The organism is Pantoea sp. X-Soil-ISGK-259, assembly GCF_059730705.1.
Genome location: NZ_AP035986.1, coordinates 807,165 through 1,035,167 on the forward strand (window position 1 = coordinate 807,165; position 228,003 = coordinate 1,035,167).

Annotated in this window: 219 protein-coding genes, 3 tRNA genes, 3 rRNA genes, 1 other RNA gene, 1 pseudogene and 1 other annotated feature (2 of these 228 running past the window's edge); of the genes and pseudogenes, 130 read left to right on the forward strand and 97 right to left on the reverse strand. The window is 55.5% G+C overall.

Annotated features, from left to right (window positions below; translation table 11 throughout):
- The 6 genes and pseudogenes from dnaE to AC6I77_RS03605 all read left to right on the forward strand — a co-directional run.
- Positions 1–2,076 (forward strand): annotated as a pseudogene (dnaE, locus tag AC6I77_RS03580) (DNA polymerase III subunit alpha) (it extends 1,409 nt beyond the left edge of the window).
- 12 nt (positions 2,077–2,088) lie between these two features.
- A complete protein-coding gene (gene accA, locus AC6I77_RS03585) occupies positions 2,089–3,045 on the forward strand; it encodes an acetyl-CoA carboxylase carboxyl transferase subunit alpha (RefSeq protein ID WP_003852630.1) in 957 nt (318 codons plus the stop codon).
- Positions 3,046–3,216: 171 nt separating this feature from the next.
- Positions 3,217–5,367: a lysine decarboxylase LdcC gene (locus tag AC6I77_RS03590; RefSeq protein WP_003852629.1), complete on the forward strand. Its 2,151-nt coding sequence runs from the start codon at positions 3,217–3,219 to the stop codon at positions 5,365–5,367.
- 64 nt (positions 5,368–5,431) lie between these two features.
- Complete coding sequence (locus AC6I77_RS03595) at positions 5,432–5,821, forward strand: VOC family protein (protein ID WP_003852628.1); 390 nt, start codon at positions 5,432–5,434, stop codon at positions 5,819–5,821.
- A gap of 52 nt (positions 5,822–5,873) precedes the next feature.
- The gene (gene tilS, locus AC6I77_RS03600) at positions 5,874–7,193 is read left to right on the forward strand and encodes a tRNA lysidine(34) synthetase TilS (protein ID WP_283543539.1); all 1,320 of its coding nucleotides are present in this window, start codon (positions 5,874–5,876) and stop codon (positions 7,191–7,193) included.
- On the forward strand, positions 7,193–7,501 hold the full coding sequence (locus AC6I77_RS03605) for a c-type cytochrome (protein WP_105099580.1): 309 nt from the start codon (positions 7,193–7,195) through the stop codon (positions 7,499–7,501). The genes tilS and AC6I77_RS03605 overlap by 1 nt, the downstream gene beginning before the upstream one ends.
- Positions 7,502–7,541: 40 nt before the next feature.
- Here the strand turns inward: AC6I77_RS03605 and rof are convergent, their stop codons facing one another.
- A complete protein-coding gene (rof, locus tag AC6I77_RS03610; RefSeq protein ID WP_008925644.1) occupies positions 7,542–7,802 on the reverse strand; it encodes a Rho-binding antiterminator in 261 nt (86 codons plus the stop codon).
- Positions 7,789–7,989 carry a YaeP family protein gene (locus tag AC6I77_RS03615; RefSeq protein ID WP_003852623.1) on the reverse strand — a complete coding sequence of 67 codons (201 nt, stop codon included), beginning with the start codon at positions 7,987–7,989 and terminating at the stop codon, positions 7,789–7,791. Before AC6I77_RS03615 ends, rof begins: the two co-directional genes overlap by 14 nt.
- 217 nt (positions 7,990–8,206) lie before the next feature.
- Between AC6I77_RS03615 and arfB the strand changes: the two genes are divergently transcribed.
- Complete coding sequence (gene arfB / locus AC6I77_RS03620; protein WP_497816722.1) at positions 8,207–8,617, forward strand: alternative ribosome rescue aminoacyl-tRNA hydrolase ArfB; 411 nt, start codon at positions 8,207–8,209, stop codon at positions 8,615–8,617.
- A gap of 350 nt (positions 8,618–8,967) precedes the next feature.
- On the opposite strand, the gene proS is transcribed toward arfB, so the two are convergent.
- The 6 genes from proS to metN all read right to left on the reverse strand — a co-directional run bounded on the left by proS (position 8,968) and on the right by metN (position 14,527).
- Positions 8,968–10,686, reverse strand: coding sequence for a proline--tRNA ligase (gene proS, locus AC6I77_RS03625; RefSeq protein ID WP_003852621.1), 1,719 nt, complete (start codon positions 10,684–10,686; stop codon positions 8,968–8,970).
- Positions 10,687–10,775: 89 nt separating this feature from the next.
- Positions 10,776–11,480, reverse strand: a complete 705-nt coding sequence (gene tsaA / locus AC6I77_RS03630) for a tRNA (N6-threonylcarbamoyladenosine(37)-N6)-methyltransferase TrmO (protein WP_497816723.1) — start codon at positions 11,478–11,480, stop codon at positions 10,776–10,778.
- Complete coding sequence (rcsF, locus tag AC6I77_RS03635; RefSeq protein ID WP_003852619.1) at positions 11,477–11,875, reverse strand: envelope stress sensor lipoprotein RcsF; 399 nt, start codon at positions 11,873–11,875, stop codon at positions 11,477–11,479. Before rcsF ends, tsaA begins: the two co-directional genes overlap by 4 nt.
- Before the next feature lie 128 nt (positions 11,876–12,003).
- A complete protein-coding gene (locus tag AC6I77_RS03640; RefSeq protein ID WP_003852616.1) occupies positions 12,004–12,819 on the reverse strand; it encodes a MetQ/NlpA family lipoprotein in 816 nt (271 codons plus the stop codon).
- Between the two features lie 30 nt (positions 12,820–12,849).
- Positions 12,850–13,503: a methionine ABC transporter permease MetI gene (locus AC6I77_RS03645; protein ID WP_003852613.1), complete on the reverse strand. Its 654-nt coding sequence runs from the start codon at positions 13,501–13,503 to the stop codon at positions 12,850–12,852.
- On the reverse strand, positions 13,496–14,527 hold the full coding sequence (gene metN, locus AC6I77_RS03650) for a methionine ABC transporter ATP-binding protein MetN (protein ID WP_003852611.1): 1,032 nt from the start codon (positions 14,525–14,527) through the stop codon (positions 13,496–13,498). Before metN ends, AC6I77_RS03645 begins: the two co-directional genes overlap by 8 nt.
- A 189-nt stretch (positions 14,528–14,716) precedes the next feature.
- Here metN and gmhB point away from each other — a divergent pair, with 189 nt between their 5' ends.
- From gmhB to AC6I77_RS03680, 6 genes are all read left to right on the forward strand, one after another.
- The gene (gene gmhB / locus AC6I77_RS03655) at positions 14,717–15,277 is read left to right on the forward strand and encodes a D-glycero-beta-D-manno-heptose 1,7-bisphosphate 7-phosphatase (protein WP_003852609.1); all 561 of its coding nucleotides are present in this window, start codon (positions 14,717–14,719) and stop codon (positions 15,275–15,277) included.
- Positions 15,278–15,683: 406 nt separating this feature from the next.
- Positions 15,684–17,226 (forward strand): 16S ribosomal RNA (locus tag AC6I77_RS03660).
- An 88-nt stretch (positions 17,227–17,314) separates the two neighbouring features.
- Positions 17,315–17,389, forward strand: a tRNA-Glu gene (locus AC6I77_RS03665).
- Positions 17,390–17,619: 230 nt separating this feature from the next.
- Positions 17,620–20,527: ribosomal RNA gene (locus AC6I77_RS03670) — 23S ribosomal RNA — on the forward strand.
- A 93-nt stretch (positions 20,528–20,620) separates the two neighbouring features.
- Positions 20,621–20,736, forward strand: a 5S ribosomal RNA gene (gene rrf, locus AC6I77_RS03675).
- Together the 16S, 23S and 5S rRNA genes with 2 tRNA genes alongside form the textbook arrangement of a ribosomal RNA operon.
- Before the next feature lie 87 nt (positions 20,737–20,823).
- Positions 20,824–20,900, forward strand: a tRNA-Asp gene (locus AC6I77_RS03680).
- Positions 20,901–20,973: 73 nt separating this feature from the next.
- On the opposite strand, the gene yafC is transcribed toward AC6I77_RS03680, so the two are convergent.
- Positions 20,974–21,876, reverse strand: coding sequence for a DNA-binding transcriptional regulator YafC (gene yafC / locus AC6I77_RS03685; protein ID WP_497816724.1), 903 nt, complete (start codon positions 21,874–21,876; stop codon positions 20,974–20,976).
- Between the two features lie 263 nt (positions 21,877–22,139).
- Between yafC and AC6I77_RS03690 the strand changes: the two genes are divergently transcribed.
- Entirely contained in the window at positions 22,140–22,934 is a 795-nt protein-coding gene (locus AC6I77_RS03690; protein ID WP_105099467.1) for an endonuclease/exonuclease/phosphatase family protein, read from the forward strand.
- A gap of 100 nt (positions 22,935–23,034) precedes the next feature.
- Here AC6I77_RS03690 and mltD read toward each other — a convergent pair whose 3' ends face one another.
- Together mltD and gloB are read right to left on the reverse strand one after the other, a co-directional pair.
- Positions 23,035–24,411 (reverse strand): murein transglycosylase D, encoded by a 1,377-nt coding sequence (gene mltD / locus AC6I77_RS03695; protein WP_154925767.1) that lies wholly within the window; start codon positions 24,409–24,411, stop codon positions 23,035–23,037.
- Between the two features lie 71 nt (positions 24,412–24,482).
- Positions 24,483–25,238, reverse strand: a complete 756-nt coding sequence (gloB, locus tag AC6I77_RS03700) for a hydroxyacylglutathione hydrolase (protein WP_003852545.1) — start codon at positions 25,236–25,238, stop codon at positions 24,483–24,485.
- A gap of 42 nt (positions 25,239–25,280) precedes the next feature.
- Here gloB and AC6I77_RS03705 point away from each other — a divergent pair, with 42 nt between their 5' ends.
- A complete protein-coding gene (locus tag AC6I77_RS03705; RefSeq protein WP_003852547.1) occupies positions 25,281–26,018 on the forward strand; it encodes a class I SAM-dependent methyltransferase in 738 nt (245 codons plus the stop codon).
- On the opposite strand, the gene rnhA is transcribed toward AC6I77_RS03705, so the two are convergent.
- Entirely contained in the window at positions 26,000–26,467 is a 468-nt protein-coding gene (rnhA, locus tag AC6I77_RS03710) for a ribonuclease HI (RefSeq protein WP_003852549.1), read from the reverse strand. The two genes, AC6I77_RS03705 and rnhA, sit on opposite strands and share 19 nt — an antisense overlap.
- A gap of 51 nt (positions 26,468–26,518) precedes the next feature.
- On the opposite strand from rnhA, the gene dnaQ reads away from it, so the two are divergent.
- Both dnaQ and AC6I77_RS03720 read left to right on the forward strand, forming a co-directional pair.
- A complete protein-coding gene (gene dnaQ, locus AC6I77_RS03715; protein ID WP_140916036.1) occupies positions 26,519–27,250 on the forward strand; it encodes a DNA polymerase III subunit epsilon in 732 nt (243 codons plus the stop codon).
- Between the two features lie 134 nt (positions 27,251–27,384).
- A tRNA-Asp gene (locus AC6I77_RS03720) sits at positions 27,385–27,461 on the forward strand.
- Positions 27,462–27,510: 49 nt separating this feature from the next.
- On the opposite strand, the gene AC6I77_RS03725 is transcribed toward AC6I77_RS03720, so the two are convergent.
- Positions 27,511–29,019 carry an NCS1 family nucleobase:cation symporter-1 gene (locus tag AC6I77_RS03725; protein WP_003852551.1) on the reverse strand — a complete coding sequence of 503 codons (1,509 nt, stop codon included), beginning with the start codon at positions 29,017–29,019 and terminating at the stop codon, positions 27,511–27,513.
- Between the two features lie 143 nt (positions 29,020–29,162).
- Between AC6I77_RS03725 and AC6I77_RS03730 the strand changes: the two genes are divergently transcribed.
- Genes AC6I77_RS03730 through puuE form a run of 3 tightly spaced genes read left to right on the forward strand, consistent with a single transcriptional unit; the run spans position 29,163 to position 31,599 of the window.
- Positions 29,163–29,885, forward strand: a complete 723-nt coding sequence (locus AC6I77_RS03730) for a GntR family transcriptional regulator (protein WP_039658997.1) — start codon at positions 29,163–29,165, stop codon at positions 29,883–29,885.
- Positions 29,882–30,613: an allantoin racemase gene (hpxA, locus tag AC6I77_RS03735; RefSeq protein WP_003852554.1), complete on the forward strand. Its 732-nt coding sequence runs from the start codon at positions 29,882–29,884 to the stop codon at positions 30,611–30,613. Before AC6I77_RS03730 ends, hpxA begins: the two co-directional genes overlap by 4 nt.
- Positions 30,614–30,645: 32 nt before the next feature.
- Positions 30,646–31,599 (forward strand): allantoinase PuuE, encoded by a 954-nt coding sequence (gene puuE, locus AC6I77_RS03740; RefSeq protein WP_039658999.1) that lies wholly within the window; start codon positions 30,646–30,648, stop codon positions 31,597–31,599.
- A gap of 50 nt (positions 31,600–31,649) precedes the next feature.
- On the opposite strand, the gene hpxZ is transcribed toward puuE, so the two are convergent.
- The 4 genes from hpxZ to AC6I77_RS03760 are packed head-to-tail and all read right to left on the reverse strand — an operon-like array spanning position 31,650 to position 35,205.
- Positions 31,650–32,030 (reverse strand): oxalurate catabolism protein HpxZ, encoded by a 381-nt coding sequence (hpxZ, locus tag AC6I77_RS03745; RefSeq protein WP_003852558.1) that lies wholly within the window; start codon positions 32,028–32,030, stop codon positions 31,650–31,652.
- Positions 32,030–33,427 (reverse strand): AtzE family amidohydrolase, encoded by a 1,398-nt coding sequence (locus tag AC6I77_RS03750; protein ID WP_003852560.1) that lies wholly within the window; start codon positions 33,425–33,427, stop codon positions 32,030–32,032. Before AC6I77_RS03750 ends, hpxZ begins: the two co-directional genes overlap by 1 nt.
- Entirely contained in the window at positions 33,424–33,606 is a 183-nt protein-coding gene (gene hpxX, locus AC6I77_RS03755; protein ID WP_003852562.1) for an oxalurate catabolism protein HpxX, read from the reverse strand. The genes AC6I77_RS03750 and hpxX overlap by 4 nt, the downstream gene beginning before the upstream one ends.
- 12 nt (positions 33,607–33,618) lie before the next feature.
- Positions 33,619–35,205 (reverse strand): gamma-glutamyltransferase family protein, encoded by a 1,587-nt coding sequence (locus AC6I77_RS03760; protein WP_003852564.1) that lies wholly within the window; start codon positions 35,203–35,205, stop codon positions 33,619–33,621.
- Positions 35,206–35,356: 151 nt separating this feature from the next.
- Between AC6I77_RS03760 and hpxU the strand changes: the two genes are divergently transcribed.
- The 9 genes from hpxU (at position 35,357) to uraH (ending at position 42,756) form a co-directional block, all read left to right on the forward strand.
- A complete protein-coding gene (gene hpxU, locus AC6I77_RS03765) occupies positions 35,357–36,196 on the forward strand; it encodes a MurR/RpiR family transcriptional regulator HpxU (protein WP_078804136.1) in 840 nt (279 codons plus the stop codon).
- Between the two features lie 191 nt (positions 36,197–36,387).
- Positions 36,388–37,173: a transporter substrate-binding domain-containing protein gene (locus AC6I77_RS03770; RefSeq protein WP_283544106.1), complete on the forward strand. Its 786-nt coding sequence runs from the start codon at positions 36,388–36,390 to the stop codon at positions 37,171–37,173.
- A gap of 10 nt (positions 37,174–37,183) precedes the next feature.
- A complete protein-coding gene (locus tag AC6I77_RS03775; RefSeq protein ID WP_008924825.1) occupies positions 37,184–37,852 on the forward strand; it encodes an amino acid ABC transporter permease in 669 nt (222 codons plus the stop codon).
- On the forward strand, positions 37,852–38,508 hold the full coding sequence (locus AC6I77_RS03780) for an amino acid ABC transporter permease (RefSeq protein WP_033742952.1): 657 nt from the start codon (positions 37,852–37,854) through the stop codon (positions 38,506–38,508). Before AC6I77_RS03775 ends, AC6I77_RS03780 begins: the two co-directional genes overlap by 1 nt.
- A complete protein-coding gene (locus tag AC6I77_RS03785) occupies positions 38,489–39,220 on the forward strand; it encodes an amino acid ABC transporter ATP-binding protein (RefSeq protein ID WP_008924827.1) in 732 nt (243 codons plus the stop codon). Before AC6I77_RS03780 ends, AC6I77_RS03785 begins: the two co-directional genes overlap by 20 nt.
- A gap of 220 nt (positions 39,221–39,440) precedes the next feature.
- A complete protein-coding gene (locus tag AC6I77_RS03790; RefSeq protein ID WP_003852571.1) occupies positions 39,441–40,676 on the forward strand; it encodes a pyridoxal-phosphate-dependent aminotransferase family protein in 1,236 nt (411 codons plus the stop codon).
- Entirely contained in the window at positions 40,673–41,926 is a 1,254-nt protein-coding gene (hpxK, locus tag AC6I77_RS03795) for an allantoate amidohydrolase (RefSeq protein WP_497816725.1), read from the forward strand. Before AC6I77_RS03790 ends, hpxK begins: the two co-directional genes overlap by 4 nt.
- 3 nt (positions 41,927–41,929) lie before the next feature.
- Entirely contained in the window at positions 41,930–42,424 is a 495-nt protein-coding gene (uraD, locus tag AC6I77_RS03800) for a 2-oxo-4-hydroxy-4-carboxy-5-ureidoimidazoline decarboxylase (RefSeq protein ID WP_140916033.1), read from the forward strand.
- Complete coding sequence (gene uraH, locus AC6I77_RS03805) at positions 42,421–42,756, forward strand: hydroxyisourate hydrolase (RefSeq protein WP_008924830.1); 336 nt, start codon at positions 42,421–42,423, stop codon at positions 42,754–42,756. The genes uraD and uraH overlap by 4 nt, the downstream gene beginning before the upstream one ends.
- An 11-nt stretch (positions 42,757–42,767) precedes the next feature.
- Here the strand turns inward: uraH and AC6I77_RS03810 are convergent, their stop codons facing one another.
- Positions 42,768–43,535, reverse strand: coding sequence for an amidohydrolase (locus tag AC6I77_RS03810; protein ID WP_008924831.1), 768 nt, complete (start codon positions 43,533–43,535; stop codon positions 42,768–42,770).
- A complete protein-coding gene (locus AC6I77_RS03815) occupies positions 43,523–44,683 on the reverse strand; it encodes a pyridoxal phosphate-dependent aminotransferase (protein WP_110411629.1) in 1,161 nt (386 codons plus the stop codon). The genes AC6I77_RS03810 and AC6I77_RS03815 overlap by 13 nt, the downstream gene beginning before the upstream one ends.
- 417 nt (positions 44,684–45,100) lie before the next feature.
- Between AC6I77_RS03815 and AC6I77_RS03820 the strand changes: the two genes are divergently transcribed.
- Genes AC6I77_RS03820 through AC6I77_RS03830 form a run of 3 tightly spaced genes read left to right on the forward strand, consistent with a single transcriptional unit; the run spans position 45,101 to position 46,939 of the window.
- Positions 45,101–45,715 carry a methylthioribulose 1-phosphate dehydratase gene (locus AC6I77_RS03820; protein WP_003852577.1) on the forward strand — a complete coding sequence of 205 codons (615 nt, stop codon included), beginning with the start codon at positions 45,101–45,103 and terminating at the stop codon, positions 45,713–45,715.
- A complete protein-coding gene (mtnC, locus tag AC6I77_RS03825) occupies positions 45,712–46,395 on the forward strand; it encodes an acireductone synthase (protein ID WP_003852578.1) in 684 nt (227 codons plus the stop codon). Before AC6I77_RS03820 ends, mtnC begins: the two co-directional genes overlap by 4 nt.
- Position 46,396: 1 nt before the next feature.
- Positions 46,397–46,939, forward strand: a complete 543-nt coding sequence (locus tag AC6I77_RS03830) for a 1,2-dihydroxy-3-keto-5-methylthiopentene dioxygenase (protein WP_003852580.1) — start codon at positions 46,397–46,399, stop codon at positions 46,937–46,939.
- 55 nt (positions 46,940–46,994) lie between these two features.
- Here the strand turns inward: AC6I77_RS03830 and mtnA are convergent, their stop codons facing one another.
- Entirely contained in the window at positions 46,995–48,017 is a 1,023-nt protein-coding gene (mtnA, locus tag AC6I77_RS03835; protein ID WP_110411627.1) for an S-methyl-5-thioribose-1-phosphate isomerase, read from the reverse strand.
- 121 nt (positions 48,018–48,138) lie between these two features.
- Here mtnA and mtnK point away from each other — a divergent pair, with 121 nt between their 5' ends.
- Positions 48,139–49,338, forward strand: a complete 1,200-nt coding sequence (mtnK, locus tag AC6I77_RS03840; protein ID WP_003852584.1) for an S-methyl-5-thioribose kinase — start codon at positions 48,139–48,141, stop codon at positions 49,336–49,338.
- Between the two features lie 375 nt (positions 49,339–49,713).
- Here mtnK and fadE read toward each other — a convergent pair whose 3' ends face one another.
- Positions 49,714–52,164 carry an acyl-CoA dehydrogenase FadE gene (fadE, locus tag AC6I77_RS03845; protein WP_337028157.1) on the reverse strand — a complete coding sequence of 817 codons (2,451 nt, stop codon included), beginning with the start codon at positions 52,162–52,164 and terminating at the stop codon, positions 49,714–49,716.
- A gap of 253 nt (positions 52,165–52,417) precedes the next feature.
- Here fadE and lpcA point away from each other — a divergent pair, with 253 nt between their 5' ends.
- Together lpcA and AC6I77_RS03855 are read left to right on the forward strand one after the other, a co-directional pair.
- The gene (gene lpcA / locus AC6I77_RS03850) at positions 52,418–52,996 is read left to right on the forward strand and encodes a D-sedoheptulose 7-phosphate isomerase (RefSeq protein WP_003851153.1); all 579 of its coding nucleotides are present in this window, start codon (positions 52,418–52,420) and stop codon (positions 52,994–52,996) included.
- 49 nt (positions 52,997–53,045) lie between these two features.
- Complete coding sequence (locus tag AC6I77_RS03855; protein ID WP_003851154.1) at positions 53,046–53,813, forward strand: class II glutamine amidotransferase; 768 nt, start codon at positions 53,046–53,048, stop codon at positions 53,811–53,813.
- Here the strand turns inward: AC6I77_RS03855 and dpaA are convergent.
- Positions 53,784–54,530, reverse strand: a complete 747-nt coding sequence (gene dpaA, locus AC6I77_RS03860) for a peptidoglycan meso-diaminopimelic acid protein amidase (protein ID WP_008924835.1) — start codon at positions 54,528–54,530, stop codon at positions 53,784–53,786. The two genes, AC6I77_RS03855 and dpaA, sit on opposite strands and share 30 nt — an antisense overlap.
- A gap of 244 nt (positions 54,531–54,774) precedes the next feature.
- Here dpaA and dinB point away from each other — a divergent pair, with 244 nt between their 5' ends.
- Complete coding sequence (dinB, locus tag AC6I77_RS03865; RefSeq protein ID WP_008924836.1) at positions 54,775–55,830, forward strand: DNA polymerase IV; 1,056 nt, start codon at positions 54,775–54,777, stop codon at positions 55,828–55,830.
- A gap of 36 nt (positions 55,831–55,866) precedes the next feature.
- Here the strand turns inward: dinB and AC6I77_RS03870 are convergent, their stop codons facing one another.
- The 6 genes from AC6I77_RS03870 to pepD form a co-directional block, all read right to left on the reverse strand.
- A complete protein-coding gene (locus AC6I77_RS03870; RefSeq protein WP_039659017.1) occupies positions 55,867–56,934 on the reverse strand; it encodes a sugar ABC transporter substrate-binding protein in 1,068 nt (355 codons plus the stop codon).
- Positions 56,935–56,959: 25 nt separating this feature from the next.
- Complete coding sequence (locus AC6I77_RS03875) at positions 56,960–57,961, reverse strand: ABC transporter permease (RefSeq protein ID WP_003851161.1); 1,002 nt, start codon at positions 57,959–57,961, stop codon at positions 56,960–56,962.
- The gene (locus AC6I77_RS03880) at positions 57,958–59,463 is read right to left on the reverse strand and encodes a sugar ABC transporter ATP-binding protein (RefSeq protein ID WP_337028152.1); all 1,506 of its coding nucleotides are present in this window, start codon (positions 59,461–59,463) and stop codon (positions 57,958–57,960) included. The genes AC6I77_RS03875 and AC6I77_RS03880 overlap by 4 nt, the downstream gene beginning before the upstream one ends.
- A gap of 595 nt (positions 59,464–60,058) precedes the next feature.
- Positions 60,059–60,508 (reverse strand): DUF943 family protein, encoded by a 450-nt coding sequence (locus AC6I77_RS03885; protein WP_003851165.1) that lies wholly within the window; start codon positions 60,506–60,508, stop codon positions 60,059–60,061.
- Between the two features lies 1 nt (position 60,509).
- Positions 60,510–61,352, reverse strand: a complete 843-nt coding sequence (locus AC6I77_RS03890; RefSeq protein ID WP_497816726.1) for a YPO3983 family protein — start codon at positions 61,350–61,352, stop codon at positions 60,510–60,512.
- Positions 61,353–61,623: 271 nt separating this feature from the next.
- Positions 61,624–63,081, reverse strand: coding sequence for a beta-Ala-His dipeptidase (pepD, locus tag AC6I77_RS03895; protein WP_003851169.1), 1,458 nt, complete (start codon positions 63,079–63,081; stop codon positions 61,624–61,626).
- 253 nt (positions 63,082–63,334) lie between these two features.
- Here pepD and gpt point away from each other — a divergent pair, with 253 nt between their 5' ends.
- From gpt to crl, 3 genes are all read left to right on the forward strand, one after another.
- Positions 63,335–63,793 (forward strand): xanthine phosphoribosyltransferase, encoded by a 459-nt coding sequence (gpt, locus tag AC6I77_RS03900; protein WP_003851171.1) that lies wholly within the window; start codon positions 63,335–63,337, stop codon positions 63,791–63,793.
- A 115-nt stretch (positions 63,794–63,908) separates the two neighbouring features.
- Positions 63,909–65,156 (forward strand): esterase FrsA, encoded by a 1,248-nt coding sequence (frsA, locus tag AC6I77_RS03905; protein ID WP_008924842.1) that lies wholly within the window; start codon positions 63,909–63,911, stop codon positions 65,154–65,156.
- A gap of 156 nt (positions 65,157–65,312) precedes the next feature.
- Positions 65,313–65,714 carry a sigma factor-binding protein Crl gene (crl, locus tag AC6I77_RS03910; RefSeq protein WP_003851176.1) on the forward strand — a complete coding sequence of 134 codons (402 nt, stop codon included), beginning with the start codon at positions 65,313–65,315 and terminating at the stop codon, positions 65,712–65,714.
- Positions 65,715–65,972: 258 nt separating this feature from the next.
- Here crl and ompC read toward each other — a convergent pair whose 3' ends face one another.
- Positions 65,973–67,085 (reverse strand): porin OmpC, encoded by a 1,113-nt coding sequence (ompC, locus tag AC6I77_RS03915; RefSeq protein WP_008924843.1) that lies wholly within the window; start codon positions 67,083–67,085, stop codon positions 65,973–65,975.
- Between the two features lie 238 nt (positions 67,086–67,323).
- Here ompC and proB point away from each other — a divergent pair, with 238 nt between their 5' ends.
- The 10 genes from proB to ymcF all read left to right on the forward strand — a co-directional run bounded on the left by proB (position 67,324) and on the right by ymcF (position 75,510).
- Positions 67,324–68,427 carry a glutamate 5-kinase gene (proB, locus tag AC6I77_RS03920; protein ID WP_008924844.1) on the forward strand — a complete coding sequence of 368 codons (1,104 nt, stop codon included), beginning with the start codon at positions 67,324–67,326 and terminating at the stop codon, positions 68,425–68,427.
- A gap of 10 nt (positions 68,428–68,437) precedes the next feature.
- Positions 68,438–69,691, forward strand: a complete 1,254-nt coding sequence (gene proA / locus AC6I77_RS03925) for a glutamate-5-semialdehyde dehydrogenase (protein ID WP_003854419.1) — start codon at positions 68,438–68,440, stop codon at positions 69,689–69,691.
- A gap of 360 nt (positions 69,692–70,051) precedes the next feature.
- Complete coding sequence (locus tag AC6I77_RS03930; protein WP_008924846.1) at positions 70,052–70,783, forward strand: S24 family peptidase; 732 nt, start codon at positions 70,052–70,054, stop codon at positions 70,781–70,783.
- A gap of 422 nt (positions 70,784–71,205) precedes the next feature.
- Positions 71,206–71,484 (forward strand): transcriptional antitermination N peptide, encoded by a 279-nt coding sequence (locus AC6I77_RS03935; RefSeq protein WP_003854417.1) that lies wholly within the window; start codon positions 71,206–71,208, stop codon positions 71,482–71,484.
- Positions 71,485–71,686: 202 nt separating this feature from the next.
- On the forward strand, positions 71,687–72,154 hold the full coding sequence (locus AC6I77_RS03940) for a lysozyme family protein (RefSeq protein WP_003854415.1): 468 nt from the start codon (positions 71,687–71,689) through the stop codon (positions 72,152–72,154).
- Positions 72,151–72,498 (forward strand): DUF7940 domain-containing protein, encoded by a 348-nt coding sequence (locus tag AC6I77_RS03945; protein ID WP_008924848.1) that lies wholly within the window; start codon positions 72,151–72,153, stop codon positions 72,496–72,498. The genes AC6I77_RS03940 and AC6I77_RS03945 overlap by 4 nt, the downstream gene beginning before the upstream one ends.
- Positions 72,495–72,788: a hypothetical protein gene (locus AC6I77_RS03950; RefSeq protein WP_497816727.1), complete on the forward strand. Its 294-nt coding sequence runs from the start codon at positions 72,495–72,497 to the stop codon at positions 72,786–72,788. Before AC6I77_RS03945 ends, AC6I77_RS03950 begins: the two co-directional genes overlap by 4 nt.
- A gap of 203 nt (positions 72,789–72,991) precedes the next feature.
- The gene (locus AC6I77_RS03955) at positions 72,992–74,746 is read left to right on the forward strand and encodes a putative phage tail protein (protein WP_003854410.1); all 1,755 of its coding nucleotides are present in this window, start codon (positions 72,992–72,994) and stop codon (positions 74,744–74,746) included.
- 377 nt (positions 74,747–75,123) lie between these two features.
- Positions 75,124–75,336 (forward strand): transcription antiterminator/RNA stability regulator CspE, encoded by a 213-nt coding sequence (gene cspE, locus AC6I77_RS03960; RefSeq protein WP_003854408.1) that lies wholly within the window; start codon positions 75,124–75,126, stop codon positions 75,334–75,336.
- Positions 75,337–75,339: 3 nt separating this feature from the next.
- The gene (gene ymcF, locus AC6I77_RS03965; RefSeq protein WP_085980553.1) at positions 75,340–75,510 is read left to right on the forward strand and encodes a cold shock small protein YmcF; all 171 of its coding nucleotides are present in this window, start codon (positions 75,340–75,342) and stop codon (positions 75,508–75,510) included.
- A 352-nt stretch (positions 75,511–75,862) separates the two neighbouring features.
- Here the strand turns inward: ymcF and AC6I77_RS03970 are convergent, their stop codons facing one another.
- Together AC6I77_RS03970 and AC6I77_RS03975 are read right to left on the reverse strand one after the other, a co-directional pair.
- Positions 75,863–77,440, reverse strand: a complete 1,578-nt coding sequence (locus AC6I77_RS03970; protein ID WP_033761898.1) for a methyl-accepting chemotaxis protein — start codon at positions 77,438–77,440, stop codon at positions 75,863–75,865.
- Positions 77,441–77,970: 530 nt separating this feature from the next.
- On the reverse strand, positions 77,971–78,933 hold the full coding sequence (locus AC6I77_RS03975; protein ID WP_003850102.1) for a chemotaxis protein: 963 nt from the start codon (positions 78,931–78,933) through the stop codon (positions 77,971–77,973).
- Positions 78,934–79,100: 167 nt separating this feature from the next.
- Between AC6I77_RS03975 and AC6I77_RS03980 the strand changes: the two genes are divergently transcribed.
- The gene (locus AC6I77_RS03980; protein ID WP_003850101.1) at positions 79,101–79,493 is read left to right on the forward strand and encodes a YgiW/YdeI family stress tolerance OB fold protein; all 393 of its coding nucleotides are present in this window, start codon (positions 79,101–79,103) and stop codon (positions 79,491–79,493) included.
- A gap of 36 nt (positions 79,494–79,529) precedes the next feature.
- Here AC6I77_RS03980 and dbpA read toward each other — a convergent pair whose 3' ends face one another.
- Positions 79,530–80,912, reverse strand: coding sequence for an ATP-dependent RNA helicase DbpA (gene dbpA / locus AC6I77_RS03985; RefSeq protein ID WP_154925790.1), 1,383 nt, complete (start codon positions 80,910–80,912; stop codon positions 79,530–79,532).
- A 413-nt stretch (positions 80,913–81,325) separates the two neighbouring features.
- Between dbpA and AC6I77_RS03990 the strand changes: the two genes are divergently transcribed.
- The gene (locus AC6I77_RS03990; protein WP_008924853.1) at positions 81,326–81,544 is read left to right on the forward strand and encodes a hypothetical protein; all 219 of its coding nucleotides are present in this window, start codon (positions 81,326–81,328) and stop codon (positions 81,542–81,544) included.
- A 192-nt stretch (positions 81,545–81,736) separates the two neighbouring features.
- On the opposite strand, the gene AC6I77_RS03995 is transcribed toward AC6I77_RS03990, so the two are convergent.
- Together AC6I77_RS03995 and AC6I77_RS04000 are read right to left on the reverse strand one after the other, a co-directional pair.
- Complete coding sequence (locus AC6I77_RS03995) at positions 81,737–83,125, reverse strand: amidohydrolase family protein (protein WP_105099453.1); 1,389 nt, start codon at positions 83,123–83,125, stop codon at positions 81,737–81,739.
- A 90-nt stretch (positions 83,126–83,215) separates the two neighbouring features.
- A complete protein-coding gene (locus tag AC6I77_RS04000) occupies positions 83,216–84,076 on the reverse strand; it encodes a LysR family transcriptional regulator (protein ID WP_003850092.1) in 861 nt (286 codons plus the stop codon).
- An 87-nt stretch (positions 84,077–84,163) separates the two neighbouring features.
- Here AC6I77_RS04000 and AC6I77_RS04005 point away from each other — a divergent pair, with 87 nt between their 5' ends.
- The 6 genes from AC6I77_RS04005 (at position 84,164) to yniD (ending at position 89,868) form a co-directional block, all read left to right on the forward strand.
- A complete protein-coding gene (locus AC6I77_RS04005; protein ID WP_008924855.1) occupies positions 84,164–85,336 on the forward strand; it encodes a cyanate transporter in 1,173 nt (390 codons plus the stop codon).
- A gap of 206 nt (positions 85,337–85,542) precedes the next feature.
- A complete protein-coding gene (gene lldP, locus AC6I77_RS04010) occupies positions 85,543–87,198 on the forward strand; it encodes an L-lactate permease (RefSeq protein ID WP_140033656.1) in 1,656 nt (551 codons plus the stop codon).
- Positions 87,195–87,968, forward strand: coding sequence for a transcriptional regulator LldR (gene lldR, locus AC6I77_RS04015; RefSeq protein ID WP_003850087.1), 774 nt, complete (start codon positions 87,195–87,197; stop codon positions 87,966–87,968). The genes lldP and lldR overlap by 4 nt, the downstream gene beginning before the upstream one ends.
- Positions 87,968–89,155 carry an FMN-dependent L-lactate dehydrogenase LldD gene (lldD, locus tag AC6I77_RS04020; RefSeq protein ID WP_497816728.1) on the forward strand — a complete coding sequence of 396 codons (1,188 nt, stop codon included), beginning with the start codon at positions 87,968–87,970 and terminating at the stop codon, positions 89,153–89,155. Before lldR ends, lldD begins: the two co-directional genes overlap by 1 nt.
- Before the next feature lie 57 nt (positions 89,156–89,212).
- Positions 89,213–89,641, forward strand: a complete 429-nt coding sequence (locus tag AC6I77_RS04025) for an OsmC family protein (protein ID WP_003850085.1) — start codon at positions 89,213–89,215, stop codon at positions 89,639–89,641.
- A gap of 119 nt (positions 89,642–89,760) precedes the next feature.
- The gene (gene yniD, locus AC6I77_RS04030) at positions 89,761–89,868 is read left to right on the forward strand and encodes a small membrane protein YniD (protein ID WP_085980552.1); all 108 of its coding nucleotides are present in this window, start codon (positions 89,761–89,763) and stop codon (positions 89,866–89,868) included.
- A 115-nt stretch (positions 89,869–89,983) separates the two neighbouring features.
- On the opposite strand, the gene AC6I77_RS04035 is transcribed toward yniD, so the two are convergent.
- From AC6I77_RS04035 to AC6I77_RS04045, 3 genes are all read right to left on the reverse strand, one after another.
- On the reverse strand, positions 89,984–90,217 hold the full coding sequence (locus AC6I77_RS04035) for a hypothetical protein (RefSeq protein WP_008924857.1): 234 nt from the start codon (positions 90,215–90,217) through the stop codon (positions 89,984–89,986).
- A 99-nt stretch (positions 90,218–90,316) separates the two neighbouring features.
- Positions 90,317–90,487, reverse strand: a complete 171-nt coding sequence (locus AC6I77_RS04040) for a hypothetical protein (RefSeq protein WP_003850083.1) — start codon at positions 90,485–90,487, stop codon at positions 90,317–90,319.
- A gap of 170 nt (positions 90,488–90,657) precedes the next feature.
- Positions 90,658–91,308, reverse strand: coding sequence for a CPBP family intramembrane glutamic endopeptidase (locus AC6I77_RS04045; RefSeq protein WP_003850082.1), 651 nt, complete (start codon positions 91,306–91,308; stop codon positions 90,658–90,660).
- Between the two features lie 213 nt (positions 91,309–91,521).
- Between AC6I77_RS04045 and AC6I77_RS04050 the strand changes: the two genes are divergently transcribed.
- The 3 genes from AC6I77_RS04050 (at position 91,522) to AC6I77_RS04060 (ending at position 95,175) form a co-directional block, all read left to right on the forward strand.
- A complete protein-coding gene (locus tag AC6I77_RS04050; protein ID WP_140916026.1) occupies positions 91,522–94,125 on the forward strand; it encodes a bifunctional diguanylate cyclase/phosphodiesterase in 2,604 nt (867 codons plus the stop codon).
- 277 nt (positions 94,126–94,402) lie between these two features.
- A complete protein-coding gene (locus AC6I77_RS04055; RefSeq protein ID WP_003850080.1) occupies positions 94,403–94,699 on the forward strand; it encodes an I78 family peptidase inhibitor in 297 nt (98 codons plus the stop codon).
- A gap of 158 nt (positions 94,700–94,857) precedes the next feature.
- A complete protein-coding gene (locus AC6I77_RS04060) occupies positions 94,858–95,175 on the forward strand; it encodes a hypothetical protein (RefSeq protein ID WP_003850079.1) in 318 nt (105 codons plus the stop codon).
- Between the two features lie 13 nt (positions 95,176–95,188).
- On the opposite strand, the gene AC6I77_RS04065 is transcribed toward AC6I77_RS04060, so the two are convergent.
- Positions 95,189–95,440, reverse strand: coding sequence for a biofilm development regulator YmgB/AriR family protein (locus AC6I77_RS04065; RefSeq protein ID WP_003850078.1), 252 nt, complete (start codon positions 95,438–95,440; stop codon positions 95,189–95,191).
- A 434-nt stretch (positions 95,441–95,874) separates the two neighbouring features.
- Here AC6I77_RS04065 and AC6I77_RS04070 point away from each other — a divergent pair, with 434 nt between their 5' ends.
- Positions 95,875–97,146, forward strand: a complete 1,272-nt coding sequence (locus AC6I77_RS04070; RefSeq protein WP_008924859.1) for a multidrug efflux MFS transporter — start codon at positions 95,875–95,877, stop codon at positions 97,144–97,146.
- On the opposite strand, the gene AC6I77_RS04075 is transcribed toward AC6I77_RS04070, so the two are convergent.
- Both AC6I77_RS04075 and AC6I77_RS04080 read right to left on the reverse strand, forming a co-directional pair.
- Entirely contained in the window at positions 97,031–100,165 is a 3,135-nt protein-coding gene (locus AC6I77_RS04075) for a beta-galactosidase (RefSeq protein ID WP_187512794.1), read from the reverse strand. The genes AC6I77_RS04070 and AC6I77_RS04075 overlap by 116 nt on opposite strands.
- A 399-nt stretch (positions 100,166–100,564) precedes the next feature.
- Positions 100,565–100,756: a hypothetical protein gene (locus AC6I77_RS04080; RefSeq protein ID WP_187512793.1), complete on the reverse strand. Its 192-nt coding sequence runs from the start codon at positions 100,754–100,756 to the stop codon at positions 100,565–100,567.
- Between AC6I77_RS04080 and iraP the strand changes: the two genes are divergently transcribed.
- The 3 genes from iraP to AC6I77_RS04095 all read left to right on the forward strand — a co-directional run bounded on the left by iraP (position 100,755) and on the right by AC6I77_RS04095 (position 103,179).
- Positions 100,755–101,009: an anti-adapter protein IraP gene (gene iraP, locus AC6I77_RS04085; protein ID WP_003850075.1), complete on the forward strand. Its 255-nt coding sequence runs from the start codon at positions 100,755–100,757 to the stop codon at positions 101,007–101,009. The genes AC6I77_RS04080 and iraP overlap by 2 nt on opposite strands.
- A gap of 112 nt (positions 101,010–101,121) precedes the next feature.
- The gene (locus AC6I77_RS04090) at positions 101,122–101,424 is read left to right on the forward strand and encodes a PsiF family protein (RefSeq protein ID WP_003850074.1); all 303 of its coding nucleotides are present in this window, start codon (positions 101,122–101,124) and stop codon (positions 101,422–101,424) included.
- A gap of 228 nt (positions 101,425–101,652) precedes the next feature.
- Entirely contained in the window at positions 101,653–103,179 is a 1,527-nt protein-coding gene (locus AC6I77_RS04095) for an FAD-dependent oxidoreductase (protein ID WP_154925799.1), read from the forward strand.
- Positions 103,180–103,233: 54 nt separating this feature from the next.
- Here AC6I77_RS04095 and proC read toward each other — a convergent pair whose 3' ends face one another.
- Positions 103,234–104,046, reverse strand: a complete 813-nt coding sequence (proC, locus tag AC6I77_RS04100; protein ID WP_003850072.1) for a pyrroline-5-carboxylate reductase — start codon at positions 104,044–104,046, stop codon at positions 103,234–103,236.
- 168 nt (positions 104,047–104,214) lie between these two features.
- Between proC and AC6I77_RS04105 the strand changes: the two genes are divergently transcribed.
- A complete protein-coding gene (locus AC6I77_RS04105; protein WP_003850071.1) occupies positions 104,215–104,670 on the forward strand; it encodes a YaiI/YqxD family protein in 456 nt (151 codons plus the stop codon).
- Here AC6I77_RS04105 and AC6I77_RS04110 read toward each other — a convergent pair.
- The gene (locus AC6I77_RS04110; RefSeq protein ID WP_003850070.1) at positions 104,667–105,395 is read right to left on the reverse strand and encodes a DUF2076 domain-containing protein; all 729 of its coding nucleotides are present in this window, start codon (positions 105,393–105,395) and stop codon (positions 104,667–104,669) included. The two genes, AC6I77_RS04105 and AC6I77_RS04110, sit on opposite strands and share 4 nt — an antisense overlap.
- Positions 105,396–105,710: 315 nt before the next feature.
- Between AC6I77_RS04110 and aroL the strand changes: the two genes are divergently transcribed.
- The 3 genes from aroL to ppnP all read left to right on the forward strand — a co-directional run bounded on the left by aroL (position 105,711) and on the right by ppnP (position 107,110).
- Positions 105,711–106,235, forward strand: a complete 525-nt coding sequence (gene aroL, locus AC6I77_RS04115) for a shikimate kinase AroL (protein WP_003850067.1) — start codon at positions 105,711–105,713, stop codon at positions 106,233–106,235.
- Positions 106,236–106,346: 111 nt separating this feature from the next.
- On the forward strand, positions 106,347–106,538 hold the full coding sequence (locus AC6I77_RS04120) for a YaiA family protein (RefSeq protein WP_003850063.1): 192 nt from the start codon (positions 106,347–106,349) through the stop codon (positions 106,536–106,538).
- A 275-nt stretch (positions 106,539–106,813) separates the two neighbouring features.
- On the forward strand, positions 106,814–107,110 hold the full coding sequence (ppnP, locus tag AC6I77_RS04125) for a pyrimidine/purine nucleoside phosphorylase (protein WP_003850060.1): 297 nt from the start codon (positions 106,814–106,816) through the stop codon (positions 107,108–107,110).
- Between the two features lie 28 nt (positions 107,111–107,138).
- Here the strand turns inward: ppnP and AC6I77_RS04130 are convergent, their stop codons facing one another.
- Positions 107,139–108,551: a hypothetical protein gene (locus AC6I77_RS04130; RefSeq protein ID WP_182630058.1), complete on the reverse strand. Its 1,413-nt coding sequence runs from the start codon at positions 108,549–108,551 to the stop codon at positions 107,139–107,141.
- 83 nt (positions 108,552–108,634) lie between these two features.
- Positions 108,635–109,546: a recombination-associated protein RdgC gene (gene rdgC / locus AC6I77_RS04135; protein WP_003850053.1), complete on the reverse strand. Its 912-nt coding sequence runs from the start codon at positions 109,544–109,546 to the stop codon at positions 108,635–108,637.
- Positions 109,547–109,692: 146 nt separating this feature from the next.
- On the opposite strand from rdgC, the gene mak reads away from it, so the two are divergent.
- Positions 109,693–110,604, forward strand: a complete 912-nt coding sequence (gene mak / locus AC6I77_RS04140; RefSeq protein ID WP_003850052.1) for a fructokinase — start codon at positions 109,693–109,695, stop codon at positions 110,602–110,604.
- A gap of 84 nt (positions 110,605–110,688) precedes the next feature.
- Here mak and eat read toward each other — a convergent pair whose 3' ends face one another.
- Positions 110,689–112,053 carry an ethanolamine permease gene (eat, locus tag AC6I77_RS04145; RefSeq protein WP_008924864.1) on the reverse strand — a complete coding sequence of 455 codons (1,365 nt, stop codon included), beginning with the start codon at positions 112,051–112,053 and terminating at the stop codon, positions 110,689–110,691.
- A 250-nt stretch (positions 112,054–112,303) separates the two neighbouring features.
- On the opposite strand from eat, the gene AC6I77_RS04150 reads away from it, so the two are divergent.
- Positions 112,304–113,308 (forward strand): phosphotransferase enzyme family protein, encoded by a 1,005-nt coding sequence (locus tag AC6I77_RS04150; RefSeq protein WP_078804148.1) that lies wholly within the window; start codon positions 112,304–112,306, stop codon positions 113,306–113,308.
- A gap of 161 nt (positions 113,309–113,469) precedes the next feature.
- The gene (qhpR, locus tag AC6I77_RS04155) at positions 113,470–114,537 is read left to right on the forward strand and encodes an AraC-like transcriptional regulator QhpR (protein WP_003852478.1); all 1,068 of its coding nucleotides are present in this window, start codon (positions 113,470–113,472) and stop codon (positions 114,535–114,537) included.
- Here qhpR and AC6I77_RS04160 read toward each other — a convergent pair.
- Positions 114,534–114,926, reverse strand: a complete 393-nt coding sequence (locus tag AC6I77_RS04160; protein WP_003852479.1) for a cell envelope integrity TolA C-terminal domain-containing protein — start codon at positions 114,924–114,926, stop codon at positions 114,534–114,536. The genes qhpR and AC6I77_RS04160 overlap by 4 nt on opposite strands.
- A 153-nt stretch (positions 114,927–115,079) precedes the next feature.
- Here AC6I77_RS04160 and AC6I77_RS04165 point away from each other — a divergent pair, with 153 nt between their 5' ends.
- The 3 genes from AC6I77_RS04165 to AC6I77_RS04175 are packed head-to-tail and all read left to right on the forward strand — an operon-like array spanning position 115,080 to position 116,781.
- Positions 115,080–115,757 carry a CsgG/HfaB family protein gene (locus AC6I77_RS04165; RefSeq protein WP_008924867.1) on the forward strand — a complete coding sequence of 226 codons (678 nt, stop codon included), beginning with the start codon at positions 115,080–115,082 and terminating at the stop codon, positions 115,755–115,757.
- An 11-nt stretch (positions 115,758–115,768) separates the two neighbouring features.
- On the forward strand, positions 115,769–116,128 hold the full coding sequence (locus AC6I77_RS04170; protein WP_008924868.1) for a DUF4810 domain-containing protein: 360 nt from the start codon (positions 115,769–115,771) through the stop codon (positions 116,126–116,128).
- On the forward strand, positions 116,125–116,781 hold the full coding sequence (locus AC6I77_RS04175) for a DUF799 domain-containing protein (RefSeq protein WP_003852482.1): 657 nt from the start codon (positions 116,125–116,127) through the stop codon (positions 116,779–116,781). Before AC6I77_RS04170 ends, AC6I77_RS04175 begins: the two co-directional genes overlap by 4 nt.
- Positions 116,782–116,810: 29 nt before the next feature.
- On the opposite strand, the gene AC6I77_RS04180 is transcribed toward AC6I77_RS04175, so the two are convergent.
- Both AC6I77_RS04180 and sbcD read right to left on the reverse strand, forming a co-directional pair.
- Complete coding sequence (locus AC6I77_RS04180; RefSeq protein ID WP_497816729.1) at positions 116,811–120,485, reverse strand: AAA family ATPase; 3,675 nt, start codon at positions 120,483–120,485, stop codon at positions 116,811–116,813.
- Positions 120,482–121,681: an exonuclease subunit SbcD gene (gene sbcD, locus AC6I77_RS04185; protein ID WP_375150790.1), complete on the reverse strand. Its 1,200-nt coding sequence runs from the start codon at positions 121,679–121,681 to the stop codon at positions 120,482–120,484. Before sbcD ends, AC6I77_RS04180 begins: the two co-directional genes overlap by 4 nt.
- Before the next feature lie 197 nt (positions 121,682–121,878).
- On the opposite strand from sbcD, the gene phoB reads away from it, so the two are divergent.
- The 6 genes from phoB (at position 121,879) to proY (ending at position 129,238) form a co-directional block, all read left to right on the forward strand.
- Entirely contained in the window at positions 121,879–122,568 is a 690-nt protein-coding gene (gene phoB / locus AC6I77_RS04190) for a phosphate response regulator transcription factor PhoB (protein ID WP_497816730.1), read from the forward strand.
- A 14-nt stretch (positions 122,569–122,582) separates the two neighbouring features.
- Positions 122,583–123,896, forward strand: a complete 1,314-nt coding sequence (gene phoR / locus AC6I77_RS04195; protein ID WP_003852493.1) for a phosphate regulon sensor histidine kinase PhoR — start codon at positions 122,583–122,585, stop codon at positions 123,894–123,896.
- A 19-nt stretch (positions 123,897–123,915) separates the two neighbouring features.
- Positions 123,916–124,836 (forward strand): PstS family phosphate ABC transporter substrate-binding protein, encoded by a 921-nt coding sequence (locus AC6I77_RS04200; protein WP_187512788.1) that lies wholly within the window; start codon positions 123,916–123,918, stop codon positions 124,834–124,836.
- A gap of 161 nt (positions 124,837–124,997) precedes the next feature.
- Complete coding sequence (locus tag AC6I77_RS04205; protein ID WP_375150791.1) at positions 124,998–126,104, forward strand: cobalamin-independent methionine synthase II family protein; 1,107 nt, start codon at positions 124,998–125,000, stop codon at positions 126,102–126,104.
- A 391-nt stretch (positions 126,105–126,495) separates the two neighbouring features.
- The gene (brnQ, locus tag AC6I77_RS04210) at positions 126,496–127,815 is read left to right on the forward strand and encodes a branched-chain amino acid transporter carrier protein BrnQ (protein WP_008924876.1); all 1,320 of its coding nucleotides are present in this window, start codon (positions 126,496–126,498) and stop codon (positions 127,813–127,815) included.
- Between the two features lie 70 nt (positions 127,816–127,885).
- Positions 127,886–129,238, forward strand: a complete 1,353-nt coding sequence (gene proY, locus AC6I77_RS04215) for a proline-specific permease ProY (protein WP_003852502.1) — start codon at positions 127,886–127,888, stop codon at positions 129,236–129,238.
- 513 nt (positions 129,239–129,751) lie between these two features.
- Here the strand turns inward: proY and AC6I77_RS04220 are convergent.
- The 3 genes from AC6I77_RS04220 to AC6I77_RS04230 all read right to left on the reverse strand — a co-directional run bounded on the left by AC6I77_RS04220 (position 129,752) and on the right by AC6I77_RS04230 (position 132,610).
- Positions 129,752–131,008, reverse strand: coding sequence for a histidine-type phosphatase (locus AC6I77_RS04220; protein ID WP_497816731.1), 1,257 nt, complete (start codon positions 131,006–131,008; stop codon positions 129,752–129,754).
- The gene (locus AC6I77_RS04225) at positions 131,009–131,821 is read right to left on the reverse strand and encodes an inositol monophosphatase family protein (RefSeq protein ID WP_497816732.1); all 813 of its coding nucleotides are present in this window, start codon (positions 131,819–131,821) and stop codon (positions 131,009–131,011) included. It lies immediately after the preceding gene.
- Between the two features lie 207 nt (positions 131,822–132,028).
- Complete coding sequence (locus AC6I77_RS04230; protein ID WP_105099440.1) at positions 132,029–132,610, reverse strand: ACP phosphodiesterase; 582 nt, start codon at positions 132,608–132,610, stop codon at positions 132,029–132,031.
- Positions 132,611–132,713: 103 nt separating this feature from the next.
- Between AC6I77_RS04230 and queA the strand changes: the two genes are divergently transcribed.
- The 5 genes from queA (at position 132,714) to secF (ending at position 138,194) form a co-directional block, all read left to right on the forward strand.
- The gene (queA, locus tag AC6I77_RS04235) at positions 132,714–133,784 is read left to right on the forward strand and encodes a tRNA preQ1(34) S-adenosylmethionine ribosyltransferase-isomerase QueA (protein ID WP_003852507.1); all 1,071 of its coding nucleotides are present in this window, start codon (positions 132,714–132,716) and stop codon (positions 133,782–133,784) included.
- A gap of 77 nt (positions 133,785–133,861) precedes the next feature.
- Positions 133,862–135,010 carry a tRNA guanosine(34) transglycosylase Tgt gene (tgt, locus tag AC6I77_RS04240; RefSeq protein ID WP_003852508.1) on the forward strand — a complete coding sequence of 383 codons (1,149 nt, stop codon included), beginning with the start codon at positions 133,862–133,864 and terminating at the stop codon, positions 135,008–135,010.
- Positions 135,010–135,342, forward strand: a complete 333-nt coding sequence (yajC, locus tag AC6I77_RS04245; protein ID WP_003852509.1) for a preprotein translocase subunit YajC — start codon at positions 135,010–135,012, stop codon at positions 135,340–135,342. The genes tgt and yajC overlap by 1 nt, the downstream gene beginning before the upstream one ends.
- 25 nt (positions 135,343–135,367) lie before the next feature.
- A complete protein-coding gene (gene secD / locus AC6I77_RS04250; RefSeq protein ID WP_071778534.1) occupies positions 135,368–137,215 on the forward strand; it encodes a protein translocase subunit SecD in 1,848 nt (615 codons plus the stop codon).
- A 10-nt stretch (positions 137,216–137,225) separates the two neighbouring features.
- Complete coding sequence (secF, locus tag AC6I77_RS04255) at positions 137,226–138,194, forward strand: protein translocase subunit SecF (RefSeq protein WP_003852511.1); 969 nt, start codon at positions 137,226–137,228, stop codon at positions 138,192–138,194.
- Positions 138,195–138,253: 59 nt separating this feature from the next.
- On the opposite strand, the gene AC6I77_RS04260 is transcribed toward secF, so the two are convergent.
- Positions 138,254–138,832, reverse strand: coding sequence for a SadB/YajI family lipoprotein (locus AC6I77_RS04260; protein WP_003852512.1), 579 nt, complete (start codon positions 138,830–138,832; stop codon positions 138,254–138,256).
- Positions 138,833–138,848: 16 nt separating this feature from the next.
- Positions 138,849–139,286, reverse strand: coding sequence for a peptidoglycan-binding protein LysM (gene lysM / locus AC6I77_RS04265; RefSeq protein WP_003852513.1), 438 nt, complete (start codon positions 139,284–139,286; stop codon positions 138,849–138,851).
- Positions 139,287–139,472: 186 nt separating this feature from the next.
- On the opposite strand from lysM, the gene nrdR reads away from it, so the two are divergent.
- From nrdR to pgpA, 6 genes are all read left to right on the forward strand, one after another.
- Complete coding sequence (gene nrdR, locus AC6I77_RS04270; RefSeq protein WP_009091750.1) at positions 139,473–139,922, forward strand: transcriptional regulator NrdR; 450 nt, start codon at positions 139,473–139,475, stop codon at positions 139,920–139,922.
- Positions 139,923–139,925: 3 nt separating this feature from the next.
- Positions 139,926–141,026 carry a bifunctional diaminohydroxyphosphoribosylaminopyrimidine deaminase/5-amino-6-(5-phosphoribosylamino)uracil reductase RibD gene (gene ribD / locus AC6I77_RS04275; protein ID WP_003852515.1) on the forward strand — a complete coding sequence of 367 codons (1,101 nt, stop codon included), beginning with the start codon at positions 139,926–139,928 and terminating at the stop codon, positions 141,024–141,026.
- Positions 141,027–141,116: 90 nt separating this feature from the next.
- Positions 141,117–141,587 (forward strand): 6,7-dimethyl-8-ribityllumazine synthase, encoded by a 471-nt coding sequence (gene ribH / locus AC6I77_RS04280; RefSeq protein WP_003852516.1) that lies wholly within the window; start codon positions 141,117–141,119, stop codon positions 141,585–141,587.
- A gap of 19 nt (positions 141,588–141,606) precedes the next feature.
- The gene (gene nusB / locus AC6I77_RS04285) at positions 141,607–142,026 is read left to right on the forward strand and encodes a transcription antitermination factor NusB (RefSeq protein WP_003852517.1); all 420 of its coding nucleotides are present in this window, start codon (positions 141,607–141,609) and stop codon (positions 142,024–142,026) included.
- Between the two features lie 55 nt (positions 142,027–142,081).
- Positions 142,082–143,059 carry a thiamine-phosphate kinase gene (gene thiL / locus AC6I77_RS04290; RefSeq protein ID WP_003852519.1) on the forward strand — a complete coding sequence of 326 codons (978 nt, stop codon included), beginning with the start codon at positions 142,082–142,084 and terminating at the stop codon, positions 143,057–143,059.
- On the forward strand, positions 143,049–143,543 hold the full coding sequence (gene pgpA / locus AC6I77_RS04295; RefSeq protein ID WP_003852520.1) for a phosphatidylglycerophosphatase A: 495 nt from the start codon (positions 143,049–143,051) through the stop codon (positions 143,541–143,543). Before thiL ends, pgpA begins: the two co-directional genes overlap by 11 nt.
- A gap of 56 nt (positions 143,544–143,599) precedes the next feature.
- Here the strand turns inward: pgpA and AC6I77_RS04300 are convergent, their stop codons facing one another.
- The 4 genes from AC6I77_RS04300 to xseB all read right to left on the reverse strand — a co-directional run bounded on the left by AC6I77_RS04300 (position 143,600) and on the right by xseB (position 147,682).
- A complete protein-coding gene (locus AC6I77_RS04300; protein WP_039659073.1) occupies positions 143,600–144,574 on the reverse strand; it encodes an aldo/keto reductase in 975 nt (324 codons plus the stop codon).
- A gap of 81 nt (positions 144,575–144,655) precedes the next feature.
- Entirely contained in the window at positions 144,656–146,521 is a 1,866-nt protein-coding gene (gene dxs / locus AC6I77_RS04305; RefSeq protein ID WP_008924885.1) for a 1-deoxy-D-xylulose-5-phosphate synthase, read from the reverse strand.
- A 19-nt stretch (positions 146,522–146,540) separates the two neighbouring features.
- Positions 146,541–147,440, reverse strand: a complete 900-nt coding sequence (ispA, locus tag AC6I77_RS04310; RefSeq protein ID WP_003852522.1) for a (2E,6E)-farnesyl diphosphate synthase — start codon at positions 147,438–147,440, stop codon at positions 146,541–146,543.
- Positions 147,440–147,682: an exodeoxyribonuclease VII small subunit gene (gene xseB, locus AC6I77_RS04315; RefSeq protein WP_003852524.1), complete on the reverse strand. Its 243-nt coding sequence runs from the start codon at positions 147,680–147,682 to the stop codon at positions 147,440–147,442. Before xseB ends, ispA begins: the two co-directional genes overlap by 1 nt.
- A 232-nt stretch (positions 147,683–147,914) precedes the next feature.
- Between xseB and thiI the strand changes: the two genes are divergently transcribed.
- On the forward strand, positions 147,915–149,363 hold the full coding sequence (thiI, locus tag AC6I77_RS04320; RefSeq protein WP_003852525.1) for a tRNA uracil 4-sulfurtransferase ThiI: 1,449 nt from the start codon (positions 147,915–147,917) through the stop codon (positions 149,361–149,363).
- Positions 149,364–149,429: 66 nt separating this feature from the next.
- On the opposite strand, the gene yajL is transcribed toward thiI, so the two are convergent.
- On the reverse strand, positions 149,430–150,026 hold the full coding sequence (gene yajL / locus AC6I77_RS04325; RefSeq protein WP_003852527.1) for a protein deglycase YajL: 597 nt from the start codon (positions 150,024–150,026) through the stop codon (positions 149,430–149,432).
- Positions 149,980–150,900 carry a 2-dehydropantoate 2-reductase gene (gene panE, locus AC6I77_RS04330; protein ID WP_039659075.1) on the reverse strand — a complete coding sequence of 307 codons (921 nt, stop codon included), beginning with the start codon at positions 150,898–150,900 and terminating at the stop codon, positions 149,980–149,982. Before panE ends, yajL begins: the two co-directional genes overlap by 47 nt.
- A 135-nt stretch (positions 150,901–151,035) precedes the next feature.
- On the opposite strand from panE, the gene AC6I77_RS04335 reads away from it, so the two are divergent.
- Complete coding sequence (locus tag AC6I77_RS04335; RefSeq protein ID WP_003852530.1) at positions 151,036–151,527, forward strand: YajQ family cyclic di-GMP-binding protein; 492 nt, start codon at positions 151,036–151,038, stop codon at positions 151,525–151,527.
- 565 nt (positions 151,528–152,092) lie between these two features.
- Here AC6I77_RS04335 and AC6I77_RS04340 read toward each other — a convergent pair.
- The 8 genes from AC6I77_RS04340 to AC6I77_RS04375 all read right to left on the reverse strand — a co-directional run bounded on the left by AC6I77_RS04340 (position 152,093) and on the right by AC6I77_RS04375 (position 160,918).
- A complete protein-coding gene (locus AC6I77_RS04340) occupies positions 152,093–153,457 on the reverse strand; it encodes an MFS transporter (RefSeq protein WP_008924887.1) in 1,365 nt (454 codons plus the stop codon).
- Between the two features lie 132 nt (positions 153,458–153,589).
- A complete protein-coding gene (gene cyoE / locus AC6I77_RS04345; RefSeq protein WP_008924888.1) occupies positions 153,590–154,477 on the reverse strand; it encodes a heme o synthase in 888 nt (295 codons plus the stop codon).
- Between the two features lie 13 nt (positions 154,478–154,490).
- Entirely contained in the window at positions 154,491–154,820 is a 330-nt protein-coding gene (locus AC6I77_RS04350; protein ID WP_008924889.1) for a cytochrome o ubiquinol oxidase subunit IV, read from the reverse strand.
- Positions 154,820–155,434, reverse strand: a complete 615-nt coding sequence (locus AC6I77_RS04355) for a cytochrome o ubiquinol oxidase subunit III (protein WP_008924890.1) — start codon at positions 155,432–155,434, stop codon at positions 154,820–154,822. Before AC6I77_RS04355 ends, AC6I77_RS04350 begins: the two co-directional genes overlap by 1 nt.
- Positions 155,434–157,416, reverse strand: a complete 1,983-nt coding sequence (gene cyoB / locus AC6I77_RS04360; RefSeq protein ID WP_008924891.1) for a cytochrome o ubiquinol oxidase subunit I — start codon at positions 157,414–157,416, stop codon at positions 155,434–155,436. The genes AC6I77_RS04355 and cyoB overlap by 1 nt, the downstream gene beginning before the upstream one ends.
- A 4-nt stretch (positions 157,417–157,420) precedes the next feature.
- Entirely contained in the window at positions 157,421–158,347 is a 927-nt protein-coding gene (cyoA, locus tag AC6I77_RS04365; RefSeq protein WP_008924892.1) for a cytochrome o ubiquinol oxidase subunit II, read from the reverse strand.
- 444 nt (positions 158,348–158,791) lie between these two features.
- The gene (gene ampG / locus AC6I77_RS04370; RefSeq protein WP_008924893.1) at positions 158,792–160,282 is read right to left on the reverse strand and encodes a muropeptide MFS transporter AmpG; all 1,491 of its coding nucleotides are present in this window, start codon (positions 160,280–160,282) and stop codon (positions 158,792–158,794) included.
- A 57-nt stretch (positions 160,283–160,339) separates the two neighbouring features.
- Entirely contained in the window at positions 160,340–160,918 is a 579-nt protein-coding gene (locus AC6I77_RS04375; protein WP_008924894.1) for a lipoprotein, read from the reverse strand.
- A gap of 286 nt (positions 160,919–161,204) precedes the next feature.
- Between AC6I77_RS04375 and bolA the strand changes: the two genes are divergently transcribed.
- The 9 genes from bolA to AC6I77_RS04420 all read left to right on the forward strand — a co-directional run bounded on the left by bolA (position 161,205) and on the right by AC6I77_RS04420 (position 171,621).
- Complete coding sequence (gene bolA, locus AC6I77_RS04380) at positions 161,205–161,519, forward strand: transcriptional regulator BolA (protein ID WP_008924895.1); 315 nt, start codon at positions 161,205–161,207, stop codon at positions 161,517–161,519.
- 293 nt (positions 161,520–161,812) lie between these two features.
- Entirely contained in the window at positions 161,813–163,117 is a 1,305-nt protein-coding gene (gene tig / locus AC6I77_RS04385; RefSeq protein WP_039659077.1) for a trigger factor, read from the forward strand.
- Between the two features lie 335 nt (positions 163,118–163,452).
- Positions 163,453–164,076, forward strand: coding sequence for an ATP-dependent Clp endopeptidase proteolytic subunit ClpP (clpP, locus tag AC6I77_RS04390; protein ID WP_003850496.1), 624 nt, complete (start codon positions 163,453–163,455; stop codon positions 164,074–164,076).
- Positions 164,077–164,210: 134 nt separating this feature from the next.
- Positions 164,211–165,482 (forward strand): ATP-dependent protease ATP-binding subunit ClpX, encoded by a 1,272-nt coding sequence (gene clpX, locus AC6I77_RS04395; protein WP_003850494.1) that lies wholly within the window; start codon positions 164,211–164,213, stop codon positions 165,480–165,482.
- A 186-nt stretch (positions 165,483–165,668) separates the two neighbouring features.
- On the forward strand, positions 165,669–168,023 hold the full coding sequence (gene lon, locus AC6I77_RS04400) for an endopeptidase La (RefSeq protein ID WP_003850493.1): 2,355 nt from the start codon (positions 165,669–165,671) through the stop codon (positions 168,021–168,023).
- Between the two features lie 214 nt (positions 168,024–168,237).
- Positions 168,238–168,510 carry a nucleoid-associated protein HU-beta gene (hupB, locus tag AC6I77_RS04405; protein WP_033731763.1) on the forward strand — a complete coding sequence of 91 codons (273 nt, stop codon included), beginning with the start codon at positions 168,238–168,240 and terminating at the stop codon, positions 168,508–168,510.
- Between the two features lie 249 nt (positions 168,511–168,759).
- Positions 168,760–170,628: a peptidylprolyl isomerase gene (ppiD, locus tag AC6I77_RS04410; protein ID WP_008924898.1), complete on the forward strand. Its 1,869-nt coding sequence runs from the start codon at positions 168,760–168,762 to the stop codon at positions 170,626–170,628.
- A 140-nt stretch (positions 170,629–170,768) separates the two neighbouring features.
- Positions 170,769–171,122 (forward strand): ComEA family DNA-binding protein, encoded by a 354-nt coding sequence (locus tag AC6I77_RS04415; RefSeq protein WP_008924899.1) that lies wholly within the window; start codon positions 170,769–170,771, stop codon positions 171,120–171,122.
- 100 nt (positions 171,123–171,222) lie between these two features.
- A complete protein-coding gene (locus tag AC6I77_RS04420) occupies positions 171,223–171,621 on the forward strand; it encodes an acyl-CoA thioesterase (RefSeq protein WP_003850485.1) in 399 nt (132 codons plus the stop codon).
- A gap of 49 nt (positions 171,622–171,670) precedes the next feature.
- On the opposite strand, the gene queC is transcribed toward AC6I77_RS04420, so the two are convergent.
- Together queC and AC6I77_RS04430 are read right to left on the reverse strand one after the other, a co-directional pair.
- Entirely contained in the window at positions 171,671–172,366 is a 696-nt protein-coding gene (gene queC / locus AC6I77_RS04425) for a 7-cyano-7-deazaguanine synthase QueC (protein WP_008924900.1), read from the reverse strand.
- Between the two features lie 41 nt (positions 172,367–172,407).
- Positions 172,408–174,126 carry an SgrR family transcriptional regulator gene (locus AC6I77_RS04430; protein ID WP_039659079.1) on the reverse strand — a complete coding sequence of 573 codons (1,719 nt, stop codon included), beginning with the start codon at positions 174,124–174,126 and terminating at the stop codon, positions 172,408–172,410.
- A gap of 91 nt (positions 174,127–174,217) precedes the next feature.
- Here AC6I77_RS04430 and cof point away from each other — a divergent pair, with 91 nt between their 5' ends.
- Positions 174,218–175,039 (forward strand): HMP-PP phosphatase, encoded by an 822-nt coding sequence (gene cof / locus AC6I77_RS04435; RefSeq protein WP_039659081.1) that lies wholly within the window; start codon positions 174,218–174,220, stop codon positions 175,037–175,039.
- 34 nt (positions 175,040–175,073) lie between these two features.
- On the opposite strand, the gene AC6I77_RS04440 is transcribed toward cof, so the two are convergent.
- Positions 175,074–176,108, reverse strand: a complete 1,035-nt coding sequence (locus AC6I77_RS04440; protein WP_438477160.1) for a PLP-dependent cysteine synthase family protein — start codon at positions 176,106–176,108, stop codon at positions 175,074–175,076.
- Positions 176,109–176,224: 116 nt separating this feature from the next.
- Between AC6I77_RS04440 and AC6I77_RS04445 the strand changes: the two genes are divergently transcribed.
- The 5 genes from AC6I77_RS04445 to amtB all read left to right on the forward strand — a co-directional run bounded on the left by AC6I77_RS04445 (position 176,225) and on the right by amtB (position 182,165).
- A complete protein-coding gene (locus AC6I77_RS04445; RefSeq protein ID WP_033742960.1) occupies positions 176,225–176,686 on the forward strand; it encodes an Lrp/AsnC family transcriptional regulator in 462 nt (153 codons plus the stop codon).
- Positions 176,687–176,710: 24 nt separating this feature from the next.
- A complete protein-coding gene (locus tag AC6I77_RS04450) occupies positions 176,711–178,480 on the forward strand; it encodes a SmdA family multidrug ABC transporter permease/ATP-binding protein (RefSeq protein ID WP_039659084.1) in 1,770 nt (589 codons plus the stop codon).
- Entirely contained in the window at positions 178,473–180,248 is a 1,776-nt protein-coding gene (locus AC6I77_RS04455) for a SmdB family multidrug efflux ABC transporter permease/ATP-binding protein (RefSeq protein ID WP_008924906.1), read from the forward strand. The genes AC6I77_RS04450 and AC6I77_RS04455 overlap by 8 nt, the downstream gene beginning before the upstream one ends.
- Before the next feature lie 257 nt (positions 180,249–180,505).
- Entirely contained in the window at positions 180,506–180,844 is a 339-nt protein-coding gene (gene glnK, locus AC6I77_RS04460) for a P-II family nitrogen regulator (RefSeq protein ID WP_003850469.1), read from the forward strand.
- 34 nt (positions 180,845–180,878) lie between these two features.
- On the forward strand, positions 180,879–182,165 hold the full coding sequence (gene amtB / locus AC6I77_RS04465) for an ammonium transporter AmtB (protein WP_003850465.1): 1,287 nt from the start codon (positions 180,879–180,881) through the stop codon (positions 182,163–182,165).
- Positions 182,166–182,214: 49 nt separating this feature from the next.
- Here amtB and tesB read toward each other — a convergent pair whose 3' ends face one another.
- Entirely contained in the window at positions 182,215–183,078 is an 864-nt protein-coding gene (tesB, locus tag AC6I77_RS04470; protein ID WP_003850463.1) for an acyl-CoA thioesterase II, read from the reverse strand.
- Positions 183,079–183,268: 190 nt separating this feature from the next.
- Between tesB and AC6I77_RS04475 the strand changes: the two genes are divergently transcribed.
- Positions 183,269–183,826 carry a YbaY family lipoprotein gene (locus AC6I77_RS04475; RefSeq protein WP_008924908.1) on the forward strand — a complete coding sequence of 186 codons (558 nt, stop codon included), beginning with the start codon at positions 183,269–183,271 and terminating at the stop codon, positions 183,824–183,826.
- A gap of 30 nt (positions 183,827–183,856) precedes the next feature.
- Here the strand turns inward: AC6I77_RS04475 and AC6I77_RS04480 are convergent, their stop codons facing one another.
- Positions 183,857–184,174: an MGMT family protein gene (locus AC6I77_RS04480; RefSeq protein WP_039659087.1), complete on the reverse strand. Its 318-nt coding sequence runs from the start codon at positions 184,172–184,174 to the stop codon at positions 183,857–183,859.
- A 187-nt stretch (positions 184,175–184,361) separates the two neighbouring features.
- Here AC6I77_RS04480 and ffs point away from each other — a divergent pair.
- Positions 184,362–184,458: signal recognition particle sRNA small type (gene ffs / locus AC6I77_RS04485), an RNA gene on the forward strand.
- Between the two features lie 135 nt (positions 184,459–184,593).
- Here the strand turns inward: ffs and hha are convergent.
- The 3 genes from hha to AC6I77_RS04500 all read right to left on the reverse strand — a co-directional run bounded on the left by hha (position 184,594) and on the right by AC6I77_RS04500 (position 185,712).
- Positions 184,594–184,809, reverse strand: coding sequence for a hemolysin expression-modulating protein Hha (gene hha, locus AC6I77_RS04490; RefSeq protein WP_003850458.1), 216 nt, complete (start codon positions 184,807–184,809; stop codon positions 184,594–184,596).
- Positions 184,810–184,833: 24 nt separating this feature from the next.
- Positions 184,834–185,211, reverse strand: a complete 378-nt coding sequence (tomB, locus tag AC6I77_RS04495) for an Hha toxicity modulator TomB (RefSeq protein WP_003850455.1) — start codon at positions 185,209–185,211, stop codon at positions 184,834–184,836.
- 147 nt (positions 185,212–185,358) lie between these two features.
- A complete protein-coding gene (locus AC6I77_RS04500) occupies positions 185,359–185,712 on the reverse strand; it encodes a hypothetical protein (RefSeq protein WP_003850454.1) in 354 nt (117 codons plus the stop codon).
- A gap of 340 nt (positions 185,713–186,052) precedes the next feature.
- Between AC6I77_RS04500 and AC6I77_RS04505 the strand changes: the two genes are divergently transcribed.
- From AC6I77_RS04505 to AC6I77_RS04515, 3 genes are read left to right on the forward strand one after another with little or no spacing between them, the layout of a single operon-like run.
- A complete protein-coding gene (locus AC6I77_RS04505; protein WP_039659286.1) occupies positions 186,053–186,721 on the forward strand; it encodes a metal ABC transporter ATP-binding protein in 669 nt (222 codons plus the stop codon).
- Positions 186,718–187,557, forward strand: a complete 840-nt coding sequence (locus AC6I77_RS04510) for a metal ABC transporter permease (protein ID WP_003850449.1) — start codon at positions 186,718–186,720, stop codon at positions 187,555–187,557. The genes AC6I77_RS04505 and AC6I77_RS04510 overlap by 4 nt, the downstream gene beginning before the upstream one ends.
- 15 nt (positions 187,558–187,572) lie before the next feature.
- On the forward strand, positions 187,573–188,451 hold the full coding sequence (locus AC6I77_RS04515; RefSeq protein WP_003850447.1) for a metal ABC transporter substrate-binding protein: 879 nt from the start codon (positions 187,573–187,575) through the stop codon (positions 188,449–188,451).
- Between the two features lie 45 nt (positions 188,452–188,496).
- On the opposite strand, the gene ykgO is transcribed toward AC6I77_RS04515, so the two are convergent.
- The 4 genes from ykgO to AC6I77_RS04535 all read right to left on the reverse strand — a co-directional run bounded on the left by ykgO (position 188,497) and on the right by AC6I77_RS04535 (position 193,428).
- Positions 188,497–188,637: a type B 50S ribosomal protein L36 gene (gene ykgO, locus AC6I77_RS04520; protein WP_497816733.1), complete on the reverse strand. Its 141-nt coding sequence runs from the start codon at positions 188,635–188,637 to the stop codon at positions 188,497–188,499.
- A gap of 3 nt (positions 188,638–188,640) precedes the next feature.
- A complete protein-coding gene (locus AC6I77_RS04525; protein WP_008924911.1) occupies positions 188,641–188,901 on the reverse strand; it encodes a type B 50S ribosomal protein L31 in 261 nt (86 codons plus the stop codon).
- Positions 188,902–189,062: 161 nt separating this feature from the next.
- Positions 189,063–192,218 (reverse strand): multidrug efflux RND transporter permease subunit AcrB, encoded by a 3,156-nt coding sequence (locus AC6I77_RS04530; RefSeq protein WP_003850443.1) that lies wholly within the window; start codon positions 192,216–192,218, stop codon positions 189,063–189,065.
- Positions 192,219–192,234: 16 nt separating this feature from the next.
- Positions 192,235–193,428: an efflux RND transporter periplasmic adaptor subunit gene (locus AC6I77_RS04535; protein WP_003850440.1), complete on the reverse strand. Its 1,194-nt coding sequence runs from the start codon at positions 193,426–193,428 to the stop codon at positions 192,235–192,237.
- Positions 193,429–193,570: 142 nt separating this feature from the next.
- Here AC6I77_RS04535 and acrR point away from each other — a divergent pair, with 142 nt between their 5' ends.
- Positions 193,571–194,209 carry a multidrug efflux transporter transcriptional repressor AcrR gene (acrR, locus tag AC6I77_RS04540; RefSeq protein WP_003850439.1) on the forward strand — a complete coding sequence of 213 codons (639 nt, stop codon included), beginning with the start codon at positions 193,571–193,573 and terminating at the stop codon, positions 194,207–194,209.
- On the opposite strand, the gene rsmS is transcribed toward acrR, so the two are convergent.
- The 3 genes from rsmS to priC are packed head-to-tail and all read right to left on the reverse strand — an operon-like array spanning position 194,206 to position 195,200.
- Positions 194,206–194,358 carry a pleiotropic regulatory protein RsmS gene (gene rsmS, locus AC6I77_RS04545; protein ID WP_003850436.1) on the reverse strand — a complete coding sequence of 51 codons (153 nt, stop codon included), beginning with the start codon at positions 194,356–194,358 and terminating at the stop codon, positions 194,206–194,208. The genes acrR and rsmS overlap by 4 nt on opposite strands.
- A gap of 8 nt (positions 194,359–194,366) precedes the next feature.
- The gene (locus AC6I77_RS04550; RefSeq protein WP_008924913.1) at positions 194,367–194,612 is read right to left on the reverse strand and encodes a GlsB/YeaQ/YmgE family stress response membrane protein; all 246 of its coding nucleotides are present in this window, start codon (positions 194,610–194,612) and stop codon (positions 194,367–194,369) included.
- 57 nt (positions 194,613–194,669) lie between these two features.
- Complete coding sequence (gene priC, locus AC6I77_RS04555) at positions 194,670–195,200, reverse strand: primosomal replication protein PriC (protein WP_003850432.1); 531 nt, start codon at positions 195,198–195,200, stop codon at positions 194,670–194,672.
- Between the two features lie 57 nt (positions 195,201–195,257).
- Between priC and AC6I77_RS04560 the strand changes: the two genes are divergently transcribed.
- From AC6I77_RS04560 to htpG, 6 genes are all read left to right on the forward strand, one after another.
- A complete protein-coding gene (locus AC6I77_RS04560) occupies positions 195,258–195,647 on the forward strand; it encodes a DUF454 family protein (protein WP_003850431.1) in 390 nt (129 codons plus the stop codon).
- A 144-nt stretch (positions 195,648–195,791) separates the two neighbouring features.
- A complete protein-coding gene (apt, locus tag AC6I77_RS04565) occupies positions 195,792–196,343 on the forward strand; it encodes an adenine phosphoribosyltransferase (protein WP_008924915.1) in 552 nt (183 codons plus the stop codon).
- A 157-nt stretch (positions 196,344–196,500) separates the two neighbouring features.
- Positions 196,501–198,579 carry a DNA polymerase III subunit gamma/tau gene (gene dnaX, locus AC6I77_RS04570; protein WP_497816734.1) on the forward strand — a complete coding sequence of 693 codons (2,079 nt, stop codon included), beginning with the start codon at positions 196,501–196,503 and terminating at the stop codon, positions 198,577–198,579.
- Positions 197,921–197,982, forward strand: a sequence feature (DnaX frameshifting element). (Overlaps the previous gene by 62 nt.)
- Before the next feature lie 55 nt (positions 198,580–198,634).
- Positions 198,635–198,967, forward strand: coding sequence for a YbaB/EbfC family nucleoid-associated protein (locus AC6I77_RS04575; RefSeq protein WP_003850423.1), 333 nt, complete (start codon positions 198,635–198,637; stop codon positions 198,965–198,967).
- Entirely contained in the window at positions 198,967–199,572 is a 606-nt protein-coding gene (gene recR / locus AC6I77_RS04580; RefSeq protein WP_003850420.1) for a recombination mediator RecR, read from the forward strand. Before AC6I77_RS04575 ends, recR begins: the two co-directional genes overlap by 1 nt.
- Before the next feature lie 100 nt (positions 199,573–199,672).
- Positions 199,673–201,547: a molecular chaperone HtpG gene (gene htpG / locus AC6I77_RS04585; protein ID WP_008924917.1), complete on the forward strand. Its 1,875-nt coding sequence runs from the start codon at positions 199,673–199,675 to the stop codon at positions 201,545–201,547.
- 33 nt (positions 201,548–201,580) lie between these two features.
- Here htpG and AC6I77_RS04590 read toward each other — a convergent pair whose 3' ends face one another.
- Positions 201,581–202,450: a LysR substrate-binding domain-containing protein gene (locus AC6I77_RS04590; protein ID WP_078804164.1), complete on the reverse strand. Its 870-nt coding sequence runs from the start codon at positions 202,448–202,450 to the stop codon at positions 201,581–201,583.
- Positions 202,451–202,638: 188 nt separating this feature from the next.
- Here AC6I77_RS04590 and AC6I77_RS04595 point away from each other — a divergent pair, with 188 nt between their 5' ends.
- The 4 genes from AC6I77_RS04595 to AC6I77_RS04610 all read left to right on the forward strand — a co-directional run bounded on the left by AC6I77_RS04595 (position 202,639) and on the right by AC6I77_RS04610 (position 206,706).
- Positions 202,639–203,523: a DUF6024 family protein gene (locus AC6I77_RS04595; protein WP_003850414.1), complete on the forward strand. Its 885-nt coding sequence runs from the start codon at positions 202,639–202,641 to the stop codon at positions 203,521–203,523.
- Positions 203,524–203,628: 105 nt separating this feature from the next.
- The gene (gene adk / locus AC6I77_RS04600; protein ID WP_003850412.1) at positions 203,629–204,273 is read left to right on the forward strand and encodes an adenylate kinase; all 645 of its coding nucleotides are present in this window, start codon (positions 203,629–203,631) and stop codon (positions 204,271–204,273) included.
- A gap of 113 nt (positions 204,274–204,386) precedes the next feature.
- Positions 204,387–205,346 (forward strand): ferrochelatase, encoded by a 960-nt coding sequence (hemH, locus tag AC6I77_RS04605; RefSeq protein ID WP_497816735.1) that lies wholly within the window; start codon positions 204,387–204,389, stop codon positions 205,344–205,346.
- A gap of 58 nt (positions 205,347–205,404) precedes the next feature.
- Positions 205,405–206,706, forward strand: coding sequence for an inosine/guanosine kinase (locus AC6I77_RS04610; protein ID WP_003850408.1), 1,302 nt, complete (start codon positions 205,405–205,407; stop codon positions 206,704–206,706).
- A gap of 223 nt (positions 206,707–206,929) precedes the next feature.
- Here the strand turns inward: AC6I77_RS04610 and ybaL are convergent, their stop codons facing one another.
- Positions 206,930–208,624 carry a YbaL family putative K(+) efflux transporter gene (ybaL, locus tag AC6I77_RS04615; RefSeq protein WP_003849412.1) on the reverse strand — a complete coding sequence of 565 codons (1,695 nt, stop codon included), beginning with the start codon at positions 208,622–208,624 and terminating at the stop codon, positions 206,930–206,932.
- Between the two features lie 557 nt (positions 208,625–209,181).
- On the opposite strand from ybaL, the gene ushA reads away from it, so the two are divergent.
- On the forward strand, positions 209,182–210,948 hold the full coding sequence (ushA, locus tag AC6I77_RS04620; RefSeq protein WP_497816736.1) for a bifunctional UDP-sugar hydrolase/5'-nucleotidase UshA: 1,767 nt from the start codon (positions 209,182–209,184) through the stop codon (positions 210,946–210,948).
- A gap of 34 nt (positions 210,949–210,982) precedes the next feature.
- Here the strand turns inward: ushA and AC6I77_RS04625 are convergent, their stop codons facing one another.
- Positions 210,983–211,414, reverse strand: coding sequence for a multidrug/biocide efflux PACE transporter (locus AC6I77_RS04625; protein ID WP_003849418.1), 432 nt, complete (start codon positions 211,412–211,414; stop codon positions 210,983–210,985).
- A gap of 89 nt (positions 211,415–211,503) precedes the next feature.
- On the opposite strand from AC6I77_RS04625, the gene AC6I77_RS04630 reads away from it, so the two are divergent.
- Positions 211,504–212,373: a LysR family transcriptional regulator gene (locus tag AC6I77_RS04630; protein WP_033742998.1), complete on the forward strand. Its 870-nt coding sequence runs from the start codon at positions 211,504–211,506 to the stop codon at positions 212,371–212,373.
- Here AC6I77_RS04630 and ybaK read toward each other — a convergent pair.
- From ybaK to copA, 3 genes are all read right to left on the reverse strand, one after another.
- Positions 212,370–212,849, reverse strand: coding sequence for a Cys-tRNA(Pro)/Cys-tRNA(Cys) deacylase YbaK (gene ybaK, locus AC6I77_RS04635; RefSeq protein WP_003849421.1), 480 nt, complete (start codon positions 212,847–212,849; stop codon positions 212,370–212,372). The genes AC6I77_RS04630 and ybaK overlap by 4 nt on opposite strands.
- A gap of 172 nt (positions 212,850–213,021) precedes the next feature.
- On the reverse strand, positions 213,022–213,825 hold the full coding sequence (locus tag AC6I77_RS04640; RefSeq protein ID WP_140033631.1) for a TraB/GumN family protein: 804 nt from the start codon (positions 213,823–213,825) through the stop codon (positions 213,022–213,024).
- Positions 213,826–213,895: 70 nt separating this feature from the next.
- Positions 213,896–216,409, reverse strand: a complete 2,514-nt coding sequence (copA, locus tag AC6I77_RS04645) for a copper-exporting P-type ATPase CopA (RefSeq protein ID WP_187512767.1) — start codon at positions 216,407–216,409, stop codon at positions 213,896–213,898.
- Between the two features lie 97 nt (positions 216,410–216,506).
- Between copA and cueR the strand changes: the two genes are divergently transcribed.
- On the forward strand, positions 216,507–216,911 hold the full coding sequence (cueR, locus tag AC6I77_RS04650; protein ID WP_003849426.1) for a Cu(I)-responsive transcriptional regulator: 405 nt from the start codon (positions 216,507–216,509) through the stop codon (positions 216,909–216,911).
- Here cueR and AC6I77_RS04655 read toward each other — a convergent pair.
- The 5 genes from AC6I77_RS04655 to tesA form a co-directional block, all read right to left on the reverse strand.
- On the reverse strand, positions 216,899–217,345 hold the full coding sequence (locus tag AC6I77_RS04655; RefSeq protein ID WP_003849428.1) for an NfeD family protein: 447 nt from the start codon (positions 217,343–217,345) through the stop codon (positions 216,899–216,901). The two genes, cueR and AC6I77_RS04655, sit on opposite strands and share 13 nt — an antisense overlap.
- Complete coding sequence (locus AC6I77_RS04660; protein WP_003849430.1) at positions 217,345–218,259, reverse strand: SPFH domain-containing protein; 915 nt, start codon at positions 218,257–218,259, stop codon at positions 217,345–217,347. The genes AC6I77_RS04655 and AC6I77_RS04660 overlap by 1 nt, the downstream gene beginning before the upstream one ends.
- A 58-nt stretch (positions 218,260–218,317) precedes the next feature.
- The gene (locus AC6I77_RS04665) at positions 218,318–219,175 is read right to left on the reverse strand and encodes a co-chaperone YbbN (protein WP_003849432.1); all 858 of its coding nucleotides are present in this window, start codon (positions 219,173–219,175) and stop codon (positions 218,318–218,320) included.
- A 79-nt stretch (positions 219,176–219,254) separates the two neighbouring features.
- On the reverse strand, positions 219,255–220,028 hold the full coding sequence (locus AC6I77_RS04670) for an SDR family oxidoreductase (protein WP_003849434.1): 774 nt from the start codon (positions 220,026–220,028) through the stop codon (positions 219,255–219,257).
- 30 nt (positions 220,029–220,058) lie between these two features.
- Positions 220,059–220,685, reverse strand: coding sequence for a multifunctional acyl-CoA thioesterase I/protease I/lysophospholipase L1 (tesA, locus tag AC6I77_RS04675; RefSeq protein WP_181162210.1), 627 nt, complete (start codon positions 220,683–220,685; stop codon positions 220,059–220,061).
- Here tesA and ybbA point away from each other — a divergent pair.
- Together ybbA and ybbP are read left to right on the forward strand one after the other, a co-directional pair.
- Positions 220,653–221,339: a putative ABC transporter ATP-binding protein YbbA gene (gene ybbA / locus AC6I77_RS04680; RefSeq protein WP_010259059.1), complete on the forward strand. Its 687-nt coding sequence runs from the start codon at positions 220,653–220,655 to the stop codon at positions 221,337–221,339. The genes tesA and ybbA overlap by 33 nt on opposite strands.
- Positions 221,336–223,753, forward strand: coding sequence for a putative ABC transporter permease subunit YbbP (gene ybbP, locus AC6I77_RS04685; protein ID WP_497816737.1), 2,418 nt, complete (start codon positions 221,336–221,338; stop codon positions 223,751–223,753). The genes ybbA and ybbP overlap by 4 nt, the downstream gene beginning before the upstream one ends.
- 83 nt (positions 223,754–223,836) lie before the next feature.
- Here the strand turns inward: ybbP and purK are convergent, their stop codons facing one another.
- The 4 genes from purK to ppiB form a co-directional block, all read right to left on the reverse strand.
- Positions 223,837–224,901: a 5-(carboxyamino)imidazole ribonucleotide synthase gene (gene purK / locus AC6I77_RS04690; RefSeq protein WP_039659113.1), complete on the reverse strand. Its 1,065-nt coding sequence runs from the start codon at positions 224,899–224,901 to the stop codon at positions 223,837–223,839.
- Positions 224,898–225,404 (reverse strand): 5-(carboxyamino)imidazole ribonucleotide mutase, encoded by a 507-nt coding sequence (purE, locus tag AC6I77_RS04695; RefSeq protein ID WP_003849444.1) that lies wholly within the window; start codon positions 225,402–225,404, stop codon positions 224,898–224,900. The genes purK and purE overlap by 4 nt, the downstream gene beginning before the upstream one ends.
- 130 nt (positions 225,405–225,534) lie before the next feature.
- Positions 225,535–226,251, reverse strand: a complete 717-nt coding sequence (lpxH, locus tag AC6I77_RS04700; protein ID WP_003849446.1) for a UDP-2,3-diacylglucosamine diphosphatase — start codon at positions 226,249–226,251, stop codon at positions 225,535–225,537.
- Entirely contained in the window at positions 226,251–226,745 is a 495-nt protein-coding gene (ppiB, locus tag AC6I77_RS04705; RefSeq protein WP_003849447.1) for a peptidylprolyl isomerase B, read from the reverse strand. Before ppiB ends, lpxH begins: the two co-directional genes overlap by 1 nt.
- A gap of 212 nt (positions 226,746–226,957) precedes the next feature.
- On the opposite strand from ppiB, the gene cysS reads away from it, so the two are divergent.
- Positions 226,958–228,003, forward strand: the 5' portion of a protein-coding gene (cysS, locus tag AC6I77_RS04710; protein WP_039659117.1) for a cysteine--tRNA ligase. Its footprint extends 340 nt past the window's final position; 1,046 of the gene's 1,386 nt are visible here — the first part of the coding sequence; its start codon is at positions 226,958–226,960; the stop codon falls past the right edge of the window.

Genomic DNA, 228,003 nt, shown 5'->3' on the forward strand with positions numbered 1-228,003 from the left:
GCTGGAAAAAGCCTTTATTGCTGAACCGCAGCTTCCTGCGATGTATGACGCAGATGAAGAGGTGAAGGCGCTGATCGATATGGCGCGTAAGCTGGAAGGGGTCACGCGAAACGCCGGTAAACATGCGGGTGGCGTGGTCATTGCGCCAACGAAAATCACGGATTTCGCGCCGCTTTACTGCGATGAACACGGGCAGTTCCCGGTCACTCAGTTCGATAAAAATGATGTGGAATATGCCGGCCTGGTGAAGTTCGACTTCCTGGGTCTGCGTACGCTGACCATCATCGACTGGGCGCTGAAGATGATCAACCCGCGCCGGGAGAAGCAGGGGCTGGAGCCGATCGATATCGCCTCAATCCCGCTGGATGATAAGAAAAGCTTCGATATGCTGCAGCGCTCGGAAACCACAGCGGTATTCCAGCTTGAATCGCGCGGCATGAAAGATCTGATTAAGCGTCTGAAGCCCGACTGCTTCGAAGATATGATCGCACTGGTGGCGCTGTTCCGTCCTGGCCCACTGCAGTCCGGCATGGTAGATAACTTTATTGACCGTAAGCATGGCCGTGAAGCGATCTCTTATCCCGACATTCAGTGGCAGCACGAAAGCCTGAAGCCTGTGCTGGAACCGACTTACGGCATCATCCTCTATCAGGAACAGGTGATGCAGATCGCCCAGGTTTTCTCTCCGGTTACACCCTGGGCGGCGCAGATATGCTGCGACGCGCCATGGGTAAAAAGAAACCCGAGGAGATGGCCAAACAGCGCTCCATATTCCGCGATGGTGCCGAAAGCATGGGCATCGACGGCGAACTGTCGATGAAGATCTTCGATCTGGTAGAAAAATTTGCAGGTTATGGCTTTAACAAGTCACACTCTGCGGCTTACGCACTGGTCTCCTATCAGACCCTGTGGCTGAAAGCGCACTATCCGGCCGAGTTCATGGCGGCGGTGATGACCGCCGATATGGATAACACCGAGAAAGTGGTGGGCCTGGTCGATGAGTGCTGGCGGATGGGGCTGAAAGTCCTGCCGCCCGATATTAACTCGGGTCTCTATCCCTTCCATGTTAATGACGCGGGCGAGATCGTTTACGGTATCGGCGCGATCAAAGGCGTGGGTGAAGGCCCGATTGAAGCGATTATCGACGCCCGTAATGAAGGTGGCTATTTCCGCGAACTGTTTGATCTCTGTGCCCGTACTGACACTAAAAAGATCAACCGTCGGGTGATGGAAAAACTGATTATGTCCGGGGCTTTCGATCGCCTTGGACCGCACCGCGCCGCCCTGATGAGTTCACTCAGTGATGCGTTAAAAGCCGCCGATCAACACGCGAAAGCGGAGGCGATTGGCCAGGCAGATATGTTTGGCGTGCTGGCGGAGGAGCCGGAGCAGGTTGAGAAATCGTACGCCAGCGTCACGCCGTGGCCTGAGCAGGTGCAGCTGGATGGTGAGCGGGAAACGCTGGGGCTATATCTTACCGGCCACCCGATTAATCAGTATCTGAAAGAAATTGAGCGTTATGTTGGCGGGGTGCGTCTGAAAGATATGCATCCTACCGATCGGGGTAAAATTACCGTGGCGGCTGGTCTGGTGATCGCCGCGCGGGTAATGGTCACCAAGCGCGGCAACCGAATTGGTATCTGTACTCTGGACGATCGCTCCGGTCGTCTTGAGGTGATGTTATTTACCGATGCGTTAGATAAATACCAGCAGTTGCTGGAGAAAGACCGAATCCTGATCGTCAGCGGACAGGTCAGCTTTGATGACTTCAGTGGCGGGCTTAAAATGACCGCGCGTGAAGTCATGGACATCGACGAAGCTCGCGAAAAATACGCGCGCGGACTTGCTATCTCGCTGACGGACAGGCAAATTGATGACCAGCTATTAAACCGGCTCCGTCAGTCCCTGGAACCTCATCGTTCAGGGACTATTCCGGTGAATCTCTACTATCAGAGAGCCGACGCGCGAGCGAAGCTGCGCTTTGGTGCAGCGTGGCGAATTTCGCCCAGCGATCGTTTACTTAACGATCTGCGCTCGTTGATTGGATCGGAGCAGGTTGAACTGGAGTTTGACTAGAACAGGAACATTATGAGTCTTAATTACCTGGATTTTGAACAGCCAATTGCAGAACTGGAAGCGAAGATCGATTCGCTGACTTCAATTGGTCGTCAGGATGATAAACACGTTAATCTGGATGAAGAAGTTCAGCGTCTGCGTGAGAAAAGTGTTGAGCTGACCCGTAAAATCTTCGCTGATTTGGGCGCATGGCAGATTGCTCAACTGGCGCGTCATCCGTTACGTCCTTACACCTTTGACTATGTTCGCAACGCCTTCGACGATTTCGATGAGCTGGCGGGCGACCGTGCTTATGCGGATGACAAAGCGATTGTGGGTGGGATTGCGCGTCTTGATGGACGTCCGGTGATGATCATCGGGCACCAGAAAGGCCGTGAAACCAAAGAGAAGATTCGCCGTAACTTCGGCATGCCAGCACCGGAAGGCTATCGCAAAGCGCTGCGCCTGATGGAGATGGCTGAGCGTTTCAAAATGCCAATCATCACCTTCATCGACACACCGGGTGCGTATCCTGGCGTGGGCGCGGAAGAGCGTGGGCAGTCTGAAGCGATCGCCCGCAACCTGCGTGAAATGTCTGGCCTGAAAGTACCGGTTATCTGTACGGTCATCGGTGAGGGCGGTTCTGGCGGTGCGCTGGCGATTGGCGTGGGCGATAAAGTGAATATGCTTCAGTACAGCACCTATTCAGTGATCTCGCCGGAAGGCTGTGCCTCCATTCTGTGGAAAAGCGCTGACAAAGCGCCGCTGGCTGCTGAAGCGATGGGCATTACCGCTCACCGTCTGAAAGAGCTGAAGCTGATTGACTCAGTGATCCCTGAGCCGCTGGGTGGTGCACATCGCCGTCCGGTTGATATGGCGCAGTCTCTGAAGCAACAGCTGCTGGCTGATCTGGCCGATCTCGATGGATTAAGCACTGAAGAGCTGCTGGATCGTCGTTATCAGCGCCTGATGAGCTACGGCTACGCCTGATTCAGGCTCAGCCAATCAGGAAGCGGACTTCGGTCCGCTTTTTTTATGCCGTGGGTTTAACGCGCTACGCTGCCTGATGCCTTTCAGCCTCATCTGATCGTCCCCTTGCTACACCTTCCCCTGGTTAGCGGTTATGCTTGTCCGGTTGCACAACAATCACGGAGATGGGCATTGAATATTCTGGCGATCATGGGCGCGCACGGCGTGTTTTATAAAGATGAACCGTTACGCGAACTCGACGCGGCGTTAAATCTGCAAGGCTTCCAGCTGCTTTACCCAAAAAACAGTGACGATCTACTGAAACTGATCGAACACAATCCGCGTATCAGCGGCGTCATCTTCGACTGGGACGCGCACAACAGCCCGGAACTGTGCGGTGAGATTAATCAGCTCAACGAATACCTGCCACTGTATGCCTTTATCAACACCCACTCTCAGATGGACATCAGCATCAATGAGATGCGCATGCCACTGCACTTTTTTGAATATGCGCTGAATGCCGCCGACGATATTGCATTGCATATCCGGCAGTATACCGATGACTATCTCGACCACATTACGCCACCGCTGACTAAAGCGCTGTTCACCTATGTGAAAGAGGGCAAGTACACCTTCTGCACGCCGGGCCATATGGCGGGTACCGCGTTTCAGAAGAGCCCGGTAGGCTGCCTGTTTTATGATTTCTTCGGGGCCAATACCCTGAAGTCAGATATCTCAATTTCCGTTACCGAGCTGGGTTCGCTGCTGGATCACACCGGTCCACATCTTGAAGCGGAAGAGTATATCGCACGCACTTTTGGTGCCGAACAGAGTTACATGGTGACCAACGGCACCTCAACGTCGAACAAAATTGTCGGCATGTATGCGGCACCGTCGGGCAGCACCGTGCTGATCGATCGCAACTGCCACAAGTCACTGACGCATCTGCTGATGATGAGCGATCTGATCCCCATCTGGCTGAAGCCGACCCGCAATGCACTGGGGATTCTTGGCGGGATTCCAAAGCATGAATTCACCCGCGAGAGCATTACGCAGAAAGTCGCGACGACCGATCGCGCCACGTGGCCGGTTCATGCGGTAATCACCAACTCCACTTACGATGGGCTGCTCTATAACACCCAGTACATTAAAGAGACGCTGGATGTGCCGTCGATTCACTTCGATTCAGCCTGGGTGCCTTACACCAATTTCCATCCGATTTATGCCGGGAAAAGTGGTATGAGTGGCGAGCGCACCCCGGGCAAAGTGGTGTATGAAACGCAATCGACCCATAAACTGCTGGCGGCGTTTTCGCAGGCATCCATGATTCACATTAAAGGCGACTACGACGAACAGACTTTTAACGAAGCCTATATGATGCACACCACTACGTCGCCCAATTACGCCATCGTCTCCTCCATTGAAACTGCTGCTGCAATGCTGCGTGGTAATCCCGGCAAGCGGCTGATCAATCGCTCGGTTGAGCGTGCGCTGCACTTTCGTCGTGAGATTCAGCGCCTGCGTGAAGAGTCCGACAGCTGGTTTTTCGATATCTGGCAGCCGGAACAGGTCGACGAAGCGCAATGCTGGGCGATCCAGCCCGGCGACGAGGATTGGCACGGATTTACGCAGGCCGATCGCGATCACATGTACCTCGATCCGATCAAAGTCACTATCCTGACGCCAGGAATGAGCGAGCTGGGAGAGATGGCAGACGAGGGGATCCCGGCAGCGCTGGTGGCGAAGTTTCTTGATGAGCGCGGCATCGTGGTGGAGAAAACCGGCCCCTACAACCTGCTGTTCCTTTTCAGTATTGGCATCGACAAAACCAAAGCGATGAGCGTGCTGCGCGGTCTGACTGAGTTCAAACGCGCCTACGATCTCAATCTGCGGGTAAAGAACATGCTGCCGGATCTCTACGCTGAAGATCCCGACTTCTATCGCAATATGCGCATTCAGACGCTGGCGCAGGGGATTCATCAACTGATCCGTCATCATGACCTGCCGCGACTGATGCTGCAGGCATTTGATGTCCTGCCCGAAATGAAGATGACGCCGCATCAGGCGTTTCAGCAACAGGTGAAGGGCAACATCGAAACGGTGGATCTCAGCGAACTGGTCGGGCGGGTGTCGGCCAACATGATTCTGCCTTATCCACCAGGCGTGCCACTGGTGATGCCAGGAGAGATGATTACGGAGAAGAGCCGTGCCGTGCTCGATTTCCTGCTGATGCTGTGCAGTATCGGCCGGCATTATCCGGGCTTCGAGACCGATATTCACGGTGCCAGTCTGACGGAAGAGGGCGAGTATCGCGTCCGCGTGCTGAAAAACGATCCGGCATAAATCTTTAAACGACTAATAGCGGCAGGGTGTCTGGGGACAGCCTGCCCGAATCAGGATATTCAACATGTTGCAGTTAACCGCTATTCACCACATCGCCATCATCGCTTCCGACTATCAGCGCAGCAAAGCGTTCTATTGTGACGTGCTGGGCTTTCGTCTCATGGGCGAATATTACCGTGAAGCGCGCGACTCCTGGAAAGGCGACCTGGCCCTGGAGGATCGCTACACTATTGAGCTGTTCTCTTTTCCTGAGCCGCCGGCGCGCGTCAGTCATCCCGAAGCGTGTGGCCTGCGTCATCTGGCCTTTACCGTGCCGGATGTGGCCGCCGCTGTCGCAACGCTGGCCAGTAAAGGCGTAATCTGCGAGCCGATTCGCATCGATGAACTGACGGGTAAACAGTGTACGTTCTTTGCCGATCCGGATGGTTTGCCGCTGGAGCTTTATCAGGCGTAAAATAGCGCGCTCAGCGGGCGACATTCAGTGGCCCGACTTTCTGGATCCTGCCATGCCTTTGCCCGCTTTTGACGCCATGTTGCAACCTGATGCCGCGCTGGTGGTCGCCTTCAGTGGCGGACTCGATTCAACCGTGCTGCTGCATCAGCTTCGCGGCTGGCAGCAGCAGCATCCCGAATCCCATCTGCGGGCGTTACATGTTCATCATGGGCTTAGCCCGAATGCCGATTGCTGGGCAGCGCACTGCCTGTCGGTATGCGAGCAGTGGCAACTGCCATGTGAGGTACTGCACGTTACCGTGGATGGCAGGGAAAACGGCATTGAAGCCGCCGCCCGCACCGCCCGTTATCAGGCGCTCAGTGCGGCACTGTTGCCGGGTGAAGTGTTACTGACCGCGCAGCACCTCGACGATCAGTGTGAAACCTTTATGCTGGCGCTGAAGCGCGGCAGCGGTCCGGCCGGGCTGGCGGCGATGCCTGCTGCGCGTGCGCTGGGTTCGCACCAGCTGCTGCGTCCACTGCTGAATCAGTCGCGGCTGTCGCTTGAAGCCTATGCCAGAACCCATCAGCTGGTGTGGATCGAAGATGAAAGTAATCAGGATCTTCGCTACGACCGTAACTTCCTTCGTCAGCGGCTGCTGCCGGCGCTTTACCAGCGCTGGCCCCATTTTGCTGAGGCGACAGCCCGAAGTGCGGCGTTGTGCAGTGAGCAGGAGCAGTTACTGGATGAACTGCTCACCGGACAACTCAATGAGCTCATCCAGCCAGATGGCAGCCTGCACTTTCCGCCCTTGATGGTCATGAGTGAGTTGCGTGCTAATGCGTTATTGCGCCGCTGGATCGCCGGGCAGGGCGGCAGGATGCCCTCCCGTGAAGCGCTGAAACGTATTCGCGATGAAGTCATGGCGAGCCGGGAGGATGCGCAGCCGAAGCTGCGATTCGGTCAGGCTGAACTCCGCCGCTACCGTCAGCAGCTCTACTGGCTGCCGTTGCGCAGTTCACTGCGTGCCACCGAGCTGGCATGGCCCGATCTCAGCCAGCCGCTGGTGTTACCACAGAATCTCGGCACGTTACACGCCAGCCAGGCGCAGAGCCTGTTGCGTTATCCTCAGCCGGATGAGCAGGTCAGCGTACGCTTTCATGCGCAGGGTCACGTTCATCTGGTGGGCCGTCAGGGTGGAAGGGAAATGAAAAAGTTGTGGCAGGAGTTGCAGATACCTCCGTGGCAGCGAGAACGGCTGCCGTTAATCTTTTATAACCAGACGCTGATCTGTGTTCCGAATCTGTTTGTCACCCACGCTGGCGCAGCTGTTGATCAACAGGGCTGGCAGATAGTCTGGGACAGGGCATGCAGCGCAGGGGAACAACAATAATGAAGCAATGGTTTATCGCCTTTTTAGTGGGCGCCGTATTACCAGCGTGGGCTGCGGGCGATGCGCAACGCGGCGCACAAAAAGCAGGGAGCTGCATGGCCTGCCATGGTGCAGCAGGTAAAGCGGCTGTGCCCCTCTATCCCAATCTGGCCGGGCAGCACGCACCTTATCTGGAACAGGCTTTGCACGCCTACAAAAAGGGCGAGCGCACTGGCGGCCAGGCTGAGGTGATGAAGGCATTTGTAGCGGGATTGAGTGACGGTGATATAGCTGATCTGGCGGCGTACTACAGTTCGTTGCAGCCCTGAGGGTTAACAGGGCGGGAAGGTCCCGCCCGTGATGCGTCTATTACTCAGCGCTGACAACCACCGTACCCAGTTCGGGATGGGTAAAGCTGGCAATATGGTCGAGACGTAATTCGCGATGTTCACCGGAAAGATCGATAGCCAGATATTCCACGTTCTTGCGTGAAAAAATCTCTTTGGCCTTTGCCTTGAGCTGTTCGCCATCTTTCATTTCCAGCGACAGCATCCAGGTGTTCTGGCAGGCGAGTTCCAGATTATCGTAGTCATCACAATTGATAGGTTGGTACGCTTCATTTATCAACATAGTCGCTCACCAATAAGTTAGCAGCGGCGTAGGCCGCCTGTTCCCTGACAGAAGAGTTTAGCTCAGTATTTGCGGCAATATCATTAAGTGCCTTCAATGCGCAGCCAATCGCATCCGGAATGTAACCTAAGTCTCCGCTGCCGATTTCGGCATATTTCCGGCGAACTAACTCACAATAATTTTGCACATGGCCCCCCTCAGCAGAGCGTCGATACTCTGGTTAACTGGCGACTATATCATAGCCATTTAGAGGAAATCAGCCTGCGTAAAGCAGGAACAGTGCGCGAATCACTGCTAAAGTGACAGATTCCGCTGTCTGGGACGGAATGAATCAGAGCACAAAAGGTTAATTTGATGAACAGGTTATCGGAGGTCAACGTGATTAAGGTGTGGGGAGCAAGCTGATGATTATGCTATCCCGTTCGGTTGAGATTCCGGAGAGTGAGATCGAACTGACGGCTATCCGCGCTCAGGGCGCAGGTGGACAACATGTCAACAAAGCCAGCACGGCCATTCATCTGCGCTTTGATATTGCTGCTTCTTCGCTGCCCGCGTTTTATAAAGAGCGGCTGCTCACTGCCAATCATCATTTGATTACCGGAGATGGCGTGGTGGTGATCAAGGCGCAGGAGTATCGCAGTCAGGAGATGAATCGTGAAGCGGCACTGCAACGTCTGGTCAATCTGATCCAGGAGCTGAGTACCGTGGAAAAAGCCCGGCGCGCTACGCGGCCGACCCGCGCCTCGAAAGAGCGTCGTCTGGAAGGAAAAGCCCGTCGCAGTTCGACGAAATCGATGCGCGGCAAGGTGCAATAAAAAACGCCCCGCAGGCGGGGCGTTTGAGTACTGATCAGGCAGCTCAGCGTGACTCTGGCAGCAACGAATAAGCGCATGGCGAAGGGAACAGGGTCAGAAGAGGAAAGCGTCCCGCGCCATGGACAAAAACGCCGGGAGCGTTTTTGAATAACGCCATGCGTTGGCCCGGTCAGGGCGCACCTCATGGATGAGGTGCGTAATCGCGCGGGCCGAGCATGCCATGGATGGCGGCTTTTGCGTCTTTCCGATCTGACCCTGTTTCCTGAGCAGATACGGAATTACAGCAACCGGGCAAACTCTTAAGCTGTTAGAGGCCACACAAGCGAGTTATCTGACCTTTCCTTCACAATTTACTTGTTCAGCGCTTTCAGCAGGAACTCAACAATTTCATCCTGCTTAATCATCTGCTTCTCACCGGCACGACGTGATTTGTATTCAATCTCCTGGTTGTCGAGATTGCGATCGCCGATGACGATGGTGTGTGGCACCCCGATCAGTTCCATATCGGCAAACATCACGCCCGGACGCTCTTTGCGGTCATCCAGGATAACTTCAACGCCTTTGGCACGCAGCGTGGCATATAACTCTTCTGCCAGCTCTTTAACACGGAACGATTTCTGCATATTCATCGGCAGAATCGCCACCTCGAACGGTGCCAGTGCGGCTGGCCAGATGATGCCACGATCGTCATGGTTTTGCTCAATGGCTGCCGCCACCACGCGAGTTATGCCGATGCCGTAGCAGCCCATGCTCATCACCTGATTACGGCCATCTTCACCCTGAACGGAGGCTTTCAGCGCGTCAGAATACTTAGTACCAAGCTGGAAGATGTGACCGACTTCAATACCACGTTTAATCTGCAGCGTGCCTTTGCCATCCGGGCTTAAATCGCCTTCGACCACATTACGGATATCCGCAACGCTGGCCAGCGGCAGATCGCGCTCCCAGTTAATGCCGAAGTAGTGTTTACCATCGACGTTGGCACCGGCGCTGAAATCGCTCATCTTCGCCACGGTACGGTCGGCAATGATCGGCATCTGCAGACCCACAGGCCCGATTGAACCCGGACCCGCACCCACTGCGGCGCGAATCTCTTCTTCCGTCGCGAACACCAGCGGCGATGCAACGATGGCTGACTTCTCTGCTTTGATCTCATTCAGCTGATGATCGCCGCGAACCAGCAGGGCAACCAGCGCGTGACCGCTCTCTTCTGCACCTTTAACAATCAGCGTTTTCACTGTCTTTTCAACAGGCACATTGAATTGCTCAACCAGCTCCGCGATGGTTTTTGCGTCTGGTGTTTCGACCAGCTGCATCTCCTGAGATGGTGCGGCACGTTCACCGGCCGGTGCGACGGCTTCGGCCAGCTCAATGTTAGCGGCGTAATCAGAATCGGTAGAGAAAATCACATCATCTTCACCGCTCTGCGCCAGCACCTGGAACTCATGTGATGCGCTGCCGCCGATAGAGCCGGTATCGGCCTGCACAGCACGGAAATCCAGTCCCATACGGCTGAAGATCTGACTATAGGCGCGGTACATCGCGTCATAGGTTTCCTGCAGCGACGCCTGCGACGTATGGAACGAGTAAGCATCTTTCATGATGAACTCACGTGAACGCATCACGCCAAAACGTGGACGCACTTCATCACGGAATTTGGTCTGAATCTGATACAGGTTGAGCGGCAACTGCTTATAAGAGCTCAGTTCGTTGCGGATCAGGTCAGTGACCACCTCTTCATGCGTCGGACCCAGCACGAACGGACGCTCGTGGCGATCGGCAATACGTAACAGTTCCGGGCCATACTCCTCCCAGCGACCGCTCTCCTGCCACAGGTCGGCGGGCTGCACAACCGGCATTAAAATCTCAACAGCGCCCGCGTTGTTCATCTCTTCACGCACGATGTTTTCGACTTTTTTCAGCACGCGAACCCCGGTCGGTAACCAGGTGTACAAGCCAGAAGCCAGTTTGCGGATCATACCGGCGCGCAGCATCAGCTGGTGGCTGATCACTTCAGCGTCGGAAGGCGTCTCTTTCTGAGTAGAGAGCAGATATTGAGTAGTACGCATTGATTACGGTTCCAGTTGATCGGAAAGTCACAGACAGAATTTTGCTGGCGGCTAGTGTACCAGTGAGATCACCGCCTCAAAAGCGGGTTTTAACGCGGGTCGATAGCGATCACTTCAGTACCGGCATCATCAATGCGCCAGCGGACATTAAAATCCATCAGCCAGGCCGCATATTCCCGCGCCTGCGTTTCGCCCTGACGATAAGCCGGACGGGGATCCTGTGCCAGCACTTCACGGATAAAGCGTGCCAGATTGGGGTAGCGCGACTGCTGCTGAAGCTGCTGCTGGGCCAGTGCGGAGAAGCGAACCGGCATATCAGCCGCAGGGGGCGCCTGAGCAAAACCTGCCTGGGCATGAGGCAGCGCTTCGGCAAAAGGCAGATAAGGTTTGATATCCACTACCGGAGTACCATCGACCAGGTCCAGACTGCCAAGCTGCAGAATCACCTGCTGCTTCTCAATTCTGACACCTTTCAGTTCAACCAGCGACATCCCAATGGGGTTGGGACGGAACGTGGAACGTGTCGCAAAAACACCCATGCGCGCATTGCCGCCCAGACGGGGAGGGCGAACCGTGGGACGCCAGCCACCTTCCATCGTCTGATGGAAAACAAACAGCAGCCAGAGATGGCTGAACGCTTCCAGTCCACGTACCGCTTCCGGCTGATTGTAAGGTGGCTGCAGATGAAGCTCGCCGCCGCCATCCTGCACCAGGCCTGGCTGACGCGGTACGGCAAACTTCTCCTTCCACGGCGAACGAATTACCCCAATTTGCGCAAAGGCGAATTCACTCATTGATTGCTGACTTTCAGCGCTGAACCCTGACACACCGCCTGGCGATAACAGCCTGGTGTGCCGGTAACGATTTCACACTGATGCAGCAGCACTGCATTGGCTTTCATCTGTGATGCTTTGATCTGCAGACGTTTCCGTGCTGTAGCGATATTGGCCGGGGAGTTCTGATTGCTCATCTGGCAATCTTCAGCGGAGACTTCACCCAGATCGCGGAACGGCTTACTGACCAGATCGGCGGCATCGGTATAGAGCTTAACGGGTGCGGGTCGTGCCACAGGCTTATGGGTCGGTTCACTGGATTGCTGCGGCCGGGACGGTGCGCTGCTTATCGGGTGATACTCATGAACACACCCTGTCAGCATCAATGCTAACAAGCAGAGCGGTAAAAAACGCATGGCAACATCCTCAGGTTTCAAAAAGTGGCGTTATTGAAACAAGGACAAGAATAAATAACAAGTCGGGCAGGGCACCCAATAGCAGAAAGGGCGGCATAGCGCCGCCCTTAGGGAGATCACGGACTGAATTACCAGCCTTTAACCGCGCCGCCGTTAAAGACTTTATTAGCTTCTGCGTTAACTTCGTCAGACTGGTAAGCCTTAACGAATTTCTTCACGTTTTCCGCATCTTTATTATCTTCACGCGCGACAATCAGGTTCACATAAGGTGAATCTTTATCTTCGACGAAAATGCCATCTTTCGCGGGTGTCAGGCCAATCTGGCTCGCGTAAGTGGTGTTGATCACCGCCAGAGCAATCTGCTGATCGTCCAGTGAACGTGGCAGCTGCGGCGCTTCCAGCTCAACAATTTTCAGATGCTTAGGGTTCTCAGTGATATCCAGTGAGGTTGGCAGCAAGCCCACGCCATCTTTCAGTTTGATCAGACCGACTTTCTGCAGCAGCAGCAGTGTACGGCCCAGGTTGGTCGGATCGTTTGGAATAGCAACCTGCGCGCCATCCTGCAGCTCATCCAGTGATTTGATCTTCTTCGAATAGCCCGCGATTGGGTAGACGAAAGAATTACCCACTGAAACCAGCTTGTAGCCACGATCTTTGATCTGCTGATCAAGGTAAGGTTTGTGCTGGAAGGCGTTAACGTCGATATCGCCTTTGCTCAGCGCTTCATTCGGCAGAACGTAATCGTTGAAAGTGACCAGCTCAACGTCCAGACCATACTTATCTTTAGCCACTTTCTGCGCGGCTTCAGCAACCTGCTGCTCAGCACCGACAATCACGCCCACTTTGATGTGGTTAGGGTCTTTCTCTTTTTGATCGCAACCTGCCAGCGCAATCGCGCCAATCAGTGCACCCACAGCGGCAATTTTCTTGAATCTGAAAGACATATCCTTTCCTTCTTAATAATGTGATATTGCTTACTTATGGGACACAGCATGCACGATGCGGTCGCCACAGAATTGAATGAGATACACTAAAACCACTAACAACACTAATACCGTATTCATCACAGTGGCGTTATATCCGATATAACCATACTGATAACCGATCTGGCCCAGGCCACCGGCACCCACCGCGCCACCCATGGCGGAGTAACCGACCAGCGTAATCAGCGTGATGGTCGCCGCGTTCACCAGGCCCGGCATCGCTTCCGGCAGCAGAACTTTACGGATGATCTGCATTGGCGTGGCACCCATGGCACGTGACGCTTCAATCAGGCCGGTTGGCAGTTCCAGTAAGGCGTTTTCAACCATACGCGCAATAAACGGCGCAGCACCGACGGTCAACGGCACGATAGCCGCCTGCAGTCCGATTGAGGTGCCGACGATCACGCGGGTAAAGGGAATCATCCAGACCAGCAGGATAATGAAAGGAATCGAGCGGAAGATATTTACCAGCGCGGAAAGCACGCGATAAAGACCCTGATTCTGAAGAATCTGTCCTGGACGGGTCACATAGAGTAAAACGCCGACCGGCAGGCCCAGCACAAAACCGAAAAAACCTGAGACGAAGGTCATCATCAGCGTTTCCCACACGCCCCGTCCCAGCAACCACATCATCGCTTCAGACATAACCTAACACCTCTACTTTCACATGATTCTCCTTCAGCCAGGCAATCGCCTCGCGGGTATCGCTCTCTGTGCCGTGCATTTCTGCCAGCATAATGCCGAACTTCACGCCACCGGCGTAATCCATCTGCGCACTGATAATGTTGTTATTCACGTTGTAACGGCGGGCCGCTTCGGAAAGCAGCGGCGCATCAACCGATTTACCGGTGAATTCCAGTCGCAGCAGCGGCACGGTATTTTCAGATGCGGTGGCAGAAAGACGCTGCTGATAGTCATCCGGGATATCCAGATGCAGCGTGGACTGAATAAACTGCTGCGCCAGTGGCGTTTTAGGATGAGAGAAGACTTCGCTGACACTATCTTTCTCAATCAGCTCACCGTGACTGATGACCGCAACCTGATCGCAGATGCGTTTCACCACATCCATCTCATGGGTAATCAGCAGAATCGTCAGCCCCAGGCGGCGGTTGATGTCTTTGAGCAATTCCAGAATTGAACGTGTGGTCGCGGGATCCAGTGCGCTGGTCGCTTCATCACACAGCAGGACCTTGGGATTACTGGCCAGGGCACGAGCAATCGCGACGCGCTGCTTCTGTCCGCCCGACAGATTGGCGGGCCAGGCATCATGCTTATCGGATAATCCCACCAGTTCCAGCAACTCAGTGACGCGAGCGTTGATCTGCGCACGCGAGAGATTACCCAGTTCCAGTGGCAGAGAGACATTGCCCGCAACCGTTCGTGAGTTCATCAGGTTAAAATGCTGGAAGATCATGCCGATCTGGCGGCGCGCCTGAGTTAACTGGCGTTCGTTGAGTGCGGTTAAATCCGCCCCATCGACCAGTACGCGGCCCGAGGTTGGGCGCTCCAGCAGGTTAACGCAACGAATCAGTGTACTTTTACCGGCACCGGAAGCGCCGATAACGCCATAAATCTGTCCGGCAGGCACATGCAGGCTCACATCCGTTAATGCCGGAATAGTCCGCGAGCCTTGCTGAAACACTTTGGTGATATTTTCAAGTTTAATCATTATGTTATTAATTATCGTATTGCGTTGTCCGTGGTGTGGGAAACCTCGTCGCTTTTGTTCATTATAAAAGCTGGATGGATGTTAAGGCATCCAGACGTCTAAATCAATGAAAGTGATTCAATCTGACATTCTCCCTTTTATAGCAATCATGCGATACTGATCGGCAATTTTTACAGCAGGAGTTTCTACGTGGCGAATAAAGTCCCCGCTATTTTTCTTGATCGTGATGGCACCCTTAATGTCGATAATGGCTATGTCCATGAGATTGATGACTTCCAGTTTATTGACGGCACCATTGAAGCGCTGCAACAACTGAAGGCAATGGGATATGCGCTGGTGGTTGTGACCAATCAGTCTGGTATCGCGCGCGGTATGTTTACCGAAGATACCTTTATGCGGCTGACTGAGTGGATGGACTGGTCGCTGGCCGATCGCGACGTTGATCTTGATGGCATCTATTTCTGTCCTCACCATCCTGAAGCAACAGTTGAAGCGTTTCGTCAGGAATGCGACTGCCGTAAGCCGCAGCCAGGCATGCTGCTGACGGCACAGGAAGAGCTGCACATTGATATGGCTGCTTCTTATATGGTGGGTGACAAGCTGGAGGATATGCTGGCCGGGCAGGCTGCCGGTGTCGGCACCAAAGTGCTGGTGCGCAGTGGCAAACCGATTACCGCTGAAGGTGAAGCCGCAGCAGATTGGGTAATTAATAGCCTTGCAGAGCTGCCAGGACGCATTAAAAAGGGTTAAAACGGCGCTTTTGTGCAAATTTCAGGCGAACAGTGAAAAAGTTGTAATTTGCACTTGCGCTATCTCAGCCGTTCCCTATAATGCGCCTCCACTGACACGGCAAACCGGCAACGGAAAACGGGTCAGCAGGCACAGGAGACTGCGCCGCCGGAGAAAAACTTCTGAAATAGAGGTTGACTCTGCAGGAGGAAAGCGTAATATACGCCACCTCGCGACAGGACGCTAACGCACTGTTCGCACTGCTCTTTAACAATTTATCAGACAATCTGTGTGGGCACTCGCAGGATTGATATCAGCGTCTTAGGACGCAACAAAATATCAAAGCCTCACGAGTGAACACATAATGAAATTCATTATGACGTTTTACAGATGAGCACCGCTTAACTTGTTTAAGCAAATCAAACTTAAATTGAAGAGTTTGATCATGGCTCAGATTGAACGCTGGCGGCAGGCCTAACACATGCAAGTCGGACGGTAGCACAGAGGAGCTTGCTCCTTGGGTGACGAGTGGCGGACGGGTGAGTAATGTCTGGGGATCTGCCCGATAGAGGGGGATAACCACTGGAAACGGTGGCTAATACCGCATAATGTCGCAAGACCAAAGAGGGGGACCTTCGGGCCTCTCACTATCGGATGAACCCAGATGGGATTAGCTAGTAGGCGGGGTAATGGCCCACCTAGGCGACGATCCCTAGCTGGTCTGAGAGGATGACCAGCCACACTGGAACTGAGACACGGTCCAGACTCCTACGGGAGGCAGCAGTGGGGAATATTGCACAATGGGCGCAAGCCTGATGCAGCCATGCCGCGTGTATGAAGAAGGCCTTCGGGTTGTAAAGTACTTTCAGCGGGGAGGAAGGCGATGTGGTTAATAACCGCATCGATTGACGTTACCCGCAGAAGAAGCACCGGCTAACTCCGTGCCAGCAGCCGCGGTAATACGGAGGGTGCAAGCGTTAATCGGAATTACTGGGCGTAAAGCGCACGCAGGCGGTCTGTTAAGTCAGATGTGAAATCCCCGGGCTTAACCTGGGAACTGCATTTGAAACTGGCAGGCTTGAGTCTTGTAGAGGGGGGTAGAATTCCAGGTGTAGCGGTGAAATGCGTAGAGATCTGGAGGAATACCGGTGGCGAAGGCGGCCCCCTGGACAAAGACTGACGCTCAGGTGCGAAAGCGTGGGGAGCAAACAGGATTAGATACCCTGGTAGTCCACGCCGTAAACGATGTCGACTTGGAGGTTGTTCCCTTGAGGAGTGGCTTCCGGAGCTAACGCGTTAAGTCGACCGCCTGGGGAGTACGGCCGCAAGGTTAAAACTCAAATGAATTGACGGGGGCCCGCACAAGCGGTGGAGCATGTGGTTTAATTCGATGCAACGCGAAGAACCTTACCTACTCTTGACATCCACGGAATTCGGCAGAGATGCCTTAGTGCCTTCGGGAACCGTGAGACAGGTGCTGCATGGCTGTCGTCAGCTCGTGTTGTGAAATGTTGGGTTAAGTCCCGCAACGAGCGCAACCCTTATCCTTTGTTGCCAGCGCGTGATGGCGGGAACTCAAAGGAGACTGCCGGTGATAAACCGGAGGAAGGTGGGGATGACGTCAAGTCATCATGGCCCTTACGAGTAGGGCTACACACGTGCTACAATGGCGCATACAAAGAGAAGCGACCTCGCGAGAGCAAGCGGACCTCACAAAGTGCGTCGTAGTCCGGATCGGAGTCTGCAACTCGACTCCGTGAAGTCGGAATCGCTAGTAATCGTGGATCAGAATGCCACGGTGAATACGTTCCCGGGCCTTGTACACACCGCCCGTCACACCATGGGAGTGGGTTGCAAAAGAAGTAGGTAGCTTAACCTTCGGGAGGGCGCTTACCACTTTGTGATTCATGACTGGGGTGAAGTCGTAACAAGGTAACCGTAGGGGAACCTGCGGTTGGATCACCTCCTTACCTGAAGATACCTTCCCGCGCAGTGTCCACACAGATTGTCTGATAAAAAGTAATGAGCAGGACGGCTGCGAAGTCGTGACACTATCGTGTCCCCTTCGTCTAGCGGTTAGGACTCCGCCCTTTCACGGCGGCAACAGGGGTTCGAATCCCCTAGGGGACGCCACCTGCTTGGTGACAGGTGAAAGGTGTCTCCATACAGTATCTCAAAACCGTTCTGGTTGCGTAAGCAGCCGTGGCGCGTTTGAGATATTTGCTCTTTAACAATCCGGAACAAGCTGAAAATTGAAACGACGTGTCGTTTTCATTCTCCGTAATAAGAATGAAAAATGCGACATGTTCGAGTCTCTCAAATGCTTGCAGCTCGCAGCGTTGTAAAACGCCTGTGGGTTGTGAGGTTAAGCGACTAAGCGTACACGGTGGATGCCCAGGCAGTCAGAGGCGATGAAGGACGTGCTAATCTGCGTAAAGCGACGGTAAGGTGATATGAACCGCTACAGCCGTCGATGTCCGAATGGGGAAACCCGGTGCACTCTGTGCATCATTGCAGCATGAATACATAGTGCTGCAAGGCGAACCGGGGGAACTGAAACATCTAAGTACCCCGAGGAAAAGAAATCAACCGAGATTCCCCCAGTAGCGGCGAGCGAACGGGGAGCAGCCCAGAGCCTGAATCAGCATGTGTGTTAGTGGAAGCGTCTGGAAAGTCGCAGGGTACAGGGTGATACTCCCGTACACAAAAGCACACGTGCTGTGAGCTCGATGAGTAAGGCGGGACACGTGGTATCCTGTCTGAATATGGGGGGACCATCCTCCAAGGCTAAATACTCCTGACTGACCGATAGTGAACCAGTACCGTGAGGGAAAGGCGAAAAGAACCCCGGCGAGGGGAGTGAAACAGAACCTGAAACCGTGTACGTACAAGCAGTGGGAGCCTTCTTTATGGGGGTGACTGCGTACCTTTTGTATAATGGGTCAGCGACTTATATTCTGTAGCAAGGTTAACCGTATAGGGGAGCCGCAGGGAAACCGAGTCTTAACTGGGCGTTAAGTTGCAGGGTATAGACCCGAAACCCGGTGATCTAGCCATGGGCAGGTTGAAGGTTGGGTAACACTAACTGGAGGACCGAACCGACTAATGTTGAAAAATTAGCGGATGACCTGTGGCTGGGGGTGAAAGGCCAATCAAACCGGGAGATAGCTGGTTCTCCCCGAAAGCTATTTAGGTAGCGCCTCGTGAACTCATCCTCGGGGGTAGAGCACTGTTTCGGCTAGGGGGCCATCCCGGCTTACCAACCCGATGCAAACTGCGAATACCGAGGAATGTTATCACGGGAGACACACGGCGGGTGCTAACGTCCGTCGTGAAGAGGGAAACAACCCAGACCGCCAGCTAAGGTCCCAAAGTCATGGTTAAGTGGGAAACGATGTGGGAAGGCACAGACAGCCAGGATGTTGGCTTAGAAGCAGCCATCATTTAAAGAAAGCGTAATAGCTCACTGGTCGAGTCGGCCTGCGCGGAAGATGTAACGGGGCTAAACCATGCACCGAAGCTGCGGCAGCGACACTATGTGTTGTTGGGTAGGGGAGCGTTCTGTAAGCCGTTGAAGGTGTGCTGTGAGGCATGCTGGAGGTATCAGAAGTGCGAATGCTGACATAAGTAACGATAAAGCGGGTGAAAAGCCCGCTCGCCGGAAGACCAAGGGTTCCTGTTCAACGTTAATCGGAGCAGGGTGAGTCGACCCCTAAGGCGAGGCCGAAAGGCGTAGTCGATGGGAAACAGGTTAATATTCCTGTACTCGGTGTTACTGCGAAGGGGGGACGGAGAAGGCTATATCAGCCGGGCGACGGTTGTCCCGGTTTAAGCGTGTAGGCGGAGGGTCCAGGTAAATCCGGTCCCTTATTAACGCTGAGGCGTGACGACGAGGCACTACGGTGCTGAAGTGATAAATGCCCAGCTTCCAGGAAAAGCCTCTAAGCATCAGGTAACACAGAATCGTACCCCAAACCGACACAGGTGGTCAGGTAGAGAATACCAAGGCGCTTGAGAGAACTCGGGTGAAGGAACTAGGCAAAATGGTGCCGTAACTTCGGGAGAAGGCACGCTGGCGCGTAGGTGGAGGGACTTGCTCCCCGAGCCGAAGCCAGTCGAAGATACCAGCTGGCTGCAACTGTTTATTAAAAACACAGCACTGTGCAAACACGAAAGTGGACGTATACGGTGTGACGCCTGCCCGGTGCCGGAAGGTTAATTGATGGGGTTATCCGTAAGGAGAAGCTCTTGATCGAAGCCCCGGTAAACGGCGGCCGTAACTATAACGGTCCTAAGGTAGCGAAATTCCTTGTCGGGTAAGTTCCGACCTGCACGAATGGCGTAATGATGGCCAGGCTGTCTCCACCCGAGACTCAGTGAAATTGAACTCGCTGTGAAGATGCAGTGTACCCGCGGCAAGACGGAAAGACCCCGTGAACCTTTACTACAGCTTGACACTGAACATTGAGCCTTGATGTGTAGGATAGGTGGGAGGCTTTGAAGCGCGGACGCCAGTTCGCGTGGAGCCAACCTTGAAATACCACCCTTTAATGTTTGATGTTCTAACGTAGGCCCGTGATCCGGGCTGCGGACAGTGTCTGGTGGGTAGTTTGACTGGGGCGGTCTCCTCCTAAAGAGTAACGGAGGAGCACGAAGGTCAGCTAATCACGGTCGGACATCGTGAGGTTAGTGCAATGGCATAAGCTGGCTTGACTGCGAGAGTGACGGCTCGAGCAGGTGCGAAAGCAGGTCATAGTGATCCGGTGGTTCTGAATGGAAGGGCCATCGCTCAACGGATAAAAGGTACTCCGGGGATAACAGGCTGATACCGCCCAAGAGTTCATATCGACGGCGGTGTTTGGCACCTCGATGTCGGCTCATCACATCCTGGGGCTGAAGTAGGTCCCAAGGGTACGGCTGTTCGCCGTTTAAAGTGGTACGCGAGCTGGGTTTAGAACGTCGTGAGACAGTTCGGTCCCTATCTGCCGTGGGCGCTGGAGAATTGAGGGGGGTTGCTCCTAGTACGAGAGGACCGGAGTGAACGCACCACTGGTGTTCGGGTTGTCATGCCAATGGCATTGCCCGGTAGCTAAGTGCGGAAAAGATAAGTGCTGAAAGCATCTAAGCACGAAACTTGCCCCGAGATGAGTTCTCCCTGACTCCTTGAGAGTCCTGAAGGGACGTTGAAGACTACGACGTTGATAGGCCGGGTGTGTAAGCGCAGCGATGCGTTGAGCTAACCGGTACTAATGACCCGTGAGGCTTAACCTTACAACGCCAGAGGCGTTTTTGAGAGACACGATTTTCAGCCTGTACCGGATATATCTGCGCGGCCTTAAGGGGCGGCGCGGAGAACAGAATCTGCCTGGCGGCTTTAGCGCGGTGGTCCCACCTGACCCCATGCCGAACTCAGAAGTGAAACGCCGTAGCGCCGATGGTAGTGTGGGGTCTCCCCATGCGAGAGTAGGGAACTGCCAGGCATTAAATTCGTTCCTTTTCCCCTGACAAGGAAAGCAACAGGAACAGACGGCTCTCAGCCGGTTGCTGAGAACCGTGAAAGAATCGGTGGAGCGGTAGTTCAGTTGGTTAGAATACCTGCCTGTCACGCAGGGGGTCGCGGGTTCGAGCCCCGTCCGTTCCGCCACTTAATTGGAAAGCCCTGACTTAACGGTCAGGGCTTTTTCCATTGTGCAGCCAATAACCCCGCCCATAAGACCTTACGTGCGCCACGGTTGCTTAGCTGTCCACTCACTGAGAAAATCGATAAAAGCCCGCACACGCTGGCTCACGCCAATATCGCTATAGTAAACCGCATTGAAGGGCATCTCGACCGGCAGCCGCTGATCGGCCAGCACTTCCACCAGTGTTCCCTCCGCTACCTCACGATCAATCATATAGTCCGACAGATAGGCAATACCATTACCGTTAAGGCATAACTGCTTGATCGTCTCACCACTGTTCGAAGAAAGAGCCCAGTTGATATCATAGAGTTCGCCGCTTTCACGGGCGACGGGCCAGCGATTAAGTTTTGGAGAGTCATCAAAGCCAAGGCAGTAATGGTTATCCAGTTCAGCGACAGTTTGCGGTATCCCATGCTCACGAAGATAGGCGGGTGAAGCAACCACCTTGCGAAAACTGTTGAACAGCAACCGGGCGCGCAGCGTCGAGTCGGTCAGATTGCCGGCACGAATGGCGATATCGACTTTTCGCTCAATCAGATTGATGAAACTCTCTGAGGAGATTAAAGAAATAGTCACTTCAGGATAGCGCTGACGGAAGGGCTTAATCATCGGCATCAGCAAATGCAGAATGACTGGTGTCGCGGCATCAACCCGCAGCAGGCCTTTCGGTGTCTGCAGACTTTCGATCAAATCGCTTTCTGCTGTAGTCATCTCCTGCAAAAAACGCTGAACGTGGCGGAAATAGCGTTCGCCCTCCTGAGTCAGTGCCAGCTGCCGCGTTGTGCGGGTCAGAAGAGCAATACCCAGCTTGCTCTCCAGCTTTTTAATGGTCCTGCTGACGGCAGAGTTCGCCATCTTCAACTGTTCAGCAGCGCGACTGAAACTCCCACTTTCTACTACGCTGACAAACACTTTTAGTTCGTCAGAAGATGCCTTCATTCTTTCTCCCTGCAGTGCCGTGACCATTAAATCAGTTTATAGCCGATAATGTTGTGATAACCAGTATAGAGCCCTCGATGATGACAACCTCAATGTCGTCTGCCGATCTGCCTCGATTTGCTTAGCGAGCGTAAAAGGGCTGCTTTATGCTGGAAATGCGTGATGAATTCCGACATTCACCTGCATCCATTGAAACCCCGGTCTAGAATCCCTATAACAGACAGGTGTTAACTGTATTTTTGAATCATCAGCCAGGCGGGAAAGTGCGCAAAAAAACTTATGCAATGCGATATGTAGCAGGACAACCAGTGGAACAGATCTTTCCACCTGGCGCGATGCTCCATCTCGGTCAGGCACTGCCTCCCGGCGCCCCGTTGCCAGCGCATCCAAACCTCAAGGTCCTGGTATGGAACATCTTTAAGCAGCAACGCGCGGATTGGATGTCAGTACTGGAAGGATTTGGTAAGGATGCACATCTTGTATTACTGCAGGAGGCGCAGACCACACCTGAACTGGTGGAGTTTGCGACCAGTAACTATCTGGCTGCCGATCAGGTGCCCGCCTTTGTGCTGCCTCAGCACCCCTCTGGAGTGATGACACTTGCCTCTGCGCACCCGGTCTATTGTTGTCCGTTACGTGAGCGAGAACCTCTGCTGAGGCTGTCAAAATCGGCACTGGTCACGGCTTACCCTCTGCCGGCCGGTGATATGCTGATGGTCGTCAACATCCATGCGGTTAACTTCAGCCTCGGTGTGGACGTTTACAGTAAACAACTGGGACCTATTGGTGAGCAGATTATGCACCACCAGGGACCGGTAATTATGGCCGGTGATTTTAATGCATGGAGCCGTCAGCGCATCAATGCGCTCTACCGGTTTGCACAGCGGATGAAACTGGAAGAAGTCATGTTTACTGCCGACCATCGTCGTAAAGCGTTTGGCCGCCCGCTGGATTTCGTCTTCTATCGAGATCTCAGAGTGAGCGAGGCATCCGTACTGGTCACGCGCGCGTCCGACCATAATCCGCTACTGGTGGAGTTCAGTTCAGGACGTGAGTAAGAGACATTAAGGCTGCCAGCAGAAGGAAAGGGAAGGGATGCGTAAACGGCGGCAGATGCATAAAAGAAAAAGGCTGACAATTGTCAGCCTTTTCAACGTATCAGGTATCAGGGGTTGCGTTATTATTCACAAACAGCGTTAAGTTATCGCCGGGTTGAATATCTTTCGCATTGTCCAGCACACTGTTCCAGCGCATCACGTCTTTAATATTGACGCCGTGATGACGGGCAATACTGTCAAGAGAATCACCCTTACGAACACGGTAGGTGATGCTGTTGCCGTTATCAGCCAGTCGGGTGCCATTCAAACCGATAGTCAGAGTCTGACCCGGTCGGATATCAGCACCGCGCAGGTTGTTTTCCTGCTTCAGTGTCGAGACGCTGACGCCAAGTTTAGCGGCGATACCAGAAAGCGTATCCCCACGTCGCACTTTATACCCGCCACTCGCGCTGGCTTTTGCAAGCTGCGTCGGCTGTACTGCTGCGATGTCACCGGAAGCCAGTGAGTTACGCAGTTTAGCGACGTTCGACTTCGGCACCATAATATAGTGCGGGCCGTTTGGCGCTGTTGCACCGCCTTTGTAGCCGGTATTGAAGCTCTTCAGTTTCGTGAGCGACATACCTGCCATTTCGGCAGCCTGCGTCAGCTGTATCTGCTGACCCACTTCCACTCGCGCCAGAGCACGACTTTCATTAGGTGTCGGCAGTTTGATACCGTAACGCTTGTTATTTTTGAGCAGTTCACTCAGAGCTAACATTTTAGGCACATACACGGTTGTTTCGCGTGGCAGCGATAAATGCCAGAAGTCAGTCGGCTTACCGCGCGCCTTGTTCTGCTTAATCGCTTTAAGCACACGTCCTTCACCACTGTTATAGGCGGCGATGGTTAATAACCAGTCACCGTCAAACATAGTGTTAAGACGCTGCATCATATCCAGCGCAACTTTCGTGGATGCGACCACATCACGTCGCCCATCGTAATACTGGTTTTGTTTCAAACCATAGTTTCGACCCGTAGCTGCAACAATCTGCCAGATGCCAGCGGCATTGGCGGATGACGTTGCCCGGGGGTCAAAAGCGCTCTCCACTATGGGTAGCAGTACCAGTTCCATCGGCATTTTACGTTTCTGTATCTGCTCGACTATCCAGTACATGTACGGCTCTGCCCGTAATGTTACATCGTGGAGATAGCTCTTATTTTTTAAAAATTTTCTTTTTTGTTCGCGGATTGCCGGGTTTTCCGGAATCCCCATCTTCAACTCGTCACTAATGAAACTCCAGAGATCTGCGTCTGCTGCGAGGCCAGTTCCATCTTCCTGCCATCGCGGCGACAAAAACTCGTCTCCGTACTTTCCATTTTCACCTTGACCAGCTGAAGACAGACTCTGTGCATGCTGTTCGGGAATATTGGCATCGTTCCTGGACGCCTGACATCCCACCAGCAAGACTGAGGCGAGTAATATCGCTTTAGCCTTCATATGTGTGTCAATAGTTCGCTTAAAAGACGAGCAACTATACGTGACGACTTTTCACAACACAACCCGAAAAATCAAAAAGCGTCTTTCTTCTCGCGTAGAACAGCAAATGTATGCCATAGCGGTTCATCAGAAACATTAACGTTTAAAGCGCGTTGTAAATCAACGTCTTGCGAACGGAGAAATAAATTAATTGACCGTTCGTGCGCCAGTTTTACAGGCAGACTAATGCCATTTTCAGCGCGTAAGTCCTTAATTTTCTGATATTCGGCCATTATTTGCGGGTCATGAGGCAGAATAGCCGCAGCAAACTTCAAATTGGATAAAGTATATTCATGCGCGCAACAGACTAAGGTTTCTCCTGGTAGCTGATTAAGCTTTTGAAACGAATCATACATTTGCTCTGCTGTGCCCTCAAAAAGGCGTCCACAGCCACCCGAAAAGAGGGTGTCGCCGCAGAAAAGATAAGGCGCACTGTAATATGAGATATGTCCTAAAGTGTGACCAGGGGTATGAATCACGTCGAAAGTCAGCCCCAGAACCGTGACTTTATCCCCTTCGCTGACGATCGTTCTGGCTCCTTTGGCCTCGGTTTCCTGAGGGCCGTACACCTCCAGTTGCGGGAAATGCTCACACAGGGTTTTCACTCCACCGGTATGATCGTTATGGTGGTGAGTCAGCAGGATGGCGACCGGCTCCCAGCCGTTGGACGCCATTTTTTCTAACACCGGTTGGGCTTCGCCGGGATCGACAATCAGGCATTTACCTTGATCATCCGTCAGTGCCCAGATGTAGTTGTCCTGCAACGCAGGAATACTGGTAAGATTCATCATCACCTCTCGCAGGTCGTAGTAAAAGGAAGAGCGTAAAGCATGAAGCCCGCTAAATCACGCCAGATTCTGAACGCTCCGCTGTCATGGCGCGATATGCCGTGGGGAGAGTATTTCCGCGACGCGTTAACGCAGCAGCTTCAGCCTTACCTCGGAAAGCTATATGGCTTTCATATGCTTAAGCTTGGCAATCTCAGCGCAGAAATCAACACAGAAAATTGTGCTATTTCACATCAGGTCAATGTGGGCAGTAAAGGTGAGCAGTTGCAGGTGCTGGCCGACCCGATGCAGTTGCCGTTTGAGTCGAAGTCGGTGGATGCCTGTCTGATGGCCCATACGCTCGCCTGGAGCCAGGATCCTCATCGGGTATTGCGCGAAGTGGACAGGGTGTTAATCGATGATGGCTGGATGATCATCAGCGGTTTTAATCCCTTCAGCCTGCTTGGCGTGAGCAAAATGGTGCCGGGATTAACTCGCAAGGCGCCGTGGAGCGGACGGATGTTCAGCCAGATGCGGTTGCTCGACTGGCTGGGGCTGCTGAATTATGAAGTGGTTTATCGCACCCGGTTTCAGGTGCTGCCGTGGCATCGACAGGGCGGGAAACTGATCAGCGCCCACTTACCGGCGCTGGGCTGCCTGAATATTGTGGTGGCACGTAAACGCACCTTCCCGCTGCTGCCGACACGGGCAAAGAAGAGCCTGAGTACCAGCAAGATCCGCCAGACGGTCAACGCGACGCGTCAGTTCCGCAAGGCAGAGGATCAGGACTCGGCTTTATAACCGATATCTTCAAAGGCAGGGTTTTCAGCTGCAGTGCGGGCCAGCACGTCGCAGCGTTCATTTTCCGGATGTCCGGCATGCCCTTTAACCCACTCCCACTGAATTTTGTGGGTGCTGAGTGCTAAGTCGAGACGCTGCCAGAGATCGACATTCTTTACTGGCTTTTTATCGGCGGTTTTCCAGCCACGCTTTTTCCAGTTATGAATCCAGCTGGTGATTCCCTGGCGCACATACTGACTGTCGGTGCTGAGCACCACATCGCAGGGTTGAGTCAGCGCTTCAAGCGAAACAATCGCCGCCATCAACTCCATCCGGTTATTGGTGGTAAGGTGATAGCCCGCGCTGAACGTCTTTTCATGCTGACCGTAGCGTAAAATCGCACCATAACCGCCGGGGCCGGGATTTCCGAGGCAGGATCCATCGGTGAATATTTCTACCTGTTTGCGCATCTCTGGTAGACTTCCTCTCAAAAACGCTAAGTCTGACATAAAACGGGTCTTATGAGCACTGCAAATAACCGCCAGATCGTTCTCGATACTGAAACCACCGGCATGAACTTGATCGGGGTACATTATGAGGGGCACCGCATCATTGAGATTGGTGCGGTGGAGGTGATTAACCGTCGCCTGACCGGCAACAATTTTCATATGTATCTCAAGCCCGATCGGCTGGTCGATCCTGAAGCCTTTGGTGTCCACGGGATTGCAGATGAATTTCTTGCCGACAAGCCCGCGTTCAGCGAAATCGCAGATGAGTTTCTCGACTACATTCGCGGTGCTGAATTAGTCATTCACAACGCACCGTTTGATATCGGCTTTATGGACTACGAGTTCTCAAAGCTGAACCGTGGCATTGAGAAAACCGAAACCTTCTGCAAAATTACCGATAGTCTGGCGCTGGCGCGTCGTATGTTTCCCGGCAAGCGTAACAGCCTTGATGCGCTCTGCTCGCGTTATGAAATAGACAACACCAAGCGTACTCTGCACGGCGCACTGCTTGATGCCGAGATTCTGGCGGAAGTCTTCCTGACCATGACCGGTGGTCAGACGTCACTCTCGTTCTTATCGGAAAGTGAAAGTGCCCGTGAGGCGCAGGGAGAGAGCATTCAGCGCATCGTCCGTCCCGCCTCTGCACTGCGCGTGGTCACGGCCAGCGAAGAGGAAGTGGTTGCCCATGAGTCCCGTCTGGATCTGGTGATGAAAAAGGGTGGCAGCTGTCTGTGGCGTGGCTGAATGGCCTGTTTTTGTGGATAAAATCAACGCCAAGCTGAAAAAAACAGCAAACGATTTATTCACCTGGAAAAAGCGTTGACGCCGTAACAACCTGCCATTACTATGCGCCTCGTTCTCGACGGGGAACAAAGCGCGGAGCGGTAGTTCAGTTGGTTAGAATACCTGCCTGTCACGCAGGGGGTCGCGGGTTCGAGCCCCGTCCGTTCCGCCAATCTCTTTAAAAAAGCCGATTCAGAAATGAATCGGCTTTTTGCTGTCTGCTATTCAGCGACGGCTTGATTCTTCTGCGCCACTACCTCGCCATGCGCGCGGGTCACATCTTCAGCTTCACGATCTTCACGGGCGATAAAGCGATAGCAGCCCGCCGCCAGACCAGCACCAATGAACCAGCTGAAGTTCGCCACCTGATGCAGGGAAGGGATAAAACTAATCACCAGGCAAATCGCTACCGACGGCAGCAGCGCGCCAATTGCTTTGGGGTTAAAGCCACCGCGATACCAGTAACGACCAGATGGCGTGTCATTAAACAGATCGTCGACTGAGATACGGCCACGCTTAATCAGATAGAAATCGGTTAACAGAATCCCGAACAGCGGCCCGATAAAGGATCCAAGCACATCCAGGGTGTAGTGAATCAGCTCAGGCGACTGGAACAGGTTCCACGGCGTTAACAGCACTGAACCAACGGCGGCGATCATCCCACCGGTGCGGAAGCTGATTTTCTGTGGGGAACAGTTCGAGAAGTCAAACGCGGGTGAAACGAAGTTCGCCACGATGTTGATGCCGATGGTGGCGGTAATCATGGTCAGCAGGCCAATCGCGACCGCCAGATCGTTGCCGACCATGCTTACGGTTTCGATAGGATCGGTGATCATTTTGCCAAACAGCGACTGGGTGCCCGAGACAATCACCACCGTCACCACTGAGAACAGCAGGAAGTTAAACGGCAGGCCCCAGCGGTTGCCGCGACGAATCTCGGACATATTCTTGCCGTAGCGTGAAAAGTCACCGAAGTTTAACAGCGGCCCGGAGAAGTAAGAGACCACCAGCGCCGTGGCCGTAATCATCTGCCAGGTCTGTTCGCCTGCGGTCAGCGATTTGCTGGCGAGGGTAAAGGAGATGCCATCGAAACCGGTCTTGTATACAATCCAGCCCGCCAGTGCCACCATCACCACATAGACCGCCGGTCCAGCGACATCAATAAACCGCTTAATGGCGTTCATGCCGTGCCAGAACACCATCGCCTGCAGTAACCACATAATGCCGAAACAGCACCAGCCCAGCAGCGACAGGCCCAGCCAGTGTGGCACGGTCATTGATGTCAGCGACGGCGCAAACTTCAGCAGCACCAGCATCAGGGCATTCGCCGCCAGATAGGTCTGAATGCCATACCAGGCGAACGCGATCAGCCCGCGAATCACCGCCGGAATATTGGCACCAAACACGCCAAACGCCTGACGGCAGATCACCGCATAAGGGACACCCGCCATCTGGCTCGGTTTCGCCACCAGGTTGGCACAGATTTGCACGATGCAAATCCCGGCCAGCAGGCAGAGCAGCACCTGCCAGCTGGCTAATCCCAGCGTGAAGAAACTGGCGGCTACCACATAGCCGCCCATGCTGTGCACATCGGACATCCAGAAAGAGAAGATGTTGTACCACGACCAGTTCTGATTGCGAGTCGGTGCCAGGTCTTCGTTACAAAGCCGTGGGCTGTAACGGGCACTGGCTTCAGAGGCCGCGCTGGCCACCGTTGATTGTTTTGGCATGAAACCTGCTCCTGTACCTGAAAGTGGAATGAATAATCTGGTAAGACGGTATTGCAGGATTCAGGCCAGATCTGTTTTCTTGTATACAATATTTATTTTTCACGTATACGATAGTGGCACACAGCGAGCGACCGGAGCAGGTAATGACGAGTAAAACAGGCCAGCGAGACGCCACTCATCTGCAGGACAAAGATGAAGGGATTTACCAGGCGTTGATGAACGCTATTGTTGAGCACCAGCTGCCGCCAGGCAGTAAATTGCCGGAAGAGGCACTTTCCGGGGTCTTTGGGGTGAGTCGCACCGGCATCCGCAAAGTGCTGCAGCGCCTCGCGGCGGTGCAGATGGTCACCCTGACGCCCAAACGTGGTGCGCAGGTGGCGACACCCGGCGTTGAAGAGGCACGTGACATCTTCTCAACCCGCAGTTTAATGGAGTGCGCCAATCTGCCTGCGGTACTGGCGCATCTGCAGCCTCCGCATCTGGCGGCACTGGAGCAGCTCATTGCACAGGAAAACCAGGCGCACGCCGATCATGATGGTCCGGCAGCCATCCGGCTTTCCGCCGCGTTTCATATTCAGCTACAGGCGATCTCCGGTAATCAGGTGCTCACCGGCATGGTGACCAGCCTGACTCAGCGCTCCTCACTGGTAATTGCCGCCTGGGGCGCGCCCTGGCAGCGCGGCTGTCGCTGTGACGATCACGCAAATCTTCTGGCGTTACTGCGCGCTCGTGCGCTGGAACCGCTGACTCTCGCGCTTCAGCATCACTTTGAGCACATCGTTTCCAGCCTGCACTTTGAGCGCAGCGGAGAAACCCTGCCCGATTTCTCCCGACTGTTTGCCTCAGTCTCTGGAGTCGCTTCATGAGTCTGATTCAGGTCATTAATCCCAACACCAGTCTGGCGATGACCGAAACTATCGCTCAGGCCGCGCGTGCGGTCGCCGCGCCGGGCACCGAAATTCTGGCGGTTTCGCCGTCGCAGGGTGTGCCCTCCATTGAAGGGCACTTCGATGAGGCGATCGCCGCCATCGGCGTGCTGGAGCAGATCAAGCTGGGCAGGGAGCAGGGTGTCAGCGGACATGTCATTGCCTGCTTCGGCGATCCGGGTTTACTGGCCGCACGCGAGCTGGCCAGCGGGCCGGTAATCGGCATTGCGGAGGCGGCGATGCATACCGCCACGCTGCTGGCGACACGCTTCTCCATTGTCACCACGCTGCCGCGCACGCTGGTGATTGCGCGTCATCTGTTGCAGCAGTATGGCTTTACCCATCACTGTGCCGCGCTGCATGCCATCGATCTGCCGGTACTGGCGCTGGAGGATGGCAGCGGTCTGGCGCAGGAAAAAGTGCGGCAGCGCTGTATTCAGGCGAAACGGGAAGATGGCAGCGGGGCGATTGTGCTGGGTTGTGGCGGAATGGCGACGCTGGCGGCTTCGCTGACCCAGGAGCTGGGCCTGCCGGTGATTGATGGCGTCAGCGCAGCGGTGAAAATGGTCGAGTCGCTGGTGGCGCTTGGTTTTGGCACCAGCAAACATGGCGATCTGGCCTGGCCTTTGCAGAAACCTCTCTCAGGTGCGTTTCAACATCTAAACTAACGGAACTTTCCCGAATCAAAACAGGTGGAGTAATGACTGACGCTGCAGAGAAGAAAGAGTACAGCTTTAACAAAAACTATCCGCGCGATTTAATCGGTTATGGCGCCAATCCGCCGCACGCCGCCTGGCCCAATAACGCCCGTGTGGCAGTGCAGTTTGTCCTGAATTACGAAGAGGGTGCAGAAAACAGTGTGCTGCATGGCGATGCGGGCTCAGAGCAGTTCCTCTCCGACATCATCGGTGCAGCCAGCTATACCGATCGTCACATGTCGATGGAGTCGCTGTATGAGTACGGCTCCCGCGCCGGCTTCTGGCGCATCCACAATGAATTTCAGAAACGTGGTCTGCCGCTAACCGTTTTTGGTGTGGCGATGGCGCTGGCGCGTCATCCGGAAATTGTCGAGGCGATTAAACAGGCGGACTACGATGTGGTCAGCCACGGCTGGCGCTGGATCCACTATCAGGGCATGGATGCAAAAACTGAACGTCAGCATATGCAGCAGGCGGTGGATGTGCTGGTGGATCTGTTTGGGAAAGCGCCAACAGGCTGGTACACCGGGCGCGACAGCCCGAACACCCGTCGGCTGGTGGTGGAGCAGGGTGGGTTCAGCTACGACAGTGACTACTACGGCGATGATCTGCCGTTCTGGACGCAGGTTACCTGCCAGGATGGCACGGTAAAACCGCACCTGGTTATTCCTTACACCCTTGAGTGCAACGATATGCGCTTTGCCTCGCCGCAGGGGTTTAACACCGCCGAACAGTTCTTCACCTATCTGCGCGACACCTTTGATGTGCTGTATGAAGAGGGAGAGACGGCACCGAAGATGATGTCGGTCGGCATGCATTGCCGCCTGCTGGGTCGCCCTGGCAAATTCCGCGCGTTGCAGAACTTCCTCGATCACATCCAGCAGCACGACGACGTCTGGATCTGTACCCGCCAGCAGATTGCTGACCACTGGATCGCAACTCACCCGGCACCTTAAGCCAGTTCCGGCGCTTGCCCCGTTCTGAACGGGAGCAGCGCCGGATGCCGTCAGCTCATCAGACTGACCTGCGCCGCCACGATGCACCAGCCGTGGGGCATTCGTACCCAGGTCTGCTGCTGACGGCCAATCTTATCGCTGCCAGGGCGGGTAAATTCGGTGCTGCAGACCGCATAATCCTCGCCAAAAGTCGTAATCACGGTGTTCCGTAGCGTCCTGTTCAGACCGGCTGAAGGACGCGCGGCACGGAAGGCCCGAATTTCATCAATGCCATACAGATTCTCTCCCGCCCCGAGACGCACGGTTCGCGGGTCATGCCAGAACAGCGCATCCAGTTCTTCCACGTCATTGCTGACCAGCGCCTGCTCGTAGCGATAAAACTGCGCCGTTACCTCGGTGAGCACCTGCGGTAAATTAATCTCTCTGTTCATCAGGCTCCTGCCATATTCATTTGCGGCATCGTAATGCCCTGTTGTTCCAGTGCCCAGGCGGCGCGTAGTACTGCCTCTTCATTAAACGGACGGGCGATAAGCTGTAATCCAATCGGCAGGCCACTTCGGGTCGCCAGCGGCACGGTACAGACCGGCAATCCCAGGAAGGAGATCGGCTGCGTCAGCATTCCCATGCTCGCCTTGGCGGGCAGCGACTCACCCTGAATCGTCAGAGTTTGCTGACCGATAGTAATCGCGCTGCAGGGCGTCGCTGGGGCGATCAGCACATCGAACCGATCAAACAGCGGTAACACCTGCTGCTGAAAATGGCGACGGAAACGCTGTGCCTGCACATACCAGGCACCAGGCATCATGGTACCGGCCAGCAGACGCTCACGTGAGTTCGGTTCAAACTGCTCCGGCATCTGGCGCAGGGCAGGCAAATAGTGATTGCCGCCCTCGGCAGCGGTCATGATAAACGCCGCCGAGCGGGCCAGCTCCGCCTCCGGCATCAGCACCTCTTCCTGAGCCTCAAGCGCGGCTGCAACTGCCGCGACGGCCGCGCGGGCATCCTCATCGCACCAGCGGGCAAAAAAACCACCCAGTACGCCACAGCGCAATCCTTCGCTGCCCTGTGACAGCCCTGGCAGCGTCTCGGCCAGTGGACGGTCAGCCTGAAACGCGTCAGCGTGGTCTGCACCCTGCAACAGGTCATACACCAGTGCCAGGTCCTCAACCCGGCGCGCCAGTGGGCCGATGTGATCAAGGCTGGCGACAAACGGATGGCTGCCGCTGCGTGACAGACGACCAAAAGTTGGCTTAAGACCAAAAATACCGCACAGCGAGGCGGGCACCCGAATCGAGCCGTTGGTGTCGGTGCCCAGTGAAAAGTGGACCAGCCCGGCGGCCACGGCGGCGGCTGAACCGCCTGAAGAGCCGCCCGCCACGCGGCTCAGATCGCGCGGATTGTGCGTCGCACCATAGTGGCTGTTTTCGGTGGTAAAACCATAGGCATAAGCATCCATGTTCAGCATGCCCGACAGCAGCGCGCCTGCGTGACGCAGTTTCTCCACGGCAAACGCATCTGCCTGGGCCGCAGGGCGATCGCGGAACAGGCTGGCACCGGCCAGTGTGCTGTGACCCGCCACATCAAACAGGTTTTTCACCGCATACGGGATGCCCGCCAGCGGTGGCAGGGTTTCGCCGCGCTGCCGCTGCGCATCAATCGCGCTGGCCTCTTTTAACATGCGCGGCCCGGTCACTTCCGTCCAGGCATTCAGCGCCGGATTATGCTGCTCAACGGCCTGCAGCGTGCTCTTCGCTACCTCCACCGCGCTGATCTCACCCTGCTGGATCGCCCGTTGCAGGCTCTGAATCGAAACATCACCTAATCTCATGCCTGGTATACTCCTGCCACTTCCAGCCGATCGTCCAGCGGAAACGCCATCAGCGGTGCCGCCATCTCCGCGATACGCGACAGCTGGATCAGCAGTTCAGCGCGGCGGGCGTCATCCAGTTCCAGTTGCAGTATCTGCTCCATATGGCCGATGTAGCTGGCCCAGTCGTGTTGATTCATGATTCGCTCCTGTTAAAAACCGGCAGCGCTGCCGTTACTGCGCGGATCGCTTGCGCCCTCAAACATGCCGTTGCTGTGACGCACGATGGCGCCCGCATGGCCCACGGATTCGCTGAAGTCCGGCAGCAGCTCCACCTCATGTCCCCACAGACGCAGCATTAATACCGTTTCGTCGTCAAAGCGGCCTTCCAGTTTTAATGAGTCTGATGATTGCCCCCAGGTCCGGCCCAGCAGCCAGCGCGGCGCACTGACCGCCTGCTGTAACGGCAGGCCCTGAATGACATGGCGGGTAAAAATCGCCGCCTGGGTCTGCGGCTGACCATCTCCGCCCATGGCGCCATACACCATTGTCCGGCCATCTTTCAGGCGTGCAGCGGCGGGATTCAGGGTATGAAACGGCTGCTTGCCGGGCGCAAGGGCGAGTAAATGGTCAGGATCCAGGCTAAACGCCGCGCCACGGTTCTGCCAGGTAATACCGGTGCCGGGCAGCACCACACCACTGCCAAACTCGTGATAGATGCTTTGAATAAAGGAGACCGCCAGACCGCTGCTGTCCATCACGCCCATCCAGACGGTATCGCCCGGGCCGCGTCCGCTCCCCCAGGCTGCCGCCTCACCATCGGTGATCTGGCTGGCGAGTGTGGCAAGGTGATCGCTATCCAGCAGCGCCTGCAGATCTTCGGTAACGTGACGCGGATCGGTGATGTGTTTGTCCCGCAGCGCAAAGGCTTTCTTGGTGGCTTCAACGATGCGGTGCACCGTCTGCGCGTCATCAGCCTCCGCCATCGCCAGCCAGTCGGTGATGCCGAGGATGGCCAGCGACACCATGCCCTGCGTCGGCGGGGCGATATTCCAGATGTCGCCTTCACTGTGTGCGAGGTGCAGTGGCGTTGTGCGGCGGGCGCGATGCTGCTGCAGATCGTTCAGCGTCACCGGCATGCCCAGTGTCGCCATCTCGTCGGCCAGATGATGAGCCAGCGGGCCGCGATAAAAACTGTCGAGTCCCTCTTCGGTGAGCTGACTCAGGGTGTTCGCCAGTGCGGGCTGGGTAAAACGGCTGCCGGGCTGCGGCACCTCGCCGTCAGGCATAAACGTGGCGCTGAAGCCGGGCTGATGCTGCAACTCACTGCGAAACGTCGCGGTGGCGGCGCTCTGTGAAGCGGTCACCGGAATGCCGTCGGCGGCGTAGCGAATGGCATCACGCAGCAGACGAGCCAGCGGCAGCGGCGGGGTGCCCATCTCCTTAGAGAGCATCAGTGCCTCCTGCCAGCCACTGACTGTACCGGCTACGGTCAGCGCCGCTTTCGGTCCGCGATGTGGAATTTTCGGGTGATCGGCGTAAAAATCGCGGTGAGCCAGTGAACCTGCTGCGCCGCTGGCGTCGATAGCGACAGGATCACCACCGGGCGGCAGAATCAGCCAGAAACCGTCGCCGCCCAGTCCATTCATGTGTGGATAGACCACCGCGATAGTTGCGGCGGCGGCCACCATCGCTTCAATGGCATTACCGCCATCACGCAGTACCGCGAGTGCGCTTTCACTCGCCAGATGGTGCGGCGTCACCGCCATCCCCTGCGGGGCCATATTGCTTTGAATCATCGTTTTCTCATTCTTCGGGTGACAGTACGCATAACAAAGCAAGAGCTGTTCCAGTTTTCACCCTGCGATGACAATGCGCCGGTTAACCTGGCGTAAATTGTGCTAGGTTTTGCTAAACAAAAGTGCTGAAACAAAAGTTACAGGACGCCTTATGCAACAGCTTGATGAACGACTCAGAAGTCACTATCCCCAGCTCTCGCCACAGGAACAGCGCATTGCTGACTTCGTGTTTGACCATTTCGATGACCTGATCAGCTACAACAGCGCCGAGCTGGCGCGGCTCAGTGGTGTGTCGAAAGCCACGGTCAGCAGGCTGTTTAAGCGTCTGGGCTACGAGAAATACAAAGATATGCGTGATGAGTTACGCATCCTGCGTCAGAGCGGCATGCCGCTGACAGATAATCGTGATGCCGTGCAGGGCAATACCTTGCTGGCACGCCACTATAAGCAGGAAATGGCGAATCTGACGCAGTGGGTTAACAGCCTGGATGCACAGCACTTTAACGAGGTTATTCAGCAGCTGTCGCAGGCAAAACGCGTCTTTATCATCGGTATGCGCAATGCCTACCCGGTGGCGCTGCACCTGCGCCAGCAACTGGTACAGGCGCGTTCTCAGGTGCATATTCTGCCGCAGCCGGGCCAGACGCTGGCTGAGGAGCTGGTGGATATCACACCGGACGACATGGTCATCGTGATGGCCTTTCGTCGTCGTCCACGCATCATTCGCCCGCTGATGCAGCAGTTGCAGGCAGCCGGTATCCCGCTGCTGGCGCTGTGTGAGCCACAGGCGCAGACGGTGATTACCCTGGCGCGGTGGCAACTCTGTACGCCGCTGGACAGCGTCTCCGCCTTCGACAGTTACAGTGCCGCCATGAGTCTGGTTAACCTGATTGCTAATGCCCTGCTGCATGAAATGCTGGCTCAGGGACGTCAGCGGATACATCAGATCGCTGACCTGTATCAGCAGTTTGACGAACTGGAGCACCGTTAACAGGCACCGTTTTGGTGCTTTGCCCCATTTCAGAACACATCTTTCCCGGCGTAATCGTCCCGATTACGTCCAGTTTCAACGGAACTCTCTGCCCTCTAACCCTTTTTTAATTGCCACCCGCATTGGCACATTAGTTGCAGAATGCATCCCAAAGAATCTTTTGTTTCACGTTAATCTCACCGGGGTGCATAATGAAAAAAGTTTTAATGGCGGTAGCAGCTGCAGCATTACTGATGGCTCAGGCGGGAAGTGCGCTGGCCGATCAACTGCAGGACATCCAGAAGCGCGGTGTCATCCGCGTCGCTGTGCCGCAGGATTTCCCACCCTTTGGCTCGGTCGGCACTGACCTTCAGCCGCAGGGGTATGACATCGACACGGCGAAATATCTGGCAAAGCAGATGAAACTTAAGTTGCAGCTGGTGCCGGTCAGCAGTGCCAACCGCGTGCCTTATCTGCAAACTGACAAAGTCGATCTGGTTATCTCCAGCATGGGTAAAAATGCCGAGCGTGAGAAAGTGATCGACTTTACCCGTGCCTATGCGCCGTTCTTCCTGGGCGTATTTGGTCCGAAAGGTGATGAGATCAAAGCGGCGTCGGCGCTGAGCGGCAAGTCGATTGGCGTCACGCGCGGTGCGGTAGAAGACATGGTGCTCAGCGACGTTGCGCCGAAAGATGCGCAGATAAAACGCTATGAAGATAACAACACCACGTTGTCTGCCTATCTCTCCGGTCAGGTGCAATATGTCGCCACCGGTAACCTGGTGGTCGCCGCGATTGCACGCCAGAATCCGGCTAAAGCGCCTGTCGCGCAGTTTATGCTGAAAGATTCACCCTGCTTTATCGGCCTGAAGAAAGATGAGCCTGCGCTGAAAGCGAAAGTCAATGCGCTGATTGAGCAGGGCATCAAAGATGGCACTCTGAATAAACTGTCAGAAGAGTGGCTCAAAGCGCCGCTGCCCGCCAACCTCGGCGTCTGAGGACGGATTCATGACCGGGCAACTTAACTTTCCCGCCCTGTGGCCCTACTGGCCGGAGCTGCTCTCCGGTCTGTGGGTCACCCTCCAGCTGACGGTGCTGGCGACGACCGGTGGTGTGGCGCTGGGCATTGCGGGCGCGGCGCTGCGCAGCGGCAAACCCAGCTGGATGAGCCGCCTGTGGGGCATCTATGTCGAGCTGATCCGCAATACGCCGTTTGTGGTGCAACTGTTCTTTATTGTTTTCGGTCTGCCTGCGCTGGGGCTGAAACTTACCGCTGGCGAGGCGGCGCTGCTGGCGATGCTGATCAACCTTGGCGCTTACAGTACCGAGATCATCCGCGCCGGAATTCAGGTAACACCCAAAGGGCAGTGGGAAGCAGGCCGGGTGCTGGGATTAACCCGCAGCCAGACGTTTTTGCGGGTGGTGTTGCCGCCTGCACTGCAGCGCATTTACCCGGCGCTGGTCAGTCAGTGCATCATCGTGATGCTGGGGTCGTCGGTGGTGTCCCAGGTTTCTTATGAGGAGCTGACCTTCGCCGCTAACCTGATTCAGTCGCGTACCTTCTTAAGTTTTGAGGTCTATCTGGTGACCACGCTGATCTACCTGGCGTTGTCGATTGCGATGCGCCATCTGCTGCTGGCAATTGGCCGTAAATGGTTTGGAGTGCAGCCATCATGATGACGACCTTTACTGACTGGGACATCCTGCGCAACCTGCTGCTGGCGGCGCGCTGGACCCTGTTACTGTCGCTGGTGGCCTTTGCCGGCGGAACGCTGGTAACGCTGCCACTGCTGTTTCTGCGTCTGCTGCAACGCAAGTGGCTGACGCGCGTGATACGCGGTTACACCGCGCTGTTTCAGGGCACGCCGCTGCTGATGCAGCTGTTCCTGGCATTTTTCGGCGTCGGGCTATTCGGCATTGATGTCGCGCCCTGGACCGCAGCTTCTCTGGCATTGACCTTCTACACCAGCGCCTTTCTGGTGGACATCTGGTACGGCAGCATTCGCGCCCTGCCGAAAGGGCAGTGGGAAGCGTCGCGCTGCCTCGGCCTGACCTTTGGTCAGACGCTATGGCGGGTGGTGGCACCCCAGGCGATCCGCATCGGTATCGCGCCGACCGTGGGCTTTGCCGTGCAGGTGATCAAGGGCACCGCGCTGGCCTCAATAATCGGCTTCATTGAGCTGACTAAGGCGGGCACCATTCTGAACAACGTGACCTATCAGCCGTTTAAAGTCTTTGGGCTGGTGGCGCTGGGCTACTTCCTGATGTGTTATCCGCTGTCTCGCTACAGCCAGTATCTGGAGAAAAAATTCAATGCCGCTCATCACCATTAATCAGGTGCAAAAATATTACGGCGACAACCATGTGTTGAAAGGCGTGGATCTGGATATCGACATGGGCGAGGTGATCTCGATCATTGGTCGCAGTGGATCCGGCAAAAGCACGTTGCTGCGCTGTATGAACGGGCTGGAAGGCTATCAGGAGGGCAGCATCAAGCTCGGCGGGATGACGATTACTGACCGTGATTCGCAGGCGCGTGAAATCAGCCGCTCGGTCGGAATGGTATTTCAGAGCTTCAATCTGTTCCCGCACATGACGGCGCTGGAGAACGTGATGCTGGCGCCGCGCCGGGTGCTGAAGAAAAGCGAGGCCGAGTGCCGGGCGCTGGCGGCGCAGATGCTGGAGAAAGTCGGGCTGGGTGAACGTCTTGACTACTATCCTGCCAGCCTCTCTGGCGGTCAGCAGCAGCGCGTGGCGATCGCCCGTGCGCTGGCGATGACGCCGAAAGTTTTACTCTGTGATGAGATCACCTCCGCGCTCGATCCTGAACTGGTGGGCGAAGTGCTTAAAGTTCTGGAGCAGCTGGCGGCAGAGGGAATGACGCTGATCCTCGTCACCCATGAAATGAGCTTCGCCCGCGACGTGGGCGATCGTGTGGTCTTTATGCATCAGGGGCGCGTCTGGGAGCAGGGCGACAGTAAAACGCTGTTCGCCCAGCCGCAGACGCCGGAGCTGAAGCAGTTTATCTCTTCGGTTCGTCTCTAAATGTTTAGTTTGACAGGCGTTTATTGTTGCAGACAGTCTGACCACGGACAGCGCGGAACAACCGGAGCGTACACGAAGTACGTGAGGATGACTCGCTGTGCTCGCCCCTTCAGGGCCGCCCTTACGGGCGTTCAGGTTGCTAAAGCAGCCTGTGTGAGCACTGCCCGGGGCCAGAATGGCAAATAAAATAGCCTGTCGGGCATCAGAAAAGGAAATGATGATGGATATAACACAATACCCGCAACTCAATCCGCCACAGCGTCTGCTGATGGGACCGGGACCGATCAACGCCGATCCCCGCGTGCTGCGCGCCATGTCGAGCCAGCTGCTGGGTCAGTACGATCCCGCGATGACCCACTACATGAACGAAGTGATGGCGCTCTATCGCGGCGTGTTCCGCACAGAGAACCGCTGGACGCTGCTGATTGATGGCACCTCTCGTGCGGGCATCGAATCGATACTGCTCTCCGCTATCCGCCCTGGCGACAAAGTGCTGGTCCCGGTGTTTGGCCGCTTCGGTCACCTGCTGTGCGAAATTGCCCGCCGCTGTCGTGCGGACGTTCACACCATCGAAGTGCCGTGGGGCGAAGTCTTTACCCCGGACCAGATTGAAGATGCGATCAAAAAAGTGCGGCCACGCCTGCTGCTGACCGTGCAGGGCGATACCTCGACCACCATGCTGCAGCCACTTGAGCAGCTGGGGGCGATCTGCAAACAGTACGGCGTGCTGTTCTACACCGATGCCACCGCGTCGCTGGCGGGCAACCCGCTGGAAACGGATGCCTGGGGACTGGATGCCGTATCGGCGGGGATGCAGAAATGCCTGGGCGGCCCATCAGGCACGTCGCCGATCACCCTGAGCGCAGAGATGGAAGCGGTGATCCGCAAACGCAAATGCGTGGAGCAGGGGATCCGCACCGAGGCGCATCAGGATGGAGATGATGAAATGATCTACTCCAACTATTTTGATCTCGGCATGATCATGGATTACTGGGGGCCGGAGCGGCTTAACCATCACACCGAAGCGACCAGTGCGCTGTTTGGCGCCCGCGAGTGTGCCCGTCTGATCCTGCAGGAAGGGCTGGATAACGGCATCGCTCGTCACAAACTGCATGGTGAAGCGATGCTGAAAGGCATTCAGGGAATGGGGCTGGAGACCTTTGGCGATCTGAAAAACAAGATGAACAACGTGCTGGGCGTGATGATCCCGTCAGGTGTCAACGGCGATCAGGTGCGCAAACTGATGCTGGAGGATTTCGGCATTGAGATTGGCACCTCATTTGGTCCGCTGCATGGCAAGGTGTGGCGCATCGGCACCATGGGTTACAACGCGCGCAAAGATTGCGTGATGCAGACGCTATCGGCGCTGGAAACAGTGCTGACTCATGTTGGTTATCGCACGCCGCAGGGCGCGGGTGCGCAGGCCGCCTGGGATCACTACGGGAGCCAGGCATGATGATGAGTGCCAGCGAAGCTCAGGCCGCTGCACAGCGCGTGATGGCGCGCTGTGATGCGCTGGCAGCGATCAGCGAAACGGCTGAGGGCCTGACCCGCGTCTACCTGTCGGCGGAACATCTGCGCGCCAACGCCTGCGTCGGTGAGTGGATGCAGGCAGCGGGGATGCAGGTGTGGCAGGATGAAGTCGGCAATATCTGTGGGCGCTATGAGGCGGCAGAAGCGGGTGCGCCTGCGCTGCTGCTCGGCTCCCATCTCGACACGGTGCGCAACGCCGGCCGCTACGACGGGATGCTGGGCGTGCTCAGCGCCATTGAAACCGTACAGTGGCTAAATGAACATCAGCGCCGCCTGCCGCTGGCCATTGAGGTGATTGGCTTTGGCGACGAAGAGGGCACCCGTTTTGGCATTACGCTGCTGGGCAGTCGCGGGATTACCGGCAGCTGGCCGCAAAGCTGGGTGACACATCCCGACGGCAATGGCATTACTGTCGCGCAGGCGATGGCCTATGTTGGTCTCGACAGCGACAGGATCGCATCTGCGGCGCGGCGGGTTGAGGATATCGTCGGATATCTTGAGCTGCACATCGAACAAGGCCCCTGTCTGGAGCAGGAAGATCTGGCGCTGGGTGTGGTCACGGCGATTAACGGTGCGCGCCGCCTCAACTGTCGTTTCACCGGCGAAGCGGGCCATGCGGGAACGGTGCCGATGACGCATCGCAAAGATGCGCTGGCCGCCGCCGCCGAGTGGATGGTGTTTATCGAGCAGGCCACCCGTGAGCAGGATCCGCAGCTGGTCGCGACTGTGGGCACGATTAACTGCGCGCCGGGTGCAGTGAATGTGATCCCCGGCGAGGTATCGCTGTCGCTGGACGTGCGCGGTCCGCTGGATAATCCGCTGGAGACGCTGCTCTCCAGCCTGCTAACGCAGGCTGAGGCGATTGCGCTGCGTCGTGGACTTCGCTTCGAGTCGAATGAATATTATCGCATCGGTGCTACCGCCTGTGACTCCGCGCTGCAACAGGCGCTGAGCCATGCAGTGGAAACGGTGCAGGGTCGCAGTCTGTCCCTGCCGAGCGGGGCCGGGCACGACGCTATCGCTATCGCTGAACGCTGGCCGGTCGGCATGTTATTTGTGCGTAACCATCGCGGCATCAGTCATCATCCGGCAGAGTCGGTGGCGGTTGACGATGTGGCTCCTGCGCTGCAGGCTTATCTGGAAGCGGTCTCGCTGATTGCCGGACGGAGTTAAAATATGGAGTTAGCCACATTTAATCAGCTGTCAGCTGACGAGGCGCAGTCGGCCATCCGGCACTGTGTGGCGATCCCGCACTGGCAGCAGTCGATGGTGGCGGGCCGGCCTTTTGCCACCATTGAGGCGCTACTGGCCACTGCCGATGCGCTGGCTCGCCAGTGGCAGCAGCCCGAGCTGGAAGCGGCCTTGTCAGCACATCCCCGCATTGGCGAACGCGCGGACGGCGCGGACAAAGAGTCTGTACTGTCGCGCGGGGAGCAGTCCGCGATGCAGCAGGCCGATTATGCTCTGCAACAGGCGATGCAGCAGGGGAATCAGGCGTATGAAGCGCGTTTTGGCCGGGTGTTTCTGATTCGTGCCAAAGGGCGCAGCGGCGAACAGATGCTCGCAGAGTTGCAGCGTCGGTTGCAGAATAGCGATGTTACCGAGCAGCAGGAGGCGCTGGATCAACTGCGTGAAATTACCCTGTTACGCCTTAAGGAGACGATTCAATGAGCACTGTGACCACCCATATTCTCGACACGGCGCTGGGTAAACCGGCCAGCGGCGTGGCGATTTCACTGGAGCAGAACAGCCCGGAAGGCTGGTTTCCGATTTCACAGGGTGAAACGGACAGCGACGGGCGTCTGAAAGATCTGACGCCTGAGCCGCTGACGCCGGGCCACTACCGTTTAACGGCGGAAATCGGCGACTATTTTGCCGTCGCCGGTCGGGATGCGCTCTACGTCAGTGCACAGATCGATTTTCTGATCGCTGAGGCGGGCAGCCATTTTCATCTGCCATTTCTGATTTCGCCCTGGTCCTGGTCAACTTATCGCGGCAGTTAACCGGCGGTGGTTTACAGCGAAAACCGGTCTGCATCCTGCCAGGCCGGGAAGCGCTCGCGGTAAGCCTGAAGCGCGTCCAGTGACAGCTCGGCATCCAGCCGGGCGCGCTGATGCTGCTCGGCCGCGCTGAGGATCTCCCCCTGCGGTGAAATAATCTGGCTGTCGCCACTGTAGTGATGCTGATTGCCATCGCTGCCAACGCGGTTACAGCCTGCCACGTAAGCCTGATTTTCAATCGCCCGCGCTAACAGTAGCGCCTGCCAGTGCAGCGCACGTGGCGCAGGCCAGTTGGCGACATAGAGCGCCAGATCGTAATCATTGCGGTTGCGCGAGAAGACCGGGAAGCGCAGGTCGTAACAGATTTGCGGCAGAATGCGCCAGCCGCGCCACTCAAACACCTGCCGCTGTTCGCCGGGCTGATAGTGGTGATGCTCGTCCGCCATACGGAACAGGTGACGCTTGTCATACTGATGCAGCGTGCCGTCCGGTTCGACCAGCAGGAAGCGGTTTACCGCGCCGTGTTCTGTCTGAATTGCCGCGCTGCCGCCGACCAGGGCATCGGTGCTGCGGGCATGCTGGTGCAGCCACTCAACCACCTGCGCCTCTGGCAGCGAGCTTTTCGCCGCCTCCATCGCAAAGCCGGTCGTAAACATCTCTGGCAGGATAATCAGATCGCGTCCGGTAAGTCCGGCCAGTTGCGCGTCAAAATGGCGCAGGTTGGCCTCGCCATCCATCCAGCTCAGCGTCTCCTGCAATAGCGTGATTTTCAAAGCTGACATAAGCGCTCCGCGGCGGCATCTAATGTCGCCGGCTGTTTGGCAAAACAGAGGCGGATCAGTTTATGGGGGAAAGCATCGGCGCAGAACACCGACAGGGGTATCGCGGCGACGCCGACTTCACGGGTCAGCCACTGGCAGAAACTGACATCATCCCGATCGGAGATGGCGCTGTAATCGACCAGTAAAAAGTAGGTCCCTTCGCAGGGCAGAACCTTAAAGCGGCTGTTGCTCAGCGCCGTGGCCAGCCTATCGCGGCGATCGCGATAGAACGCTGGCAGTTCAAAATAGTGTTCCGGATGCTCACGCAGCATATCGGCGATTGCCAGCTGCGCCGGGGTATTCACCGAGAAGGTCAGGTATTGATGCACTTTGCGCAGTTCAGCGCTGATCGCCGCAGGGGCAATGCAATAGCCCACTTTCCAGCCGGTCATATGGAACGTCTTGCCAAACGACGACACCGCGATGGCGCGCTGACGCAAATCAGGATGGGCCAGCACACTGGCGTGGCCCACCTCATCGAAGCAGATGTGCTCATAAACTTCGTCGCTCAGCACATAAACCGGGTGCGCCGAAATCGCCTGCCACAGCGCGGCGAAATCGGATTGCTGCCAGACGGTAGCGGTAGGGTTGTGCGGCGTATTCAGAATCACCAGCCGGGTTTTGTCACTCAGCAGTGCAGCAAACGCCTGCCAGTCCACCCGAAAAGCGGGCGGCTGCAGCGTAATGCGTTTCATCACGCCGCCAGACAACTCCACCGCAGGCGCATAGCTGTCGTAGCTGGGATCAAAGCAGATCACCTCATCGCCCGGCCGCACCAGTGCGGTAATCGCCGCATAGAGCGCTTCAGTTGCACCCGCTGTCACCGTAATCTCCACGTCAACATCCGGGCGGTAATCATAAAGTCGCGCGGTTTTTTCAGCTATCGCCTCGCGTAACGGCAGCGCACCGGTCATCGGCGCATACTGATTCGCGCCCTGGCTGACGTGATACGCCAGCCGCTGCTGTAGATAGTCCGGGCCGCTGAAATCGGGAAAGCCCTGAGAGAGATTGATGGCGTTATGCTGCTGCGCCAGCGCACTCATCTGGCTGAAAATCGTGGTGCCGAGTAAGGGAAGTTTACTCTCGGGGATCAGGTTGTGCTGCGTCATGGTGTCAGGCCTTAAGCGCGAAAATTGATGCGGTGTCACCCGGTGTTTGTGCCACTATAAACAGGATGGTAGTATTTGGCAATCAAGACGCTTAGACGGCTAAATGCGTCATGCTCCACATCTCTTCTGCGTTGGCTGCGCTTGCTTACCCCGGTCACTGACGAGTGTCAGCTCTCGGGGATGCGCGCACTTGCCGCCTTGTCCTGCCGACATGCTCCGCGCGGCAGCGGCGTTGGCTGCGCTTGCTTACCCCGGTCACTGACGAGTGTCAGCTCCCGGGGATAAGCGCGCTTGCCGCCTTGCTGACACACGGATCATTTGGCAGGACCTGGAGATGATGATGCAACCTGTTGAAATTTCATCGCCGTTACGATTATCTGAGTTACCGGGAATTACATTTCACCGTAAGGAACCTTTATGTCGCAGAGTCTTCCGTTAGATCAGCTGGTCGCCGCCTGTCACTGGATTGGCGAAAAAGGCTGGGCACCGGCCACCGGCGGAAATATGTCCGTGCGCCGCGATGAACATGTCTGCCTGCTGAGTGAATCGGGCAAAGATAAAGGCACGCTGACGCGGGATGACTTTATTGAGGTCGATATCGCCACCAGCCAGTCGCTCTCTGGCCGTAAGCCGTCGGCAGAAACCGGCCTGCACACGATGATCTATCGCCTCTTTCCCGAGGCGGGCGCGGTGCTGCACACCCACACGGTGAATTCGACCGTGCTGTCGCGGGTGGAGCAGGGTGCGGCGCTATTGCTGCACGGCTATGAGATGCAAAAATCGTTAAGTGGTCAGCATACTCACCTGGATACGCTGGCGATTCCCGTGTTCGACAATAGCCAGGATATCGCGGCGCTGGCGTCAGAAATTGAAGATTACGCCGCACGTTTTCCGCTGCGTTACGGCTTTCTGCTGCGCGGCCACGGCTTAACCTGCTGGGGCCGGGATGTCAGCGAAGCCCGCCGTCATCTGGAAGGTCTGGAATTTTTATTTGAATGTGAACGTCAACGTCGCCTGCTGGAGAAAGCATGATTCGCGCCATTGTTACTGATATCGAAGGCACTACCAGCGATATCCGCTTTGTACATAACATCCTTTTTCCCTATGCCCGCAAGCATCTGCCGGATTTCCTGCGTGAAAATGCGCACCAGCCGGACGTGGCGGCCGCACTGCAGTCGGTGCGCGAAGAAGCTGGTCAGCTGCAGGCCGATCTGGCTGGCGTCACAGATATTCTGCTGGGCTTTATGGACCAGGATCGCAAATCGACCGGCCTGAAGGCGCTGCAGGGCATGATCTGGCGTGATGGCTACGTGAACGGCAGTTTTACCGGTCATCTCTATCCCGACGTCGTGCCTGCGCTCAGCCGCTGGAAGGCGCAGGGCATTGAACTTTATGTATATTCCTCCGGCTCGGTTGCGGCGCAGAAATTGTTATTTGGCTACAGCGACGAAGGTGATATTACTGGCCTGTTCAGTGGCTATTTTGACACCCACGTCGGCGCCAAACGCGACGTCGCGGCTTATCGCACTATTGCCGCTGACATTGGCCAGCCAGCGGAGCAGCTGCTGTTTCTCTCTGATATTCATCAGGAGCTGGATGCCGCCGCAGAGGCGGGCTGGCAGACATTGCAATTACTGCGTGGCGATGCGGACAATGAGAGCCGCCATCGTCAGGTGACGGATTTTTCTCAGATTAACCCGGAGTCGATTTAGCATGAGCGCACTGACTATTTTTACCGACCGTGAAGCCAGCCAGCCGGTGTGGCACAGCACTGACGCGGAAGCGATTCGTGACCGCCTGAATGCAAAAGGTGTCCGTTTTGAGCGCTGGGAAGCCGATCGTGATTTGGGTGAAAATCCGGATCCCGAAACGGTGATCAACGCCTATCAGCATGCGATTGATCGGCTGGTGGCGGAAAAGGGCTATCAGAGCTGGGATGTGATCAGCATGCGTGCTGATAACCCGCAGAAAACCGTGCTGCGGGAGAAATTTCTCAATGAACATACGCACGGCGAAGATGAAGTGCGTTTCTTTGTCGAGGGGGCCGGGCTGTTCTGCCTGCATCTGGATGGCGAGATCCTGCAGATCCTCTGCGAAAAAAACGATCTGATCTCAGTGCCAGCAGGAACGCCGCACTGGTTTGATATGGGGTCGTCACCCCATTTCACGGCTATCCGTATTTTCGACAATCAGGAAGGCTGGGTGGCGAACTTTACCGGCGATAAGATAGCGGATGCCTATCCGCGTCTGGCGTAATCTGTCAGCCTGTTATGCGAGGCGTCTGCCATAGCGGCAAACGCCTCGCAGACCATTACTGCGGCTGGAAGATGCCGTCCTGTACCTGGTCAGGCGTCACCACGCCGGTGTCCAGCACCCAGCCGCTGATCAGCGCCGCTGGCGTCACGTCAAACGCCGGGTTATAAACCCAGGCTGCTTCTGGCGCCCACTGCACGCTGCCAAAACTGCCTGCAACGCCCGTCACTTCGCTGGCGGCGCGCTGCTCAATGGGAATCGCTGCGCCGTCAGGGCAGCTGCGATCCAGCGTGGTATGCGGGGCCGCCACGTAGAACGGGATCTGATGATAATGCGCCAGCACCGCCAGGCTGTAGGTGCCGATCTTATTGGCGACATCGCCATTGGCGGCAATGCGGTCAGCGCCGACCCACACCGCATCTACGTCGCCACGGGCCATGAGGCTGGCGGCCATGGAGTCGGTAATCAGGGTGTAGGGAACCGCCAGCTCGCCCAATTCCCAGGCGGTTAAGCGGCCGCCCTGTAACAGCGGACGGGTCTCATCAACCCAGACATTCTTAATCAGGCCCTGCTGATGGGCGCGGGCAATGACGCCCAGCGCGGTGCCTACACCCGCCGTTGCCAGCCCGCCGGTATTACAGTGAGTCAGCAGCTGGCTGTTGGGTTTCACCAGCGTGCAACCCGCATCAGCGATGGCATCACACAGTTGCTTATCCTCCTGCACCAGCCGCCAGGCTTCCTGAGCCAGCGCAGGAGCAAAGTCCGGCTGGGCCAGCGCCCCTTTCATTCGGTCAAGATTGTTCATCAGGTTGACGGCGGTAGGGCGCGCAGCGCGCAGGGTCTCCAGCGCCTGAGCCAGTTCAGCGCGCGGCTGCCCCTGTTCTGCCAGCAGCGCCAGCAGCAGTGAGGCAGAGAGGCCGATTAGCGGCGCACCGCGCACCCGCAGTGCATGAATATGTTCAATCAGTTGAGGCACGCTGTGTGCGGGCAGCCAGTTCTTCTGCTGCGGCAATGCCTGCTGATCCAGAATCCAGAGCTGATTGTCACGAACCTGTAAGCTGGTGGTTTGAAGTGTCTGCATTGTGGGTGAAATCCATGTTGCGTTAATGATGCGTATTGTGCCAACATGCTGAACGGATGTATAGACGTCTGAACGGCTTATTACACCTGAGTGACCCCCTTCGAATGATGAGGAACAGGCAATGTCGCAATACCGTACCTTTACTGCTGCTGATGCTGTGGAATATGCCCGACAATTTGGCGGCGTGGACAATCCTGCCGCGCTGAGCAGCGCAGAAGAGATTGGTGATGGCAACCTCAACCTGGTGTTTAAGATTTATGACGATCAGGGCATCAGTCGCGTTATCGTCAAGCAGGCACTGCCTTATGTGCGCTGCGTGGGGGAGTCCTGGCCGCTGACGCTGGATCGGGCGCGGCTGGAAGCGCAGACGCTGGTCGAGCACTACAAATATTGTCCGCAGCACACGGTGAAGATCACCCATTACGATGCGGAGCTGGCGGTGATGGTGATGGAAGATCTCTCCAGCCATCGCATCTGGCGTAGCGAGCTCGTGAAAGGCGCTGACTACCCGGAAGCGGCTCAGCAGTTAGGCAACTATCTGGCGCAAACCCTGTTTCATACGTCCGATTTCATCCTGCATCCGCATCAGAAAAAAGCGGAAGTGGCGCGTTTCATCAATCCGGAAATGTGTGAAATCACTGAAGATCTTTTCTTCAACGATCCCTACACCAATCATGAGCGCAACAGCTATCCTGAAGCGCTTGAACCACTGGTCGCCAGCCTGCGTAATGATGATGCCCTGCGCATCGCGGTGGGCGGTCTTAAGCATCGTTTCTTTGCTCACGCCGAAGCACTGCTGCATGGGGATATTCACAGCGGCTCGATTTTCGTTGCTGACGGCAGCCTGAAAGCGATTGATGCGGAATTTGGCTATTTTGGTCCCATCGGTTTTGATGTTGGTACTGCGGCAGGCAACCTGCTGATTAACTACTGCGGCCTGCCAGGTCTGCTGTCTCCGCGCGAGGCCGCCGATGCACGCGAGCAGCGCCTCAGCGATGTGCATACCCTCTGGACGACCTTTGCTTCAGGCTTCCTGGCGCTTGCGGCAGAGAAAACCCGCGATGAGGCGCTGGCTTATCCAGGCTATGCGGAAGCGTTTCTGCGTAAAGTATGGGCTGATACCATCGGTTACTGCGGCACTGAGCTGATTCGCCGCACGGTGGGAATGTCACATGTGGCGGATATGAAGCTGATTGCCGATCCGGCGATGCGCACTGACTGCATCCGTAATGCGATTAACCTGGGTCGCACGCTGATTCTGGCAGCCGATCACGTCGAAGATGTGGATGCGCTGATTGCCCGCATCCGTCAGGCAGGATAAAAAAAGCCGACATGATGTCGGCTTTCAGGTAAATCAAAAGCTGGCTATAAGAGTGTGCCCGCGCCGGTAACAGGGACAGATCGGAAAGTCGCTAAAGCCATCCCTGGCTCGCTCGGCCCGCGTCGTCCTGACGCGGGACGCTTTCCTCTTCTGACCCTGTTCCCTGCGCTTTGGGCTTAATTATTGCGGCCAGATTTCCCCTGATTTGGCATAGTGCCGCCCTACTGATGAAGAGCGCTGAACTTCAAGCGATGGGACCATACGCCTGGAATAAAGCATCGCGGGCCATGGATGGCCCGCGCTGAGCATGCAATGGATGGCGTTTTTGCGTCTTTACGGAAGGCGTATGCTCCCTGAGCCGATGCAACGCTAACCCTATGCCGCCTCACTCGCGCGTGATGCAGGCTGAGGGGCTTTCTCTGGCACCGGTACTGCCAGTGCCTCCGGCTCAAACTCATCGACGTTAATCGAACGCAGACGGCTGACTTCGGCACGCTGCAACACTTCCGCCTCTTTGGCATCAATCCAGCCCTGATCCAGCGCACGCTTCGCCAGCGCGTCCAGACGGGTAAAGGAGAGGTGCTGCTTCGTCTGTTTGCACAGCCTGTCATGAATCACTTCTGCCGCCATCACATCCTGCAGCGCCTGTTCCAGCTGACCGGCAGGGTTATGTTTACTCGGCGTCAGGTACATGCCACGGCCCAGTCGGCTGCGGGTGGCTGACGGCTGCTGCAGCATTTTTGCCAGCTGATGATCAAGACGGTCAGACGGAGCAGGGCAGTGATGACCGCCAGCGAAAATCGTCATCCGCAAGGCGCCCGCCACCAGACGGTTCGGGAAGTTACGCAGCAGATCGTCAATAGCCACTTCTGCCTGATGCAGTGCATCCTGTACGCCCCAGTGAACCAGCGGCAGATCGGCTTCGTTGCGACCTTCATCGTAATAGCGTTTCAGGGTTGCGGAGGCCAGATAGAGCTGACTCAACACATCGCCCAGACGCGCCGAGATACGCTCGCGACGTTTCAGGCTGCCACCCAGCACCGCCATCGACACATCAGAGAGCAACGCCAGGTTGGCACTGATGCGGTTCAGGTGCTGGTAATAACGGCGGGTGCCATCGCGGGTCGGGCTGGCGCTGGTGCGTCCGGCAGTTAAGCCCAGCCACAGGCTGCGCATCGTGCTGCTGCCCACATGACCGATATGGCTGAACAGCGCCTGATCAAACGCATTCACATCGTTGCTGGCTGCCGCCGCCATCTCCTGCAGTACATAAGGATGGCAGCGAATCGCGCCCTGACCAAAGATAATCATGCTGCGCGTCAGAATGTTCGCGCCTTCCACGGTGATAGCGATCGGCGCACCCTGATAGGCACGGGCCAGGAAGTTACTGTTCCCGAGCATAATGCCTTTACCGCCGGCAATATCCATAGCGTCGATAATGGCGCGCTGACCGCGATGGGTGCAGTGATATTTCACAATCGCCGACAGCACCGCCGGTTTTTCACCCTGCATAATGCCGGCTGTGATCAGCGTAGCGGCCGCATCCATCACATAAGCATTACCCGCAATGCGTGCCAGCGGCTCTTCAATCCCTTCCATCTTACCGATTGAGACGCGGAACTGGCGGCGGATATGGGCATAAGCACCTGTTGCCAGCGCCACACTTTTCAGGCTGCCGGTTGAGTTCGATGGCAGCGTAATGCCGCGACCCACTGACAGACACTCCACCAGCATCCGCCAGCCCTGGCCGGCCATTTCCGGACCGCCGATAATATAGTCAATCGGCACAAATATATCGTTGCCGCGTGTCGGCCCGTTCTGGAACGGCACGTTAAGCGGGAAGTGGCGATGGCCAATTTCCACACCGGGCGTGTTGGTCGGAATCAGCGCACAGGTAATACCAGGATTTTCGTTGTCGCTGAGCAGATGATCCGGGTCGGAAAGTTTAAACGCCAGGCCCAGCACGGTGGCGATCGGTGCCAGTGTAATGTAGCGCTTGTTCCAGGTCAGGCGCATACCCAGCACCTGCTGACCTTTCCATTCGCCCATGCAGACGACGCCAGTATCGGGGATCGCGCCGGCATCTGAACCTGCTTCCGGGCTGGTCAGCGCAAAGCAGGGGATCTCATCGCCGCGTGCCAGCCGGGGCAGGTAATGATTTTTCTGCTCTTCGGTGCCGTAGTGCTGCAGCAGTTCGCCCGGACCCAGTGAGTTAGGCACACCCACAGTAATCGCCAGAATCCCGGAGACGCCCGACAGCTTTTGCAGCACACAGGCTTGTGCATAGGCAGAGAAATCGAGGCCGCCATACTCTTTTTTAATGATCATCGCGAAGAAACGATGCTCTTTCAGATATGCCCAGAGTTCCGGCGGCATATCGGCCAGCTCATGGGTGATCTGGAAATCGTTGGCCATGCGGCACGCTTCTTCGACCGGGCCATCAAGAAAGGCCTGCTCCTCGGCAGTCAGGCGTGGCTGAGGATAGTTGTGCAGCTTCTGCCAGTCCGGTTTGCCCTGGAACAGATCGCCTTCCCACCAGGTGGTACCCGCATCGATGGCCTCTTTCTCGGTGCGCGACATCGGCGGCATTACTTTCTGGAAGCGCTGAAAGATCGGCGTTGAAAAGAGGCTGCGGCGCAGCGACGGCAGGTTAAACGGCAGCAGAATGATCGCCAGTGGCAGCAGCAGCCATGGCGTCCAGAGATGCGCAACAGCCATCGCCGCAGTCCACAGCAACAGAATGGCGCTGCTGAGCCGTAACGACAGGCGGTGGTAGAACAGGGCGCCAATCAGCGCCACCGTGGCAAGTATCGAAACAACCATCATAATGAACCGCTCCAAGTAGTAAGAGGTCTGACCTGTTATACAGAGAGGTTTAGAGCAGTTGAGAGCATTTATCAATTTGTTTACATCGCAATTACAACCTGCCTCACAAAAACCTGTTTTAGCCCATTTTTGCAGCACCTTCGGCAACAATATTCCGCGTTAGAGTCCGGACCGACGTGGCATGACGCTTTGCGCTGACCGGCCATTCCGTTAAACTTGCTGCGATTAACCTCTCCTAAAAAAGGACATCCCTATGTACCAGGACATCATCCGCTCTGAGCTCAATGAAGCTGCTGATACGCTGAATAAATTCCTCAGCGACGATGCCAATATCCATGCGATCCAGCGTGCTGCGGTACTGCTGGCTGACAGCTTTAAGGCTGGCGGAAAGGTGCTTTCGTGCGGTAACGGCGGTTCACATTGCGATGCGATGCACTTCGCCGAAGAGCTGACCGGTCGCTACCGTGAAAATCGTCCTGGCTATCCGGCGATTGCCATCTCTGACGTCAGCCACCTCTCCTGCGTCAGTAATGATTTTGGTTATGACTATGTCTTTTCGCGCTACATAGAAGCAGTAGGGCGTCCGGGCGATGTGCTGCTGGGCCTCTCAACCTCCGGTAACTCTGCCAATATCATTAAAGCGATTGAAGCTGCCCGTGCGCAGGGAATGAAAGTGATCACCCTGACCGGTAAAGATGGCGGTAAGATGGCAGGCAGTGCCGACATTGAAATCCGGGTGCCGCACTTTGGTTATGCCGATCGCATTCAGGAGATCCACATTAAAGTGATCCACATCCTGATGCTGCTGATCGAAAAAGAGATGGTGAAGTAACAGCGCTGGCCTCCCACAGGCGGAGGCCACTTAATCAGAGGCGGTGGCTATGTGCGAATTGCTCGGGATGAGCGCCAATGTTCCCACGGATATCTGTTTCAGCTTTACCGGACTGGTTCAGCGTGGCGGTGGGACCGGGCCTCACAAAGATGGCTGGGGCATTACCTTTTACGAAGATAAAGGCTGCCGTACGTTTAAAGATCCGCTGCCGAGCTTTAACTCACCGATTGCGCGTCTGGTGCAGGAATACCCGATAAAATCACATTCGGTGGTGGCGCATATCCGCCAGGCGAATCGTGGTCAGGTGTCGCTGGAAAACACCCATCCGTTTACCCGTGAGCTGTGGGGCCGTCACTGGACCTATGCGCACAACGGACAGCTCAAGGGGTATCGGCAACTGGAGACCGGCACATTCCGGCCGGTAGGCGAAACGGACAGCGAGAAGGCGTTTTGCTGGATCCTGCATCAGCTGGCGACGCGCTATCCACGCACGCCGGGCAACTGGCCTGCGGTGTTTCGTTTTATCGGGGAGCTGGCTGGCACGCTGCGGCAGAAGGGCGTGTTTAACATGCTGCTGTCAGACGGGCGATATCTGATGGCCTTTTGCTCCACCAACCTCTTCTGGATCACCCGTCGTGCACCCTTTGGCCGGGCGCAGTTACTGGATCAGGATGTGGAGGTTGATTTTCAGCAGCACACCACGCCGCATGACGTGGTGACGGTGATTGCTACGCAGCCACTGACGGCCAATGAAACCTGGCAGCGGATTGCGCCAGGTGAATGGGCGTTATTCTGCCTTGGAGAGCGCCAGGAATGAACGGGAGGCCGCTTCGGGACTGGCTAAAACCGGTGCCGGGCTGCTGTTCATCACATATTTACCGCTGGCGACGTTGACCGTCGGCGGCTGGTGATATTTAGCAAAATAAGCGTATCCGGGCTGGAGCTGCTGCCAGAAACTGGCATCGCTGGAGTAGCGGTGACGCTGCATGTTGCTGTCAGTCATGCGGAACGGATAGATGCTGATGCTGACATCCTGCTGGCCATTACGCAGCGCCGCGTTCACATAAGTAAAAATCTCATCCATATAGGCGTTCGTCATGGCATAGCAGCCAATTGACTTACAGTCGCCATGAATCATCAGGTAGTTGCCGCTGTAGCCCTGATTACGATCGAACTGATTCGGGAAGCCAATGTTGATCGCGCGATAAAAACGGCTATCCGGCTTCAGCTGATTCAGCTTCACGTTGTAAAAACCTTCCGGGCTTTTGAAATCGCCTTCACGGCGTTTCGGGCCGAGGCCGCCAGAAAAGTTACAGATGCGGTAGGTATCCAGCAGGCGATATTCATTACCGATTTTGCCGTAGAGTTCGAGGGTGCGTTCTTCCTTGAAGATCTGGATATAGACCGGGGTGCCCAGTAACTGTTTCTTTAATTCTTTGCTGACCGGTGCCGCTGTCTGGACGGGTTCGGGTGTCATTGCCATGCTGAGGGCTGGCAGTAAAATCATCGCAAACAGGAGTGCGATTTTGCCCATGCTGTGTATACCTTGAGGTGAATAGAACATGACGCAAATTGTGCGTCTCTGTTTGCATTATCGGAACTGTCCGCTATCGCAGCGCAACATTAAACATTGTCTGTTTTTTTAGCAAGACGCTGGCAGCCAGATTCGCGATTTACTGAAGGATATTCGGCCACAAATTTGTAAACTTTAATTGTGGGCGCGACAAATATTGCAGTTACCCCTGCCAACTGTATACTTATCCAGTGCCGGAGGGGGTATGCGTAAAATCATTCATGTCGATATGGACTGCTTCTATGCCGCGGTGGAGATGCGTGATAATCCCCAGCTGCGCGACATCCCGATCGCGATTGGTGGCAGCCGTGAACGTCGTGGCGTCATCAGCACCGCCAACTATCCGGCCCGCAAATATGGCGTGCGCAGCGCGATGCCAACTGGCATGGCCCTCAAGCTATGCCCGCATCTCCGTTTGTTGCCAGGACGTTTCGATGCCTACAAAGAAGCCTCCGCACAAATTCGCGACATCTTTACCCGCTACACCCCGCTGATTGAACCGCTCTCCCTTGATGAAGCCTATCTGGATGTCACCGACAGCCCGCACTGTCACGGCTCTGCCACACTGATGGCGCAGGCGATCCGCGCCACCATCTACCGTGAAACCGGGCTGACCGCTTCAGCGGGCATCGCGCCGATTAAGTTTCTGGCAAAGATTGCCTCTGACCTGAATAAGCCCGATGGGCAGTTCGTGATTACGCCGCCGGAGATGGCCGGTTTTTTGCTGACGCTGCCGCTGGCGAAGATCCCCGGTGTTGGCAAAGTCTCGGCCAAAAAGCTGGAGGAGATGGGGCTGGTGACCTGCGGTGACGTGCAGAAGGCCGATCTGGCGCTACTGTTAAAGCGCTTTGGTAAGTTTGGCCGGGTGCTGTGGGAGCGCAGCAATGGCATTGATGACCGCAGCGTCATTGTGGAGCGCGAGCGTAAATCGCTGGGGGTGGAACGCACGCTGGCAGAAGATATCAGCGACTGGGATGCCTGCCTGGAGATAATCGATTTTCTCTATGCCGAGCTGGATCGCCGGCTGACGCAGATCCGACCCGACAGGCAGGTGGCGCGTCAGGGCGTTAAACTCAAGTTCAGTGATTTTCAGCAGACGACCCAGGAGCATATCTGGCCGGTACTGAATAAAGAAGACATGATTGCCATCGCCCGGAAAACCTGGGATGAGCGTCGTGCCGGGCGCGGCGTGCGGCTGGTGGGACTGCATGTCACCATGGTCGATCCCCAGCTTGAGCGTCAACTGCTGCTGGGTCTGTAACGGTCAGCCTCACCGTTCGGCAAGGCTGACGCCGGATTATTTCTTATATTTCGCCGCCAGGGTAGCAAACCACGGCGCGACGAAATCCTCATTGCTGCCCCAGCCCGGAATGATTTTGTTCAGCGACGCGACGTTCACCGCACCAGGCTGGCTGCCGAGCTGCTGCTGAGAGATCGATGCCGCTTTAAACTGGTAAGTCGCAGGCGTCTCTTCACCGGCAATCTTCTTCGCCACCAGCCGCATATTCACCGCGCCAATGGTTTTAGGGTCGACCGCCACCGTCTGCATCCACGGGCTGTTCTTCTCACGCATCAGCTGCAAATCCTGATTCGAGACATCAATACTGTAGAGCTTGATCTCGGTCCGGCCATTCTCCTGCAGCGCTTTGTAAGCGCCCTGGCTGAAGGCATCCCAGGCACCCCAGATTGCGTCGATTTTGCCTTTCGGGTATTTCGCCAGAATCGCACCAATTTTGTTGGCGGTGTCGCCCTGTACGTCCGTTGAAACTGCGCCAATCGACTCCAGCTGATGAATGCCCGGGTTCTCTTTCAGCAGTTTTTCATACACCACCTGACGGCGTTCCATCGGTGGGAAACCGGCAACCCACAGCTTGACGATGTTCGCCTTGCCGTTGAAATCATGGATAAGCTGACCCAGCGACAGCTGCGCCAGTGAAGCGTCATCCTGCGCGGTGACGGTGACGCCCGGAATCGGACTATCTACCGGCGTATCAAATACTGACAGCTTGATGCCCGCGTCGGCAATGCGCTTCACCAGGCCGCTGGCGTAGGGCGCTTTACCGTGCGACAGCACGATGCCGTCATATTTCTGGCTGATCGCCTGATTCACGAAATCCTGGAAGCGCGCATCGTCGCCGTTGCTCAGGAAGGTGCTGACTTTAAAGCCCAGTTGGCGACCCTGCTGAATGGCACCGGCCACAAACTGGGTGGTGTTGTCATCAGAGCCAAGGTTGCGGATCACCGCAATACGGATCGGACCATCATGGCTGGCGATAGCCGCAGGTACCGGCGTGACGGTCTCCGCGAAGGCAGCGCTGGCGTTCAGCAGGCTCAGGGCCAGCAGCGAGAGTGTTATTTTTTGCATTGTTATCAACTCCGGTAAACGCGCCTCAGCGGCGCTGGATATAGGTGATCGCCAGTGCTAAAGCCAGCACCAGTCCTTTAATAATGTCCATCGCGTAGTAGGGAACAGAGAGCATCACCAGACCGTTCTGCAGCACGCCGAGAATCACCGCGCCGACCAGCGTGCCCAGCGCATTGGGCTTGCCGGAGCCAGCCAGCGAGAAGCCGATCCATGCCGCCGCGACAGCGTCCATCAGGTAGCCGCTTCCGGCGTTAACCTGCGATGAACCAATACGCGAGGCGAGCAGGATGCCGCCCAGACCGGCCAGCAGTGAGGCGATCACATAAGCCAGCACCCGATAACGGGTGGTGCGGATGCCGGAGAGGCGCGCCGCTTCCGGATTGCCACCCAGCGCGTACATCCGGCGACCATGTTTGGTCAGTGATAGCGCCAGCTGCGCGGCGACGGTCACCACCAACATGATGATGACAATGGTTGGCACCTGGCCGAGCAGGCCAAACGTCGCCGGAATAGTGCCTTCCGCCATATCACCGCTCGGCAGCACCATGTTTTCAGTGATCGATCCGCCAAAGCTGTAGGTCATTGCCACGCCCTGAATCACAAACAGCGTCGCCAGCGTCGCCAGCATGTCGGGGATACGCAGGATCACAATCAGGAAGGCGTTAAACAGACCGACCAGTGTGCAGAGCGCCAGGGTTATCAGGATCGCGGTGGTGGTGCCAAAGCCGTACCAGACAAACAGTGAAATCACTAACGCATTCGCCAGTGAGGCGGTCGAGCCGACCGACAGATCAAAGCCGCCCACGGTCAGTGATATCGACACGCCAATCGCAATCACCGTAACAATGGCAATCGATCGCAGAATATTGATGATGTTATTGGGTTCAAGGAAGCTGTCGGAGGCCAGTCCAAAGGCGGCAATCAGGATCACTACCGTAAGCAACATGCCCCATTTGTAGAGAAAGTCGAACAACTGGTGACGCCATGGCGAGGGGGTCAGGTTCAGGCTGGTTTCTTTGCTGCTCACGCAGGGGTTCCTCCGGTGGAATAGAGCAAAAGCGTCTCTTCAGTGACGTCGCGTGCAGCCAGCTCGGCCACGATGCGTCCATCCCAGAGCACGCAAATCCGGTCGCATAAACCGACCAGTTCAGAAAATTCACCCGACGCGTAAATAATGCCTTTCCCTTCGCGCGCCAGGTTATCGATCAGGGTGAACAGCTCGGTTTTGGCTTTAATGTCCACGCCTTTGGTCGGCTCATCGAAGATCAGCACATCCGCGTTGTTGCGCAGCCATTTGCCAATGGCCACCTTTTGCTGGTTGCCGCCGGAGAGACGTCGCAGTGTCTGTGCCGGACCGGTGGTGCGCACCTGCAACTGCCGGATAACCTGTTCTGCCCAGCGCCACGCCTGGCGATGACCAAACAGGCTCCAGCGCGAAAAGCTGTCGTCGGCGCTGACGCTGAGGTTCATTGCGATGGATTCATCAATAAAGATCCCCTCTTTGCGACGCTCTTCCGGCACCAGCGCCATACGACGACTGACCGAGTCGTGCGGCGAACGGGGTCGCCACGGCTGACCGTGCAGTTCACCGCCACTGACGCGGCTTTTGCTGGCACCAAACAGCGCTTTGCAGAGCTCGGTTTTGCCGGCACCGGCCAGTCCGGCAATCCCCAGAATTTCACCTTTATGCAGCCGCAGCGAGATATCCTGCAGCAGCTGCTCATCGTGCAATCCTTCCACCGTCAGCAGCAGCGGCTGTGCCTGTTGTTCACGGCGGGCCGGGAAGATATCGGTCAGCTGATGGCCGAGCATCTTCTCCACGATCTGTTCACCGCTCAGCGCCGCCATCGGGCCGGTTTCGATTAACCGGCCATCACGCAGCACCGTCAGCTGGTCGCAGATCGCTTTGAGTTCATGGATACGGTGAGAGATAAACACCACGCCGATACCGCTTGCTTTAAGACGACGCACCACGGCAAATAGCCGCTCGCTTTCGTGCTGATCCAGCGGGGCAGTGGGTTCGTCGAGAATCAGGAAGCGGCAGTGATGCGACAGCGCCCGCGCCAGCAGAATTTGCTGTTTTTCCGCCAGGGTGCAGCGCTCCACCAGCCGGTTAACATCCAGCGCCACGTCGAGCTGAGCCAGTAAGGCCCGGGCCTGACGGCGAATCTCGCCCCAGCGATAGCGGTGGCCTGGCTCTGCCAGCCGATCCAGCAGAATGTTTTCCGCCACGCTGAGCTGCGGTACCAGGGCGACATCCACTTCCTGCTGAACCAGATGGATACCCAGCTGTTTCGCGTCACGCGGGGTGCGGATAGAAACCGGCTCCCCATCCAGCAGGATCTCGCCGCTGTAGTGACTGTGCGCGCCGGAAAGGATCGCCATCAGCGTAGACTTGCCCGCGCCGTTAGCGCCGGTCAGCGCATGCACCGAATGGCCCTCACTGCGGAAATCCACCGACGATAGCGCGGAAAAACCGCCAAAAGCGATGGAGATATTACGCATCTCAAGGCAGTTTACCCCTGGCATGTGATGACTCTCCTGAATAAACACTGGCTGCATTTTTTCCTGAACCTTCAGGCGCGGCAACAGCCGAAAGCGCATAAGCTAGCACGAAATCTTATTAGCCATCCAGACATCTGGACATAATGGCGGCTGTGACCAGCGAAGCGTGAGAACGTGGCGGAATAGTAGGGGAAAGGGTGGAAAAAGCAGCGAATTATGCTGAGAAAAATTCGCTGCTATAAAAACAGGTTAGAGCCGGGTAGAAGGTACTTAAGAGTCAGATGCCAGCTCAGCGTCTATCCCGGAGCCCGCGATGGTAACGGGAGCTGGGAGATGACAAAATGGGAAAAGGAAAATTTTTTACTAAAACAGCACTGAAGCCGCTACTACCTTTATGAATAGCAATGATCTCAGGCGGATGTGAGGCTAACCAAAAAATAGCCAGCCATCGATACCCCTGCAACAGCAAGCAGTAGGCTCGTCTTTTGTAATAATGCTCTTCATTATAGCTTCCGATATTATTAAGACTCCTGGCTATATTGTTCATGACTATTTTAAAGTTGAAGTGATAACTGGCTAATAGCCGATTTAATAGCTGCCCACTATCCTGTCAGGACAGTTAATGACTTTCTAGCTTTGTTATTTTACCGTCATCTTCCAGGCTGTATTCTCCATCATCGACAGTAAATGTAATGCCACTGTTTTTGCTGTAACTGATTATAAAAACCCTGTCCTTTTCAATGCAATTCATGGGTGGCTTCATGTCAGAAAAACAGAGGCGGTCATATTTATCATCTTCTTTGTACCCTTCTCCAAACAACCAGATGCTTACCGTATAATTACCGTAGGAGGCCGGTTTAGGAATGTCATATTGTCGTTTCAGGGCGTCTTTATTTTTTAACCACCAGTTAATTTTTCCACGATCAGTAATCGGAAAATTTTTTACTAAAATGTCACTGAAATTTCCGGTTCCATGAACGTTGACGATTTCAACAGGACGGCGTTCGGCCCATAGAAAGTAACCAGCCAGCATGAAGCCACAAATCGTCAGTAAAATAAGAATTTTCATTCTATTTTTCATTGAGATTACCTATGATTTCTATAGTAGTTTCCATATTCGTCATGAAAGGTTTAAAACCAAACTTATTGTATCTTTGAAGAACAAACCAGATACGGAAAAAATGAAACTGGCTGAATTTTGTTTTTACTATATCAGCACTGTCGAGACCAAAGTGATCCTGTACTTTATAATGCACCGTTGCCCGATAATGGTTATTATCAATATGCAGTGATTTTATGGTGATATGCGCTGCCGAGATATCATGAACGGTAATCCCCATGCCGTTATAATTATCCTGTAACCTGTCAAATTTTGGTAGTCTTCCCCTTAGAATGACTTCCCGTAATTCTTTTTTTGTCAATGGATAGATCCTATTCTTCCAATCCATTTCTTTTTTAAGATGTTTCTCCAGCAATAAGCGAGTGCTGTTTTCACTTTTATCCCTGATAATATGTTCTTTCAAAGCCTGATCCAACGCCATATCACGGAAGGTCTTACCGCTATTGTTCTGCATATGCGTGATCATTTTTTCGATCAGGTGACTGTATGGCCCGCTCAGGGAAAATTTACGGGATAACGATCGAAATTCATCAAATAGCATTTCAGCACACTGCTGGCGGGAAATCGTTCGACCCTGGCCACGCAGATTACAGCAGAACAGGGATTGAGGACGATCCAGTGAGGAACGCAGAGTCAGGGTCCAAGGATCAACCCGATCAGAAATGTAATCCAGCCGGTATTGGGATTTTAATTGTGCCTCAGTCAGATCGCCGCAGCGCATATCATCAGCACTGTAGTCGTCCATCTTTTTCCGGATGGTAAATATTGTGCAGGGAAACTGTAATGCGCCCATTATGATACATTCCTTGTATTATTGAGTATTTATATTTTCACGGGAAATATAATACTCTGGTAATAAGGGATGCATAAGACTTGTATCACATTACTGTAATAATTTACCGGATTGGTCATGAAATTTATTTCTATATGATAATCCCGGTAAACCAGATGTAGAGGATAATGCAGTGGACGTAAAGATGTTAAAACGCTATGAATAAAAAAGTGCCGGTCACTTAAGTAACCGGCGTCAGGCCGGAGCCTGGTTGACTTTTTTTGTGACAGAATTACTTTTCTGGCACCACATTCAGCAGGGTGGTCAGCAGTTTCCAGTAAAGACCCACGCTTTCGATGTGAACCTGCTCATCCGGCGAATGCGGCCCGGTGATGGTCGGCCCAATCGAGACCATATCCATGTCCGGATACGGCTTTTTGAACAGACCACACTCCAGACCGGCGTGAATCACCTGAATGTTAGGGGTTTTATCAAACAGCGCAATATACGTCTGACGGGTCAGCGCCATGATGGCGGAGTCTGCATCCGGCTGCCAGCCTGGGTAGCCGCCTTTCGCTTTCGTCTGCGCGCCGGCCAGCTGGCCCAGCGAGGTCAGCATCTGCACCACATAATCACGGCCGGTGTCGATCAGCGAACGAATCAGGCAGTTAATCTCTGCGTGATCGGCTTCCATCGTTACTACACCGATATTCAGTGAGGTTTCGACCACGCCTTTCGCCACGTCTGAATTGCGGATCACGCCGTTTGGCGTGCTGTTCAGCAGGTTCAGGAAGCGATCGCGGCTGTCAGTGCTCAGGGCATCGCCCTGATGCGCCAGCGGCTCGGTGACCAGTGCAATGTTCGGCTCTTTGATGCCGTGCTCGTTTTTGATGGCGCTCAGGAACTGCGCTGCCGCTGATTTCAGCGCATCTGCTTTGTGGCTTTCTACCGCGACGGTAGCGAAGGCTTCACGCGGAATTGCATTACGCAGCGTACCGCCGCTGAACGCCAGCAGACGCAGATCCAGTTCAGCCGCGTGGGCCGCCAGGAAACGCGCCAGCAGTTTGTTAGCGTTGCCCAGACCCATATGAATATCGGCACCGGAGTGACCGCCACGCAGCCCTTTCAGCGTCAGCTTCAGAGTCTGGAACTCAGCAGGCACGGCTTCACGGGTCAGCGGCAGGGTGGAGACGAAATCGATACCGCCTGCGCAACCCATATAGATTTCACCTTCCTCTTCAGAGTCGGTGTTGATCAGGATCTCAGCCTGCAGCCAGTTGGGTTGCAGACCGAAAGCGCCATCCATGCCGGTCTCTTCGGTCATGGTCAGCAGCACTTCCAGCGGACCATGCGTCAGGCTGTTATCAGCCAGTACCGCCAGCGCAGAAGCCATGCCGATGCCGTTGTCGGCGCCCAGCGTGGTGCCGCGCGCTTTCACCCACTCGCCATCAATCCACGGCTGAATAGGATCTTTGGTGAAGTCATGAACGGTGTCGTTATTTTTCTGCGGCACCATATCCAGATGCGCCTGCAGCGCGACCGGAGTACGGTTTTCCATGCCTGCAGTGGCGGGCTTACGAATCAGGATGTTGCCGACCTGATCGCGCTCACACCAGAAGCCCTGCTCTTTAGCCCAGCCAGTGATGTAGTTCGCCAGCGCTTCTTCGTGAAAAGAGGGATGGGGAATAGAGCAGATCTTAGCGAAAATATCCCACAGCGGCTGTGGAGAGAGTTGAGACAATTCAGACACGACAGGTCTCCTGTGTCAGTGTACCGGCGAGGCCGGACATCGCGAGTTTCCAGTGAAAAATCGCCGTCAGAGAATCTGACGAGCCAGTCCTGAGAATATCACTGTTTTTTACCGGGTGCGCTCTCAGACGCGCTAAAAAGCCGCAACCGGCGCACGGGTGCTGGTTTTTAGTGCGTCAACTCCTTATAATCTCGCGCAACCTTTTCCCCGTTGCACATTTTTACGCCACCTCGGTTGGCTGGGATTTCTATTTATGAGCGAAAAATACGTCGTTACCTGGGACATGCTTCAGATTCATGCCCGCAAACTGGCCCAGCGTCTGCTCCCTGTTGAACAGTGGACAGGCATTATCGCGGTGAGCCGCGGCGGTCTGGTACCGGCTTCGCTGCTGGCACGTGAACTGGGTATCCGCTACGTTGATACCGTCTGCATCTCCAGCTATGACCACGATCATCAGCGTGAAATGAAAGTCCTGAAGCGCGCAGAAGGCGACGGTGAAGGCTTTATCGTAATCGACGACCTGGTCGATACGGGCGGCACCGCGCAGGCGATTCGCGAAATGTATCCGAAAGCGCGTTTCTGCACCATTTTCGCTAAACCCGCCGGTCGTTCACTGGTTGATGATTACATCGTCGATATTCCGCAGGATACCTGGATCGAGCAGCCGTGGGATATGGGTGTCGTTTATATCCCGCCGATTGTAAAAAACTGATTGATATACATCAGACAACGCCCGGTTTTCCGGGCGTTGTGCATTCTGAGCCTCGCACCCCGAATTGCCGTACAGTACACTTAGCCATCGCCGTTCTGTTGCAGGAGAAGTGAGTATGTCGAGCAAAAATCTCAGCGAGGAGCTATTCAAGCCGCGCTTTAAACATCCTGAAACCTCTTCCCTGGTTCGCCGCCAACATCACGCTACCCCGAATGTCCACTCTGCCCTGGAGGGTGACAGCCAGCGCGGCTGGTATCGCATGCTGAATAAGCTGATGTGGACATGGCGAGGCCTGACGCCGCAGGAGATCAGTGAAGTGCTGGCACGTATTGCCATCAGCAACGCTGAACATACTGATGAGACGCTGCTCGACACCGTGATTGGTTTTCGCGGCGGCAACTGGCATTTCGAATGGTCTAAGCAGGCGGGCATCTGGCAGCAGAAAGCGCTGGAGGCATCCGACGACAGCGAGGCGGGCGACGACTGGCTACATGCGGCCCATCTTTATAGCGTTGCGGCTTATCCCTATATAAAAGGCGATGAACTGGCTGACCAGGCACAGACGCTGGCCAATCGTGCCTATGAAGAGGCGACTCAGCGGTTGCCTGGCGAACTGAAAATCCTGACGTTTGCTATTCCGGGCGGCAGTCCGGTCAGCGGCTTTCTGCATATGCCGCCGGATGTTGAAGCGCCTTATCCCACCGTACTGTTTTGCGGCGCACTCGACTCGTTACAGAGCGATCACTATCGCCTGTTCCATGATTACCTTGCCCCGCGTGGCATTGCTATGCTGACAATTGATGTGCCGTCAGTGGGCAACTCGGTGAAATGGACGCTGAATCAGGACACCAGTTTTCTGCATCAGCAGGTGCTGCGCGATCTAGTCAATGTGCCCTGGGTCGACCATACCCGCGTGGCGGCATTCGGTTATCGCTTTGGCGCTAACGTGGCCGTGCGGCTGGCCTATCTGGAATCGCAGCGGTTGCGTGGGGTCGCCTGTCTGGGCCCGATTGTGCATGCTCTGCTGACCCAGACGGCGTTGCAGGATGCGATCCCGGATATGTATATGGATATGCTGGCGAGCCGGCTGGGTATGGCCACCGCCTCCGACAGTGCGCTGCGCACTGAACTCAACCGCTATTCGCTTAAAACCCAGGGATTACTGGGCCGCCGGACGCCCACGCCGATGCTGTCGGGCTACTGGCAAAACGATCTCTTCAGCCCGGAAGAGGAGAGCAGGCTTATCGCAAACTCTTCCTCAGACGGCAAAGCGTTGCGGATTCCGGTGAAGCCGGTGATGGCCAGTTTTGATAAGGCGCTTAATGAAATTTGTGACTGGCTGGAGAAGCGTTTAAAAAGGTGACTGGCAAAATTTACAGTATTTGCTACAACTAGTAGCGGAATTCTTCCGGGCTGCCGCTAAGTGAAATATGACGTCATCGGGCCCATGCGGTGTGGCGTCGTGCTGGCCGTCCGGAAATCAAGGCTGTATAGCGGTCAAAACCTATGGAGAATCAGCATGACGTTACCAAGTGGTCATCCCCGCAGTCGCCTGCTTAAGCGCTTTACGGAGCTTGGGCCTTATATTCGCGATGGGAAATGTGGCGAAACCCGTTTCTTCTTCGACTGCCTGGCTGCCTGCGTCAATGTGAAACCGGCACCGGAATTGCGAGAGTTCTGGGGCTGGTGGATGGAGCTGGAAGCACAGGCTGACCACTTTACCTATGTCTACCATATCGGTCTGTTCGATAAAGAGGGTGACTGGTCGGTGGCAACCATCAAAGGGAAAGAGAACACGGCGCGCGTGGAAGAGACCTTACGGAATTTCCATACCCGTCTTAAAGCGATGCTGAAAGAGTTCGAGCTGGATCTGATCCCAGCCAGCGATTTTGATGAGAAACCGGTGAAGCTGAGCGCCTGATAGGGTAGTGTAGTGAAATAAAGACGAAAAAATGGCGAGTTTAAAAACTCGCCATTTTTGTTGAAGTCTGACCCGCTGTTGGATCGAGCCTTCTCAGAGAACACGGTCAGATCGGAAAGACGCAAAAGCCGCCATCCATGGCACGCTCGGCCCGCGCCGTCCTGGCGCGGGACGCTTTCCTCTTCTGACCGTGTTCCCTGCGTGTTGAATTTATGCGTTGCTGCCAGCTCCAAATCTGCCCGGTTTGCGAGCCTGAAATCAGAACTGGTAAGTCACACCCATCGCCACAATGTCGTCGTTGTTAAGCGACAGCGCATTGTCGTCAGGCAGTTGGTTGATTTTGTAATCAACGAAGGCGGACATATTTTTGTTGAAGTAGTAGGTCGCGCCCACATCGATATATTTCACCAGATCCGCATCGCCGATACCGTTTTCGATATCTTTGCCTTTGGTCTGTACATACCCGATAGACGGACGCAGGCCGAAATCAAACTGATACTGCGCCACCAGTTCGATGTTCTGCGCTTTGTTGGCTGCGCCCGCAACCGCTGCGCCGGTGGCACGGTTGGTACCGCTAATTGGCGTCATATTACGGGTATCGGTGTAGATTGCGGCCAGGTAGACACTGTTAGCATCATACTTCACGCCTGCGCCCCAGGAATCCGCACGGTCACCGCCGCCATAAGCGCGCGCCTGTTGCTGGTTGGTGCGGTCAGATGAGGTGATGGCACTCATCAGGCTCACACCAGAATCACCCAGAGCATAGCCGAGAGACGCACCGTAGCCGTCGCCATTCTGACGGTTAATATCAGTACGGGTGTTGGTGCTGGACGCGTCATTTTTGCCCTGGTACTGCAGCGCAAATTTCAGGCCATCGACCAGACCAAAGAAGTTATTGTTACGATAAGTCGCAACACCGGTGGCGCGCTGTGTCATAAAGTTATCAGAGCGGGCTGTACCGTCACCGCCGAATTCCGGGAATACGTCAGTCCAGGCTTCAACGTCATACAGCACACCGTAGTTACGGCCATAATCTACCGAACCGTACTGAGAGAATTTCAGACCAGCAAACCCGAGGCGGGTTTTGTTGCCATTGTTGGCGTCACTGCCTTCGGAGTTGTTAACGTTGTACTGATATTCCCACTGACCATAACCGGTCATCAGGTCGTTAATCTGTGTCTGACCCTTAAAGCCGATACGGGTATAGGACTTGTCTCCATCCTGGCTGGCATTATCGCTGATGTAGTGCTCAGCTTTAACTTTGCCGTACAAATCCAGTTTGTTGCCATCTTTGTTATAGATTTCGGCAGCCTGCGCGGCAGAAGCCAGCGTCAGCGTGGAGAGGAGCATGGCCAGTGTGCTTTTCTTCATTTGCTATCAATCCCAATGTGAACACCGTAAAAAAATGAAAGTTTTTGTAAAACACGGACTTTTTACCCGTCAGTGATGAACTTTTTATGACACTTTTCATGATTTCTTGTTAACCATGAACTTTTGGTCTACCTCCTTGTCCGCGTAATTTCGTGCTTTTCCCCCGCTGGCTGTTGGCTTCCTTATCGACTCCTGTTAAAACGTCCTTTCGTAAAAATTTTTCTCTACGGCAGGAAATATGAGTGGCAGTCAGACCTTAGTGGTCAAGTTGGGTACCAGCGTTCTCACCGGCGGATCTCGCCGGTTGAACAGGGCGCACATGGTGGAACTGGTTCGTCAGTGTGCGCAGCAGCACGCCGCAGGCCACCGCATTGTGATCGTGACTTCTGGCGCAATGGCCGCCGGACGCGAACATCTGGGCTACCCCGAACTGCCACCGACCATCGCCTCAAAGCAGCTGCTGGCTGCGGTGGGGCAGAGTCGTCTGATTCAGCTGTGGGAACAGTTATTTTCTATCTACGGTATTCATATTGGTCAGATGCTGTTGACCCGTGCCGACATGGAAGATCGCGAACGCTTTCTGAACGCCCGCGACACGCTGCGTGCGCTGCTGGATAACCATATTGTGCCGGTGATCAATGAGAACGATGCTGTCGCCACCGCTGAAATCAAAGTGGGCGACAACGACAATCTCTCTGCGCTGGCGGCGATGCTCGGCGGCGCCGACAAGCTGCTGCTCCTGACCGATCAGCAGGGGCTTTTTACCGCCGATCCCCGTAACAATCCTGAGGCTGAGCTGATCAGTGATGTGCATATCATTGATGATGCGTTGCGCGCCCTGGCGGGCGACAGTGTTTCCGGGCTCGGCACTGGCGGCATGTCGACTAAGCTTCAGGCGGCGGATGTTGCCTGTCGTGCCGGTATCGATGTGATCATCGCCTCGGGCAGCCGCAGCGGCGTGATCAGCGATGTGATTGATGGTAAGCCGGTCGGTACGCGCTTCCATGCGCAGCAATCGCCGCTGGAAAACCGTAAACGCTGGATTTTCGGTGCGCCTCCGGCGGGTGAGATTACCGTCGATGACGGTGCACTGGCAGCCATTATCGAACGTGGCAGTTCGCTGCTGCCGAAAGGGATCCGGGCGATCCAGGGGAATTTCTCTCGCGGTGAAGTGATCCGCATTCGCAGCCTGCAGGGCCGGGATATCGCTCACGGCGTTTCACGCTACAACAGCGACGCGATGCGAATGATCGCCGGTCATCATAGTCAGCAGATCAGCGAGATCCTGGGATATGAATATGGCCCGGTGGCGGTTCACCGCGACGACATGATCGTCAGTTAAGGAGCGGACAATGCTTGAAGAGATGGGAAAAGCGGCGCGTGCCGCAGCGTATACCGTGGCCGATCTGTCAACGGCAGAAAAGAACGATGTTCTGATGACGATTGCTGACCGGCTGGAAACCGAGAGCGCTGACATTCTGGCGGCTAACGAGCTGGATTTAGCCGATGCGCGTCAGAACGGCATGAGTGCCGCGTTATTAGATCGACTGACGCTTAATCCGCAACGCCTCAGCAGCATCGCCAGCGATGTGCGCCAGGTTTGTCAGCTTGCCGATCCGGTAGGGCAGTTAATCGACGGTGGTCAGCTCGACAGCGGGCTGCGCATTGAACGCCGTCGCGTGCCGCTGGGCGTCGTTGCGGTGATTTATGAGGCGCGCCCTAATGTGACGGTTGACGTCGCCAGTCTGTGCCTGAAAACCGGCAACGCCGCTATTCTGCGTGGCGGCAAAGAGACCTGGCGCACCAATGCGGCCACCGTTCGGGTCATTCAGAACGCGCTGAAGCAGCACGGTTTACCGGTAGCCATTGTCCAGGCGATTGAAAATCCTGACCGCGAGCTGGTGAATCAGCTGCTGAAGCTGGATCGCTACGTCGACATGCTGATCCCGCGCGGCGGAGCCGGGCTGCATAAACTGTGTCGCGAGAACTCCACCATTCCGGTGATTACCGGCGGCATTGGCGTCTGCCATATCTACATTGATGAGACGATGGAGATTGAACCGGCACTTGATGTGATCGTCAACGCCAAGAAACAGCGTCCCAGCGCCTGTAACTCACTGGAAACGCTGCTGGTGGACCAGGCGATGGCCGAACGTTTTCTGCCAGCTTTCAGCGCGCGAATGGCGCAGGAAGGAATCGCGCTGCATGCTGACAGCAACGTGCTGGCACAACTTCAGCATGGCCCCGCCCCGGTTAAACCCGTGAGTCCTCAGCAATACAATGACGAGTGGCTGTCGCTGGATCTTAACGTTAAATTGGTGGCGGATATGGATGAGGCGATCGATCACATTCGTACGCACGGCACACAGCACTCAGATGCTATCCTCACCCGTAATACGCGTAATGCCGCGCGTTTTGTTCGTCAGGTCGACTCGTCAGCGGTTTATGTCAACGCCAGCACCCGCTTCACCGATGGGGGTCAATTTGGCCTGGGCGCGGAAGTGGCGGTCAGTACACAGAAATTGCATGCCCGTGGCCCCATGGGGTTAGAGGCGCTGACCACCTATAAATGGATAGCGTGGGGAGACGATACGCTCCGCCCATAACGACGATAATTTTTAACAAAGCGGGAGTCTTTCAAAGGCTCCCGTTTTTTTTATCCCGATTTTTCGGACCAGTGAAAGATAGGATTTTCTGCGCATCAGATCATTTTCTGTTCTGTTCTCGTCATCCCTGGCAATTATGCTGCCTGATATTCACGCAATTTCTTACGGAACATTCCTGAAAGCCGGGGCTGCAAGCGGCCTGAGGCAATATTTTTTGTTTAGCCGCAGGCTGAAGCGGATAATGATAGTTAGCATTGCTTGATAAAGCGGTTAGGTAGTAAACGAGCGGTAATATAAAATGAACTGGTAGCAATAACGAAAATAACATCCAGTATCTCTTCTATGGCTGATTATTAACTAATGGTTAAAAAAGAAAGTACAAGACAAGCTTTCACCGCCAGGCTGATAGCGGCCTGTGAGAGTGCCGGCATTGTCGGACATGGACGAAACAAACAGGTTGCCAGAGCTCTGCAGCAGCAAGGCTGTAAAATTTCAACGCCAGGCGTGTGGAAGTGGTTTAACGCGCAGTCAGTGCCTGATGGCGGCAATTTACTGGCACTCAGTCAATTGCTAGGCGTCAGGGTAGAGTGGCTCCAGTACGGCATGGAGCAATCCACTGAACCTGTAGCGATGAGTACACTCACTGGCCAAAAGAGTGTGTTTCGTATTGATAGCCTCGACATTGGTCAGCGCAGTGCTGCGGGCCTGCCCGCGCGCGATGAGTTTGTCGAGACTATCCAGGCGATTGAATATGGTCTGGATGAGGCACGGGTTCTGTTCAACGGCCGTCCGGCGGAAAACATTCGGTTGATCGCTATCAACAGTGATTCTATGGCTGACACCTTTGCACCGCGCGATCAGCTGTTTGTGGATATCAGCGTGCGGATGTTTGACGGCGATGGTATCTATATTTTTACCCTCGACGAGCAGCTCTACCTTAAACGCCTGCAGCTGCAGCATAAAAAAATTGCAGTGATATCAGATAATAAACGCTATGAAACGTGGTATCTCAATCGTGATGAGGTCACCAGCCTGAAGGTGCTCGCAAAAGTGATTATGAGCCAGGCGCGACACTATCAAATTCTCGGCTAAAGCCGTTTCTGCCGCTTTTCTCCGGAGAGCTGCAAAAAAATAATCGGCATAAATTCATAAATTTAACCAGCAGTAAATAAAAAATTAACCAACAGTGTTTGATAAAGCATAAGAACCTGTTAATAATTTGGACATGGATGAACGAAGACGTTCTTTTCAGGGATGACCCGCTCTTAAACAATTCAGGCGCTGCACAAGCGCGAATCATACCACCCAAAAGTCAGTGAACTTTGGGATGGGGTGGATGCGCAAATGCAGCGTCGTCAGATGCCGTTTATTTCCCCTCGCTTACTTTCCACCTGGCTGCTTACGCAGCCGGGCGGTGAGCGTGCGACCGCGATATACGACATTCGGGTCCGTTCGGTTTCCCGAAAGCTCGCGCCTGCCACCCCATCGCCAAATACTCATTCACAGGAGGAGTTATGGCGATTATTCACTATGGCAAAAGCGTTTTCACTGGCAACGCACGTACGCGTCGCCATCGGCGGCGCCAGCCTCTCAGCAGCCTGCAACAGAGCATCGATCAGGCACTGAACTTTCCAGCTGAACCACCAACCCTGAGGCGTGCAGAGCAAATCTGCCAGCGTCAGGTCGCCCCGCGCGTTGATCGCGCAATCACAACACCCCGCGTGACCAGTCAGGAAACACCCAGTTTCGACAATTGCTGTCTTCCGCATGTTCATCTCTACGCCGTGAGCTGAAGCGGAAGCGCGCGCCGTTTTTCGTTCCGGCTAACGCTTTGTTATCTCCAGCTCTCATTGGGCGCAATCTGCTGAATTACTGTTTAGTTTTGCTGCAGCTTCAGCAAGGCCCTTTGCTGTGCCGGGCTTGTTAATGATCAGCCGGCGTTATGTATTTATTTTCACAAGGCTGAAGGCCTTAATTCGTCATTGAGGAGTCCGTATGAGCCAGATCATCGCAGTACTGAATTTTGAAGAGGGATATGTCGACACACCTTATCTCGACACGCTGGGTTTCCCCACGGTGGCGGGCGGCATACGCATTGGGCCAAAAGGGGCGTCGCTCAGTAATTACACTTTCCGCGTGCCACGGCGCGTCGGTGATGTCTGGAAGCAGTGCATTCTGGAAAACAAAGTTCAGGAGATGCAGGGCAGGGAGCTGCTGCGCGATGCGCTGACAAAGTGCAATGACGCTCGCACCGATGTGTTGCTGAGCATGACGTATCAACTGGGCGTGGAGGGCGTCCTGCAGTTCAAAAACATGCTCACCTCCATCATCGCTGAACAGTTTAGTGATGCGGCTGACGCGATGATGAACAGCCTCTGGGCGCGTCAGACGCCGGGCCGGGCCCGGCGTCATGCGGAGATGATGCGCACCGGCACCTATGCGATTTACAGGGGGCTGCTATGAGATGGCTCATGTTTCTCATTGCCGTGCTGACGGCAATCATCATTCTGCTGCTGCTGCAGCGCTTTACCACCCTGCAGTTTGTCTCTCATGCCCGCCTGCTCTTCAAAACCTGGTCTGTCTGGCTTGCGTCGTTGGGCTCCATGCTCAGCGCCTGGGCGCAGTCATTCCCCTCTGCCGCCGTTGATGCCTGGAACGTGCTGCCGGAAGACGTGAAATCGATTCTGCCACACAACTACCTGGGGCTCGTGGGCGCGTTCATGGTGGCGATGGGGGTGATTGCCCAGTTTGTTCGTCAGAAAAACCTGCTCACCGCGAAGGAGCAGGCGGGAGGAGCGAAACCATGACTCTCATTACCACCTTACTGGGCGGCAGCTGGCACTGGCTGGCCGCACTCGCTGGCGTGATTGCGGCGCTGGGCGCCAGTTATTTCGGCGGCAAAAAAATCGGCAAAGTGCAGCAAAAAGCACGTTCTGACGTCGATAACGCGCAACAGGAGGCGTCTCGCGTTAGCGCGGTGGCGCACCAGCAACAACACAACCGCGAGGAGGCTAACCGTGTGGCGACCGACAACCATAGCCTTGATGACGCTGCTGCTCGTGACAAGCTGCAGCAGTCGAAATACCACAAACCCTGAGCCGGTAGCGATTACCGACTCTGCCTGCGTACTTTTTTCCCCTCTTTATACCTACGGCGATGACGCGCAAAAAATGGACGTTCGTACGGTGCGCGCCATCAACACCCACAACGACATGTGGGACTCCCTTTGCGGCCATCCGGCTGCGGCTAAGTAGTGCGCTGATTTCAGCGCGATATCTCTGTGATCCTGAGGAGGATTCTATGATCGAAGTTAACTCTTTTGCTGAACTGCGTACCACTGTTCCACCAAAATCAGGTGAAGTCGCCAGCCTTAAACGCTATTACGATAAGGACTCCAGCTTCCGGGGTGGCGCAGACTTTGTCGGTTTCCTGAGTACGACACCGCTGAAAGATGATGGCGGTACGGTGGCGATAGGCAACGGTTTCTACTGGAAACGCACCATCAACGATCCTACGGAAGTGAACATTCTGCACTTCGGTGCGAAAGGGGATGGCGTCACCGATGATACTGATGCTTTCAAGCGGATGCTGGCATGGACCCAGACCTACAACACCTACGTGAAAGCGATGCCGGTGCGATTTCCGGGTGGCCGCTTCCTGATTTCACCCATCGATCTCACCGATACGGAGTTGCCGTTCTTTGGTATCAGCGGTGATGATACCGAACTCGGATCGTCACCCCGCACCACCATTGTCTCTGACAAAAGCGCGAATACGGTATTCAAGGTGAATGCGCGCAAAATCGTCATTAAAGGCATTTGCTGGCACGGACAGGCTAACGCCGGAACTGTCGACACCTCTCTCAAAGTCACCGTCACGCCTGAACAGTGCAGCAACGTTCAACCATTCTTTGAAAATACGATTGTTGGAGGCCAGATCGTCAATATCTTCTGCTTCAAGGCTCAAAGCACCGGGGGAACTGTCTTTAAACTGCAGGATACGCTCGACAGTAAATTCGATCAGATCTACAGCTCCAGTACCTATTCCCGTGTGTTTGATGTCGGCTGGTCAAATACACCAAAGGGAAACTGGGACCACTCAACAGCGATTGAGCTGTGTAATGCTAACTTCCAGTCGGGCTATGGGGACGCCACGCTCTACATGCCGCGCGTCACACAGGGAGTCATGCGCAACGTCTGGATTGAGCACACGACTAACCCGGGTGATCTGTCGGACGGGGGCTGGAACATCGAAACGCTTAACATTGAAGATTGCGCCACGCCGCTCAATCTCAACAATGCCCGCGTGGTGATGCGTCATATCAACCTGCAGGCGGGGGCGAAAATCACCAATGATATAGCCGGAAACAAATGGCTATCGACTTTTGAATATGGCTACCGTCGGGATGAGAACTACGGCACGTTCATGACCGGTTCACTGCGTGCCGGCTATTACAGTGGCTATAAAGTGGTGAACAACACCGCTACCGATAACTGGTATCGGCTGGGGCAGCTCTATTTCCCGGCGCCTAACCAGCAATGGGTGATGGAGCTGATCGGTAAAGCGGATGCCACCACGCCGTCCGGCACCGCCGGTTCACCGGTAAATATGCCGGCCACAGGTAAAACCCTGATCAACCTGCAGCGACTGGAGACGGTCTGGGCCGATGCTTACCATATGGGACAACCTTCTGTGCTGGACATTCGTTATGGCCGGGTAGGGACCACCTATGCCGTAATCTGGGTCAAGCTGAAAGCCAATAGCGGCGAGACCATGTTCAATCTGAAGACCACGGGTCCCACCCGGTTTGATACCGGTTCCTGCTCGCTGTTCCAGTCAGATATGACGATGGTTGATGACATCACCAAAATCAGCAACCTGAAACCCGCTGCACGTTTCGGCATGCACAATGGGCTGGCGGGTATCGGTGCCAACGAGAAAGGGGTGGTGACGCTGGCGACTGCGGCGGGTACACCGACTAACAAGACCGCGCCGACCGGTTTTGTGCTGATCAATATCAACGGCGTGGATCGTAAGGTTCCTTACTACGATTGATGATCGGCATATTTTGGGCGAGGTGTGAGCCTCGCCCTTTTTTTGCTCTGTGGGTATCTCCACTTCTCTTTATGTCGGCAGGAACGCATCGCTGCAGAGCCCTGCCAGGCTGCTTCCCTGAGAGAGTCTCGCGCTTTCATGTTCTCCAGTCGACGGATTACGATTAATTTGAATTAGGAGTTGCGTCACTGTGAGAAGTGTGGCCTAATGAATCGTCGGTTTGATTAACAGACACTATCAAAGTAAGTAACCAAAGCAGTTCTCATCTCTAAGTTTGTCGCGAGACATCCCTTCTTTTTGAGTCTTCTCTTACGTTCTGATTAAAATCTGTTCTCAGGCCATTATGCCGGAAGGCTCGATATATTAAGGATTTAAGCATGTCTAACAAAATTCGCGGTACCGTTAAATGGTTTAACGCAGAGAAAGGCTTCGGTTTCATTTCTCCTGCAGACGGCAGCAAAGATGTATTCGTACATTTCTCTGCAATCCAGGGCACCGATTTCCGTTCATTAGATGAAGGTCAGCAAGTTGAATTCACAGTAGAAAATGGCGCCAAAGGCCCAGCTGCTGCGAACGTTGTTGGTCTCTAAGGACTGAAAATTACTTTTAAGTGTCCTCACTGTAATGGCTCACAGTTTCGTACATCACATTTTGATGTTACAAGAGCCAATCCGCATGGAGCGAAATGCATTTTCTGCAAATCTGTCGTCGTTCAGGTGAACATGGCAAGGATTGCAACTCAGAGCCAGCTTCGCGCGCTCTGATAAAGGCTAGTGAGCTTTATAGCGTTGTTGCATTTATAGTAATAAAAGGTCGCCTCTGGCGGCCTTTTTTGTGTCCGCTATTCCTGTCCTCAAACCTCAAACCTCAAACCTCAAACCTCAAACCTCAACCCTCAACCCTCAACCCTCAACCCTCAACCCTCAACCCTCAACCCTCAACCCTCAACCCTCAACCCTCAACCCTCAACCCTTAACCCTTAACCCTTAAACCCTTCCTGCACGCGTCGGGTGGCGTCAGCTTTCTTTGTCTCGGAACAGTGTTAACCGCCTGAAATCTATCCGCTCTCCATCATCGCGTAAAAAAAGACCCGCCGGGGCGGGCCGTTAAGAAGGATTAACGCAGTACGGGTTGCAGAGAAAGCTTGCCGGTATTGAACACGCTCATCGCCTGTGCCATGCGCTCGGCTTGATCCTGCAGTGCCTGAGAGGCGGCTGATGCTTCCTGTACCAGCGCGGCATTCTGCTGCGTTACCGCTTCCATCTGAGTAATTGCCTGATTGATTTCATGGATGCCGCTGCTCTGTTCGCTGCTGGCGATCGTGATTTCGCTCATAATGTTTGCCACGCTCTGCACGCTGTTCACCACTTCACCGATGGTTGAACCTGCATGCGTCACCAGTTTGCTGCCTTCATCGACTTTAGCGACAGAATCTTCAATCAGCACCTTAATCTCTTTGGCTGCGGAAGCTGAGCGCTGTGCCAGATTACGCACTTCACTCGCCACGACGGCAAAGCCACGACCCTGTTCACCCGCGCGCGCGGCTTCTACGGCGGCGTTAAGGGACAGGATATTGGTCTGAAAGGCAATCGAGTCGATAACGCTGATAATATCGACAATTTTGCGTGAGGAGAGGGCGATGGCTTCCATCTTCTCGATGACCTGCTCCATGACCACGCCACCTTCACGTGCCACGCTTGAGGTGGTGGAAACCAGGTGATTAGCTTCACGCGCGTTGTCGGCATTGTGTTTCACCGTCGACGTCATCTGCTCCATCGCAGAGGCGGTCTCTTCCAGGGAGCTGGCCTGCTGCTCAGTTCGGGTTGAGAGATCAAGGTTGCCGCTGGAAATCTGCGTTGATGCAACCGCGATAGTGTCGGAGCCGGTACGCACTTCCGTCACAATTGACAGCAGGTTATCGTTCATCCGCTGCAATGCCTGCATCAGAACACCTGTTTCATCGCGTGAGGTCACCTGCATCTGGGTACTCAGATCGCCGGCCGCCACACGTTCAGCGACATCAACAGCTGCAACCAGTGGACGCACGATTGAACGGGTCAGGAAGTAGCCCAGCATGATAGAAGCAAGAATGGCCAGTGCGGAGAAAATCAGCGTGATGGAGATAGCAGACTGGCCATTTTCCACAATACCCTGACCTTCAGTCCGCAGCTGTGCATCCTGAGAGTTGGCAAAATCCACGGCATCCTGCAGGAATTTATTCTGGGTAGCCGTCATTGATTTCAACACATAGATGCTTGCTGCATCAAAGTTGCCCGCTTTTACCAGGGTAATTAATTCGGCTTTGACCTTTTCAAATGCCTGAGAAGAGGCCAGCAGACCGGCGATCTTTTTCTTACCGATTGGCGTGACCTGAATGTCTTCAATCCTTTTCATGGCGCGGTTGGTACGTTGCGTGGCTTCATCCAGCTGACCATAACGTTTCACATTATTTTCCGGATGTGTCGTGTCGATCACCATGCCGCGCAGGTATTTGATCTGATCGTTGACGCCATCGCGCACATCAAATGCCAGTCGTACTTTCACATAGCGATCATCAACGATCGACGAGATTGCCGTATTGATATTGTTAATTCTGGTAATAGATGTCACACCAATCACTATCAGTAACGTCACAATAATGCCGAAGGCTGCTGCAAGCCGCATTCCGACCTTCATATTCCTGATGCTGAACATGTTCTTTTCCCCGTTATTGTATTAATCAATTTATTAGCAACACTCAGATTCCCTGCTGTTGTACGCAAAGCCGTGCTGAAGTCTGTGGTCACAGCCGCAGGCAAAATGTGATCTCGCGCATACAGTTATCGGAGTGCGGAGTTGTATCTTTAATAATTTTTAAGTAATCATGCAGCGTGAATAAATAATCAGTGAAAAGCATCAGAAAGGGTTAACAAACGAGCGGAGGCGGAATTCAGGCAAAAAAAGGGCTGTCAGCAGTGGTGCTGACAGCCCGATCCAGACAAACATGAATGGATTCAGAAAACTAAAAAGTAGAGGCCTACCCAGAACGCGACGCTTAAACTGACGGCGCTAATCCAGGCCAACTGACGTAAACGGCCACGCAATACCTTTTGAGGAGAAGGCGTCGCAGGTGCGGGCGTAACAGGTAAAGTTTCAATGTGCATAGTCGTTTCCTGGTCAGGTCAGCGATTCCGCTGATCAAAAAAGTAAAAGTGTGCCGGGCATTCTTTGCGGCCCGTGTTCACTTAACGGGCGGTATCGAGAACGTTGAAAATCACGTCTGAAAGTTCATTCAGCTCAAACTTTGCCACATAGCCGTCGGCTCCCACTTTACGCACGTGGTCTTCGTTGGCGCTTCCAGAGAGTGAGGAGTGGATCACGACCGGCAGCGTTTTCAGAATCGGGTCACGCTTGATGTTGCGGGTCAGCGTAAAGCCATCCATCTCGGGCATCTCCAGATCGGTCAGTACCAGGGCAATTTTGTCGTGAATCGACTCGCCTGAAGCCTGCACTTCCTGGCTTAGCTGCTTAATTTTTTCCCAGGCATCAAGGCCGGTGTTAAACATCAGCGCCGGAATGCCCATGCTCTTCAGTCCCTGCTCCAGCAGCTGACGCGCGACTTTGGAATCTTCTGCCACAATTGCAACCGCACCCGGGCGATAGTTGAAGGCACGCGGTTTGGCCGCTTCAGGCTCGACGCCGCGTGACGACGGGATGATGTCATACAGGATTTGCTCAACGTCCAGCACCATCGCCAGCTCGCTGCCCTGCTTATCGGTGTCCAGGCAGGCGATGCTGGTAATGTTGCGACCGCCGATACCGGCTTCAGCGGTATGGACCTGGCTCCAGTCGAGACGCACGATGTTATCCACGGATTCCACGGCAAATGCCTGGGTGTTACGGGCATACTCGGTGACCAGCAGCAGGTTAAGGCCCGTTTCGGGTACGCAACCTGCCACAGCAGGCAGGTCGATGACCGGAATGAACTGACCGCGAATACTGGCCATACCCAGCAGCGGCGAACTCATTCCCGCGGCTTTGGTGATGGTCTGCATTGGTACAATTTCACGCAGCTTGAAGACGTTAATGCCAAACAGCTCAGACTTGCCTTTCAGCTGATCAGAACCTAAGCGAAACAGCAGCAGCTCAAACTTGTTCGATAATGCGAGGTTCGCTCTCTCATCGATCTCTTTCTGAAAATTATCCATGGTTGCCTCTGCATTAACGCAGCTGGTGAAATAGGGTGTGAACAGGTTATCGGCAGCAAACGGAAAAAGGTGAGAAGAGAAAGGTGAAATAAAACGGACGCCAATTATTGTGCCAGGCTTAACCCTGAAGGTTCAACATGGACACCTTTCCAATAAAGGAGTGTGAAATGAAAAAAGTGATTTTAGCGTCGTTGCTGGTGATGATGAGCGCGGGTGTGTCGGCTGAAGAGGGCGGATACAAAGCGGGTGATGCGCCACCGCCGCAGCACAAGCAGGATGCGGGCTATAAAGGCTCAGAAGATACCGGTCAGACACATATTGATCAGATCCGCGACTTCCGTCAGGGCGGGTATGTGACGCTGGAAGGTTACATCGTGAAGAAAGAGCAGGGCGAGCGCTATCAGTTCCGCGACAACACCGGTACGTTACCGATTATCGCACCGAAGAAGACCTTTGATGGTAAAACCTACTCCGCGGAAGACAAAGTACGTGTCAGTGGTAAGGTACAGGGCAAAGGGGATAAAACCACGCTGCATGTGACACAAATCGAAGAGCCATAAGAAATCGGGCGAGGTAATAACCTCGCCCGATTTTATTCAGTCCTTCAGCAGAATCGCCCGGCAGGTTTTGCCTTTGATTTTGCCCTGCTTGAGTTTCACCAGTGCCGCTTTAGCGTGGTTCGCTTCAATCGCCACGTAGGCATGGGTTGGGGTCAGAACGATTTTACCAATCTGATCGGCGCGATAACCCGCTTCACCGGTCAGCGCACCCAGAATGTCTCCCGGACGCATCTTGCCTTTACGACCACCATCAATACACAATGTCATCATGGCGGCAGGCAGAGGCTTGCTGCTGCCTTTTTTCAGCGTGCTGGCAGAAACCCACGGCAGTTTTTGCTGCAGGAAATCCTCCAGTGCATGTGCGCGCGCCATTTCATCGGCAGCAACCAGGCTGACGGCAACGCCATGTTCGCCTGCACGTGCGGTACGACCGATGCGGTGCAGGTGGATTTCAGGATCCCAGGCGAGCTGGTAGTTGACCACCATCGCCAGTGATTTGATATCCAGTCCGCGCGCGGCGACATCGGTGGCAACCAGTACGCGTCCACTGCCGTTAGCAAAACGGATCAGCACACGTTCGCGATCGCGCTGTTCCAGGTCACCATGCAATGGCAGGGCGCTGATATCACGCGCGTTAAGCGCCGCAGCGACATCGTCACATTCACGTTTGGTGTTGCAGAAGACCACACAGGATGAGGGCTGACGGTCGCTAAGCAGTGCGATGAGCAGACCCAGTTTTTCATTGTGGCTGGCTTCAAAGAACTGCTGGTCAATTGAAGGCAGTTCGCTGACTTCTTCAGTTACCACGCTCAGCGCATCACGCTGGAAGCGGGTACTGATGGCGGTGATGCCGTCGGGCCACGTAGCGGAAAAGAGCAGCGTCTGGCGCGAGGCGGGCGTCGCCTCAATGATAGTTTCCATATCATTGAGGAAACCCATCTCCAGCATCCGATCTGCCTCATCCAGTACCAGCGTGTTGAGCTGGTCCAGTTTGAGGTTTTCGCGGTTGATGTGGTCGAGGATACGACCCGGCGTGCCGACCACGATATGCGGTGGATGCACCAGCGAGTCACGCTGTGCACTCATCGGTTGTCCGCCACACAAGGTGAGGACTTTGATGTTTCGGGTGAAGCGGGCCAGCTGGCGCAGCACGTTGCCCACCTGATCGGCCAGTTCCCGGGTTGGACACAGGATGAGTGCCTGAGTCTGAAAGCGGGTGCTGTCAATATGGTGCAGTAATCCAATACCAAAGGCAGCCGTTTTACCGCTGCCGGTTTTCGCCTGCGCACGCACGTCGCGTCCCTGTAGTATGGCGGGCAGCGTAGCAGCCTGCACGGGCGTCATGCTGGTGTAGCCCATCTCGCGCAGGTTATCGAGCTGGCTGTCGGGAAGCGAATTGAGGGTAGAAAAAGCGGTCACGGGCGCGGCCTCTGAGGCTGAAAGTGTAGGGCATTATTGCGGGGCAAGTCTGGCAGAAAGCACGCCTGACAGCAACGGGAACCTCGATGGTTAACGGTATGAAACTATCTCTGCCGGCACGCTTAGGAATAGACTGAAGTTTGCCTGGAAAAGACGGTTTTTTTTAATCGATTCGCTAAATGTAAAGCTTTTCATTTCAAAGTGATAATTTACCAGGACCATGCATTGCTATATAAGCCTTCGTTTTTAAATATTTATTTCATTGTTAATCAGATGATTCCTTAATAATCACTCCAGTAATAGAATTAATCATTAAAAAATATCGCTCTCCATGCCGATAAAAATCCTGAGCTAATTGCTTTATATTTAGCGCGCCATATTCCTGGTACAACGACCGGTAGAGGGTATTTGCATTGAGTAAACGCATCCAGGGACCACATGAAAATGTGCTTAAAATAGTAGGCCGCGCCGTACTGACACTGCATATTCATGGAGAGGGCTTATCGGCTGATAAGATCGCTTCGATGATTGCGTGTTATGCGGAAGATGAGCCCTGTGATCAGGAAGATCGTCGCTTATACGCGCTGGCAATGGAACTAATGTCGAATAATCAATGGGCCAAAAGCGCGTAACCCGCACTTCGCTCAGGTAAATGCAGAGCCTCCCTTGTGGAGGCTCTGTTGTTTTTGGGGGAGGGCTGGCTCGCGGCCGATTGAGTCTGGCTCAGTGAAACGGGTGGTGGCCTGCTATGCTTTGCTTCAGGCGCAGGCTCCCATCACTTCACGTCAGTTGGTCGTCTGTTAACCCAATGCGGTTTTGCTGTGTCAGGCTGAGGCCAGTGCAAAGACCGGTTTACCGCGCGAGAAGGTCGCGACCACCGGCGAAATTCGGGCTACGGCTTCGGCGGAACAGCTCGCCGCCACCAGCATCATACTCGCGTCATCGCCCGTCACGGGCCACTGGCGTTGACCCTGAGCAGAGAGTGGCAGCCGGTCGCCTGTGGCAATCGCCAGCGCCCGCGACAGCGAGAATTCATCCGAGCCGCGATAGAGTTGTGCGTAAAGATTCGCTTTTTCCAGCATGCTGCCCGTGCCAAAGGGTGACCAGTGATCGATGACGCTGTCTGTGCCGGTCATCACTTTCACACCCGCTTTCTGTAGCTGTGGAACTGGCATGGTGAGCTTGCCGATCGGCAGCGTTGAGGCGACGCTGAACTGCTGCTCCGCCAGCCCTTCGATCATCCTGTCCAGCGCACTGCCGGTCAGGGTCGCCAGCGCGAAACCGTGGCTCAGCGTCACTTTGCCTTTTAGCACCGGATTCTTCGCCACGGTGTCAATCATGTACTGAATCGCCGCCACGCCAGCAGGGGAGGTTTCATGCAGATGAATATCCACGCCGCGCTGGTAGTCGAGCGCAATCTGGAACATCGCATCCAATGACCTCTCCATCTCACCATCAACATTGGTGGGATCCAGCCCGCCGACATACTCTACGCCGTGCTGCATTGCTTCGCGCATCAGCCCGTCAACCCTGGAGTGCAGCAGGCCGTGCTGCGGGAAAGCAACGATCTCGCAGGGAAAATCGGGGTGCCGGGCTAATGCTGCCTGCAGATGTTCCAGGCTCCTAAGGCCGCTGACCGGATCGATGTTGCAGTGGCTGCGGGCGCGAGTGGTGCCTTTGGCGTGCAACAGAGCGATCAAGGCTTCAGCGCGAGCCTCGGAGTGCGGCAGCAGTTGCGGAATCAGGACTTGTTCGCGCGCAATCATATCCATGATGGTTTTGCCCTGACGGGGACGCGGAGCCTGCCACGGGCCGCCGTAGAAGGTTTTATCCAGGTGAATGTGCATATCCTGCGTGGCGGGCAGCAGCAGGGCATCCTGTGCGTCCCAGGACGGCAGCGTGCTGTCGCCCTGGCCTGCGGGCACCAGCTGGTCAATTTTACCGTCGCGTACGCTGATGTCATAACGTCCGGTCCGGGTCGCGACGATTTCGTCATCCTCGCGAATAAACCCTTCTTCCAGCCTCACATTGCGCAGCAGGTAATGATCCTGCTGTGGCAGGGCGGCGGGCTGGTCGGGATTGATAGCGGGTGAAGGTGAGGACGTGGCGGCACTGGCCTGCCCGAGACCGGCGGCCAGTAAGCCGCCTGCGGCGGTCCAGCGAACACCTTGTCCAAGGAAATCGCGGCGGCTCGGTGAAGAGGAAATAGGCATCAGAGGCTCCTGCAAAGTGAACAAGACATTAATCTGACAAACGACGCTTCACCCTGCTGCGTTATTTTCCACTGACGACTATTCGATATCTCACTGCCAGCGCAGCTGGCCAAAGGCCGCCAGTGACTCTGCCAGTTCGCGCTGCAACGGATCCTGCGGCTGGCGGCAGAACAGTGCCAGTTCAAAGGTATCAATCAACGGCAGTCCCTGCTCAGGACCCAGCACCCGATGTTGCGGCAGGCGGCAGCTGGCGGGCAGTAACGTGAGTCCCAGTCCCTGCGCACTGGCGGCGGCCAGCGCGACCAGGCTGGCGCTGCTGTAGCTAATGCGCCAGCTTCGACCCAGCGCATCCAGCGTCTGGCACACCTCGTCACGATAGAGCCCCTGCTGGGGAAACAGCACCAGCGGCACCGGCGTCTGTTCAAAGCAGGGCCACTCCGCGCTGTCGAGCCACAGCAGGGGTTCGGGACGCGACGCCATCGGACGCTCGCCGTAAGGCTGCTTGATCAGCATGATGTCGAGCTCTTCACGCTGCCAGGCGCGACGCAACTCCACCTGCATGCCACTCATCACATCCAGCCGCAACTGCGGATGGTCGCGGCTGAAGTGCGCCAGCAGGCCGGCAGTGGGTGCAGCGAAATCCTCCGGCACGCCAAGGCGCAACACGCCGTCGCGCCACTGGTCACTCAGCACATCGTGCGCTTCGCCATTCAGAGCAATAATCCGGCGGGCGTAGCCTAAAAGTTTTTCGCCCTCTTCGGTGATCTGCACCTGATGCGAGGTGCGAACCAGCAGTTCCTTTCCTAACATCTCTTCAAGACGCCGCACCTGCTGGCTGACAGTGGATTGCGACAGGTGCACTCTGTCGGCGGCGCGGGTAAAGCTGAAGGTTTCGCACACCGCCACAAAGCTAAGCAACTGCTGCGGGGTAAACATGGGCTGACGATTCATTTTTCCACTACCTGGCAGAGTAATATTTCATTTCCAGATAGTAGCGACTGCTGCCAGGCTGGCAACCTTTAACTGCTTGGATCTCAGATGAAGAGAGAGAACAATCTGCTGCTGGCGGCGCTGGTGCTGGCAGGACTCAATATGCGGCCACTGATGACTTCGGTCAGTCCGTTACTCGGCCAGTTGCGGCAGAGCATTGGTCTGTCGTCACTGGCGGCATCGCTGCTACCTGCGGTGCCGATGATGATGATGGGCGCGATTGCGTTAATCAGCGCCCCGCTGATGCAGCGTTTTGCGGTGCGCAGACTGCTGCTCGGCGGTCTGGTGCTGCTGTTGCTGGCGCTGGTGAGTCGGCTGTTGGTTACTGATGGCCGCTGGCTGGTGCTGACTGCCGTGCCGGGTGGGGCAGGCATTGGCATTGTACAGATGGCGATGCCGGGATTGATCCGTCAGCGTTTTGGCAGCCGGAGCGCCGGCGTGACCGGACTCTGGGCCGCCGCGCTGATGGGTGGCGGCGGAATTGGCGCGGCTATCTCGCCGTGGCTGAGCGCACATTTTGGCTGGCAGGGCGCGCTGAGTAGCTGGGCGCTGCCGGTGGTGCTGGCTATTCTGGTCTGGCTGTTTATCACCACCGCGCCGCCCACAGCCCGGACAGAGGCAGCAGAGATGCCTTCGCTGTGGCGAAAAACCCGTGCCTGGACGCTGGCGCTGAGCTTTGGACTGGTGAACGGAGGATATGCCATCTGTGTTGCCTGGCTGCCTGACTTTTATCATCAGCTCGGCTGGAGCACACAGGCGGGCGGTTCACTGCTTGGTATGATGATCGCCTGTCAGGTCTCGGGTGCGCTGCTGTTGCCGTTGCTGGCTCGGGGCCGCGATCGTCGTCCGCTGTTGCTGTTCACGCTGGCGATGCAGCTCAGCGGCATGCTCGGCTTTCTGCTTGCGCCACAAGGGGCGCCGTGGCTCTGGGCGGGGATTGCGGGCGTCGGACTGGGCGGGGCGTTTCCGCTGGCACTGGTGCTGGCGCTGGATCATCTTGATAAACCCCAGACTGGCGCACGGCTGGTGGCCTTTATGCAGGGCGTCGGCTTTATTATTGCGGGCAGCATGCCGTTTATCGCCGGTCAGCTGCATGCGTTCACCGGCCAGTTCGCCAGCATCTGGATTCTGCAGGCGGCGGTTACGCTGCTGCTGGTCGTCCTGACTCTGCGTTTCCATCCACGCAGCTATCAGCGGGCCTTTCCCGGCGTGAGTAGCTGATTTTGGTCGGACCAATCAAAGCAATAATTTTCTCTGGTTCACACTCCAGAAATATTCGCGCAACTTCTATTGCCACGGATTAACAATACATTAACTATCTCTTGCCACAAGCCCCGATAAAGCATTTTGGTCTGACCAATTCGGGGCGCAGGGCATGCAGCGCTGCGGCTACATGCTTCGTCACCTCTTCCTCTGGAGATACTGGCATGCAGATCTGGCAACAAAACTACGATCCGCTGGGTAATATCTGGCTCTCAAGCCTTGTTGCTCTGATCCCGATTCTCTTTTTCTTCTTTGCGCTGATTAAGCTGAAGATGAAAGGCTATCTGGCGGCTACCACTACAGTGGTGCTGGCGCTGTTGGTGGCGTTGTTTCTCTATCAGATGCCGGTTGCACAGGCGCTGGCTGCCGTGGGTTATGGCTTTCTCTATGGATTGTGGCCGATTGCCTGGATTATTGTCGCGGCGGTATTTGTCTACAAGATCTCAGTCAAAACCGGTCAGTTCGATATTATCCGCGCCTCTATCCTCTCGATTACGCCCGATCAGCGTCTGCAGATGCTGATTGTCGGCTTCTCATTCGGGGCTTTCCTGGAGGGTGCTGCAGGCTTTGGTGCGCCAGTGGCGATTACTGCCGCGCTGCTGGTGGGACTCGGCTTTAATCCACTCTACGCCGCCGGCCTCTGCCTGATTGTAAACACCGCGCCGGTCGCCTTTGGTGCGATGGGCATTCCGATTATCGTGGCGGGCCAGGTGACCGGGCTGGACAGTTTTGCCATCGGTCAGATGGCTGGACGCCAGCTGCCGCTGCTGACCCTGATTGTGCTGTTCTGGATCATGGCGATCATGGATGGCTGGCGAGGCGTGAAAGAGACCTGGCCAGCGGTGGTTGTCGCGGGCGGATCCTTTGCCATTGCCCAGTTCCTCAGCTCCAACTTCCTGGGGCCTGAACTGCCCGATATTATCTCGTCACTCGCCTCGCTGGTTTCGCTGACGCTATTCCTGCGGGTCTGGAAACCGGTGCGTATCTTTCGGTTTGCCGATGCAGAGGCGAAGCAGGGCGATCCGCTGCTGCCTCCGCAGAAGTATCGGCTGGGCCAGGTGATCCGTGCCTGGATGCCGTTCCTGTTTCTTACTGCCACCGTCACGCTCTGGAGCCTTCCGCCGTTTAAAGCGCTGTTTGCCAAAGGCGGTGCGCTCTATGACTGGGTGCTGGCTGTGCCGGTTCCGATGCTGAATGAGCTGGTGGCGCGGATGCCACCGGTCGTCAGCAGTGCGACGCCTTATCCGGCAATCTATAAACTGGATCTGGTTTCCGCCACGGGTACCGCCATTTTAATCGCAGCCATCATCGCTATGCTGTTCCTGCGCATGAAACCAAAGGCGGCGTTGCAGACCTTTGGTGAAACGCTGAAAGAGCTGGCGTTGCCAATCTACTCCATCGGAATGGTGCTGGCGTTTGCGTTTATCTCCAACTATTCCGGCCTCTCTGCGACGCTGGCACTGGCGCTGGCACACACCGGCCACGCATTTACCTTCTTCTCGCCGTTCCTCGGCTGGCTGGGTGTCTTCCTGACCGGATCAGATACCTCATCGAATGCACTGTTTGCCGCGTTACAGGCCACCACTGCCCAGCAGATTGGCGTCTCCGATATTTTGCTGGTGGCGGCGAATACCACCGGCGGCGTGACCGGTAAGATGATCTCGCCGCAGTCGATCGCCATCGCCTGTGCAGCGGTCGGGCTGGTGGGGAAAGAGTCCGACCTGTTCCGGTTTACCGTTAAACACAGCCTGATTTTCACCTGTATGGTCGGTGTGATTACCACACTTCAGGCCTATGTCTTCCCGTGGATGATCCCATGAACAGCCATGTCGATCCGCTGGTGATGCGCCTCCGGGCGTATATCACCGAACATCAGCTTGAACCGGGTATGCGACTGCCCGCCGAACGTCAGCTCTCTGCGGAGCTTGGCGTCTCCCGCTCCTCGCTGCGGGAAGCGATACAGCAGTTGATCAGCAGCGGAATGCTGATCAGCCGACGTGGGGGCGGCACCTGGCTCCGTCAGCAGCTGGCACCCTGGTCGGAGCAACGCATCGTCGAGCCGATTCGTCAGTTACTGCGCGACGATCCCGACTACCGTTACGACATTCTGGAGGCGCGCCATGCCATCGAGGCCAGCACCGCCTGGCATGCCGCACTGCGCGCCACCGACAGCGACAAAGAGAAACTGCAGTTCGCTTTCGACGCCACCCTGAAACTCAAGGAGAGTGACGATCCCGATCTCGCCGCGCAGGCGGATGTGCGCTTCCACCTGGCGATTGCCGAGGCGTCGCACAATGTGGTGCTGCTGCAGACCATGCGTGGTTTTTTTGAGCTGCTGCAGTCATCGGTGATGCAGACCCGTCAGCGCATGTACACCCAGCCTGCGATTTTCGGCCGCCTGACGGAACAGCATCAGGCGCTGCTTGATGCAATCCTTGCGGGCGACGCCGAAGCGGCCCGTCAGTCGGCGATGCACCATCTGGGTTTTGTGCACACCACCATGAAAAGCCTGCATGAAGATGAAGCGCGTCAGGCGCGCATCACCCGTTTACCGGATAACGACATACGCAACCCTAAGGAATCTGACTGATGATTATCTCAGCTGCCAGTGACTATCGCGCCGCCGCGCAACGTATCCTGCCGCCGTTCCTGTTTCACTATCTTGATGGCGGTGCCTACGCCGAGCACACCCTGCGACGTAACGTGGAGGACCTGTCTGACGTGGCGTTGCGTCAGCGCATCCTGAAGAACATGTCGGAACTGAGCCTTGAGACAACATTATTTAATGAAACATTGTCGATGCCGGTTGCGCTCGCACCGGTCGGTCTGTGCGGCATGTATGCCCGTCGGGGCGAAGTACAGGCCGCGCGCGCCGGCGCTCTGAAAGGCATTCCGTTTACGCTGTCGACGGTCTCGGTTTGCCCGATTGAAGAGGTGGCCCCGCAGATCAACCGCCCAATGTGGTTCCAGCTCTATGTGCTGCGTGATCGCGGGTTTATGCGCAATGCGCTGGAACGCGCCAAAGCCGCCGGTTGCTCAACGCTGGTGTTTACCGTGGATATGCCGACGCCGGGTGCACGCTATCGCGATGCGCACTCCGGGATGAGCGGTAATCATGCGGCGCTGCGTCGATACTGGCAGGCGGTTACTCATCCACAATGGGCACTGGATGTGGGCCTGCAGGGGCGTCCACACGATCTGGGGAATATCTCCGCCTATCTGGGTAAGCCGACCGGGCTGGAAGATTATATCGGCTGGCTGGCGAACAACTTTGATCCCTCGATCAGCTGGAAAGATCTGGAGTGGATCCGCGAGTTCTGGGACGGACCGATGGTGATCAAAGGTATTCTCGATCCGGAAGATGCGCGGGATGCGGTGCGCTTTGGCGCAGACGGCATCGTGGTCTCGAATCATGGCGGACGTCAGCTGGATGGTGTGCTCTCTTCGGCGCGGGCGCTGCCCGCGATTGCCGATGCCGTCAAAGGTGACATCACGATTCTGGCGGACAGTGGCATTCGTAACGGGCTGGATGTGGTGAGAATGATCGCGCTGGGCGCAGACAGCGTGCTGCTGGGAAGGGCCTTTATTTATGCGCTGGCGACCCACGGTCAGCGCGGTGTTGAAAACCTGCTGAACCTGATTGAGAAGGAGATGCGCGTTGCCATGACACTGACCGGCGCAAAATCCATTAGTGAAATCACCCGCGATTCACTGGTCCAGGCGGAGGCGTTGCTGGCCCCAGCAAGCACAACGCCACGTCCGCGTGCGGTGAATTAGCCTGCGAAAATGAATGTATTGTCTATACTTAGCTTCTTTACCAACAGGAGGAATGACATGACCATTCACAAGAAAGGTTCGGCGCACTGGGAAGGCGATATCAAAGGTAAAGGCACCGTCAGCACCGAGAGCGGCGTGCTGAGCCAGCAACCTTATGGCTTTAATACCCGTTTTGAAGGCGGTAAAGGCACCAACCCGGAAGAACTGATTGGTGCAGCGCATGCAGCCTGTTTCTCTATGGCGCTGTCGCTGATGCTGGGTAACGCGGGTCATCCGCCGGAAAGCATTGATACCACGGCCGACGTGTCGCTGGACAAAAAAGGCGACGGCTTTGCCATCACCAAAGTGGCGCTGACCAGCACCATCTCTCTGCCAGGCATTGATGCGTCAACTTTCGACGAGATTATCAATAAAGCCAAAGCAGGCTGCCCGGTTTCTCAGGTTCTGAATGCGGAAATTACGCTGGATTACACCCTGAACAACTGATGCCGGCGACGGGTCGCCTTTTGGTGGCCCGGACGTTATGCTATCCCCTCGGTCCTGTTACTGACCGAAACTGATGCGCCTTCTGGCGCATCTTCGCTTTCTGATGAGAGGAAACCGAGGTGACAAGATACCGGGCGGCCAAAAAGTACTGGAAGATGGTGCTGGTTCTTTTATGCATTTGCGGTGGTCTGCTGTTGATTCGCTGGGCCGCCATGATCTGGGCATGAGTCGATGAAGGGGACCGGGCGTCACACGCCGTGCAACGTTTTGATGGTGATGATTGCGCTGGAAGGGGAGCTCTGCCGGCTCACAGCCTCATGTCTGCCGGGATAATCGTGTTATTCAGACAAAGGCATCTTCACGCCGTTGTTTAGCCCGCACGTCACTGCGCGCAATGCGATACGCTTTGCGGGGATCGCCCACCACAAATTCAAAGGTTGGCGTGTAGTAAAATGGCAACCAGCCGCCATAGCTGCTCTCCCACTCCCATCGGACGGGGCAGGGCCACAGAATGCCATCATACAAAAGATAGTATACCCAGCGTCCACCAGGACGACGGGGGCGTGATGTTTTCATGGGATTCACTACGGTAATGGTTAACAACAGCTTATATTTTGTACGCTAAAGCGCCAGCTTGCAATGTTACAGCGCCGCTTTATTGAACCTGGTCCTGAATTAGCGATGGACCTCTCCGCAAAGCAGGACCACATTCGGCCTGACTTTATGAATGCGGTTCGCCATCGTTTCGCAGTCGACCTTTGTCGGATAGATGCGCTCCGAGACCGGCAGCGCTTCGCAGGCATCGTAGCCGCACGCGCTCACTAACAACACAAATCCTATCAACATAGTTCCTCTCCTTTGCACGGTCTGGTGGTACGGACTGCGGTGCTTTTTATCCCTTTTTAACATCCAGTATAGACAAACGTGACGGTGCGGCATTGTCAGTGTGAGCTATGGTCCGTCCGCAGGGTCATGCCGGCGTCTGTCAGCGTGTAAGAAGAGGATTGATGCCTGCATTAACCCGCGAAATACCAGGCGGGCAGCAGCGCAATCAGGTTATTCAGGGTGTGGAGGAAGATGGGCAGCGCCAGACTGTTGCTCCGCAGCCGGGCATAGCAGAGCAGCAGTGAAAACAGCGTCAGGGCGATAAGCGTCTGCCAGTGCACATACTGCGTATGCATTACCGCAAACAGCAGCGAGGTGAGCAGCATACAGGCGAAGCGGCTGCGCGGCGCCCACAGCAGAAAACCCTGTAACAGAAAACCGCGGAACAGCACCTCTTCAAAAACCGGCGCCAGCAACACGGCGGTCAACAGCAGGATAAGCAGCGAATTACGTCCCTGCTGCGCCTGCATCACCAGCCAGCCTTCCGGCTGCATAAATTGCATCTGTGCTGCCATCAGGACAAACAACGCGCCGGTAAAGAGCAGGGTTTGCAGGGTATAAAGTTCACCCAGCGGTAAATCGGTACGGCGCTGGCAGTAGAAGCGATAAAGCGGGTAGATCACAGCAAATTCAAACAGACAGAGCACGGGCACCAGCAGGCCGTCATTACGCAGCACGCCGTAATTAGGGAACAGGGTGATCAGCATGGTAACCAGGTAATAGACCACAAAGCTGCCGACGTAGAACAGCGTCAGGGTCACTCTGTCGGAATTGATGTTCATAGGCGACTCAGCCAGCGAAGGTAAGCGCATAGTAGCAATGCCCCCGATCGCTGTCGAGTCAGCCTGTAACACAATATTTAAGCGCAAAATGTTTACCGCAGACTAAACACCCGAGCGCCCGAGCCGATAACTGAGGAAACTAATCGGGTCAGCACCCTGTGTGGTATTGCCGGCCTTTCATCTCAACCCCTGGTTGTGTAGTGGGCACTCTTAATGACTTTTAATCCTCCGGCGCCACCCGCGTTGCCATTCAGACATGTTGCTGAAGATCGCACTGTCCGCTTTACGCGGCGCAGCCTGCGTGTCCTTTCGCTGCTGCTGTTTGGCGTGCTGGCGCTCTCGATGCTGATGGTGCTGACGATTGCGCAGCGGCAAAACAGCGTATCGGTTGAGCATGACCGGCTGCTGATGCAGCAGGCGTGGAAAAGTCGTCAGGAGGCGATGGTAACGGATATCCGGGATTATGCGTTCTGGGGCGAAGCCTGGCAAAATCTCCATGTCAGTGTGGACAAAGTCTGGGCGTTTGACGAAGAGAACTTTGGTCCAGGCCTGTATGAGGAGTATCACTACGAGGGTGTTTTCGTGGTCGATGGTAAAGGCCACACCCGTTATTCAGTCATTAACGGCAAACTGGTGGATACGCCGCTGGAGGCCTGGCTGGGCAAAGAGACCTCTGCATTTATTGCGGCGGCACGTCAGCTTAACAACAAAGCGATGCATCGTGATGTGCTGATCAATCATCTGCCCGCCATCGTGGTTGCTGCCCCTATCACCAGTGGCAAAGTGAGGGCGGTGACGCCAGTGGCGGGGCCTCCGTCCATCATGATATTTGTGAGTCTGTTTACGCCTGAAAAATTAAAGGCGCTGGGAACATCGCTGGATGTACGCGAACTGCGCGCGCCAGCCAGTGAGGAGGATGCCCTGCGTGAACCCCGGATGATGTTAACGTTGCCGATGGGCGACCCGATTGTGCTGCGCTGGACCTCAAAGATGCCTGGCATGGGCCTGATCTGGTTTTTGCTGCCACTGCTGATGTTGATGGCGATCATCATCGCCATAATTACCCGTCGCGTCAGTCGCCATGCGCTCTCAAATGCAATTATCTCTGATCGGCGTTTCGCTATGCTGGCGATCAGTCAGCAGGAGCTTGCCAACAGCGAAGCGCGGTTTCGCGATCTCGCTGAGGCGGCGTCAGACTGGATCTGGGAGACGGATGCAGAGGGCCGGCTAATCTATCTGTCAGCGCGCTTTCATACCGTTACCGGCCATGACATTACGCACTGGCTGGGGCGTCACATCGATCATCTGCTGACGCATCCCAGCCATTCGCTGGTTGCCTGGCTGCGACGTCAGGAGGAGGACGGACAGCAGATGCCGCTGCGCTGTCAGTTCATGTCTGCGCACGGCAATCGTCGCATCGGCCAGCTGGTGGCAAAAACCATCTGGCACGACGCGAAACGCATCGGGTTTCGCGGTACGGTATCGGATATCACTCAGGGTATGGAAGCTGAGGCGCGCATTCAGTTCCTGTCGCGTCACGACGTCTTAACCGGCCTGTCGAACCGCATGCAGCTGCTGGAGTTTCTGACGCTACACCTTGCAATAACGGATGGCTCCGCGCCGCTGACGCTGGTCACACTCGATCTTGATCAGTTCCGGCCGATTAACGAAACCTGGGGTCATGCAGCAGGCGACGAGGTGCTGAGCCAGATAGCACAGCGACTGAAGCGCTGTATTGGTCCGCAGGAGCTGGTGGCGCGGCTGAGTGGCGATGAGTTTGTGCTGGTATTACGTGAAGCGAACCGTGAGCGGGTCGATCAGCGTTGTGCTCAGCTGGTGCATGAGGTTCAGCAACCGATCAGCACCGGCCAGCATGTCCACTATCTTACCATCAGCATGGGGATTGCCTGCGCTCCTCAGGATGCCAGCCACCCGGAAGCGCTGCTGGAAATGGCAGATATTGCGCTGAATGAAGCGCGTGACGCGGGACGCAATCAGTGGGTCTGGTATGCCAATGAGATGACCAGTCAGCGGGAAGATAAACGTGAAATGGCGCGGCGGATTGAGAAAGCGCTGAAGAACAATGAGTTTCGCCTGCACTATCAGCCACGCTATCAACTGCTGACGGGGCAGCTGGCGGGCGCTGAGGCCCTGATTCGCTGGCAGATTGCCCCGGATCAATGGATAACGCCCGACCACTTCATTCCACTGGCGGAAGAGAGCGGTCTGATCGCCACCATCAGCGACTGGGTGCTGATGCGCGCCTGTGAGGATGCACTGGGGTGGGGCGGCGAACGCTATGTTTCAGTCAATATATCGCCAATGGAGTTTCGCACCAGCGACCTGGTGCAACGGGTCGCGAATGCGCTCGAGAAAAGTGGCCTGCCGGCAACCCGGCTGGAGCTCGAAATTACTGAGAACGTTACCTTTGAACACCCACAGCATGCGCTGGAAATCATGCAGGGGTTACGTTCGCTGGGTGTCCGGTTGACTGTTGATGATTTCGGCACCGGCTATGCCGCGCTGGGCTACCTGAAAACCTTCCCGTTTAATGGCCTGAAGATCGATCGCTCCTGGATGAAAGATTTCCCCGAGTCGCAGCAGGCACAGTCGGTGGTCGCGGGGATCATTGCGCTGGCTCGCGCCTTTGCCCTGACGATCACAGCAGAAGGCATTGAGACAGAAGCGCAGTTAAACCAGCTAAAACAGCTCTCATGCGAAGAAGGGCAAGGTTACTTCCTTGGCCGGCCAATGCCACTGGCTGCATTCAGAACGCTGCTGGAAAGAACGGCGCAAAATCAGCCTGAGATGGCTTAACGCACTTTGACCGCCAGGGCGGTCATTAGCATTGCGCAGACAACAAAAATAATCAGTTCCATTATGACCTCCACGGGGCTGGGTAAGAAAATTCTTAAGAAAGTGTAGAGATTCACGGGGGCTTTTTTTGGCTGAAAATGCGATTAATCTCAAAAGGACGCCTGCCCAGCAGTTGGCTTAATCCTGCTGTAACAACTTTACCTTTTAAGGGTTCAGGTCTGCCGGCGCGTTTTGCTACTCTTGGGCAAGGTGTTACACGTCCAACAGGAGAATAAACGTGAGATTTTATGGAAAAGGGCTGCTGGTAGTCGGTCTGTTCGCATTAACCGCCTGTCAATCTGCCTCTCAACCCGACACTGCCCGTGTGGCGCAGGATCCCGACGCTGACCGCTGCGGCGCCTCACAGTTTCAACACTATATCGGCAAACCGTTGACCGCACTGCAGGGTCAGCACTTCGAACAGCAGGTGCGTCCGATCCCCTATAATTCAGCCGTCACCATGGACTTTAATCTCAACCGGCTTAATTTCCTGGCCGATAAAAATGGCAATATCAGCTCAGTTTATTGTGGCTAATGGCCAGAATGTCATAGGCTTGTCATAACGGCAGGCGAGGATAGCTGCGCGTTTGAGAAACTTCCTCGTCACACAATAGATAGTGCTCGTCTTGTTTATTCCCGCCCCGGCGGGAATTTTTTTAGCGTCCGCGGACCGGAACAGGAGCGAAGAAGAAGATGAAACGCATAGTGGCATTTCTGCCCACGTTGTTACTCAGCAGCACACTGGCGCATGCGTCCAGTGAAGACGCCTGGAAAAAGAGCCGCGAGGTGATGGTTCAGGCGTGCGTCAACGCCAGCCACCTGAGCAAAGTCAGGGTGCTGGGCGAACCGATCGAATATGACGACAACACAGGTTACAGTGCACTGTTGCTGGAGGGACGCTACCCGCAGCAGCACATGAAAAATAAGCGGGGACGGGAGCTCTGCCTGTTTCAGCGCAGCAGCGGACGTGCCAGCGTCAGCGAAGCGGATAAGTTACGCTGGGTGAAGTAGACGCCGGGTTGATTTACGGCTCCGGCTGCGTGTCGATCAACTGAGCCAGCAAGGTGCGATAACGTTGCAACTGCATCTCGTCGCCCTCTACTTCCAGTTTATCGATCACCCGCGCAATCAGCACTTTACTGGTGGCGGGCTCGCCCGCTTCCATTATTTCACGCAGGATCACCGCCAGCAGATCGGACTCTGGCGGTGTCCGCCAGGCCGGGCTTTTAAAATAGTCACTGATTGCACGGCTGGCGCTATTTGGTTGTACTCTCATTTCCCCACCTCCGCTGAAACACGCCACTGCCCCTTACTGCTGAGTAAGGACGTATCTGTATGAAATAAGCTGGTTTGCCTCAGCGTAGCCGGATGGTCTGCACCGTTTTTTGCGGAGGACGTCGCACCGATAAGAATGATCGCCACACCGCCACGGCTGGCGGTTTTTTAAACATAGAAGCGGGGAGCGGGGTTGTCAGTAACAGAATGACATATTTTTCCATATTGATGAGGGGGCGTTTAAGAAGCGCATTTCAGTGCCGTCTGTCATCCGCGCGCTTCGCACTCTGAATTCCTGCGTCGGTGAAATTTGTGCCGGTAATTGAGCCGAATCAAAGCAGAATCCGTTCTTTCACTCTCTGTGCCATGTTTTGTCGGTCACGCTGAGAATGCGCGCGTTAGACTGAGCCTACCCTCTCTTTATATCGTCTGCTCATGCCACGCACTATTGAACCCTGGAAGATAAACCTGATCTCGGTCTGGTTTGGCTGCTTTTTTACCGGACTGGCGATTAGTCAGATTATCCCGTTTCTGCCGCTCTACCTTGAACAGCTAGGCGTAACCGGTGGCGAATCACTGAGCCTCTGGTCGGGTCTTACCTTCAGTATCACCTTTGTGGTCTCGGCGGCGGTGGCGCCGCTATGGGGCAGCCTGGCCGATCGCAAAGGTCGTAAACTGATGCTGCTGCGTGCGGCTTTTGGCATGGGCGTGGTGATCCTGCTGCAGGCTTTTGTCACGGAGGCCTGGCAGTTGCTGCTGCTGCGTGCCCTGATGGGGCTAACCTCCGGATATATCCCCAACGCCATGGCGCTGGTGGCGGCTCAGGTTCCGCGTGAACGAAGCGGCTGGGCGCTGAGCTGTGTCTCAACCGGTCAGATTGGCGGGGTGATTCTGGGGCCAATGCTGGGCGGGCTGCTGGCCGACTGGGTCGGTTTGCGTACGGTGTTTATTGTCACTGCGGTGCTGTTGATGGTCAGCTTTCTGGTGACGCTGTTCCTGATTAAAGAGACCGGTTATATCCCGGTCAGTAAAAAAGATAAGCTCAGCGGACGCGAGGTTTTCCGCTCGCTGGATAACCCAAAGCTGATGCTCTGCCTCTTTTTTACCACCATGGTGATTCAGATGTGCAACGGGTCGGTGAACCCGATTCTGACGTTGTTTGTGCGTGAACTGGCACCGACTGCGGAGAATATCGCTTTTCTGAGTGGCGTGATTGCCGCGCTGCCAGGCGTCTCAGCGCTGCTGGCGGCACCCCGGCTGGGGCGACTCGGCGATCGCATCGGCACGCAGCGTATCCTGCTGGCGACAATGGTTATCTCGCTGCTGCTGTTTGTTGCGATGTCGTTTGTGACCAGCACGACACAGCTGGGGATATTGCGGTTTCTGCTGGGCTTCGCCGATGGCGCAATGATGCCTGCGGTGCAGACGCTTCTGGTATGTCATTCGCGCGACAACATCACCGGACGAATCTTCGGCTATAACCAGTCGTTTATGTATCTCGGCAATGTCGCAGGCCCGCTACTGGGGGCTGCGGTGTCGGCGGTGGCAGGTTTCCGCTGGGTCTTTTTTGCCACCGCCGTGGTGGTGCTGATTAATGTGCTGTTTCTGAAGCGTTTTTACCGGCGTCCGAAGACCGAGCTGCCCCTGGCTGAGAAATCGTCAGCTCAGCCTGCCAGCGCTGCTGAGTCAGTAAAAACTCAGGACTGACGCTGGGGCTCCAGGAGTCATCGCCGCCAACGCCCATGTGAAACGCATCCAGATGCAGCCAGCAGCCCGTTTCAGGATGCAGCAGGTGGCGGTGTGAAGTCTCCCGTAGCTGCTCCAGACTGAAGCGGCTCAGCGAGAAAGCGAAGTCGCCGCTGACCTGCCAGCTGCCGCTGTCGAGCTGACGCGTACCGCCACGCTGACCATTCTCGCTGGGGAAAACGTAGGGCGTTGATAGCTGATCCAGCGGCAGCTGCCAGCGGGAAAACTGCGCGGCCAGCTGGCGGTCGGGATAGTTTTCATGCGGACCCAGGCCCAGCCAGCTAACCTGCTGCGGGATGTGTGCCAGCTCACAGCGCAAGCCGATGCGTGCGGGCGGTGGCAATCCGCGCGACTGCTCAACCGACAGCTGCAGCTGTAACTCACCCTGCGCGTTGATCACATAACGTTTACGGCTGATGAACGCGAGCTCACCGTTGGCGAGCCAGCCATGCAGCGTCTCAATCTGCACTGCCTGCGACAACGTATTCGCCGTGATCGATACCAGACTGCTGCTCATCTGGTCATAACCCGCCGTTTTCCAGCGTTCAACCCAGGCATCAGGATCAACCCGTTCCGCTTCGCTGGTGCCGATGTCATTGTCCAGCGGCGCGCGGATAAAGCAGTCCTGAAGAGGGGAGAGCAGCGTCGGCTCCTCATTGACAAACCACTGCGTCAGTTCGCCGCTGTGGCGTGAAAAATGCCAGCGTTGCTGCTGATGAGTGACAACAATGTCACTGGCATCATTGTGCAGCACAGGTGCTTCGGCAGCCTCTGGCTGTAATGGCATCGCCAGCGCCGAGGGCAGCGCCCACTGGTGCCAGGCGACGCGCCAGCCAGCAACGCTCCAGGGTGTGGCGTTGATCTGATGAATCGCGACGTTCAGCCAGCATTCGCCGTATAACGCGGGCGGTGTAGGCAGCGTGATCCGCTGCTGACTCTGCGCGGTGATATCCAGCACTATTTCGCCTTCTGTCACCACCTCTCCTTCCTGCTCAATGGACCAGCGCAGCACTTCATTATCACTGTGGCGGAACAGATAGTCGCTGCTGATCGTAACGCTCAGCGGATCGCGGGGATCAACGGTAAACTGATAAAACTGCTGGGCGCGCTGCGCTTCATAAAGCGCTGGATGTGGCGTGCGATCGGCAAACACCAGCCCGTTCATACAGAACTGACGATCGTTAGGCTTATCGCCAAAATCACCGCCGTAAGCCTGCCAGGAGTTGCCCTGTTCATCATGGCGGGTCAGGCTTTGATCCACCCAGTCCCAGACGAAGCCGCCCTGCAGTCGCGGGAACTGACGGAAGGCCTCCCAGTACTTCGCAAAACCGCCGAAACTGTTGCCCATGGCATGCGCGTATTCACACAGGATCAACGGACGCGTTTCGCCCGGCAGACCGATCCACTTCTTAAGCGACCATTTCGGCACTGCCGGGAACGGCTGATCTTCATCAACCCTGGCATACATCGGGCAGATAATATCGGTTGCGGCGGTATCTGCACCGCCGCCTTCATACTGCACCGGACGGGTTGGATCGCTGCTTTTCACCCAGCGGTAGAGCGCGTCATGGGTGGCGCCATGTCCTGACTCGTTGCCCAGCGACCAGATGATAATGCTGCAGTGATTACGATCGCGCTGCACCATGCGCGTGACACGTTCGCTGTAGGCCGCGAACCAGCGGGGATCATCGGAGAGCCGGTTCATCGGCTGCATGCCGTGGGTTTCGATATTGGCCTCATCCACGACATAAAGCCCGTACTGGTCACACAACCGGTACCAGAGCGGATGATTAGGGTAGTGCGAACAGCGGACCGCATTGAAATTGTGCTGCTTCATCAGCTCGATGTCGCGGCGCATCGTCGCCTCATCCACTACCTGACCGTGCTCCGGATGGTGCTCGTGACGGTTGGTGCCCCGGATCAGCAGCGGTTTGCCGTTCAGGCAGAGCAGGCCGTTGTCGATGGTGACCTGACGGAAGCCAACATCGTAAGCTTCCACTTCGACCAGCTGCTGATCGCCATCCAGCAGCGCCAGCGTCGCACGATAGAGGTGGGGCGTTTCGGCGCTCCACAGCGCGGGCTGTTCAACCGGCAGGCTGATCAGGGCGCGTTCAGGATAGTGACCCCGTTCGTCAATGATCGCGCTGCCCAGCGGCTGCTGACACTGCGCAACCTGCTGTTTACCCTGCCACAGCGTCAGGCGCAGCTGATAGCGCGAGGTGGCGTCCGGCGGTAAGGCGACGCGGACCTGGGCGCGTAGCTCGGCACGGGTAAACTCCGGGCTGAGCCGGGTTTCCAGCTGAACGTCGGCCAGATGCACCTGCGGTTTATGCAGTAATGTGACATCGCGGAAAATGCCGCTCATCCGCCACATATCCTGATCTTCCAGATAGCTGCCGTCGCTCCAGCGCAGCACCATCACCGCCAGCCGGTTTTTACCCGGTCGCAGATGAGGACTCAGGTCAAATTCGGCGGGCAGGCGGCTGTCCTGAGAGTAGCCAATCCAGCGCCCATTGCACCACAGGTGAAAAGCCGAATTTACGCCGTCAAAAATGATGCGTGTCTGTCCCGAATCGAGCCAGGCTGTGTCAGTCGTGAATGTGAGCGAGTAACATCCGGTGGGATTCCCGGCGGGAACCAGCGGAGGATTAACGGGAATCGGATATTGTACGTTGGTGTAAATGGGCGCATCGAAGCCGTGCATCTGCCAGTTAGCCGGGACCGGAATCGTGCTGGCATCCGGCAGATCCTGCAATAACCAGCTGGCAGGCACCGCTTCAGGCTGAGCAAAGTAACTAAATCCCCACTCTCCGTTGAGACATTGCCGTGACGCCGAAGGATGATCATCGCGCGCCGCCGCTTCATCGCGCCAGCTGGCGAATGGCGGATGGGCATCCAGACGATGCAGCGAGGTCACGACCGGGTTCTCCCAGTCGCGCCGGGAGAGGATGTCACTGAAAGTAGCCAGAGAGAGAGTCATGATTTTATCCTGTAAATGTAATGCGCTCACAATGCGCAAAATTCGTCAGTCTGTAAAGTGTTCACCCTCCCGATTTACACAAATAGTCCTGTTAACAAACTCACCGGGATGTTGAGAATACGACGACATACTGGCGGTAAAACGTTAAGTCTGGTCAGCAAAGATGAATAGCCGCCTGAAGCAGAGGAATCTCACTTGTCGCCATGCCAGCGGCTTCATACACTCCGCCCGATTTTTTCACTCTGAGGTAGATAGGGTACGAATCATTAAGCTGGTGGCTGTTGTGGGATTAGTGACTGCATTAAGTGGATGTATTTTCCCGCCTCCCGGCGGCGGTTGGGGCGGACACGGTGGCGGGCCGGGTCACGGATTCGTAAATCCTCGTTAAGCTTCTCTGTTTCATTTCAGGCAAGCGACATTTAACCGCGGCAGTGCAACCCCGCAAAACGTTTCGCCAGCAAAATAACCGTAAATGGCTGAACAGATGGGATAAATGTGGGCTAAGCCACTGAAAAAATGGCTGTCGCCCTCTGTTTTTTTAGCCAGCGTGATGATAATTTCAGCTTTTCTCCACCGCTGAGACAACAGCATGAAAAACCTGATTGCTGAGTTACTGGTAAAGCTGGCTGAAAAAGAGGCGACAGCGAAAGAGCAAATGGCGCAGATTGAAGCACTGGAGATCGTTGTCACTGCGCTGGTTCGCAAGCTGGAGCCGCAACAACATCTGGCAATCACCACCAGCATTGAAAGCGCTATGGACAACGTGGCTGATGCTGATGATAACGATGCACGCCTGCTGCGCAATTACATTGAAAAGCTGCTCCATCATCCCCGCCAGTATTGATCCCGGAACAGGTCGGGAATGGGATCTTCCCATCACTTTGACCTCAAACATTTTCTGCTTTGCTTATTCGCTGCCAGAATAATAGAGGACAATCCACTGTGGAGTTATCAAGATGAAAGTCGGTTTAATGGCGATGATGATGGCAGGCCTGCTGGTCAGCGGGCTGGCAGGTGCTGCGGAGAAAACTCCGCAGCAGGAGAAAATGACGATGTGCAACCAGCATGCGAAATCACAGGATCTCAAAGGGGATGCGCGCAAAACCTTTATGAGTGAATGCCTGAAAAAGGACAGCAAGATGTCGCAGATGTCACCGCAGCAGATGAAAATGAAAAGCTGTAACGGTGAAGCCGGTGATAAAAAACTGGCAGGCGATGCCCGTAAAACCTTTATGAGTCAGTGCCTGAAAAAGAGCTGATGATGCCCACGGCCACGCAGGTGGCCGCTTCTATCTGCCGCCCGATGCGGATTCACTTCCCCCTCAACGCCGATTAAATTACCTGCCACAACAGCAGGTTATCTTTCTGAAACAGATTCCTCATCAGGCTTCCCGGTTCTTTTGCCACACTTACTGTTTGTAGGGGATTGCGCAGCGGGCTTTTTTGCCGTGCAGCATAAGACCAGAAACAGTGAAAGGAGCCATGCCGTGAACTATCAATTTACCGTCGACCTGAACGATCTGCCGCAGCGACAGCCGGTTAAAAAGACGCTCGGCGATGTTGATCTATTATTGATTCGCGACGGTGACAACGTCCGTGCTTTTCAGGCGAAATGTCCACACGCTGGCGCACCGCTTGAACAGGGCGCGATTTGCGGCGATCGGCTGGTCTGCCCGTGGCATAAAGCCGCGTTTGATATCGCCGATGGCAAAATGTGTGAACCGCTGGCGTTAGCCGATCTCAAACAGTACCCGCTTCGCATTGAAGAGGGCCGGGTACTGATAAACCCCAAAGCGATGTCACCCGCAGCACCCATTGGCAGCGGGGCAGATGCACCGGTCTATGTGGTATTGGGTGGCGGCGCGGCGGGTAGCGCAGCGCTATGGCGTCTGCGTCATGAAGGTTTTAAAGGCCGCCTGATACTGGTCGAGCGTGAAGCCGATGCACCTTATGACCGCACGGCGCTGACCAAATTTGTGCCGTCGGGAAAAATGGATATTAACGAAGTGCCGCAGCTGCTGAAAGCGGATGTGATGGAGCACGTTGAACGACTCCAGGCTACAGTGAGCCGGCTGGATGCACAGCAACAGCGGTTAATCTTCGGCGATGGCGGGACGCTTGCGTTCGACAAACTGTTGATCGCCAGCGGCGCGACGCCTGTTCTTCCCGATTTGCCGGGCAGCGATCTTGACGGGGTTCATCTGCTGCGTAGCAAAGCGCAGACCGATGAGCTGCTTCAGGTGGTGGATGCCAGCCATAAAATCGTGATTATCGGCAACAGTTTTATCGGTACCGAACTGGCGTCGGCACTGCGTAACCGCGATATTGACGTCACAGTCATTGCCCGCCAGGCACTGCCTTTTGCTAAACGGTTTGGCGAGCAGATTGGTCGCTATTTCTACCAGCTTCATGAGCAAAACGGCGTGAAGTGGGTGCAGGGCGAGATCGAAGCACTGCAGGGTGACCAGAAGGTAAATGGCGTGCAGCTGAAGGGCGGACGCAAGCTGGATGCTACCGTTGTGCTGTTCGCGACCGGGGTTAAACCGGCCACCGACTTTATTCACGATCTGCCGCTGGCAGAGGATGGCAGCCTGCAGGCGGATGATCAGTTGCGGGTCGCTGATAATATCTGGGTGGCGGGGGATATCGCCACCTATCCGGCGGCACAGGGGCCGCTGCGTATTGAGCACTATCGCGTTGCACATCAGCAGGGACAGACTGCCGCATGGAATATGCTGGATCAAAACGTCGCTTTTGATCGGGTGCCGTTCTTCTGGACGACCCAGTATGGCACTCGTTATGAGTATGTTGGCCACGCGGCAGAATGGGATGAATTCCAGCTAATCGGTTCGCTGGAGGATAAAAAGTTTATGGCGTTTTATGGTCAGCAGGGGCAACTGGCGGCGATCTGCTCATGCGGTATGTATACGCTGACCGCTGAGCTGGTGGAGCAGATGCAGCACCCCATGACGCTTTCTGACGCGGTGGCGCGCTGTCAGGCGAAAATCAGTTAAGCTGCACGCAGGGCGGACCAGGCTGACGGGCCGCCCTGCGTACTTTCTCACCGGTTAGCTGCGACTCAGTTTCTCTGACTTCGCCATGCACTGCTGCATCGCTTCCATCACTGCCGAGCGCATGCCTTTTTCTTCCAGCACTTTCACCGCTTCAATGGTGGTGCCGCCTGGAGAGCAGACCATATCTTTGAGTTCAGCCGGATGTTTACCGGTGGTCAGCACCATCTGCGCCGCGCCTTTCACCGCCTGCGCAGCAAACTGATAGGCCTGAGCACGCGGCATGCCACCCAGTACGGCTGCATCCGCCATCGCCTCGATAAACATAAACACGTAGGCCGGTGCAGAACCGCTCACGCCGACCACAGAGTGAATCAGATATTCATCCACTACGGCCGCTTTGCCGAAGCTCTCAAAAATCGCCACGACTTCGTCGATCTCCGCCTGCTCAACCAGCACGTTAGGCGTTACCGAGGTCATGCCTTCGCTCACCAGTGAGGGCGTATTCGGCATTGCGCGGACAATTTTGCGATCGTAACCCAGCACGGATGAGAGCGAGTCCAGCGTCACGCCAGCGGCAATCGACACCACCAGCGCCTCTTTTTTCAGGCTGCCTGCCAGCTCTTTTAATACTTTCAGAATGACATTCGGTTTTACTGCGCCGAACAGGATGTCCACTTCACGCGCCAGCGCATCCGCGCTCTCTGCTGCGTTGATGCCATACTGCTCTGCCATCGCCTGGTTGGTCTCAGCTTTGCGATCGTAAACGAAGATATCAGACGGGGCGATTTTGCCGCTGTTGACCAGTCCGCCGATAATGGCTTTCGCCATGTTTCCCCCGCCGATAAATCCGATTTTCTTTGCCAGCATCGCCATCTCCTTAGGACATTATTCGTTTTTCTCAGTGAGCTAGCTTACTTCAGCCAGCCCGAATAACAAGTCAGCTGCAAGCGCGCTGGAAAGCGTGGCGCAAATTAAATTTGCCATTTAAGAGGAACCCGGCAAGATCTCAGGCTTCTCTGACTGTAAGGAATCATGATGTTTATCTGGGTCGATGCCGATGCCTGTCCGAATGTGATCAAAGAGGTGCTCTACCGTGCGGCGGATCGTACCGCGACCACGGTCACTTTTGTGGCGAACCAGTTTTTGCGCGTGCCGCCATCGCCGTATCTGCGCACGCTGCAGGTGCCTGCTGGCTTTGATGTGGCGGACAATGAGATTGTCAGACGTTGTCAGCCCGGCGATCTGGTGATCACCGCCGATATTCCGCTGGCGGCTGAGGTGATTGAGAAGGGGGCAGCGGCGCTGAATCCGCGCGGCGAGCGTTACTCACCGGCGACGATACGCGAACGCCTGACGATGCGTGATTTTATGGATACGCTGCGGTCAAGCGGCGTGCAGACCGGCGGCCCCGCGACGATGAGTCCGCGTGACCGCCAGCAGTTTGCGAATGAACTGGATAGCTGGCTCACCCAGCAAAAACGCTCAACTTAAACGAAGCTGTCGTCGTCGTCGAAATCGTTGCCGCCAAAATCGTTGAGATCGCTGTTGTCGGCATAATTGCTGTCCCAGCCCGTGTTCTGGTCGAGGAAGGCGCTGTCGTTACCGCCGTTAAAGTTATCGGCATTGTCATCGCCACCGTTGAAGGTGTTGAGATTATCATTCACCTCCGGCAGCGGCGGCTCATTGATGATATTCACAATCTCTTCCGGCTGTGAATGGTGGAACATGCTGGTCAGCATGTCGGCCATCACGACACCACCCGCGACGCCCACGGCAGTTTGCAGAGCGCCGCCAAGGAAACCGGTGCCGCGTGGCGCGGGTGCCTGGGCAGGGGCATACTGCTGCTGTGCCGGTTGCTGCGGCGCACTGTTCCACGGCGACTGTTGCTGCGGCTGCTGAACGGGAGGCTGCTGACGCGAACCGCTGCCAAACAGTCCCGACAGGAAGCCGCCGCTGCTCTGTGCAGGCTGCTGCTGTTGTTGTTGCTGCAACTGTGCCACCTGGCTTTCCAGCGCTGACACTTTCTCATTGAGTTTTTTCAGCGCCGCTTCCTGAATCAGGATTGCCTGCGTCATGTAGTAAGGCGCGCCTGGCTGCGCCTGAAGATGCTGGTTAATCAGTTGTTCGGCAGCGGCATCACGTGCCACGGCCTGGCTTTCGGCCTGTTTCAGACGGCTGAACAGCCCATCAATCAGTTGTTGTTCTTCGCGTTGCATGATGACTCTCCTGTGGCGATTGTTATCAGTATATGGGGGCGTCAACACGAAAAGTAAAATCCGGGCGGTAAGCAAATATTGCCAGCCCATTTTAGCCGCCGTTTTATGCGTTTTTTAGCGCCCGGTTACTCACCTGATGCACAAAACGTGCATGCATTTCCCCTTGAAAATAGAGAGATTATCGCTGTTCATGTGAGGAAAAAGCGTAAATCATGCCTGACAGGTGGAGGCCATAATAATTTCCAGTTATTATGCGTCGCATTAATCAGCTAACCATGCAGCCGCATCGCGCGGTCAGGCGGAGGAACGGCCCTGATGTCACTACCCATCTTTTTGATTGGCGCTCGCGGTTGCGGCAAAACCACGGTCGGCGAGGCGTTATCGCAGGCGCTGGGCTACGCCTTTACGGATACCGATCACCATCTGCAACTCAGCACGCAACGCAGCGTGACGGAGATTGTCGAGGCGGAAGGCTGGGAAGGTTTCCGCGCCCGTGAAACGGAGTCGCTGAAAGCAGTCACGGCCCCCAGGACGGTCATTGCCACGGGCGGTGGCATGATCCTGGCTGAAGAGAACTGCCGCTTTATGCAGGAGCAGGGGCAGGTGATCTGGCTGAGTGCATCACCTGAGGTGCTGGCAGAGCGACTGGAAAGCGAACCTGAAGCGGCCCAGCGTCCGACCTTAACCGGACGTCCGATCGCTGACGAGATGAGTGATGTGCTGCGTGAACGCGCGCACCTTTACCAGGCGGCGGCCCATCATCAGGTGAATGCCATGCAGGCACCGGAGTGTGTGGTGGAAGAGATTCTGCTGTCACTTTCTCTGGCGCGCGCCAGCTAACCCTCAGATTTTTCCCGCTTTGATCCCGCTTCAGATGGCATTGTCTATACTTATCCTATGACAGGCAGCAGCCTGTCCTGTGGAATGTTGTTCAGACAAGAGGGACACAGTATGCCTACCAGACCGCCGTACCCGCGTGAAGCGAAAATTGTGACTGTTGAAAAGGGGCCTGAAGGTAATAAGGTAACCTTTTATGAATTGCGTGCTGATCATCCCAAACCGAATTCATTAATCAGTGAGCATGAGACGGAAGAAGAAGCGCACGATGCTAAAGCGCGCTACGAAGACGTCGAAAAAGAGTAAAGCATTGCGGCTGGCAGGGAGGCCAGCCTGATATTCAGCGTCATTTCGCCGTTTGTCAGTACGTTGCCTGAGTTATGCCCATCACCTCTTTATTCCCGACATCCCCTTGCCGACGCACAACAAAGCTGCCTGAAACACTGGCTTAACGCTTTTTCGCTCTGCGCGTCTGATTTCTCCCGCCGGAACAGATCACAAACGACCATCATTTCGCGTGACAGATCAGCGGGTTCCCTTCTACACTGCCAGACACACAACATGTGCTCTGGAGAACTATTATGCTCAACGTTAGTGAGTATTTTGACGGAAAAGTTAAATCTATTGGTTTTGACAGTGCGAGCACCGGTCGTGCCAGCGTCGGCGTGATGTCTGAAGGTGAATACACATTTGGTACCGGCCAGCCGGAAGAGATGACCGTCGTTAGCGGCTCGCTTAAGGTGTTGCTGCCAGGTGAGACCGAGTGGAAATGGTTTGAAGCGGGTTCGGTGTTTAATGTGCCGGGTCACAGCGAGTTTCATCTGCAGGTTGGCGAGCCAAGTTCCTATCTCTGCCGTTACCTGAAAGATAAAGATTAAAAAAAGGGCCGCTAAGCGGCCCTTTTTTCTAGCGAATAATCTTCACATCACTCAGGGTGATAGCGCCCATCGGTTTATCACCTGTTTTTGCCCTTAGTGGCGCTAAAATCCGCAGGTCTTCAAGCCAGGCACTCTCTATGACGGTGACAGGCTGTTTGTCTGTCGCAATGGTACAGGTTACCTTCAGATAGCGTCCGCTAAATGCCAGGTTAATCTCTCGCGCGTCGCCACCGCTGGAGACGGCACAGGTTTCCCGCTGATGACTGTCCTCATCCTTGCCCACGCTACTCTCACTCACCGCGTCGTTCTGATAGTGCTGTCCGGCGGTTAGCGGATAACGCAGCGTCGAACTAAGTTGTTTTAACCGCGAAGGGGAATAGGAAATCGACATGGTATAGGCGAGCTGGATATCATTGGCAATCGTCAGACGCTGCACTTTCCAGATACCGTAATCCTCCAGCTTGCGAATAAATCCAGCGTCATCCGCCACCATATGCACGCTGACGCGACCTTCCCGACTATTTTCGACCCAGCTGAGCTGCTGAAAACGCGGTGTGGCCCAGGGATGGACCAGGGTTTTCAGTTGTTGCTGCAGGGCAGGGGCAAGCGGGACGGCGGCCAGCACCGAGGCCGGATTGCCATTCAGGTCGGGTAGCATCTGTTGTGCCATCGAACCGGGCGATTTATGCGAAGCGGGTCTGAAGTGGCCCAGTGCATGAAATCTCTTAACATCTGGCAGCGTACAGAGCTGGGCAAAAGTTTTTTGCAGCAGAGGCGTCAGATCAAAAGCGGTTTTACGGCGCGCCAGCTGGCCTCCATCCAGTGAATCGGTTACGTAACCGTTGTCATCAATATCAAATGCGGATAACGGTGTACTGACACCGGTTTCGCAGTTAAAACGGTAATTTTCGACCTTTAGACTGTAGGGCGCATCATAGGGTGGATCGAAATCGCTGGCCGCATAATCAGTGCCGACCCGGACCCGCAATATCTCTGCCTCACGCTTCAGGCTGGCAACGTCAATCAGTGTCGTGGCACCATACTTATCAGCAGATTCAATTTTTTCCCATAGCACTGACCTTTCGGGTAATCCGCAGATTTTTTTCAGAACAGCCGGATCCTGATTTGAGCCAGGCTGAGGTGCGCTGTAGCGGCCATATTCATTGCCGTAAAACCGGCCTTGTGGGCTGCCTTCTGCATCGACCATGTGGCGGTAAAGCGCTTCGGCATAAGGTTTTTGGCAATCATAAGCCTGCCAGACCTGCATTGCGCCCCCGTTTTTACCGGGAATAGCCACCATCACATTCAGGCGATCATTGATGCGCACCGCATCGAAACGGCTGACGCTGGGCGGATCATCCGAGGCGGGCTGACTGCGTGCAGAGAGTGAAAGAAGCGACAGTGTGCAAAATAAAAACAGGTGCCGAAATAAGCGGGACATAAGTGGAATTCCTTTGCCAAAGACCCGGTTATCGACAAAGTATGCCAAAACTTCAGGGCGGAACGGCGCCGCCCTGATAATGCTTAACGCTGGGCTTCGCCGCCTAACGCTTCCACCAGATTACTGGTGAGTGCCGCCAGTTCGCTGGTCATCAGAATAAAGTCCGCATCAAAGCGCTGCGCGAAATCTTCACGGTCGATATCGTCGTTCTGGTCGCGCAACGTGTCGCTGAACTTCAGACGCTTCACTGAACCATCATCGGCCAGCACGAACTGAATACGCTCCTGCCAGTCGAGTGCCAGTTTTGTCACGACCTTGCCGGCTTCGATATGGTTGGCGATCTCATCGCACACCAAATCCTGTTTCTTGCAGCGGATGACGCCGCCATCTTCCAGCAGGGCTTTCAGCTCCGCTTCATCCATCAGCGCAAACCCGGCTGGCAGGTCGCCTGAACGCACCCATTGGGTCAGCGTCAGTTCAATCGGATTTTCCAGCGTCAGTGGCACCACCGGCAGTGAACCCAGGCTTTTGCGCAGCAGCGCCAGGGTATCTTCCGCTTTTTTCGCGCTGGCACAGTCCACCATAATCAGGTTATTGACCGTGTCGATCCACAAATAGGTCTGGCTGAAACGGCTGAAGGCGCGCGGCAGCAGGCTATGCAGCACTTCATCTTTCAGCGAATCTTTTTCGGTCTTTTTGAGCTTGCGGCTCTGCTCAGATTCCAGCTTGTCGATTTTTGCTTCCAGCGCCTGTTTGACGACCGGCGAAGGCAGGATTTTCTCTTCTTTGCGGGCGCAAATCACAATCTGGCCTTTATTCTCGTGGGTCAGCGCGTCGCTGCGGTTACCCATCGGCGAGACCCAGCCGGTCTTGCTCATATCCTGACTGCCACACGGTGAAAAAGTGAAGGCGTCGAGCTGTTTTTCCATCTCATCTGCGGACAGCGGAATGTCACGATTCAGACGATAAACCATCATATTTTTAAACCACAACATCGGGATTCCTTACCGTGGCGCGATCGGGCGCACAAGTCTGCGAGAGTCAGCGCGCATGATAGCGAAACATCGGAGTGGTTTCATTGCCTTTAAGGCAGCCGCCTTTTACTGTATCTCTCACCTGAACGAATAACGAGGAAGTAACCTTGCGCATAGGCATAGATCTGGGTGGCACCAAGACAGAAGTGATTGCATTGTCAGATAAGGGAGAGGAGCTGTTCCGTCACCGCGTGAATACCCCGCGTGACGACTATCAGGCAACGGTGCAGGCAATTGTTGATCTGGTCACGCTGGCGGAGCAGAAAACTGGCGAGACCGGTACGGTCGGCCTGGGCATTCCCGGCTCGCTTTCGCCTTTCAGTAAGCGGGTGAAGAATGCGAACTCCACCTGGCTTAACGGCCAGCCGCTGGATAAAGATCTGGCTCAGGCGCTGAACCGGGAAGTGCGCATCGCCAACGACGCGAATTGCCTGGCCGTATCGGAAGCGGTCGACGGTGCCGGTGCCGGACAGTCGCTGGTGTTTGCCGTGATTATCGGTACCGGATCGGGTGCAGGTATCGCGATTAACGGTGAATCGCGCATCGGTGGCAACGGTAATGCCGGTGAGTGGGGCCACAATCCGCTGCCATGGATGGATGAAGATGAGCTGCGTTATCGTCAGGAAGTGCCCTGTTATTGCGGGCAGCAGGGCTGTATCGAAACCTTTGTTTCAGGCACCGGTTTTGGTATCGACTATCAGCGGCTTAGCGGCGTACATCGCAAAGGTGCGGAGATCGTCTCGCTGCTGGCGCAGCAGGATCCGATCGCCGAACTGGCAATGAGCCGCTATGAACTGCGTCTGGCAAAATCGCTGGCGCAGGTGGTGAACCTGATCGATCCTGACGTGATCGTGCTGGGCGGCGGGATGAGCAATGTGGATCGGCTCTATCAGACTGTGCCGGTGCTGATGAAGCAGTGGGTGTTTGGCGGGGAGTGTGAAACGCCGGTGCTGAAGGCGCAGCATGGCGACTCCAGCGGCGTACGCGGTGCGGCGTGGCTCTGGCCGCTTAACGGCTGAGTGTCCCGCACATCCGCTGACGTTCAGCGCCTGGATTTCAGGCGCTGAACGTAACCCACAGCGCGGCACCTTGCCGCGCCGCGTTTATTCGCCCACCAGCATCGTGTCCTGTGGCGCCCGGTCGCGCTGCGCTTTGGTGGCGAGGAAGTAAATATAGCCGACCAGCATGATGGCAAAGAACAGTGCGCCAATCACCGGGTTAAACCACAGCATCGCCAGCAGACAGACCACCGACAGCAGCAGGGCGATGCCCGGAACAATCGGATAGCCCGGCGCGCGGAAACTGCGGGGCATTTCCGGCGCGCTGCGGCGGAGTTTAAACAGGCTCAGCATGCTCATGATGTACATCACAATCGCGCCAAACACCGCCATGGTGATCATCGCCGCCGTCAGCGTCATTCCCTGCAGATTAATCACGCCATCGCTGTAAATCGCCGCGATGCCCAGTACGCCACCGAGAATAATCGCCCGATGCGGGGTCTGGAAACGTGACAGTTTTGCCAGAGAAGGCGGCAGATAGCCCGCGCGTGCCAGAGCAAAAAACTGCCGTGAATAGCCGAGAATAATGCCGTGGAAGCTGGCAATCAGACCAAACAGGCCAATCCACACCAGCATATGCATCCAGTTAGAGTGTTCGCCGACAATCATTTTCATCGCCTGCGGCAGCGGATCGTTTATGTCCGAGAGTTTGCGCCAGTCGCCCGCGCCGCCTGCCATCAGCATCACGCCAATCGCCAGCACCACCAGCGTCAGAATCCCGCTGATGTAGGCGCGGGGAATGGTTCGGGTGGGATCTTTTGCCTCTTCGGCGGCCATCGCTGCACCTTCAATGGCAAGGAAGAACCAGATGGCGAAGGGAATGGCGGCGAAAATACCGGAGAAGGCGGGCATGCCGAAGGTGTCGCTGCCTGCCCAGCCGTGCGCAGCAAAATTCGCCAGGCTAAAGCCGGGTGAGACCACGCCCATAAACACCAGCAGCTCAATGACAGCCAGCACGGTGACAACCAGTTCGAACATCGCCGCCAGTTTTACACCCAGAATATTCAGCGTCATGAACACCAGGTAAGCCCCGACCGCTGCGGTTTTTGGGTTGAGCTGGGGATACTGCACATTGAGATAAGCCCCAATCGCCATGGCGATCGCCGGTGGCGCAAAGACAAACTCAATCAGCGTCGCCAGACCGGCAATCAGTCCGCCGGTTTCGCCAAAGGCGCGACGACTGTAGGCAAACGGCCCGCCCGCATGAGGGATCGCAGTGGTCAGTTCGGTGAAGCTAAAGATAAAGCAGGTATAGAGTGTGGCGATCAGCGCGGTAGTGACCAGAAATCCCAGCGTGCCTGCCACAGCCCAGCCGTAACTCCAGCCGAAATATTCGCCTGAGATCACCAGGCCAACCGCAATCCCCCACAGGTGCAGGGTGCCCAGCGTGGGCTTGAGTCTGTTTGTCATACTGTTATCCCCGTCGTTGTTGGTCGCACGCGGCGTTACACCGCCATTACGACTAAAGTAAGGTGATAATGCCGTTGCATTACTCACCACGACTTGACGCGGGCGCAGTGACTTCTGTCCTCCACGGTCAACTCACAGGCAACAACCGGGCCGGATGCACGCTGCGGTCAACTTTGTCTCTTCTGAGGTCAAGCAGCTCACCTTCTGGCAACGCATGCTGAGATAACGCAAGTGAAAAGGAGCCGGACTGATGAGCGCTAAACAATATGACAACCTGACTGATTCCCAACTCACCCTGATGGCGCAGCAGGCGCTGGCCTGCTATCCCGCCGCGCTACAGGGAGATCTCAGCCTGCTGTGCCGCTCAGAGAATGCCACATTCCTCTTGCAGGCAGCAGGCCGGCGTTATGCACTGCGGCTGCATCGCGGCGATTACCATCAAAAAGCGGACATTGTCAGTGAGCTGCTGTGGCTCGATGCGCTGCGTGAAACCGGCATTATGGTGCCGGAAGCGGTGCCGGACAAAGAGGGGGAAACCGTACTGACGCTGCGACTGCCGGATGGCGGTGAGCGCTACGTGGTGCTGTTTCACTGGATTGATGGCGAGATGCCAACCACCGACGTCGATCCCCGCGCTTTTCAGCAGCTGGGCAGGATTACCGCGCGGCTGCATCAGCACAGTAAACAGTGGCAGCCGCCTGCGGGTTTCCAGCGGATTATCTGGGATCACCACACCATGACGAGTAGCGAGAGTCACTGGGGACGCTGGCAGGATGCGCCCAATCTTAATCCCGCCGATCACGGCGTGGTCGAGCAGGCGATAAGTCAGGTGGGTGCGTCGATGGCGCAGTTTGGCAAAGGATCGGATCGTTATGGCCTGATCCACGCCGATCTGCGACTCACCAATCTGTTGCTGCACAAGGGTGAAACGCGGGTGATCGACTTCGATGACTGCGGACTTGGCTGGTATCTGCACGATCTGGCGGCGGCGATCAGTTTTGTTGAGCATCATCCGCGCGCGCCAGAGTGGATCGATCACTGGATTCGCGGTTACGAGCAGGTGGCGCATATCAGCGACGCGGAGATGGCCATGTTACCTGCGCTGCTGATCCAGCGTCGCATCCAGCTCACTGCATGGGTGGGATCCCATGCCGAGACTGAAATGGCGCACAGTCTGGGTCCGGAGTGGGCCAGCCATTCGGTTCGTCTTTGCCGCCGCTATCTGGACGGTCAGCAGCTGCCGGTTGGCGTCTGATGCACCAGCGGCGGGCGTGACTGCGCCGCCGCAGTGCCCGATGCCATGCCCGCGCGCAGCCTGACGCCCCCACAGGCGGCGTGGCAGGCATCGGGGACCTGGTATGGAATTTGCTCTGATCATGTGACGGGTGATCCACCTGAATTCTGACAGAGGCGACCATGAATCCGACACTGATAAAGCCTGATGCCTTTGCGGCCTGTTCTGCAGCGGCGGGAGCAGGCAATCACGGCGTGCTGGCAGCGGCGGCGACCGGCTTAAGCGACTTTATTCATACCCAGGGCGGCGATGTTGATCGCATCTTCGGCATCAGCGGCATCGATCCCGAGCGCCTGGCCAGCCCGACGCTGAGTCTGGGACTGGTTAACTACTGTCGTGTACTGGAAGAGGCGGCGCGTCACTCTGGTTTTGATAACTTCGGTTTGCACTACGGCAGGCAGTTTAAACCGCAGTCATTAGGCCTGATAGGTTATATCGGCTTGTGCTCCGACACGCTGGAGCAGGCGCTGCACAATGTGGTCAATGCCTTTCCCTGGCATCAGCACGACACATTAACCCGGCTGGTGGATAAGGGGGAGTGCTGGCGGCTCGACTATCAGGTGCGACACGGCGCAATCCTGTCGCGCCGTCAGGATGCCGAGCTTACACTTGGCATGTTTATGAATCTGATCCGTCACGTGGCAGGCAGGCACTGGGCACCTCGTGAAGTTCACTTTGAACATCCGCGTCCCGGCCAGTGGCACGATCACTGTAAAGTGTTTGATGCGCCAGTCTGGTTCGATCAGCCGTTTAATTCGCTGGTGATCCCGAAGCGCGATCTGCTGCGCGCAATGCCAGAGAGCGATCCGATCCTGTTGATGGTGATGCAGGATGCGATCCGGCGGCTTAATCGTGGTACGTCACAGCAAAGCATGATTGAACAGGCGCGATCGCAGGTTAATTTATCGCTGATGCAGGGCGAGCCGGTGCTGGAAGAGGTGGCGGATAAACTCGGGCTGTCGAGCTGGTCACTGCAGCGGCGACTGCGCGAAGAGGGCAGTAGCTTTACCGCGCTGGTGGATCAGGTGCGCTGCGAAATGGCGACATATTATCTGCAGCAAAAGCAGCTGCCGATCTCAGAGATGGCGCTGCTGCTGGGCTATTCGGAAGTCAGTGCGTTCTCACGCGCGTTTCGCCGCTGGTTTGGCATCAGTCCGCGCCAGTGGCGTCAGGAAGGTCTGGCCAGCTAACCGCGCGGCGCAAAGCCGAACCACGCCGGTTGCCCGGGCTCCGGTGGCGGCGGCAGATCGCGGGTCTGCGCCACCAGCTGCCAGGCACGCAGGCAGAGCGCTTCATCACCCTGAGTCTGGGTCACCGCATAATGTCTGCTGTGCGCCTGCCACTCCATCCGTACCAGACATTGCTGGCCCGCATAACGCGCCGCATCCGTGAACTGCCTGTTGAGCACCGGCTGCATTTGATTAGTCCAGTGACAGGATTTGCTGTCCGGATCTTTCGCAGGCTGACAAAGATTTGCCACACTATCCTGTTGCTTTGTCACAGGTTGCTGACAGGCGCTGAGCGACACTGCAATAATCATCCCCAGCAATATTCTCATCTTCATATTAATTAAATTCATTTAACTGGCCAATTTTCCTTAAAGATCTTCCTGTCTGCTGCCGACAGTCTACAGACCGGCATCATGAATGCTATGGCATTACTCCGACTGTCGACAGAACCAGAATTTACCGCCCTGGCGCGGATTACGTCTCTTTTACTTCATGGATTAGAAATGCAGAAAAATTATGCCTTTGCGGCACTCTCCCTGTTAATGGCGTCGCTGATCAGCGGCTGTGCCACCGAATCTTCCCGCGCTATTCAGGCCCCGCAGGTTCGCGCAGCCAGTCAGCCGGTTTACCAGGGCGTGCGCAGCCCGATTGCGGTAGGCCAGTTTGATAATCGCTCCTCGTACATGAACGGCATCTTCTCTGATGGCGTCGACAGGCTGGGCAATCAGTCGAAAACCATTCTGATTACCCATCTGCAGCAGACCAACCGTTTCAGCGTGCTGGATCGCAGCAACCTGAAAGAGCTGCAGCAGGAGTCGGATTTCAAACGCAGCCAGCAGAATATCAAAGGTGCGAACTACATCATCACCGGTGATATCACCGAATTTGGCCGCAAAGAGGTGGGCGATCAGCAGCTGTGGGGCATTCTGGGCCGCGGCAAAACGCAGGTCGCCTATGCCAAAGTGAATCTGAACGTGGTGGATGTCACCACTTCTGAAGTGGTCTACAGCTCCCAGGGCGCAGGCGAGTACCAGCTTTCGGCGCGTGAAGTCATCGGCTTTGGCGGCACCAGCAGCTATGACTCAACGCTGAACGGCAAAGTTATGGATCTGGCGATTCGTGAAGCGGTCGATCATTTAGTGGATGGAATCAACAACGGCGCATGGCGTCCGGCTAAATAAGGAAGCAGTAAATGAAGATGATGACACTGAGTAGCCTGCTGATTGCCGCAGCGCTGCTGGCCGGCTGTGCGCCAAAAGCGCCGAAGACGATCTACTACTGGGGCGATTATCAGCAGCAGGTCTACAGCTACTATCAGCCGGGCAGCGATCCGCTGAAGCAGATTGATGCGCTGAATCTGGATATTGAAAAAGCCCGTGCTGTTAACCAGCCGGTTGCGCCTGGCCTGCATGCCCAGCTGGGTCTGCTCTTTGCCAAAACCGGCGACACCAATAAAGCCTTTGAGCAGTTTGCCATCGAGAAGCAGCTGTTTCCCGAATCGGCACCTTACATGGATTTTCTGATGAGTAAAAAACAAGGAGTGGTTCAGTGAAAAAACTGATTGCCCTGAGCGGCGCGCTGATGGTGTTGTTGCTGACCGGCTGTGCGCACCCGAAAAAACCTTATGATTACAGCGCGTTTCGTGCCAGCAAGCCCGCCTCAATTCTGGTGTTGCCTGCGGATAATAAATCACCGGATATCAACGCTGCTCACAGCCTGAACTCGCTGGTGACGCGTCCGCTGGCCGAAGCCGGTTACTACGTCTTCCCGGTGGCGGTTGTTGAAGAGACCTTTCAGCAGAATGGCGTGACCAGCGCCACTGATGCCCAGGCGGTCAGCGCGAAGCGTCTGAATGAGATTTTCCATGCCGACAGCGCGCTCTATGTCTCGATCAGCGAATATGGCAGTAGCTATCGGGTCATTGACAGCGTGACGACCGTGACGGCCCAGGCACGGCTGGTGGATCTGCGCAGCGGCAAAGAGATCTGGCAGGGTAAGGCCACTGCCAGCGACAGTGAAGATAACAACAATAACAATGGCGGACTGGTGGGGATGCTGGTGAACGCGGCGATCAAACAGATTGCCAGCAACGTCACTGATAAAGCGCACACCGTGGCCGGACTGACCAGCAATCGACTGCTGTCCCAGAACGAGCAGGGCGGGTTACTTACCGGCCCACGCTACACGCTGGTTAGCGCCCGCTGATCAGACTCAGACGGGCGCGCTGGCGCCCGTTATCCCTGCGGCAGTTCCAGCTGGCTGTAGCCTAACCCATTCATCTTACGCACTTTAATCTGCACCGGAATACGCTCTTTCATCGCTTCCACGTGGCTGATCACCCCAATGGTTTTACCGCTGGCGTTAAGCGCGTCCAGCGCATCCAGCGCGGTATCCAGCGTCTGAGCATCCAGCGTGCCGAATCCCTCATCCAGAAACAGCGATTCGATACGCGTTTTATGACTGACCAGATCCGATAACGCCAGCGCCAGTGCCAGACTCACCAGAAAGCTCTCGCCTCCCGACAGCGTGCGGGTGTCGCGTGCCGCATCAGCCTGCCAGGTATCGACCACATCCAGCTCCAGCAAATCCTGCGCCCGGCGTTGCAGCAGATAGCGGCCATGCAGCCGATCAAGCTGCCTGTTAGCGAGCGACACCAGATGATCCAGCGTTAGGCCCTGGGCGAAGCGCCGGAACTTGTCGCCGGTCGCGGAACCGATCAGATCGTTGAGCCGGCTCCACTGCGCCAGCACCACACCATCCTGTTCAATCTGCGTCATCAGGCTCTGCTGACGGGCGCGAAGGCTGGCATCGCTGTGCAGCTGCTGCTGAACCTTGCCCTGCAGGCTGGCGTTGTCGCGCAGGGCCAGCCGTAACTGCTCAAGCTGCTGTGCCAGCGCTTCGGCGGATTCCGGCATCGCGTCAGGCTTCGCCTGCTGATGGACGCTGAGCCGCTGACGCAGATCTGCCAGTCGCGCCTGCTGCTGCTGGCATTGCTGGTCGAGCTGCTGCAGCTGCTGACGCAGTTGCAGCGCGGTCTGCTCATCCAATAGCGCCGCGCGCAGGCTGGCTTCATCCGCGAATCCGGCGCTCTCCAGTGACTGCTGCAATGCACTTTCCGCTTCAGCCAGTTTGCCGCTGAGCGTCTGACGCTGATTTTCCAGTCCCGACAGCTCACCCTGCAGTCGACTGACCTCAGCCTGCGCCTGCTGCAGGGCAGCGAGCTGCTGCGTCAGCTGTTCATCAGACTGCTGAATACGGGCCTGCATCTGCTGACGGGCGAGGGTGACCTCGCGATCGCCAAACAGCGCCTGACGCTGCTGACGCATTTCACCTAACTGTCTCTGGCTCTGCTGTTGTTGCTGTTGACGGATGGCCAGTTGCTGCTGTTCCTGCTCTGCCTGCTGTTGCAGGGGGGTGAGCTGGGTTTCGCCTTTTAACAGTTGCGGCTGCAGGTTAGCGAGCAACTGCTCACTCTCCTGCCAGCGCTGCCAGCGCCTCTGCTGTTCCGCCAGCCACGTGTCGCGATTCGCGGCATCGGGAAGGGCAAGGTTGTGGGCGCTGAACTGTTGGGCTAAACGGGATTGCAACTGCGCCATGGCCTGCTGTTCCTGCTGCTTCCGCTGGTGCAGCGCATCCAGCGCCTGCTGCAGGCTGATCAGCGACTGCTGCGCCAGTTGCTCTGCCTGCAGATGTTGCTGCCAGGCCTGCAACTGCTGAAGATGGTGATCTTTCGCGGCCTGACGTGCCTGTTCGGCGGCTTCCTGTGCCTGCCGCTGTTGCTCAAGCTGGCTTTCGTGTTCGCTTTGCTGCTGCTGCCACGCGGCTAACGCTTCGCGGTCGGCAAGGGTGAAGGTAAGTGCCAGCTCACCGCTTAGTGCCTGCCATTGCTGCTCAAGCTGGTCAAGCTGACGCTGCATTTCCGCGGTTTCGTCACGCAGGGTCTGCTGCTGAACGGCAGATTGTTTTAGCTGTTCGCTTTTTGCCGTTCCTGCTTCACGCAATGCCTCAGTTTGCTGCTGCAGCGCAGCCCGGCGCTGCTGGTTAGCACTCACTTCCAGCGTGCTGTAGGTTTCAACGGCCGGATGGGTGCAGGAGCCGCACAGCGGGCACGGCTGATCGGGGGTGAGCCGGGCGCGGTAATCGCTGAGATCGATAATCTGCTGCTCCAGCGCACAAATTTTTTCAACGTCATCCAGCTGCTGTTTTTCGCGTTTCCACGTTTCACGCAGAGTCTGAAGTTCCGCTTCACTCTGCTGATGCGCTTTTTCAAGCGCGGTCAGCCGCTGCTGGCGCTGATTCAGCTGCTGATGCAGTGGCTGCCACTGCGTGGAGAGCAGCAACAGTTGCTGACGGGCCGGACGGCTGGTCTGCAACTGGCTTAATGCCTGCCGCAGTGCAGCGGGCGGATGCTGTTCATGAAGCGAAGTGAGTGCCTGCTCCGCCTGCAACAACGCCTGGTGCGCCTGTTGCTCCGCCTGCTGGCGCGGCAGGGCCTGCTGTGCCTGCTGTTGCTGTTTCGCCTGCTGGGCGTCGATCTGTTTTTGTTGCTGTTCGCACTGCTGCTGCAGTTCGGCCAGCATCGCCTCACGCTGTGCCAGCAGGGCAAAGTTCTCCTGCCATACCGGCAGTGAAGCGCCCCAATGCGCCAGATCGGCAAGCTGCTCACGTAACTGATGCTGTTCAGTCATCGCCTGCTGCACTGACGTGACCTGACGCTTCTGCTCCGCCAGTCTGGTCTGCGTCTGGTCAGCCTGCTGTTGCTGGCGGGCATTTTCCTGCTGTTGCTCTGCAAAGTGCTGCTGCAGCGTCGTGATTCGCTGATCCAGCGGTAATACCTGTTCCGTCAGCAGGTTCTCCTGCTGCTGCTGTTCCTGAAGCGCCTGCTGGCGGGCCGTCTGAGCAGCTGCGTAATTTTGCTGATGCTGCTGCTGTTGGTTCTGCGCCTGCTGCGCCGATGCGGTCAGTTGCTGGCAGTGGCTCACGACCTGATGCTGTTCGGTGCGTAATGCATCACGCTGCTGCAGTTTTATCCGCAGCTTTTCAGCCGGTTCGCTGCGAGCCAGCCGCTGGCGGTCCGTCTCTGCCGCCTGGGATGCGGACTGGGCCTGCTGCAACGCGGCATCAGCCTGCTCACTCTCCTGCTGTAACTGCTGCGCCTGCTGCTGCCACTGCTGCTGCTGCTGCGCCTGTTGATAGTGCGCGCTGAGCCGCTGTTCCGCGTCGGTCAGATCGGTGAGCTGCAGTTGCAGGGCGTCACGCGCGTCACTGTCCAGCAGTGCCATTGCACCCGCCTGACTGCGCAACATATCCAGCTGCGTTTTCGCCTCTTTGTGACGCTCGTAGATAGCGGCGGAGATCAGGCCGTAAATTTCGGTGCCGGTCAGCTCCTCCAGCAGTTCGGCACGCTCACTGGCTTTAGCGTTGAGGAAGGCGGCAAACTGGCCCTGCGACAGCATCATTGAGCGGGTAAAACGTTCGAAATCAAGCCCGGAGAGGGTTTCGATCATCTTCAGCTTGTCACCGACTTTATCGGCAACAATGGTGTTGTCGGCGCAGCGCGCCAGCTCAACGCGCGGGGCCTGCAGCTTACCGTCGGCGGTGCCACGCGCACGGTTCTGGCTCCAGAAGGCGCGCCAGGCTTCGCCTTTGATCTCAAACTCTACTTCAGCCAGACATTCGGCACAGTCGCGCGTCATCAGCGCATTCTGGCTCTGGGAAATCGCGCCCAGGCGCGGCGTCTGGTGATAGAGCGCCAGACAAATGGCGTCCAGCAGGGTGGTTTTACCCGCGCCGGTCGCGCCGGTTATGGCAAACAGGCCATTGCTGGCAAAAGGCTCGGCGCGGAAGTCGATGAACCATTCACCGCGCAGAGCATTGAGGTTTTTAAACCGTAGCGTGAGGATCTTCATTGGGTCTCTTCCATGGCGGCCAGCGTCTGGCGGAACAGGGTGGTCATCTCGTCGATTTGCGCAGGTTGCAGCTTCTCATCCAGCGCGAGCCGGCGGGCAAAGACCTCTTCCACTTTCAGTTCACTCAGGGTTTCGTTGTCGAGCCGCGCCAGGCTCTGCTGCCGCTGCTCGCGGCTGCGGCGCAGCAGCAGGACTTCAACCGGCAGCGTGGCGGTCAGGGTTTCGACCTGATGCTGCAGATCGCTGAGGTACTCCTGCGTAGTGACTTCGATGTCGAGCCAGGTTGGCTTCTCCTGCTCAGCCGTGCTGAAGGCGTGTAACTGTTCCGCAATCTGCGCCAGCGATCCTTTCAGCACCTGCATCGGCTGCGCGTGCGGCACCACCAGCGGCGTAACGGATTGCAGGCCGCCTGCCGCAAGCTCCAGCAGAAAGACGCTTTTTTCGCTGCCCAGCTCATCAAAACTCAGCGGAATGGGCGAGCCGCTATAGCGGATATGCTCGCTGCCCGCCACGCGCTGGGCGCGATGAATATGGCCCAGCGCAATGTAGTCAGCGGCCGGAAAGGCACTGGCGGGGAAGGCATCAAGCGTACCGATGTAGATGTCACGCACCGAATCGCTCTGGCTGACCCCGACGGTGGTGAGATGTCCGGTAGCGATAATCGGCAATGCATGACCCAGCGCCTGGGCGGCGGCGAAGCGTTGCTGATAGTGATGGGCAATCGCCTCCAGCAGCGAGGTCTGTTTATCGCGTCCTGACTGACCCGCCCGGCTGCGCAGAATATCGCGCGGTCGCAGATAGGGAATGGCACAGAGCAGTGCACCTGGTTCGCCCTGGCGGGTGTTCAGCAGCAACACATCATCCTGTTCCTGGGGGGTGGCTATTACCCGGGTGTTGAGACAGGCGAGCAGTTCGCGCGACTCATTCAGCGTCGCCACGGAATCGTGGTTGCCCGCCAGCACAATCAGCTGACAACCGGTGGGCTGCAGCGCCACCACAAAGCGGTTAAACATCTCGCGGGCGTAGCTGGGCGGCGTGCCGGTATCAAACAGATCGCCTGCAATAATCAACGCATCCACCTGATGCTGTTCAATCTGGATCAACAGCCAGTCGAGAAACGCCTGATGTTCGGCTGCCCGACTTTTGTTGTAAAAGAACTGCCCCAGATGCCAGTCCGCAGTATGAATGATGCGCATGATGAGTCCCTGCCGTTGTGATTCGCCCGGCGATTATACTGGCTATGCGGCCAAAGCGAAAAATTGTCGCTGCGCTGTCATAAATGATTACCAACGGCGTTACAGGCAGGTTATGTTTTTCATAAAAGTGTCACAAATCTGACGCATAATGGCGCCGCGAATCTCAGTGACAGCCGTCATAATCAGCAGGAGTAATAATGGCTAAGCGCATTTTGGTTGTGGAGGATGAAGCCCCCATCCGTGAAATGTTGTGTTTTGTTCTGGAGCAGAACGACTATCAGCCAATTGAGGCGGAAGACTATGACAGTGCCGTGGGCAGGCTGATTGAACCCTGGCCCGATCTGATTTTACTGGACTGGATGTTACCTGGAGGCAGCGGTATTCAGTTTATCAAGCATCTGAAACGCGAGGCGATGACACGGGATATCCCGGTGATGATGCTCACCGCGCGTGGCGAAGAGGAAGATCGGGTGCGTGGCCTGGAAGTGGGCGCCGATGATTACATTACCAAGCCCTTTTCACCCAAAGAGCTGATGGCGCGAATTAAAGCGGTGATGCGCCGTATTTCACCGATGGCGGTGGAAGAGGTGATTGAGATGCAGGGACTGAGTCTGGATCCTTCTTCACATCGCGTGATGTCCGAAACCACGCCGCTGGAGATGGGCCCGACCGAATATAAGCTGCTGCACTTCTTTATGACTCACCCGGAACGCGTATACAGCCGCGAACAGCTGCTGAACAACGTCTGGGGCACCAATGTGTATGTGGAAGATCGCACTGTTGATGTTCACATTCGCCGTTTACGTAAAGCGCTGGAAGTCTCCGGCCACGATCGCATGGTACAAACCGTCCGTGGAACAGGGTATCGTTTCTCTGCCCGCTACTAAACGGAGCCTTTACCGTGCTGGAACGCCTCTCCTGGAAGAGATTACTGACAGAACTGCTGCTGGCCTGTCTGCCTGCGGTGCTGCTGGGCCTGCTGTCTGGCGGTTTGCCCTGGTGGTTGCTGCTGAGCGTGGTCATGGTGCTGTTATGGCATTTCCACAATCTGATGCGGCTGTCGCACTGGCTGTGGCTCGACCGCACCATGACGCCACCCGCCGGGCGTGCCAGCTGGGAACCGCTGTTTTATGGTCTTTACCAGATGCAGCTGCGCAACCGGCGGCGGCGACGTGAACTCGGTAATCTGATCAAACGTTTCCGCAGCGGTGCCGAGTCGCTGCCGGATGCGGTGATCCTGACCACGGAAGAGGGCACTATTTTCTGGTGTAACGGTCTGGCGCAACAGCACCTGGGTCTGCGCTGGCCGGAAGATAATGGCCAGAACATCCTCAATCTGCTGCGTTATCCGGAGTTCTCACGCTATCTGCGCCAGCGCGATTTTGACAAGCCCCTGACGCTGGTGCTGAACAACAAACTTCACATGGAATTCCGCGTTATGCCCTACAGCGAGGGGCAGTGGCTGCTGGTGGCGCGTGATGTGACGCAGATGCATCAGCTGGAAGGGGCGCGCCGCAACTTTTTTGCCAACGTCAGCCATGAGTTACGTACGCCGCTCACGGTGCTGCAGGGCTATCTGGAGATGATGAACGACTCGGTGATGAGCGAGCCTTCGCGCAGCAAAGCGCTGCACACGATGTCGGAGCAGACGCGCCGTATGGACAGCCTGGTCAAACAGCTGCTGACGCTGTCGCGCATTGAAGCCGCGCCTGCCATCGATCTGAAAGAGAAGGTGGATGTGCCGGTCATGCTGAAACTGCTGCAGCATGAGGCGGCGACGCTAAGTGGCGGTCGTCACGATATTCATTTCCATACCGATCCCCATCTGAAAGTGTTCGGCAACGATGAACAGCTTCGCAGTGCTATCTCCAATCTGGTTTATAACGCGGTGAATCACACCCCGGATGGCACGCGGATCGATATCAGCTGGCTGCGCGGCAAACAGGGCGCCACCTTCCGGGTTTGCGACAACGGGCCGGGTATTGCTTCAGAACATATTCCCCGTCTGACCGAGCGTTTCTACCGCGTCGATAAAGCGCGTTCACGCGCCACCGGGGGTAGCGGGCTGGGTCTGGCGATTGTGAAACATGCGCTGAGTCACCACAACGCGCGGCTCGACATCACCAGCGTGCCGCACCAAGAGACCTGTTTTACGTTTACGCTGCCTGCGAGGTTGATTGTCAGCAGCGTGATGCAGGAGAATGCCGTTCATTAGTGGCTGCCGGATCTTCCTGATGCGCATTCTTCTTTTATTGATTGTTACGCTGCTGCCGGGCCTGGCGCTGGCCCAGCACGGCACGCTCTCCGGCAATCTCAGCAGTGTCGGCTCAGATACGCTTGGCTATCTTATGACCCTGTGGGGCGAGGATTTTAGTCGGCAGGCGCCGGGCGTCAATGTGCAGGTTCAGGCCTCCGGTTCCTCAACCGCACCGACCGCGCTGGCAGCAGGTGCCGCACAGCTCGGTCCGATGAGCCGCCCGATGCAGGCCGATGAGCGGCAGGCTTTTGAGGCGCGCTACGGTTATCCGCCGCTGGCGGTGCCGGTGGCGATGGATGCGCTGGTGGTGGTAGTGAATCAGCGTAACCCGCTGCAGCAGATTGAACCGCGTCAGCTCGACGCCATCTTCTCCATTACCCGTCTGTGTGGCGCACACAGTGTGCCGCTGCGCTGGGGCGATCTCGGTTTAACCGGCGCGCAATGGAACAAACGCCCCATTCAGCGCTATGGACGTAATTCCGCCTCCGGCACCTGGGGTTTCTTCAAACAGCAGGTGCTCTGCAAAGGCGATTTCCGCAGCGACGTGGCGGAATTTCCTGGCTCGGCCGCGGTGGTGCAGGCGGTGGCCGGTAATTCGCGCAGCATCGGCTACGCCAGTTTTGGCTTTCATCTCAGCGGCGTAAAAATGCTGGCGGTGACGAATGATCAGGGCCAGGCGATTGCTCCGGATGCCGATGCTATTCGTAGCGGCCGTTATCCCTGGGCGCGCCCACTCTATCTCTATGTTAATAAAGCACCCGGTAAACCACTGCCGCCGCTGGTGGCGGCATTTCTGCAGCAGGTTCTTTCACCACAAGGACAGCGGCGGGTCAGCGAAGCGGGCTATCTGCCGCTCTCAGACAGCCAGATGGCAGAGGCGCGCGCCGCCCTGCGTTAATCCCGGTTGAATTTTTTTCATCATCCCTGAATTTTCTTCAGTTGCAGATGCATGCCACTCATGACACTCTGTTTTCAGACATGTAGCCATCCAGATGGCTATTTATTTCAGAGTGTAATGATTTCCTGTCGTTATTACCGGCAGGAGAGACAGGAGTGATCATGCAAAGAGAAACCGCCCCGTTCCGTGCCGACACCGTTGGCAGTTTTCTGCGTCCCGCTGCGATTAAGCAGGCGCGCGAAGCGTTTGCTGCCGGAGAGATTGATGCGGCGGCCCTGCAGCAGGTCGAAGATGAGGCGATTCGCGATGTGGTAGCGAAGCAACGTGAAAATGGCCTGAAGGTGGTCACCGATGGCGAGTTTCGTCGCGGCTGGTGGCACTTCGACTTCTTCTATGGCCTGAATGGCGTTGAGCGCTATGAAGCGGAACAGGGCATCCAGTTTAATGGCGTGCAGACCAAAGCGCATGGCGTGAAAGTGGTGAGCAAACTCGGTTTCCCGGCGGATCATCCGATGCTGGCGCATTTCCGTTTCCTGCAGAGTATTGCCGGGGATGCGGTGCCAAAAATGACCATTCCCAGCCCCAGCGTTTTACACTTCCGCGGTGGCCGCAAAGTGATTGATGCAGAGGTCTATCCCGATCTGGCGGACTACTTCGAGGATCTGGCGCAGACCTACAAAGCGGCGATTCAGGCCTTTTATGATGCGGGCTGCCGCTATCTGCAGCTGGATGACACCGTCTGGGCTTATCTCTGCTCTGAAGATCAGAAGCGCGATATCCGCGAACGCGGCGACGATCCGGATCAGCTGGCACAGATTTACGCTCAGGTACTGAATAAAGCGCTGGAGGATAAGCCTGCCGATCTGACGGTGGGTCTGCATGTCTGCCGCGGGAACTTCCGCTCCACCTGGATCTCAGAGGGGGGCTACGGGCCGGTGGCAGAAATCCTGTTCGGCAGCGTCAACGTGGATGCGTTCTTCCTGGAGTATGACAATGCCCGGTCCGGCGGCTTTGAGCCACTGCGTTACATTAAACGGGGTCATCAGCAGGTGGTGCTGGGTTTAATCACCACTAAGGTGGGTGAACTGGAAGATCCGGCGCAGGTGAAAATCCGGCTGGAAGAGGCGGCGCAGTACGTCAGCCTGGATCAGATTTGCCTCAGCCCGCAATGCGGTTTCGCCTCAACTGAAGAGGGCAACAGCCTGAGTGAAGCGCAGCAGTGGCAGAAAATTCGTTTGGTGGTGGATATCGCGAATCAGGTCTGGTAGTGCTGTAACGTTGTGCAGACAGGCGCGTAAAACGCGCCTTTTGTGTATCTGAAACCCCGTTCATGCGGGGATTTCTCACGCTCTGTCTATTATTTAGGCACATCATCTTGTGTCCCTGCAGCAAAAATTAACGCTATCCACTGCCTTTGGGAAAAATGGTGGTATAACCTTCTGGTTTTCCGATCCCGTATTGCCTTTCACCGCTATAAACGTTTTACTTAGCGCCGTTGTCGATCCATCCCTCTGTGAACAGAATAAAAGCAGCTTAAATCACCTGCGCTTTACCCTGCGACGAGCATAATGCGCTGACATTGTCAGCCAGATCGCGGTTTACACGCAGCGAGGGGACAACACTAACCCAACTTCCACCGCAACATCAGTGACAGGCCGTATGACACATCGTTTAACTTCGAAGGACATTCTCGCGCTGGGCTTTATGACATTCGCCCTGTTTGTTGGCGCGGGCAACATCATTTTCCCGCCAATGGTCGGTATTCAGTCTGGTGAGCACGTCTGGACCGCCGCAATTGGTTTTCTGATTACCGCAGTCGGGTTACCGGTGATGACCGTGATCGCGCTGGCTCGCGTCGGCGGCGGCGTGGATGCACTCAGCACTCCGATTGGCAAGGTTGCGGGCATTGTGCTGGCTACCGTGTGCTATCTGGCTGTTGGGCCGCTGTTTGCCACCCCGCGTACGGCAACGGTTTCATTTGAGATGGGTATTGCGCCGCTGACCGGCGATGGTGCGCTGCCCCTGTTTATCTACAGCCTGATCTACTTCGCGCTGGTGATTGGTGTATCGCTTTATCCGGGCAAACTGCTCGACACTGTAGGTCACTTCCTTGCGCCCTTGAAAATTATCGCGCTGACCGTGCTGGGCGTGGCTGCACTGGTGTGGCCGGCGGGTGGCACCATTCCCGCGACCGTTGATTATCAGCATGCGGCGTTCTCAAGCGGTTTCGTTAACGGCTATCTGACGATGGATACGCTGGGCGCGCTGGTTTTTGGCATCGTGATTGTCAACGCCGCCCGTTCGCGTGGCGTCGACAATGCCGCGCTGCTGACGCGCTATACCGTGCTGGCAGGCCTGATCGCGGGTCTGGGCCTGACGCTGGTCTACCTTTGCCTGTTTAAGCTGGGCGCGGGCAGCGGTGCGCTGGTTGATCAAAACGCCAACGGCGCAGCGATTCTGCATGCGTATGTTCAGCACACCTTTGGCAATATGGGCAGTCTCTTCCTGGCCGCACTGATTTTTGTTGCCTGCATGGTGACCGCCGTTGGCCTGACCTGTGCCTGTGCGGAATTTTTTGCGCAATACCTGCCGTTATCGTATAAAACGCTGGTGTTTATTCTGGGTCTGTTCTCGATGGTGGTGTCGAACCTCGGCCTGAGCCACCTGATTCAGATCTCCATCCCGGTACTCACGGCGATTTACCCGCCTTGTATCGTGCTGGTTGTACTGAGTTTCACCCTTAACTGGTGGAACAAGAGCAGCCGGATTATCGCGCCAGCGATGCTGGTAAGCCTGCTGTTTGGCATTGTTGATGCGATTAAAACCACCGGGTTTAAAGATTTGCTGCCCGCTTTCAGTCAGCATCTGCCGCTGGCCGATCAGGGTCTCGCCTGGTTGCCGCCGTCGCTGGTGATGCTGCTGATTGCCGCTGTTGTTGATCGGGTGAAGGGGCCGGAACAGGTTGCCGTTCACTCGTAACAGAACGCACTGATTTTTCTTTAACCACGGGCCTGCCCGTGGTTTTTTCATTTCACAGGTACAGGTTGTTATGCAAGAAACCAACAAGCTCAAACGCGGACTGAGCACGCGCCACATCCGTTTTATGGCGCTGGGATCGGCGATTGGCACCGGGCTGTTTTACGGTTCCGCCGACGCGATAAAAATGGCCGGCCCGAGCGTGCTGCTCGCCTATATCATCGGTGGGGCCGTGGCTTACATCATCATGCGTGCGCTGGGTGAGATGTCCGTTAATAATCCTCAGGCCAGTTCCTTTTCACGCTATGCGCAGGACTATCTTGGGCCGATGGCGGGTTACATTACCGGCTGGACCTACTGTTTTGAGATCCTGATTGTCGCGATTGCAGATGTCACCGCGTTCGGCATCTATATGGGCGTCTGGTTCCCCGAGGTGCCGCACTGGATTTGGGTGCTGAGCGTGGTGCTGATCATCGGTGCCGTCAATCTGATGAGCGTGAAAGTGTTCGGTGAAGTGGAGTTCTGGTTCTCCTTCTTCAAAGTCGCCACCATCATTGTGATGATTCTGGCCGGTTTCGGCATGATCATCTGGGGGATTGGCAACGGCGGCCAGCCGACCGGCATCCATAATTTATGGACCAATGGCGGCTTCTTCGCGCACGGCGTGGTCGGCATGCTGCTGTCGCTGCAGATGGTGATGTTCGCCTACGGCGGCATTGAGATTATCGGGATTACGGCGGGTGAAGCGAAAGATCCGGAGAAGTCGATTCCGCGTGCGATTAACTCAGTGCCGTGGCGCATTCTGGTGTTCTATGTCGGTACGCTGTTTGTGATTATGTCCATCTACCCATGGAATCAGGTAGGCACGTCGGGCAGCCCGTTTGTGCTGACATTCCAGCATCTTGGCATCGCCGCCGCCGCCTCTATCCTCAATTTTGTGGTGCTGACCGCGTCACTCTCGGCGATTAACAGCGATGTGTTTGGTGTGGGTCGCATGCTGCACGGAATGGCGCAGCAAGGCCATGCGCCTAAAGTCTTTATGAAGGTCTCTTCACGCGGAATTCCGTGGGTGACGGTTGTCGTGATGATGTTTGCCATGCTGATTGCGGTCTATCTCAACTACCTGATGCCCGAAAAAGTCTTCCTGGTGATCGCGTCGCTGGCGACCTTTGCAACAGTATGGGTCTGGATCATGATTCTGCTGTCGCAGATCGCGTTCCGTCGCAAAATTGGCAAAGAGGCGGCCAGTAAGCTGAAGTTTGCACTGCCAGGTGGCAGCTGGACGGCGGGTGTCGGCGTTGCCTTCCTCTGCTTTATCATCGGGCTGATTGGATATTTCCCCGATACCCGTATTTCACTCTATGTGGGTATGGTGTGGATAGTGGTATTGCTGCTGGGTTATAAGCTGGTGCGTAAAACCCGCTAATCCTCTGTTCTGCTCTCCCGATTTATGGGGGAGCAGAACACGCTATTTCCCCTCTCAAATTTTCCCCGCATCTGATTATTTATGTGATCCCCGCCACAACACGAACTCCTTTTATTCGGCACTTATTGTGTATCAGCGAAATAAGGTCATGCATCACATTATTTCAGCAAATAGTTCCGGGAATGATTATTTCAAAGAGCAGTGAATATCACGGAGGATGCAAACCGGGGACAGGGACACAAGAGAGCCTGAGCAGGAGAGGGTGCAGCTAATCGGGCACGAAGGGTAATAAAGGCAGAAATAAAAAACGGCGAAACCAGTCGCCGAAATACTCAAGGATTACAGGAAAATAGTTAATAAAGGGATGATTGACGTAACTATCGTAAAACAAAACGGGTAGCGCTGATAGTCAGTCGTTTTAAATAAGAATAGGTCGGAGTGGCGTTAATTAACCGTGGTTAACATTAATAAGGCCGCATTGAGACTGCGGCCTTAATTTCATTAGCCACAGACTCAGGGCAATATAACCGAAACCGGCAACACAGCGCTGTTATCCAGGTTTTTCCGCAGCTGAGTCAGCGTGGATTGATAAGGGCAGAGCACGCCGACATGGGTAACTCTGCAGTCTGACTGATGCCATTCCTGATGTAATAACGGATGTTTATCATCAATTGGTTGCAGCTGTCGGATACCATCCAGACTCTGCGCCTGAAAATAGAGTCGCAAAAAACGTTTGCCACTGTGAATGTCGCGCCAGCGCTCCAGCACCAGACTGCTGCCCGGCGGAATGTTGCCGCGTGAATAGCCGGGTAACTGCCAGCTAAAGTCCATCAGAGTGCGCACCATTGCGATGTTGGTGTCATGCGCTACCAGAATCAGCCAGCGGGTTGGCGAGCGGTCAGACGCAATTTCCGCCAGCAGGGCGTTAAGCAGTATTGAGCCACGGTGCTGAGCCTGATAAAGGATATCGTTGCTCAGATCGTAGTTGGCGGTCAGCAATGGAAGCAGCGAGGTGATCTGCGCGGCCGAGGTGATGTGTCCCCAGGCGAGCTGATCAAACGGCAGGTTTTCGCTGTAACCCAGTCGCAGCGTCTCCACCATGCTCGCCATCACACTCAGCCCGTAAACGTAAGTATTGCCGTTGCGCGTCTGCCGAAACGCCCAGGGCGCATCAAACAACGGGCAATCTGTTGCGGGCGGGCAGACGGCGGCTTTCAGTTGCTGAATCGCCGGCTGCAGCTGCTGTTGTAGCCGGGCCAGATCGCCTGCTTTCTGCTGTTTCGCGGCGAGCTCCTGAGCGGGATCGGTCCGGGTGATGGTCAGCTTTTCGCTCTGAAACAGGGGATCGGCATCGCCTGCTACGTGATGCACGGGCACGCCGCAGCCGGGAAATGCGCCGTCCGTCAGCGCCGCGGCGGTGGCGCGGGTGCGCTGAAGCGGACTGGCGCGAACGTAGACCTCAGCCGCGTCAGGACAGCCCGTGCTCAGCAGCCCGAGCTGACGATAGCGATCGCCTTCCCAGCGTCCTTTATTCACCACAGCGCTGTAGCCATGGCCGGTCAGCTCACCATCGGCAGTGGTCCACTGCGTCCAGGTTTGCTGGCTGGCGGCTTCGATCTCTTTGCGATTGCCGGGCGTGGGCGGACGAACACCGTGACGGCTCAGTTCGACTACTTTCTCCAGCTGGTAATCCGCCGCCTGTGACGCCGGGCTTAGCAGCCAGAGAGAACTGAGGATCAGCGCGCAGCGGTACAGGGCAGGCATCGTCATTTATTCCTCCAGCGCCAGATTGCCGGTCAGCGCTTTTATTTTCGGGTAAAGGGCTGCATTGGACAGCAACACCGGGTTGCCGTTTTTCATTCCGTCATTACGCAGGTAATCATTGGTGACACCGCCTGCTTCACGCATCAGGACGATGCCCGGCAGACTGTCCCAGGGATGCATATGCGCTTCATAGTAGCCAATCAGCCGCCCGGCGGCGGCCCAGGCGCTGGTAAGCGCACCAGAACCGATACGAATAAACATGCCACCCTGTTCTGTTAAGCCGCGAATCAACCGCGAGGTATTTTCACCCGGTGTGCGGCTGGAGTTGCTGATGCCGAGTAACCCCTCGTTGAGATGCTGCGCGTCATGGGCCTGCAGACGGCTCTCATTAACCCACGCGCCCTGGCCCGCTCGTGCATGAAACAGCTCCTGATGGTTAGGATCGCAGACCACGCCGATCACCGGTTCGCCCTCACAGACGACTGCCAGCGAGACGCACCAGTTAGGCAGGCCATTGACGAAGCAGGCGGTGCCATCGATCGGATCAACGACCCAGATAAAAGGCGCGCCCTGGACCTCGCCACCGCTCTCTTCGCCATAGACGGCATCCTCAGGAAAACGCTCGGCAATTAACGACTTAATTAATGCCTCAACGTTACGATCAGCCTCGCTGACCACATCCTGCAAATCCCTTTTGTGTTCCACTACCAATGTCTGACGCTGTTGATACCATGACAAAGCCCGGCTGCCCGCAGCACGGGCAATGTCGCAGGCGTAACGATAACGCGCGTCTATTTCAGAATGCGAAGCGGATGACATCTTTTCCTCTTATGATTTTTTTGCCATAACGAACGGAAGGTGCGCCTGAGCAGGCGGTCTGGCTGTAATGTTTTCTTAGCTATTGTTAAGAAAGGCTTCATTAAGCCGCAGATAAGCAGCAATGGCAAGATGGCGGGAAGTCAGGAAAGCGGCTTTTTATTCAGACGAAAGCTGGCATCCGCCAGCCCGGCAGCAGAGGATCGGGTTTTACAGGGTTCTGCTGGTCGCCAGCGCCATTAAACGCGGATAAAAAATAAAAAACAGCGCTTCCAGCTGATCATAATGTTCGGTGAAATCATGGTAGGAGTCGCGCAGTGCCGCCAGGCGTGGACGGCGGCTGGCCATGCCGTGCAGCACCCGCTCAAGCCGTGCAGGCTGGGCATAATGCTCAAACCAGCGCTCACGCCACATCACAGCATTGAGTTCCTGAAATTCAGTGGGGGTATCTGGCAGTTGCGGCAGGATTTCGCGCTCGGCGGCGGCAGAAAACTGCACCAGCGTCTGCTCGGGTGTGAAACGCTGCCAGTGACGCGCCAAAAAATGGTCCCAGATGACATCCAGTGTGATGGGTGCCACGCGATACGTTTCCGCACGGAACAGCTGACGGGCGCTGCGCACTTCCGGCAGCCCATCGGTCATCACATCCAGACGACGATGCATCAGAATGCCGTCTGCAACAGGTGCAGACCAGTGCTGGTGCGGGTTGCCACGCACAAAGTCGGCCATTAAATTGCCGAGTAAGGAGCTGTTGGCCAGCTTAGCCAGATGGAGATGCGCAAGAAAGTTCATGCCGCATTATAGGCTGAACTGCCTTAGCGCAGCCAGTTGTTCAGAATTGGTCGTTTTTCCGCTAAACTGTGCCGCCTGTTTTTGCCTGAGAAAGAACATTTCAATGCGTGTCGCTGATTTTGCTTTTGAACTGCCCGAATCCCTGATTGCTCACTATCCCCAGGCGCAGCGCAGTGGCTGTCGCCTGCTGTCGCTCGATGGCCCCAGCGGGGCCTTGTCGCACGGTGTTTTCACCGACGTGCTGGATAAGCTGAATCCAGGCGATCTGCTGGTGTTCAACAACACCCGCGTGATTCCGGCGCGCGTCTTTGGCCGTAAAGCCAGCGGTGGCAAAATCGAAATGCTGGTAGAGCGGATGCTCGACGATAAGCGCGTACTGGCACATGTGCGCGCCTCGAAAGCACCAAAGCCGGGCGCAGAACTGCTTCTGGGTGAAGATGAGAGCGTGAAAGCGACGATGGTGGCACGCCACGATGCGCTATTTGAGATTGTCTTTGATGATGAGCGCGCGGTGCTCGATATTCTCAACAGCGTCGGCCATATGCCGCTGCCGCCCTATATTGACCGTCCGGATGAAGAGGCGGATCGCGAGCTTTATCAGACGGTTTACAGCGCCCGTCCGGGTGCTGTCGCGGCCCCGACCGCCGGTCTGCATTTCGATGAACCGCTGCTGCAGGCGCTGAAAGAGAAGGGCGTTGAAATGGCGTTTGTGACGCTGCATGTTGGGGCGGGGACTTTCCAGCCGGTGCGTGTCGAGACCATCGAAGAGCATCACATGCACGCAGAATATGCCGAAGTGCCGCAGGAGGTTGTTGACGCGGTGCTGGCCTGTAAAGCGCGCGGCAATAAGGTGGTCGCCGTCGGCACCACCTCCGTCCGTTCGCTGGAGAGCGCCGCCAAAGCGAGTCAGGATGCTCTGATTGCGCCGTTCTTCGATGATACCCAGATTTTCATCTATCCGGGCTATGAGTATCAGGTGATTGATGCGCTGATCACCAACTTCCATTTGCCCGAATCGACGCTGATTATGCTGGTCTCGGCGTTTGCCGGTTATCAGCACACCATGGCGGCGTATCACGCAGCCGTGGCTGAGCAATATCGTTTCTTCAGTTATGGTGACGCGATGTTTATCAGCAAAAATCCGCAGGCGCCGCTGGAAAAAGTGGGCGACTGATTTATTAACCGATAGCCGGAACCGCCTTAATAGCGTGAAGGTTGTATACATTGGACTGTTTCTCCAATGGGGGCTTTGTGAAATTTGAACTTGATACTACAGACGGGCGCGCACGCCGTGGCCGTCTGATTTTTGATCGCGGTGTGGTGGAAACCCCTGCGTTTATGCCTGTCGGCACCTATGGCACCGTGAAAGGCATGACGCCGGAAGAAGTGCAGGAGACTGGCGCACAGATCATTCTGGGCAATACCTTCCACCTCTGGCTGCGTCCGGGCCAGGAGATCATGAAACTGCATGGCGATCTGCATGATTTTATGCAGTGGAAAGGGCCGATTCTGACCGACTCCGGCGGCTTCCAGGTCTTCAGCCTGGGTGACATCCGCAAAATCACCGAAGCGGGCGTTCACTTCCGTAACCCGATCAATGGCGACCCGATCTTCCTCGATCCGGAAAAATCGATGGAGATTCAGTATGATCTCGGTTCCGACATCGTCATGATCTTCGATGAATGTACGCCCTATCCGGCGGACTGGGACTATGCCAAACGCTCCATGGAGATGTCGCTGCGCTGGGCGCGACGCAGCCGTGATCGTTTCGACAGCCTGGGGAATAAAAATGCGTTGTTTGGCATTATCCAGGGCTCGGTTTACGAAGATTTACGAGATGTCTCGGTGAAAGGTCTGGTAGAGATTGGCTTTGATGGGTACGCTGTGGGCGGCCTGGCGGTGGGTGAGCCCAAGCAGGACATGCACCGTATTCTTGAGCACGTCTGTCCGCAGCTTCCGCAGGATAAACCACGTTATCTGATGGGTGTCGGCAAGCCAGAAGATCTGGTTGAAGGCGTCCGTCGCGGTGTCGATATGTTTGACTGCGTGATGCCTACCCGTAATGCCCGAAATGGTCACCTGTTTGTGACTGAGGGTGTGGTGAAAATCCGCAACGCCCGATACAAAGATGACACTGCGCCGCTAGATGCGGAGTGTGATTGTTACACCTGTCGCAATTATAGCCGCGCCTACTTGTATCATCTCGACCGTTGTAACGAAATACTGGGCGCGCGTCTGAACACTATCCACAATTTGCGCTATTACCAGCGTCTGATGGCAGGTTTACGCCAGGCCATTGAAGAGGGTAAATTAGAACACTTTGTAACTGAGTTTTACCAACGGACGGGCAAAGAAGTTCCGCCATTAACGTCTGATAATTCATCAATGAGGGAAATTTAATGAGCTTATTCATTTCTGACGCCGTGGCTGCAGCTGGCGCACCGTCTCAGGGAAGTCCGTATTCTCTGGTGATCATGCTGGTGGTGTTTGGTCTGATTTTCTACTTCATGATCCTGCGTCCGCAGCAGAAACGTGCGAAAGAGCACAAGAAGCTGATGGATTCCATCTCTAAGGGTGATGAAGTGCTGACCAGCGGTGGCCTGGTAGGCCGCGTAACGAAAGTCTCTGACACGGGATACGTCGCTATCGCGCTGAATGACACCAATGAAGTCGTCGTTAAACGTGATTTCGTCGCTGCCGTGCTGCCTAAAGGCACTATCAAGGCGCTGTAATTCTTTCTTCCCTAAGGGAACTGCCGTGTTAAATCGTTATCCTTTGTGGAAGTATGTGATGCTGGTCGTCGTGATTCTCGTCGGCCTGCTCTATGCGCTTCCCAACCTGTATGGTGAGGATCCGGCCGTTCAAATCACTGGTGCGCGCGGAAGCGCCGCCAGTGAGCAGACGTTGGATCAAATTCAGTCCGCATTAAAACAAGACAATATCCAGAGCAAATCTGTTGCGCTGGAAAATGGTGCGATTACCGCGCGCTTCAACAATACGGATGTGCAGTTACGCGCCCGTGAAGCCATCATGAAAGCGCTGGGTGAGAACTACGTTGTCGCGCTGAACCTTGCGCCAGCCACGCCGCGCTGGCTGAGCATGCTGTCAGCAGAGCCGATGAAACTCGGTCTCGACCTGCGTGGTGGTGTGCACTTCCTGATGGAAGTGGACATGGACACCGCGCTCAGCAAGCTGCAGGAGCAGAATGCTGACACGCTGCGTAGCGATCTGCGCACCAAAAATATCCCTTATACCACCGTCAACAAAATCGCGAACTACGGCGTGGAAATTCGTTTCCGTGACGCTGCCAGTCGTGATGCGGCGATCTCCTGGCTCTCCTCGCGTCATCAGGATCTGGTGATCAACAGCAGCGGCAGCGATGCGCTGCGTGCCACCATGAGCGATGCCCGTCTCAGCGAAGCGCGTGAATATGCGGTTCAGCAGAACATTACGATTCTGCGTAACCGTGTAAACCAGCTTGGCGTGGCGGAACCACTGGTTCAGCGTCAGGGCTCCGATCGCATCGTGGTTGAGCTGCCGGGTATTCAGGATACGGCGCGTGCCAAAGAGATTCTGGGCGCAACCGCGACGCTGGAATTCCGTCTGGTGAACACCAGCGTAGATCCTACTGCGGCGGCCAGTGGCCGTGTTCCGGGTGACTCAGAAGTTAAAGACATGCGTGATGGCCAGCCGGTCGTGCTCTACAAGCGGGTGATCCTGACCGGTGACCACATCACCGACTCGACGTCCAGCATGGATGAGTACAACCAGCCACAGGTGAATATTTCACTTGATAGCGCAGGCGGTAACATCATGTCCAACTTCACCAAGGACAACATCGGCAAGCCGATGGCGACCCTGTTTGTGGAGTATAAGGACAGCGGTAAAAAAGATGCTAACGGCCGTTCAATTCTGGTGAAACAGGAAGAGGTGATTAACGTCGCTAATATCCAGTCTCGCCTGGGGAACAGCTTCCGCATCACCGGTATCAACAACCCGAACGAAGCGCGTCAGCTGTCGCTGCTGCTGCGTGCCGGTGCGTTGATTGCGCCCATCCAGATTGTGGAAGAGCGTACGATCGGGCCGACCATGGGTCAGCAAAACATTACTCAGGGTCTGGAAGCCTGCCTGTGGGGTCTGCTCGCCTCGATCCTCTTTATGGTGGTGTTCTACAAGAAGTTTGGTCTGATTGCGACGAGTGCGCTGCTGGTTAACCTGGTGCTGATTGTCGGCGTCATGTCCCTGCTGCCTGGTGCGACCCTGACCATGCCGGGTATTGCCGGTATCGTGTTAACACTGGCGGTAGCAGTCGATGCTAACGTACTGATTAACGAACGTATTAAAGAAGAGCTGCGTAACGGGCGCTCGGTTCAGCAGGCAATTCATGAGGGCTACAAAGGCGCCTTCTCCAGTATTGTCGATGCGAACGTGACCACCCTGATCAAAGTTATCATTCTTTACGCGGTCGGCACCGGTTCGATCAAAGGCTTTGCTATTACCACCGCAATTGGTATCGCGACCTCAATGTTCACCGCGATTATCGGTACCCGTGCCATTGTTAACCTGGTTTACGGTGGCAAACGCATCAACAAGCTGTCTATCTGAGGAGTGCGTTGTGGCACAGGAATATAACATTGAGCAGTTAAACCACGGGCGTAAAGTCGTCGACTTTATGCGCTGGGATAAGCTGGCCTTCATCATTTCAGGACTGCTGATTCTTGCCGCGATTGCGATCGTGGGTGTGCGTGGTTTTAACTGGGGCCTCGATTTCACCGGTGGTACGGTGATTGAGATCGCGCTGGAAAAACCGGCCGACCTTGAAGTCCTGCGTGGTGATCTGGTGAAAGCGGGCTTTGACGAGCCGCTGGTGCAGAACTTTGGCAGCAGCCGTGACGTCATGGTGCGTATGGCACCGGTGACCGGCCCGGCGGGTACTGAGTTAGGCAATAAAGTGGTGTCGGTGATTAACCAGACTACCCAGCAAAACGCGACCGTTAAGCGCATTGAGTTCGTTGGCCCGAGTGTGGGTAGCGACCTGGCGCAGGCGGGTGCGATGGCGCTGCTGTCTGCACTGATTGCGATTCTGATCTATATCGGTTTCCGCTTTGAGTGGCGTCTGGCGCTGGGTACCGTGCTGGCGCTGGCGCATGACGTGATCATCACCTGCGGCCTGCTGGCGCTGTTCCGCATTGAAATCGACCTGACAATTGTTGCCTCGCTGATGTCGGTGATTGGCTACTCGCTTAACGATAAAATTGTGGTCTCTGACCGTATTCGTGAAAACTTCCGTAAGATCCGTCGCGGCAGCTCTTACGATATTACGAACGTGTCACTGACACAGACGTTAAGCCGTACCCTGATTACCTCGCTGACGACGCTGGCGATGATCCTCATCCTGTTCGTGTTTGGTGGTGCGTTGCTGAAAGGCTTCTCACTGACCATGCTGATTGGTGTGACGATTGGTACGATTTCATCCATTTATGTCTCTTCGGCGCTGGCGCTGAAGCTGGGCATGAAGCGTGAACATATGATGGTGCAGAAAGTCGAGAAAGAGGGCGCCGATCAGCCTTCTATCCTGCCTTAATCACGCGTCAGAAATAAAAACGGGCAGCCAACAGGCTGCCCGTTTTTTTTGCACCGCGGCTATGGGTTAGCGGGTGCGGCAGGGGAAGTCTGAGTCGGCGCATCCCCGGTTACGTTGTGCACGCGGACATAACCCAATTGCTCCGGTGTCAGGCCACTGAGCCGCAGCGGGATGCTGGTCGAATGCTGGGGCAGCAACGAGGCCGGCACCGTGACGGTCTGGCTCAGACTGTCGCTGTTCAGAGGTTTACCGGTCGCCGGGTCGAGCTCACCCCAGATCACCGTCGCATGCAGGGCGGGCAGAGGGCGGTCGTCCATTGAACGCACAGTCAGGGTTGCCCGCGAGCCGCTGGCTTCAGCGGTCACAGGCGACAGCGTCAGTCGCAGTGTGCCGAGCTGGGTTTGCAGAGCCACTGGCGTTTTCGCCTGCGGCACCAGCCATGCGCCTTGTTGCAACTGACTGTTAAGCTGTCCCTGGATTTCCAGTGCACTGGCCTGCGTGGTCAGGTGCTGCATCTGCTGATTTAGCTGACTCACTTCCTGATGCAGCTCTTTGACCTGCGGATTGCCTGCCGTGGTGCTGCAGCCGCTCAGCGTTACCAGAGAGAGCGCCACCGGAATCCAAACCATCCTGCTCATAAGTTATCCTTGTCCGTTATTTTGGAATACGTAAAACCTGGCCAGGATAGATCTTATCAGGATGCGAGAGCATTGGCTTATTCGCTTCGAAAATCTTGTTATATTCGTTAGCGTTGCCGTAAACCTGTTTGGAAATCGCGCTCAGCGTATCGCCTTTTTTCACGGTGTACAGCTCTGACTCGACCGCGGTATCTGTCACGGTCACCTTGTCTTCAACTTTCGTGATGCCTGCAACGTTACCTGCAGCAATCAGAATCTTTTCTTTCAGCTCCTGGGACAGGCCATCTCCGGTCACGGTCACGGTATCGCCATTGACCTTGACGTCGACCTTGTCGCTGTCAGGCAAGCCGAGCTTGTTAATGTGATCCTGCAGCTTTTTATTCTGGTCATCTCCGCCGTTTACCGCGTCCCAGAGTTTTTCACCGGCTTCTTTCACAAAGTTAAACAGACCCATACAACCTCCAGAGTGTTAGTGGAAAATTTTACTTGCAGCTCTTAAAGCGTAGTCCCTTTTGCCGCAGACGAAATTTAGCCGCGTTTATCCTGCGATGAGAAGCCCGGTAAAGGCACGGAAGAGATTTTGTTGATTCGCAGTTCGCGCTACACTGTCAGACCCATCACTCTCGCGTCAGGAAACGTCATGCATTGCCCATTCTGCTCCGCTGTGGACACCAAAGTGATTGATTCTCGTCTGGTTAGTGAAGGCTCTTCGGTGCGTCGCCGCCGCCAGTGCCTGATGTGTCATGAACGCTTCACCACCTTTGAGGTGGCGGAACTGGTGATGCCACGCGTGGTGAAGAGCAATGATGTGCGCGAGCCTTTTAATGAAGACAAAATGGCCAGCGGGATGATGAAAGCGCTTGAGAAACGTCCGGTGAGTGCCGATGCGGTTGAAAGCGCTGTGAACCATATTAAAACGCAGTTGCGCGCGACTGGCGAACGTGAGATCCCCAGTAAACTGATTGGCAATCTGGTGATGGATGAGCTGAAGAAGCTCGACAAAGTGGCCTATATTCGCTTCGCCTCAGTTTACCGCAGCTTTGAAGATATTCGTGATTTTGGCGAAGAGATCGCCCGGTTACAGGATTAAACCATGGATGAACTTTACATGGCGCGCGCGCTGGAACTGGCGCGACGCGGTCGTTTTACGACCATGCCGAACCCCAATGTCGGCTGCGTGATTGTGCGCGATGGCGAAGTAGCAGGCGAGGGCTGGCATCAGCGTGCCGGTGAACCGCATGCCGAAGTTCACGCCCTGCGCATGGCGGGCGAAAAAGCCCGTGGTGCAACCGCCTATGTCACGCTGGAGCCCTGCAGCCATCATGGTCGCACACCGCCCTGTTGTGATGCGCTGATTGCTGCTGGCGTTAGCCGTGTTGTGGCTGCGATGCAGGACCCCAATCCGCAGGTCGCAGGACGCGGGCTGCACCGTCTGCATCAGTCAGGCATTGCGGTCAGCCACGGCCTGATGATGCCGGAAGCGGAAGCGCTGAATCGCGGCTTCCTCAAGCGGATGCGCACCGGCTTTCCCTGGATTCAGCTCAAGCTGGGCGCGTCACTGGATGGCCGCACGGCAATGGCCAGCGGTGAAAGCCAGTGGATAACGTCGGCTGCGGCCCGCCGGGATGTCCAGCGTCTGCGTGCGCAAAGCGCCGCCATCCTCAGCAGCAGCGCTACGGTGCTGGCGGACGATCCCTCGCTGACGGTGCGCTGGTCTGAACTTGATCCGGAGAGCCAGTCACTGCTTGATGAACAGCAACTGCGTCAGCCGGTGCGGGTGATTGTTGACAGTCAGAATCGCGTCACGCCGCAACATCGGCTCATTTCTCAGCCGGGCGAAACCTGGCTGATGCGTCATCAGCCGGATCAACAGCACTGGCCCGCTGAGGTGACGCAGATTGCCGTGCCGCTGCGCGAACAGCAGCTGGATCTGGTGGCGATGATGATGCTGCTGGGACAGAAACAGATTAACAGCGTCTGGGTTGAAGCGGGTGCCTCACTGGCCGGGGCGCTGTTGCAGGCCGGGCTGGTCGATGAACTGATTGTTTATCTGGCACCTAAGCTGTTGGGTCATGAAGGACGTGGCCTGTGTCAGCTGCCGGGGCTCAGCTCGCTCGCTGACGCGCCTGCCTTCCGTTTCAGCGACGTCCGGCAGGTCGGTGACGATTTACGCCTGACCCTGACACCCCAATAACACGGTCGGAAAAGCGAGAGCACGCCGCCCAAGAGTATGATAGAATCCGCCCCCCTGCGCGGGGCTAACCAAACCCCTGAAAGGATAAGTATGAAAGTTATCGAAGCTGCTGTTGCAACGCCTGAGGCCAATGTTGCCATCGTTATTGCGCGTTTTAACAACTTCATTAATGACAGCCTGCTGGATGGCGCAGTTGATGCCCTGAAACGTATCGGCCAGGTCAAAGATGACAATATCACCGTAGTCTGGGTGCCAGGTGCCTACGAACTGCCTCTGGCAGCCCGTGCGCTGGCTAACTCCGGCAAATATGATGCGATTATCGCACTCGGCACCGTCATTCGTGGAGGCACTGCCCACTTCGAATATGTGGCGGGTGAAGCCAGCTCCGGTATCGCCAGCGTTGCCATGAACAGCGAGATTCCTGTCGCGTTTGGCGTGCTGACCACTGAAAGCATCGAGCAGGCCATTGAGCGTGCCGGCACCAAAGCGGGTAACAAAGGTGCTGAAGCGGCTCTGACTGCGCTCGAAATGATCAACGTATTGAAAGCCATTAAAGCCTGATTTTTGTAAGGGGAATTTTGTGAAACCTGCTGCTCGTCGTCGCGCCCGTGAGTGCGCTGTTCAGGCGCTTTACTCCTGGCAGTTGTCGAATAACGACATTGCCGATGTGGAATACCAGTTTCTGGCGGAACAGGACGTCAAAGACGTCGACATTACCTACTTCCGCGAACTGCTGTCCGGTGTGGCGACCAACAGTGCGTATCTGGATGGACTGATGAAGCCCTATCTGTCGCGTCAGCTCGAAGAGCTGGGCCAGGTAGAAAAAGCTATCCTGCGCATCTCGCTGTATGAGCTGAGCAAACGTAACGATGTGCCTTATAAAGTGGCCATCAACGAAGGGATTGAGCTGGCGAAAGTCTTCGGTGCCGAAGACAGTCATAAATTTGTTAACGGCGTGCTGGATAAAGCCGGTCCACAAATTCGACCCACTCGCAAATAAACAAAAAGGCCGGCTTGCCGGCCTTTTTTCATTAAGGGTTAAGCGGAACGCAATTATGTCTTGTGGTGAATTTGAACTCATCGCACGCTACTTCAACCGCAGAACACGCAGCCGCCGTGATGTCGAACTCGGCATCGGTGACGATTGTGCGTTACTTAGCGTGCCGGAAAAACAGACGCTGGCGATCAGCACCGATACCCTGGTCGCGGGTGTGCACTTCTTACGGGATATTCATCCTGCCGATCTGGGTTACAAAGCCCTGGCTGTGAATCTCAGCGACCTTGCTGCTATGGGCGCCGATCCCGCCTGGCTGACGCTGGCCTTAACGTTGCCGCAGGTCGATGAAAGCTGGCTCTCGGCCTTTAGTGAAAGCCTGTTTGAACTGCTGGAATATTACGATATGCAGCTGGTGGGTGGTGACACTACGCGTGGCCCGCTGAGTCTGACGCTGGCGATTCACGGTCTTTTGCCGCAGGGCCGCGCCCTGAAACGATCCGGCGCGAAGCCGGGCGACTGGATCTTCGTGACCGGTACGCTGGGTGACAGCGCGGCGGGTCTGGCGTTGCTGCAGCATCACTGTCGCATCAACGATCCGGCAGTGCATGAAGCGCTGATTAAACGTCATCTGCGTCCGATGCCGCGCATTCTGCAGGGTCAGGCACTGCGTTCGCTGGCTTCTTCTGCGGTGGATATTTCCGACGGTCTGATTTCCGATCTCGGCCATGTGCTGAAAGCCAGCGGCTGCGGCGCGCGGCTTAACCTGGATGCGTTGCCGCTATCGGCGGCCCTGCGCGACCACTTCGAGCCTGAGCAGGTACTGCGCTGGGCGCTGAGTGGCGGCGAAGACTATGAACTCTGCTTCACTGTGCCAGAGGTTAATCGCGGCGCGCTGGATGTGGCGCTGGGGCATCTGGGCGTGCCTTATACCTGCATCGGACAAATAGCACCGGAGTCGGAAGGCTTGACGCTGCTGGATAATGGCAAGCCCGCCACCTTCCGTCACAAAGGGTTTGATCACTTTGATGCTAAATAACGACGTGGCCAAACGTCGCCTGCGGATGAGCAATCCCTGGCATTTGCTGGCGACCGGTTTCGGCAGCGGATTAAGCCCGGTTGTGCCGGGCACCATGGGATCGCTGGCGGCCATCCCATTCTGGTGGCTGATGACTTTCCTGCCGCAGGATCTCTATTCGCTGGTGGTGCTGGTGGGTATCTGCGTCGGCGTTTATCTCTGCCATCGCACCGCCAAAGATATGGGCGTACACGATCACGGCAGTATTGTCTGGGATGAGTTTATCGGCATGTGGATTACGCTGATGGCGATTCCGGTCAACAGCTGGCAATGGGTGCTGGGGGGCTTTGTGCTGTTCCGTATTCTTGATATGTGGAAGCCATGGCCGATTCGCTGGTTTGACCGCAATGTGCATGGCGGCATGGGCATTATGGTTGATGACATTATTGCTGGCGTGATTTCCGCTGCCATGCTCTATGGAATCGGGGTCTGGCTGGCGGCTTAACCGCCATGCTAAACGCCTGATAAGAGGTGACGCCCGGGAAGGGCGTCACGTCAGGTTTACTCGAATCCTACCGCCTGATGTGGCTGATAGACCTCTTCCAGCAGGGTAATTTCCTCGTCACTCAGCGTGACATCCACCGCCTTAACCAGATCGTCAAACTGCTCAGCACGGGACGCGCCAATAATCGGTGCCGTGACGGCAGGTTTGCTCAGCAGCCAGGCCAGGGCCACCTGCGCCCGCGTTACGCCTTTACCTTCCGCCACCATCGCCAGTCGTTCTGCAATCGCGGCATCGTTCTCTTCGGTGTTGTCATAAAGCTTTGCCATTACCTGGTCAGAGGCAGAGCGCGCGGTGTTTTCACCCCACGGGCGGGTCAGCTTGCCGCGCGCCAGCGGACTCCAGGGCAGCACGGCGATCTGCTCCTTCAGGCAGAGAGGATGCATTTCCCGTTCCTCTTCGCGCTGAATCAGGTTGTACTGATCCTGCATGCTGACAAAGCGGTGCCAGCCCTGTTCAGACTGCATCTGCAACGCCTGAGCAAACTGGCTGGCGTGCATTGACGAGGCACCGATGTAGCGGGCTTTGCCAGACTGCACGACGTCATGCAGCGCTTCCAGCGTCTCCTCCAGCGGGGTGTTGTAGTCCCAGCGGTGAATCTGCAGCAGATCGACATACTCCATGCCGAGGCGCTGCAGGCTGTCATCAATGGATTGCAGGATATTCTTGCGCGACAGGCCCTGTGAAAGATTAGTCAGGGGGAAATAGACTTTGGTGGCGACAACAACCTCTTCACGGCGGGCAAAATCTTTTAGTGCCCGGCCCAGAATCTCTTCGCTGCTGCCATCAGAGTAGCTGTTAGCCGTATCGAAGAAGTTGATACCTGCATCCAGTGCCTGCTGAATCAGTGGACGGCTGCTCGCTTCTGGCAGCGTCCAGGCGTGGTTGCCGCGCGTTGGCTCGCCATAGGTCATACAACCGAGACAGAGACGAGACACCTGCAGATCGGTGCTACCGAGTTGAATCGTATTCATGGTGAAGGCTCCTGCGAAAGTGCAAAGGTTACAGCATAGCAGGATGTTGCGCTCCCTGAGGGGGAGCGCAGCGAAGGGAGGTTACTGCGCCAGCCAGCGGGCGATCTGTTGCTGAATGCCTTCCGCGTCAAGCAGATAGTCATGACGCACTTCATCCTGCGTACCCTGCGGGATAAATTCATCCGGCAGACCGATGTTCAGCACGGGAACAGCCAGACGTTTCGCCATGATAAATTCATTCACGCCACTGCCTGCACCGCCTTTGATTGCGCCTTCTTCCAGCGTAATCAGTGAGTCGTGCGTGGCAGCGAGCTCAGCAATCAGCGCTTCATCCAGCGGCTTTACAAAGCGCATATCGACCAGAGTCGCATTCAGTGCTTCCGCTGTGGCGGCGGCTTCTGGCAACAGAGTGCCGAAGTTCAGAATTGCCAGCTTTTCACCCTGGCGTTTCACGACCGCTTTACCCAGCGGCAGGCTCTGCAGGGGTGCCAGCGGTGTACCGACACCGGTGCCGCGCGGATAGCGCACTGCACTTGGGCCAGCCTGATAGTGATAGCCGGTGTAGAGCATCTGCCGACACTCATTCTCATCGCTTGGGGTCATGATCACCATATCCGGCACACAGCGCAGATAGGCGAGATCAAACGCGCCCTGGTGAGTCTGACCGTCCGCACCCACAATACCACCGCGATCAATGGCAAACAGGACCGGCAGTTTCTGGATGGCGACGTCGTGAATCAGCTGATCATAGGCACGCTGCAGGAACGTCGAGTAGATGGCAACAATCGGTTTGTAGCCGCCAATCGCCATACCCGCTGCGAAGGTCACCGCATGCTGCTCGGCGATTGCCACATCAAAATACTGTTTAGGGAACTCACGGGAGAAGGCCACCATGCCGGAGCCTTCACGCATCGCCGGGGTAATCGCCATCAGCTTCGGATCGTCGGCAGCCATTTCGCACAGCCAGTTACCAAAGATTTTGGAGTAGCTCGGCAGACCTTCCGCACTTTTTGGCAGTTCGCCAATTGCCGGGTCAAATTTAGGCACGGCGTGCCAGGCAATCGGATCTTCCTCTGCCGGCGCGTAGCCTTTGCCTTTCTTCGTCATGATATGCAGGAACTGCGGCCCTTTCAGGCTGCGCATGTTGCTCAGCGTATTCACCAGCGTCAGCACATCGTGGCCGTCAACCGGGCCGATGTAGTTAAAGCCCAGCTCTTCAAACAGCGTACCCGGCACGACCATGCCTTTGAGGTGTTCTTCGGTGCGTCTTACCAGCTCTTTAATCGGCGGCAGGCTGGTCAGCACACGCTTGCTGCCTTCGCGCAGTCGCGCGTAGGTTTTACCTGACAGGATCTGCGCCAGGCGGTTATTCAGCGCACCGACGTTTTCAGAGATCGACATCTCGTTGTCGTTAAGGATGACCAGCATGTCTGGCTTGATATCACCGGCATGGTTCATCGCTTCAAACGCCATGCCCGCCGTGATGGCGCCATCGCCGATAATACAGGCGGTGCGACGGCCCTGGCCTTCACGTTCAGCCGCCGCGGCCATGCCGAGACCGGCACTGATCGAGGTCGATGAGTGTCCAACGCTTAAGACGTCATATTCACTTTCACCGCGCCACGGAAACGGGTGCACGCCATTTTTCTGACGAATGGTGCCGATGCGATCGCGGCGCCCGGTCAGAATTTTATGCGGATAAGCCTGATGACCCACATCCCACACCAGATGGTCAAAGGGGGTGTTATAGACATAATGCAGCGCGACCGTCAGTTCGACTACGCCCAGACCCGACGCAAAATGGCCGCTGGAGCGGCTTACACTGTCTAACAGATACTGACGCAGTTCATCACACAGCGCAGGCAACTTCTCTTTGGGCAGGGCGCGCAGCTCCTGAACCGTGTTTGCCAGCGCCAGTGTCGGGTATTTAGCAATATCAAAACTCATCAGAGACTCATTATGGAAGTTATTTGTCGCGTTCAATTATGAAGCTCGCCAGCGCCTGCAGTGCTGTAGTGTTATAAGAGTGCGCAGCGAGCAATTCTAAAGCATCAAGAGCTTCCTGATACAAATCCCGCGCTTTTGCACGGGCATTTTCAAGGCCTAACAATGAAGGATAGGTGCTTTTTCCCAGATCCTGATCGGCACCCTGGCGTTTTCCGATCACGGCCGTATCGCCTACGACATCGAGAATGTCGTCCTGCACCTGAAACGCGAGACCAATAGCCTCAGCATAGCGGTCGAGCAGCGGCAGCGCTTCACGGCCCGCATCGCCTGCCGTTAACGCGCCTAACCGGACCGCTGAGCGGATCAGCGCACCGGTTTTGTGGCGGTGGATCTGTTCAAGCTGGTCCAGATCGACAGATTTGCCTTCCGCCGCTAAATCCAGCGCCTGTCCGCCACACATCCCGGCTACGCCGCTGGCCTTAGCCAGTTCGGAGAGCATCATCAGACGGTATTCGGCACTGACACCCGGCATCGCTTCATCTGCCAGGATAGAGAAGGCCAGCGTCTGCAGGGCGTCGCCCGCCAGAATCGCCGTATCTTCGCCATATTTAATGTGACAGGTTGGCTGCCCGCGACGCAGTGCGTCATCGTCCATCGCAGGGAGATCGTCATGTATCAGAGAGTACGCATGGATGCATTCAACCGCGGCGGCGGGCGCATCCAGACTCGCCGGGTCGGCGTGGAGCATTTCACCGGTAGCGTAGACCAGAAAAGGACGCAGGCGTTTACCGCCTAATAATGCCCCATAATGCATGGCATTCACCAGAGGAGAACTCTGAAAAGGAAGTGGCTCTATAAAACGCGTCAGGGCAGCGTTCACCTGCTGCTGATAAACGTCGAGTAATCGGGCGAAATCCATTAGTCGTTTTCCGGCGTGAAAGCGGTGAGGTCGGCCTCTTTATCATCGTTCAGCAGAATACGAACCCGCTGTTCAGCCTGCTGCAGCGTCTGCTGGCCATTTCGCGCCAGCTGCACGCCGCGCTCAAATTCGTTCAGGGCTTCTTCAAGCGGCAGTTCACCACTTTCCAGACGGCTGACAATCTGCTCCAGCTGCTGCAATGACGTTTCAAAGCTGGCTGGCTGTTCGGCTTTTTTCGGCATATTTCGTGTCGACTCACGGTTGGGACATTATCTCGCAATCGGTCATGGTAGCTGAGACCCAATGATTAGCAAAATAATCAATGCGGCGGCTGATGAAGAAGCAGTCACCTGACAAAGGTGATATACTCCCGCGCCTCGGATGCGGTTGCGCATTGCAGCCCGCAATTTTGTGATTTTACCAGCTAAGTGCCGCCTGTTTTAGCACTTATTTGCCCAACGAAGCTGTGTCGCCATGAAGTTTATCATCAAGTTATTTCCTGAAATCACCATCAAGAGTCCGTCGGTGCGTTTGCGCTTTATCAAGATTCTTGCCAGCAATATTCGCAACGTCCTGAAAACCGTCAGCGACGACATCGCCGTTGTGCGCTACTGGGATCACATTGAAGTGCGGTCAAAAAATGCAGCGCTGGCGGACATTATTCCCGATGAGCTCGCCCGCATTCCCGGTATTCATCACGTTTTAGCGGTCGAAGATCGCGAGTACACGGATATTCATCACATCTTTGAACAGACGTTAGCGCAGTATCGCGACAGTCTGGAAGGAAAGAGTTTCTGTGTGCGTGTTAAGCGTCGTGGCAAGCATAGCTTCAGTTCGCAGGATGTGGAGCGCTATGTAGGCGGCGGTCTGAACCAGCATATCGAAAGCGCCCGCGTGCAGCTTAAAAATCCGGACGTGACGGTGAATCTGGAAGTTGAAGAGAATCGTCTGACGCTGGTAACTGCGCGCTACGAAGGCCTGGGTGGCTTCCCGATTGGCACGCAGGAAGATGTGCTGTCGCTGATTTCCGGCGGTTTCGACTCCGGCGTCTCCAGCTATATGCTGCTGCGTCGCGGCAGCCGTGTGCATTACTGCTTCTTTAACCTTGGTGGAGCCGCCCATGAGATTGGCGTCCGTCAGGTTGCGCACTATCTGTGGAATCGTTTTGGTCGCTCACACCGCGTACGCTTTGTAGCGATCAATTTTGAGCCGGTCGTCGGTGAGATCCTCGAGAAAGTGGATGACGGCCAGATGGGCGTAGTGCTGAAACGCATGATGGTGCGGGCTGCCTCGACGATTGCTGAGCGCTACGGCGTACAGGCACTGGTCACCGGTGAAGCGGTAGGCCAGGTGTCGAGCCAGACGCTGACCAACCTGCGTCTGATCGATAACGCGTCGGATACGCTGATTCTGCGTCCGCTGATCTCTCATGACAAAGAGCACATTATCCGAATTGCCCGTGAAATCGGCACCGAAGATTTCGCCAGCACCATGCCGGAATATTGCGGCGTGATCTCAAAAAGCCCGACCGTGAAGGCGGTGAAAGCGAAGATTGAGGCGGAAGAGCAGAATTTCGACTTCACGATTCTCGATCGGGTTATCGAAGAAGCGACCAACGTCGATATCCGCACCATCGCTGAGCAGACAGAAGAGGAGGTGGTGGAAGTTGAGACCGTCGCCTTGCTGAGTGAGAACGATGTGGTGCTGGATATCCGATCTATCGATGAGCAGGAAGAGAAGCCTCTGACGCTAAACGCGACGGAAGTGAAATCGCTGCCGTTCTATAAACTCAGTACGCAGTTTGGCGATCTCGATCAGAATCGCACCTGGCTGCTCTACTGCGACCGTGGTGTGATGAGCCGTCTGCAGGCGCTCTATCTGCACGAACAGGGCTTTAAAAACGTTAAAGTTTACCGCCCGTAGTCACGTTTCAGAGCCAGTCAGCACCTGTTCAGGACTGACTGGCTTTCTCGTTTTAAGCCTTAGTATTTAAGCCTGATAGTCATAAATGCCGGGAGCCAGCACCAGCTGTGCGGCAACCTCGCGCGCCATCTCTTTTCCCACCAGCAGATCAATCAGCTTCAGCGCAAAATCCATTGCCGTGCCGGGTCCCTGACTGGTCAGCAGATTAACGCGCGGATCCCAGACGACACGGCGCTCCATCCACTTATCTGCCGGAATGGTCTCTTTTAAGCCGGGGAATCCGGTCATGTTACCGACCGGGAAGAGATCGTGGGGGATCAATACGGTGCCTGCCGCTGCGCATATCGCGGCGACAATTTTCTCATTGAGATGAAACTGACGCACCGTTTCGACTAACAGCGGACTGTCACGGAAAGTCTCAGCCCCTTTAAGGCCACCAGGCAGGACGATGGCGGCGAAGTCATTGTCGGCGACTTCAACCAGTGTGACGTCAGCCAGCAGACGCACACCGCGAGAGCAGACGATCTCCCGGCTGCCATCGCTTTCGACGCTGGCGGTAACAACGTTTAGCCCGGCCCGAACCAGCAGGTCGATAGTGGTGACAGCTTCGGTTTCTTCACTGCCATGTGCCAGGCAAACCAGCACCGATGCGTTCGCGGTCATAATGGGACTCCTTGCGTTTTACAATGTCATACAGACGGGTGTTCTCCGTCAGCACCAGGCCGTGCGTCCGGGCGCGGCGCAGCAGAAAGCCGCTGATATAGTCGATTTCGGTGAGCCGTTGCGCGCGAACATCCTGCAGCATTGAAGAGGTGTTGGCCGCAGTGCTTTCAATCACGTCGAAGATGATGTCCTGAAGGCTTTCACTGGCTATGCTCTGGCCTTCGCGCTCCATGACCCAACTGATCTCTTCACACAGTTGCGCGATCTGTTCCGGATAAGCACGCAGTGCACCGTTCTGACACGCATATTCCACGCTGAGCGGGTTGATGACGCAATTGACGGCCAGTTTGCGCCAGCAGGCGGCCCGGATATTGTCATGCCAGGCAACGTCGGGCAGGGCAGGGTGCAGGATATCGGCGAGATCGCTATAAGCGGCGCTTTTACGGTTGCCGGGGCCGATATGGGTGATACCACTGGCAATGTGTTTGATGACGGTGCCATCGCGCATCGCCGCATGGGTAGTGACGCCGCGCAGCAGTGGCTGAGTCAGCCCTTTCAGCTCTTCAAGCGTCCCCATGCCGTTGTGCAGCAGCAGCACCGGGCAGTTCTTCTGCAGCACGCTCTCCAGGTTTTTCACCGCAGGCGAGACCTGCGGGGCTTTGAGCGTGACGAGCAGCAGCTGGCTTTCCGCCAGAAAGAGCGGATCATTGGCAATAAACGTGCGGTTCGATATGTTGCCTTGTGGGTCAACCACATTGGCTGAACAGTAGGGCTGCGGCACCCGCAACCATCCCTGTACCTCATGTCCCTGGCGGGCCAGTGCTGTCAGCCAGACCTGTCCCAGCGCACCGCAACCTAACACGGTAATTTTCATGCTGCCTCCCGCTGGCGGGCTATCCATCTATTATTCATTGTCACACTTTCATTATAGCGTTGTGTGCAGCCTGATTTTATTTAGCACCTTAAGACGCGTATTATGCATGTCACTTTAGCGTCAGGAGAAGAAGAGATGCCATCTTTCGATATCGTTTCAGAGGTCGATCTGCAGGAAATTCGCAATGCGGTGGAGAATGCCAACCGTGAAGTGTCTACCCGCTTCGATTTCCGCAACGTGAGCGCCGAGTTTGAGCTCAACGAAAAGAATGAAACCATCAAGATCACCAGCGAGTCTGATTTTCAGGTTAAGCAGCTGGTCGATATTTTGCGTGAGAAGTTACTGAAGCGCGGGATTGAAGGCGGCGCCTTAGAGGTGCCCGAAGAGATTGAGCATAGTGGCAAAAGCTGGGCGGTCGATGCCAAACTGAAGAAAGGCATTGAAAGCGACGTCGCGAAGAAGCTGGTGAAGCTGATTAAAGACAGCAAGCTGAAAGTGCAGACCCAGATTCAGGGTGAAGCATTGCGTGTGACCGGCAAAGCACGTGATGATTTGCAGGGCGCGATGGCGATCGTGCGCGGCAGTAATCTGGGCCAGCCGTTCCAGTTTAAAAACTTCCGCGATTAAGCGGGATTGGCTGAGTTTTCAGCATGAATGCAGTGATATAAACCCGGCTAATGCCGGGTTTTTTGTTTTCTGGCAGGAGCAGCGCTGCATCGTTCCAAATTTGTGAGCCGTATGAATAAAGGCGTGGTTTGTGACGTCAGTGGCATCGTGTGCTGGCTTGCATCTCTTTGAAGAAGTGGGTGTGAGCTGTAGGGCGTCTGTGCGATCACGCACTTGCTCAGGGAGCCTGTGCCTTTCGCAAAGACGCAAAAGCGCCATCCATGGCGGCTCAGCGCGGGCCATCCATGGCCCGCGATGCTTTGCTACAGGCACAGGCTCCCATCGCTATGAATTTCTGAGTTGTCTGTAAGAATGGTTATGCGGGTTGGAGGTTGCTTAGAAACTTAAATGCGGGTGAACCATTCAGCAACTCAAAAGCTTAGGAGGCGAAGGGAATACGGCCAGAGGAGGAAAGCGTCCCGCGCCATGGATGGCGACATTTGCGACTTTCCGATCTGACCTTGCCCCCTGCGCCAGCTCGATCCTGAAGCGAAACGAGCTGACGTTATCACCAAACTTTTTTAAGCTAGCAACTCCCCAGCAGCGCTTCCAGTTCAGGGCGGCTGGTGACCTTACTATCAATTTTGATATACGCGCTTTTCTCTTCCGGCACGATAAACACGGAGTTAACGCCAGGCTGCGCTTTCAGGCGCTGCTCCAGATTTGGCACAGCCAGAGCCGCATCACTCAGCACGATGCGCAGGCTACTGACATAAGGCGGCTCCTGCATCGTCATGCTGACAAACAGCCAGGCCGCAGCCACCATCGCGCCAACCAGGAACACGGTCTGAGCATCGAAATGACCAAATACCCAGCCACCCATACTGCCACCAACGGCCACACCCAGGAACTGGCTGGTGGAGTAGATCCCCATCGCCGTACCTTTATAACCTGCAGGGGACTCTTTACTGATCAGTGAAGGCAGGATGGCTTCCATCAGATTAAAGGCGAAGAAGAAGAGCTGAACACCCACGACCAGCGTCCAGAAATGACCTTCCGCGCCCCACAGTACAATCTCAGCAATGACAATCATCCCGACGCAGCCGACAAACACGCGCTTCATACGACGCTTCACTTCGGCATAAATAATAAACGGCACCACGCCGGCAAAGGCGATAAGCATAGTGGAAAGATAAACTTTCCAATGCTCGGGGGCCGGGAATCCAGCCTGCTCAAACTGTCCGGGTAACGCCACAAAGCTCGACATCAGCAGAACATGCAGGCAGAAAATACCGATATTGAGCTTTACCAGACGCGGGTTAGCCAATACTTTGCGGAAGCTGCCTTTCACCATACCCGATTCACGGTTCAGGACATGATGGGAAGCGGACGGCACCACAAGCAGGGTAATCACGATACCCAGCGACGCCAGAATCGCAATCATCCAGAACAGCGCATGCAGACCCAGCGCGTGCGTAACAATCGGGCCGACAACCATAGCAATCGCGAAGGTCACGCCAAAACTGATGCCGATAAACGCCATTGCTTTGGTGCGGTTCTGCTCACGGGTTAAATCGGATAACAGGGCCATTACGGCAGCCGCAATCGCGCCTGAACCCTGCAGCGCACGACCCAGAATAATGCCCCAGATGGAGTCGGTGCAGGCGGCGATAACGCTGCCCAGAACAAACAACAACAGTCCGCCGACAATTAACGGCTTACGGCCGATGCGATCGGAGAGCAGACCAAAAGGAATCTGAAAGATTGCCTGAGCAAGGCCATAGATGCCAATCGCCAGACCGATTAAGGTTTCACTTGCGCCCTGTAATGCCATGCCATAAGTGGTCAGTACCGGCAGGACCATAAACATTCCCAGCATGCGCAGGGAAAAGACCGTACCGAGGCCCCATGTGGCGCGCAGCTCCACCGGAGTCATTTTATTATCGTTCATTCCAACCTCTGTTAATGTGCTGCTTTTATTCTAGGTGGCGGGGCAGGGCGGGTAAAACAATAGTTTTTAAGCAGTGGTAACAAAAAGAAAGGGCGCGATAATCGCGCCCTTTTCATGCTGTATCGGTGCCAGTTACCAGACGTAAGTCAGCAGGTCCTTTGAAGCCGGAGCCAGCGAATCTACCGACATCATCACGCTCAGCGCGGTGATGGTCACGATAGAAAAGACAAACAGCTTGCGTGCCCAGACACGGTCATCTGCGGTTTTGTAACCCGATAACGCCATGCCCAGCCACCAGACGCTGACCGCAGCAGCCACAACCAGATATTTGTAACCCGCGTAGCCACCCAGCGTCAGCATCAGCGTGGCAATCATAAACGCCAGAATATAGAGCGTAATATGATTCTTAGCCACGGAAATGCCTTTCACCACCGGCAGAACCGGGATGTTCGCTGCCTGATAATCTTTAAAGCGGAAGATAGCAATCGCGTACGAATGCGGCATCTGCCACAGGCTAAAGATCGCCAGCAGGATTAACGCACCAGCATCAAACTGGTTAGAGACTGCACAGTAGCCGATAACCGGCGGCGCAGCACCTGACAGACTGCCAATCAGCGTTCCGTAAACGGAATTACGCTTCATGTAAAGACTGTAGATACCCACGTACACCACGAAGCCCATCACCGCCAGCCACATGGCCAGCGGATTAGCACCGAAGTAGAGCAACGCAAAGCCGGCAATACCCAGCACAGTGGCATAAACCAGGCTTACTTTCGCGGAGATGAGGCCTTTTACCAGCACCCGATTCCTGGTTCTCTCCATCTTGATGTCAATGTCGCGGTCAATCACGTTGTTGAAAACACAACCCGATGCAACCACCAGTGACACGCCCACCAGGGTGATGAGAAACAGGGCGTAATCTGTGTTGCCTTTGGAAGCCAACAGAAATCCGCCGATCACAGAAATTAAATTCCCGAAAATAATTCCTGGTTTTGTAACTTGCAGGTATTGCTTAAACATTACGCGTGACTCTTTAGTGAGGCATCATGTTGTAGTTGAGGTTCCACATGATCCACAGTGAGCCCACTACGACAATCAGGATGATGATGGCCGAGAAAACAATGGCTACCATGTTCCAGCCACCCTCAGATTTGCTGTCTAAGTGTAGGAAGTAGACCAGGTGAACCAGCACCTGGATTACCGCACAAACCAGAACAACACCGAGGATAGTACCGTGAGATGCACTGCCATCCATTACCATCCAGAACGGGATGGCCGTCAGGATGATAGAGAGGATGAAGCCGATCATGTAGGACTTCACGCTACCGTGTGAAGCGCCATGTTCGTTAACAGAATGACTCATTACATGGCTCCCATCAGGTAAACAACGGTGAAGACGCAAATCCAGACCACGTCCAGGAAGTGCCAGAACAGGCTCAGACACATGATACGGGTGCGGTTAGTCGCGTTCAGGCCACGTTTAGAAACCTGGAACATCAGAACCAGCATCCAGATCAGACCGGAGGTCACGTGCAGACCGTGAGTACCGACTAGCGTAAAGAAGCCAGACAGGAAGCCACTGCGATCCGGACCAAAGCCTTCAGCAATCAGGTGATGGAATTCATAGATTTCCATCCCGATGAAGCCCAGACCGAACAGGAAGGTCAGCGCCAGCCAGCCGATAACGGCACCTTTTTGCTCCTTGTTCATGGAGATAACAGCCATGCCGTAAGTGATCGAACTCAACAGCAGCAGGGCGGTTTCTACCAGAACAAACGGCAGCTCAAAGATATCTTTACCTGCCGGGCCACCGGCAGTGTTGTTGACCATGACAGCATAGGTCGCAAACAGGGTTGCGAAGATAATGCAGTCACTCATCAGGTAGATCCAGAAGCCAAAGACTTTATTGGCTCCTGCATCGTGATGCCCATGCTCCGCATGGGCGTCGTGGTGATGTTTAAGAGTTTCAGTTGACATTATTTCAGACCTGCTTTGCTGATTTCGTCAAAGTGCTGGTTTTCAATCTTCTGAACTTCAGCAACCGGAACGTAGTAATCCACGTCTTCGTCGAAGCTCTTCACGATCCAGGTAACGATCATGCCGAGGAAGGAAAGACCAGCCATCCACCAGATATGCCAGATCAGCGCGAAGCCCATTACAGTAGCGAATGCGCAGATGACGATTGCAGCACCACTGTTTTTCGGCATATGAATCTCTTCATAAGATGCCGGCTGTTTGTACGCTTCGCCTTTCTCTTTCATTTCCCAGAAAGCATCACGCTCATGCACATGTGGGATGACAGCAAAGTTATAGAACGGTGGTGGTGAAGAGGTTGCCCACTCCAGCGTACGACCGCCCCACGGGTCACCTGTCACATCACGGTTCTGATCACGGTCACGTACTGAAACGTAGAACATGGTCAGCTGACACAGGATACCCATTGCAATCAGACCAGCACCGACCGCCGCAACCACCAGAAGAGGGTGGAACTGTGGATCGATATCCTGGCTCAGACGACGGGTCATGCCCATGAAGCCCAGTGCGTACAGCGGCATAAAGGCAACGAAGAAGCCAATGATCCAGAACCAGAATGCGCGCTTACCCCAGGTTTCGTTCAGGGTGAAGCCGAATGCTTTCGGGAACCAGTAGGTCACGCCTGCCATACAACCGAAGACCACACCACCGATGATAACGTTGTGGAAGTGAGCAATCAGGAACAGGCTGTTATGCAGAATAAAGTCAGCGCCCGGAACGGCCAGCAGTACGCCGGTCATACCCCCTACAGAGAAGGTTACCAGGAAGCCAACGGTCCACAACATGGCAGAGTGCATCTGAATGCGGCCCTGATACATGGTGAACAGCCAGTTAAAGATTTTAACCCCGGTCGGAATCGCGATGATCATCGTCATGATACCGAAGAAGGCGTTAACGTTGGCACCTGCACCCATGGTGAAGAAGTGGTGCAACCAGACGATAAACGACAGCACGGTAATGGCGATGGTCGCCCACACCAGAGAGGTATAACCAAACAGACGTTTTTTGGAGAAGGTCGCGGTAATCTCTGCGAACACACCAAACACCGGCAGTACCAGGATATACACTTCCGGATGGCCCCAGACCCAGATCAGGTTGACGTACATCATCATGTTCCCGCCCATTTCATTGGTGAAGAAATGGAAGCCGAGATAACGATCAAGGGTCAACAGCGCCAGGGTCACGGTCAGAACCGGGAACGCAGCGATGATCAGGACGTTGGTGCACAGCGCGGTCCAGGTAAAGACCGGCATTTTGAACAGGCTCATGCCCGGTGCGCGCATCTTCAGGATAGTCACGAAGAAGTTAATACCGGTTAAGGTCGTACCAATACCTGAAAGCTGAAGGCTCCAGATCCAGTAATCGACCCCGACGCCGGGACTGTACTCCGCGCCGGAAAGCGGCGGATAAGCCAGCCAGCCGGTCTGTGCGAACTCGCCCACGCCCAGCGACAGGTTAACCAGGATCACACCGACCGCAGTAAACCAGAAGCTCAGGTTGTTCAGGAACGGGAACGCGACGTCACGTGCACCAATCTGCAACGGAACGGCGATGTTCATCAGGCCAACCACGAAAGGCATCGCCACGAAGAAGATCATAATCACGCCGTGCGCGGTAAAGATCTGGTCGTAGTGGTGCGGTGGCAGAATGCCCGCTTCACCGGCCGAAGCCATAACCTGCTGGGTACGCATCATAATGGCATCAGCGAAACCACGAATCAGCATGACGAATGCCATGATGATGTACATGATACCCAGGCGTTTGTGGTCGATTGACGTCAGCCATTCAGACCACAGATATTTCCACTTACCAAAATAGGTAATCGCAGCGACCAGCGCCGCACCACCTATCAGGATAGCGGCAACCGTAACCATGATAATCGGCTCATGGTACGGCACTGCATCAAGTGTTAATTTTCCGAACATCGTATTATTCCTCGGCTCCCGCGGAAGCGGCGTGACTCATGTCCATACCTTCATGCTGTGGCATGTCCATTTTCCCGTGGCTCATCTTGAACTTGTCGATGACTTGCATGAACAATTTAGGATCAGCTGAAGAGAAATATTCCACCGGGTGATTTTCGCTTGGCACAGCCACTTTCTCGAAATCATCCATAGTAGTCAGCGTGTTAGGGGCTGCTTTAACTTTAGCCACCCACTGCTGGAATTCCGCATCGTCTTTGGTTGCAATGGCTTTAAACTTCATGCCAGAGAAACCACGACCACTGAAGTTCGCAGAGATACCGTCGAAAATTCCCGGCTCATTCGCAATCAGATGCAGTTTGGTCTGCATACCAGCCATCGCATAAATCTGGCTGCCGAGCGTTGGGATGAAGAAAGAATTCATGACGGAGTTAGACGTAATTTTGAAGTTCACCGGAGTGTTTGCCGGGAAGGCAATCTGGTTCACGGTCGCAATACCCTGCTCCGGGTAAATGAACAACCATTTCCAGTCCAGTGCAACCACATCGATCTCAACCGGTTTCACATCAGATTGCAGCGGTTTGCTGGGCTCCAGTGCGTGGGTCGATTTCCAGGTCAGCACACTGAGGAAGATAATGATCAGGATCGGAATGGTCCAGACCACGGCTTCCACTTTGTTAGAGTGTGACCAGTTAGGGCTGTACTTCGCATTCGTGTTGGATGCCCGATATTTCCAGGCAAACACCACGGCCATCAGGACTGCGGGAATCACGACGATCAACATCAGGCCAAAGGCAGTCAGTATCAGCGAACGTTGCTCCAGTGCAATCTGTCCTTTGGGATTTAACAATGCACTATCGCAGCCACTCATTAATAAAGTGCCTGCAATTAATGACAAAATCCCCAAACTTTTATTGTATTTACTGAGTCTCATTTAACGACCTCAATGACAAAGGGCTCTATTGTCGTTTAAGTGTGCGCGCATTTTACGGGAAGGTTTATGCAGTGTAAACCAGCTTAAGGATGTGTCAGATACGTGTTGACACCTTTTGCTAAGGGTGTCACAGATGTTGCGCCAGGTGACAAATAATTAACGCAGACAAGCAGTTGGCATCAATATAACAAAAACCAATGGAAGTAACCGTAAAAAAATCAGGGAAAGGAATAACCCTTACTTTTAACTCCCAAATATTTAACAAGTCTGCATCATTTGCGCGATGAAATTTAACTAAAGTAATTGCTCACCGGTTTTTAGTATTTCCGCTACGCCTCCTCAGGTCATATTCTTATTTTTTAAAAATAACACGCGATGATAAATGATGGCGACTTATCGGCATGGCATAAAATAAGTCGCCGTTCGTTAACCTATCGATTTTACTTAAGCATCTGATGCAGGTAACACCGGCGTTTTCTTCAGCGCCCGGTAGTCCAGCAACACCCCGGCAAGCACCGCCAGTAAGGAGAGGGTCATGCCCAGCTCGAACAGGCGGGTCAGCAGCGGTGCCAGCGCAGTCAGTCCCAGTGCGTTCAGTGCCAGCGCTACCAGCCAGAGAGCCAGTACGCCGCATCCGGCTGCAAACAGACGATTAGTCCAGCGATAACCATGAGGATAGTAGCTTCGTGTGAGGAAATTGCCACTTTGCTCGACCTGATTCAGTGTGTGTCGACAAAAAGTCAGCAGTAGCAGCCCAGGCAGTCCCGCAAATACCGTAAAAGCATAAAATGTTGGCCAGCCCCAGAGTTCAACCAGCCAGCCCGCAGCCGGGCCAACATAGACCCGACCAACGGCTGAGAGCGCCGACAGCAGGGCAAACTGTGTTGCAGAGAAGGATTTGTTGCAAAGGGTCATTAACAGGGCCACGAAGGCCGCCGTGCCCATGCCGCCGCACAGGTTTTCAACAAAAACCGCGCTGGCCATACTCCACAATTGTTTGTCGGTCACCGCCAGCAGCCAGTAACCAAAGTTTGAGACTGCCTGCAGCACGCCGAAAATCATCAGTGCCCGGAACAGACTCAGACGCTGCATCAGAACACCGCCATAGAGCGCCCCGATAATCGTCGCCAGCAGGCCCAGCGTCTTGTTGACCAGGCCGACGTCACCGGCATTGAAGCCGACGCCACGAATCAAAAAGGTGGTGGTCAGCGAGGCGGCGAATGCATCGCCCAGCTTGTAAAGAATAATCAGGGTAATCAGCAACCAGGCGTTGTTACGCTGGAAAAAATCCTTAAGGGGATCAACAACCGCCTGACGCAGCGAATGTGGGGTAGAGATGCGTGTGTCGGGCTCGCTGGCCGCAAGCGTCGCGATAATACCCGGCACCATCATCAGCGCCATCAGCCAGTAGGTTGCCTGCCAGCCCAGATAGCGGTCAGCCAGCCACAACGCCAGTCCGCCTGAAATCAGCATCGCCAGACGATAACCCAGCACGGTAATCGCGGCACCGCTGCCACGTTCTTCAGGTGGCAGGATATCCGTTTTCCAGGCATCAAAGACAATATCCTGAGAGGCGGAGCAGAAAGCGATCAGCACCGCCAGCGCGGCCATCAGGGTCAGATCGCGTCCTGGTTGCAGAAATCCCATCGCGAAAATCCCCCCCACCAGCGCCAGCTGACTGAGCAGCAACCAGCCGCGGCGGCGGCCCAGAAACGGCGGCGTATAGCGGTCCATCATGGGTGACCAGAGAAATTTAAAGACGTAGGCCTGGCCGACCAGCGAAAAGAAGCCAATGGTTTTTAAATCGACATTTTCCACCGTCATCCACGCCTGCAACGTGCCCGATGTCAGTGCCAGCGGCAATCCCGAAGCGAACCCAAGGAGCAACAATACGGCGGCGTTTTTCTGGCTGAAGAGGCGAAGGTAGTGGTTCATGCGGATCCTGCAGATAACAAAATGCCCTGCACAAGGCAGGGCAGAAGAGAGAGGGTGTTAACGGGCGTTTTGCTTGATGAAGTCGTTGACGCTGGTGTCCTGCGCCATATCCGCGATCACATCGCTCATGGTGGAGTTAACCGCGTTGGTGATCTTCTGGTTACTGGCGTTGAACGCGCCTTCTACGCTGTAAGTCTGGCGGTAGTTTTTAACCTGTTTGTTGCCGTTTTTTGCGGTCGCAATGATCGAAATGTCCGCTTTGGTGGTGATGCTATAGCGCACATTGCCCTGCGTCACGTCAGCATAGAGGTTGTTAACCACAATCTGAAGGTCTACCGCGCCATTAGGACCAACCATATAACCGCGAGCGGTCATCTGCTTCTCCAGCACTTCCTGCAGCAGGAAACGCAGATCGCGCGAAGGTGTTAAGGTCACTAGCTGACCATCACGGTTTACTTTTGCCAGCGCCTGATCTTTACGCTGGTCGGCACCGTTGATGCTGACGGTTACGCCCATCAGGCCCGGGTCCTGCTGTGGCAACTGAATTTTAGGCTGGATTGTCAGGGTATTATTGCTGGTTGCACAGCCGGCTAAAATGAACGCAGCCAACAGTGGGAATAACAGTTTTTTCAACATACTTTTTCTCGTTGGTGTCAGGGGGTTGGTTTGCAAAAACTGGAGGCATCATAGCATTGCCCGGCAGTGAAAAAAGCCCTGTTGCCGGTGAAATTGTGTCTGAAACCGTTTTAAGCCCCTTCTCTGACAGGTTAGTTTGCTGTTCGTTTCAGCTACGTTATTATGCGCGTCGGAGGCGGGCTGACATAAAATGCAATATTTAGCCTCTGCTGACGGGTAAGCGCACTAAAAGCGACTAAGATTGAATGAGATGGGGCACAGCGCTCGCCATTGAGGAGTAATAGCCATGATCCGCGAACAAATAGAAGAAAAGCTGCGTGTGGCATTTCAGCCAGCTCATCTGGAAGTGCATGACGAAAGCTACCGGCACAACGTTCCTGCCGGCTCAGAAAGTCACTTCAAAGTGGTCATTGTCAGCGACTGTTTTGCAGGCCAGCGCTTTCTGGCGCGTCATCGCTTAATTTATGGCGAGCTGGCGGCTGAATTAGCGGGCAGCGTTCATGCTTTAGCCCTGCATACTTACACACTGAAAGAGTGGGAAGGATTGCAGGATACCGTACTGGCTTCGCCTAACTGCCGTGGTGCCGGTACACTCGCCTGACCTCCCTTCTCTAAAACGGCCTGCGGGCCGTTTTTTCTGTTATTTAGCGAAAAACGCGATCCCTGGCTCAAAAAAGCAGCAAACCTGCTGAAAAGTGGTGAGTTAGCGTCCTCGACTCATTCCAGCGATGCCGCTATAATGCTGCGTCTATTTTTCCGGAATGTCTTCGGGACGCTTCTGGTAACAGGGATCAGGTTCTCTTCACGGAAGCCGTCCCGGTTGTTGGATACGGCGCATTTCACTATGTGTGGTGTCTGAAGTTGACCGAGCACGTGATTTTTTGAGGTAACAAGATGCAAGTTTCTGTAGAAACCACTCAGGGCCTGGGCCGTCGCATTACGATTACTGTTGCAGCTGACAGCATCGAAAGTGCAGTAAAAAAAGAACTGGTTGACGTTGCCAGGAAAGTCCGTATCGATGGTTTCCGTAAAGGCAAAGTGCCGATGAACATCGTTGCGCAGCGTTATGGCGCTTCTGTCCGTCAGGACGTGCTGGGCGAGCTGATGACGCGCAACTTCGTTGACGCCATCATCAAAGAAAAAATTAACCCGGCTGGCGCACCAAACTACGTGCCAGGTGAGTACAAAGAAGGTCAGGATTTCACTTACGCGGTTGAATTCGAAGTTTATCCGGAAGTTGAGCTGAAAGGCCTGGAAAACATCGAAGTCGAAAAACCAGTCGTTGAAGTCACTGACGCTGACGTTGATACCATGCTGGACACGCTGCGTAAGCAGCAGGCCAACTGGATCGAAAGCGACGCTGCTGCAGGCCCGGAAGATCGTGCCACTATCGATTTCAACGGTTCTGTTGACGGTGAAGAGTTCGAAGGCGGCAAAGCCACTGATTTCGTTCTGGCCATGGGCCAGGGCCGCATGATCCCAGGCTTTGAAGAAGGCGTTGTGGGTCACAAAGCGGGCGAGACTTTCACTATCGATGTGAAATTCCCGGACGACTACCACGCAGAAACCCTGAAAGGGAAAGATGCGAAGTTCGAGATCGTGCTGAAGAAAGTTGAAACGCGCGAACTGCCAGAGCTGACTGAAGAGTTCATCAAACGTTTCGGCGTTGAAGATGGTTCAGTTGCCGGTCTGCGTACCGAAGTGCGTAAGAACATGGATCGCGAGCTGAAAGGCGCTATCCGTAACCGCATCAAAACGCAGGCGATCGACGGTCTGGTTGAAGCTAACGAAATCGACGTGCCAGCTGCGCTGGTTGACAGCGAAATCGACGTTCTGCGTCGTCAGGCTGCACAGCGTTTCGGTGGCAACGAACAGCAGGCGCTGGAACTGCCACGCGAACTGTTCGAAGAGCAGGCTAAACGCCGTGTTGTTGTCGGTCTGCTGCTGGGCGAAGTGATTCGTACCCATGAGCTGAAAGCTGACGAAGCACGCGTAAGCACCATGATCGAAGAGATGGCTTCTGCGTATGAAGATCCGCAGGAAGTGATCGAGTTCTACAGCAAGAATAACGAGCTGATGAACAATATGCGCAACGTCGCGCTGGAAGAGCAAGCGGTTGAAGCAGTCCTGGCGAAAGCTAAAGTGACTGAGAAAGAGACCAACTTCCAGGATCTGATGAATCAGACCGCTCAGGCCTGATCTCACATTTAACTGTCTGTGCTAAGCCCGTGACTGAAAAGTCACGGGCTTTTTTGTGTTTTGCGTACAGAACGGCACTCTTCGCTGCTATTTGTTTAATTAATCGGCAAATTATTCACGCATCGCTTTTTCCGGGTTAGCGAACAGGGAAAAGATTGTTATGCTTGAAACATGCGTGCAGCATCCCCAGATAGTGGGAGTATGCAGAAATGAGAGTGAGGCTGGCTGATTAACCGTCCTGAAGGTGTCGGAAAAGGTGCGACGTGGAGTTTCCCGCGCGTCTTACGTAGAATCGGTACAGAATGTTGCCAATGAAATTTATCCAGGAGACGGTAATGTCATACAGTGGCGATCGTGAATATACTGCACCGCACAATGCGCTGGTGCCAATGGTGGTTGAACAAACTTCGCGTGGTGAGCGTTCATACGACATCTACTCCCGTCTGCTGAAAGAGCGTGTCATTTTTCTGACCGGCCAGGTTGAAGACCACATGGCAAATCTGATCGTGGCGCAGATGCTGTTTCTGGAAGCTGAAAATCCGGAAAAAGATATCTATCTGTACATCAACTCACCTGGCGGTGTGATCACGGCCGGTATGTCGATCTACGACACCATGAAATTTATTAAACCGGATGTCAGCACCATCTGTATGGGACAGGCCTGTTCAATGGGTGCGTTCCTGCTGACGGCGGGTACCAAAGGTAAACGTTTCTGTCTGCCAAACTCACGTGTAATGATCCACCAGCCGCTGGGCGGCTATCAGGGCCAGGCGTCAGATATTGAGATCCATGCGCGCGAGATCCTGAAAGTTAAGCAGCGTATGAATGAGCTGATGGCTGAGCATACCGGTAAAACGCTGGAAGAAATTGAGCGCGATACCGAGCGTGATCGTTTCCTCTCTGCAAGTGAAGCGGTAGAGTATGGATTAGTCGATTCAATTCTGACGCATCGCCAATAAGACCCGACTTACCGTTGTCCCTGGTCTATAGTTAACAGGGTAACGGTACTATTATGGGTTGAATGAATTTCGGCCGTCTCTGCACGGCCTGAGCCGTACGCGTGTATGGCCTGAGAACTAGAAGAGGTTAACTGATGACAGATAAGCGCAAAGACGGTTCAGGAAAGTTGCTGTACTGCTCTTTTTGCGGCAAAAGCCAGCATGAAGTGCGAAAGCTGATTGCCGGGCCGTCAGTGTATATCTGCGATGAATGTGTTGACCTGTGCAACGACATCATTCGCGAAGAGATTAAAGAAGTTGCGCCGCATCGTGAACGTAGTGCGTTGCCAACCCCACATGAAATTCGCCATCACCTTGATGATTATGTCATCGGCCAGGAAAGAGCGAAGAAAGTGCTGGCGGTTGCCGTTTACAACCACTACAAGCGTTTGCGCAACGGCGATACCAGCAATGGCATCGAACTGGGCAAAAGTAACATTCTGCTGATTGGTCCCACCGGTAGTGGTAAAACGCTGCTGGCAGAAACCCTTGCACGCCTGCTGGATGTGCCGTTCACCATGGCTGACGCCACTACGCTGACTGAAGCCGGTTATGTGGGTGAAGACGTTGAAAACATCATCCAGAAACTGCTGCAGAAGTGTGATTACGACGTTCAGAAAGCACAGCGCGGCATCGTTTATATCGATGAAATCGACAAAATCTCACGCAAGTCAGATAACCCGTCGATTACCCGTGACGTGTCAGGTGAAGGCGTACAGCAGGCTCTGCTTAAGCTGATTGAAGGCACCGTCGCTGCCGTTCCACCGCAGGGTGGACGTAAGCATCCGCAGCAGGAGTTTTTGCAGGTTGATACCTCGAAAATTCTGTTTATCTGCGGCGGCGCATTTGCCGGCCTGGACAAAGTGATTTCCCAGCGTGTTGAAACCGGATCCGGTATCGGTTTCGGCGCCACCGTGAAAGGGAAGTCGCAGAAAGCCAGCGAAGGCGAATTGCTTTCACAGTGTGAACCTGAGGATTTGATCAAATTTGGTCTGATTCCTGAGTTCATCGGTCGTCTGCCAGTGGTTGCCACTCTGAGCGAACTGAGCGAAGAAGCACTGATTCAGATTCTGCGTGAACCTAAAAACGCCCTGACGAAACAGTACCAGGCGCTGTTTAACCTGGAAGGCGTTGAGCTGGAGTTCCGTGACGAGGCGTTAACTGCCATTGCGAAGAAAGCGATGTCACGTAAAACCGGTGCACGTGGTCTGCGTTCCATCGTAGAAGGCGCATTGCTGGAAACGATGTATGATCTGCCTTCCATGGACGACGTGGAAAAAGTAGTGATTGATGAATCAGTTATTGAAGGTCAGTCTGAGCCCATGTTGATCTATGGTAAGCATGAAGCGCAGGCTTCTGGCGAATAATTAAACAGATCGTCCATGTTGTCATAATAAAAAAGGGGAAAATGTTTCCCCTTTTGCTTTTCTCGCCTCTGTGACGTTGAATGTCGGATAAGCATCCCCATATACTCAGATACCTGTGGGTTTAACTGCATACCTGCCTGATGCGGTTCCCATCACCTGGCGGACATTAAACAAAGAGAGAGCTCTATGAATCCTGAGCGTTCTGAACGCATTGAAATCCCCGTGTTGCCGCTGCGCGACGTGGTGGTTTATCCGCACATGGTAATTCCGTTGTTTGTTGGCCGGGAAAAATCAATTCGGTGCCTTGAAGCCGCAATGGATCATGATAAAAAAATCATGCTGGTCGCACAGAAAGAGGCTTCAACGGATGAACCTGGCATTAACGATCTCTTTTCAGTAGGGACCGTAGCCTCAGTATTGCAAATGCTGAAACTGCCGGACGGCACCGTCAAAGTTCTGGTCGAAGGTTTACAGCGCGCCCACATTACGACGCTGGCCGATAACGGTGACCATTTTGTGGCACAAGCTGAATATCTGGTTTCGCCAGAGATCGAAGAGCGCGAGCAGGAAGTGCTGGTGCGCACGGCGATCAATCAGTTTGAAGGCTACATCAAACTCAATAAAAAGATCCCACCAGAGGTTTTAACCTCGCTGAACAATATTGACGATGCGGCCCGCCTTGCCGACACCGTCGCAGCACATATGCCACTGAAACTGGCAGACAAACAGTCTGTGCTGGAGATGTCCGACGTCAACGAGCGTCTGGAATATCTGATGGCGATGATGGAGTCTGAAATCGATTTGCTGCAGGTTGAGAAGCGTATTCGCAACCGTGTTAAGAAGCAGATGGAGAAAAGCCAGCGCGAGTACTATCTGAATGAGCAGATGAAGGCGATTCAGAAAGAGCTGGGCGAGATGGATGACGCGCCTGACGAGTACGAAGCGTTAAAACGCAAAATCGACGCGGCAAAAATGCCGGAAGAAGCGCGTGAGAAAGCAGAAGCTGAGCTGCAGAAGCTGAAAATGATGTCCCCGATGTCCGCTGAAGCCACCGTGGTTCGCGGCTACATCGACTGGATGGTTCAGGTTCCGTGGAACGCGCGCAGCAAAGTGAAGAAAGATCTGCGTAAAGCGCAGGAGACGCTGGATACCGACCATTACGGCCTGGAGCGCGTGAAGGATCGTATTCTTGAGTATCTTGCGGTTCAAAGTCGCGTCAGCAAAATCAAAGGGCCGATTCTCTGCCTCGTCGGACCGCCAGGGGTAGGTAAAACTTCTCTGGGTCAGTCGATCGCGAAAGCGACCGGACGTAAATATGTGCGTATGGCGCTGGGTGGCGTGCGTGATGAAGCAGAAATCCGTGGTCACCGCCGTACTTACATCGGCTCTATGCCGGGTAAATTAATCCAGAAAATGGCGAAAGTGGGGGTTAAAAACCCGCTGTTCCTGCTGGATGAGATCGACAAAATGTCTTCTGACATGCGTGGCGATCCTGCGTCTGCCCTGCTGGAAGTGCTTGATCCTGAGCAGAACATTGCGTTCAACGACCACTATCTGGAAGTCGACTATGACCTCTCTGATGTGATGTTTGTGGCAACGTCGAACTCAATGAATATTCCGGCACCGCTGCTGGATCGTATGGAAGTGATTCGTCTGTCGGGTTACACCGAAGATGAAAAGCTGAATATCGCTAAGCAGCATCTGCTGACTAAGCAGATTGAACGTAACGCCCTGAAAGCCAGCGAAATTACGGTTGAAGACAGCGCGATTGTCGGCATTATCCGTTACTACACCCGTGAAGCCGGTGTGCGTAGCCTTGAGCGTGAGCTGTCGAAGTTGTGTCGTAAAGCGGTGAAATCACTGCTGATGGACAAGACTAAGAAGCACATCACCATCAATGGCGAAAACCTCAAGGACTTCCTGGGCGTACAGCGCTTTGACTATGGCCGTGCTGACAGTGAAAATCGTGTCGGTCAGGTTACTGGCCTGGCCTGGACGGAAGTGGGTGGCGATCTGCTGACCATTGAAACCGCCTGCGTGCCGGGTAAAGGCAAACTGACTTACACCGGTTCTCTGGGTGAAGTGATGCAGGAGTCGATTCAGGCTGCACTGACCGTAGTGCGTGCCCGTGCCGAGAAGCTTGGCATCAATGGTGACTTCTACGAAAAACGTGATATTCACGTTCACGTGCCAGAAGGCGCCACACCGAAAGATGGTCCAAGTGCCGGTATCGCCATGTGTACTGCGCTGGTTTCCTGTCTGACCGGTAACCCGGTTCGTGCAGATGTCGCCATGACCGGTGAAATTACCCTTCGTGGTCAGGTACTGCCGATTGGTGGGCTGAAAGAAAAACTGCTGGCAGCACACCGTGGCGGTATTAAAACTGTGCTGATCCCGGACGACAACAAGCGTGATCTGGAAGAAATTCCACAGAACGTGATTGCCGATCTGGAGATTCATCCGGTGAAACGCATTGAAGAGGTGCTGAATCTGGCACTGGAAAATGCGCCATACGGCATGCAGGTCGCGACAGCAAAATAGTGATTAACGGCATAAACCGTTAAAAAGCGGAGCTGGCAAGGCAATTGGCGCTTGCCAGCTTTTTTTTGTGCCGCTAATTTAGGTGGCTGCCGACGCGACGTTCTCAGAGAAATTACGTTGTTTCGGCGTCACTGGCTTGATATAACTTGCTGCGCGCTCGGACCTGGCTGGATGCAGGGTGCGATGTGAAATAATAAAAGAGGGGATGAATAGAGTGAATAAGTCACAATTGATCGACAAAATTGCTGCCGATGCTGATATTTCTAAAGCTGCTGCAGGACGTGTTTTAGATGCATTTATGGGCTCAGTTTCAGATGCGCTGAAAGAGGGTGATGAAGTGGCTCTGGTGGGTTTCGGCACATTCTCTGTGCGTGACCGCGCTGCACGTACCGGTCGTAATCCGCAAACCGGTAAAGAGATCACCATTCCGGCCGGTAAAGTTCCCGGTTTCCGTGCTGGTAAAGCATTGAAAGACGCTGTCAATTAATAACAACGAATAGATTCATTGACGCATTTTCTTCAGTGGATTAGAGGACGATTAACCCGTTCTCATGTAACATACGGGCACATCAATCTGATGTGCCTTTTTTTTGTTTTAACCGGTGAGAATCGGGCCGTAAGATGGACCTGGACCGGATTGAGACTGCCAGCTAAGCCTGCAGTTGCGTGAGTCGCCAGCGAGTGGCGAATTGCGACCGAGCTTTACATTCACACTACAGCGGAGTGTTGCCATACCATGATGGACAATTTACGCGCGGCGTCGAACAATGTCGTGCTCAAGATTATTCTGGGACTGATTATGGTCTCCTTTGTGCTGACGGGCGTTGGCAACTATCTGATTGGCGGCAATAACGATTATGCGGCCAAAGTTAATGGTCAGGAGATCAGCCGTGGACAGCTGGAGCAGGCGTTCAACAGCGAACGCAGCCGTCAGCAGCAGATGCTGGGCGACCAGTTCTCGCAGTTGGCCAGCAACGATGGCTACATGCAGCAGATCCGCCAGCAGGCGCTGTCGCAGTTAATCGATCAGGCGCTGCTTGACAGCTACATCAAAGATCTCCACCTCAGCATCAGTGACGATCAGGTTAAGCAGGCTATCTTCAATCAGCAGGCTTTCCAGACCAACGGCAAATTCGACAATGCGAAATATCTGGCTCTGATCGGCAACATGGGTTTCAGTGCTGACCAGTACGCTGAAGCATTGCGTAAGCAACTTTCTAATCAGCAGCTGATTAATGCCGTTGCTAACACCGATTTCACGCTCAAAGGCGAAGCCAGTAAACTGGTGGACCTGGTTTCACAACAGCGTGACATTCGTCAGGCGACGCTGGACGTCAACGCGCTGGCGGCGAAGCAAACCGTCACCGACGATGAAATCAGTCAGTATTATCAGCAGCATAAAACCAGTTTTATGGCGCCGGAACAGTTCCGTGTCAGCTATATCCTGATGGATGCGGCCAGCATGCAACAGGATGCCAGCGAGGCGGATATTCAGGCCTGGTACGACCAGCATAAAGCAGACTATACACAGCCGCAGCGTACGCGTTACAGCGTGATTCAGACTAAAACTGAAGCCGATGCCAATGCGGTACTGGCCCAGCTGAAAGGTGGCGCCAGCTTCGCGGATGTGGCGAAAGCCAAATCAATCGACCCTATTTCTGCGCGTAAGGGCGGTGATATGGGCTGGCTGGAACCTTCAACGACGCCGGATGAGCTGAAAAATGCGGGTCTGACTCAGAAAGGCCAGATGTCAGGCGTGATCAAATCCTCAGTGGGTTTCCTTGTCGTTCGTCTCGACGATATTCAGCCAGAGCAGGTTAAGCCGCTGAATGACGTTCGCAGCGCCATTGCCGCGAAAGTGAAGCAGGAAAAGGGCGTTGATGCCTTCTACAAACTGCAACAGAAAGTCAGCGAAGCAGCCAGCAATGACAATGAGTCACTGGCGGGTGCGGAGCAGGCTTCGGGTCTGAAAGCGAAAGAGACCGGCTGGTTCAGCCAGGATACGCTGCCAGACGCACTGAACTTCGATGCGGTGAAGCAGGCGATCTTTAATGGTGGCCTTGTGGGGCAAAACGGCGCGCCGGGCAACAACTCCGATATCATCACTGTTGATGGCGATCGTGCCTTTGTGCTGCGTATCAGTGAGCACAAACCAGAAGCGGTAAAACCGCTGGATCAGGTTAAGGCGCAGATCACGGACACGCTTAAGCATGATAAAGCGACGCAGCAGGCGAAAGCCCAGGCGGATAAACTCCTGACCGATCTCAAAGCCGGTAAGCAGGATGCGCTGACTGCCGCGGGTCTGACCCTGAGCGCCAGCAAAACTGTTGACCGTAACGCGCAGGATCCTGTTGCACAGGCGGCCTTTAATCTCCCTCAGCCCGCGGAAAATAAACCTTCATGGGGTGTGAGCGAAGATATGCAGGGCAACGTGGTACTGGTGGCGGTTGATAAAGTTAAAACGGGTAGCATGCCGCAGGCGCAGATTGACGAAATGGTCAAAGGCGTCACGCAGAATAATGCACAGCTGACGTTTGAAGCGTTGCTGCAAAACCTGCGTAAAGAAGCCAAAATTAAGTACGGCGCTGCTGCACAAATGCAGTAAGCCTCGCAGAAACAGTGCAACAACAGTAACAATCAAAGGCCGCATTCGCGGCCTTTTCCATTTCTGCAATTCCACTTTTGTGCCTTGTGCGCAGCGGTGACACGCTGTCGCTGCTGTTTAAACACAAGGAGAAACACAGCATGGCTAAACCTAAACTCGTTGCCCTTTATCTTTCCCTCGCGCTGGGTGGTGCACTCTGTCATACCAGCGTCTCTGCGGCCCCTGAATCTGCCAGCGACGCTGTCACGCAGAGCGCACTATCCGCGTCAAAGCCGGCATCACCCTTACAGCCACAGCAGGAGCAGGTCAGTATCAATGACGCGACAGCGGAACAGCTCACTGCCGTCATGAATGGCGTAGGGTTGAAAAAAGCCCAGGCGATTGTGAGCTATCGCGAACAGTACGGGCCCTTTAGCGCAATTCAGCAACTTAGCGAAGTGCCGGGCATTGGCAACGCGTTGATAGAGCGGAATGCGGGCAGGCTGAAATTGTGAGGCAGTACACATCTGTGATGCTTAAGCCGCGCTGAGCAGGCGACTCTGCTAAAGTGAACAGGTCCAACCAGTTAACTTACAGTAGCAGGAGAGCATGACCATGCAGACCACCATAAAAGTGCGCGGCTATCATCTGGATGTCTATCAGCACGTCAACAATGCACGCTATCTTGAGTTTCTTGAGGAAGCTCGCTGGGAATGGCTGGAAGAGGTTGAAGCATTCCACTGGTTGCAGGAACAGAAACTGGCTTTTGTGGTGGTCAACATCAACATCAATTATCGTCGCCCGGCCGTGCTGGGCGACGTACTCACTATCGACAGTGCAATCACGCAGTTGAATGGTAAAAGCGGCATTATTGCGCAGCGGGTTTTGCTGGCAGGTCAGGAAACCGTCGTGGCGGATGCTGCACTCACGTTTGTCTGTATTGATTTGCGGACCCAGAAGGCGGTTGCGCTGGAAGGAGAATTACGCGAGCGACTGATGCGTCTGATGGCATAAACCGGGTAAAGGCGGCAAACTAAATTCTCTGCCGCCACGCCAGAGTGCCTTAACTAAGGCCGCTCTTAGCTTTCATCGCGGCCATTACGCTATCACGATCGTTGAGATACCCCTGCAAGCCATTAGCCCTTAAATTGCAGGCAGCACACTCACCACATCCGTCACCTTTCACGCCGTTATAGCAGGTCAGCGTCTGCTCACGTACCAGCGAAAGCTGCTGCCAGTAGTCCGCCAGCGCCCAGGTTTCCGCTTTGTTGAGCCACATCAGCGGCGTCTCAAAACGAACCTCGCGCGCCATGCCAAGCGACACCGCATGGTTCAGCGCTTTGACAAACTCATCACGGCAATCGGGATAGCCAGAGAAATCGGTCTCACAGACGCCAGTGATCACCGCTTCCGCTTCAACCTGGTAGGCGTAAACCGAGGCCAGCGTCAGAAAGAGAATATTGCGGCCCGGCACGAACGTACTGGGTAAACCACTGGCCTCAGGATTGTAAGCCGGCACCGGAATGTTATCCCGTGTCAGGCTGCTGACGGCGAGTTCGTTCAGCATGGTCACATCCAGTACTTTATGCGCGCGCGCGCCCAGTTTACTGGCCAGATCCCGGGCAACCTCAATCTCTTCCCGGTGGCGTTGTCCATAATCGAACGTGACGCAGTGAACCTCATCATATTGCTCTAAGGCCTGAATCAGACAGGTAGTGGAGTCTTGTCCACCGCTGAAAACTACAACAGCGCGTTTCATGGTGTTTTCCTGGTCATTAATTTTGCGCTTATGGTAATGCCTCAGTCCGCTGCTGAACAGCTGCAAGGCGGATCAATGGGCGGTGGAATCCAGGCGCGACTGAAATCGAACCAGCCCAGGGTGTTGAGCTCAATGCCTTCAACGCCAGGCGGTGCGTGGATTTGGTAGCGATAATTGAACAGCGGCAGCAGAATGCCCTTCATCATCAGCTGATGATAAAGCTGGTGAAGCGTGTGAGTACGAATGTTGCTGTCCGCGATCTGCTGAATAGCCAGCAGTTGCGCCTGGACGTCTTCGCCCTCTGGTGTGACCCACAGCGGCCGCCATAGCGGATCGCTCTGCAACCAGTTGGCCAATGTAAAGACCGGCGCATCACCAATCAGCCTGTCACCCATCACGATATCTGCTTCATCGAGTTGCTCGATGCGGTGCCAGTTTTTTACCGGGTGAAACACCACGTTCAGGCTGCAACCGTGCCGTTTTAACAGGGCAACCAGCGCCTGTGACATCTGGTGTAATTCAACCGGTAACTGATAATGCAGCGTCAGTGTCGCCGGCAAGGGGACCGGGACATGATTAATCCGCGGCACATCCCAGCCAGGTAACAGTTCGCTGCTGGGCGTGATTAATCCTTCATCCAGTGGCAACCGGCTGACGATGCCGCTTTGCTGAATTAGCTGAAAAAGCGTACGTGCCTGATCGCACGTAAATCCGGCTCGTGGTCGGCAGACCAGATAACAGAAGCCGAGACTGATGCTGCTGCTCACCGGTTGTAACGTCCTGAGTTCATCGGCATCCCCTATGGCAATTTGCACCGGATGACGACAGCTACTGCCGAGAGCAGGATCAAACAACTGAGGCGTAATCCAGTACTCCACGGCTTGCAACAGCGGCCGCTGCAGATGCCAGCGGGAATGACTTTCAATCCTGACCAGCTCAGGACTAAAGTGTGCCAGTTTCCATGGGCCGCTGCCAATGACAGCATCATCAGGATGAGGCAACAGGCATAACAGATGGGCAAGGCGATGAGGCAGCCAGAAGTCAGGGCGTCGCAGGATAAACCGCAGCGCAAGCGGATGGGGGGCATCCACGCTAATCACATCAGCCAGCAATACACGCACGCGCGTATCGTGCAACAGCTGACGGAATTGCGTCACCAGTTGTGCGGCCTGCACTGGCTCGTCGTTGTGCCACATTAGCTGAGGACGTAACCAGAATAACCAGCAACATGATGCCTCATCATGTTGCCAGTGGTGTGCCAAATCGCCCACCGGCTCATCCTGTTCAAACCGGGTCAGTCCTGAGTAGATCTGGCGCACCAGATGCTGTTCAGCCCGTCCGGCAATCTGGCGCGGCTCAGTGCTTTCCATCGGGCGATAGTAGGGAATACGCAGAACCGGCGTATCGTTCTGCCACTGACCACCCATGAGTGGCCGCAGCATATTGATCAGCCTTTCCGGTGCCAGATCCAGCAACTGCAAAGCCTCCGCCGCCTCTCCGGCATCAAGCTGGCGTTGCAGCAACTGCTGTCGTAATTGTTCAGGCGTTTGCAGAAACGTTAATTTCCCCTGCTTGCCACGGCCTGGCTCGCCATGCCAGCGAAGCCAGCCTGCGTGCTGCCACTGTGACAGCAACGTTCGCAGATGGCGTTCGCTGCAGATGCAGTGGCGCGCCATCTCTGCCACGCAGGTCTGCTGAGAGGCGCCCAGACTCTGCTGCCACAGACGTTGAAACTGATTAAGGCGATTAAGTTGGCGCATGCTAAACCCGGAACAGTTTTTTTTAAGTATTCACTATTAGTTCCGTAATTTACAGGCAATAGTAAAGCCATCTTTCATCAGGAGGGGAATCATGGTGCGTTTAGCCGCGTTCGATATGGATGGCACATTGTTGCTGCCGAATCATCAGTTGGGTCAGCAGACTCTGGAGAGTTTGCAGGCATTGCATCTGCGTGGTGTTAATCTCGCGCTGGCAACGGGCCGCCATCTGCAGGAAATGCAGATCCTGCGGGAAAAAATGACACTTCCCGCATGGCTGATCACCGGTAATGGCACCCGCGTACACGATCGGTCTGGCAATCTTATCTTCGCACGTGATCTGCCTCCTGCCGTCGCTGAAGAGGTCATCCACCGCCACTGGGATACCACCGCGACAATCCATATTTTCAACGATCAGGGGTGGTTTACCGATCGACCTGCTCCGGAGCTGCTGCTGGCCCATCAGATGAGCGGATTCGGCTATCAGCTGTGCGATCTTAAAAAGCTGCCTGCGCATCAGGTGACAAAAATCTGCTTTATTGATCAGCATCAGAATCTGTGTCGGCTAAAGATCTCGCTGGATGCCGCATTGGGCGAGCAGGCTACGATCTGCTTCTCTGGGGTGGACACGCTGGAGGTCTTGCCCGCTCACTGCAACAAAGGCAGCGCGCTGGCGCTGTTATGTGATCACCTGTCGCTGACAATGGCGGAATGTATGGCGTTTGGTGATGCGATGAACGATCGCGAGATGCTGGCGCAGGTCGGGCAGGGCTTCATCATGGGCAATGCGATGGCGCAATTGAAAGCCGCACTTCCGCATTTACCCGTATTAGGGCATTGCGAGACACAGGCAGTGTCTCACTATTTAAATCACTGGCTGGCTACACCTGACCTCGCGTATTCCCCCGAATGCTGAGGATTGCCGTGCACCGGACAGGATGTCCGGTTTTTTATTCCAGCTCGCGATGCCACGGCGTGATATCGCCAATATGTTTTGCTACCCACTCTGGCTGATAGTAGCTATCGGGATAACGTTCGCCACTGTCGCAAAGCAGTGTCACCAGCGCCCCTTGCTGATTTGCCGCCCGTAAGCGTTTCGCCACCTGCATCATGCCCCAGAAATTAGTGCCGGTAGAGGCGCCAGGTTTGCGTCCCAGAATCTTTTCCAGTTTCAGCATGGCGGCCAGCGTCGCACCATCCGGCACTTTTATCATTTCATCGATCACGTCAGGCATAAACGAGGGTTCTACCCGTGGACGGCCAATCCCCTCGATCATGCTGCCGCGCGTGCTGGTCAGAGTGGCATCACGCTGCCTCCAGTAGTCGAAAAAGACAGAATGCTGCGGATCCACTACCAGCATTTTCGTTTCCAGTCCCTGGTAACGAATATAGCGGCCCAGGGTCGCTGAAGTGCCGCCGGTGCCTGCACTCATGATGACAGTATGGGGAATGGGATAGGGCTCGTGCTGCATCTGACGAAAGATGCTCTCTGCAATGTTGTTATTGCCACGCCAGTCTGTCGCGCGTTCAGCGTAAGTAAACTGATCCATAAAATGGCCATTCAGCTGCCGCGCCAGCCGTTCAGACTCTGCGTAAAGCTGGCAGGGATCCTCGACAAAATGGCACTGTCCGCCATAAAACGCGATCTGCTCAATTTTACGCTTCGCTGTACTGGCGGGCATCACTGCAATAAACGGCAGGCCCAGCAGCCTTGCGAAGTACGCCTCAGAAACCGCAGTGCTGCCTGACGAGGCTTCTATAATCGGCGTATCCTGTTTAATCCAGCCATTAGAAAGGCCGTAAAGAAACAGAGATCGTGCCAGCCGATGTTTAAGACTGCCACTGGGATGGGTGCTCTCATCTTTCAGATAGAACCAGATGCCGGGAAAATCCGCCAGATCGAACCGGATCAAGTGGGTCTCTGCCGATCGTTGAAAGTCAGCATTAATTTCGTTGATAGCGTGACGAATCCAGCAAGTGTGCATCTCAGGCGTCCGATAAAAAATAATGAGACTATTTTATGGCACGTGCAGGAAAAAGAGATTGCAAAATTACCGCTAAAATCGCGGTAATGGAGAAAATGATTCTCTCGGAGCCCCGAATGTTAGATAAAACTGACCTCAAATTGCTCGCGCTACTGCAGCAGGACTGTACCCTGTCACTGCAGGCATTGGCGGATGCCGTCAACCTTACCACCACACCCTGCTGGAAGCGCCTGAAAAAACTGGAAGATGATGGCATTATTCGCGCTCGGGTAGCGTTGCTGGATGGTGATAAAATCGGACTGTCACTGACGGCATTTATGTTTGTGAAAACCCAGCAGCACAGCCGCGACTGGTATCAGACTTTTGTCTCCGTGGTGAGTAGCATGCCGGAGGTCATGGCCTTTTACCGCATGGCAGGGGAGTATGATTACCTGCTGCGCATTCAGGTGGCCGATATGAAAAGCTATGATGCTTTTTACAAGCGAGTAGTCAATGGGGTGCCCGGCCTGATTGATGTGACATCCAGCTTCGCCATGGAAGAGATTAAATACACCACGGCTTTACCTGTCGCCCTCTGAGGGCCTGAGATTGAGAGCAGCGTTGTGCGATTATTCAGTCAGTTAAGTTGGTATTTCCTGCGGGAGTGGCGGCGCTATCTGGGCGCGGTCATCCTGCTTATTGTTATTGCTATTCTGCAGTTGCTGCCGCCGCATGTAGTCGGCGTGATTGTCGATGGTGTAACACGTGACAACATGAGTTCCAGCCGCATCATGATGTGGATTGGGATCATGCTGGCAACGGCAATCGTGGTCTATCTGCTGCGCTATGTCTGGCGCGTCCTGTTGTTTGGTGCCTCCTACCAGCTGGCGGTTGAACTGCGCGAAGATTTTTATCGCCAGTTGAGTCGTCAGCAACCGGCATTTTACCTGCGTCACCGCACCGGCGACCTGATCGCGCGCGCCACCAACGACGTGGACCGCGTGGTGTTTGCGGCCGGAGAAGGGGTACTGACGCTGGTCGATTCGCTGGTGATGGGATGTGTGGTGTTGCTGGTGATGAGTACTCAGATCAGCTGGCAACTGACGCTGCTGGCGCTGGTGCCGATGCCGATTATGGCTATCGTGATCCATCGTTACGGTAATCAGTTGCACCACCGCTTTAAGCTGGCACAGGCGGCCTTCTCCAGCCTCAACGATCAGACGCAGGAGAGCCTGACCAGCATCCGGATGATCAAAGCCTTTGGTCTGGAACAGCATCAGTCGCAGCAATTTTCCGACATCGCCCGTGATACCGGGGAAAAAAACCTGCGCGTCGCGCGGGTCGATGCCCGTTTCGATCCCACAATCTACATCGCGATCGGTTTCTCAAACCTGCTGGCGATTGGCGGCGGCAGCTGGATGGTATGGCATGATCAGATGACGCTGGGACAGCTCACCAGTTTTGTGATGTATCTCGGCCTGATGATTTGGCCAATGCTGGCGCTGGCGTGGATGTTTAATATTGTCGAACGCGGCAGCGCCGCCTGGAGCCGCATCGGTGCGCTGCTGGCAGAAGCGCCAGCGGTGGAAGATGGCGATAAATCTTTACCCCCTCAACCCGGCATGCTGCAGGTCGCTATTCGCGCCTTTCACTATCCGGCCAGCACAGGTCCGGTGCTAAGCGATATCATCTTCCAGTTGAAACCCGGTGAAATGCTGGGACTGTGCGGGCCAACCGGCAGTGGCAAAAGCACACTGCTCAGCCTGATTCAGCGTCACTTTGATATTCAGCAGGGTGACATCCGCTACCATCAGATCCCGCTGCCGCAGTTACGGCTGGACAGCTGGCGCAGCCGTCTGGCCGTAGTCAGCCAGACACCGTTCCTGTTCTCAGACAGTGTGGCGAACAATATTGCATTGGGGAAACCGGGCGCAACCCAGCTGGAGATAGAACGTGCAGCTATGCTGGCCTGTGTTCATGACGATGTCCTGCGTCTGCCACAGGGTTATGAAACGGAAGTCGGGGAGCGCGGCGTCATGCTGTCCGGTGGACAGAAGCAGCGTCTTTCGATTGCCAGGGCACTCCTGCTGAATGCCGAAATCCTGATTCTGGACGACGCACTTTCTGCAGTGGATGGACGTACCGAACACGAAATCCTGCATAATCTGCGCATCTGGGGGCAGGGGAAAACACTGATTATCAGCGCACACCGCCTGTCGGCGCTGACAGAAGCCAGTGAAATTCTGGTGCTGCAACAGGGCAGCGTGATGCAGCGAGGCGATCACGATGCGCTGGCCAGCAGTGCTGGCTGGTATCGTGATATGTACCGGTATCAGCAACTCGAAGCGGCACTGGATGATGATGAAAATGAGAAAGGAGTGCCGCATGGCTAAGTCTGCACGCTTGTGGCCAACCCTGAAGCGTCTGCTGAGCTACGGCAAGCCATGGCGCAAATCTCTGTCGCTGGCGGTTGGCATGCTCTGGATTGCTGCCGCAGCGGAAGTGACCGGCCCGGTGCTGGTCAGCTATTTTATTGATAACCTGGTGGCGAAGCATCAGATGCCCTGGGGTATCGTTGCCGGACTGGTGGTGAGTTTTATTCTGCTTCAGTTACTGGCCGCCGGGCTGCACTACTGGCAGGCGCTGTTATTCAACCGTGCCGCAATTGGTGTGGTCCAGCAGTTGCGCTGTGACGTGATGAATGCAGCACTCTGTCAGCCGCTGAGCGCCTTTGATACCCAGCCGGTCGGTCAAATCATTTCGCGTGTGACGAACGACACCGAAGTCATCCGCGATCTCTACGTCACGGTGGTCTCCACTGTGCTGCGCAGTGCTGCACTCGTTGGTGCCATGATGGTAGCGATGTTCAGCCTTGACTGGCGTATGGCACTGGTGGCGATGATGATCTTCCCGCTGGTACTGATAGTCATGTTTATCTATCAGCGCTACAGCACGCCGATTGCCCGACGGGTTCGCAGCTATCTGGCAGACATTAACAACGGCTTTAACGAAGTGATCAGCGGCATGAGCGTGATTCAGCAGTTTCGCCAGCAGGCGCGATTTGGTGAGCGTATGGGCGAAGCGAGTCGCTCCCACTATCTGGCGCGAATGGAGACGCTGCGTCTTGATGGCTTTCTGCTGCGCCCTCTGTTGAGCCTGTTTTCAGCGATGGTACTGTGTGGGTTGCTGATCCTGTTCAGCTTCTCGGTGCCTGGCGTGTTTGAAGTCGGGGTGTTGTATGCCTTTATTACTTACCTGGGCCGCCTGAATGAGCCGCTGATTGAGCTGACCACGCAGCAATCGATGCTGCAACAGGCGGTGGTTTCTGGTGAGCGTATTTTCGAGCTGATGGATGCTACGCAGCAGCAATATGGCATCGACCCGCAGCCACTGGCTTCAGGTCGTATCACCCTGAACAATCTCAGTTTTGCCTACCGTGAAAACCGCGATGTACTCAGTGATATCAATCTTGACGTCGCACCGCGTGAATTCGTGGCACTGGTGGGCCATACCGGCAGCGGCAAGAGTACTCTGGCTAATTTGCTGATGGGCTACTACCCGGTGACGCGCGGCGAAATCCGGATTGATGACCGGCCTATTGGTGACCTGAGTCATGCCGTGCTGCGACACGGTATCGCGATGGTGCAGCAGGATCCGGTCGTACTGGCCGATACGCTGCTGGCCAATGTCCGGCTGGGCCGCGACATCAGTGAAGAGGCTGTCTGGCAGGTGCTCCAGCAGGTACAGCTGGCGCCACTGGCGCAGGCTTTACCAGAGGGAATTCATACCCGGCTGGGCGAGCAGGGCAATAATTTGTCGGTCGGACAGAAGCAGCTGCTGGCGCTGGCCCGGGTACTGGTTGATCTGCCGCAGATACTTATCCTCGACGAGGCAACAGCCAATATCGACTCCGGTACCGAACAGGCGATTCAGCAGACACTTGCGACGCTTCGTCAGCACAGTACGCTGGTGGTGATTGCGCACCGACTATCAACGATTGTGGAAGCGGACAAGATTCTGGTGCTGCATCGCGGTCGTGTGGTGGAGCAGGGTACCCATCAGCAACTGCTGGCGATGCAGGGACGCTACTGGCAGATGTATCAGCTACAACAGGCAGGTGAAAATCTGGCGTCGGGCGTGCCTGTAACATCTGAAGGTTGAGCTGCACCTTTTTTGAGCATGTTTATCAGAATAATCTGTACAAATGCACTCCTTTGACGCCTTAAGCACCAAAGGAGTGCAGTCCCTGGCAGTATTCCCCTTCATCCAGGCTTCAGGTTTCCGCTACGGTTAAAACCATGCCTTGCCGCGTCTCGCCTGACTCACTGATTAACGTCAGTTTTACACTCTGGCACAGGCTTTGCTTATATCCCTTCGTGTCCATAAACGTTACCAATTTACTCGCTGGAGGGGATCCAATGAAGCTGGTCACCGTCGTAATTAAGCCATTCAAGCTGGAGGATGTACGTGAAGCTTTATCCTCTATCGGCATTCAGGGACTGACCGTCTCCGAAGTGAAGGGGTTTGGCCGTCAGAAAGGCCATGCAGAGCTTTATCGTGGCGCAGAATACAGCGTAAATTTCCTGCCAAAAGTCAAAATTGATATCGCGATTGCCGATGATCAGCTGGACGAAGTGGTGGATGTCATCAGTAAAGCGGCTTACACCGGCAAAATTGGCGACGGTAAGATTTTCGTGGCTGAACTGCAGCGCGTCATCCGTATTCGTACCGGCGAGACCGATGAAGCCGCTCTGTAATCAAGACTCAGTACTGTGATGGGATGGAATAAAAATGAATAAAATGTTAGCTAAGTTGGGCCTCACCAGCCTGGCACTGTTACCCTCACTCGCGATGGCTGCGCCTGCCGTTGCGGACAAGGCTGATAACGCATTTATGATGATTTGCACCGCGCTGGTGCTGTTTATGTCAATTCCAGGTATCGCGCTGTTTTACGGTGGTCTGATTCGCGGCAAAAACGTTCTGTCGATGCTGACCCAGGTCGCGGTGACCTTCTCGCTGGTTTGCGTATTGTGGGTGGTCTACGGCTACTCCCTGGCGTTCAGTGAAGGCAATGCTTTCTTTGGTGGCTTTGGCTGGGCCATGCTGAAAAACATTCAACTTACCGCCGTAATGGGCAGTTTCTATCAGTATATCCACGTCGCTTTCCAGGCCTCATTTGCCTGTATCACCGTGGGCCTGATTGTCGGTGCGATCGCTGAACGTATCCGCTTCTCTGCAGTACTGATTTTTGTCGGTGTCTGGCTGACGCTCTCCTATTTACCTATCGCGCACATGGTGTGGGCGGGCGGTTTCCTGGCTCAGGATGGTGCGCTGGACTTTGCTGGCGGTACAGTAGTGCATATTAACGCCGCAGTAGCAGGTCTGGTGGGCGCTTATCTGGTAGGCAAACGTGCTGGCTTTGGTAAAGAGGCCTTTAAGCCACACAACCTGCCAATGGTCTTCACCGGCACCGCGATTCTTTATGTTGGCTGGTTCGGCTTCAACGCCGGTTCTGCGTCTGCAGCAAATGAAATCGCGGCATTGGCCTTCCTGAACACCGTCGTCGCAACCGCGGGCGCAGTCCTGGCATGGACCTTTGGCGAGTGGGCGGTACGTGGTAAGCCTTCTCTGCTGGGTGCCTGTTCAGGCTTTATTGCCGGTCTGGTAGCGATTACCCCAGCCTGTGGTTACGTTGGCGTGGGCGGATCCTTGATCATCGGTCTGGTTGGCGGCCTGGCAGGATTGTGGGGTGTGACCACCCTGAAGAAATGGCTGCGTGTGGATGATCCCTGCGATGTGTTCGGCGTACACGGCGTCTGCGGAATTGTAGGCTGTATTCTGACTGGCGTGTTTGCTTCCTCTTCACTGGGCGGCGTGGGCTATGCACAGGGCGTTACCATGGGCCATCAGGTCTGGGTGCAGCTGTTCAGCGTCGGCCTGACTATCGTCTGGTCGGGTGTTGTCGCCTTTATCGGCTTCAAGCTGGCTGACCTGATTGTTGGTCTGCGCGTACCGGAAGAGCATGAGCGTGAAGGTCTGGATGTAAACAGCCACGGCGAGAACGCTTACAACCAGTAATGTGTCAGTACGGAAAAGATTAATCGGGGGCGAGAAATCGCCCCTTTTTTTATTCGCTGCGCTGACGCATCACGCCTTCCTGAACCGTCGACGCCACCAGCACACCTTGCTGATTGTAAAACTCACCCCGGACAAAACCGCGTGCGCCAGAAGCCGAGGTACTGACTACGCTGTAGAGCAGCCATTCAGTGAAGTCGAACGGGCGATGGAACCACATGGAATGGTCGATCGTGGCGACCTGCATGTCCGGTTCTAAAAAGCCTTTGCCGTGCGGCTGAAGCGCGACCGGCAGGAAATTGAGATCGGAAGCATAGCCGAGCAGGTACTGATGAATACGTAAGTCGTCAGGTAGTGGGCCAGTGGCACGGATCCAGACCTGGCGCTCAGGCTTAGCCACATGTCCCCGCAACGGGTTGTGAATCTGTACCGGACGGATCTCCAGCGGACGTTCAGCAATGAATTTCTCGCGTAGCTTTTCTGGCAGAAGATGTGCCATTTTCTGCGCCATCGCCTGTTCAGTTAACAGGTTTTCAGGCCCGACGACTTCAGGCATCGGATTTTGATGTTCAAATCCGCTTTCCGGCGACTGAAACGATGCGGTCATGTAAAAAATCGGCTGTCCATTCTGAATGGCACTTACCCGCCGGGCACTGAAACTTTTGCCATCACGCAGCGTTTCAACATCATAGATAATCGCTTTCTGGCTATCGCCGGGCCGCAAAAAGTAGCTGTGGAAAGAGTGGATAACGCGATCTGGCGGAACGGTTTGCTTAGCGGCATAAAGCGCCTGACCGACCACCTGACCGCCAAAAACCTGGCGCAGACCCAGATCTTCGCTCTGGCCGCGATATAGACCCTCTTCGAGTTTTTCCAGATTTAACAGATTCAGCAGATTTTGCAGTGCCTGACTCATGGCGCATTCCTCAATAAAGTGACCTGCTCAGTGTGAAAGATCGGACCAGTTAACGTCAATCAGACTTTCCGCTTTAGCTGAGCCAGGCAAAATTTCATTTTTGTGCCAACATTAAGGACATACGGCGAGTGAAACGCTGTAAGCAGGATTCGCTGCCGACAATCATTTTGATCAAATGGAGACGACATCAATGAAACTCAGGCATGTGTGTAGTGGTGTAATTATGGCGCTTGCTGTTGCGGGATGCGCCGATAAGAGTAAACCCGTTCCGACCCCCACTCTGGGTTCTGCGGTTGCAGGCCAGACCGCGGCAATTGCGCAGCCTAACGTAAGTGGCTCTGTATTTATCCGCCAGCGCATTGCGCTGCCGCCGGATGCGGTGTTAACGGTAACCCTGTCTGATGCCTCTGTATCCGACGCACCATCAAAAGTGCTGTCGCAACGCGTGGTGCGTACTGAAGGTAAACAGGCACCGTTCCAGTTCGTGCTGCCGTTTAACCCGGCCGACATCCAGCCTAATGCGCGCATTCTGTTAAGCGCAGCGATCTCAATCGACGGCAAGCTGGCTTTTGTCACTGAAGGCGTGAAGCCGGTGATCAACCAGGGTGGCACTAAAGCTGAACTGCTGCTGGTACCCGTGCCATCAATGGCGATGCCAACCCAGCCGGGGGCAGCGACCACCGTTCCTTCGACCTCACCGACTCAGGTGACGCCGTCTGCAGCTGTTCCTGCACCAACCCATATTTAATCACTTTTCGGGGCGACCTTGTCGCCCCTTTTACTGCCTGAAATCCCAGCGATACGTTCCGATATCAAGCTGTCCCTCATCACTTACCTCTATGCCTTCGGCTTCCAGTGCATCGCGCTGTCTGAACAGACGGTCGCCCTGCAGTGAAATTTTACCGTGACGATTGACGACGCGATGCCAGGGAAGGGCAGTACCTTCAGGTAACCGACTGAGCACGCCGCCGACCTGACGTGCCGCCCGCGGAGAACCTGCCAGCAGCGCCACATCGCCATAGGTAGTGACATGGCCATACGGAATAGCGGCAACAATTTGCCAGATGCGTTGCTGAAAGGTGTCAGGCTGATCCATGTGTTTATTTCATCTGCTTATTTCATCAGGAATAGGGTCTTAACTTTAGCATGGGGAGAAAGCAGTGAAAGCGTTATAGCGGCGGTTGTTCAAGAAAACAACGGTTGTCCCGACTACGCTTGCAATTGCACCCTCCTTCCCAGATAATGCCCCCGCTCTCGTAAAGAGGGCTTGTCAATGGGGGCCCTGTTGGTTCTCCCGCAATGCTAGCTTGTGAACTCGGTCAGATCCGGAAGGAAGCAGCCGTAGCAGGTGACGCGTGTGCCGGGATGTAGCTGGCAGGGCCCCCACCACTTTCTCCCTCGCAATATCCCTTCACAGAAACTGCAGACAGGCAAAACCCGCCTGGCCGATTGGTTTGACGGCAGGCAGGAATATCCGGTACTAAAAAGTGTAAAGCTAAGTACTAATCAATAAAACTAGCGGACAAATTTCCAGACTGAACCCGGGACTTTATCGTAAAGCTTGTTCATCGTCAGTTCTGCCAGACGATGGTCAGCTGCCGAGTAAAATACCGCTAACTCATCTTCAGGTAATTCATACTTATTTTTTTCAATGACCCTTTCCAGGGTATCCAGTGAACGGCAACGCCGTAGTCGCATCAAATAATCAGTTTTAGTCAGGGTTTTGTTCATAAATAAACCGTTCTCATGTCTGTACTATAATGAATGGCTCGGTTGCTGGAGAAAAGCGCACTCTTCAGTGAACAGATTAAATAAGCGTTTAGCTGAACGTTGCCACCGTTGAAGATCCGGACTATTGACACCATAGTTGCTGAATAACATAAAGGTATCATCAAGATATTCATCGATTTGCGAAATCAGCGCTTCATCTTCAACGTGCTTAATTTTGTAATTCATGGTGAAAGAGGCGATGTGCTCAATCAAATCGTTAAGCTGCAGATTGCTTTCAGAAGTGGGATCATTTACCCAGCCATGATGGCTGTCGGTTAATGTTGCCATGCTGTCGTCAAACAGGCTTTCACATAGGTATTTAAGCTGGGCAATATCATGCCGTTTCGGTGAGTATTCGTCCATCTTTTTCCCCTCCATAGCTAGCACAGTTGCCGCAGGGCAGCGAGTCACGATAACGCCGCCGGGAAGCGATTATTCGGGCAGTTATTAAACGGGATATCTTAAAGATAGTGTAAAACCATTAGTTCTGCTCACCTCCATTACTAAATATTACAATTCATCGCTGGGGGAGGGTTGTGCATTGTCAATCGCATCAAACTCAAGTGCACCGGGCACAATGCGAAACTTCACCTGCTCCGATTGCGTTACTGTTTCATTTAAATCCTGACAAGGACTAAATAAATTCCAGTCAAAATCGTAAAGTAATTTAAAACTATCCAGATCCTGATATTCAACACAAATAATTTTTAAACTGCCAGGAACTAACTGCGCATTCTGCGAATACCAGCGTAAATCCCCTACCAGCAAATCTGTTATTTTGAGAATATTCCGCTGAACAATCTCCGCTAATTTTGTGCAGTCTGATTCGCCTACAGCAATATCACATTCAATTCGTGACAACATATCTGGTCCGCTTATAACCGTTAATAAACCTATCATTGGATTTCTGCAACCAGTTTGCAAGCCAGCAGAGCACAAAACCGTTAATTGTTAACCTGCGCCAGTGGTGTGAGCAGGCTGCATCGCATGTCTGCGACGGCCAGTGACACCTGGTGTTATTTATCTTTTGATACACATTCGCGCATAGGTGCAACAACAATATTCGATATATTATTGTTATGTTATAACATATTGGTGAAGTGATGCGTCAGAGTGGATTACTTATGTCATTAGGTGGGCGACTGGCTATCGCACTGCTGTTCATTGCGCTGCTTGCTGTGGCGATAAAATGGGGGATCAGCACATGATCCGGTTCAACGCACTTCGCGCGGGCTATCAGGGACAGGCTGTTACCCCCGCCATCAATGGTCAGCTCAGCGCTGGCTCGATGACAGCCCTGGTCGGCGCGAATGGTAGCGGCAAATCAACACTGTTAAAAACCATCGCGGGCTTGCTGCCACCAATAGCGGGGCGCTGCGAGCTGCAGGTTTCGCGGCGGGCTATTGGCTGGATGCCACAGCGTACTGAACTGGAGACGCGCTTTCCCCTGACGGTATTTGAACTGGTTTCAATTGGCTGCTGGCCTCGCTGCGGCTGGTTCGGCGGCATCAACCGGGAACTGCGTCGGGAAATCTGGCAGGCGCTGGAGGCGGTTCAGATGCGTGATTATGCAGATGCGCAGCCCGCGACCTTATCGGGCGGACAGCTTCAGCGCGTCTTGTTTGCGCGACTGTTGTTGCAGCGCAGCCAGCTCTGGCTACTGGATGAGCCTTTTAACGGCATTGATAGTCAGACGGTAACATTACTGATGTCGATACTGGAACAGCAACAGCAGGCTGGAACAACGCTGCTGGTGGTGCTGCACGACCGTCCACTGGTCGCTCGCTACTTCAGTAATGTGATGTCGATGGATGATACGGAGGTCAGTTGCACCTGGCTCCCTGATCCCCCTCTGCGGAGTTATGCGCCGTGACGTTGATACAGCCTTTTATTGAGTTTGGGTTTATGCGGCGCGCACTGGTTGCCTGCGTCGCGCTGGCTATCAGTGCCACGCCACTCGGCGTATTTCTTTCGCTGCGCCGTATGAGTCTGATTGGCGATGCGTTATCACATGCCGTGTTGCCGGGTGCGGCTATTGGCTATCTGATCTCCGGACTGTCACTGGTCGCGATGGGTATCGGCGGCCTGATCGCAGGTTTAGCCGTGGCGCTGCTCTCGGGCGCGGTGAGTCGATACACGCCCTTAAAAGAGGATGCCAGTTTTGCCGGGTTTTATCTCGGTTCGCTGGCGCTGGGCGTCACGCTGGTCTCACTGCGCGGCTCAAGCGTGGATCTGCTGCACGTGCTGTTTGGCTCGCTGCTGGCGGTGGACAACGCTGCACTGTTGCTGGTTGGCGGCATCGCCGCCTTTACGCTGATTATGCTGGCGATCATTTATCGTCCGCTGGTCATCGATGCCTTTGACAGTGACTTCCTGCGGGCGCAGGGAAAATGGAGTGCACCGCTGGTGCATGGTCTGTTTTTAATGCTGGTGGTGCTGAATCTGGTGGCGGGCTTTCAGGTGCTGGGCACGCTGATGTCGGTGGGATTAATGATGCTGCCCGCTGCCAGCGCCCGTTTCTGGAGTCGCCATCTTGCCGCGATGCTGGCTATCGCCATTTTCATGGCAATGCTTTCAGCCCTGGCTGGCCTGATGCTCTCCTGGCACTTTTCATTACCGGCCGGTCCCGCTGTGGTGCTGAGCGCCGCCATGCTGTTTTTTTTCTCCATTCTTGCAGGGCCATGCGGCGGGATTTTGCGCCGCCATTAATCTTAAGGGGTATCTATGAAAAAATTACCGGTTAGCCTGGCGCTCGCTGCGCTGTTTGCCACGCCATTTGCAATGGCAAAAACGGTGGATGTCGTGGCCAGTTTTACTGTGCTGGCAGATATCGTCAAACAGGTCGGCGGCGATCATGTCAACGTAAAAAGTCTGGTGGGACCGAATGGCGATCCCCATACGTTTGAACCTACGCCACAGGACAGCCAGGCATTGGCGAAGGCCGATCTGGTGTTTGTCAGCGGACTGGGGCTGGAAGGGTGGATGGATCGCCTGGTCAGCGCGTCGGGATATCGCGGGCAGCCCGTGGTCGCTTCAACGGGTGTGACTACCCGCAGCATGGAGGAGGAGGGCAAAACGGTGACCGATCCACACGCCTGGAACAGCATGCAGAACGGCGTTATCTACGCGACCAACGTGATGAATGCGCTGGTCAAAGCCGACCCTGAAGATGCACCAGCAATCCGCAAGCGTGGGCAGAATTACATACAGCAACTGCAGGCGCTGGATAGCTGGGCAAAAACGGCCTTTGATGCTATTCCAGTCGACAAACGTAAAGTGCTGACCAGTCACGATGCGTTTGGTTACTTTGGACAGCGATATGGCGTAACGTTTCTGGCACCCGTCGGATTCTCTACTGAAGCAGAAGCGAGTGCCAGCAACGTGGGGAGCTTAATCAACCAGCTCAAACAGCAGCACATTAACCGCTATTTCATCGAGAATCAGACGGACCCGCGGTTAGTGAAACAGATAGCCAGCGCGACCGGTGCTGAGCCAGGTGGTGAGCTCTATCCGGAAGCGTTATCCACGGCTTCTGGCCCGGCGGCGACTTATCAGGCGGCCTTTAAACATAACGTGAATGCGATGCTGAAGAGTATGCAATAGGCATAAAAAAGGCCGGGCGAGCCCGGCCAGTCATCACGACACAAACTAGCGTTTCTTCTTCCTTCCCTGTACAGCCTTAAAGCGTGGATTTGTTTTACAGATGACGTAAACACGTCCTTTCCTGTGCACCACTTTGCAATCCCGATGGCGATTTTTGGCGGAGCGCAGAGAGCTTAATACCTTCATGAGTTACCTCTTCTTTGCGGCCAGGAAAGAACCGAAACGCTGGTTAAAGCGCGCGGTGCTGCCTTCTTTAGCAAAATCTTTCTGTTTGCCGGTGTAGAAAACATGCGAGGCGGATGACACGTCCAGAGTGACGTAGGGCAGTGTTTCGCCTTCGAACTCAACTGTGCGATCGGTTTTAATGGTGGATCCGATTTTGAACCACACATCCGCGGATGTGTCATGGAAGACCACGTGACGATAGTGAGGATGAATATTCGCTTTCATAATGCACGCCTATGTAATGTTATAATATAACATTATTATGCGCCGCACTTTTCAGCATTGCAACTGCCAGCGCGTTATTAAAAGCAGAGGATCTGCAAAGAGCAGGGACAGAATCGCAGGCATAAAAAAGGCCGCTTGCGCGGCCTCAGATGATTTACAGCTTAGTGAGTCTGGTTATGTTCAACCGGATGACTGTTCGCTGATTCTTCTTTTTTCTTGCCAAAGCGGCGGCGTACCACCACAAAGAACACCGGCACAAAGAAGATCGCCAGGATGGTCGCGGTAACCATACCACCGATTACGCCTGTACCTACCGCGTTCTGCGAACCGGAGCCAGCACCGGTACTGATCGCCAGCGGCAGCACCCCGAGAATAAACGCCAGTGACGTCATCAGGATAGGACGCAGACGCATACGACACGCTTCCAGCGCAGCTTCAATCAGCCCTTTGCCCTCTTTATCCATCAAATCTTTAGCAAATTCGACAATAAGGATGGCGTTCTTGGTCGACAGGCCGATGGTGGTCAGTAACCCGACAACAAAGTAGACGTCATTGCTTAAGCCACGCAGAGTGGTAAAGAGCAGTGCACCAATGACCCCGAGCGGGACAACCAGCATAACCGAGAAGGGAATCGACCAGCTCTCGTACAGTGCGGCGAGACACAGGAAGACCACAATCAGCGAGATAGCATAGAGCGCAGGGGCCTGATTACCGGATAAGCGTTCCTGATAGGACATGCCAGTCCAGTCATAGCCGATACCGGCAGGCAGTTTCGCCGCCAGCTCTTCCATCAGATCCATTGCCGCACCCGAACTTTTACCGGGAGCTGCCTGTCCCAGGATTTCCATCGCAGGCAGGCCGTTGTAACGCTCAAGGCGCGGTGAACCATACTGCCATTTCGCTGACGAGAAGGCAGAGAAGGGCACCATGGTTCCACTGCTGTTGCGCACGAACCATTTACCAATGTCGTCCGGCAACATGCGGGAGTCCGCTTTACCCATCACGTAAACTTTTTTCACACGACCGCGGTCAATGAAGTCGTTCACGTAAGAGCCACCCCAGGAAGCCGCCAGCGTAGTGTTGATATCACTGAGTGATACGCCCAGTGCCTGCGCTTTTTCCTGATCGATGGTCAGCTTGTACTGCGGTGTATCTTCCATACCGTTCGGGCGCACGCCAACCAGCGTATCAGGATGCTGTGCAATCATACCAAACAGCTGATTACGCGCTTCCGTCAGCTTATCGTGACCCAGGTTATTCTGATCGATGAGCTCAAAATCGAAGCCAGTCGCGTTACCCAGTTCAATGATAGCGGGCAGGTTGAACGGAATGACCATCGCATCTTTGATTGCGCCCAGCGCCTTCATGGCGCGGCCAGCAATCGCCGGAACTTTCATGTCTGCGCCGGTACGCTCATCCCACGGCTTGAGACTGACGAAGGCGATACCGGTATTCTGTCCACGACCAGCAAAGCCGAAGCCGTTAACGGTGAACACCGATTTAACCGTGTCTTTCTCCTGCGTCAGGAAGTAGTCCGTGACCTGATCCAGCACTTTCTGAGTACGCTCCTGCGTTGCGCCTGCAGGCAGCTGCGCCTGAGCCAGCAGCAGACCCTGATCCTCTTCCGGTAAGAATGAAGAGGGCAGTCGCATAAACAGAAACGCCATTCCGACCACGATGACCAGATAGATCAGCATGTAGCGACCCGTACTGCGAACCATGTGGCCGACACCATCCACATAGTGACTGGTGCTTTTGTCGAATATACGGTTGAACCAGCCGAAGAAACCGGTGGTTTTCCCGTGATCGCCTTTTTTGATCGGTTTCAGCATGGTGGCACAGAGTGCCGGCGTCAGAATAAAGGCGACCAGCACCGATAGCGCCATCGCCGAAACGATAGTAATGGAGAACTGGCGATAGATAACGCCGGTCGAGCCACCAAAGAACGCCATCGGAATAAATACAGCGGCCAGTACCAGCGCGATACCGACAAGTGCGCCCTGAATCTGCTCCATTGAACGCTTCGTTGCTTCTTTTGGCGGTAATCCTTCTTCCGCCATCACGCGCTCAACGTTCTCAACCACCACGATGGCGTCATCCACCAGCAAGCCGATGGCCAGCACCATCCCGAACATCGTCAGGGTGTTTATCGAATAACCAAATGCGTTGATAACGGCAAACGTACCCAGCAGTACCACGGGCACAGCGATAGTCGGAATGAGCGTGGCGCGGAAGTTCTGCAGAAACAGATACATCACCAGGAACACCAGCACAATCGCTTCGATCAGCGTTTTCACCACTTCGAAAATCGAGATCTTAACGAAAGGTGTGGTGTCATACGGATAGACCACTTTCAATCCGGCCGGGAAGGTCGGCTGTAATTTGGCCAGTTCTTCTTTCACCGCATTGGCGGTATCCAGCGCATTCGCACCGGTGGCCAGCTTGATACCGATACCGGACGCAGGCTTGCCATTATAACGGGCAACGATTTCGTAGTTTTCTGCACCGAGTTCAATCCTTGCCACATCACGCAGACGAACCTGAGAACCATCTTCGTTCACTTTGAGCAGGATTTTGCCGAACTCATCCGTTGAGGTCAGACGGGTTTGCGCAATGATTGAGGCGTTGAGCTGCTGTCCTGGCACCGGCGGCGTACCACCTAACTGACCGGCAGCGACCTGGGTGTTCTGAGTGTTCAGCGCACTGATCACATCAACCGGCGTCAGGTTGTAGTTGTTCAGCTTGTGCGGATCCATCCAGATACGCATCGCGTACTGCGCACCAAATACCTGGGTATCACCCACGCCTTTGGTACGGCTGATCGGATCTTTGATTGATGACGAAATAAAGTCAGAAATGTCATTCTGCGTCATGTTGTCATCGTCGCTGATGAAGCCCGCAACCATCAGGAAGCTACTGGACGATTTCTTAACCTGAATCCCCTGTTGCTGCACTTCCTGCGGCAGCAGCGGCGTCGCCAGCTGCAGTTTGTTCTGCACCTGAACCTGCGCGATATCTGCATCTGTACCCGACTCAAAGGAGATGGTCAGGGTCAGCGTACCGGATGAATCGCTGCTCGAGGACATATACATCAGTCCATCGATACCGTTCATGTTTTGTTCGATAACCTGGGTCACCGAGTCCTGCAGCGTTTTAGCATCCGCACCAGGGTAGGTGGCCTGAATCTCAATCGCCGGCGGGGCAACATTGGGATATTGCTCGATCGGAAGTTTGAGAATCGACAGCGCACCGACCAGCATGATGATGATGGCAAGCACCCACGCAAAGATGGGTCGATCGATAAAGAACTTAGCCATGAATCAACGGCTCCTGTTATGACGGTGACTTGTCAGACTGCGGCTTTGAATCGGGTGCCGCTTTCGCATCGTCTGAGACTTCTTGTGGGGTCACCTGTGCGCCCGGCTTGGCACGCTGCAGACCGGTGCTGATCACACGTTCACCCGCTTTAACACCGTCAGTGACTAACCATTTGTCGCCAATCGCCTGAGAGGTGGTGACCTGACGCGCTTCAACTTTGTTATCTGCACCCACGACCATGACCGTTGCCTGACCCGTTGGGGTACGGGTTACCGCCTGTTGCGGAACCAGCAATGCATCAGGATTGGTGCCTTCATCCAGACGCGCACGAACAAACATGCCCGGTAACAGGGTATGGTTCGGGTTCGGGACAATGGCGCGCAGGGTGATAGAACCGGTGGTTTCATCAACGGTGACGTCAGAGAACTCCAGCGTACCAGGCTGTGGATAGCTGCTGCCGTTCTGCATCAGCAGTGTCACGTTGGCTTTGCCCTCGCTCTGCTTCAGCTGACCCGACTCCAGTTCTGAACGTAAGCGCATAAAATCTTCGCTCGACTGGGTGACGTCGACATACATGGGATCAAGTTGCTGCACGGTGGCCAGTGCGGTGGTTTGTGCGCTTTGTACCAGCGCACCTTCCGTTACCGACGATTTACCGATGCGGCCACTGATAGGCGAGGTGACTTTGGTGTAAGCCAGATTAATGCGGGCCGTTTCGACATTGGCTTTTGCTACCTGAACTGCAGCCTCGTTTTGCGCGGCTGTAGCAACAGCGGTGTCATAATCCTGCTGACTGATATATTTGGTGCCGAGCAGAGGTTTATAACGTTTGACGGTCAGCTGAGCGATATGTGCGTTAGCCTGCGCCTGCGTTAAATCACCTTTGGCGCTGTCATAGGCTGCCTGATAGGTAGCCGGATCGATCTGATAGAGAGACTGACCTGCTTTAACGTCGCTTCCTTCAATAAAGTTACGCTTCAGAATAATACCGGACACCTGCGGACGGACTTCAGCCACACGGTATGCCGAGGTGCGGCCTGGTAATTCAGTTGAAATCTTAAGGGGTTCCGTTTTCAGTGTAACAACACCTACGGCTGGCGGTTGCTGGGCGGCTTGTTGGGATTTATTGTTGTCACATCCTGTTAACAAAAAGCTGCCTGATAGCATCAGGACGGCCGCCAGAGGCGATAATCCTCTGATTTTATTCATAAATAAACCTCTAGTGTCCGGTATCAATTGGTCAATGGATCACAAAATGAAAAACCCATTGCTGTGGCAAGGCGCAGGTCATGCTATGGTACATACATTCACAAATGTATGTAAACTTACCTGTTTGTAAAAAAAGCCCACTATGGCACGAAAAACCAAAGCGCAAGCACTTGAAACACGGCATCAAATTCTTGATGCCGCTATTGTTCTCTTTTCGCAGCAGGGCGTCTCAGCCACCTCACTGGCAGATATCGCCACCGCAGCCAGCGTTACGCGCGGGGCAATCTACTGGCATTTCAAAAACAAAGCCGATGTATTACACGAAATATGGCTTCGTTGTGATGCGGGTCTGGACGATGTGGAACTTGAGTATCAGACAAAATACCCTGGCGATCCACTCTCTGTGTTGCGCGCAATGCTGGTCTATATCTTTGAAGCGACTGCAAAGGATCCACAGCGACGCGCGTTGATGGAGATCATTTTCCATAAATGCGAGTTTGTGGGCGAAATGTCAGCACTGAAGAATATGCAACAAAGCTTACTGCTGGAATGCTACGATAAAATTGAAGATGTCCTGCGCCAGTGCATTGACGCCGGACAACTTCCGGGCACTCTCAGCACGCGTCAGGCTGCCCTGATTATGCGCGGTTACGTCAACGGTATGATGGAAAGCTGGCTGTTTTCGCCGGACAGTTTTGATTTAGCCGCAGACGCACCCGTTCTGACCAACGCCTTTATCGATATGCTGCGCCTCAGTCCGACGCTGACGGCTTCCTGTTAGGTCGGCTGGCTATCGCGCTTGTTCTCGAAATCGCGCTGCACCATAGCCAGCGCGGAGAGCACGGTCTCAACCGGCAATTGATGCTCTTCCAGTAGCTGAATCAGATCAACAGCCAGTTTGACGTCGTCAGGGGCGTTTTCCAGTGACATCTTGTCTCCTAAATACGTAATCGGGCCGCGACCAGCAGCATCAGTAACGCGCCGACAATCGCTATGCCCAGGGCGCCAGCATGCAGCGTTGCCAGCGAGCCCAGTTCAAAATAGGCGGCGATATAGCCGCCGATCAGTGCGCCGATCATCGACAGCGTCAGGGTCGCCATCAGGCCACCGGGCCGACCCGGTATCAGCAGACGCTTTAACAGGCCCAGCAGTAGCCCGCAAATTAGCCAGCTCAGTAAACCCATGGTTCGTCTCCAGGCAGAATTGCACTCAGTATAGAAGCGCTTTTCTCACGCTGCGCTTTATTCGCTGTGCTCACCGCCGCGCAGGGAAGCGCCCCATTCGACAGAGCGAATCGCCTGACGACAGCGCGCCAGTCTTCCCTCTAGTGTTTCCAGATCCTGCTTCAGCTGACGCTGGACCGCCAGCGTTTCGGCCAGTGCCAGCCGCTGTTCACGCTGATCGATCATCGCCAGTAAGCGCCGTTCAAATTCACGGTACTCCTGATATTTTGAGGCGCGTGGGTTCTTAACCGGCTGTTCACGTTGGGTACGCAGCTTTTGGGTACTCGCCTCGCGTTGCAGGGCAGCAATCTGATCCACCAGGTGTTCAGCCAGCCAGGCACTGCGCGCCAGATCGTTGACGCTGTCGCACAGTCGGGCGAAATTCTGTTCCACTTCCAGCAGGTAATCTGCCAGCCGCGTGCCTTTGGTGTGAAAAAGCTGCGAGTCAAAGCGTGGCATACGGCACTCACCATCCGGATGACGCGCAATCTCCTGACGCAGGTCGATCAGAAGCTGTTGCAGGCGCTGTTGCAAAGCGATCGCACTCATCGCGTGACGTCCGGTTGTGCTAACGTAGTCGGATGAGGAAAGAGCTGGGCGGGATTCATGCAACGCATTCTGTTATTAACCCTCGGCTGGCTGGCGATTGTGCTGGGGACGCTGGGCATTGTATTACCTTTATTACCTACCACGCCATTCATGCTGCTTGCGGCCTGGTGTTTTGCGCGGTCATCGCCACGCTTCCATCACTGGCTGCTGTGGAAATCGCCATTTGGCCGCTATCTGCGCCACTGGCAACAGCATCGCGCAATGCCGCCGGGCGCCAAAGTCCGTGCTATCTGCCTGATAGTCGCAACATTTAGTCTTTCGCTTTTCCTGGTGCATCAGCTCTGGGTACGCATCATGCTGCTGATCATGCTGGCGGCGCTGCTGCTGTTTATGTGGCGTATTCCGGTGGTGGCAGAAGCAGCGGACGCACCCAAGTCGCCGCGATAAAGTTGCATTTAGCCGGTCATTTGCTTAGATTTGGGCGTCTTCGTGCGTGGCTTCCCTTTGTGAATTGACTTCCGCTGAGCCTTTTACCAGGTATTAGCGCTTTTGAAGCTGCGCGAAACAGAATTTTTTACCAGGCGTATCATTATGACCGACACTGCGCAGCAGCTTGAATTCATTAAAAACAGCATTAAAAGTATTCCCGATTATCCTAAGCCAGGCATCCTGTTCCGCGATGTCACCAGCCTGCTGGAAGATCCCAAAGCCTATGCCGCGTCGATTGCGCTGCTGGTTGAGCGTTACCGTAATAAAGGCATCACTAAAGTGGTGGGTACGGAAGCGCGCGGTTTCCTGTTTGGTGCCCCGGTGGCATTAGGCCTCGGCGTCGGTTTTGTTCCGGTGCGTAAGCCCGGCAAACTGCCGCGTGAGGTTTACAGTGAAGCTTATGAGCTGGAATATGGCACCGATCAGCTGGAATTGCACAAAGATGCCATCCAGCCGGGCGATCTGGTGCTGGTGGTTGATGACCTGCTGGCGACCGGTGGGACCATTGAAGCGACCGTTAAACTGATCCGTCGTGCAGGCGGTGAAGTGAAAGACGCGGCTTTCATTATTAACCTGTTCGATCTGACCGGTGAATCGCGTCTCAATGCCCTGGGCGTTGAGAGTTACAGCCTGGTCAAATTCCCCGGCCACTAAGCCACTCTTTCGGCCTTGCCACCCGGCGAGGCCGTCACGCCTCTGGCGTCAAGATAACGAGTGCCAGCCAAAAGCGTAGCTGATAGACTACTGCAATCTTATACAGGGGTTGCAGAGCGTCTGCGCTCATCTTTCCATCCAACTTCGTCGAATCCACATGAGCTATCAGGTACTTGCGCGAAAATGGCGTCCCCAGGCTTTTGCTGATGTTGTCGGTCAGGAACATGTTCTGACGGCGCTGGCGAATGGATTGTCTCTGGGACGCATCCATCATGCTTATCTCTTCTCCGGCACCCGCGGCGTGGGGAAAACCACCATTGCGCGTCTGCTGGCCAAAGGCCTTAACTGCGAAACCGGTATCACCGCCACGCCCTGTGGTCAGTGTGATAACTGCCGTGAAATTGAGCAGGGCCGCTTTGTCGATCTGATCGAGATTGACGCCGCATCGCGTACCAAGGTTGAAGACACCCGCGATCTGCTCGACAACGTGCAGTACGCCCCGGCCCGTGGACGCTTCAAAGTCTATCTGATTGATGAAGTGCATATGCTGTCGCGTCACAGCTTCAATGCGCTGTTAAAGACGCTGGAAGAGCCGCCTTCACACGTTAAGTTTCTGCTGGCGACTACCGATCCGCAGAAACTGCCGGTGACGATTCTTTCGCGTTGCCTGCAGTTCCATCTCAAAGCGCTGGATGTTGATCAAATCCGCCAGCAGCTCGAGCATGTGCTGAAGCAGGAACAGATTGAGAGCGAAACCCGGGCGCTTCAGCTGCTGGCGCGCGCCGCCGATGGCAGTATGCGCGATGCGCTGAGCCTCACCGATCAGGCGATTGCCATGGGGCAGGGCGCGGTGACCAGCAGCACGGTCAGCGTCATGCTCGGCACGCTGGATGATGAACAGCCGCTTGGGCTACTGGAAGCGCTGGTGGACGGTGACGGTCAGCAGGTCATGACACTGCTGAGCCAGGCGGCTTCACGCGGTGTGGAATGGGAGGCGTTGCTGGTAGAGATGCTGCGCCTGCTGCACCAGATTGCAATGGTGCAACTGCTGCCGGCTTCGCTCAGCGATGATGACGAGAGCAACGCTCTGCGACTGCGTGAACTCGCTCGCGTGGTGCCACCCGCCGATCTGCAACTCTATTATCAGACGCTGTTGATGGGCCGCAAGGATCTGCCGATTGCGCCCGATCGCCGCATGGGCGTGGAGATGACGCTGCTGCGCGCACTGGCGTTCCACCCCAAAGCGGCGGTGGCAGAACCGATTGCCCGTCCCGCGCTAACCCAGCAGATGGCACCTGTCGCGCCGGCGCAGACGGAACCGGCACCTTCCGGGCCTTCGCCTTCAGCACGACACACGGCAGCACAGCCCGCCACAGCGTCACCTGCTCAGACAACGTCACCTGTGGCGCAGCAGCCTCAGCAGCCGATGCCTGCGCCGCAACAGCACGTTGCCGCTCAGCCGCAGATGGCCGCGCCTGATGCGGCTCCGCAACCCGCGCCGCCGCCGGATGCGGCACCTGAAGCGCCACTTTCAAGCTCCACCAGCCAGCTCCTCCAGGCGCGCACGCAGTTGTTGCGTCAGGGAGCGAACAAACCAAAAAAGAGTGAGCCGGCGGCGCCAGGTGCGCGGCCGGCCAACTCGGCACTGGAGCGGCTGGCTTCGGTTACCGAGCGCAGTCAGCAGCGTATCCGCGATCGCGAGCCTGCCGCGCCGGTAAAAGAGGAAGCGTACCGCTGGAAAGCCGTTAATCAGCAGGTTGAAGTGGCAGAGCCGGTCGCGACGCCGAAGGCCTTGCGTTCTGCGCTGGAGCATGAGAAAACCCCTGAGCTGGCGGCGCGACTGGCGGAAGAAGCGCAACAGCGCGATCCCTGGGCCGCAGAGATTGCGACTCTGCCGCTGCCAAAACTGGTGCAGCAGCTGGCATTAAATGCCTGGAAAGAGACCACCGAAAACGGGGTCTGCCTGCATTTACGCAGCAGTCAGCGTCATCTGAATTCACCGTCGGCGCAGCAGGTGTTATGCGATGCACTGAGTGAGCGTGCCGGGCAGAAAGTTGAACTCTCGGTCGTTGAAGACGATAATTCATCGGTGTTGACGCCACTGGAGTGGCGTCAGGCCATTTACGAAGAGAAACTGGCGCAGGCGCGTCAGTCGATCACCTGTGATACCCACATCCAGACGCTGCAGCGATTTTTCGATGCTGATCTGGATGAGGAGAGTATCCGACCTGTTTGAACACGCTGCTGCTATCGTAACGATAGCGTTGTAGCCTTAGCTGAGAGAGAAAACTATGTTTGGTGGTAAAGGCGGATTGGGCAACCTGATGAAACAGGCCCAGCAGATGCAGGACAAAATGGCCAAGGTTCAGGAAGAGATCGCCGCGATTGAAGTGACCGGCGAATCGGGTGCTGGCCTGGTAAAAGTGACCATTAACGGCGCGCACAACTGCCGTCGCGTGGAAGTCGATCCCAGCCTGCTGGAAGATGACAAAGATATGCTGGAAGATCTGATCGCTGCGGCGTTCAACGATGCGGCACGTCGCATTGATGAAACCCAGAAAGAGAAGATGGCGTCTGTCTCTTCGGGTATGCAGCTGCCACCAGGCTTTAAGATGCCGTTCTGATGCAAACCAGTCCACTGCTTGAATCATTGATGGAGTCGCTGCGCTGTCTGCCCGGCGTTGGGCCGAAATCGGCACAGCGCATGGCTTTTCAGCTGCTGCAGCGCGATCGCAGCGGTGGTATGCGCCTGGCGCAGGCGCTGACCCGGGCGATGTCGGAGATTGGTCACTGTGCTGATTGCCGGACATTCACCGAGCAGGAAATTTGCACCATCTGCGCCAATCCACGGCGTCAGCAGAATGGTCAAATCTGCGTAGTGGAAAGCCCGGCAGATATTCACGCCATTGAGCAGACCGGCCAGTTTGGCGGCCGCTACTTTGTGCTGATGGGACATCTGTCGCCGCTCGACGGCATTGGTCCGGCAGATATCGGCCTGGATCGTCTGGAACAGCGACTGGAGAGTGAAACGCTGCAGGAAGTGATCCTCGCGACCAATCCGACGGTGGAAGGCGAGGCGACCGCAAACTACATTGCGGAACTCTGTGGTCAGTATGGCGTTGACGCCAGCCGTATCGCGCACGGTGTGCCGGTGGGCGGAGAGCTGGAGATGGTCGATGGCACCACGCTGTCCCACTCGCTGGCAGGTCGACAGAAGTTTAAATTTTAATCACTTGCCGGTGTTGTGAAAGACACCGGCTTGAAAACCCCCGCGTCATCCCCACATCAACCTCAACAACGTTTGTTCAACCTGTTTTGTTGAGGTAGCAATGACCATGAAAGGACAAGAGACCCGTGGCTTTCAGTCGGAAGTAAAACAACTTCTGCACCTGATGATCCATTCTCTCTATTCAAACAAAGAGATTTTCCTGCGTGAGCTGATTTCCAATGCCTCGGATGCGGCAGACAAACTGCGTTTCCGCGCGTTGTCAGATTCCAGCCTGTATGAAGGTGACGGCGAGCTGCGCGTTCGTCTCTCTGTTGATAAGGACAACCGTACCCTCACGCTCAGCGACAATGGTATCGGTATGCGTCGCGATGAGGTCATTGAGAACCTCGGCACTATCGCCAAATCGGGCACCAAATCCTTCCTGGAATCCCTCGGCTCCGACCAGGCTAAAGACAGCCAGCTGATCGGTCAGTTCGGTGTGGGCTTCTACTCTGCCTTTATCGTGGCAGATAAAGTCACCGTTCGTACCCGCGCTGCGGGCGCATCTGCCGATGAAGGTGTGTTCTGGGAATCTGCGGGCGAGGGCGAATATACCCTGGCTGAGATCGAGAAAGCCGATCGTGGTACTGAGATCACGCTGCATCTGCGCGAAGGCGAAGATGAGTTCCTGGACGCATGGCGCGTTCGCAGCATCATCAGTAAATATTCCGATCACATCGCGCTGCCGGTTGAGATCGAGAGCAAAGATGAAGAGGGCGAGGGAACTCACTGGGAGAAGATCAACAAAGCCCAGGCGCTGTGGACCCGCAACAAAGCTGAGATCAGCGACGACGAGTACAACGAGTTCTACAAACATATCGCCCATGACTACAGCGATCCGGTCGCCTGGAGCCACAATCGGGTGGAAGGTAAGCAGGAGTACACCAGCCTGCTCTACATTCCGGCGCGTGCGCCATTTGATATGTGGAACCGCGATCAGAAACATGGCCTGAAACTCTATGTGCAGCGCGTCTTTATCATGGACGATGCTGAGCAGTTTATGCCGAATTACCTGCGCTTTGTGCGTGGTCTGATTGACTCCAGTGATCTGCCGCTCAACGTCTCCCGCGAGATCCTGCAGGATAGCCGCGTGACCCAGAGCCTGCGTGCTGCGCTGACGAAGCGTACTCTGCAGATGCTGGAAAGACTGGCGAAAGATGACAACGAGAAATACCAGACCTTCTGGAATGAATTCGGCCTGGTGCTGAAAGAGGGTCCGGCGGAAGATAACGCCAACCAGGAAACGATTGCGAAACTGCTGCGCTTCGCCACCACCCAGAGCGAAGGTTCAGCACAGACCATTTCACTGGAAGACTACGTCAGCCGCATGGTGGAAGGTCAGGAGAAGATTTACTACATCACTGCTGACAGCTATGCCGCTGCGAAGAGCAGCCCGCACCTGGAGCTGTTCCGCAAAAAAGGCATCGAGGTGCTGCTGCTCTCTGACCGCATCGACGAATGGATGATGAGCTACCTCACTGAGTTCGACGGTAAGACCTTCCAGTCGGTCAGCAAAGCGGATGAGTCGCTGAGCAAGCTGGCGGATGAAGAGACCGAAGAGCAGAAAGAAGCGGAAAAAGCGCTGGAGCCATTTGTTGAGCGTGTGAAAAATCTGCTGGGCGAACGCGTGAAAGAGGTGCGTCTGACCCATCGTCTGACCGACACGCCAGCGATTGTGACTACCGATGCCAACGAGATGACCACGCAGATGGCGAAGCTGTTTGCGGCGGCTGGACAGGAAGTGCCGGAAGTGAAGTACCTGTTTGAAATCAACCCGGATCACCCGCTGGTGAAACGTGTTGCGGATACGCAGGATGAAGCACGCTTCGGTGAGTGGATTGAGCTGCTGCTGGATCAGGCGTTGCTGGCAGAGCGCGGTACGCTGGACGATCCAAACCAGTTTATCCGCCGCATGAACCAGCTGCTGACCGCATAACGGCAACAGGCCGGTGGTTTTCACCGGCTTTTTTTATGGCTGTGCGGCCTCACGCAGCCAGTCACGAAACACACGGATCTCTGTATCCTGACGACGGCTCTGCTTCGTCATCATCCAGGTCGCACGCTCCACGGGAACAAAGCCCAGCGGGGCGATCAGCGTGCCATCTTCCAGCTCTTTGCGAACCAGCAAACGCGGTGCCATCAGAACACCCAGACCACTTCGTGCGGCCTGAATGCCCAGCGACAGCGTCTCAAAATGTTTACCGCTATTAAAGCGACCCCTGACTCCGGTCTGGACCGCCCACTCTGACCAGGCGTGCCGTCGGGTATCTGCATGGAGCAGAGGCAGTGCTACCAGATCCTCTCCGACCCGCAGTTGCGTGGCAAAATGCGGTGCGCAAAGCGGTCCAATCTCATCCTCGCTGACCAGCGTGGCGTCTAAATCGGGTTCAGGTGGATCGCCATGGCTGAGGATCAGTACATCCACATGTTCGCTGCGCAGTTGCGCGATCTCAGCGAGCGGCAGAAAGTGAACTTCAATCTCCGGATAGCGTTGGTAAAAGCTGGCGATTCGGGGGATCAGCCATTGTGACAAAAAGCTGGGAGCACAGGAGACCCGGATTTGCTGAAGCAGGCCGGTGCGAATAGTCTCGCAGCTGCTGCGTAACTCACTGAATGCCTGCTGACAGCTCAGAAGCAGCCGGTCGCCGTGTGCGGTCAGTTTCACGCGGCCATGACTACGGACAAACAGCGGCTTACCCATCCAGCTCTCCAGCTGGCGAATCTGATGGCTGATGGCGCTGTGGGTCACATGCAGATGTTCAGCCGCCACACTAAAGCTGCTGTGTAAGGCTGCCTGGTGAAAATAGTGCAGCGCTCTGAGTGGTGGCAGTCCGTTCATCCCTATCTCCTGTGCAGAAACCTAACAGGGATTGTTAATTTATATCATTTTAATGTCCAGCCGCATTCCTCTACTCTGTAAAGCAAATTCTGGCGGGTTGACTCAGCCTTATATCTGTGTTTTTTTCACCGATATTCCGCCTCGCTTAACCTGCGCTCACGCCGCACACTCCCTGAAGCGAGACAACCATGGCTCACAGCCCTTTATCCTCTGAAACGTCAGCAGAGGCGCGCCATCGGTTACGCCTGGCGCTCTCACGCTTTTACCGGCTGGAGCAATTCGATCTCTTCTTCGCGCCCTCACTGCATGTAGCGCAGGTCCTGCTTTCTCAGCTTTTTCTGCGTCAGGAGCAGGCACGTAATCAGCAGCGCTACGCCTCGCGTTATCCGATCACCGAACTTAGTAACCTGCCAGCGGTTCCGCTGATAGCAGGCAGCATTATGCTGGTTCCTCATATCGAATTGCCGAATGGCCGCGTGCGTCCCTTACAGGATTGCCAGAATCAGGGCGTGACTGAGGCGAGCGAGAGCTTCGCCAGCGTGCTGCATCAAAGACTGATCGATGAATCCCATTTGTTTGTTACCCGGCTGGATCGCCACGCTGAGATCTGCAGCGATCTGGTGCTCGTAGCGTTGCGGACCCATGACTTCAGTACGCTGGTGCGCAGCGAACTGCGGCTATTTGAACAGGGACTGACTCTTAACGCCACGTATGAGGCGCTGCGCCGCTTCGACGATCCGCTGTGGCGCCCCTACAATGCTGCCACCGTCGATGCGCTTTCCCTGTCATCCCCACTGCCGCTGAACTCCTGTCATCAGCCTGGTTTGCCGTTCGCCAGCTTTAATGTTCCGGCCTCGCTGATCTCTGCGCTGTCAGATGCGGACGATGTGGTGAAATGGCCGCAGCTGGCGAGGCTGCAGCTGAATGCTAACGTGCGGGGCAGCGGCAAAAAAAGCGTGAATATGACGCATCATCTGAGTCGGCGACTGCAATTTCTGCTCAGCGCAGGTGGTAAATCTGAAAAAGCGTCAGTCAGGCCGGGCGGGTCGGGGTCAGGGCCAGAAAGCCGCTAAAGTCACCCTGCGCGATCCGCGCCCTTCCTTGTGATGAGCGGGTCATAATGGTATGTTCTTCCGCTTCTAAGATAGATCAATGCGATTCGCAAGGGGATTTACGCAATGCGTATTATTCTGCTCGGAGCTCCGGGCGCAGGTAAGGGGACTCAGGCCCAATTCATCATGGAGAAGTACGGTATTCCGCAAATCTCCACCGGCGACATGTTGCGTGCAGCAGTAAAAGCAGGCAGCGAGCTGGGCAACCAGGCGAAAGCCATTATGGATGCTGGCAAACTGGTGACCGATGAGCTGGTGATTGCGCTGGTCAAAGAGCGTATCACTCAGGAAGACTGCAAAAACGGTTTCCTGCTGGACGGTTTCCCGCGCACCATTCCTCAGGCAGATGCAATGAAAGAGGCCGGGATCAAGGTTGATCACGTGCTGGAGTTTGCCGTACCGGACGAACTGATTGTTGAACGCATCGTGGGCCGTCGTGTTCACACCCCATCTGGCCGCGTTTATCACGTCACCTTTAATCCACCGAAAGTGGAAGGCAAAGATGATCTGACCGGCGAAGAGCTGACCACGCGTAAAGACGATCAGGAAGAGACCGTGCGTAAGCGCCTGGTGGAATACCATCAGATGACCGCGCCACTGATTGCTTACTACAGCAAAGAAGCGGAAGCGGGCAACACCGCCTATCACAAAATCGACGGGACCCGTAAGGTGACCGAAGTGAGTGCTGAGCTGGCTAAGATCCTCGGCTAAGCTCAACGGGGCCGGTATTACTGGCCCCTTTTGCAGTAATCGATTTTACCTCCCACTAATTCCGCTACAATTTCCCCGTTTTCACGCATCCCCGCTGTCATCAAGGAACTCCAATGAGGCAAGATAAGCCCGGCGTGTTATTGGTAAATTTAGGTACGCCAGACGCCCCAACCACACCTGCAGTTAAACGCTATCTGAAACAATTTTTAGGCGATCCGCGCGTGGTTGATGCGCCGCGCTGGCTCTGGTGGCCGGTTCTCAATGCTGTCATTCTGCCGTTTCGCTCGCCACGCGTCTCTAAACTCTACGCATCGGTCTGGATGGAAGGGGGATCACCGCTACTGGTTTACAGCATGCGTCAGCGCGATGCCCTGGCGGCCCGTGTTGATATGCCCGTCGAGCTGGGCATGAGCTATGGTAACCCGAGCCTGAAAAGTGCAGTCGATAAGCTGATGGCGCAGGGCGTGACCCGCCTGATTGTGCTGCCACTCTACCCGCAATTCTCCTGCTCCACTGTGGCCTCAGTGTGGGATGGTCTGACCGCCGTATTCAAAGATTACCGTTCGCTGCCTGACGTGCAGTTTATTCGCGACTATGCCGAGCATCCGGCCTATATCGCCGCGCTGAAAGCGACGGTGGAGCGCTCATTTGAGCGGCACGGTCAGCCCGATCTGCTGGTGTTATCGTTCCACGGCATTCCGCAGCGTTTTGCCAACGAAGGCGATGACTACCCGCAGCGCTGTGCGGATACCACAGCGGCCCTGGTTAAAGCGCTGGGTCTGCGTGACGGTCAGTACATGATGACCTTCCAGTCACGTTTTGGTCGTGAACCCTGGCTGATGCCTTACACCGACAAAACCATGGAAAGCCTGCCCGCCAAAGGGATCAGGCATGTTCAGGTGATGAGTCCGGGCTTCTCCTCTGACTGTATGGAGACGCTTGAGGAGATCAGTGGCGAAAACGGCGAGATCTTCATGCATGCCGGTGGTGAGAAGTTTGAGTATATCCCTGCGCTGAACGCCGATGAGGCGCATATCGACATGATGGCGCAACTGGTCGACGCACGCCGTTAAAGCGCAGGCGGAGAGTGTGATATCATTCTCCGCCTGTTTTTCCAGACGGCACCTCCCGATGAAATTTCCCGGCAAACGCAAATCCAAACACTACTTTCCCGTCAGCGCACGCGATCCCCTGTTACAACCCGCACAACACGACGTTGATGCCGGCAGCTGGGTGGTGGGTATCGACCAGACGCTGGTGGATATCGAAGCAAAAGTCGATGACGCTTTTCTTGAGCGCTACGGCCTGAGTGCCGGGCACTCGCTGGTCATCGATAATGCCGTCGCGGAAGCGCTCTATAACGAGCTGATGCGCGAAGCGCTGATCACCCATCAGTTTGCCGGTGGCACCATCGGTAACACGCTGCATAACTTCTCGGTACTGGCTGATGACCGCTCGGTGCTGCTGGGTGTTATGTGCAATAACATCCAGATTGGCGGCTACGCCTATCGTTATCTCTGTAACACGTCAAGCCGGGTCGATCTCAACTATCTGCAGGGTGTCGATGGCGCTATTGGCCGCTGCTTTACGCTGATTGGTGAACATGGCGAGCGAACGTTTGCTATCAGCCCAGGCCAGATGAACCAGTTACATCCGGATAACGTGCCGGAAGAGGTGATTGCCGGTGCCTCTGCACTGGTACTGACCTCTTACCTGGTGCGCTGCGCCGAAGGTGAGCCGATGCCGCAGGCGACGTTACGGGCGATTGAGTATGCCAAACGTCACAACGTGCCGGTGGTGCTGACGCTGGGCACCAAGCATGTGATTGGCGATAATCCTGAGTTCTGGCGGGACTTCCTGCGTGATCATGTCAGCATTGTGGCCATGAATGAAGAGGAAGCGCTGGCGCTGACCGGCGAAGCCGATCCACTGCTCGCTTCCAATATGGCGCTGGATTGGGTGGATCTGGTGCTCTGCACCGCCGGCCCGATTGGGCTTTACATGGCGGGCTACACCGAAGACGAGTTCAAACGTAAAACCAATCATCCGCTGTTGCCGGGTGCGATTGCTGAGTTCAACCAGTACGAGTTCAGCCGCGTAATGCGCCAGCAGGATTGCCAGCAGCCGCTGCGTGTTTTCTCGCACATCGCGCCTTATATGGGCGGACCGGAAAAGATCATGAACACCAACGGTGCCGGTGATGGGGCGCTGGCGGCGTTACTGCATGACATCACCGCCAATAACTATCACAGCCTGAATGTGCCTAACTCCAGCAAACATGCGCGTCCGTATCTGACCTATTCGTCGCTGGCGCAGGTGTGTAAATATGCCAACCGTGTCAGCTATCAGGTGCTGAATCAGCATTCGCCGCGTTTAACCCGCGGCCTGCCGGAGCGGGAAGACAGTCTGGAAGAGTCTTACTGGGATCGGTAAAGCGGGTCGCCACAGGGCGGCAGACAGTTTGCAAACTTAAATGAGGGTGAATCTGACAGCAATGGATTAATTCAACGCGCAGGGAACAGGGTCAGAAGAGGAAAGCGTCCCGCGCCAGGACGGCGCGGGCCGAGCATGTCATGGATGACGGCTTTTGCGTCTTTCCGATCTGAACCTGTTCCCTGTGCCGTCTCGGTATCACAGCTATACGGGCCAGACTTAATCAGCGCACTACGTCGCAGGCCTGTAAATCCTCGCCCTGCGTCATCTCATCCTGCAGAATTTGCAGCATACTGCTGGCAATCTCACGCTCACCCATCACCACGCGAGTGGCGCCACGTTCCATGATGTACTCCACTTCATCGTCATAGTGAGCGCGGGCGATAATCTCGATATTCTGATGTTTTTCACGCGCGGCGGTGACCACTTCTCCCGCCTCATATCCATTCGGGATGGTCAGCAACAGCCAGCGGGCGCAGTCGAGTCGGGCCAGTTCCATGGTGTCCGCGCGAGCCGCATTTCCCAGCACGGCTTTGATGCCTTGCTCGCGCAGTGCTTCAACACGCGTGCGGGAATTCTCAACCACCACCAGCGGAACATTGGCTTCAAGCAGCTTCTGGCCAATCAGGCTGCCAACACGACCATAACCCACAATCACGGCGTGATTGCAGAAATCGACCGGGATCTGCTTCTCTTCTTCAATTGCTTCTTCCAGCGTCTGCTCTTCCATCGTCTCCGTTTTCGCCAGGAAACGCTCAAGCAGGGTAAACAGAATCGGGTTCAGCATAATCGACAGGATGGCGGCGGCCAGCACCAGATTGCGGCCCTCATCATTCAGCAGCCCAAGTGAGATACCCAGGCCGGCCAGAATAAAGGCGAACTCACCAATCTGCGCCAGGCTGACCGAAATGGTCAGAGCCGTACGACGCGAATGGCCAAGCAGCGACACCAGCAGCCAGGCAGCGACTGACTTACCCACCACAATAATGACCAGCGCGCCCAGCACCGCCAGCGGCTGCGTAACCAGAATCGACGGGTCAAACAGCATGCCGACCGACACAAAGAACAGTACGGCAAACGCATCGCGCAGCGGAAGGGTATCGCGCGCAGCGCGGTGGCTCAGTTCCGACTCGTTCAGCACCATACCGGCGAAGAAAGCGCCCAGCGCAAACGACACATCAAAGAATTCAACCGCACCAAAGGCGATGCCCAGGGCCAGAGCTAACACCGCCAGTGTAAACAGCTCGCGTGAGCCAGTGGCGGCGCTGCGGGCGAGAATCCAGGGCACAGCACGGCGTCCCACCACCATCATCAGCACCATAAAGGCGGCGACTTTGCCAATCGTCCACAGCAGGTCCCAGACCAGCAGTCCGGCGCTGGCGTTACCCTGTTCCATCATGCCGGCAATCGCAGGCAGCAGCACCAGCGTCAGTACCATCACCAGATCTTCAACGATCAACCAGCCAATCGCTATCTGTCCACGCTGGCTGTCGATCAGCTGTCGCTCCTCTAACGCGCGCAGTAACACCACGGTACTGGCGGTAGAGAGGCACAGACCAAACACCAGGCCCGTCATCCATGACCATCCCATCGTCCACGATAATCCCATTCCCAGTAACGTCGCGACCGCGATCTGTGCGATGGCACCGGGAATGGCGATCGACTTTACCGACATCAGATCTTTCATCGAGAAGTGCAGGCCGACACCAAACATCAGCAGGATAACGCCGAGTTCTGCCAGTTCAGGGGCCAGATTCGTATCTGCAACAAAGCCGGGAGTAAAGGGACCGGCCAGCACGCCAGCTATCAGGTAGCCGACCAGGGGAGAAATTCGCAGGCGATTTGCCAGCATCCCAAGGAGAAATGCCAGAACCAGTGCTCCGACAATGGTAGTGATCAGCGGTGTGGTGTGATGCATGCCTGTCTCCTTGTATACAAATGTGTCCGCTTGTAACAAATGAGTTTAAAACAAAATCTATTCTTTCGCTGAGCAATTTGCGGGAATACCTTAAAAAACCACGAAAAAAAGTCAAATGTACAGTTGAGTGGGTGTTTTTATTCATTATCCGCAATATTCACTGATTTGACGCTTCAGACCAGGGGATGAGAAATAAATATCAGATGCAGTAAATGATGCCGTTCTGGCGTGAAAAAGAGATAAATGTGTGTGCAGAGCAGTTAAATTCTGTCAGCGGCACTTTTTACAGCAGTCAGCAGGGAGGTCAGCAATAGCGTTTACTGCCTGTATCTGCACTCTCCACCAATAACCGGACAGGGTCACTGGTAAAGCGCGTTATCGCACTAACGCCGCTTTGCAGGGCTGTCCTGCTCATCAAAGGCGGATCAGAAATAAAAAGATCAGGGCGTGTCAGGCAGATGAATGTGCATTGGCCTTGAGTTCGCCGGGGGAATGTGCGACACAGTGGGGCAAAGCGGCAGAAAGTCGGGCCAGACGATAAATTAAGGAGAGTCTCAGTGTTGTTATCTAAATGGACAGGGGTGGGCATGGCACTGCTGGTGGCCGTGATGCCGCTGTTTTCACAGGCCGCCCAGGCCGATCGCACCTATCGTTTCAGTCTGCTGCACACCAACGATGAGCACGGTCATTTCTGGTTTAATGAACAGGGTGAGTATGGCCTGGCCGCGCAGAAAACCCTGATGGATACCATGCGCTACGATGTTCAGTCCCGCGGCGGCGGCGCATTGATCCTCTCTGCCGGTGATGTGAACACGGGCGTGCCGGAGTCCGATGAGCTGGACGCTGAACCCGATTTCCGCGCGATGAATCTCATTGGCTATGATGCGATGGCGCTGGGCAATCATGAATTCGACAAGCCGATCGCGGTCCTGCGTAAGCAGGAGAAGTGGGCGAGATTCCCGCTACTGGCCGCCAACGTGTATCAAAAAAGCACCGGTCAGCGCCTGTTCAAACCCTGGGCGGTATTCAACCGTCTCGGATTAAAGATCGCGGTGGTCGGGCTTATCACCCCGGACACGGCGAAACTGGCTAATCCGGCCGGACTGACAGATACCGAGTTCCGCGATCCGGTCGCAGAAACGGTGAAAGCGGTGGCTGAATTGCGCGCCACCGAGAAGCCGGACGTGATTGTCGCGCTGACCCATCTGGGCCACTATGACGACGGTAAACACGGCAGCAACGGCATAGGTGATGTCACGCTGGCGCGCAGCCTGCCTGCCGGAACGATCGACCTGATTGTCGGCGGTCATTCGCATGATGCGGTCTGCATGGAAAAAGAGAACGTCAGCGTAAAAAATTATCAGCCAGGCCAGCCGTGTGAGCCGGATAAGCAAAATGGCATCTGGATTATGCAGGCCGACAAGTGGGGCAAATATGTCGGCCGCGGTGACTTCACCTTCCGTAATGGTCAGGTGACGCTGGAGGCTTATCAGCTGGTGCCGGTTAACCTCAAACATAAGATAAAGAATGCAGATGGCAGCGAAACCTGGCTGACCTGGCAGGAAGAGATCCCGAAAAACACCGCCATGATGAAGTTGCTGATGCCGTTCCAGAAACGTGCAGAGGCGAAGTTAATCATGAATGTTGGCAGCGCTGACGGCAATTTCAGTGGTGAAAAAGAGCAGGTTCGCTTTGAGCAGACGAATCTGGGCCAGCTGATTCTGCGCGCCCAGATGGCGTTCACCAAAGCCGATTTTGCGGTGATGAGCGGTGGCGGTATTCGTACCTCACTGAAAGCAGGCAAGCTGAACTGGCGTGACCTGTTGCAGGTTCAGCCATTTGGCAATCAGGTGGTTTCGGTCACCCTGACCGGTGCGGAGATCAAAAAATATCTGGATGTCGTTGCTAATATTCAGCCTGATTCAGGCGGCTACGCGCAGTTTGCCGGCATCAGCCTGACCACCTACGGTAAGCAGGTCAGCAACGTCAGCATTAACGGTAAACCGCTGCAGGACACGCAGATTTATCGCATGGCGACCAACAGCTTCAATGCAGCAGGTGGCGACGGTTACCCGCGTCTGGATAATCACCCCGGGTATGCCAACAGTGGAGCCGTTGATGCGCAGGTGCTGCGCGACTTCATTAAGGCGCATTCGCCAGTGAAAGCCAGCGACTATGAGCCGAAAGGGCAGATCGTGCATTTGACGGATGAGCAGATTAAGGCGCGGGATGAGGCGGCGGAAAAAGCGCGGAAGCGTAATTATCCCAAAATGATTCTGGCGTGGATCTGGCCGTGGGGGAACCAGACAGCCGCCACGCATTGAACTCACCGGGAGGCGCTTGCGCCTCCCTTTTTTCTTACGCCTGGCAGGAGTGACGTCTAATCCAGCGCTCGCGCAGTTTGTCCCATACCCAGTTGTAGGCCATGGTGTAGGGCAGGAAGAAGAGGAAAAAGGCCACTTCTACCAGCAATGCCTGACCCAGGGAGATATCCAGCATCCAGGCGGCAATCGGCAGACCAATCAGGATAAATCCGCCTTCAAACCCCAGTGCATGTAACACACGCACGCCGGGTCCGCGTTTCTGGCCCGGCGCATAGAGCCTGTCAAATCCGCTGTTATAAATCATGTTCCATAGCATCGCGACCGTTGAGAGCATAATCGCCAGCGATCCCATCTGAAACAGCGGCTTATTCATCACCCATGCCGCCAGCGGCGAAACGGTCAGAATCGCCAGCGTTTCAAAGCAGACAGCATGAAGAATACGTTCTTTAATTGAGCGGGTACGCATTGTTAATTCTCCTTGAATAATGCGGCGCATTTTCACACGTCAGAATGCTAAGATAAAATGAACACCTATCGAAAAAAGCGATGGTTCAGATGCGTTACTCCCCGGAATCCCTTGAGGCTTTTATGCAGACCGTGGCGAGCGGTTCTTTCTCTGCGGCGGCGCGCGCGCTGGGTAAAAGTCAGTCCACCATCAGCGCAGCAGTGGCAAATTTAGAAGATGATCTCGGTTTCGTGCTGTTTGATCGCGCCGGTCGTCAACCCATCCTGACCGAGCAGGGACGCCGTGTTATTCCTCAGGTTCAGCAAATCCTCGCCGCCAGTGAGCGGCTGGATGCGCTGGCGATACGTCTGTCGCAGGGCGTTGAGCCCCGGCTGAGTTTTGCTATGTCCGATTTCTGGCAAACCGATCACCACGAGCATCTGCTCAGGCAATTTGATGCCCGTTATCCGGAGATTGAACTGGAGGTCATGATTGCCGAGGATGGCGATGTGCTGGATCTGCTGCAGGCCGGGCGGGTCCATCTGGGTGTGGTGCGGGCACAGCCTAATCTGCCGGTGGATATTGCGGTAGCACGACTGCAGGTTGAAGCGCAGATGGCCGTCTTTTTACATCGCGATCATCCGCTGGCGCAGCTTAGTACCGTCAGCGAAAGCGAGCTGGAAGGCGTTCGTCACCTGCGGCTAAACACCTGGGTTGAGGCCTCTGAACCCGCGCCGATGGGACGAATCTGGTCGGCACCCACGTACTTACTGCTGTTAGAGATGGCGGAGCAGGGATTTGGCTGGACTGTTTTGCCGCGCTGGCTGGTGAAGCAGTTTGGACATGACGTCCTGAAAGAGCTGTCGATGCCGGGCTGGCCGCAGCATATCGCCATTGAGGTGGTATGGTCGCGACGCACGCCACCTGGCCCGGCGGGCCGCTGGATGATCGATCAGCTTTGCGCCCAGCCACGGGTTTAATCGTGGCGGGCGATATCCGCAAACGGGGCGTCCAGCAGCCGCGAAAGATCCTGTGGTGCCAGTTCGATATCCAGTCCACGCTTACCGCCTGAAATAAACATGGCGTCAAACGCGCGGGCAGAATGGTCAATCACCGTAGGCAGCCGTTTTTTCTGCCCCAGTGGACTGATACCGCCCACCAGATAACCGGTAACCCGCTGCGCCAGCTGGGGATCGGCCATATCTGCTTTCTTCGCGCCCAGCGCTTTTGCCACCTTCTTGAGATCCAGCTGTGTCGAAACTGGCGTAATCGCCACCGCCAGCTGTTTCGCCTCGCCATTCAGCGCCACCAGCAGCGTTTTATACACCTGCCGCGCATCCAGATTGAGTTTGCGCACGGCTTCATCACCAAAATGCGTTTCGTGACTGTCATGCTCATAGGGGTGCAGGACGAAGCTGACTTTTTGTTTTTCCAGCAATTTTACGGCGGGCGTCATACGGGCTCCTTACTAAGAAAAATCTTATTGCGCAGATCCATTGAAAAAGGTGGCGAAATTTTGTTCTTTGCGTAAAATTGGCCTCGCGCCCGCAATCTGATTGCTGGCGATAACCAAAATCATAAACAAATTCCTCTTTGACGGGCCGATAACATTATCGGCTCTCTTTTTTTCAGGGCTTCTTCAGCATATCAGGCAGATTAGCTTCGCCGTACAGATGCAGCGCGCCGACCGCGACCACATAGTTTCCTGCCGCGAGCCCTCGCAGGCTGTCACACCATTGCGCATTGCGCTGACCGATCAACGTATCATTCAGCGCCTGACTAAACGTGGCGGGCAGGGTAATTTCCGGCTGGCGTGGCGGCGTATCGAGCCACCAGCTCACCATCATCTGCAGCAGTCGCGCATTGGTATGCCAGTGCAGCAGTGTATCCTGTAACAGCGCCATACCGTCATCCGGCAGTGCGGTCAGCAGGGCGATCTGTGCATCTGCGCCTTCCAGTTCAATCACCGGCTTGTTCAGATCTTTTGCTGCCTGCAGCAACTGATAATCGATGCCGTAGTCAGGTCGCAATCCCAGTCTTTGCGCCTGCTGTGCCTGTAACATCAGCGCCACCTGCCAGGCGGGCAGGTTATCCAGCAGGCTCAGGTTGAGACTCATCTCCTGACACAGTGCGGTGAGCGTTTGCATCGTACTGCTCTCCAGCCGTGTCGTGAGTGCTGGACGATCGCCCCGGTGATCAAAGGGTGATCCACCCTGCGTAATATCCGCTTCCACTATGAGCGCATCCGCCTGCTGCAACAGATGCAGCAGGCGCGGCGGCAACGGTTGCATGTCGCGCGTTCCCATATGGATGCTGCCCACCAGATGCAACTGACGATCGCCAAGCCGGACATCCATCGCAGGCCAGCGGTAACTGGCGGGAAAAAGTTGGCTGATAAAGCCGCGCAGTGAGCGCCAGATGTTGCCTGTCATTCCCAATCCTTGCGGTTCAAAACGCCATGCTAGCGACTTCAGAGAACGAAAAACAGCGCTGAAAAGGCGATTACTGGCGCGGCGGTTGGTAACGCAGCAGGCGGTTTGCATTGCTGACCACCGTTATAGAGGAGAGCGCCATCGCTGCACCCGCCACAATCGGGCTAAGCAGAGTACCGGTCAGCGGATAGAGCACACCCGCAGCCACCGGAATACCGATGCTGTTATAGATAAATGCGCCAAACAGGTTCTGCCGGATATTGCGCAGTGTCGCAGAAGCGAGCGCTAACGCATCCGCCACGCTGTTCAGGTCGGCACGCATTAATGTAATGCCTGCCGTTTCCACGGCGACATCGCTGCCGCCGCCCATGGCAATGCCCACTTCGGCCTGCGCCAGCGCAGGCGCGTCATTGATACCATCACCGACCATCGCAACGCGGCGGCCCTGTTGCTGTAAGGCTTCAATGGCAGCCGCTTTGCCATCCGGCAACACGCCAGCAATGACTTCATCAATACCGGCTTCGGCTGCAATGGCGCGCGCGGTATTTTCATGGTCACCGGTCAGCATAATCAGGCGATAACCCTGCTGATGCAGCCGCTTCAGGGCGGCGCCACTTTCTGGCCGAAGCTGATCGCGGAGCGCAATCAGACCGGTTAGCTGGCCCTGTTCCGCCAGTAACACCGGCGTTGCCCCCTGTTGTGTCAGGCGCGCAATCTCTGCTTCTGCCACCTGATAATCAATGCCGCTGTCGTGTAACAGTGCAGCATTACCCAGCAGCAGCGTTCTGCCATCCAGAATACCGCTGACCCCTTTACCGCGTATTGTACGAAATTGCGCTAACTGAGGCGGTTGCGTCAGTTTCGCTTCAGCGACAATCGCTTTCGCCAGCGGATGACCCGAGGAAAACTCCAGCGCGGCCGCAGTCGCTAACACGGATTCACGGCTGGCATCACCCCAGACCAGCACCTCGCTGACCTGCGGCTTACCGGCGGTGAGAGTACCGGTTTTATCAAACACCAGCGTGTCGATTTGGCTGGCGCGCTGCAGGGCATCGGCGTCGCGGACCAGCACGCCCAGTTCAGCGGCACGTCCAACACCGGCAATAATTGACATCGGTGTCGCCAGTCCCAGCGCACAGGGGCAGGCAATAATCAGGACGGTAGTCGCGATTACCAGCATGTAAGCGATGTGTGGCTGTGGCCCGAACAGATACCACACTGCGCCGCTGAGCAGTGCAATCAGCACCACGACCGGAACAAAAACAGCAGAGATACGATCGGCCAGACGTCCCACATCCGGTTTGCTGCTCTGTGCCTGACGTACCAGCCGGATAATGCGCGACAGGGTGGTGTGATTCCCGGTGGCCCGTGCGGTAAATTCAACCGAGCCGTCCTGCACCAGCGTGCCGGCGAAGATCGCCGCACCCGGATTTTTGCTTTGCGGCACCGCTTCGCCGGTAAGCATCGCTTCATCAAACCAGGCTTCACCCGTGACGATTTCACCATCGACCGGAACCCGATCGCCGGTGACCAGGCGCAGCGTCATGCCAGGCTGGACGTCGCTTACCGGGATCAGCCGGTCACCCTGTTGATCGACCAGCCGCGCCTGGGCCGGCGTCAGATCAAGCAGGCGTTCCAGCGCCTTAGACGATCGCTGACGCGCCCGCTGCTCCAGCGCATGTCCCAGATTGATCAGTCCCAGAATCATGACGCTGGCTTCAAAATAGAGATGGCGTGCCTGCGGCGGGAAAAAGTCGGGCCACAGCACCACGCTAAAGGAGTAGACCCAGGCGGCGCCTGTGCCGAGTGCCACCAGCGTATCCATGGTGGCGCTGCCATTGCGTAAACTGCGCCAGGCACTGCGATAAAAGTGGCTGCCGGTCACGACCATGATCAGCAGGGTTACGACGCCCAGCGCCAGCCAGGTGGTGTGGTTGCTGTCGGTGAGCATCATGTTGTTGCCCACCATGCCCCAGATCATCAGTGGCACGCCAAACGCCAGGGCGACAGCAGCCTGCCAGCTGAAACGCCGCATGGCACGGCGAGCGCTGTGCTGCTGTTTTTCACGTCGCTCCTGCTCGTCATCCACGACCTGCGCGCCATAACCCGCGGCATCGACGGCAGCCACAAGCTGGTGCGGGTCAACATTGCCCAGCACCAGCGCGCTGCGTTCACCGAGATTGACCCGTGCCTGGCTGACACCGGTAACCTGCTGCAGCGCTTTTTCAACACGACTGACGCAACTGGCACAGGTCATGCCTTCAATCAGCAGCATATGGGCAGGCAACGCTTTTTCTGCCGGATGAGAAGCGGTCTCCGTTGTCAGCGCCTCCGGCGGCGGCTCCGATGCTGTCAACGGTTCAGACTTTGGGGAGGCGTCTGCTGTTTTCAGCGTGGCGTGATAACCCGCCTGTTCCACAGTAGCAATCAGCGCGGCCGCATCCGCCTGACCAGAAACCTGCGCTTCCTGTTGAGTGACCTCAGCCAAATCAACATCGTCGCGTTGTTCCAGTGCCTCTTTGACGCGTTTGACACAGTGACCGCAGGATAAGCCGTCGAGTGCCAGGGAAATAGTGTGTGACATAATCAACTCCTTCTGTAATCCCATTTGACGAATTGGTCAGTTCCGATTCATGCTTAAGCATAAACCTTCCATCAAGGGGAAGGTCAAGGGGACGCAAATGAACATCAGCGATGTGGCGAAAAAGACCGGGCTGACCAGCAAGGCGATTCGCTTTTACGAAGAGAAAGGCGTGGTGACACCGCCGTTGCGCAGTGAAAATGGTTACCGCACGTATAGCGGTCATCACATTGACGAGCTAAACCTGTTACGTCAGGCGCGTCAGGTGGGGTTCACGCTGGATGAGTGTCGTGAGCTGGTGGCGTTTTTCAATAATCCCTCGCGCCACAGTGCTGATGTCAAAGCCCGCACGCTGCAGAAAGCTGATGAAATCGCGGCCCACATTGAAGAATTGCATACCATGCGCGCACGCCTGCTGGCGCTGGCGGACGCCTGTCCCGGCGATGACAGTGCCGAGTGTCCCATCATCAATAATCTGGCCGGATGCTGCGGTCAGCGTGGCTGAATACGCAGTGTGATGCCCTCAACACCCACCACGACCACCGCTGTGCCCGCAGGCAGATCCCGATCTGCCTCAACACGCCAGCTGCTGTCCCCGATGCGCACATGGCCGGTGCGGTTGTGCAGGGCGGTATCCAGTGTAAGCTGCAACCCGATCATCTGGCTGCCGCGCTGGTTCAGAGCGTTGGGTTTTTGATGCGCCTCGCGGTGGCGCATCCAGCGATACCACAAAAAAACACACACCAGCGTCATCGCGGCAAACAGGGAGCCCTGTGCCGTCCAGCTCACTGGCATAAACCATTCAATGAGGCCGACAATAACCGCCGCCAGACCGCTCCACAGCAGATAACCGCTGGTGCCCAGCATCTCAGCCGCCAGCAGTAATCCACCCAGCGTCAGCCAGAACCAGTGCGGGTGCGCGATAATGTCGGCCAGCATCAGCGTTTCGACTCAGTGCGTGAGTCCTTCAGCAGTTCACCGATGCCTGCAATTGAACCCAGCAGACTGCTTGCCTCCAGCGGCATCATGACGACTTTGCTGTTATTCCCCTCACCGATTTTTTGCAGCGCATCGGTGTATTTTTGTGCCACGAAGTAGTTGATCGCCTGAATATCGCCTGCTGCGATCGCTTCAGAGACCATTTTCGTGGCGTTAGCTTCTGCCTCAGCCTGACGCTCACGCGCCTCTGCCTGAAGGAATGCCGACGTACGTTCACCTTCGGCTTTAAGGATTTGCGACTGCTTTTCCCCTTCAGCGCGCAGGATTGCCGCCTGCCGTACACCTTCGGCTGTGAGAATGTCGGCGCGTTTGGTTCGCTCCGCTTTCATCTGCGCATTCATCGCGCCAATCAGTTCCTGCGGCGGACGCACGTCACGAATCTCGATGCGGGTGATCTTAACGCCCCACGGATTCGTCGCTTCATCCACGATGTGCAGCAGGCGGGTGTTGATGCTGTCGCGCTGTGACAGCATTTCGTCCAGCTCCATACTGCCAAGAACAGTACGCATGTTGGTCATGGTGAGGTTCAGGATAGCCTGCTCAAGATTGCTGACTTCATAGGCGGCACGCGCAGGGTCAACAACCTGAATAAAGCAGACGGCGTCGATGGTGACGTTGGCGTTGTCTTTAGAAATGATCTCCTGCGAGGGAATATCCAGTACCTGTTCCATCATGTTGATCTTACGACCGACACGATCCATGAACGGCACTACCAGGCTTAATCCTGGCTGCAGGGTGCGGGTATAACGGCCAAAGCGCTCGACCGTCCATTGAAAACCTTGTGGCACGATTTTAACGGTCGCCCAGACCGCTACCAGTGCCAGGATAATCAGGGCAGGAATAACAGTAATCATACAACCTCCGCATTGTCAGATTAACGGGCCGAGTCGCTTCGGCCCGTGGTACTGCTGTTTAATACAGCAGGGAGTAGAGCTGGCGACGATAGCGCGCAGCCAGTGCATCGCCGGTTCCCAGCGCGGCCAGAATTTCCTGTAGCATTTTACGCGCCTGGCCATCAGCGGCATTAAGATCGGATTTCAGGAAACTGAACAGCAGTTCCAGTGCTTCTTCATTACGACCCACCTGATGCAGCTGTAACGAGAGTTTAGCAGCCAGTCCGGCGTTAGTCGGGTCCGCTTCCAGCTCGGATTGCAGCTGCTGAATCTCCGGCGTATCCGCAGCCTGTTTCAGCAGATCGATCTGTGCCATCAGGCTCTGATAACGGGTATCCTGGTCCTGCAGCGGCACCACTTTCAGCACTGCCTCCGCTTCATCGCTGCGGTTCAGGGTAATCAGCACCTCCGCCAGCAGGAAACCAATTTCGCTGGACTGGTTGCTCAACTGCCACGCATCTTTTAACAGCGGCAGCGCCTCCAGCGGTTTCTCTTCCTGCATCAGCGCCATCGCCTGTTGCGCTTTCAGCTCTTCTTCGCGCGGCAGCACTTTTTCCAGCAGGGCGCGGATCGCTTCTTCTGGCTGTGGTCCCTGGAAGCCGTCGACCGGCTGGCCATCCTGGAACAGGTAGACGGTCGGAATTGAACGCAGACCAAACTGCGAGGCCACCCGTTGCTCTTTGTCACAATCCAGCTTTGCGAGGATAAACTGACCCGCGTACTCCTGGGCAAGACGCTCCAGCACCGGCGTCAGCTCCAGACAGTGCTGGCTGCGCTCAGACCAGAAGTAGAACAGCACCGGCAGCTGCATCGACTGCTCAAGGGTCTGCTGCAGGTTAGATTCGTTGATGTCGATGATAGAAGCTTGTGGTGACATGGATAAGTCTCTTTGCAAAAAGTGTTCTAAGAATATGGGGCCAACTGGCCCGGCTTCAAGCGCTATTACGCAGGCCTGATTAATGGCTGCGCAAAATGCGATCCAGCATCCAGCCAGGCAGTAACCGTTTCAACAGGCTCATTACGTGTGCGACCAGTGTCACCGGGTAGCGTAAACGTGGATGTTTACTCTCGAGTGCGTGACGAAGTTTAGGCAGAATGGCTTCCGGTGGCAGGGTGAAGCGTGCCGCGATGCCGGGGTTACGCACGGGATTATGCTGTTCGCCCTGCGTCACATTATCGGTAAAGCGCGTCTCAATCGGTCCCGGTTCTATCAGACTGACCCGAATGCCACTGCTGCGCACTTCCAGCCGCAGTGCATCGCTCCAGGCTTCCAGTGCATATTTACTGGCAGCGTACGCGCCCCGGCCTGGCGTGGAGATCAGTCCCAGCACCGAACTGGTATTCACAATGCGGCCATCGCCGCTGGCTTGTAACGCAGGTAACAGCCGCAGCGTTAATTGATGTACACCGAAAAAGTTGCTGGAAAACTGCTGTTCAAGTTGCTGACGGGAGAGGGTACGAAGCGGTCCATAGAGGCCAAACCCGGCGTTGTTAAACAGCGCATCCAGACGGTTATCGCATAACGCGAGTATCGCATCTGCTGCCTGATCCACGCTCTGCGGATCGTCCAGATCGAGCTGTAGCCCGGTAAAACCCAGCGTGTTCATACGCGCGACATCGTCGGCTTTGCGGCAGGCGGCGATCACCCGGTAACCTCGCGCCAGTAAATCGTGGGCGGCGACCAGGCCAATGCCGCTTGAACAACCTGTAATCAGAATAGTTTTTTGCATTTATTTACCCTATTTGCGCATCCTGGCGCGTTACGGCTGCTTAACTAAGGGGGCCAGTTCTTTTGCCATTAACGCAGAGATAAACGGCTGAGCATCAGGATTCGGATGAATACCATCCTGCTGCATCCATTCGGGTTTCAGATAGACCTGCTCCATAAAAAAGGGCACCAGAGGAATGGCATGCTGCTGTGCGAGCTCCGGATAGATGCCGCTGAACGCCTCGGTGTAGCGGCGGCCATAGTTGGCGGGCAGACGGATCTGCATCAGCAAGGGTTTCGCATTAGCGGCTTTGACATCGTCGATCACTTTACTCAGATTCTGTGCGATAGCGTCGGGCGGGAAACCGCGCAGACCATCGTTACCGCCCAGTTCGATTAACACCCATTGCGGCTTATGCTGTTTTAATAGCGCAGGCAGGCGCGCCAGTCCCTGGGCAGCAGTATCACCGCTGATGCTGGCGTTGACCACTTTCGGTTTCTGCTGCCACTGCTTATCAAGCAGGCTGGGCCAGGCCGCAGTGGCAGACATGCGATAGCCCGCACTCAGGCTGTCGCCCAGCACCATCAGGGTATCTGCAGCAGCAAGACGGGATACCAGCAGAAGAATCAATAACAGGAAGGGATAATGCCAGCGGAAAACATTGTTGAAGTTCATCATCTTACTAAGTCCGTCGGTCAGGGAGAGCATCAGTTAACCATCCTCACCGGAGTTGAGTTGGTTGTCAAACCAGCCGAGACCATTGCGCTGATTGGCGAGTCGGGTTCCGGCAAGTCTACCCTGCTGGGCATTCTGGCCGGGCTGGACGATGGCAGCAGCGGTGAAGTGCATCTGCTGGGTCAGCCGCTGCACCAGATGAATGAAGAGCAGCGTGCAGCACTGCGTGCCCGGCAGGTTGGTTTTGTGTTTCAGTCATTTATGCTGGTACCGACTCTGAATGCGCAGGAAAACGTTCAACTGCCATCACTGTTGCGCGGCGACAGCGATCGCCAGAGCCGCGAACAGGCGCGTGAACTGTTGACGCTACTCGGGCTGGGTGAGCGTCTGCATCATCTGCCCGCCCAGCTGTCCGGCGGCGAACAGCAGCGGGTCGCGCTGGCCCGCGCCTTCAGCGGTCGTCCGGGCCTGCTGTTTGCCGATGAGCCCACCGGCAATCTCGATCGTAAAACGGGTGACCGTATTGCCGACCTGCTGTTTTCTCTTAATCGCGACTTCGCCACCACGCTGATTCTGGTGACGCATGATGAACAGCTGGCGGCGCGTTGCGACCGTCGATTGCGGCTGCGTGACGGAAAATTGTGGGAGGAGCAATGATCTGGCGCTGGTTCTGGCGCGAGTGGCGCTCCCCCTCACTGCTGATCGTCTGGCTGGCTCTGACGCTGGCGGTAGCCTGTGTACTGGCGCTGGGCTCAATCAGCGATCGCATGGAAAAAGGGCTGAATCAGCAGAGTCGTGATTTTATGGCGGGTGACCGCACGCTGCGTAGCACTGAAGCTGCCCCGGAAGCCTGGCTGGAAAAAGCGAAGGAAAACGGCCTGACGGTCAGTTCTCAACTGACTTTCATGACCATGACCTTTGCCGGGCAGTCGCCACAACTCGCCTCAGTCAAAGCGGTCGATGATCGCTATCCGATGTTTGGCACCTTACAGACGCAACCTCCGGGGCTGAGACCGCAGGCAGGCACCGCGCTGGCAGCACCGCGCCTGATGGCGCTGCTCAATCTGAAAGTGGGCGATACGCTGGAAGTGGGAGACACCCAGCTGCGCATCAGCGGCGAGGTAATTCAGGAGCCGGATGGCGGCTTTAACCCGTTTGAGATGGCGCCACGTCTGCTGATTAACCTGGCAGATGCGGCGAAAACCGGTGCAATTCAGCCGGGCAGCCGCATCACCTGGCGCTATAAATTCTCTGGTAATCCTGACCAGCTGACCAGCTATGACCGCTGGATTGAGCCGCAGCTGAAGGCGGATCAGCGCTGGATCAGCGTTGAGAACACGGAAGATGCGCTGGGCCGTTCGATGCAGCGCGCGCAACAATTCCTGCTGCTCTCGGCCTTGCTGACGCTGATGCTGGCGATTGCAGCCGTGGCGGTCGCCATGAGTCACTACTGCCGCAGCCGCTACGATCTGGTGGCGGTGCTGAAAACCCTGGGTGCGACGCACGGCGCGTTGCAGCGCTTAATCATCGGTCAGTGGCTGGCGGTGCTGCTGCTGGCGGCGATTGCCGGTGGCCTGGTGGGGCAGGGTGTGAAAGCGATCCTGATGGCGATGCTGAAACCGGTATTGCCTGCCAGCTTACCGGCAGCCAGCGTCTGGCCATGGATCTGGGCAGTGGGTTCATTGTTTGTAATTTCGCTGCTGGTGGGACTGCGTCCCTATCGTCTGCTGCTGGCAACCCAGCCGCTGCGGGTGCTGCGGCGCGATGCGGTGGCAAATCTCTGGCCGCTGAAGTTCTATATTCCGGTAATGATCGTGGTGGTCGTGACGCTGTTAGCGCTGCTGGTCGGCGGCAGTAAAATGCTCTGGGCGCTGCTGGCGGGTGTGGTGGTGCTGGCAGGATTACTGGCGTTACTCGGCTGGGGAACTCTGCTTCTATTGCGTCGGCTGGTGGTGCGCAATCTGGCATTGCGACTGGCGATCAACCGGCTGCTGCGCCAGCCCGGCATGACGCTGAGCCAGCTCGCCGCTTTTTCACTGTCGTTTATGCTGCTGGCGCTGCTGCTGGTAATGCGTGGCGATCTGCTGGATCGCTGGCAGCAGCAGTTACCGGCGGATAGCCCGAACTTCTTCCTGTTGAACATGACGGCCGATCAGGTGCCGCAGGTGCGTGACTTCCTGCAGTCGCATCAGATCGCGCCCGGGACCTTTTACCCGATTGCGCGAGTACGGCTTAGTGAACTCAATGGCAAACCGGCCGATCCGAAGCTGGATAACGCCCTGAACCGTGAGCTCAACCTGACGGAACTGGCCGATCGCCCGGATCACAATCCGCTGGTGGCAGGCAACTGGCCACCAAAAGCGGGTGAAGTGTCGATGGAAGTGGAACTGGCGGATCGGCTGGGGCTGAAGCTCGGCGATACCCTGACGTTCGACGGCGATACGCAGACGTTCAGCGCACGTATTACCAGCCTGCGTAAAGTGGACTGGGAAAGCCTGAAGCCGAACTTCTTCTTTATCTTCCCGCCGGGGGCGCTCGACAGCCAGCCGCAGACCTGGCTCACCAGCTTCCGCATGGAGGCGAATCCGGTTCTGCTGGCGCAGCTGAATCGTGCTTTTCCGGCGCTGAGTCTGCTGGATATCGGCAGCATCATGCAGCAGATCGGTCAGGTACTGACGCAGGTCAGCCGGGCGCTGGAGATCATGGTGGTACTGGTCACTGCCTGCGGTGTGTTACTGCTGCTGGCGCAGATTCAGGTCGGAATGCGGCAACGCAGGCAGGAGCTGGTGGTCTACCGCACGCTGGGTGCGGGCAAAAGACTGCTACGCACCACGCTGTGGTGTGAGTTTGCCCTGCTCGGCGTCGTCTCGGGCGTGGCGGCCGCGATGGGAGCAGAAGCGGCGCTATGGGGATTACAGACAAAGATTTTCGATTTCCCGTGGCAGCCTGACTGGACATTATGGCTGGCACTGCCGTTATGCGGCGCGTTGCTGTTATCGCTGTGCGGTGGCTGGCTTGGGATTCGGTTACTGAAAGGGAAGGCGTTGTTCAGGAAGTTTGATGCGGCATAAGGCAGGGCTGACTAAGGCGGCATGAGGCCGCCTTTAACCTTTATCCGGAACGCCCCAAGAACCCGCAAGCGGGTAACGGGAAACTACAGCTTTTCAACGGCCCAGGCGATGCCGCTGGCGTACTCTTCCGGGAGCAGGGGCACCAGCGCATTGAGTGCTGTTTTGAGCCGCCTTGCATCGCTGTCGGTCAGATTCAGATGACCCACTTTACGGCCCGGTCGCACCTCTTTGTCGTACCAGTGCAGATGCACCAGCGGCTGCTGCAGCCAGTTGAGATTCACATCGGTGCCGATCAGATTAACCATTACCGACGGCGCAAATACCATCGGCTGTGGCAATGCCAGACCAAGAATGGCGCGCAGATGCAGCTCAAACTGGCTGATCGACGCACCGTTCTGCGTCCAGTGACCACTGTTGTGCACGCGGGGCGCCAGCTCATTAATCAGCAGCCCATCAGGCGTAACGAAACACTCCATTGCCATTACGCCAACGTAATTCAGTGCCTGCATAATGGCGCTGAGCATCGATTCAGCCTGCTGCTGCTGAGCCTGGTCTGCCTGCGGAAACGCTACACTGGTGCGCAGAATGCCATCCTGATGCAGGTTATGCGTCAGCGGATAGAATACAACGGTGCCATCGTGACCGCGTGCGCCCACCAGTGAGACTTCACCGGAAAAGTTGATGCCCTGCTCAACGATACATTCGCCGTAACACGCTTCGGGTAGCTGATGCGTCTCATCAGCACGCAGACGCCACTGACCTCGCCCGTCGTAACCGCCGGTGCGGCTTTTCACGATGGCCAGTTCGCCCAGCGAGTCAAACACTGCCGGCCATTCGCTTTTATCGGCCAGCAACTGCCATGGCGCGGTGGCAAGCCCCAGCTGGTCCAGCAGCTGTTTCTGCGTCAGACGATCGGCCAGACGCGGAAAAATATCACGGTTAACAAAGGCCGGATGGCTCGCCAGTTCGCGCGTCAGCGCGGTCTCCGGCCAGCGTTCGATTTCGGCGGTGATCACACTGTCAGCGATGGGCAGGGAAGCAGGATCCGCCTCCAGACCCACCGGATAGACCGCGATCCCCAACGGTTCACCTGCCTGACGCAGCATACGACCCAGCTGGCCGTTGCCCAGTACGCAAACCGGCTTCATGCATCCACCCGCGGATCAGGATGGTTCAGCACCTCATCGGTCTGACTCTGACGCCAGGTCGTCAGGCGTGACGCCAGCCCACTGTCATGCAGCGCCAGAATCTGTGCGGCCAGCAGCGCGGCATTGGCTGCGCCTGCTTTGCCAATCGCCAGCGTTCCGACCGGAATGCCGCGCGGCATCTGCACAATTGAATAGAGGCTATCCACGCCGCTTAGTGCAGCGCTCTGCACCGGTACACCCAGCACTGGCACCAGAGTTTTTGCCGCCAGCATACCTGGCAGATGTGCTGCGCCACCTGCGCCAGCAATAATCACCTGAAAACCGTTATCGGCTGCCGTTTCGGCAAAGCTGAACAGTTTATCCGGGGTACGGTGCGCAGAGACTACTTCAACATGAAAAGGGACGTCCAGGCTGGTGAGGATCTCAGCGGCGAACTGCATGGTGGCCCAGTCACTTCTGGAACCCATAACAATGGCGATGCGGGCCGGGGCGTTGGATGACATGCGGTCAACTCCTGTGAATAGACAAACAGACCTGGCCGGGCGGACAGGTTTTGAAGGGCACCGAGAATAGCATGAGAAGCACGCAAGGAAAACGGTTGCGTCCCGCTAACGTCCGCGAATTAACCGCAGATTAGAAGTCGAAATCGATGAGCTGAATGCCGCTGGCGTCGAGCTGAATCATGGAACCCCGGCTGTGCCAGGCACCCAGCACCGCGCGTTCCGCCGTTTCACCCTGCAGGTTCAGCGTATGAATGGCGGGGCGATGGGTATGACCGTGGATCAACAGCGGCACCTGCTGGCGCAGCATAGCGGCAGTGACTGCCTCCTGGTTTACATCCATGATGGTCTGGGATTTGTGCTGGTTTGCCTGTTTACTGTCGGCGCGCATCCGGGCCGCAATGCGTTTGCGGATCCTCAACGGCAGCGCCAGGAACAGTCGCTGGATCCACGGATTGTGCACTTTGGCACGAAAGCGCAGATAACCCGCATCGTCGGTGCAGAGCGTATCACCGTGCATGATGAGCAGCCGATGGCCGTAGAGCGTCAGTACCTGCTCTTCCGGCAGCAGCGTCATGCCGCTTGCGCGCGCAAAGCGTCGGCCAATCAGGAAATCCCGATTGCCATGGATGAAGAAGACCGGAACCGGGAGGGCGCGCAGGGCGCGGGCAATCTGCTGATGCAGAGGATTGGGATCGTCGTCACCAATCCAGGCTTCGAACAGATCGCCGAGAATATAGAGCGCGTCGCAGTGGGGCGCTTCGCGCTGTAAAAAATGCAGAAAACCGGCGGTAATCGCCGGTTCTTCCTGACACAGATGGAGATCTGCGATAAACAGCGTGCGCGACATTACTCGCTGACGGTCACTTTCTGGATAACGACGTCATCTTTTGGCACATCCTGATGCATGCCGCTGCGGCCAGTAGAGACTGCTTTGATTTTCTCGACCACATCCATGCCTTCAACCACTTCAGCGAACACGCAGTAGCCCCAGCCCTGAACGCTTTCGTCACGGAAGTTCAGGAAGTCGTTGTCAGCTACGTTGATGAAGAACTGTGCGGTGGCAGAGTGCGGCGCAGAAGTACGTGCCATTGCCAGCGTACCTTTGGTGTTTTTCAGACCGTTGTTCGCTTCATTCTGAATTTCGGCTTTGGTTTCTTTCTGCTTCATGCCCGGCTCGAAGCCGCCGCCCTGAATCATAAAGCCGTTGATTACGCGGTGGAAAATGGTGTTGTCGTAAAAACCTTCACGGCAGTAATCCAGGAAGTTCTGTACGGTTGCCGGCGCTTTATCATCGAAAGTTTTGATTACGATATCGCCATGGTTCGTCTGGAAAGTTACCATTTTTGTCGTCCTGTAAAGGTTGTCATCAGTTGCTGAGGTCGCGGTGTCGATTGGCGTACCTCTTTTTGTCGACCGTTCTTATATCATAATTTCCAATGACGCGTCAGCAGCACGGCGCAGTTGGCTTGCTTTGCGTCGCGCGAGCGATAAAAATACGGCACAATGTCTGGATACTTAAAAGTGCCAACCACACGCGAAAACGGAACCGTTCAATGCTTAAGATTTATAACACCCTGAGTCGACAGAAAGAGGAATTCAAACCCATTCATGCCGGTAAAATCGGGATGTATGTTTGCGGCATCACGGTGTATGACCTCTGTCACATTGGTCATGGGCGGACGTTCGTAGCATTTGACGTCGTGGCGCGCTACCTGCGTTACCTCGGTTATCAGCTTAATTATGTCCGTAACATCACTGACATTGATGACAAAATCATCAAACGCGCCAACGAAAACGGCGAGAGCATCGAAACCCTGACCAACCGCATGATCGGCGAGATGCACAATGACTTCGCTGCGCTGGGGATCCTGCCGCCCGATGAGGAGCCGCGCGCGACCCGTCACATCGCTGAGATTATCGAGCTGGTGGAAAAGCTGATTGCTCGCGGTCACGCCTATGTAGCGGACAATGGCGACGTGATGTTCGATGTGCTCAGCGACACCGATTACGGCGCGCTGTCGCGTCAGGATCTGGAGCAACTGCAGGCGGGCGCACGCGTTGAAGTGGCCGATGTGAAGCGCAACCCGATGGATTTCGTGTTGTGGAAAATGTCCAAAGCGGATGAGCCAGCCTGGTCATCGCCGTGGGGCAACGGCCGTCCTGGCTGGCACATTGAGTGTTCTGCGATGAACTGCAAACAACTGGGTACGCATTTCGATATCCATGGCGGCGGTTCAGACCTGATGTTCCCGCACCATGAAAACGAAATCGCTCAGTCGAGCTGCGCCCATGACGGCCCTTACGTCAATTACTGGATGCACTCCGGCATGGTGATGGTTGACCGTGAGAAGATGTCCAAATCACTCGGCAACTTCTTTACCGTGCGTGACGTGCTGCAACATTACGATGCGGAAACAGTGCGTTACTTCCTGATGTCCGGTCACTATCGCAGCCAGCTTAATTACGGCGAAGATAACCTGAATCAGGCGCGTGCGGCGCTGGAGCGTCTCTACACGGCGCTGCGCCACACCGACAGCAGCGTGCCTGCAAGCGGCGGCGACGCGTTTGAAGCGCGTTTCCGCAGCGCGATGGATGATGA

Excerpts from the sequence above, each read along its gene's own strand:
- accA (WP_003852630.1), top strand. The coding sequence starts at position 2,089 with ATGAGTCTTAATTACCTGGATTTTGAACAGCCAATTGCAGAACTGGAA.
- AC6I77_RS03595 (WP_003852628.1), top strand. The coding sequence starts at position 5,432 with ATGTTGCAGTTAACCGCTATTCACCACATCGCCATCATCGCTTCCGAC.
- tilS (WP_283543539.1), top strand. The coding sequence starts at position 5,874 with ATGCCTTTGCCCGCTTTTGACGCCATGTTGCAACCTGATGCCGCGCTG.
- AC6I77_RS03605 (WP_105099580.1), top strand. The coding sequence starts at position 7,193 with ATGAAGCAATGGTTTATCGCCTTTTTAGTGGGCGCCGTATTACCAGCG.
- rof (WP_008925644.1), bottom strand. The coding sequence starts at position 7,802 with ATGTTGATAAATGAAGCGTACCAACCTATCAATTGTGATGACTACGAT.
- arfB (WP_497816722.1), top strand. The coding sequence starts at position 8,207 with ATGATTATGCTATCCCGTTCGGTTGAGATTCCGGAGAGTGAGATCGAA.
- proS (WP_003852621.1), bottom strand. The coding sequence starts at position 10,686 with ATGCGTACTACTCAATATCTGCTCTCTACTCAGAAAGAGACGCCTTCC.
- tsaA (WP_497816723.1), bottom strand. The coding sequence starts at position 11,480 with ATGAGTGAATTCGCCTTTGCGCAAATTGGGGTAATTCGTTCGCCGTGG.
- rcsF (WP_003852619.1), bottom strand. The coding sequence starts at position 11,875 with ATGCGTTTTTTACCGCTCTGCTTGTTAGCATTGATGCTGACAGGGTGT.
- AC6I77_RS03640 (WP_003852616.1), bottom strand. The coding sequence starts at position 12,819 with ATGTCTTTCAGATTCAAGAAAATTGCCGCTGTGGGTGCACTGATTGGC.
- AC6I77_RS03645 (WP_003852613.1), bottom strand. The coding sequence starts at position 13,503 with ATGTCTGAAGCGATGATGTGGTTGCTGGGACGGGGCGTGTGGGAAACG.
- metN (WP_003852611.1), bottom strand. The coding sequence starts at position 14,527 with ATGATTAAACTTGAAAATATCACCAAAGTGTTTCAGCAAGGCTCGCGG.
- yafC (WP_497816724.1), bottom strand. The coding sequence starts at position 21,876 with ATGAAGGCATCTTCTGACGAACTAAAAGTGTTTGTCAGCGTAGTAGAA.
- mltD (WP_154925767.1), bottom strand. The coding sequence starts at position 24,411 with ATGAAGGCTAAAGCGATATTACTCGCCTCAGTCTTGCTGGTGGGATGT.
- gloB (WP_003852545.1), bottom strand. The coding sequence starts at position 25,238 with ATGAATCTTACCAGTATTCCTGCGTTGCAGGACAACTACATCTGGGCA.
- AC6I77_RS03705 (WP_003852547.1), top strand. The coding sequence starts at position 25,281 with ATGAAGCCCGCTAAATCACGCCAGATTCTGAACGCTCCGCTGTCATGG.
- rnhA (WP_003852549.1), bottom strand. The coding sequence starts at position 26,467 with ATGCGCAAACAGGTAGAAATATTCACCGATGGATCCTGCCTCGGAAAT.
- dnaQ (WP_140916036.1), top strand. The coding sequence starts at position 26,519 with ATGAGCACTGCAAATAACCGCCAGATCGTTCTCGATACTGAAACCACC.
- AC6I77_RS03725 (WP_003852551.1), bottom strand. The coding sequence starts at position 29,019 with ATGCCAAAACAATCAACGGTGGCCAGCGCGGCCTCTGAAGCCAGTGCC.
- AC6I77_RS03730 (WP_039658997.1), top strand. The coding sequence starts at position 29,163 with ATGACGAGTAAAACAGGCCAGCGAGACGCCACTCATCTGCAGGACAAA.
- hpxA (WP_003852554.1), top strand. The coding sequence starts at position 29,882 with ATGAGTCTGATTCAGGTCATTAATCCCAACACCAGTCTGGCGATGACC.
- puuE (WP_039658999.1), top strand. The coding sequence starts at position 30,646 with ATGACTGACGCTGCAGAGAAGAAAGAGTACAGCTTTAACAAAAACTAT.
- hpxZ (WP_003852558.1), bottom strand. The coding sequence starts at position 32,030 with ATGAACAGAGAGATTAATTTACCGCAGGTGCTCACCGAGGTAACGGCG.
- AC6I77_RS03750 (WP_003852560.1), bottom strand. The coding sequence starts at position 33,427 with ATGAGATTAGGTGATGTTTCGATTCAGAGCCTGCAACGGGCGATCCAG.
- hpxX (WP_003852562.1), bottom strand. The coding sequence starts at position 33,606 with ATGAATCAACACGACTGGGCCAGCTACATCGGCCATATGGAGCAGATA.
- AC6I77_RS03760 (WP_003852564.1), bottom strand. The coding sequence starts at position 35,205 with ATGATTCAAAGCAATATGGCCCCGCAGGGGATGGCGGTGACGCCGCAC.
- hpxU (WP_078804136.1), top strand. The coding sequence starts at position 35,357 with ATGCAACAGCTTGATGAACGACTCAGAAGTCACTATCCCCAGCTCTCG.
- AC6I77_RS03770 (WP_283544106.1), top strand. The coding sequence starts at position 36,388 with ATGAAAAAAGTTTTAATGGCGGTAGCAGCTGCAGCATTACTGATGGCT.
- AC6I77_RS03775 (WP_008924825.1), top strand. The coding sequence starts at position 37,184 with ATGACCGGGCAACTTAACTTTCCCGCCCTGTGGCCCTACTGGCCGGAG.
- AC6I77_RS03780 (WP_033742952.1), top strand. The coding sequence starts at position 37,852 with ATGACGACCTTTACTGACTGGGACATCCTGCGCAACCTGCTGCTGGCG.
- AC6I77_RS03785 (WP_008924827.1), top strand. The coding sequence starts at position 38,489 with ATGCCGCTCATCACCATTAATCAGGTGCAAAAATATTACGGCGACAAC.
- AC6I77_RS03790 (WP_003852571.1), top strand. The coding sequence starts at position 39,441 with ATGGATATAACACAATACCCGCAACTCAATCCGCCACAGCGTCTGCTG.
- hpxK (WP_497816725.1), top strand. The coding sequence starts at position 40,673 with ATGATGATGAGTGCCAGCGAAGCTCAGGCCGCTGCACAGCGCGTGATG.
- uraD (WP_140916033.1), top strand. The coding sequence starts at position 41,930 with ATGGAGTTAGCCACATTTAATCAGCTGTCAGCTGACGAGGCGCAGTCG.
- uraH (WP_008924830.1), top strand. The coding sequence starts at position 42,421 with ATGAGCACTGTGACCACCCATATTCTCGACACGGCGCTGGGTAAACCG.
- AC6I77_RS03810 (WP_008924831.1), bottom strand. The coding sequence starts at position 43,535 with ATGTCAGCTTTGAAAATCACGCTATTGCAGGAGACGCTGAGCTGGATG.
- AC6I77_RS03815 (WP_110411629.1), bottom strand. The coding sequence starts at position 44,683 with ATGACGCAGCACAACCTGATCCCCGAGAGTAAACTTCCCTTACTCGGC.
- AC6I77_RS03820 (WP_003852577.1), top strand. The coding sequence starts at position 45,101 with ATGTCGCAGAGTCTTCCGTTAGATCAGCTGGTCGCCGCCTGTCACTGG.
- mtnC (WP_003852578.1), top strand. The coding sequence starts at position 45,712 with ATGATTCGCGCCATTGTTACTGATATCGAAGGCACTACCAGCGATATC.
- AC6I77_RS03830 (WP_003852580.1), top strand. The coding sequence starts at position 46,397 with ATGAGCGCACTGACTATTTTTACCGACCGTGAAGCCAGCCAGCCGGTG.
- mtnA (WP_110411627.1), bottom strand. The coding sequence starts at position 48,017 with ATGCAGACACTTCAAACCACCAGCTTACAGGTTCGTGACAATCAGCTC.
- mtnK (WP_003852584.1), top strand. The coding sequence starts at position 48,139 with ATGTCGCAATACCGTACCTTTACTGCTGCTGATGCTGTGGAATATGCC.
- fadE (WP_337028157.1), bottom strand. The coding sequence starts at position 52,164 with ATGATGGTTGTTTCGATACTTGCCACGGTGGCGCTGATTGGCGCCCTG.
- lpcA (WP_003851153.1), top strand. The coding sequence starts at position 52,418 with ATGTACCAGGACATCATCCGCTCTGAGCTCAATGAAGCTGCTGATACG.
- AC6I77_RS03855 (WP_003851154.1), top strand. The coding sequence starts at position 53,046 with ATGTGCGAATTGCTCGGGATGAGCGCCAATGTTCCCACGGATATCTGT.
- dpaA (WP_008924835.1), bottom strand. The coding sequence starts at position 54,530 with ATGGGCAAAATCGCACTCCTGTTTGCGATGATTTTACTGCCAGCCCTC.
- dinB (WP_008924836.1), top strand. The coding sequence starts at position 54,775 with ATGCGTAAAATCATTCATGTCGATATGGACTGCTTCTATGCCGCGGTG.
- AC6I77_RS03870 (WP_039659017.1), bottom strand. The coding sequence starts at position 56,934 with ATGCAAAAAATAACACTCTCGCTGCTGGCCCTGAGCCTGCTGAACGCC.
- AC6I77_RS03880 (WP_337028152.1), bottom strand. The coding sequence starts at position 59,463 with ATGCCAGGGGTAAACTGCCTTGAGATGCGTAATATCTCCATCGCTTTT.
- AC6I77_RS03885 (WP_003851165.1), bottom strand. The coding sequence starts at position 60,508 with ATGAAAATTCTTATTTTACTGACGATTTGTGGCTTCATGCTGGCTGGT.
- AC6I77_RS03890 (WP_497816726.1), bottom strand. The coding sequence starts at position 61,352 with ATGGGCGCATTACAGTTTCCCTGCACAATATTTACCATCCGGAAAAAG.
- gpt (WP_003851171.1), top strand. The coding sequence starts at position 63,335 with ATGAGCGAAAAATACGTCGTTACCTGGGACATGCTTCAGATTCATGCC.
- frsA (WP_008924842.1), top strand. The coding sequence starts at position 63,909 with ATGTCGAGCAAAAATCTCAGCGAGGAGCTATTCAAGCCGCGCTTTAAA.
- crl (WP_003851176.1), top strand. The coding sequence starts at position 65,313 with ATGACGTTACCAAGTGGTCATCCCCGCAGTCGCCTGCTTAAGCGCTTT.
- ompC (WP_008924843.1), bottom strand. The coding sequence starts at position 67,085 with ATGAAGAAAAGCACACTGGCCATGCTCCTCTCCACGCTGACGCTGGCT.
- proB (WP_008924844.1), top strand. The coding sequence starts at position 67,324 with ATGAGTGGCAGTCAGACCTTAGTGGTCAAGTTGGGTACCAGCGTTCTC.
- proA (WP_003854419.1), top strand. The coding sequence starts at position 68,438 with ATGCTTGAAGAGATGGGAAAAGCGGCGCGTGCCGCAGCGTATACCGTG.
- AC6I77_RS03930 (WP_008924846.1), top strand. The coding sequence starts at position 70,052 with ATGGTTAAAAAAGAAAGTACAAGACAAGCTTTCACCGCCAGGCTGATA.
- AC6I77_RS03935 (WP_003854417.1), top strand. The coding sequence starts at position 71,206 with ATGGCGATTATTCACTATGGCAAAAGCGTTTTCACTGGCAACGCACGT.
- AC6I77_RS03940 (WP_003854415.1), top strand. The coding sequence starts at position 71,687 with ATGAGCCAGATCATCGCAGTACTGAATTTTGAAGAGGGATATGTCGAC.
- AC6I77_RS03945 (WP_008924848.1), top strand. The coding sequence starts at position 72,151 with ATGAGATGGCTCATGTTTCTCATTGCCGTGCTGACGGCAATCATCATT.
- AC6I77_RS03950 (WP_497816727.1), top strand. The coding sequence starts at position 72,495 with ATGACTCTCATTACCACCTTACTGGGCGGCAGCTGGCACTGGCTGGCC.
- AC6I77_RS03955 (WP_003854410.1), top strand. The coding sequence starts at position 72,992 with ATGATCGAAGTTAACTCTTTTGCTGAACTGCGTACCACTGTTCCACCA.
- cspE (WP_003854408.1), top strand. The coding sequence starts at position 75,124 with ATGTCTAACAAAATTCGCGGTACCGTTAAATGGTTTAACGCAGAGAAA.
- AC6I77_RS03970 (WP_033761898.1), bottom strand. The coding sequence starts at position 77,440 with ATGTTCAGCATCAGGAATATGAAGGTCGGAATGCGGCTTGCAGCAGCC.
- AC6I77_RS03975 (WP_003850102.1), bottom strand. The coding sequence starts at position 78,933 with ATGGATAATTTTCAGAAAGAGATCGATGAGAGAGCGAACCTCGCATTA.
- AC6I77_RS03980 (WP_003850101.1), top strand. The coding sequence starts at position 79,101 with ATGAAAAAAGTGATTTTAGCGTCGTTGCTGGTGATGATGAGCGCGGGT.
- AC6I77_RS03995 (WP_105099453.1), bottom strand. The coding sequence starts at position 83,125 with ATGCCTATTTCCTCTTCACCGAGCCGCCGCGATTTCCTTGGACAAGGT.
- AC6I77_RS04000 (WP_003850092.1), bottom strand. The coding sequence starts at position 84,076 with ATGAATCGTCAGCCCATGTTTACCCCGCAGCAGTTGCTTAGCTTTGTG.
- AC6I77_RS04005 (WP_008924855.1), top strand. The coding sequence starts at position 84,164 with ATGAAGAGAGAGAACAATCTGCTGCTGGCGGCGCTGGTGCTGGCAGGA.
- lldP (WP_140033656.1), top strand. The coding sequence starts at position 85,543 with ATGCAGATCTGGCAACAAAACTACGATCCGCTGGGTAATATCTGGCTC.
- lldR (WP_003850087.1), top strand. The coding sequence starts at position 87,195 with ATGAACAGCCATGTCGATCCGCTGGTGATGCGCCTCCGGGCGTATATC.
- lldD (WP_497816728.1), top strand. The coding sequence starts at position 87,968 with ATGATTATCTCAGCTGCCAGTGACTATCGCGCCGCCGCGCAACGTATC.
- AC6I77_RS04025 (WP_003850085.1), top strand. The coding sequence starts at position 89,213 with ATGACCATTCACAAGAAAGGTTCGGCGCACTGGGAAGGCGATATCAAA.
- AC6I77_RS04035 (WP_008924857.1), bottom strand. The coding sequence starts at position 90,217 with ATGAAAACATCACGCCCCCGTCGTCCTGGTGGACGCTGGGTATACTAT.
- AC6I77_RS04040 (WP_003850083.1), bottom strand. The coding sequence starts at position 90,487 with ATGTTGATAGGATTTGTGTTGTTAGTGAGCGCGTGCGGCTACGATGCC.
- AC6I77_RS04045 (WP_003850082.1), bottom strand. The coding sequence starts at position 91,308 with ATGAACATCAATTCCGACAGAGTGACCCTGACGCTGTTCTACGTCGGC.
- AC6I77_RS04050 (WP_140916026.1), top strand. The coding sequence starts at position 91,522 with ATGACTTTTAATCCTCCGGCGCCACCCGCGTTGCCATTCAGACATGTT.
- AC6I77_RS04060 (WP_003850079.1), top strand. The coding sequence starts at position 94,858 with ATGAAACGCATAGTGGCATTTCTGCCCACGTTGTTACTCAGCAGCACA.
- AC6I77_RS04065 (WP_003850078.1), bottom strand. The coding sequence starts at position 95,440 with ATGAGAGTACAACCAAATAGCGCCAGCCGTGCAATCAGTGACTATTTT.
- AC6I77_RS04070 (WP_008924859.1), top strand. The coding sequence starts at position 95,875 with ATGCCACGCACTATTGAACCCTGGAAGATAAACCTGATCTCGGTCTGG.
- AC6I77_RS04075 (WP_187512794.1), bottom strand. The coding sequence starts at position 100,165 with ATGACTCTCTCTCTGGCTACTTTCAGTGACATCCTCTCCCGGCGCGAC.
- iraP (WP_003850075.1), top strand. The coding sequence starts at position 100,755 with ATGAAAAACCTGATTGCTGAGTTACTGGTAAAGCTGGCTGAAAAAGAG.
- AC6I77_RS04080 (WP_187512793.1), bottom strand. The coding sequence starts at position 100,756 with ATGCTGTTGTCTCAGCGGTGGAGAAAAGCTGAAATTATCATCACGCTG.
- AC6I77_RS04090 (WP_003850074.1), top strand. The coding sequence starts at position 101,122 with ATGAAAGTCGGTTTAATGGCGATGATGATGGCAGGCCTGCTGGTCAGC.
- proC (WP_003850072.1), bottom strand. The coding sequence starts at position 104,046 with ATGCTGGCAAAGAAAATCGGATTTATCGGCGGGGGAAACATGGCGAAA.
- AC6I77_RS04105 (WP_003850071.1), top strand. The coding sequence starts at position 104,215 with ATGTTTATCTGGGTCGATGCCGATGCCTGTCCGAATGTGATCAAAGAG.
- AC6I77_RS04110 (WP_003850070.1), bottom strand. The coding sequence starts at position 105,395 with ATGCAACGCGAAGAACAACAACTGATTGATGGGCTGTTCAGCCGTCTG.
- aroL (WP_003850067.1), top strand. The coding sequence starts at position 105,711 with ATGTCACTACCCATCTTTTTGATTGGCGCTCGCGGTTGCGGCAAAACC.
- AC6I77_RS04120 (WP_003850063.1), top strand. The coding sequence starts at position 106,347 with ATGCCTACCAGACCGCCGTACCCGCGTGAAGCGAAAATTGTGACTGTT.
- ppnP (WP_003850060.1), top strand. The coding sequence starts at position 106,814 with ATGCTCAACGTTAGTGAGTATTTTGACGGAAAAGTTAAATCTATTGGT.
- AC6I77_RS04130 (WP_182630058.1), bottom strand. The coding sequence starts at position 108,551 with ATGTCCCGCTTATTTCGGCACCTGTTTTTATTTTGCACACTGTCGCTT.
- rdgC (WP_003850053.1), bottom strand. The coding sequence starts at position 109,546 with ATGTTGTGGTTTAAAAATATGATGGTTTATCGTCTGAATCGTGACATT.
- eat (WP_008924864.1), bottom strand. The coding sequence starts at position 112,053 with ATGACAAACAGACTCAAGCCCACGCTGGGCACCCTGCACCTGTGGGGG.
- AC6I77_RS04150 (WP_078804148.1), top strand. The coding sequence starts at position 112,304 with ATGAGCGCTAAACAATATGACAACCTGACTGATTCCCAACTCACCCTG.
- qhpR (WP_003852478.1), top strand. The coding sequence starts at position 113,470 with ATGAATCCGACACTGATAAAGCCTGATGCCTTTGCGGCCTGTTCTGCA.
- AC6I77_RS04160 (WP_003852479.1), bottom strand. The coding sequence starts at position 114,926 with ATGAATTTAATTAATATGAAGATGAGAATATTGCTGGGGATGATTATT.
- AC6I77_RS04165 (WP_008924867.1), top strand. The coding sequence starts at position 115,080 with ATGCAGAAAAATTATGCCTTTGCGGCACTCTCCCTGTTAATGGCGTCG.
- AC6I77_RS04170 (WP_008924868.1), top strand. The coding sequence starts at position 115,769 with ATGAAGATGATGACACTGAGTAGCCTGCTGATTGCCGCAGCGCTGCTG.
- AC6I77_RS04180 (WP_497816729.1), bottom strand. The coding sequence starts at position 120,485 with ATGAAGATCCTCACGCTACGGTTTAAAAACCTCAATGCTCTGCGCGGT.
- sbcD (WP_375150790.1), bottom strand. The coding sequence starts at position 121,681 with ATGCGCATCATTCATACTGCGGACTGGCATCTGGGGCAGTTCTTTTAC.
- phoB (WP_497816730.1), top strand. The coding sequence starts at position 121,879 with ATGGCTAAGCGCATTTTGGTTGTGGAGGATGAAGCCCCCATCCGTGAA.
- AC6I77_RS04200 (WP_187512788.1), top strand. The coding sequence starts at position 123,916 with ATGCGCATTCTTCTTTTATTGATTGTTACGCTGCTGCCGGGCCTGGCG.
- AC6I77_RS04205 (WP_375150791.1), top strand. The coding sequence starts at position 124,998 with ATGCAAAGAGAAACCGCCCCGTTCCGTGCCGACACCGTTGGCAGTTTT.
- brnQ (WP_008924876.1), top strand. The coding sequence starts at position 126,496 with ATGACACATCGTTTAACTTCGAAGGACATTCTCGCGCTGGGCTTTATG.
- proY (WP_003852502.1), top strand. The coding sequence starts at position 127,886 with ATGCAAGAAACCAACAAGCTCAAACGCGGACTGAGCACGCGCCACATC.
- AC6I77_RS04220 (WP_497816731.1), bottom strand. The coding sequence starts at position 131,008 with ATGACGATGCCTGCCCTGTACCGCTGCGCGCTGATCCTCAGTTCTCTC.
- AC6I77_RS04225 (WP_497816732.1), bottom strand. The coding sequence starts at position 131,821 with ATGTCATCCGCTTCGCATTCTGAAATAGACGCGCGTTATCGTTACGCC.
- AC6I77_RS04230 (WP_105099440.1), bottom strand. The coding sequence starts at position 132,610 with ATGAACTTTCTTGCGCATCTCCATCTGGCTAAGCTGGCCAACAGCTCC.
- queA (WP_003852507.1), top strand. The coding sequence starts at position 132,714 with ATGCGTGTCGCTGATTTTGCTTTTGAACTGCCCGAATCCCTGATTGCT.
- yajC (WP_003852509.1), top strand. The coding sequence starts at position 135,010 with ATGAGCTTATTCATTTCTGACGCCGTGGCTGCAGCTGGCGCACCGTCT.
- AC6I77_RS04260 (WP_003852512.1), bottom strand. The coding sequence starts at position 138,832 with ATGAGCAGGATGGTTTGGATTCCGGTGGCGCTCTCTCTGGTAACGCTG.
- lysM (WP_003852513.1), bottom strand. The coding sequence starts at position 139,286 with ATGGGTCTGTTTAACTTTGTGAAAGAAGCCGGTGAAAAACTCTGGGAC.
- nrdR (WP_009091750.1), top strand. The coding sequence starts at position 139,473 with ATGCATTGCCCATTCTGCTCCGCTGTGGACACCAAAGTGATTGATTCT.
- ribD (WP_003852515.1), top strand. The coding sequence starts at position 139,926 with ATGGATGAACTTTACATGGCGCGCGCGCTGGAACTGGCGCGACGCGGT.
- ribH (WP_003852516.1), top strand. The coding sequence starts at position 141,117 with ATGAAAGTTATCGAAGCTGCTGTTGCAACGCCTGAGGCCAATGTTGCC.
- thiL (WP_003852519.1), top strand. The coding sequence starts at position 142,082 with ATGTCTTGTGGTGAATTTGAACTCATCGCACGCTACTTCAACCGCAGA.
- pgpA (WP_003852520.1), top strand. The coding sequence starts at position 143,049 with ATGCTAAATAACGACGTGGCCAAACGTCGCCTGCGGATGAGCAATCCC.
- AC6I77_RS04300 (WP_039659073.1), bottom strand. The coding sequence starts at position 144,574 with ATGAATACGATTCAACTCGGTAGCACCGATCTGCAGGTGTCTCGTCTC.
- dxs (WP_008924885.1), bottom strand. The coding sequence starts at position 146,521 with ATGAGTTTTGATATTGCTAAATACCCGACACTGGCGCTGGCAAACACG.
- ispA (WP_003852522.1), bottom strand. The coding sequence starts at position 147,440 with ATGGATTTCGCCCGATTACTCGACGTTTATCAGCAGCAGGTGAACGCT.
- xseB (WP_003852524.1), bottom strand. The coding sequence starts at position 147,682 with ATGCCGAAAAAAGCCGAACAGCCAGCCAGCTTTGAAACGTCATTGCAG.
- thiI (WP_003852525.1), top strand. The coding sequence starts at position 147,915 with ATGAAGTTTATCATCAAGTTATTTCCTGAAATCACCATCAAGAGTCCG.
- yajL (WP_003852527.1), bottom strand. The coding sequence starts at position 150,026 with ATGACCGCGAACGCATCGGTGCTGGTTTGCCTGGCACATGGCAGTGAA.
- panE (WP_039659075.1), bottom strand. The coding sequence starts at position 150,900 with ATGAAAATTACCGTGTTAGGTTGCGGTGCGCTGGGACAGGTCTGGCTG.
- AC6I77_RS04335 (WP_003852530.1), top strand. The coding sequence starts at position 151,036 with ATGCCATCTTTCGATATCGTTTCAGAGGTCGATCTGCAGGAAATTCGC.
- AC6I77_RS04340 (WP_008924887.1), bottom strand. The coding sequence starts at position 153,457 with ATGAACGATAATAAAATGACTCCGGTGGAGCTGCGCGCCACATGGGGC.
- cyoE (WP_008924888.1), bottom strand. The coding sequence starts at position 154,477 with ATGTTTAAGCAATACCTGCAAGTTACAAAACCAGGAATTATTTTCGGG.
- AC6I77_RS04350 (WP_008924889.1), bottom strand. The coding sequence starts at position 154,820 with ATGAGTCATTCTGTTAACGAACATGGCGCTTCACACGGTAGCGTGAAG.
- AC6I77_RS04355 (WP_008924890.1), bottom strand. The coding sequence starts at position 155,434 with ATGTCAACTGAAACTCTTAAACATCACCACGACGCCCATGCGGAGCAT.
- cyoB (WP_008924891.1), bottom strand. The coding sequence starts at position 157,416 with ATGTTCGGAAAATTAACACTTGATGCAGTGCCGTACCATGAGCCGATT.
- cyoA (WP_008924892.1), bottom strand. The coding sequence starts at position 158,347 with ATGAGACTCAGTAAATACAATAAAAGTTTGGGGATTTTGTCATTAATT.
- ampG (WP_008924893.1), bottom strand. The coding sequence starts at position 160,282 with ATGAACCACTACCTTCGCCTCTTCAGCCAGAAAAACGCCGCCGTATTG.
- AC6I77_RS04375 (WP_008924894.1), bottom strand. The coding sequence starts at position 160,918 with ATGTTGAAAAAACTGTTATTCCCACTGTTGGCTGCGTTCATTTTAGCC.
- bolA (WP_008924895.1), top strand. The coding sequence starts at position 161,205 with ATGATCCGCGAACAAATAGAAGAAAAGCTGCGTGTGGCATTTCAGCCA.
- tig (WP_039659077.1), top strand. The coding sequence starts at position 161,813 with ATGCAAGTTTCTGTAGAAACCACTCAGGGCCTGGGCCGTCGCATTACG.
- clpP (WP_003850496.1), top strand. The coding sequence starts at position 163,453 with ATGTCATACAGTGGCGATCGTGAATATACTGCACCGCACAATGCGCTG.
- clpX (WP_003850494.1), top strand. The coding sequence starts at position 164,211 with ATGACAGATAAGCGCAAAGACGGTTCAGGAAAGTTGCTGTACTGCTCT.
- lon (WP_003850493.1), top strand. The coding sequence starts at position 165,669 with ATGAATCCTGAGCGTTCTGAACGCATTGAAATCCCCGTGTTGCCGCTG.
- ppiD (WP_008924898.1), top strand. The coding sequence starts at position 168,760 with ATGATGGACAATTTACGCGCGGCGTCGAACAATGTCGTGCTCAAGATT.
- AC6I77_RS04415 (WP_008924899.1), top strand. The coding sequence starts at position 170,769 with ATGGCTAAACCTAAACTCGTTGCCCTTTATCTTTCCCTCGCGCTGGGT.
- AC6I77_RS04420 (WP_003850485.1), top strand. The coding sequence starts at position 171,223 with ATGCAGACCACCATAAAAGTGCGCGGCTATCATCTGGATGTCTATCAG.
- queC (WP_008924900.1), bottom strand. The coding sequence starts at position 172,366 with ATGAAACGCGCTGTTGTAGTTTTCAGCGGTGGACAAGACTCCACTACC.
- AC6I77_RS04430 (WP_039659079.1), bottom strand. The coding sequence starts at position 174,126 with ATGCGCCAACTTAATCGCCTTAATCAGTTTCAACGTCTGTGGCAGCAG.
- cof (WP_039659081.1), top strand. The coding sequence starts at position 174,218 with ATGGTGCGTTTAGCCGCGTTCGATATGGATGGCACATTGTTGCTGCCG.
- AC6I77_RS04440 (WP_438477160.1), bottom strand. The coding sequence starts at position 176,108 with ATGCACACTTGCTGGATTCGTCACGCTATCAACGAAATTAATGCTGAC.
- AC6I77_RS04445 (WP_033742960.1), top strand. The coding sequence starts at position 176,225 with ATGTTAGATAAAACTGACCTCAAATTGCTCGCGCTACTGCAGCAGGAC.
- AC6I77_RS04455 (WP_008924906.1), top strand. The coding sequence starts at position 178,473 with ATGGCTAAGTCTGCACGCTTGTGGCCAACCCTGAAGCGTCTGCTGAGC.
- glnK (WP_003850469.1), top strand. The coding sequence starts at position 180,506 with ATGAAGCTGGTCACCGTCGTAATTAAGCCATTCAAGCTGGAGGATGTA.
- amtB (WP_003850465.1), top strand. The coding sequence starts at position 180,879 with ATGAATAAAATGTTAGCTAAGTTGGGCCTCACCAGCCTGGCACTGTTA.
- tesB (WP_003850463.1), bottom strand. The coding sequence starts at position 183,078 with ATGAGTCAGGCACTGCAAAATCTGCTGAATCTGTTAAATCTGGAAAAA.
- AC6I77_RS04475 (WP_008924908.1), top strand. The coding sequence starts at position 183,269 with ATGAAACTCAGGCATGTGTGTAGTGGTGTAATTATGGCGCTTGCTGTT.
- AC6I77_RS04480 (WP_039659087.1), bottom strand. The coding sequence starts at position 184,174 with ATGGATCAGCCTGACACCTTTCAGCAACGCATCTGGCAAATTGTTGCC.
- hha (WP_003850458.1), bottom strand. The coding sequence starts at position 184,809 with ATGAACAAAACCCTGACTAAAACTGATTATTTGATGCGACTACGGCGT.
- tomB (WP_003850455.1), bottom strand. The coding sequence starts at position 185,211 with ATGGACGAATACTCACCGAAACGGCATGATATTGCCCAGCTTAAATAC.
- AC6I77_RS04500 (WP_003850454.1), bottom strand. The coding sequence starts at position 185,712 with ATGTTGTCACGAATTGAATGTGATATTGCTGTAGGCGAATCAGACTGC.
- AC6I77_RS04505 (WP_039659286.1), top strand. The coding sequence starts at position 186,053 with ATGATCCGGTTCAACGCACTTCGCGCGGGCTATCAGGGACAGGCTGTT.
- AC6I77_RS04515 (WP_003850447.1), top strand. The coding sequence starts at position 187,573 with ATGAAAAAATTACCGGTTAGCCTGGCGCTCGCTGCGCTGTTTGCCACG.
- ykgO (WP_497816733.1), bottom strand. The coding sequence starts at position 188,637 with ATGAAGGTATTAAGCTCTCTGCGCTCCGCCAAAAATCGCCATCGGGAT.
- AC6I77_RS04525 (WP_008924911.1), bottom strand. The coding sequence starts at position 188,901 with ATGAAAGCGAATATTCATCCTCACTATCGTCACGTGGTCTTCCATGAC.
- AC6I77_RS04530 (WP_003850443.1), bottom strand. The coding sequence starts at position 192,218 with ATGGCTAAGTTCTTTATCGATCGACCCATCTTTGCGTGGGTGCTTGCC.
- AC6I77_RS04535 (WP_003850440.1), bottom strand. The coding sequence starts at position 193,428 with ATGAATAAAATCAGAGGATTATCGCCTCTGGCGGCCGTCCTGATGCTA.
- acrR (WP_003850439.1), top strand. The coding sequence starts at position 193,571 with ATGGCACGAAAAACCAAAGCGCAAGCACTTGAAACACGGCATCAAATT.
- rsmS (WP_003850436.1), bottom strand. The coding sequence starts at position 194,358 with ATGTCACTGGAAAACGCCCCTGACGACGTCAAACTGGCTGTTGATCTG.
- AC6I77_RS04550 (WP_008924913.1), bottom strand. The coding sequence starts at position 194,612 with ATGGGTTTACTGAGCTGGCTAATTTGCGGGCTACTGCTGGGCCTGTTA.
- priC (WP_003850432.1), bottom strand. The coding sequence starts at position 195,200 with ATGAGTGCGATCGCTTTGCAACAGCGCCTGCAACAGCTTCTGATCGAC.
- AC6I77_RS04560 (WP_003850431.1), top strand. The coding sequence starts at position 195,258 with ATGCAACGCATTCTGTTATTAACCCTCGGCTGGCTGGCGATTGTGCTG.
- apt (WP_008924915.1), top strand. The coding sequence starts at position 195,792 with ATGACCGACACTGCGCAGCAGCTTGAATTCATTAAAAACAGCATTAAA.
- dnaX (WP_497816734.1), top strand. The coding sequence starts at position 196,501 with ATGAGCTATCAGGTACTTGCGCGAAAATGGCGTCCCCAGGCTTTTGCT.
- AC6I77_RS04575 (WP_003850423.1), top strand. The coding sequence starts at position 198,635 with ATGTTTGGTGGTAAAGGCGGATTGGGCAACCTGATGAAACAGGCCCAG.
- recR (WP_003850420.1), top strand. The coding sequence starts at position 198,967 with ATGCAAACCAGTCCACTGCTTGAATCATTGATGGAGTCGCTGCGCTGT.
- htpG (WP_008924917.1), top strand. The coding sequence starts at position 199,673 with ATGACCATGAAAGGACAAGAGACCCGTGGCTTTCAGTCGGAAGTAAAA.
- AC6I77_RS04590 (WP_078804164.1), bottom strand. The coding sequence starts at position 202,450 with ATGAACGGACTGCCACCACTCAGAGCGCTGCACTATTTTCACCAGGCA.
- AC6I77_RS04595 (WP_003850414.1), top strand. The coding sequence starts at position 202,639 with ATGGCTCACAGCCCTTTATCCTCTGAAACGTCAGCAGAGGCGCGCCAT.
- adk (WP_003850412.1), top strand. The coding sequence starts at position 203,629 with ATGCGTATTATTCTGCTCGGAGCTCCGGGCGCAGGTAAGGGGACTCAG.
- hemH (WP_497816735.1), top strand. The coding sequence starts at position 204,387 with ATGAGGCAAGATAAGCCCGGCGTGTTATTGGTAAATTTAGGTACGCCA.
- AC6I77_RS04610 (WP_003850408.1), top strand. The coding sequence starts at position 205,405 with ATGAAATTTCCCGGCAAACGCAAATCCAAACACTACTTTCCCGTCAGC.
- ybaL (WP_003849412.1), bottom strand. The coding sequence starts at position 208,624 with ATGCATCACACCACACCGCTGATCACTACCATTGTCGGAGCACTGGTT.
- AC6I77_RS04625 (WP_003849418.1), bottom strand. The coding sequence starts at position 211,414 with ATGCGTACCCGCTCAATTAAAGAACGTATTCTTCATGCTGTCTGCTTT.
- AC6I77_RS04630 (WP_033742998.1), top strand. The coding sequence starts at position 211,504 with ATGCGTTACTCCCCGGAATCCCTTGAGGCTTTTATGCAGACCGTGGCG.
- ybaK (WP_003849421.1), bottom strand. The coding sequence starts at position 212,849 with ATGACGCCCGCCGTAAAATTGCTGGAAAAACAAAAAGTCAGCTTCGTC.
- AC6I77_RS04640 (WP_140033631.1), bottom strand. The coding sequence starts at position 213,825 with ATGACAGGCAACATCTGGCGCTCACTGCGCGGCTTTATCAGCCAACTT.
- copA (WP_187512767.1), bottom strand. The coding sequence starts at position 216,409 with ATGTCACACACTATTTCCCTGGCACTCGACGGCTTATCCTGCGGTCAC.
- cueR (WP_003849426.1), top strand. The coding sequence starts at position 216,507 with ATGAACATCAGCGATGTGGCGAAAAAGACCGGGCTGACCAGCAAGGCG.
- AC6I77_RS04655 (WP_003849428.1), bottom strand. The coding sequence starts at position 217,345 with ATGCTGGCCGACATTATCGCGCACCCGCACTGGTTCTGGCTGACGCTG.
- AC6I77_RS04660 (WP_003849430.1), bottom strand. The coding sequence starts at position 218,259 with ATGATTACTGTTATTCCTGCCCTGATTATCCTGGCACTGGTAGCGGTC.
- AC6I77_RS04665 (WP_003849432.1), bottom strand. The coding sequence starts at position 219,175 with ATGTCACCACAAGCTTCTATCATCGACATCAACGAATCTAACCTGCAG.
- AC6I77_RS04670 (WP_003849434.1), bottom strand. The coding sequence starts at position 220,028 with ATGCAAAAAACTATTCTGATTACAGGTTGTTCAAGCGGCATTGGCCTG.
- ybbA (WP_010259059.1), top strand. The coding sequence starts at position 220,653 with ATGCCAGCGGAAAACATTGTTGAAGTTCATCATCTTACTAAGTCCGTC.
- tesA (WP_181162210.1), bottom strand. The coding sequence starts at position 220,685 with ATGATGAACTTCAACAATGTTTTCCGCTGGCATTATCCCTTCCTGTTA.
- ybbP (WP_497816737.1), top strand. The coding sequence starts at position 221,336 with ATGATCTGGCGCTGGTTCTGGCGCGAGTGGCGCTCCCCCTCACTGCTG.
- purK (WP_039659113.1), bottom strand. The coding sequence starts at position 224,901 with ATGAAGCCGGTTTGCGTACTGGGCAACGGCCAGCTGGGTCGTATGCTG.
- purE (WP_003849444.1), bottom strand. The coding sequence starts at position 225,404 with ATGTCATCCAACGCCCCGGCCCGCATCGCCATTGTTATGGGTTCCAGA.
- lpxH (WP_003849446.1), bottom strand. The coding sequence starts at position 226,251 with ATGTCGCGCACGCTGTTTATCGCAGATCTCCATCTGTGTCAGGAAGAA.
- ppiB (WP_003849447.1), bottom strand. The coding sequence starts at position 226,745 with ATGGTAACTTTCCAGACGAACCATGGCGATATCGTAATCAAAACTTTC.